The 223972-nt window shown below is 35.6% G+C and carries 258 protein-coding genes, 8 tRNA genes, 3 rRNA genes and 2 pseudogenes (2 of these 271 cut by a window edge); 133 read left to right on the top strand and 138 right to left on the bottom strand.

All coding sequences use genetic code 11. From position 1 onward, the window contains the following. Positions 1 to 389 carry the 3' portion of an RdgB/HAM1 family non-canonical purine NTP pyrophosphatase gene (rdgB, locus tag SIB75_RS09435; protein ID WP_413683032.1) on the top strand. The gene continues 202 nt to the left of window position 1, outside the view, so the window shows 389 of its 591 coding nt (coding positions 203–591); its start codon lies beyond the left edge, outside the window; it ends in the stop codon at positions 387 to 389. Positions 390 to 418: 29 nt separating this feature from the next. Here the strand turns inward: rdgB and SIB75_RS09430 are convergent, their stop codons facing one another. The 3 genes from SIB75_RS09430 to fabI form a co-directional block, all read right to left on the bottom strand. Beyond that, on the bottom strand, positions 419 to 1912 hold the full coding sequence (locus tag SIB75_RS09430; protein WP_413683031.1) for a carotenoid oxygenase family protein: 1494 nt from the start codon (positions 1910 to 1912) through the stop codon (positions 419 to 421). An 89-nt stretch (positions 1913 to 2001) separates the two neighbouring features. After that, positions 2002 to 2613: an imidazoleglycerol-phosphate dehydratase HisB gene (hisB, locus tag SIB75_RS09425; protein WP_413683030.1), complete on the bottom strand. Its 612-nt coding sequence runs from the start codon at positions 2611 to 2613 to the stop codon at positions 2002 to 2004. A gap of 30 nt (positions 2614 to 2643) precedes the next feature. Further along, entirely contained in the window at positions 2644 to 3426 is a 783-nt protein-coding gene (gene fabI, locus SIB75_RS09420) for an enoyl-ACP reductase FabI (protein ID WP_413683028.1), read from the bottom strand. Between the two features lie 119 nt (positions 3427 to 3545). On the opposite strand from fabI, the gene SIB75_RS09415 reads away from it, so the two are divergent. Together SIB75_RS09415 and SIB75_RS09410 are read left to right on the top strand one after the other, a co-directional pair. After that, complete coding sequence (locus SIB75_RS09415) at positions 3546 to 4166, top strand: thioredoxin family protein (protein WP_413683027.1); 621 nt, start codon at positions 3546 to 3548, stop codon at positions 4164 to 4166. 52 nt (positions 4167 to 4218) lie between these two features. Next, the gene (locus tag SIB75_RS09410; RefSeq protein WP_413683026.1) at positions 4219 to 5388 is read left to right on the top strand and encodes a DegT/DnrJ/EryC1/StrS family aminotransferase; all 1170 of its coding nucleotides are present in this window, start codon (positions 4219 to 4221) and stop codon (positions 5386 to 5388) included. A 1-nt stretch (position 5389) separates the two neighbouring features. Here SIB75_RS09410 and SIB75_RS09405 read toward each other — a convergent pair whose 3' ends face one another. The 3 genes from SIB75_RS09405 to folK form a co-directional block, all read right to left on the bottom strand. Further along, complete coding sequence (locus tag SIB75_RS09405) at positions 5390 to 6892, bottom strand: cryptochrome/photolyase family protein (protein WP_413683025.1); 1503 nt, start codon at positions 6890 to 6892, stop codon at positions 5390 to 5392. Next, positions 6868 to 7428, bottom strand: a complete 561-nt coding sequence (locus tag SIB75_RS09400) for an NUDIX hydrolase (RefSeq protein WP_413683024.1) — start codon at positions 7426 to 7428, stop codon at positions 6868 to 6870. The genes SIB75_RS09405 and SIB75_RS09400 overlap by 25 nt, the downstream gene beginning before the upstream one ends. 70 nt (positions 7429 to 7498) lie before the next feature. Then, positions 7499 to 8080 carry a 2-amino-4-hydroxy-6-hydroxymethyldihydropteridine diphosphokinase gene (gene folK, locus SIB75_RS09395; protein ID WP_413683022.1) on the bottom strand — a complete coding sequence of 194 codons (582 nt, stop codon included), beginning with the start codon at positions 8078 to 8080 and terminating at the stop codon, positions 7499 to 7501. Between the two features lie 47 nt (positions 8081 to 8127). Between folK and bchD the strand changes: the two genes are divergently transcribed. Next, complete coding sequence (gene bchD / locus SIB75_RS09390; protein WP_413683021.1) at positions 8128 to 10281, top strand: magnesium chelatase ATPase subunit D; 2154 nt, start codon at positions 8128 to 8130, stop codon at positions 10279 to 10281. 13 nt (positions 10282 to 10294) lie between these two features. Here bchD and SIB75_RS09385 read toward each other — a convergent pair whose 3' ends face one another. Beyond that, a complete protein-coding gene (locus SIB75_RS09385) occupies positions 10295 to 11140 on the bottom strand; it encodes an MlaD family protein (protein ID WP_413683020.1) in 846 nt (281 codons plus the stop codon). Between the two features lie 4 nt (positions 11141 to 11144). Then, positions 11145 to 11930 (bottom strand): ABC transporter ATP-binding protein, encoded by a 786-nt coding sequence (locus SIB75_RS09380; protein WP_413683019.1) that lies wholly within the window; start codon positions 11928 to 11930, stop codon positions 11145 to 11147. A 127-nt stretch (positions 11931 to 12057) separates the two neighbouring features. Between SIB75_RS09380 and SIB75_RS09375 the strand changes: the two genes are divergently transcribed. Next, on the top strand, positions 12058 to 13455 hold the full coding sequence (locus SIB75_RS09375; RefSeq protein WP_413684847.1) for a gluconeogenesis factor YvcK family protein: 1398 nt from the start codon (positions 12058 to 12060) through the stop codon (positions 13453 to 13455). Position 13456: 1 nt separating this feature from the next. Here the strand turns inward: SIB75_RS09375 and SIB75_RS09370 are convergent, their stop codons facing one another. Genes SIB75_RS09370 through SIB75_RS09360 form a run of 3 tightly spaced genes read right to left on the bottom strand, consistent with a single transcriptional unit; the run spans position 13457 to position 15098 of the window. Next, positions 13457 to 13978 (bottom strand): NAD(P)H-quinone oxidoreductase subunit J, encoded by a 522-nt coding sequence (locus tag SIB75_RS09370; protein WP_413683018.1) that lies wholly within the window; start codon positions 13976 to 13978, stop codon positions 13457 to 13459. Positions 13979 to 13995: 17 nt separating this feature from the next. Next, positions 13996 to 14745, bottom strand: coding sequence for an NADH-quinone oxidoreductase subunit NuoB (gene nuoB, locus SIB75_RS09365; RefSeq protein ID WP_413683017.1), 750 nt, complete (start codon positions 14743 to 14745; stop codon positions 13996 to 13998). Further along, entirely contained in the window at positions 14736 to 15098 is a 363-nt protein-coding gene (locus SIB75_RS09360) for an NAD(P)H-quinone oxidoreductase subunit 3 (protein WP_413683016.1), read from the bottom strand. The genes nuoB and SIB75_RS09360 overlap by 10 nt, the downstream gene beginning before the upstream one ends. Positions 15099 to 15278: 180 nt before the next feature. On the opposite strand from SIB75_RS09360, the gene SIB75_RS09355 reads away from it, so the two are divergent. From SIB75_RS09355 to SIB75_RS09335, 5 genes are all read left to right on the top strand, one after another. Continuing rightward, positions 15279 to 15608 (top strand): rubredoxin, encoded by a 330-nt coding sequence (locus tag SIB75_RS09355; protein WP_413684845.1) that lies wholly within the window; start codon positions 15279 to 15281, stop codon positions 15606 to 15608. Further along, positions 15605 to 16621 (top strand): photosynthesis system II assembly factor Ycf48, encoded by a 1017-nt coding sequence (locus tag SIB75_RS09350; protein WP_413683015.1) that lies wholly within the window; start codon positions 15605 to 15607, stop codon positions 16619 to 16621. The genes SIB75_RS09355 and SIB75_RS09350 overlap by 4 nt, the downstream gene beginning before the upstream one ends. Before the next feature lie 107 nt (positions 16622 to 16728). Further along, entirely contained in the window at positions 16729 to 16977 is a 249-nt protein-coding gene (gene psbE / locus SIB75_RS09345; protein ID WP_011294296.1) for a cytochrome b559 subunit alpha, read from the top strand. A 29-nt stretch (positions 16978 to 17006) separates the two neighbouring features. Continuing rightward, on the top strand, positions 17007 to 17126 hold the full coding sequence (locus tag SIB75_RS09340; RefSeq protein ID WP_011294297.1) for a photosystem II reaction center protein L: 120 nt from the start codon (positions 17007 to 17009) through the stop codon (positions 17124 to 17126). A gap of 11 nt (positions 17127 to 17137) precedes the next feature. Continuing rightward, positions 17138 to 17335: a photosystem II reaction center protein J gene (locus SIB75_RS09335; protein WP_269609601.1), complete on the top strand. Its 198-nt coding sequence runs from the start codon at positions 17138 to 17140 to the stop codon at positions 17333 to 17335. A 76-nt stretch (positions 17336 to 17411) separates the two neighbouring features. Here the strand turns inward: SIB75_RS09335 and mtnP are convergent, their stop codons facing one another. Continuing rightward, a complete protein-coding gene (gene mtnP, locus SIB75_RS09330) occupies positions 17412 to 18344 on the bottom strand; it encodes an S-methyl-5'-thioadenosine phosphorylase (RefSeq protein ID WP_413683014.1) in 933 nt (310 codons plus the stop codon). Between mtnP and selD the strand changes: the two genes are divergently transcribed. Beyond that, positions 18330 to 20507, top strand: a complete 2178-nt coding sequence (selD, locus tag SIB75_RS09325) for a selenide, water dikinase SelD (RefSeq protein ID WP_413683013.1) — start codon at positions 18330 to 18332, stop codon at positions 20505 to 20507. The genes mtnP and selD overlap by 15 nt on opposite strands. A gap of 18 nt (positions 20508 to 20525) precedes the next feature. On the opposite strand, the gene SIB75_RS09320 is transcribed toward selD, so the two are convergent. The 3 genes from SIB75_RS09320 to SIB75_RS09310 all read right to left on the bottom strand — a co-directional run bounded on the left by SIB75_RS09320 (position 20526) and on the right by SIB75_RS09310 (position 24556). Beyond that, a complete protein-coding gene (locus tag SIB75_RS09320) occupies positions 20526 to 21782 on the bottom strand; it encodes a CCA tRNA nucleotidyltransferase (RefSeq protein ID WP_413683012.1) in 1257 nt (418 codons plus the stop codon). A gap of 46 nt (positions 21783 to 21828) precedes the next feature. After that, positions 21829 to 24243 (bottom strand): UvrD-helicase domain-containing protein, encoded by a 2415-nt coding sequence (locus SIB75_RS09315; RefSeq protein ID WP_413683011.1) that lies wholly within the window; start codon positions 24241 to 24243, stop codon positions 21829 to 21831. Between the two features lie 88 nt (positions 24244 to 24331). Next, entirely contained in the window at positions 24332 to 24556 is a 225-nt protein-coding gene (locus tag SIB75_RS09310; RefSeq protein ID WP_413683010.1) for a hypothetical protein, read from the bottom strand. Positions 24557 to 24784: 228 nt separating this feature from the next. On the opposite strand from SIB75_RS09310, the gene SIB75_RS09305 reads away from it, so the two are divergent. The 3 genes from SIB75_RS09305 to SIB75_RS09295 all read left to right on the top strand — a co-directional run bounded on the left by SIB75_RS09305 (position 24785) and on the right by SIB75_RS09295 (position 26528). Then, positions 24785 to 25333 (top strand): bleomycin hydrolase, encoded by a 549-nt coding sequence (locus SIB75_RS09305; RefSeq protein WP_413389796.1) that lies wholly within the window; start codon positions 24785 to 24787, stop codon positions 25331 to 25333. Between the two features lie 63 nt (positions 25334 to 25396). Then, entirely contained in the window at positions 25397 to 25864 is a 468-nt protein-coding gene (locus tag SIB75_RS09300; protein WP_413683009.1) for a bleomycin hydrolase, read from the top strand. Positions 25865 to 25922: 58 nt separating this feature from the next. Then, a complete protein-coding gene (locus SIB75_RS09295; RefSeq protein ID WP_413683008.1) occupies positions 25923 to 26528 on the top strand; it encodes a glycosyltransferase in 606 nt (201 codons plus the stop codon). Between the two features lie 16 nt (positions 26529 to 26544). Here SIB75_RS09295 and SIB75_RS09290 read toward each other — a convergent pair whose 3' ends face one another. Next, positions 26545 to 27408: a HEAT repeat domain-containing protein gene (locus SIB75_RS09290; protein WP_413683007.1), complete on the bottom strand. Its 864-nt coding sequence runs from the start codon at positions 27406 to 27408 to the stop codon at positions 26545 to 26547. Between the two features lie 166 nt (positions 27409 to 27574). On the opposite strand from SIB75_RS09290, the gene SIB75_RS09285 reads away from it, so the two are divergent. Further along, entirely contained in the window at positions 27575 to 28879 is a 1305-nt protein-coding gene (locus SIB75_RS09285) for a bilin biosynthesis protein CpeY (protein ID WP_413683006.1), read from the top strand. 32 nt (positions 28880 to 28911) lie between these two features. On the opposite strand, the gene SIB75_RS09280 is transcribed toward SIB75_RS09285, so the two are convergent. The 4 genes from SIB75_RS09280 to SIB75_RS09265 form a co-directional block, all read right to left on the bottom strand. Further along, positions 28912 to 29511, bottom strand: coding sequence for a chromophore lyase CpcT/CpeT (locus tag SIB75_RS09280; RefSeq protein ID WP_413683005.1), 600 nt, complete (start codon positions 29509 to 29511; stop codon positions 28912 to 28914). Between the two features lie 14 nt (positions 29512 to 29525). Continuing rightward, on the bottom strand, positions 29526 to 30059 hold the full coding sequence (locus tag SIB75_RS09275) for a phycobiliprotein lyase (protein ID WP_413683003.1): 534 nt from the start codon (positions 30057 to 30059) through the stop codon (positions 29526 to 29528). Between the two features lie 19 nt (positions 30060 to 30078). Next, positions 30079 to 30864 carry a phycobilisome rod-core linker polypeptide gene (locus tag SIB75_RS09270; protein WP_413683002.1) on the bottom strand — a complete coding sequence of 262 codons (786 nt, stop codon included), beginning with the start codon at positions 30862 to 30864 and terminating at the stop codon, positions 30079 to 30081. A gap of 107 nt (positions 30865 to 30971) precedes the next feature. Continuing rightward, complete coding sequence (locus SIB75_RS09265) at positions 30972 to 31622, bottom strand: TVP38/TMEM64 family protein (protein WP_413683000.1); 651 nt, start codon at positions 31620 to 31622, stop codon at positions 30972 to 30974. A 167-nt stretch (positions 31623 to 31789) separates the two neighbouring features. Here SIB75_RS09265 and SIB75_RS09260 point away from each other — a divergent pair, with 167 nt between their 5' ends. Further along, entirely contained in the window at positions 31790 to 32749 is a 960-nt protein-coding gene (locus tag SIB75_RS09260; protein ID WP_413682998.1) for a UDP-glucuronic acid decarboxylase family protein, read from the top strand. Positions 32750 to 32801: 52 nt separating this feature from the next. On the opposite strand, the gene SIB75_RS09255 is transcribed toward SIB75_RS09260, so the two are convergent. The 5 genes from SIB75_RS09255 to SIB75_RS09235 form a co-directional block, all read right to left on the bottom strand. Next, positions 32802 to 33032, bottom strand: coding sequence for a hypothetical protein (locus SIB75_RS09255; protein WP_413682997.1), 231 nt, complete (start codon positions 33030 to 33032; stop codon positions 32802 to 32804). Positions 33033 to 33430: 398 nt separating this feature from the next. Beyond that, positions 33431 to 33598, bottom strand: coding sequence for a photosystem I reaction center subunit XII (gene psaM / locus SIB75_RS09250; protein ID WP_413389807.1), 168 nt, complete (start codon positions 33596 to 33598; stop codon positions 33431 to 33433). Positions 33599 to 34328: 730 nt separating this feature from the next. Next, complete coding sequence (locus SIB75_RS09245; protein ID WP_413682996.1) at positions 34329 to 34556, bottom strand: hypothetical protein; 228 nt, start codon at positions 34554 to 34556, stop codon at positions 34329 to 34331. Positions 34557 to 34740: 184 nt separating this feature from the next. Continuing rightward, entirely contained in the window at positions 34741 to 34968 is a 228-nt protein-coding gene (locus SIB75_RS09240; protein WP_413682995.1) for a hypothetical protein, read from the bottom strand. Positions 34969 to 35092: 124 nt separating this feature from the next. Beyond that, positions 35093 to 35857: a 5'-methylthioadenosine/adenosylhomocysteine nucleosidase gene (locus SIB75_RS09235; protein WP_413682993.1), complete on the bottom strand. Its 765-nt coding sequence runs from the start codon at positions 35855 to 35857 to the stop codon at positions 35093 to 35095. A gap of 53 nt (positions 35858 to 35910) precedes the next feature. On the opposite strand from SIB75_RS09235, the gene SIB75_RS09230 reads away from it, so the two are divergent. After that, on the top strand, positions 35911 to 36429 hold the full coding sequence (locus SIB75_RS09230) for an adenine phosphoribosyltransferase (RefSeq protein ID WP_413682992.1): 519 nt from the start codon (positions 35911 to 35913) through the stop codon (positions 36427 to 36429). A gap of 194 nt (positions 36430 to 36623) precedes the next feature. On the opposite strand, the gene SIB75_RS09225 is transcribed toward SIB75_RS09230, so the two are convergent. From SIB75_RS09225 to psbB, 13 genes are all read right to left on the bottom strand, one after another. Beyond that, complete coding sequence (locus SIB75_RS09225) at positions 36624 to 36803, bottom strand: hypothetical protein (RefSeq protein ID WP_413682991.1); 180 nt, start codon at positions 36801 to 36803, stop codon at positions 36624 to 36626. Beyond that, positions 36796 to 37080: a hypothetical protein gene (locus SIB75_RS09220; RefSeq protein WP_413682989.1), complete on the bottom strand. Its 285-nt coding sequence runs from the start codon at positions 37078 to 37080 to the stop codon at positions 36796 to 36798. Before SIB75_RS09220 ends, SIB75_RS09225 begins: the two co-directional genes overlap by 8 nt. Then, positions 37077 to 37664, bottom strand: coding sequence for a recombinase family protein (locus SIB75_RS09215; RefSeq protein WP_413682987.1), 588 nt, complete (start codon positions 37662 to 37664; stop codon positions 37077 to 37079). Before SIB75_RS09215 ends, SIB75_RS09220 begins: the two co-directional genes overlap by 4 nt. 183 nt (positions 37665 to 37847) lie before the next feature. Then, entirely contained in the window at positions 37848 to 38015 is a 168-nt protein-coding gene (locus tag SIB75_RS09210; protein WP_413682985.1) for a hypothetical protein, read from the bottom strand. A gap of 29 nt (positions 38016 to 38044) precedes the next feature. After that, positions 38045 to 38120 (bottom strand) — tRNA-Phe (locus SIB75_RS09205). A gap of 133 nt (positions 38121 to 38253) precedes the next feature. Then, positions 38254 to 38523: a DUF2470 domain-containing protein gene (locus SIB75_RS09200; RefSeq protein ID WP_413682984.1), complete on the bottom strand. Its 270-nt coding sequence runs from the start codon at positions 38521 to 38523 to the stop codon at positions 38254 to 38256. Between the two features lie 94 nt (positions 38524 to 38617). Beyond that, entirely contained in the window at positions 38618 to 39853 is a 1236-nt protein-coding gene (locus SIB75_RS09195) for an FGGY-family carbohydrate kinase (RefSeq protein WP_413682982.1), read from the bottom strand. Positions 39854 to 39875: 22 nt separating this feature from the next. Next, positions 39876 to 41105: a methionine adenosyltransferase gene (gene metK / locus SIB75_RS09190; RefSeq protein ID WP_413682981.1), complete on the bottom strand. Its 1230-nt coding sequence runs from the start codon at positions 41103 to 41105 to the stop codon at positions 39876 to 39878. A 23-nt stretch (positions 41106 to 41128) separates the two neighbouring features. Next, positions 41129 to 41917 carry an HAD family hydrolase gene (locus SIB75_RS09185; protein ID WP_413682980.1) on the bottom strand — a complete coding sequence of 263 codons (789 nt, stop codon included), beginning with the start codon at positions 41915 to 41917 and terminating at the stop codon, positions 41129 to 41131. Between the two features lie 18 nt (positions 41918 to 41935). Further along, positions 41936 to 43045, bottom strand: a complete 1110-nt coding sequence (locus SIB75_RS09180) for a 30S ribosomal protein S1 (protein WP_413682979.1) — start codon at positions 43043 to 43045, stop codon at positions 41936 to 41938. A gap of 103 nt (positions 43046 to 43148) precedes the next feature. Next, the gene (gene nrdR, locus SIB75_RS09175) at positions 43149 to 43628 is read right to left on the bottom strand and encodes a transcriptional regulator NrdR (RefSeq protein ID WP_413682978.1); all 480 of its coding nucleotides are present in this window, start codon (positions 43626 to 43628) and stop codon (positions 43149 to 43151) included. Positions 43629 to 43816: 188 nt separating this feature from the next. Then, the gene (locus SIB75_RS09170; protein ID WP_110859955.1) at positions 43817 to 43912 is read right to left on the bottom strand and encodes a photosystem II reaction center protein T; all 96 of its coding nucleotides are present in this window, start codon (positions 43910 to 43912) and stop codon (positions 43817 to 43819) included. Between the two features lie 39 nt (positions 43913 to 43951). Further along, positions 43952 to 45475, bottom strand: coding sequence for a photosystem II chlorophyll-binding protein CP47 (gene psbB, locus SIB75_RS09165; protein ID WP_413682977.1), 1524 nt, complete (start codon positions 45473 to 45475; stop codon positions 43952 to 43954). 481 nt (positions 45476 to 45956) lie between these two features. Here psbB and psbM point away from each other — a divergent pair, with 481 nt between their 5' ends. The 4 genes from psbM to SIB75_RS09145 all read left to right on the top strand — a co-directional run bounded on the left by psbM (position 45957) and on the right by SIB75_RS09145 (position 48156). Next, positions 45957 to 46115, top strand: a complete 159-nt coding sequence (psbM, locus tag SIB75_RS09160) for a photosystem II reaction center protein PsbM (protein ID WP_269609630.1) — start codon at positions 45957 to 45959, stop codon at positions 46113 to 46115. A gap of 135 nt (positions 46116 to 46250) precedes the next feature. Continuing rightward, positions 46251 to 46691 carry an acyl-CoA thioesterase gene (locus SIB75_RS09155; protein WP_413682976.1) on the top strand — a complete coding sequence of 147 codons (441 nt, stop codon included), beginning with the start codon at positions 46251 to 46253 and terminating at the stop codon, positions 46689 to 46691. Positions 46692 to 46757: 66 nt separating this feature from the next. Further along, positions 46758 to 47579 (top strand): peptide chain release factor N(5)-glutamine methyltransferase, encoded by an 822-nt coding sequence (gene prmC, locus SIB75_RS09150; protein ID WP_413684843.1) that lies wholly within the window; start codon positions 46758 to 46760, stop codon positions 47577 to 47579. Position 47580: 1 nt separating this feature from the next. Next, positions 47581 to 48156 carry a Sua5/YciO/YrdC/YwlC family protein gene (locus SIB75_RS09145; protein WP_413682975.1) on the top strand — a complete coding sequence of 192 codons (576 nt, stop codon included), beginning with the start codon at positions 47581 to 47583 and terminating at the stop codon, positions 48154 to 48156. 192 nt (positions 48157 to 48348) lie between these two features. On the opposite strand, the gene SIB75_RS09140 is transcribed toward SIB75_RS09145, so the two are convergent. The 6 genes from SIB75_RS09140 to ctpZ all read right to left on the bottom strand — a co-directional run bounded on the left by SIB75_RS09140 (position 48349) and on the right by ctpZ (position 53083). Continuing rightward, positions 48349 to 48420: transfer RNA gene (locus SIB75_RS09140), tRNA-Thr, on the bottom strand. A 109-nt stretch (positions 48421 to 48529) separates the two neighbouring features. After that, the gene (gene minE, locus SIB75_RS09135) at positions 48530 to 48877 is read right to left on the bottom strand and encodes a cell division topological specificity factor MinE (RefSeq protein ID WP_413682974.1); all 348 of its coding nucleotides are present in this window, start codon (positions 48875 to 48877) and stop codon (positions 48530 to 48532) included. A 4-nt stretch (positions 48878 to 48881) separates the two neighbouring features. Continuing rightward, the gene (gene minD, locus SIB75_RS09130) at positions 48882 to 49697 is read right to left on the bottom strand and encodes a septum site-determining protein MinD (protein WP_413682973.1); all 816 of its coding nucleotides are present in this window, start codon (positions 49695 to 49697) and stop codon (positions 48882 to 48884) included. Between the two features lie 162 nt (positions 49698 to 49859). Further along, the gene (gene minC, locus SIB75_RS09125; RefSeq protein WP_413682972.1) at positions 49860 to 50507 is read right to left on the bottom strand and encodes a septum site-determining protein MinC; all 648 of its coding nucleotides are present in this window, start codon (positions 50505 to 50507) and stop codon (positions 49860 to 49862) included. 2 nt (positions 50508 to 50509) lie between these two features. Then, complete coding sequence (locus tag SIB75_RS09120) at positions 50510 to 51769, bottom strand: HD domain-containing protein (protein ID WP_413682971.1); 1260 nt, start codon at positions 51767 to 51769, stop codon at positions 50510 to 50512. A gap of 15 nt (positions 51770 to 51784) precedes the next feature. Then, positions 51785 to 53083: a carboxyl-terminal processing protease CtpZ gene (gene ctpZ, locus SIB75_RS09115; RefSeq protein ID WP_413682970.1), complete on the bottom strand. Its 1299-nt coding sequence runs from the start codon at positions 53081 to 53083 to the stop codon at positions 51785 to 51787. 69 nt (positions 53084 to 53152) lie between these two features. On the opposite strand from ctpZ, the gene petB reads away from it, so the two are divergent. Both petB and petD read left to right on the top strand, forming a co-directional pair. Then, positions 53153 to 53809 (top strand): cytochrome b6, encoded by a 657-nt coding sequence (gene petB / locus SIB75_RS09110; RefSeq protein WP_413389834.1) that lies wholly within the window; start codon positions 53153 to 53155, stop codon positions 53807 to 53809. A 47-nt stretch (positions 53810 to 53856) separates the two neighbouring features. After that, complete coding sequence (gene petD / locus SIB75_RS09105; RefSeq protein ID WP_413682969.1) at positions 53857 to 54339, top strand: cytochrome b6-f complex subunit IV; 483 nt, start codon at positions 53857 to 53859, stop codon at positions 54337 to 54339. Here the strand turns inward: petD and SIB75_RS09100 are convergent. Continuing rightward, positions 54336 to 55787: a glycoside hydrolase 100 family protein gene (locus SIB75_RS09100; RefSeq protein WP_413682968.1), complete on the bottom strand. Its 1452-nt coding sequence runs from the start codon at positions 55785 to 55787 to the stop codon at positions 54336 to 54338. The genes petD and SIB75_RS09100 overlap by 4 nt on opposite strands. A 643-nt stretch (positions 55788 to 56430) precedes the next feature. Between SIB75_RS09100 and SIB75_RS09095 the strand changes: the two genes are divergently transcribed. The 5 genes from SIB75_RS09095 (at position 56431) to rrf (ending at position 61626) form a co-directional block, all read left to right on the top strand. Continuing rightward, positions 56431 to 57915: ribosomal RNA gene (locus tag SIB75_RS09095) — 16S ribosomal RNA — on the top strand. A 166-nt stretch (positions 57916 to 58081) separates the two neighbouring features. Then, positions 58082 to 58155: transfer RNA gene (locus SIB75_RS09090), tRNA-Ile, on the top strand. Positions 58156 to 58164: 9 nt separating this feature from the next. Further along, positions 58165 to 58237 (top strand) — tRNA-Ala (locus SIB75_RS09085). Between the two features lie 306 nt (positions 58238 to 58543). Beyond that, positions 58544 to 61419 (top strand): 23S ribosomal RNA (locus tag SIB75_RS09080). Positions 61420 to 61509: 90 nt separating this feature from the next. Then, a 5S ribosomal RNA gene (gene rrf / locus SIB75_RS09075) occupies positions 61510 to 61626 on the top strand. The 16S, 23S and 5S rRNA genes sit together here with 2 tRNA genes alongside, the layout of an rRNA operon. Positions 61627 to 61672: 46 nt before the next feature. Here the strand turns inward: rrf and SIB75_RS09070 are convergent. Then, positions 61673 to 62521, bottom strand: a complete 849-nt coding sequence (locus SIB75_RS09070; protein ID WP_413682966.1) for a DNA-formamidopyrimidine glycosylase — start codon at positions 62519 to 62521, stop codon at positions 61673 to 61675. Between the two features lie 14 nt (positions 62522 to 62535). Further along, positions 62536 to 62754: a photosystem I reaction center subunit IV gene (locus SIB75_RS09065; protein WP_413389839.1), complete on the bottom strand. Its 219-nt coding sequence runs from the start codon at positions 62752 to 62754 to the stop codon at positions 62536 to 62538. A gap of 203 nt (positions 62755 to 62957) precedes the next feature. On the opposite strand from SIB75_RS09065, the gene SIB75_RS09060 reads away from it, so the two are divergent. Then, positions 62958 to 64007: a hypothetical protein gene (locus SIB75_RS09060; RefSeq protein ID WP_413682964.1), complete on the top strand. Its 1050-nt coding sequence runs from the start codon at positions 62958 to 62960 to the stop codon at positions 64005 to 64007. A 1-nt stretch (position 64008) separates the two neighbouring features. Here the strand turns inward: SIB75_RS09060 and SIB75_RS09055 are convergent, their stop codons facing one another. After that, positions 64009 to 64869 carry a LysM peptidoglycan-binding domain-containing protein gene (locus tag SIB75_RS09055; protein WP_413682963.1) on the bottom strand — a complete coding sequence of 287 codons (861 nt, stop codon included), beginning with the start codon at positions 64867 to 64869 and terminating at the stop codon, positions 64009 to 64011. Positions 64870 to 64914: 45 nt separating this feature from the next. Further along, positions 64915 to 66294 (bottom strand): aldehyde dehydrogenase family protein, encoded by a 1380-nt coding sequence (locus SIB75_RS09050; protein WP_413682962.1) that lies wholly within the window; start codon positions 66292 to 66294, stop codon positions 64915 to 64917. 213 nt (positions 66295 to 66507) lie between these two features. Here SIB75_RS09050 and SIB75_RS09045 point away from each other — a divergent pair, with 213 nt between their 5' ends. Next, entirely contained in the window at positions 66508 to 66831 is a 324-nt protein-coding gene (locus tag SIB75_RS09045; RefSeq protein ID WP_413682961.1) for a hypothetical protein, read from the top strand. Positions 66832 to 66909: 78 nt separating this feature from the next. After that, complete coding sequence (locus tag SIB75_RS09040) at positions 66910 to 67659, top strand: TVP38/TMEM64 family protein (RefSeq protein ID WP_413682960.1); 750 nt, start codon at positions 66910 to 66912, stop codon at positions 67657 to 67659. A 64-nt stretch (positions 67660 to 67723) separates the two neighbouring features. Here SIB75_RS09040 and SIB75_RS09035 read toward each other — a convergent pair whose 3' ends face one another. Then, complete coding sequence (locus SIB75_RS09035) at positions 67724 to 67885, bottom strand: DUF4278 domain-containing protein (protein ID WP_413682959.1); 162 nt, start codon at positions 67883 to 67885, stop codon at positions 67724 to 67726. Between the two features lie 263 nt (positions 67886 to 68148). Between SIB75_RS09035 and SIB75_RS09030 the strand changes: the two genes are divergently transcribed. Together SIB75_RS09030 and SIB75_RS09025 are read left to right on the top strand one after the other, a co-directional pair. Next, positions 68149 to 68319, top strand: coding sequence for a hypothetical protein (locus tag SIB75_RS09030; RefSeq protein WP_413682958.1), 171 nt, complete (start codon positions 68149 to 68151; stop codon positions 68317 to 68319). A 200-nt stretch (positions 68320 to 68519) separates the two neighbouring features. Beyond that, positions 68520 to 68720, top strand: a complete 201-nt coding sequence (locus SIB75_RS09025; RefSeq protein ID WP_413682957.1) for a hypothetical protein — start codon at positions 68520 to 68522, stop codon at positions 68718 to 68720. A gap of 688 nt (positions 68721 to 69408) precedes the next feature. Here the strand turns inward: SIB75_RS09025 and SIB75_RS09020 are convergent. Continuing rightward, a complete protein-coding gene (locus SIB75_RS09020; RefSeq protein ID WP_413682956.1) occupies positions 69409 to 69690 on the bottom strand; it encodes a hypothetical protein in 282 nt (93 codons plus the stop codon). A 259-nt stretch (positions 69691 to 69949) separates the two neighbouring features. On the opposite strand from SIB75_RS09020, the gene SIB75_RS09015 reads away from it, so the two are divergent. The 5 genes from SIB75_RS09015 to SIB75_RS08995 are packed head-to-tail and all read left to right on the top strand — an operon-like array spanning position 69950 to position 70727. After that, on the top strand, positions 69950 to 70165 hold the full coding sequence (locus SIB75_RS09015) for a high light inducible protein (RefSeq protein ID WP_413682954.1): 216 nt from the start codon (positions 69950 to 69952) through the stop codon (positions 70163 to 70165). Positions 70166 to 70199: 34 nt separating this feature from the next. Beyond that, entirely contained in the window at positions 70200 to 70319 is a 120-nt protein-coding gene (locus SIB75_RS09010; protein ID WP_011294968.1) for a high light inducible protein, read from the top strand. Beyond that, positions 70319 to 70465 (top strand): high light inducible protein, encoded by a 147-nt coding sequence (locus tag SIB75_RS09005; protein ID WP_011294648.1) that lies wholly within the window; start codon positions 70319 to 70321, stop codon positions 70463 to 70465. The genes SIB75_RS09010 and SIB75_RS09005 overlap by 1 nt, the downstream gene beginning before the upstream one ends. Further along, positions 70465 to 70608 carry a high light inducible protein gene (locus SIB75_RS09000; protein WP_413682952.1) on the top strand — a complete coding sequence of 48 codons (144 nt, stop codon included), beginning with the start codon at positions 70465 to 70467 and terminating at the stop codon, positions 70606 to 70608. Before SIB75_RS09005 ends, SIB75_RS09000 begins: the two co-directional genes overlap by 1 nt. Further along, the gene (locus SIB75_RS08995; protein WP_413682951.1) at positions 70608 to 70727 is read left to right on the top strand and encodes a chlorophyll a/b-binding protein; all 120 of its coding nucleotides are present in this window, start codon (positions 70608 to 70610) and stop codon (positions 70725 to 70727) included. The genes SIB75_RS09000 and SIB75_RS08995 overlap by 1 nt, the downstream gene beginning before the upstream one ends. A gap of 655 nt (positions 70728 to 71382) precedes the next feature. On the opposite strand, the gene SIB75_RS08990 is transcribed toward SIB75_RS08995, so the two are convergent. Further along, a complete protein-coding gene (locus tag SIB75_RS08990; RefSeq protein ID WP_011125327.1) occupies positions 71383 to 71490 on the bottom strand; it encodes a high light inducible protein in 108 nt (35 codons plus the stop codon). A 275-nt stretch (positions 71491 to 71765) separates the two neighbouring features. On the opposite strand from SIB75_RS08990, the gene SIB75_RS08985 reads away from it, so the two are divergent. From SIB75_RS08985 to SIB75_RS08945, 9 genes are all read left to right on the top strand, one after another. Beyond that, positions 71766 to 71903 carry a hypothetical protein gene (locus SIB75_RS08985; protein WP_413682949.1) on the top strand — a complete coding sequence of 46 codons (138 nt, stop codon included), beginning with the start codon at positions 71766 to 71768 and terminating at the stop codon, positions 71901 to 71903. A gap of 64 nt (positions 71904 to 71967) precedes the next feature. Next, on the top strand, positions 71968 to 72195 hold the full coding sequence (locus SIB75_RS08980) for a hypothetical protein (RefSeq protein WP_413682948.1): 228 nt from the start codon (positions 71968 to 71970) through the stop codon (positions 72193 to 72195). Next, complete coding sequence (locus SIB75_RS08975; protein WP_413682947.1) at positions 72196 to 72366, top strand: hypothetical protein; 171 nt, start codon at positions 72196 to 72198, stop codon at positions 72364 to 72366. Between the two features lie 243 nt (positions 72367 to 72609). Then, a complete protein-coding gene (locus tag SIB75_RS08970; RefSeq protein ID WP_413682945.1) occupies positions 72610 to 72768 on the top strand; it encodes a hypothetical protein in 159 nt (52 codons plus the stop codon). A gap of 49 nt (positions 72769 to 72817) precedes the next feature. Further along, entirely contained in the window at positions 72818 to 73909 is a 1092-nt protein-coding gene (locus SIB75_RS08965) for a Gfo/Idh/MocA family protein (RefSeq protein WP_413682944.1), read from the top strand. Positions 73910 to 73940: 31 nt separating this feature from the next. Continuing rightward, complete coding sequence (locus SIB75_RS08960; protein ID WP_413682942.1) at positions 73941 to 75488, top strand: N-acetylneuraminate synthase family protein; 1548 nt, start codon at positions 73941 to 73943, stop codon at positions 75486 to 75488. Positions 75489 to 75500: 12 nt separating this feature from the next. Next, complete coding sequence (locus SIB75_RS08955) at positions 75501 to 76163, top strand: HAD family hydrolase (RefSeq protein ID WP_413682941.1); 663 nt, start codon at positions 75501 to 75503, stop codon at positions 76161 to 76163. Next, positions 76153 to 76857, top strand: a complete 705-nt coding sequence (locus SIB75_RS08950; RefSeq protein WP_413682940.1) for a cytidylyltransferase domain-containing protein — start codon at positions 76153 to 76155, stop codon at positions 76855 to 76857. Before SIB75_RS08955 ends, SIB75_RS08950 begins: the two co-directional genes overlap by 11 nt. Positions 76858 to 77072: 215 nt before the next feature. Then, complete coding sequence (locus tag SIB75_RS08945; protein ID WP_413682938.1) at positions 77073 to 78035, top strand: NAD(P)-dependent oxidoreductase; 963 nt, start codon at positions 77073 to 77075, stop codon at positions 78033 to 78035. Between the two features lie 292 nt (positions 78036 to 78327). On the opposite strand, the gene SIB75_RS08940 is transcribed toward SIB75_RS08945, so the two are convergent. The 5 genes from SIB75_RS08940 to SIB75_RS08920 all read right to left on the bottom strand — a co-directional run bounded on the left by SIB75_RS08940 (position 78328) and on the right by SIB75_RS08920 (position 81715). Next, positions 78328 to 79995: an HAD-IIIC family phosphatase gene (locus SIB75_RS08940; protein ID WP_413682937.1), complete on the bottom strand. Its 1668-nt coding sequence runs from the start codon at positions 79993 to 79995 to the stop codon at positions 78328 to 78330. Next, positions 79985 to 80287, bottom strand: coding sequence for a hypothetical protein (locus tag SIB75_RS08935; protein ID WP_413682936.1), 303 nt, complete (start codon positions 80285 to 80287; stop codon positions 79985 to 79987). Before SIB75_RS08935 ends, SIB75_RS08940 begins: the two co-directional genes overlap by 11 nt. A gap of 141 nt (positions 80288 to 80428) precedes the next feature. Continuing rightward, entirely contained in the window at positions 80429 to 80671 is a 243-nt protein-coding gene (locus SIB75_RS08930) for a hypothetical protein (protein ID WP_413682935.1), read from the bottom strand. Positions 80672 to 81270: 599 nt separating this feature from the next. Next, the gene (locus SIB75_RS08925; RefSeq protein ID WP_413682934.1) at positions 81271 to 81525 is read right to left on the bottom strand and encodes a hypothetical protein; all 255 of its coding nucleotides are present in this window, start codon (positions 81523 to 81525) and stop codon (positions 81271 to 81273) included. Positions 81526 to 81532: 7 nt separating this feature from the next. Continuing rightward, a complete protein-coding gene (locus SIB75_RS08920) occupies positions 81533 to 81715 on the bottom strand; it encodes a hypothetical protein (protein WP_413682933.1) in 183 nt (60 codons plus the stop codon). Between the two features lie 580 nt (positions 81716 to 82295). Here SIB75_RS08920 and SIB75_RS08915 point away from each other — a divergent pair. Further along, positions 82296 to 84002, top strand: coding sequence for a polysaccharide deacetylase family protein (locus tag SIB75_RS08915; RefSeq protein ID WP_413682931.1), 1707 nt, complete (start codon positions 82296 to 82298; stop codon positions 84000 to 84002). Between the two features lie 250 nt (positions 84003 to 84252). On the opposite strand, the gene SIB75_RS08910 is transcribed toward SIB75_RS08915, so the two are convergent. The 3 genes from SIB75_RS08910 to SIB75_RS08900 form a co-directional block, all read right to left on the bottom strand. Beyond that, entirely contained in the window at positions 84253 to 84453 is a 201-nt protein-coding gene (locus SIB75_RS08910; protein ID WP_413682930.1) for a hypothetical protein, read from the bottom strand. 342 nt (positions 84454 to 84795) lie between these two features. Next, positions 84796 to 84867: transfer RNA gene (locus SIB75_RS08905), tRNA-Thr, on the bottom strand. Positions 84868 to 84878: 11 nt separating this feature from the next. Further along, positions 84879 to 84960, bottom strand: a tRNA-Tyr gene (locus SIB75_RS08900). 108 nt (positions 84961 to 85068) lie between these two features. Between SIB75_RS08900 and aroQ the strand changes: the two genes are divergently transcribed. Genes aroQ through cobI form a run of 3 tightly spaced genes read left to right on the top strand, consistent with a single transcriptional unit; the run spans position 85069 to position 86893 of the window. Further along, positions 85069 to 85506: a type II 3-dehydroquinate dehydratase gene (aroQ, locus tag SIB75_RS08895; protein WP_413682929.1), complete on the top strand. Its 438-nt coding sequence runs from the start codon at positions 85069 to 85071 to the stop codon at positions 85504 to 85506. A 7-nt stretch (positions 85507 to 85513) separates the two neighbouring features. Beyond that, positions 85514 to 86128, top strand: a complete 615-nt coding sequence (locus tag SIB75_RS08890) for a tRNA-(ms[2]io[6]A)-hydroxylase (protein ID WP_413682928.1) — start codon at positions 85514 to 85516, stop codon at positions 86126 to 86128. 36 nt (positions 86129 to 86164) lie between these two features. Next, entirely contained in the window at positions 86165 to 86893 is a 729-nt protein-coding gene (gene cobI, locus SIB75_RS08885; protein ID WP_413682927.1) for a precorrin-2 C(20)-methyltransferase, read from the top strand. A 5-nt stretch (positions 86894 to 86898) separates the two neighbouring features. On the opposite strand, the gene dusB is transcribed toward cobI, so the two are convergent. Continuing rightward, positions 86899 to 87891, bottom strand: coding sequence for a tRNA dihydrouridine synthase DusB (gene dusB / locus SIB75_RS08880; protein ID WP_413682925.1), 993 nt, complete (start codon positions 87889 to 87891; stop codon positions 86899 to 86901). A 245-nt stretch (positions 87892 to 88136) separates the two neighbouring features. Between dusB and der the strand changes: the two genes are divergently transcribed. From der to proC, 6 genes are all read left to right on the top strand, one after another. After that, the gene (der, locus tag SIB75_RS08875) at positions 88137 to 89501 is read left to right on the top strand and encodes a ribosome biogenesis GTPase Der (protein WP_413682923.1); all 1365 of its coding nucleotides are present in this window, start codon (positions 88137 to 88139) and stop codon (positions 89499 to 89501) included. A gap of 24 nt (positions 89502 to 89525) precedes the next feature. Continuing rightward, positions 89526 to 90440, top strand: a complete 915-nt coding sequence (locus tag SIB75_RS08870) for a CbiQ family ECF transporter T component (RefSeq protein ID WP_413682921.1) — start codon at positions 89526 to 89528, stop codon at positions 90438 to 90440. Positions 90441 to 90457: 17 nt separating this feature from the next. Beyond that, positions 90458 to 90724 carry a PipX family protein gene (locus SIB75_RS08865; RefSeq protein ID WP_413682919.1) on the top strand — a complete coding sequence of 89 codons (267 nt, stop codon included), beginning with the start codon at positions 90458 to 90460 and terminating at the stop codon, positions 90722 to 90724. Positions 90725 to 90738: 14 nt separating this feature from the next. Beyond that, positions 90739 to 91377: a YggS family pyridoxal phosphate-dependent enzyme gene (locus tag SIB75_RS08860; RefSeq protein WP_413684841.1), complete on the top strand. Its 639-nt coding sequence runs from the start codon at positions 90739 to 90741 to the stop codon at positions 91375 to 91377. Between the two features lie 160 nt (positions 91378 to 91537). Then, positions 91538 to 92113 carry a cell division protein SepF gene (locus SIB75_RS08855; protein ID WP_413682918.1) on the top strand — a complete coding sequence of 192 codons (576 nt, stop codon included), beginning with the start codon at positions 91538 to 91540 and terminating at the stop codon, positions 92111 to 92113. 49 nt (positions 92114 to 92162) lie between these two features. Further along, complete coding sequence (gene proC / locus SIB75_RS08850; protein ID WP_413682916.1) at positions 92163 to 92969, top strand: pyrroline-5-carboxylate reductase; 807 nt, start codon at positions 92163 to 92165, stop codon at positions 92967 to 92969. Here proC and SIB75_RS08845 read toward each other — a convergent pair. The 4 genes from SIB75_RS08845 to hpf all read right to left on the bottom strand — a co-directional run bounded on the left by SIB75_RS08845 (position 92860) and on the right by hpf (position 96337). Beyond that, positions 92860 to 94134 carry a glycosyltransferase family 4 protein gene (locus SIB75_RS08845; RefSeq protein WP_413682914.1) on the bottom strand — a complete coding sequence of 425 codons (1275 nt, stop codon included), beginning with the start codon at positions 94132 to 94134 and terminating at the stop codon, positions 92860 to 92862. The two genes, proC and SIB75_RS08845, sit on opposite strands and share 110 nt — an antisense overlap. A 126-nt stretch (positions 94135 to 94260) precedes the next feature. After that, positions 94261 to 95058 carry a DNA repair protein RecO gene (gene recO / locus SIB75_RS08840; protein ID WP_413682912.1) on the bottom strand — a complete coding sequence of 266 codons (798 nt, stop codon included), beginning with the start codon at positions 95056 to 95058 and terminating at the stop codon, positions 94261 to 94263. Then, positions 95058 to 95741 (bottom strand): deoxyribose-phosphate aldolase, encoded by a 684-nt coding sequence (deoC, locus tag SIB75_RS08835; RefSeq protein ID WP_413682910.1) that lies wholly within the window; start codon positions 95739 to 95741, stop codon positions 95058 to 95060. The genes recO and deoC overlap by 1 nt, the downstream gene beginning before the upstream one ends. An 11-nt stretch (positions 95742 to 95752) precedes the next feature. Beyond that, positions 95753 to 96337 carry a ribosome hibernation-promoting factor, HPF/YfiA family gene (gene hpf, locus SIB75_RS08830; RefSeq protein WP_413682908.1) on the bottom strand — a complete coding sequence of 195 codons (585 nt, stop codon included), beginning with the start codon at positions 96335 to 96337 and terminating at the stop codon, positions 95753 to 95755. On the opposite strand from hpf, the gene lipB reads away from it, so the two are divergent. The 5 genes from lipB (at position 96320) to queA (ending at position 102290) form a co-directional block, all read left to right on the top strand. Continuing rightward, the gene (lipB, locus tag SIB75_RS08825) at positions 96320 to 97054 is read left to right on the top strand and encodes a lipoyl(octanoyl) transferase LipB (RefSeq protein WP_413682907.1); all 735 of its coding nucleotides are present in this window, start codon (positions 96320 to 96322) and stop codon (positions 97052 to 97054) included. The two genes, hpf and lipB, sit on opposite strands and share 18 nt — an antisense overlap. A 35-nt stretch (positions 97055 to 97089) precedes the next feature. Then, positions 97090 to 99063 (top strand): AMP-binding protein, encoded by a 1974-nt coding sequence (locus SIB75_RS08820; RefSeq protein ID WP_413682905.1) that lies wholly within the window; start codon positions 97090 to 97092, stop codon positions 99061 to 99063. A gap of 80 nt (positions 99064 to 99143) precedes the next feature. Next, positions 99144 to 99578, top strand: coding sequence for a YlqD family protein (locus SIB75_RS08815; RefSeq protein WP_011823206.1), 435 nt, complete (start codon positions 99144 to 99146; stop codon positions 99576 to 99578). Positions 99579 to 99768: 190 nt separating this feature from the next. Beyond that, complete coding sequence (locus tag SIB75_RS08810) at positions 99769 to 101139, top strand: dihydrolipoamide acetyltransferase family protein (RefSeq protein WP_413682904.1); 1371 nt, start codon at positions 99769 to 99771, stop codon at positions 101137 to 101139. A gap of 53 nt (positions 101140 to 101192) precedes the next feature. Beyond that, positions 101193 to 102290, top strand: a complete 1098-nt coding sequence (queA, locus tag SIB75_RS08805) for a tRNA preQ1(34) S-adenosylmethionine ribosyltransferase-isomerase QueA (RefSeq protein ID WP_413682902.1) — start codon at positions 101193 to 101195, stop codon at positions 102288 to 102290. A 9-nt stretch (positions 102291 to 102299) separates the two neighbouring features. Here queA and cysK read toward each other — a convergent pair whose 3' ends face one another. From cysK to rpsD, 4 genes are all read right to left on the bottom strand, one after another. Further along, complete coding sequence (gene cysK, locus SIB75_RS08800) at positions 102300 to 103286, bottom strand: cysteine synthase A (RefSeq protein WP_413682900.1); 987 nt, start codon at positions 103284 to 103286, stop codon at positions 102300 to 102302. 88 nt (positions 103287 to 103374) lie between these two features. Then, positions 103375 to 104841 carry a PLP-dependent transferase gene (locus SIB75_RS08795; protein WP_413682898.1) on the bottom strand — a complete coding sequence of 489 codons (1467 nt, stop codon included), beginning with the start codon at positions 104839 to 104841 and terminating at the stop codon, positions 103375 to 103377. Beyond that, complete coding sequence (locus SIB75_RS08790) at positions 104838 to 106007, bottom strand: trans-sulfuration enzyme family protein (RefSeq protein ID WP_413682897.1); 1170 nt, start codon at positions 106005 to 106007, stop codon at positions 104838 to 104840. The genes SIB75_RS08795 and SIB75_RS08790 overlap by 4 nt, the downstream gene beginning before the upstream one ends. Before the next feature lie 103 nt (positions 106008 to 106110). Beyond that, positions 106111 to 106719: a 30S ribosomal protein S4 gene (gene rpsD / locus SIB75_RS08785; protein ID WP_413677393.1), complete on the bottom strand. Its 609-nt coding sequence runs from the start codon at positions 106717 to 106719 to the stop codon at positions 106111 to 106113. Between the two features lie 92 nt (positions 106720 to 106811). Between rpsD and yidD the strand changes: the two genes are divergently transcribed. From yidD to SIB75_RS08770, 3 genes are all read left to right on the top strand, one after another. After that, on the top strand, positions 106812 to 107051 hold the full coding sequence (gene yidD / locus SIB75_RS08780; RefSeq protein WP_413682895.1) for a membrane protein insertion efficiency factor YidD: 240 nt from the start codon (positions 106812 to 106814) through the stop codon (positions 107049 to 107051). Beyond that, positions 107048 to 107359: a glutaredoxin family protein gene (locus SIB75_RS08775; RefSeq protein WP_413682894.1), complete on the top strand. Its 312-nt coding sequence runs from the start codon at positions 107048 to 107050 to the stop codon at positions 107357 to 107359. Before yidD ends, SIB75_RS08775 begins: the two co-directional genes overlap by 4 nt. Before the next feature lie 193 nt (positions 107360 to 107552). After that, positions 107553 to 109082, top strand: coding sequence for a UDP-N-acetylmuramoyl-L-alanyl-D-glutamate--2,6-diaminopimelate ligase (locus SIB75_RS08770; protein WP_413682893.1), 1530 nt, complete (start codon positions 107553 to 107555; stop codon positions 109080 to 109082). On the opposite strand, the gene SIB75_RS08765 is transcribed toward SIB75_RS08770, so the two are convergent. Next, on the bottom strand, positions 109075 to 110286 hold the full coding sequence (locus SIB75_RS08765) for an aminotransferase class V-fold PLP-dependent enzyme (RefSeq protein WP_413682891.1): 1212 nt from the start codon (positions 110284 to 110286) through the stop codon (positions 109075 to 109077). The two genes, SIB75_RS08770 and SIB75_RS08765, sit on opposite strands and share 8 nt — an antisense overlap. Before the next feature lie 181 nt (positions 110287 to 110467). Between SIB75_RS08765 and SIB75_RS08760 the strand changes: the two genes are divergently transcribed. The 4 genes from SIB75_RS08760 to SIB75_RS08745 all read left to right on the top strand — a co-directional run bounded on the left by SIB75_RS08760 (position 110468) and on the right by SIB75_RS08745 (position 112269). Further along, positions 110468 to 110605, top strand: a complete 138-nt coding sequence (locus tag SIB75_RS08760; protein ID WP_413682890.1) for a hypothetical protein — start codon at positions 110468 to 110470, stop codon at positions 110603 to 110605. A 478-nt stretch (positions 110606 to 111083) separates the two neighbouring features. Beyond that, on the top strand, positions 111084 to 111320 hold the full coding sequence (gene psbN, locus SIB75_RS08755) for a photosystem II reaction center protein PsbN (RefSeq protein ID WP_413389938.1): 237 nt from the start codon (positions 111084 to 111086) through the stop codon (positions 111318 to 111320). Positions 111321 to 111452: 132 nt separating this feature from the next. Continuing rightward, entirely contained in the window at positions 111453 to 112121 is a 669-nt protein-coding gene (locus SIB75_RS08750; protein ID WP_413682888.1) for a hydantoin utilization protein A, read from the top strand. A gap of 13 nt (positions 112122 to 112134) precedes the next feature. Then, positions 112135 to 112269 (top strand): hypothetical protein, encoded by a 135-nt coding sequence (locus SIB75_RS08745; RefSeq protein ID WP_011294987.1) that lies wholly within the window; start codon positions 112135 to 112137, stop codon positions 112267 to 112269. Between the two features lie 377 nt (positions 112270 to 112646). Here SIB75_RS08745 and SIB75_RS08740 read toward each other — a convergent pair whose 3' ends face one another. Then, positions 112647 to 112892 (bottom strand): NifU family protein, encoded by a 246-nt coding sequence (locus SIB75_RS08740; RefSeq protein ID WP_011294385.1) that lies wholly within the window; start codon positions 112890 to 112892, stop codon positions 112647 to 112649. A 74-nt stretch (positions 112893 to 112966) separates the two neighbouring features. Here SIB75_RS08740 and SIB75_RS08735 point away from each other — a divergent pair, with 74 nt between their 5' ends. Both SIB75_RS08735 and lepA read left to right on the top strand, forming a co-directional pair. Beyond that, a complete protein-coding gene (locus tag SIB75_RS08735) occupies positions 112967 to 114460 on the top strand; it encodes a malate:quinone oxidoreductase (protein ID WP_413682887.1) in 1494 nt (497 codons plus the stop codon). An 84-nt stretch (positions 114461 to 114544) separates the two neighbouring features. Continuing rightward, a complete protein-coding gene (gene lepA / locus SIB75_RS08730) occupies positions 114545 to 116356 on the top strand; it encodes a translation elongation factor 4 (RefSeq protein ID WP_413682886.1) in 1812 nt (603 codons plus the stop codon). 16 nt (positions 116357 to 116372) lie between these two features. On the opposite strand, the gene SIB75_RS08725 is transcribed toward lepA, so the two are convergent. Further along, complete coding sequence (locus SIB75_RS08725; RefSeq protein WP_413682884.1) at positions 116373 to 116540, bottom strand: hypothetical protein; 168 nt, start codon at positions 116538 to 116540, stop codon at positions 116373 to 116375. Between the two features lie 190 nt (positions 116541 to 116730). On the opposite strand from SIB75_RS08725, the gene SIB75_RS08720 reads away from it, so the two are divergent. Further along, a complete protein-coding gene (locus tag SIB75_RS08720) occupies positions 116731 to 117489 on the top strand; it encodes an ABC transporter permease (protein ID WP_413682881.1) in 759 nt (252 codons plus the stop codon). A gap of 21 nt (positions 117490 to 117510) precedes the next feature. Here the strand turns inward: SIB75_RS08720 and trmH are convergent, their stop codons facing one another. Together trmH and SIB75_RS08710 are read right to left on the bottom strand one after the other, a co-directional pair. Beyond that, a complete protein-coding gene (trmH, locus tag SIB75_RS08715) occupies positions 117511 to 118200 on the bottom strand; it encodes a tRNA (guanosine(18)-2'-O)-methyltransferase TrmH (RefSeq protein WP_413682879.1) in 690 nt (229 codons plus the stop codon). Between the two features lie 140 nt (positions 118201 to 118340). Then, a complete protein-coding gene (locus SIB75_RS08710; RefSeq protein ID WP_413682878.1) occupies positions 118341 to 119348 on the bottom strand; it encodes a porin in 1008 nt (335 codons plus the stop codon). 221 nt (positions 119349 to 119569) lie between these two features. On the opposite strand from SIB75_RS08710, the gene SIB75_RS08705 reads away from it, so the two are divergent. Next, positions 119570 to 120907 (top strand): 16S rRNA (cytosine(967)-C(5))-methyltransferase, encoded by a 1338-nt coding sequence (locus SIB75_RS08705; RefSeq protein WP_413682877.1) that lies wholly within the window; start codon positions 119570 to 119572, stop codon positions 120905 to 120907. A 45-nt stretch (positions 120908 to 120952) separates the two neighbouring features. Here the strand turns inward: SIB75_RS08705 and chlG are convergent, their stop codons facing one another. After that, positions 120953 to 121903: a chlorophyll synthase ChlG gene (gene chlG, locus SIB75_RS08700; RefSeq protein ID WP_413682875.1), complete on the bottom strand. Its 951-nt coding sequence runs from the start codon at positions 121901 to 121903 to the stop codon at positions 120953 to 120955. 15 nt (positions 121904 to 121918) lie between these two features. Then, entirely contained in the window at positions 121919 to 122140 is a 222-nt protein-coding gene (locus tag SIB75_RS08695; RefSeq protein WP_413682873.1) for a DUF2862 domain-containing protein, read from the bottom strand. 53 nt (positions 122141 to 122193) lie between these two features. On the opposite strand from SIB75_RS08695, the gene hisF reads away from it, so the two are divergent. Next, the gene (hisF, locus tag SIB75_RS08690) at positions 122194 to 122964 is read left to right on the top strand and encodes an imidazole glycerol phosphate synthase subunit HisF (protein WP_413682872.1); all 771 of its coding nucleotides are present in this window, start codon (positions 122194 to 122196) and stop codon (positions 122962 to 122964) included. A gap of 51 nt (positions 122965 to 123015) precedes the next feature. After that, entirely contained in the window at positions 123016 to 123732 is a 717-nt protein-coding gene (gene ubiE / locus SIB75_RS08685) for a bifunctional demethylmenaquinone methyltransferase/2-methoxy-6-polyprenyl-1,4-benzoquinol methylase UbiE (RefSeq protein ID WP_413682870.1), read from the top strand. A gap of 10 nt (positions 123733 to 123742) precedes the next feature. On the opposite strand, the gene SIB75_RS08680 is transcribed toward ubiE, so the two are convergent. Further along, on the bottom strand, positions 123743 to 124225 hold the full coding sequence (locus SIB75_RS08680) for a DUF721 domain-containing protein (RefSeq protein ID WP_413682869.1): 483 nt from the start codon (positions 124223 to 124225) through the stop codon (positions 123743 to 123745). A gap of 73 nt (positions 124226 to 124298) precedes the next feature. On the opposite strand from SIB75_RS08680, the gene SIB75_RS08675 reads away from it, so the two are divergent. Continuing rightward, on the top strand, positions 124299 to 125075 hold the full coding sequence (locus SIB75_RS08675; protein WP_413682867.1) for a PspA/IM30 family protein: 777 nt from the start codon (positions 124299 to 124301) through the stop codon (positions 125073 to 125075). Positions 125076 to 125103: 28 nt separating this feature from the next. Further along, positions 125104 to 125862 carry a biotin--[acetyl-CoA-carboxylase] ligase gene (locus SIB75_RS08670; RefSeq protein WP_413682866.1) on the top strand — a complete coding sequence of 253 codons (759 nt, stop codon included), beginning with the start codon at positions 125104 to 125106 and terminating at the stop codon, positions 125860 to 125862. A 15-nt stretch (positions 125863 to 125877) separates the two neighbouring features. Here the strand turns inward: SIB75_RS08670 and SIB75_RS08665 are convergent, their stop codons facing one another. Continuing rightward, positions 125878 to 126585, bottom strand: a complete 708-nt coding sequence (locus SIB75_RS08665; protein ID WP_413682865.1) for an ABC transporter ATP-binding protein — start codon at positions 126583 to 126585, stop codon at positions 125878 to 125880. Beyond that, positions 126578 to 128140, bottom strand: coding sequence for an NAD(P)H-quinone oxidoreductase subunit N (locus SIB75_RS08660; protein WP_413682864.1), 1563 nt, complete (start codon positions 128138 to 128140; stop codon positions 126578 to 126580). Before SIB75_RS08660 ends, SIB75_RS08665 begins: the two co-directional genes overlap by 8 nt. Positions 128141 to 128270: 130 nt before the next feature. Here SIB75_RS08660 and topA point away from each other — a divergent pair, with 130 nt between their 5' ends. The 6 genes from topA (at position 128271) to SIB75_RS08630 (ending at position 135306) form a co-directional block, all read left to right on the top strand. Further along, positions 128271 to 131171, top strand: coding sequence for a type I DNA topoisomerase (gene topA, locus SIB75_RS08655; RefSeq protein ID WP_413682863.1), 2901 nt, complete (start codon positions 128271 to 128273; stop codon positions 131169 to 131171). 4 nt (positions 131172 to 131175) lie between these two features. Beyond that, complete coding sequence (locus SIB75_RS08650) at positions 131176 to 131664, top strand: hypothetical protein (RefSeq protein ID WP_413682862.1); 489 nt, start codon at positions 131176 to 131178, stop codon at positions 131662 to 131664. Positions 131665 to 131669: 5 nt separating this feature from the next. Then, a complete protein-coding gene (locus tag SIB75_RS08645) occupies positions 131670 to 132356 on the top strand; it encodes a DUF2232 domain-containing protein (RefSeq protein ID WP_413682861.1) in 687 nt (228 codons plus the stop codon). A 6-nt stretch (positions 132357 to 132362) separates the two neighbouring features. Then, positions 132363 to 133559 (top strand): nicotinate-nucleotide--dimethylbenzimidazole phosphoribosyltransferase, encoded by a 1197-nt coding sequence (locus SIB75_RS08640; protein WP_413682860.1) that lies wholly within the window; start codon positions 132363 to 132365, stop codon positions 133557 to 133559. A gap of 5 nt (positions 133560 to 133564) precedes the next feature. Continuing rightward, positions 133565 to 134566 (top strand): hypothetical protein, encoded by a 1002-nt coding sequence (locus SIB75_RS08635; RefSeq protein WP_413682859.1) that lies wholly within the window; start codon positions 133565 to 133567, stop codon positions 134564 to 134566. A gap of 83 nt (positions 134567 to 134649) precedes the next feature. Then, positions 134650 to 135306 (top strand): riboflavin synthase, encoded by a 657-nt coding sequence (locus SIB75_RS08630; protein WP_413682858.1) that lies wholly within the window; start codon positions 134650 to 134652, stop codon positions 135304 to 135306. Positions 135307 to 135352: 46 nt separating this feature from the next. Here the strand turns inward: SIB75_RS08630 and SIB75_RS08625 are convergent, their stop codons facing one another. The 4 genes and pseudogenes from SIB75_RS08625 to SIB75_RS08610 form a co-directional block, all read right to left on the bottom strand. Next, positions 135353 to 135712 (bottom strand): AbrB family transcriptional regulator, encoded by a 360-nt coding sequence (locus SIB75_RS08625; RefSeq protein ID WP_413682857.1) that lies wholly within the window; start codon positions 135710 to 135712, stop codon positions 135353 to 135355. Positions 135713 to 135807: 95 nt separating this feature from the next. Then, positions 135808 to 136413 (bottom strand): heme-copper oxidase subunit III, encoded by a 606-nt coding sequence (locus tag SIB75_RS08620; protein ID WP_413682856.1) that lies wholly within the window; start codon positions 136411 to 136413, stop codon positions 135808 to 135810. Then, a complete protein-coding gene (ctaD, locus tag SIB75_RS08615; protein ID WP_413682855.1) occupies positions 136410 to 138050 on the bottom strand; it encodes a cytochrome c oxidase subunit I in 1641 nt (546 codons plus the stop codon). Before ctaD ends, SIB75_RS08620 begins: the two co-directional genes overlap by 4 nt. A 4-nt stretch (positions 138051 to 138054) precedes the next feature. Next, positions 138055 to 138866 (bottom strand): annotated as a pseudogene (locus SIB75_RS08610) (cytochrome c oxidase subunit II). Between the two features lie 184 nt (positions 138867 to 139050). Between SIB75_RS08610 and SIB75_RS08605 the strand changes: the two are divergent. The 5 genes from SIB75_RS08605 to SIB75_RS08585 all read left to right on the top strand — a co-directional run bounded on the left by SIB75_RS08605 (position 139051) and on the right by SIB75_RS08585 (position 143466). Then, positions 139051 to 139977: a COX15/CtaA family protein gene (locus tag SIB75_RS08605; protein WP_413682854.1), complete on the top strand. Its 927-nt coding sequence runs from the start codon at positions 139051 to 139053 to the stop codon at positions 139975 to 139977. Continuing rightward, complete coding sequence (locus tag SIB75_RS08600; RefSeq protein WP_413682853.1) at positions 139970 to 140965, top strand: heme o synthase; 996 nt, start codon at positions 139970 to 139972, stop codon at positions 140963 to 140965. The genes SIB75_RS08605 and SIB75_RS08600 overlap by 8 nt, the downstream gene beginning before the upstream one ends. Before the next feature lie 101 nt (positions 140966 to 141066). Beyond that, entirely contained in the window at positions 141067 to 142080 is a 1014-nt protein-coding gene (locus SIB75_RS08595; protein WP_413682852.1) for an ATP-binding cassette domain-containing protein, read from the top strand. A 91-nt stretch (positions 142081 to 142171) separates the two neighbouring features. Beyond that, entirely contained in the window at positions 142172 to 142966 is a 795-nt protein-coding gene (locus tag SIB75_RS08590) for an ABC transporter permease (RefSeq protein ID WP_413684840.1), read from the top strand. 146 nt (positions 142967 to 143112) lie between these two features. Further along, positions 143113 to 143466 carry a hypothetical protein gene (locus SIB75_RS08585; protein WP_413682851.1) on the top strand — a complete coding sequence of 118 codons (354 nt, stop codon included), beginning with the start codon at positions 143113 to 143115 and terminating at the stop codon, positions 143464 to 143466. Between the two features lie 64 nt (positions 143467 to 143530). Here SIB75_RS08585 and groL read toward each other — a convergent pair whose 3' ends face one another. Continuing rightward, on the bottom strand, positions 143531 to 145213 hold the full coding sequence (gene groL / locus SIB75_RS08580; RefSeq protein WP_413682850.1) for a chaperonin GroEL: 1683 nt from the start codon (positions 145211 to 145213) through the stop codon (positions 143531 to 143533). A 128-nt stretch (positions 145214 to 145341) separates the two neighbouring features. Here groL and SIB75_RS08575 point away from each other — a divergent pair, with 128 nt between their 5' ends. The 3 genes from SIB75_RS08575 (at position 145342) to SIB75_RS08565 (ending at position 147485) form a co-directional block, all read left to right on the top strand. After that, positions 145342 to 145512 carry a hypothetical protein gene (locus SIB75_RS08575; RefSeq protein WP_413682849.1) on the top strand — a complete coding sequence of 57 codons (171 nt, stop codon included), beginning with the start codon at positions 145342 to 145344 and terminating at the stop codon, positions 145510 to 145512. A gap of 137 nt (positions 145513 to 145649) precedes the next feature. Next, positions 145650 to 146126, top strand: a complete 477-nt coding sequence (locus tag SIB75_RS08570) for a recombinase family protein (protein ID WP_413684839.1) — start codon at positions 145650 to 145652, stop codon at positions 146124 to 146126. 153 nt (positions 146127 to 146279) lie between these two features. After that, positions 146280 to 147485: a recombinase family protein gene (locus SIB75_RS08565; protein WP_413682848.1), complete on the top strand. Its 1206-nt coding sequence runs from the start codon at positions 146280 to 146282 to the stop codon at positions 147483 to 147485. Positions 147486 to 147654: 169 nt separating this feature from the next. On the opposite strand, the gene SIB75_RS08560 is transcribed toward SIB75_RS08565, so the two are convergent. Both SIB75_RS08560 and SIB75_RS08555 read right to left on the bottom strand, forming a co-directional pair. Continuing rightward, positions 147655 to 147807, bottom strand: coding sequence for a hypothetical protein (locus tag SIB75_RS08560; protein WP_413682847.1), 153 nt, complete (start codon positions 147805 to 147807; stop codon positions 147655 to 147657). 150 nt (positions 147808 to 147957) lie between these two features. Then, positions 147958 to 148083 carry a hypothetical protein gene (locus SIB75_RS08555; protein WP_269610773.1) on the bottom strand — a complete coding sequence of 42 codons (126 nt, stop codon included), beginning with the start codon at positions 148081 to 148083 and terminating at the stop codon, positions 147958 to 147960. A gap of 263 nt (positions 148084 to 148346) precedes the next feature. Between SIB75_RS08555 and SIB75_RS08550 the strand changes: the two genes are divergently transcribed. Continuing rightward, entirely contained in the window at positions 148347 to 148673 is a 327-nt protein-coding gene (locus SIB75_RS08550; protein WP_413682845.1) for a hypothetical protein, read from the top strand. A gap of 17 nt (positions 148674 to 148690) precedes the next feature. On the opposite strand, the gene SIB75_RS08545 is transcribed toward SIB75_RS08550, so the two are convergent. After that, positions 148691 to 148876, bottom strand: a complete 186-nt coding sequence (locus tag SIB75_RS08545; RefSeq protein WP_413682844.1) for a hypothetical protein — start codon at positions 148874 to 148876, stop codon at positions 148691 to 148693. An 18-nt stretch (positions 148877 to 148894) separates the two neighbouring features. Then, positions 148895 to 149415, bottom strand: a pseudogene (locus SIB75_RS08540) (hemagglutinin). A 380-nt stretch (positions 149416 to 149795) separates the two neighbouring features. Here SIB75_RS08540 and SIB75_RS08535 point away from each other — a divergent pair. Beyond that, entirely contained in the window at positions 149796 to 149960 is a 165-nt protein-coding gene (locus SIB75_RS08535) for a hypothetical protein (RefSeq protein ID WP_413682843.1), read from the top strand. A gap of 54 nt (positions 149961 to 150014) precedes the next feature. On the opposite strand, the gene SIB75_RS08530 is transcribed toward SIB75_RS08535, so the two are convergent. Then, positions 150015 to 150206 carry a hypothetical protein gene (locus SIB75_RS08530; protein ID WP_413682842.1) on the bottom strand — a complete coding sequence of 64 codons (192 nt, stop codon included), beginning with the start codon at positions 150204 to 150206 and terminating at the stop codon, positions 150015 to 150017. Positions 150207 to 150341: 135 nt separating this feature from the next. On the opposite strand from SIB75_RS08530, the gene SIB75_RS08525 reads away from it, so the two are divergent. Next, complete coding sequence (locus SIB75_RS08525; protein WP_413682841.1) at positions 150342 to 150551, top strand: hypothetical protein; 210 nt, start codon at positions 150342 to 150344, stop codon at positions 150549 to 150551. A gap of 266 nt (positions 150552 to 150817) precedes the next feature. Here the strand turns inward: SIB75_RS08525 and SIB75_RS08520 are convergent, their stop codons facing one another. The 4 genes from SIB75_RS08520 to SIB75_RS08505 form a co-directional block, all read right to left on the bottom strand. Continuing rightward, positions 150818 to 151537 carry a dienelactone hydrolase family protein gene (locus SIB75_RS08520; protein ID WP_413682840.1) on the bottom strand — a complete coding sequence of 240 codons (720 nt, stop codon included), beginning with the start codon at positions 151535 to 151537 and terminating at the stop codon, positions 150818 to 150820. 235 nt (positions 151538 to 151772) lie between these two features. Beyond that, the gene (locus tag SIB75_RS08515) at positions 151773 to 151928 is read right to left on the bottom strand and encodes a hypothetical protein (protein ID WP_413682839.1); all 156 of its coding nucleotides are present in this window, start codon (positions 151926 to 151928) and stop codon (positions 151773 to 151775) included. A gap of 1 nt (position 151929) precedes the next feature. Next, on the bottom strand, positions 151930 to 152106 hold the full coding sequence (locus tag SIB75_RS08510) for a hypothetical protein (protein ID WP_413682838.1): 177 nt from the start codon (positions 152104 to 152106) through the stop codon (positions 151930 to 151932). A gap of 342 nt (positions 152107 to 152448) precedes the next feature. Further along, positions 152449 to 152610, bottom strand: a complete 162-nt coding sequence (locus SIB75_RS08505) for a hypothetical protein (protein WP_413682837.1) — start codon at positions 152608 to 152610, stop codon at positions 152449 to 152451. Positions 152611 to 152894: 284 nt separating this feature from the next. Between SIB75_RS08505 and SIB75_RS08500 the strand changes: the two genes are divergently transcribed. The 4 genes from SIB75_RS08500 (at position 152895) to SIB75_RS08485 (ending at position 154119) form a co-directional block, all read left to right on the top strand. Next, positions 152895 to 153071: a hypothetical protein gene (locus tag SIB75_RS08500; protein ID WP_413682836.1), complete on the top strand. Its 177-nt coding sequence runs from the start codon at positions 152895 to 152897 to the stop codon at positions 153069 to 153071. Positions 153072 to 153271: 200 nt separating this feature from the next. Continuing rightward, on the top strand, positions 153272 to 153415 hold the full coding sequence (locus tag SIB75_RS08495; protein ID WP_413391045.1) for a hypothetical protein: 144 nt from the start codon (positions 153272 to 153274) through the stop codon (positions 153413 to 153415). Between the two features lie 19 nt (positions 153416 to 153434). Then, entirely contained in the window at positions 153435 to 153737 is a 303-nt protein-coding gene (locus tag SIB75_RS08490; RefSeq protein WP_413682835.1) for a hypothetical protein, read from the top strand. Between the two features lie 184 nt (positions 153738 to 153921). Then, on the top strand, positions 153922 to 154119 hold the full coding sequence (locus tag SIB75_RS08485) for a hypothetical protein (protein WP_413682834.1): 198 nt from the start codon (positions 153922 to 153924) through the stop codon (positions 154117 to 154119). A gap of 406 nt (positions 154120 to 154525) precedes the next feature. On the opposite strand, the gene SIB75_RS08480 is transcribed toward SIB75_RS08485, so the two are convergent. The 4 genes from SIB75_RS08480 to fabG all read right to left on the bottom strand — a co-directional run bounded on the left by SIB75_RS08480 (position 154526) and on the right by fabG (position 156604). Next, positions 154526 to 154693, bottom strand: coding sequence for a hypothetical protein (locus SIB75_RS08480; RefSeq protein ID WP_413682833.1), 168 nt, complete (start codon positions 154691 to 154693; stop codon positions 154526 to 154528). Between the two features lie 587 nt (positions 154694 to 155280). Beyond that, a complete protein-coding gene (locus SIB75_RS08475; RefSeq protein WP_413682832.1) occupies positions 155281 to 155409 on the bottom strand; it encodes a hypothetical protein in 129 nt (42 codons plus the stop codon). A 3-nt stretch (positions 155410 to 155412) separates the two neighbouring features. Next, entirely contained in the window at positions 155413 to 155652 is a 240-nt protein-coding gene (locus SIB75_RS08470; RefSeq protein WP_413682831.1) for a hypothetical protein, read from the bottom strand. Positions 155653 to 155851: 199 nt separating this feature from the next. Continuing rightward, positions 155852 to 156604, bottom strand: coding sequence for a 3-oxoacyl-[acyl-carrier-protein] reductase (gene fabG, locus SIB75_RS08465; protein ID WP_413682830.1), 753 nt, complete (start codon positions 156602 to 156604; stop codon positions 155852 to 155854). A 159-nt stretch (positions 156605 to 156763) separates the two neighbouring features. Between fabG and ispD the strand changes: the two genes are divergently transcribed. Then, entirely contained in the window at positions 156764 to 157441 is a 678-nt protein-coding gene (ispD, locus tag SIB75_RS08460; protein ID WP_413682829.1) for a 2-C-methyl-D-erythritol 4-phosphate cytidylyltransferase, read from the top strand. On the opposite strand, the gene SIB75_RS08455 is transcribed toward ispD, so the two are convergent. Together SIB75_RS08455 and SIB75_RS08450 are read right to left on the bottom strand one after the other, a co-directional pair. Continuing rightward, complete coding sequence (locus SIB75_RS08455) at positions 157425 to 158300, bottom strand: S66 peptidase family protein (protein WP_413682828.1); 876 nt, start codon at positions 158298 to 158300, stop codon at positions 157425 to 157427. The genes ispD and SIB75_RS08455 overlap by 17 nt on opposite strands. 25 nt (positions 158301 to 158325) lie before the next feature. Next, on the bottom strand, positions 158326 to 159192 hold the full coding sequence (locus SIB75_RS08450) for a 4-hydroxybenzoate polyprenyltransferase (RefSeq protein WP_413682827.1): 867 nt from the start codon (positions 159190 to 159192) through the stop codon (positions 158326 to 158328). 109 nt (positions 159193 to 159301) lie between these two features. Between SIB75_RS08450 and SIB75_RS08445 the strand changes: the two genes are divergently transcribed. Beyond that, positions 159302 to 160936, top strand: coding sequence for a Ppx/GppA phosphatase family protein (locus tag SIB75_RS08445; RefSeq protein ID WP_413682826.1), 1635 nt, complete (start codon positions 159302 to 159304; stop codon positions 160934 to 160936). Here the strand turns inward: SIB75_RS08445 and SIB75_RS08440 are convergent. The 5 genes from SIB75_RS08440 to petC all read right to left on the bottom strand — a co-directional run bounded on the left by SIB75_RS08440 (position 160933) and on the right by petC (position 164733). Beyond that, positions 160933 to 161430, bottom strand: coding sequence for a helix-turn-helix domain-containing protein (locus SIB75_RS08440; RefSeq protein ID WP_413682825.1), 498 nt, complete (start codon positions 161428 to 161430; stop codon positions 160933 to 160935). The genes SIB75_RS08445 and SIB75_RS08440 overlap by 4 nt on opposite strands. 119 nt (positions 161431 to 161549) lie before the next feature. Next, complete coding sequence (gene cobM, locus SIB75_RS08435) at positions 161550 to 162302, bottom strand: precorrin-4 C(11)-methyltransferase (protein ID WP_413682824.1); 753 nt, start codon at positions 162300 to 162302, stop codon at positions 161550 to 161552. After that, a complete protein-coding gene (lgt, locus tag SIB75_RS08430) occupies positions 162299 to 163210 on the bottom strand; it encodes a prolipoprotein diacylglyceryl transferase (protein WP_413682823.1) in 912 nt (303 codons plus the stop codon). Before lgt ends, cobM begins: the two co-directional genes overlap by 4 nt. Before the next feature lie 13 nt (positions 163211 to 163223). Continuing rightward, the gene (gene petA / locus SIB75_RS08425) at positions 163224 to 164189 is read right to left on the bottom strand and encodes a cytochrome f (protein WP_413682822.1); all 966 of its coding nucleotides are present in this window, start codon (positions 164187 to 164189) and stop codon (positions 163224 to 163226) included. 7 nt (positions 164190 to 164196) lie between these two features. Beyond that, on the bottom strand, positions 164197 to 164733 hold the full coding sequence (gene petC, locus SIB75_RS08420) for a cytochrome b6-f complex iron-sulfur subunit (RefSeq protein ID WP_413682821.1): 537 nt from the start codon (positions 164731 to 164733) through the stop codon (positions 164197 to 164199). A gap of 83 nt (positions 164734 to 164816) precedes the next feature. Here petC and SIB75_RS08415 point away from each other — a divergent pair, with 83 nt between their 5' ends. Continuing rightward, positions 164817 to 165179 carry a DUF3067 family protein gene (locus SIB75_RS08415; RefSeq protein WP_413682820.1) on the top strand — a complete coding sequence of 121 codons (363 nt, stop codon included), beginning with the start codon at positions 164817 to 164819 and terminating at the stop codon, positions 165177 to 165179. On the opposite strand, the gene tatC is transcribed toward SIB75_RS08415, so the two are convergent. The 3 genes from tatC to SIB75_RS08400 form a co-directional block, all read right to left on the bottom strand. Then, positions 165145 to 165864: a twin-arginine translocase subunit TatC gene (tatC, locus tag SIB75_RS08410; RefSeq protein WP_413682819.1), complete on the bottom strand. Its 720-nt coding sequence runs from the start codon at positions 165862 to 165864 to the stop codon at positions 165145 to 165147. The genes SIB75_RS08415 and tatC overlap by 35 nt on opposite strands. Before the next feature lie 227 nt (positions 165865 to 166091). Further along, positions 166092 to 166343: a hypothetical protein gene (locus SIB75_RS08405; RefSeq protein WP_332299685.1), complete on the bottom strand. Its 252-nt coding sequence runs from the start codon at positions 166341 to 166343 to the stop codon at positions 166092 to 166094. Positions 166344 to 166384: 41 nt separating this feature from the next. After that, on the bottom strand, positions 166385 to 168088 hold the full coding sequence (locus SIB75_RS08400; protein ID WP_413682818.1) for an NFACT family protein: 1704 nt from the start codon (positions 168086 to 168088) through the stop codon (positions 166385 to 166387). Positions 168089 to 168156: 68 nt separating this feature from the next. On the opposite strand from SIB75_RS08400, the gene gmk reads away from it, so the two are divergent. Then, positions 168157 to 168723, top strand: coding sequence for a guanylate kinase (gmk, locus tag SIB75_RS08395; protein WP_413682817.1), 567 nt, complete (start codon positions 168157 to 168159; stop codon positions 168721 to 168723). Between the two features lie 16 nt (positions 168724 to 168739). Here gmk and psaJ read toward each other — a convergent pair whose 3' ends face one another. Beyond that, positions 168740 to 168877, bottom strand: a complete 138-nt coding sequence (gene psaJ, locus SIB75_RS08390) for a photosystem I reaction center subunit IX (RefSeq protein WP_269604761.1) — start codon at positions 168875 to 168877, stop codon at positions 168740 to 168742. A 44-nt stretch (positions 168878 to 168921) separates the two neighbouring features. Beyond that, complete coding sequence (locus tag SIB75_RS08385) at positions 168922 to 169479, bottom strand: photosystem I reaction center subunit III (protein WP_038651557.1); 558 nt, start codon at positions 169477 to 169479, stop codon at positions 168922 to 168924. A gap of 73 nt (positions 169480 to 169552) precedes the next feature. On the opposite strand from SIB75_RS08385, the gene tsaD reads away from it, so the two are divergent. From tsaD to SIB75_RS08365, 4 genes are all read left to right on the top strand, one after another. Continuing rightward, a complete protein-coding gene (gene tsaD / locus SIB75_RS08380; RefSeq protein ID WP_413682816.1) occupies positions 169553 to 170623 on the top strand; it encodes a tRNA (adenosine(37)-N6)-threonylcarbamoyltransferase complex transferase subunit TsaD in 1071 nt (356 codons plus the stop codon). Positions 170624 to 170648: 25 nt separating this feature from the next. Continuing rightward, on the top strand, positions 170649 to 170831 hold the full coding sequence (locus tag SIB75_RS08375) for a high light inducible protein (RefSeq protein ID WP_413682815.1): 183 nt from the start codon (positions 170649 to 170651) through the stop codon (positions 170829 to 170831). Positions 170832 to 170921: 90 nt separating this feature from the next. Further along, a complete protein-coding gene (locus SIB75_RS08370; protein WP_413682814.1) occupies positions 170922 to 171395 on the top strand; it encodes a DUF1643 domain-containing protein in 474 nt (157 codons plus the stop codon). A gap of 170 nt (positions 171396 to 171565) precedes the next feature. After that, positions 171566 to 172810: a cation:proton antiporter gene (locus SIB75_RS08365; RefSeq protein ID WP_413682813.1), complete on the top strand. Its 1245-nt coding sequence runs from the start codon at positions 171566 to 171568 to the stop codon at positions 172808 to 172810. Here SIB75_RS08365 and gltX read toward each other — a convergent pair. From gltX to rplS, 5 genes are all read right to left on the bottom strand, one after another. Continuing rightward, positions 172766 to 174196 carry a glutamate--tRNA ligase gene (gene gltX / locus SIB75_RS08360; protein WP_413682812.1) on the bottom strand — a complete coding sequence of 477 codons (1431 nt, stop codon included), beginning with the start codon at positions 174194 to 174196 and terminating at the stop codon, positions 172766 to 172768. The two genes, SIB75_RS08365 and gltX, sit on opposite strands and share 45 nt — an antisense overlap. Positions 174197 to 174217: 21 nt before the next feature. Beyond that, a tRNA-Asp gene (locus SIB75_RS08355) sits at positions 174218 to 174291 on the bottom strand. 202 nt (positions 174292 to 174493) lie between these two features. Next, entirely contained in the window at positions 174494 to 174682 is a 189-nt protein-coding gene (locus SIB75_RS08350; protein ID WP_006043540.1) for a hyperconserved protein Hcp, read from the bottom strand. Between the two features lie 35 nt (positions 174683 to 174717). Further along, a tRNA-Trp gene (locus SIB75_RS08345) sits at positions 174718 to 174790 on the bottom strand. Positions 174791 to 174850: 60 nt separating this feature from the next. Then, a complete protein-coding gene (gene rplS, locus SIB75_RS08340; RefSeq protein WP_413682811.1) occupies positions 174851 to 175339 on the bottom strand; it encodes a 50S ribosomal protein L19 in 489 nt (162 codons plus the stop codon). 302 nt (positions 175340 to 175641) lie between these two features. Between rplS and map the strand changes: the two genes are divergently transcribed. Next, positions 175642 to 176481 (top strand): type I methionyl aminopeptidase, encoded by an 840-nt coding sequence (gene map, locus SIB75_RS08335; protein ID WP_413682810.1) that lies wholly within the window; start codon positions 175642 to 175644, stop codon positions 176479 to 176481. A 5-nt stretch (positions 176482 to 176486) separates the two neighbouring features. On the opposite strand, the gene SIB75_RS08330 is transcribed toward map, so the two are convergent. Then, positions 176487 to 177251 carry an SDR family oxidoreductase gene (locus SIB75_RS08330; protein WP_413682809.1) on the bottom strand — a complete coding sequence of 255 codons (765 nt, stop codon included), beginning with the start codon at positions 177249 to 177251 and terminating at the stop codon, positions 176487 to 176489. 149 nt (positions 177252 to 177400) lie between these two features. Between SIB75_RS08330 and SIB75_RS08325 the strand changes: the two genes are divergently transcribed. The 5 genes from SIB75_RS08325 (at position 177401) to SIB75_RS08305 (ending at position 180852) form a co-directional block, all read left to right on the top strand. After that, complete coding sequence (locus SIB75_RS08325; protein ID WP_413682808.1) at positions 177401 to 178492, top strand: phosphotransacetylase family protein; 1092 nt, start codon at positions 177401 to 177403, stop codon at positions 178490 to 178492. Between the two features lie 39 nt (positions 178493 to 178531). Then, positions 178532 to 179050, top strand: coding sequence for a DNA recombination-mediator protein A (locus tag SIB75_RS08320; RefSeq protein WP_413682807.1), 519 nt, complete (start codon positions 178532 to 178534; stop codon positions 179048 to 179050). A 123-nt stretch (positions 179051 to 179173) separates the two neighbouring features. Further along, a complete protein-coding gene (locus SIB75_RS08315; RefSeq protein WP_413682806.1) occupies positions 179174 to 179671 on the top strand; it encodes a YajQ family cyclic di-GMP-binding protein in 498 nt (165 codons plus the stop codon). A 41-nt stretch (positions 179672 to 179712) separates the two neighbouring features. Further along, a complete protein-coding gene (locus SIB75_RS08310; RefSeq protein ID WP_413682805.1) occupies positions 179713 to 179907 on the top strand; it encodes a hypothetical protein in 195 nt (64 codons plus the stop codon). A 138-nt stretch (positions 179908 to 180045) separates the two neighbouring features. Then, a complete protein-coding gene (locus tag SIB75_RS08305) occupies positions 180046 to 180852 on the top strand; it encodes a prohibitin family protein (protein ID WP_413682804.1) in 807 nt (268 codons plus the stop codon). Positions 180853 to 180907: 55 nt separating this feature from the next. Here the strand turns inward: SIB75_RS08305 and hemL are convergent, their stop codons facing one another. Together hemL and xth are read right to left on the bottom strand one after the other, a co-directional pair. After that, complete coding sequence (hemL, locus tag SIB75_RS08300; RefSeq protein WP_413684838.1) at positions 180908 to 182194, bottom strand: glutamate-1-semialdehyde 2,1-aminomutase; 1287 nt, start codon at positions 182192 to 182194, stop codon at positions 180908 to 180910. A gap of 280 nt (positions 182195 to 182474) precedes the next feature. Continuing rightward, positions 182475 to 183302 (bottom strand): exodeoxyribonuclease III, encoded by an 828-nt coding sequence (gene xth, locus SIB75_RS08295; RefSeq protein ID WP_413682803.1) that lies wholly within the window; start codon positions 183300 to 183302, stop codon positions 182475 to 182477. Between the two features lie 57 nt (positions 183303 to 183359). On the opposite strand from xth, the gene SIB75_RS08290 reads away from it, so the two are divergent. The 4 genes from SIB75_RS08290 (at position 183360) to SIB75_RS08275 (ending at position 186662) form a co-directional block, all read left to right on the top strand. Beyond that, positions 183360 to 183695, top strand: coding sequence for a hypothetical protein (locus SIB75_RS08290; RefSeq protein WP_413682802.1), 336 nt, complete (start codon positions 183360 to 183362; stop codon positions 183693 to 183695). 70 nt (positions 183696 to 183765) lie between these two features. Beyond that, positions 183766 to 184407 carry a hypothetical protein gene (locus tag SIB75_RS08285; RefSeq protein WP_413682801.1) on the top strand — a complete coding sequence of 214 codons (642 nt, stop codon included), beginning with the start codon at positions 183766 to 183768 and terminating at the stop codon, positions 184405 to 184407. Positions 184408 to 184473: 66 nt separating this feature from the next. After that, complete coding sequence (larC, locus tag SIB75_RS08280) at positions 184474 to 185700, top strand: nickel pincer cofactor biosynthesis protein LarC (protein ID WP_413682800.1); 1227 nt, start codon at positions 184474 to 184476, stop codon at positions 185698 to 185700. 11 nt (positions 185701 to 185711) lie between these two features. Beyond that, positions 185712 to 186662 carry a lysylphosphatidylglycerol synthase transmembrane domain-containing protein gene (locus tag SIB75_RS08275; protein ID WP_413682799.1) on the top strand — a complete coding sequence of 317 codons (951 nt, stop codon included), beginning with the start codon at positions 185712 to 185714 and terminating at the stop codon, positions 186660 to 186662. A 9-nt stretch (positions 186663 to 186671) separates the two neighbouring features. On the opposite strand, the gene SIB75_RS08270 is transcribed toward SIB75_RS08275, so the two are convergent. The 4 genes from SIB75_RS08270 to SIB75_RS08255 all read right to left on the bottom strand — a co-directional run bounded on the left by SIB75_RS08270 (position 186672) and on the right by SIB75_RS08255 (position 190090). Next, positions 186672 to 188189: an ABC transporter permease gene (locus tag SIB75_RS08270; RefSeq protein ID WP_413682798.1), complete on the bottom strand. Its 1518-nt coding sequence runs from the start codon at positions 188187 to 188189 to the stop codon at positions 186672 to 186674. Positions 188190 to 188285: 96 nt separating this feature from the next. Next, positions 188286 to 189296, bottom strand: coding sequence for a CobW family GTP-binding protein (locus tag SIB75_RS08265; RefSeq protein ID WP_413682797.1), 1011 nt, complete (start codon positions 189294 to 189296; stop codon positions 188286 to 188288). 25 nt (positions 189297 to 189321) lie between these two features. Then, positions 189322 to 189609: a 4a-hydroxytetrahydrobiopterin dehydratase gene (locus SIB75_RS08260; RefSeq protein ID WP_413682796.1), complete on the bottom strand. Its 288-nt coding sequence runs from the start codon at positions 189607 to 189609 to the stop codon at positions 189322 to 189324. Between the two features lie 19 nt (positions 189610 to 189628). Next, positions 189629 to 190090 (bottom strand): secondary thiamine-phosphate synthase enzyme YjbQ, encoded by a 462-nt coding sequence (locus SIB75_RS08255; RefSeq protein WP_413682795.1) that lies wholly within the window; start codon positions 190088 to 190090, stop codon positions 189629 to 189631. A 228-nt stretch (positions 190091 to 190318) separates the two neighbouring features. Here SIB75_RS08255 and SIB75_RS08250 point away from each other — a divergent pair, with 228 nt between their 5' ends. Continuing rightward, positions 190319 to 191848: a carboxypeptidase M32 gene (locus SIB75_RS08250; protein WP_413682794.1), complete on the top strand. Its 1530-nt coding sequence runs from the start codon at positions 190319 to 190321 to the stop codon at positions 191846 to 191848. A gap of 128 nt (positions 191849 to 191976) precedes the next feature. Next, on the top strand, positions 191977 to 192564 hold the full coding sequence (locus SIB75_RS08245) for an inorganic diphosphatase (protein ID WP_413682793.1): 588 nt from the start codon (positions 191977 to 191979) through the stop codon (positions 192562 to 192564). A gap of 14 nt (positions 192565 to 192578) precedes the next feature. Here the strand turns inward: SIB75_RS08245 and hemC are convergent, their stop codons facing one another. Both hemC and rpoD read right to left on the bottom strand, forming a co-directional pair. Continuing rightward, positions 192579 to 193526, bottom strand: a complete 948-nt coding sequence (gene hemC / locus SIB75_RS08240) for a hydroxymethylbilane synthase (protein ID WP_413682792.1) — start codon at positions 193524 to 193526, stop codon at positions 192579 to 192581. Between the two features lie 157 nt (positions 193527 to 193683). Further along, positions 193684 to 194943, bottom strand: coding sequence for an RNA polymerase sigma factor RpoD (rpoD, locus tag SIB75_RS08235; protein WP_413682791.1), 1260 nt, complete (start codon positions 194941 to 194943; stop codon positions 193684 to 193686). Between the two features lie 410 nt (positions 194944 to 195353). On the opposite strand from rpoD, the gene priA reads away from it, so the two are divergent. Continuing rightward, complete coding sequence (gene priA / locus SIB75_RS08230; protein WP_413682790.1) at positions 195354 to 197591, top strand: primosomal protein N'; 2238 nt, start codon at positions 195354 to 195356, stop codon at positions 197589 to 197591. Between the two features lie 15 nt (positions 197592 to 197606). Here the strand turns inward: priA and SIB75_RS08225 are convergent, their stop codons facing one another. Genes SIB75_RS08225 through SIB75_RS08215 form a run of 3 tightly spaced genes read right to left on the bottom strand, consistent with a single transcriptional unit; the run spans position 197607 to position 200169 of the window. Further along, positions 197607 to 198698, bottom strand: coding sequence for a DUF3153 domain-containing protein (locus SIB75_RS08225; protein WP_413682789.1), 1092 nt, complete (start codon positions 198696 to 198698; stop codon positions 197607 to 197609). Further along, positions 198699 to 199613 carry an acetylglutamate kinase gene (gene argB / locus SIB75_RS08220; RefSeq protein ID WP_413682788.1) on the bottom strand — a complete coding sequence of 305 codons (915 nt, stop codon included), beginning with the start codon at positions 199611 to 199613 and terminating at the stop codon, positions 198699 to 198701. Then, complete coding sequence (locus SIB75_RS08215) at positions 199606 to 200169, bottom strand: DUF2854 domain-containing protein (protein ID WP_413682787.1); 564 nt, start codon at positions 200167 to 200169, stop codon at positions 199606 to 199608. The genes argB and SIB75_RS08215 overlap by 8 nt, the downstream gene beginning before the upstream one ends. 53 nt (positions 200170 to 200222) lie before the next feature. Between SIB75_RS08215 and SIB75_RS08210 the strand changes: the two genes are divergently transcribed. After that, a complete protein-coding gene (locus SIB75_RS08210) occupies positions 200223 to 200414 on the top strand; it encodes a hypothetical protein (RefSeq protein WP_413682786.1) in 192 nt (63 codons plus the stop codon). A gap of 6 nt (positions 200415 to 200420) precedes the next feature. Here SIB75_RS08210 and SIB75_RS08205 read toward each other — a convergent pair whose 3' ends face one another. Continuing rightward, a complete protein-coding gene (locus SIB75_RS08205; protein ID WP_413682785.1) occupies positions 200421 to 200858 on the bottom strand; it encodes a single-stranded DNA-binding protein in 438 nt (145 codons plus the stop codon). Positions 200859 to 200888: 30 nt separating this feature from the next. On the opposite strand from SIB75_RS08205, the gene SIB75_RS08200 reads away from it, so the two are divergent. Continuing rightward, positions 200889 to 201698, top strand: a complete 810-nt coding sequence (locus tag SIB75_RS08200) for a precorrin-6A/cobalt-precorrin-6A reductase (protein ID WP_413682784.1) — start codon at positions 200889 to 200891, stop codon at positions 201696 to 201698. Positions 201699 to 201713: 15 nt separating this feature from the next. Next, a complete protein-coding gene (cutA, locus tag SIB75_RS08195) occupies positions 201714 to 202037 on the top strand; it encodes a divalent-cation tolerance protein CutA (protein ID WP_413682783.1) in 324 nt (107 codons plus the stop codon). 11 nt (positions 202038 to 202048) lie between these two features. Here the strand turns inward: cutA and SIB75_RS08190 are convergent, their stop codons facing one another. The 4 genes from SIB75_RS08190 to SIB75_RS08175 form a co-directional block, all read right to left on the bottom strand. Then, entirely contained in the window at positions 202049 to 203056 is a 1008-nt protein-coding gene (locus SIB75_RS08190; RefSeq protein WP_413682782.1) for an adenosine kinase, read from the bottom strand. Between the two features lie 41 nt (positions 203057 to 203097). Continuing rightward, positions 203098 to 204411 (bottom strand): adenylosuccinate synthase, encoded by a 1314-nt coding sequence (locus SIB75_RS08185; protein ID WP_413682781.1) that lies wholly within the window; start codon positions 204409 to 204411, stop codon positions 203098 to 203100. 95 nt (positions 204412 to 204506) lie between these two features. Continuing rightward, positions 204507 to 204941, bottom strand: a complete 435-nt coding sequence (gene psb27, locus SIB75_RS08180; protein WP_413682780.1) for a photosystem II protein Psb27 — start codon at positions 204939 to 204941, stop codon at positions 204507 to 204509. 46 nt (positions 204942 to 204987) lie between these two features. Beyond that, positions 204988 to 206778 (bottom strand): proline--tRNA ligase, encoded by a 1791-nt coding sequence (locus SIB75_RS08175; RefSeq protein ID WP_413682779.1) that lies wholly within the window; start codon positions 206776 to 206778, stop codon positions 204988 to 204990. Between the two features lie 174 nt (positions 206779 to 206952). On the opposite strand from SIB75_RS08175, the gene SIB75_RS08170 reads away from it, so the two are divergent. The 5 genes from SIB75_RS08170 to lepB all read left to right on the top strand — a co-directional run bounded on the left by SIB75_RS08170 (position 206953) and on the right by lepB (position 209453). Continuing rightward, the gene (locus tag SIB75_RS08170) at positions 206953 to 207414 is read left to right on the top strand and encodes a resolvase (RefSeq protein ID WP_413682778.1); all 462 of its coding nucleotides are present in this window, start codon (positions 206953 to 206955) and stop codon (positions 207412 to 207414) included. Positions 207415 to 207514: 100 nt separating this feature from the next. Beyond that, positions 207515 to 207763 (top strand): hypothetical protein, encoded by a 249-nt coding sequence (locus tag SIB75_RS08165; protein WP_413682777.1) that lies wholly within the window; start codon positions 207515 to 207517, stop codon positions 207761 to 207763. Continuing rightward, on the top strand, positions 207750 to 208277 hold the full coding sequence (locus tag SIB75_RS08160) for an inorganic diphosphatase (protein ID WP_413682776.1): 528 nt from the start codon (positions 207750 to 207752) through the stop codon (positions 208275 to 208277). Before SIB75_RS08165 ends, SIB75_RS08160 begins: the two co-directional genes overlap by 14 nt. A gap of 53 nt (positions 208278 to 208330) precedes the next feature. Continuing rightward, entirely contained in the window at positions 208331 to 208696 is a 366-nt protein-coding gene (locus tag SIB75_RS08155; RefSeq protein ID WP_413682775.1) for a Spx/MgsR family RNA polymerase-binding regulatory protein, read from the top strand. 64 nt (positions 208697 to 208760) lie between these two features. Beyond that, positions 208761 to 209453 (top strand): signal peptidase I, encoded by a 693-nt coding sequence (gene lepB, locus SIB75_RS08150; RefSeq protein ID WP_413682774.1) that lies wholly within the window; start codon positions 208761 to 208763, stop codon positions 209451 to 209453. Here the strand turns inward: lepB and SIB75_RS08145 are convergent. Next, positions 209428 to 210702 (bottom strand): dihydroorotase, encoded by a 1275-nt coding sequence (locus SIB75_RS08145; RefSeq protein WP_413682773.1) that lies wholly within the window; start codon positions 210700 to 210702, stop codon positions 209428 to 209430. The genes lepB and SIB75_RS08145 overlap by 26 nt on opposite strands. 4 nt (positions 210703 to 210706) lie before the next feature. Beyond that, complete coding sequence (locus SIB75_RS08140; RefSeq protein WP_413682772.1) at positions 210707 to 212035, bottom strand: histidine phosphatase family protein; 1329 nt, start codon at positions 212033 to 212035, stop codon at positions 210707 to 210709. A 109-nt stretch (positions 212036 to 212144) separates the two neighbouring features. On the opposite strand from SIB75_RS08140, the gene SIB75_RS08135 reads away from it, so the two are divergent. From SIB75_RS08135 to SIB75_RS08120, 4 genes are all read left to right on the top strand, one after another. Then, positions 212145 to 213491 (top strand): CPBP family intramembrane glutamic endopeptidase, encoded by a 1347-nt coding sequence (locus SIB75_RS08135; RefSeq protein WP_413682771.1) that lies wholly within the window; start codon positions 212145 to 212147, stop codon positions 213489 to 213491. A gap of 67 nt (positions 213492 to 213558) precedes the next feature. Further along, positions 213559 to 214041, top strand: coding sequence for a hypothetical protein (locus SIB75_RS08130; protein WP_413682770.1), 483 nt, complete (start codon positions 213559 to 213561; stop codon positions 214039 to 214041). Positions 214042 to 214049: 8 nt separating this feature from the next. Next, the gene (locus SIB75_RS08125; RefSeq protein WP_413682769.1) at positions 214050 to 215846 is read left to right on the top strand and encodes a peptidoglycan D,D-transpeptidase FtsI family protein; all 1797 of its coding nucleotides are present in this window, start codon (positions 214050 to 214052) and stop codon (positions 215844 to 215846) included. A 91-nt stretch (positions 215847 to 215937) separates the two neighbouring features. Then, entirely contained in the window at positions 215938 to 216936 is a 999-nt protein-coding gene (locus tag SIB75_RS08120; protein ID WP_413682768.1) for a transaldolase, read from the top strand. Here SIB75_RS08120 and SIB75_RS08115 read toward each other — a convergent pair. The 5 genes from SIB75_RS08115 to SIB75_RS08095 all read right to left on the bottom strand — a co-directional run bounded on the left by SIB75_RS08115 (position 216931) and on the right by SIB75_RS08095 (position 221412). Next, positions 216931 to 218070 carry a geranylgeranyl reductase family protein gene (locus tag SIB75_RS08115; protein ID WP_413682767.1) on the bottom strand — a complete coding sequence of 380 codons (1140 nt, stop codon included), beginning with the start codon at positions 218068 to 218070 and terminating at the stop codon, positions 216931 to 216933. The genes SIB75_RS08120 and SIB75_RS08115 overlap by 6 nt on opposite strands. Further along, the gene (gene frr, locus SIB75_RS08110) at positions 218067 to 218615 is read right to left on the bottom strand and encodes a ribosome recycling factor (protein ID WP_413682766.1); all 549 of its coding nucleotides are present in this window, start codon (positions 218613 to 218615) and stop codon (positions 218067 to 218069) included. The genes SIB75_RS08115 and frr overlap by 4 nt, the downstream gene beginning before the upstream one ends. 50 nt (positions 218616 to 218665) lie before the next feature. Continuing rightward, positions 218666 to 219379: a UMP kinase gene (gene pyrH / locus SIB75_RS08105; protein WP_269616732.1), complete on the bottom strand. Its 714-nt coding sequence runs from the start codon at positions 219377 to 219379 to the stop codon at positions 218666 to 218668. Positions 219380 to 219476: 97 nt separating this feature from the next. Then, complete coding sequence (cobO, locus tag SIB75_RS08100; protein ID WP_413682765.1) at positions 219477 to 220169, bottom strand: cob(I)yrinic acid a,c-diamide adenosyltransferase; 693 nt, start codon at positions 220167 to 220169, stop codon at positions 219477 to 219479. Between the two features lie 70 nt (positions 220170 to 220239). Beyond that, positions 220240 to 221412, bottom strand: coding sequence for a site-specific integrase (locus SIB75_RS08095; protein WP_413682764.1), 1173 nt, complete (start codon positions 221410 to 221412; stop codon positions 220240 to 220242). A 71-nt stretch (positions 221413 to 221483) separates the two neighbouring features. On the opposite strand from SIB75_RS08095, the gene hemH reads away from it, so the two are divergent. Together hemH and ilvB are read left to right on the top strand one after the other, a co-directional pair. Continuing rightward, the gene (gene hemH / locus SIB75_RS08090; RefSeq protein ID WP_413682763.1) at positions 221484 to 222659 is read left to right on the top strand and encodes a ferrochelatase; all 1176 of its coding nucleotides are present in this window, start codon (positions 221484 to 221486) and stop codon (positions 222657 to 222659) included. Positions 222660 to 222804: 145 nt separating this feature from the next. After that, positions 222805 to 223972 carry the 5' portion of a biosynthetic-type acetolactate synthase large subunit gene (gene ilvB / locus SIB75_RS08085; protein ID WP_413682762.1) on the top strand. 596 nt of this gene lie beyond the right edge of the window, so 1168 of the gene's 1764 nt are visible here — the first part of the coding sequence; the start codon lies at positions 222805 to 222807; its stop codon lies beyond the right edge, outside the window.

Here is a 223972-nt window from a genome sequence, read left to right as displayed (position 1 = left end):
ACGACTCTGGGTTAAGTGTTGAGTCTCTTGGAGGGGTACCAGGTATTTATTCTTCTAGGTATGCAAATTCAGATAAGGAAAGAATTGAAAAACTATTATCAGAGCTAAAACCCTTTCCAAATAGAAAAGCTAAATTTGAATGTGCATTATGTATAGCTAATGGGGAAAAAGTGTTAATAGAAGTTTCAGGCTTTTGCGAAGGCATAATAACTCTCTCCCCTAAAGGGAAAAATGGGTTTGGTTATGATCCGATTTTTGAAGTTTCTGGATTAGGTGAAACTTATGCGGAAATGGACCACGAAAAAAAGAAGCATATTGGCCACAGAGGGAATGCATTCAAATTGCTCATGCCAGAATTGAAAAAACTATTGGTTTCAATAAAAAAGTAGTTTTTGTTTTCTTGCAAAAATTTTAGTTTTTAATTTTCAACCCAACTACCGTGTAATCCATGTGGGATTGAAATTGGAACTTCAAGAATAGCCTTTTCAGTCAGATCTTTAGAGTCAAGGATTATTAAATCAGTTCCAGATCTAATACTATTCCAAACCAATGCAATAACCCATCCATTGTCTTCTTCGGATTTTGATTCTTGGGATGGAATAAATATAGGCTCACTTACAAAACCTCTTGGAGCAGCACTCCAACTTATCTCTTTGTTATTGGATAAATCGATTTTTTTTATAGCTTGAAGTGGCCCGTTCCCTTCTTTTTCTTCTGAAGTTGCCATCCAACTGAAGCGGGCCTTTAATCCTTCGAAATTAGGATTGACCATTGCAAATTCACAACATTGATTGCTTATTGTTGAACAGGTAAATGTATTTTCTATTGGATTGATTTCACTTCTTTTCAAAATTCCTTCTGGTAAAAGATCAAAATCAATTTCTCTAAAATTATCCTCGGGTCCAATACTAGGGAAATCATCATAAAAAATACTTTCAATATTGATTTTTTCATTATCTTCCCATGCATTTAGATGATGAAAAACAAAACCTTTGGGAGCATCAATTGATTTTGGAGGTTGACCAGTAAATCTGCCAGAGTCCCTTGGTATTAATAAAAATTTTGGAGTCCCATCGGGTTTAGAAGCTAAACATTGAGCGGCTCCTTTTTGTCCAAGTAGGAACGGGAGAGGATTAAAACTAATAGCGTTTTGGAGAAATATTGCCCAGTTTGGAGTTATGGCGAAATCATGCAAGAACGCAAATCCATTAAAAGAATCTTTTCTATCACTTAAAAGACAACCAATATTGTCTCCCTCTGTGGAGAATTCCATCAATCTAATTGTGCTTTTAGGACCTGTAGACACCCCAAAAGTGACCATTCTCTTGTCTTTGTAGTGGCCAGGGTCAAAACGTGGATGAGCACTAAATGCTTCACCTTTTTTTAGAACTCCTTTTAAATCAGATAAACCATTCGTCTCAAGGGTATTTGGATTAAGTGAATATGGACTGGATGCTTCCCATAAAGCTAGTAGATCATCTCCAAGTTTTATTACGTGAGTATTGGCAATATTTTTTAGCCTTACATCAAAAGCATTAGCGAATACCCCGCCTTCTTTTTGAGTTCCAAATACACCTCTATATAGAAATTTCTGGGATTTTTCTTCTTCTGCCCATTCCTTTGTTCGAACAAAACGATTTGTCAGGTTTATTTTCCCATTCTCAAACTTGAAGGCAGCAATCATGCCATCTCCATCAAATGGATGATGTACCCATCTTCCTCCTCTTTCTAATCTGCCTGGTCCGTTTCGATAAAAGGTGCCAGAAATTTGTTCAGGAATAGATCCTTTTACCAGTTTGAGTTCAGCGTGATCTAATTCTTTTTCAACATTGCAATATGCACTTGACCAATCTTTTTTGTTGAAGATTGTTTGCTGTGGTGATGTTTCTCTTTTTAAATAACTAACTGCCACTATTTTTTATGGATTGAAACTTGATTTTCGCTTAAACTTCTTACTTTTGCGAGCTCAAGGTCGAAATGATTTATTAAAATAAGGAGTTTTTATTGACCAGCCTGTTCAAGAACTCCTTTACTACTTGGAATTTGACTTGATCTTCTAGAGTCAATTTCAGTAGCCATTCGAAGAGCTCTTGCAAAAGATTTGAAAGTAGCCTCAATTATGTGGTGGGTATTATTCCCCGCCAGTTGTCTGATGTGGAGAGTCAACCCACCATTACTCACAACAGCACCAAAAAATTCTTTAACCAACTCAGTATCATAAGTGCCCACTTTTTGAGAAGGAATATCCAAATTAAAACTTAAATATGGCCGACCGGAACAATCAACCACAACCTGAATAAGAGCTTCATCAAGCGGCGCTAAAAAATGACCAAAGCGCTTTATTCCAACTCGATCACCTAATGCTTTTGATAAAGCTTGTCCAATAGCAATCCCAACATCTTCATTGCTGTGATGATCGTCTATGTGAGTATCTCCATTTGCCCTTACTTCAATATCAAATAACCCATGACTAGATAATTGTTGGATCATATGGTCGAGAAAACCAATCCCTGAATTTGCAGTGCATTTCCCAGAGCCATCAAGATCAATTTTCACATAAACGTCAGTTTCCTTGGTTTTTCGGCTAACTTCTACTGCTCTAGTTTTTTTCATATTTGATTGGCAATTTGAGTTGGCTTGAAATTACATTCCATTTATGCAATAACCTGCATCAACATAAACAGTTTGTCCTGATATACCACTCGAAAGATCGCTAAGCAAGAAAGCAGCGGTATTACCCACCTCGATTTGAGTAACGGTTCTCCTAAGGGGAGCTTTTTCTTCGACGTTATGAATCATGTCCAGAATTCCTCCAATAGCTGAACTCGCGAGAGTTCTTATTGGTCCAGCACTAATAGCATTCACTCGAACCTGATTTTCAGGACCAAGTTCTTCCGAAAGATATCTAACCGATGCCTCTAAAGCTGCTTTAGCAACTCCCATTACGTTGTAATTGGGAATCGCTCGTTCTGCTCCTAAATAAGTCAAGGTGACTACGCCTGCCCCTTTACTGAATAGAGGTTTTGCATATTTACATAGTGGGGCGAGTGAGTAAGCACTAATTTCTAAGGCTCTTGAGAATCCCTCTGGAGAAGTTGCACTGTAATTTCCTACTAATTCTTCTTTCCCTGCAAAGGCTAGACAGTGAACTAATCCATCAAGCTGGCCCCATTGATTTTTAATGGCTTTAAAAACCTCTTCAATTTGAGAAGAGTTTTGAACATTAAGTGGTAAGAACAGGCTTGGATTTAAAGGAGAAGTAAGTTCTTTTACTTTTGCTTCAAATCTACCTTTTTCATCGGGCAAGTATGTAATTCCTAGTTCAGCGCCAGCTGCTTTTAACTGTTGTGCAATCCCCCAGGCAATTGATCTGTTGTTTGCTATTCCTGTAACAAGGATTTTTTTGCCACTAAGATCGAGAAGCATCTTTCGGACTCATTTGGTTAGTATTACTAATTGTCCCTTATTTAGGGCTAAGACTCATAGTTAAATGCATATATAGTTAAAAGTTCTGTAATCCATTAACCCACCAAAGTATAAGAATCATGGTTCGAACAGCCTCAACAATGCTTCCATTAGGAACTCAATTACCTGCTTTTGAGTTAGGCGTGGTTTCAGGTGTGAACCTCGCTCCAGATGATTCTTTAAAAGGTCTTAGTCATATCAGTAATTTTGAATTAACAAAAAGACCATTGTTTTTGATGGTCATATGCGCTCATTGTCCATTTGTTAAACATGTAGAAAGTGGAATCACAAATTTATTCAATTCTTTTGGTAATGACGTTCAATTTTTGGCTATTTCTAGTAATAGCCTGAAAACACACCCGCAAGATGCGCCAGAATTCTTAGCCTCTCAAGCTAATCAACTGGGATGGAAGTTTCCATATTTATTTGATTCTGATCAAAAATTGGCAAAGGCGCTTAAAGCCGCATGTACGCCCGACTTTTATATTTTTTGGCCTTCTCCAGATGCAGGCTCAACATTGAGATACAGGGGACAAATGGATGGAAGTCGTCCTGGCAATGAAATACCTGTTTCTGGGGATGATATTCGTATAGCACTCAGATCATTACTAAAGGGAGAAGATATTTCAGCTAATCAAAAACCCTCTATTGGTTGCAACATCAAATGGCATCCTGGTATGGAGCCTGAGTGGTTTGGATGAATTAATGAGTTTCTTTTTGATTTTTCATTATTGCAACTTAATTTAAATAGTTATGCAAATACCTCCTTTTAGCCTTGAAGCTCAAATTTCTGAAATTGGAGAAGAGATTGAAGAAGCTTTAATAAAGGTTTTTAGAAGCGGAAAATATATTGGAGGAGAAGAGGTAACTTCCTTCGAAAAAGCTTTTGCCTTAGCTACAGAAACTTCTTACTCTGTTAGTTGTAATAGTGGAACTGATGCATTAATTCTTGCTTTAAGATCACTAAATATTGGACTAAATGATGAGGTGATCACCTCATCATTTAGTTTTTTTGCTACTGCAGAAGCAATTACAAGTGTTGGAGCTAGGCCTATTTTTGTAGATATTGATCCTGGAAATTATCTTATGGATCTGGATTTAGTAGAAAAAGCAATAACTCCTAGAACTAAAGCTATTTTGCCTGTTCATTTATTTGGTCATCCACTAGATATGGATCAAATAATGGCAATTGCCGAAGGAAATAATCTAAAGGTTATAGAAGATTGTGCACAAGCAGCTGGTGCGCATTGGCGAGGTAAACCCGTAGGAAGTTTTGGGGATGTAGGTTGTTTTAGTTTCTTCCCTACTAAAAACTTAGGTGCAGCAGGAGATGGAGGGGCCATAACTACTAATGATTTTGATCTGGCAAAAACAATTAGGGAATTAGCTATTCATGGGATGCCAAAGAGATATTTTCATACAGATATTGGATATAATAGTAGACTTGACTCATTACAAGCTGCAATCTTAAATGTTAAGTTATCTAGATTAAATAAATGGATTGAGCAAAGAAAATTAATAGCAATTAATTATATAAATAAGTTATCAACTATAGAGTCAATTAAGTTACCATCTAATACTTTGATAAATAATTCTGATCATTCGTGGAATCAATTTTCAATAAGGATAATGGACAATTCTTTTGTTAAAAATTTAAAATTTACTTCAGAGGATGTTCTTGATAGTCTAAGTAGAGATCTATTCAAATCCGAACTTCAAGGGCATGGAGTAAATACAATAATTTATTATCCAATACCCATACATCTTCAACCTGCATATAAAACATTAGGTTATAAAGAAGGGTCTCTTCCTATTACTGAAAAAGTATGCAGTCAGGTTATCAGCTTACCTATTTTCCCCGAGTTAAAATCTATTGAGCAATCATATGTAATTGATAAAATAAATGAAATATTCAAAAGATAGTCTATTTAATATTTGAATATAATTCTTTGAATATTGATGTTTGATTTTTATGATTTATTATAGGTTTTGGATAGCCATTACTCTCCGCTAAAATTATTTCACCTGAAAGTAAATTAGGTGTCGAAATGTGTGACAATTCCGGAATCCATTTCCGGATATAATTACCATCTTGGTCGAATTTAGAAGCTTGTCTAAAAGGATTAAATATTCTCATAGGTTTTGGATCCATTCCACTGCTAGCACTCCATTGCCAACCTCCATTGTTTGATGCTAAGTCACCATCAACTAAGCTTTTCATGAAGAAAAGTTCTCCCAATCGCCAATCAATTAAAAGGTCTTTTACTAGAAAAGAAGCAACAATCATTCTGCATCGATTATGCATCCATCCAGAATACTTAAGTTGTCTCATTGCAGCATCGACTATTGGGATACCGGTCAATCCATTCTCCCAAGCATCCAGCCAAGCAGGTCTATTTTGCCATTGAAAATCTAACCATTTTTTCCTATACGGACCGTTCTCTAGCTCTGGGAAATTAATAAGGGCATTTTGATAAAATTCTCTCCAAGCAAGTTCCTTTATCCATGTATCTATAGAATTTATTTGATATTCGTTAGTCGCCATATTTCTTGATTTTTGAGCCCCATTCCATACTGTCCTGCAACTTATTGTCCCTAAGCTTAAAGCAGCACTTAGATTAGAAGTTGATTCTAAAGATGGAATATCTCTTGCTTGATTATATGAATTTATTACTCCTGAATTTATGAAAAAGTTTAATTGCTTTATTGATTCAGACTCTCCTGGTTTGCAAGGACAAAGATTGGTATCCTTAAATCTATTTGAAGAAAGTAAATCACAAATATATTTATTTTCTTTTGTAATGCAATAGTTTGAATCCGAGTTTTTAATCAATGATAATTCTCTCTTATTAATACCTCGAAAATTTTCAGGTGTTCTTGAGATTTGTGTTGAATTATTATTTGCTATATTGGTATTATTGATTAAATTAATCCATTTACGATAAAAAGGTCCGTATACTTTGTAAGGTTCATCATTGTTTGTTTTGATATTAACTGGATTGACAAGTAATTGGTCTAAAAATGTATATACTTTTCTTTTCTCTTTTAAAAGTAGTTCTGTAATTAGTTTATCTCTATTGATTTCATAGGGCTCAATATTTTCGTTCCAGTAAATACATTCAGCTTTAATTAAGTCCGCTAATTTAGAAATTAATTTAATAGGATCTCCATTCAATATTAATAAACGACTTCCCCTTCTCTCCCAATTCTTTTGAAGTTCTAAAAGACTTTCGCCCAAAAACCAATTTTTTGCCTCAGATGTATTTCTATTGATATCTAAAAGATTGGGATCTAAAATATAAATTCCTATAAGCTCTTTTGCATTTTGAGATGCTTGAAATAGACCTATATTGTCTTCGATTCTTAAATCTCTTCTATGCCAAAATATTGATCGAAACTTTGTCATTTTTGATTCAAGATTTGGCATGCTCTGAACCATGCAGTAATGGTTTTTCCATCAAGGGATTCTTCTCCACTTGCAATAATTTCATTTAACTTTCCGGGAGTAATTGTTAATACTTCAATATCTTCATCTGGATCGCCCTCAGGCTTCTGATTAAGTTTAGTTAAATCTCTTGCAAGAAAAAGATGAATTGTTTCATCTGAATATCCTGGGCAAGGAAGCATTTGTCCAAGATTGTCCCATTTTTTGGCTGAGTAACCACTTTCTTCTTTAACTTCTCTTTTTATTGATTCCAGTGGGCTTTCACCTGCTTCTAAAGTTCCTGCTGGAAACTCAAGAATTCTTCTCGAGCAAGCAAATCTGTATTGACGAAGAATAACGACTTCTCCGGAATCTGTTATTGGTACTGCTAAGGCAGCTCCTGGATGTCGAATGACCCCAAATTCACCCTCCATTGAATTGGGTAAAAGAAATTTATTAATTTCAAAACGAATTTTTTTTGCATCAAGACAAGCCTTTGTCTCAATAATTTCTGAGGGTTCAGGTCCTGGAATAGACATACATTTTTTTTATATTCATATAGGATGGCTGATTTTTTTAGAAAAGACAGGCGATTTTTGGTTATGAGTTTTATTCAGGCCAAATGTTTTGAGAATTGATACGTTTAGGTTTCCCTTGAGACTTTGACAAAACCTCTGCAAGGGGAATTAAAACAAAGTTTCTTTCACTTAATCTTGGATGAGGCAAAATAAGAGTTTCTGTATTTATGTGCAGTTCTCCCCAAGAAATGAAGTCAATATCTAAAGATCTTGGGCCCCAAAAAATTTCTGCTTTTTCTCTTTTCCTACCTGCAATTCTCTCTAATTCTAAAAATTTTTGCATCAAACAGATAGCTGCTTTTTTATTTGGGGTTAATGAGGTAAAATCTTCTCCCTCAACAACAAGTACGGTATTAATAAAGCTTGGTTGATCAACTGGACCCCCTAAAGGAGCAGTTTTAAATAGAGGCGCCCATTGAAAAGATAAAGACTTATCAATATTTTGAGAGTCGATTTTTGGGCAATTTAAAGCAACATTCCACTCAATTATGCTTTTTTCTATTTCCGGCCTCATGGCAGCGATTGTTCTTATGGGATCTCCAAGAATGCCAGGGATATTTGCGCCTATTGAGATGACGAGTTTCAATTCTGGTTTTTGTTTTGCATAAGTCATGCGAATATTAAAAGACTTTTAAAAATTTGCTTGATTTATCCAACCCTATGGTTTCCAGCAGATTGAATAACAACAAGATGGCTTCGGCTTCAAAAGAAACTGCTGTCATGGATAGAGCTAATCGTTCTTTTCCGTTGGCTGCAATTACAGGCCATGGAACTTTAAAGCTTGCTTTAATGCTCGCCGCAGTTGATCCAGGCTTGGGAGGAGTAATAATTGCTGGCGGTCGTGGTACTGGTAAATCTGTTTTAGCTAGAGGGTTACATGCGCTTCTCCCTCCAATTGAAATAATTGATTTAGAAAAATTAGCTAATAATGATCGTGATGATGATTCATTTATTTATCCAGCAGGTAGAAATTTAGATCCTTCTTTCTCAGGGGAGTGGGATGATTTGACTAAAAAGCTATTTACAAAAAATATAGGAAGTCTTGAAAATAGAGGTGACTTGGAAAATATCCCTAAGAAAGTTGTTCCTGCGCCTTTTATTCAGGTTCCCTTAGGGGTAACAGAGGATAGGCTTGTTGGTGCTGTGGATGTTGCTGCTTCATTATCAAGTGGAACACCAGTATTTCAGCCAGGGTTACTAGCTGAATCTCACAGAGGAGTTTTATACATAGACGAATTGAATTTGTTGGATGATGGCATTGTTAATCTTCTTTTAGCTTCAGTTGGGGCAGGCGAAAATAGAGTCGAACGAGAAGGATTGAGTCTAAGTCACCCATGTCGACCTCTCTTGATTGCAACTTATAACCCTGAAGAGGGGGGGGTAAGGGACCATCTTTTGGACAGGTTTGCGATTGTGCTTTCTGCAGACCAATTAATTACAAATGAACAAAGGGTTGAAATAACTAAGTCTGCCATTTCTCATGGACAATCTAGTGAAGCTTTTTCCAAGAAATGGGCTGAAGATACAGAATCTCTATCAACGCAATTACTTTTAGCAAGGCAATGGCTTCCAGATGTTCATATCAGTAAGGATCAAATCAAATACTTAGTTACAGAAGCAATTCGTGGAGGCGTGGAGGGACATAGGTCAGAGCTCTATGCAGTAAGAGTTGCAAAGGCTCATGCTGCTTTATGCGGAAGAGATTCAGTGGACGCAGAAGATTTAAAGGCTGCAGTAAGACTTGTAATTGCGCCAAGGGCTATGCAAATGCCTTCAGAAGAAGAAATGGAACCCCCGGCCCCAGAAGATCAGCAGCCACCTCCACCGCCTCCTGAAGACTCTGAAGACAATAATGATCAAGAAGAAGATCAAGAAGAAGATCAAGAAGAGCAGCAAGATGAAGAGTCATCACCTCCAATCCCGGAGGAGTTTATGCTTGATCCAGAAGCATGTGCTGTTGATCCGGATTTGTTGCTGTTTTCATCCACTAAATCAAAGAGTGGAAATAGCGGAAGTCGATCAGCTGTTTTAAGTGATAACCGAGGGAGATACGTAAAACCAATTCTTCCTAGAGGTCCTGTTAGAAGGATTGCAGTAGATGCAACTTTAAGAGCTGCGGCTCCTTATCAAAAAGCTAGAAGAGAGAGAGAACCCAATAGGAAGGTTATCGTTGAAGAAGGTGATTTGCGCGCGAAATTACTTCAGCGTAAAGCAGGTGCATTAGTTATTTTCTTGGTTGATGCAAGTGGTTCAATGGCTCTAAATAGAATGGAAAGTGCAAAGGGAGCTGTTATTCGTTTGCTAACTGAAGCTTATGAAAACAGAGATGAAGTTTCTCTTATACCTTTTAGAGGAGATCAAGCAGAAGTTTTGCTTCCTCCAACCAGATCAATCACTGCTGCAAAAAGAAGACTTGAGTCAATGCCATGTGGTGGTGGCTCTCCACTAGCTCATGGCTTAACTCAAGCTGCACGAGTAGGAGCAAATGCTTTAGCGACAGGAGATCTAGGCCAGGTGGTCGTAGTAGCAATTACAGATGGTAGAGGAAACGTTCCATTAAGTACTTCATTAGGTCAACCAGTGCTCGAGGGAGAGGAACCTCCTGACTTGAAGCAAGAAGTTCTTGATGTTGCTTCGCGCTATCAAGCTCTTGGTATTAAATTGCTTGTCATTGATACAGAAAGAAAGTTTATTGCGAGTGGTATGGGTAAGGACTTGGCCGATGCGTCTGGAGGTAAATATGTTCAATTACCAAAAGCAAGTGATAAAGCTATTGCATCAATCGCAATGGATGCAATTAATAGCGTCACCTGAAATTCGTTGTTTTTTAAGGATATATATCATCAAACAATTTACTCAATCCTATAGTTACCCTTTTTAGAGCCTCTATAAGTTCTTTGTCTTCCATAATGTTTCCCATATCTGTACTCATTTGATCAATTTTCTTTGTTAGTGAACTAGATGTTGAGGCAAGTTCCTGAATATCTTTTAAGGTCTTGGGATTATCGAGGCTTTCAAGAATATTATTTAAATGAATCGAAGCTTTGGTTAGTTCAGAAATTATAGGTTTTACTCTGATAAGTTCTAATTTGGATAACAAGACAAGTTCATCAAGATTGGCTTGGGTCCTATCAAATTGTTCAATAGATTCTGAAACTTTATTAACTATTTCTTGCCTATCGGCTTCATCTATAATTCCATTTATACCCTCAGTCAAGTTTGATATACTAGCCATCTCTATACCTTTGATATTATCTCCACTACATAAAATTCTTTTATTTGGACAATCTTTTTTGACTGTAATTAGTTCATTTTTATTTAATGATTTACCCAATGAGACTAAAGATAATTGAGCATCTCCTCCAAGCATAGAACTTGTAACTATTTTAGCAATTACAGGTTTTGGTAAAATAAGATTATCATTATTTAATTTGATTTTAGTGTCAACAGTGTTTGGGGTAAAATTTATTTTTTGAACAGAGCCAACAACGATTCCCCGATAAGTAACTGGAGACATCTGGGCAAGGCCACTTGCATCTTTAAAGCTTGCAGATATCTCCCAGGTTTTAGAACTTAAACGAAAATCTTTTAACCAAAGCATTGCTCCGGAAAAGATAACTAATCCACCTAATAGTGAAAAACCAACAAACGCATCTCGTAAACTTCTACGCATTAATTTATAAGTCCTCAGGTTGCATTGGTCCTTGAAGATTACCTGTGCGAAATTGTTTTACATAGGAATTTTCACTTTGTTTAAATTGATCTATAGATCCATCCCATTGGAACTTTCCATCGTAAAGCAAAATAACTCTATTAGCTGTTCTTTCAATTGTACTTGAAACGTGACTTACTACGATTGAACAGCCATCTGCAGCATCAGTTGTTTTAATAATTAGATCTTCAATTCTGGTACAAGCTATGGGATCTAAACCAGCAGTTGGTTCGTCATATAGAAGAAGTGGGATTGAGTCTTTTCCTTTCTTTGAGTCACTAATTAATGCACGAGCAAAACTTACTCTTTTTTGCATTCCCCCACTAAGTTGATTTGGAAATTTTTCTGCGACGTCATATAAGCCCACTTTCTCTAAACAATGTATGACTTTTTGTTTGATAATTTCTTCGGAAAAAATTTTTTGCTTTTCAAGTAAAAAACCTACATTCTCCTTAACAGTTAATGATGCCAATAATGCTGGGTTTTGAAAAACTAATCTCACATCCGGTGGGTTATCTTGATCAAGCCTTAAATAATTTTGCTCAATGCCTGATATTTGAAGGCTTCCGCTAGAAGGTAAGAGTAATCCAGCGAGTAGGCGAAGTATTGTTGATTTGCCTGAGCCAGATGGACCAACAATTGCAAGCCGCTCACCATTACGCATGGCAAGATTGACTTCATTGAGAATTTTGTTTGATCCCAGCACTACACTGAGATCTTTCATCAACATTACTTGAGTGTTATTTGGCACACTCTCTCCTAATGTTTGTTTACCTATCTCATTTTGTATGAGATATGTGAATTGGAAAGCTTAATTAGAGTTTTTATGAATTAATTATTTAGGTCTCTTTGTTGAAATCTTCTCTAACTTGAATCCATTGAAAAAAAGAAGGAAAAGAAAATTAAGAAGCTCTACTTTGCGTAAAACCTTTTTCGCTAGTTTGTCTTTTCAACTTTACATGCGCTTTAAAAGAGCTGTTGGTTGGCTTTTGCCAGGTTTAGTGGTCAAAAGGTGGATGATTACATCTGGATTGGGCTTGTTAATTGCTTTGATTGGAGCATCAATTTGGGCTGATTTACGTCCCATTTATTGGGTTGTAGAAATACTTTTTTGGTTTTTAGGATTCATAACTACTTTTATCCCTAGAACTATTTCCGGACCAATAGTCTTTTTTATTGGCATCTCTCTTTTGATTTGGGGACAAGGAAGAAGTTTTGACGCTATTAAGCAGGCTTTAGGTTCCAAAAAAGATACTTTTTTAGTTGATGCACTTAGAGCTAAACAAAAATTAAATAGAGGTCCAAATATTGTTGCTATTGGAGGGGGGACAGGTTTATCTTCTTTATTAAAAGGCCTAAAAAGATATAGCAGCCGAATCACTGCAATCGTGACTGTCGCCGATGATGGAGGAAGTAGCGGAGTCCTCAGAAGAGAACTTGGAGTTCAGCCTCCAGGAGATATAAGAAATTGTTTAGCAGCTTTAGCAACGGAAGAGCCGCTAATAACAGGCCTTTTCCAGTATCGATTCCCCTCCGGAAGTGGACTGAAGGGTCATAGTTTTGGGAATCTTTTCCTTTCAGCTTTAACTGCAATAACTGGAAGTTTAGAGACTGCGATTACTGCATCAAGTAGGGTTTTAGCTGTTCAGGGTCAAGTTGTACCTGCAACTAATGTAGATGTCCAATTGTGGGCTGAACTTGAAAATGGTGATCGGATAGAAGGTGAATCAGCCATAGGAAATGTCCGATTACCAATAATGAGAATCGGTTGTTATCCATCACGACCCCCAGCTTTACCTAGAGCTCTTGAGGCTATTAGAAATGCTGAAATTATTTTGATAGGTCCAGGAAGCTTATATACATCAATTCTCCCTAATTTGCTTGTTCCTGAAATAGTAGAAGAGATAGAGAATAGTAAAGCTCCAAAATTATATATATGTAATTTAATGACTCAGCCTGGTGAAACTGATGGACTTGATGTTAGTGGTCATGTGAGGGCTGTTGAAGCTCAATTGGCATCAATAGGAATTACTAGGAAAATATTTAGTTCAATCCTTGCTCAAGCTGAATTAGAACCATCTCCATTGGTTGATTATTACAAATCAAAAGGGGCTGAACCAGTCAAATGCAATAAAATCGATCTTATGTCTAGAGGCTATAAGGTTTACCTGGCTTCTCTTCAGGGTTCAAAGATTACTCCAACTTTGAGGCATGATCCAAGTAGTCTTGCTCTAGCAATTATGAGATTTTATAGAAGATACAAAAAAAAGAAATAGATCAGTATGCATCTTGCATTTCATAAAAATCTGGCTGTACATAATCTTTTCTTAGCGGCCAACCTTTCCAGTCCTCAGGCATTAAAAGCCTTTTGGGATGAGGGTGCCCTTTGAAATTAACACCATACATATCAAAGGTTTCTCTTTCTTGCCAATCGGCCCCCCTGAAAAGACTGTATAAACTTGGAACAGTCATTGCGCCATCACGCTTAAGGAATATTTTTAACCTTACTTCGCGAGGAGAAATATCTTTTTTAAATTCACTCATTTCTATTAAATTATAAAAACAAACTATATTTAAACCAGGACCTTCATCGTATCCACCTTGGCATTGAAGGTAATTAAATCCTTCACTTTTTAATGCTTCAACTATTGCTAAAAGATTGGTTGGAATGATTTTTATAACCTCAACTCCCAAGTGGTCATTGTCGAGAGGAATGTTTTCAAATCCATTTTCTGAAAGCCATCCACTTATCGGACCCGAACTTTTTTCTTCAACTACTATTTCTGATTCGTTTTTCATTTTTTTATAGGAATTACTTAATTGTTTGAAAGTTCTTCAGATATTTTTTGAACCTCTTTTAAAGATTGATCAAATTCTTCAGATAGTGAAGGATTTAAAGCAATTAATTGTGTTTTTGCTTTTAGGTATTGTCCAGTTACTTTCGACTCGGTTCTCTTCATTTTATGAGGAATGGTTAAATACCTATGAGTTTGTGTGATCTTTGATCTCTCAGAGATTGATTCATTGGCAACTTTTTTCCTTAATTTAATTACAGCATCGAATATTGCTTCCGGTCTTGGAGGACATCCAGGAAGATAAAGGTCAACTGGTATTAATTTATCAACACCTCTAACTGCCGTGGTTGAGTCTGCGCTGAACATGCCACCAGTAATAGTGCAGGCTCCCATGGCAATTACATATTTTGGATCTGGCATCTGCTCATAAAGCCTTACAAGGGCAGGCGCCATTTTCATTGTGACTGTACCTGCGACTATCAGTAGATCAGCTTGCCTTGGAGAACTTCTTGGCACTAATCCAAATCTGTCAAAATCAAATCGAGATCCAATTAGAGCTGCAAATTCAATAAAACAACAAGCAGTTCCATAAAGAAGAGGCCATAAACTACTTAATCTTGCCCAGTTGTGAAGATCTTCAAGGCTTGTGAGGATTATATTTTCGCTTAAATCGTTTGTTACAGTGGGTGTCCCTACAGGGCCACAGGAAGCTTCTCTAAGGTTTCTTACTGCTTCAGAAGAGGGAGATTTATTCAAGGGATTCAACTCCATTCAAGGGCACCTTTTCTCCACGCATATGCTAATGCCACAACAAGAATTGTGATAAAAACAAGGGCTTCTATAAATGCTAATAACCCAAGTTTGTGGAATGCAACTGCCCATGGGTAAAGGAACACTGTCTCGACGTCAAATATAACGAAAACAAGCGCAAACATGTAGTAACGAATATTAAATTGGATCCAAGCTCCTCCAATGGGCTCCATGCCAGATTCATATGTAAGTTGCCTTTCTCCTGCTTTGCTTTTAGGAGCTATTAGCTTATTTGTTGTAAGAGCGAGAATGGGAACTGCTCCTGAAAGAAGAAGAAATCCTAAAAAATACTCATAACCCTGAAGGGAAAACATGAATGAATTACTGATTTCAATATCAGTCTGACAGTCATTTTCTAGATTAGTGCCATAGAGTTGTTATATGTGTAAGTGAAAACTGTGAGTAAAGACACCAAAACGAAATCAAATCCTTTGGAAGATTTCAATTCTGATCAAAAACAAAATAAAGTTACTTCATTTGAATCAAAAAACTCAATCGAGGAATTTGATCCAAAATTAAATCGCTTCGAGTGCATTAGCTGTGGTTATATTTATGATCCTGATGAGGGAATAAACAAGCTAAATATTGAAGCAGGAACGGCGTTTCTAGACATTGATAGAGAGAAATTTAGATGTCCAGTCTGTCGAGTAGGATTTGGTGGATATAAGGATATTGGACCTAAATCAAAGCCTAGTGGATTTGAAGAAAACCTTACTTATGGCTTTGGATTTAATAAACTTCCTTCAGGCCAAAAAAACGTTCTTATCTTTGGAAGCCTGGCTTTAGCCGCTGCCTGTTTTCTCTCTCTTTATTCTTTGAAATGAAACGTCTGTTTTCAAATGTCATTAATTGGACTCTTGTCTTAATAGTTGGAGTAGCTCTTAGTGGTTGTACTGTTAGCAATGCTTCGATGGGCTCATCAAGTCCTTGGTCACTAGTTGACCTCGATACTGAGGCGAATCCATTAGATGCATCCTTTGTAGATGACAAGAATGGTTTTTTAGTTGGTACAAACAGGTTGATTCTAGAGACAAATGATGGTGGAATTACCTGGGAAGAAAGAAATTTGGATATTCCTAGCGAAGGTAACTTTCGCTTGATAAGCGTTGATTTTAAAGGCCAAGAAGGTTGGATCGCAGGTCAACCAGGGTTGATTCTTCATACAACTGATGGAGGTAAAAATTGGACTCGTCTCGATTTGGGAAATAAGTTGCCAGGAGATCCTTATTTGATAACAACAATTGATGCTGATTCTGCTGAGTTAGCAACTACGGCAGGAGCAATTTATAAAACAACTGATGCTGGTACAAATTGGGAAGCAATAGTTCTTGATACTTCTGGCTCTGGAGGTATAAGAGAATTGAGACGCACAAACAACGGAGGTTATATAAGCGTTAGTAGCCTTGGTAACTTTTTCTCAGTTCTAAGCCCAGGGGATGAGACATGGAGCCCACATCAAAGAGCAAGTAGTAAGAGGGTTCAAAGTGTTGGTGAGCAGCCAAATGGCGATTTATGGATGCTATCTAGAGGAGCTGAAATCAGATTTAATGCAGACCCTGATGATATTGAAGCCTGGTCAAAGCCCATAATTCCAATAGTTAATGGCTACAACTATCAAGATCTTGTTTGGGGTCCATCTAAGTCGATTTGGGCCGCTGGAGGGAATGGAACTTTATTAGTGAGTAATGATGATGGAAAAACTTGGGAAAAAGATCCAGTTGGTGAATCTGTTCCAACAAATTTCATCAGAATTTTATTTGTGGACGATTCTAATAGTGACAGACCTAAGGGATTTGTTTTTGGAGAAAGGGGCAATTTATTGCGCTGGCAGGGTTGAAATCATAAATTTTTGATGATTTCCATGACTCTGTGTAACCACCTTGCAACAGAGATCGTTTCTTTTGATTTCGCTTGATAAGATCACTGAGCTGATTAAGTGAGGCTATGGCTGCCGGCTCTACCGGGGAACGCCCGTTTTTTGAGATCATTACTAGTGTCCGCTATTGGATCATCCATGCTGTGGCACTTCCTGCGATCTTCGTGGCAGGATTCCTATTTGTGTCTTCTGGGCTTGCCTACGACGCTTTTGGAACTCCTAGACCAGATACGTATTTTCAGGCTGGAGAAAGCAAAGCTCCTGTTGTTGTTCAGCGCTTTGATTCCAAGGCTGAACTTGACACGCGTCTGAAATAACCAAATTTCATCTGATTGCTTTTTTATCCATGCAAGTCAATCCAAATCCAAATAAAGTTCCGGTTGAATTAAACCGGACAAGTCTTTATCTTGGACTCTTACTTGTTTTTGTAATGGGAATTCTTTTTTCCAGTTACTTCTTTAACTAAATCTCTTTATCATGAGTAAATTAAAAGGACCTGATGGACGAGCAGGAGATCGTCTGCCAAATGGTATGCCTGCAGTCTCCTGGCAAAGACGGTGGACTGAGGGAGCACTTCCTTTATGGTTAGTGGCTACTGCAGGTGGAACAGCTGTTATTTTTGTTCTTGGTATTTTCTTTTACGGCTCATACACTGGTATTGGTAACGCTGGTTAGTTTTAACTAGAAAAATACTATTTATTTGAAATAACTAAAAACCAAATGACATTTATTATTGTCATTTGGTTTTTTTTTAAACCCAATATTTATCTGTAAATAATTTAATCTTGTCTTTAGTTTTATTTGGTACATTCTCTTTTGGAGTAACTAGAGCATTTTTTAATGCATTGTGAAAAGAGCTTGAAGGCCTTAATAAGGAGATTCTTTTCGCAGCAGCAGAGATTATTGATTTTGCAAAGATTGCATTTTCCTGAAGATTCTCAATGACCATCTCAACAGATACATTTTCACAATTTTGATTCCAACAATCATAATCAGTAACCATGGAAAGGCTTGAGTAAGCGATTTCGGCTTCTTTTGCTAATCGAGCTTCCGTATGGTTCGTCATACCTATGATTGAACATCCCCAATCTCTGTATAAGTTTGATTCTGCTTTTGTTGAGAATGCTGGCCCTTCCATAGCAAGATATGTTCCTCCAATATGCATTTTTTTCTCTTTGGTTAAAAGTTTTTCTATTTCTTGCGACAGTATTCGAGAAAGAATTTCGCAAAAAGGATTTGCCATGCTTATGTGAGCTACAACTCCATTGTTGAAAAAAGTCAATGGCCTTTGATGAGTTCGATCAATAAATTGGTCTGGTATAACAATATCCCGAGGTTTAATATTTTCTTGTAATGATCCCACCGCTGATGCGGATATTAACCATCTAACATTTAGATAGCGCATGGCCCAGATATTCGCCTTATATGGGATTTCGCTTGGATTTAAATTATGTTGCTCTCCATGGCGAGCTAGAAAAACAATTTCTATTCCAAATAGGTTTCCTATTAGTAACTTATTAGAAGGTTTTCCAAATGGAGTATCTAAGCTTAACTCGGCTATGTTTTTAATATTTTCTATCCTATATAGTCCACTTCCGCCAATAATTCCTAATCTGGCTTTTTTGAAATCATAGGCATCTGATAGTGTCCCAGAAATATTCAAAAAATCATGTTCAGTGATCATCTCGTTCTTGCTGGTGGTGGTCATACTCATGCCCTTGTGCTGCTTCGCTGGGTAATGAATCCAAAATTGAAGCCTGCCGGAATGATTACTTTAGTCAATAAATCAAGTAGTACTATTTATTCTGGTATGTTCCCAGGTGTAGTAGCAGGTAAATACAAGATTGATGAAATACTAATTGATTTGAGGAGCCTAGCTTCAAAGGCAGGCGTTTCATTTGTGATGGCAGAAATTGAGGGGATTGATACTAAGAAAAAAAAATTAATTTTAGCAGGACGCCCAGAAATTGAATATTCTTTATTATCTTTGAATGTAGGAACAAAAACTAACTTAAACTCTAAATCTTTAATTAGAGGAGATAAAGATTTAGCCGTTCCAATTAAACCTTTTTTTGAGTCTTATAAATTTATTGTCGGTCAGGATATCCATAAGGATAATCCTTCTGCTAAGCCATTTTTGATTATTGGTGGCGGGTTCGCTGGGATCGAAATAGCTTTTGCTTTAAGGAAAAGATGGCCAGAAAGATCTATTTTAATAAAAGTCAAATCTCAAAGAAAACTTAGCAAAAATCTATTAAAAAAATTAACAGATTTAAAGATTGAGATTATAGAAAAGGATCCATCTGTTTTATATCCGAAATTAATATGTACTGGCAACACATCATTTGAGTGGATAAAAGATAGTGTTTTCACTTTAGATGAAGATGGGAGGATATTAACAGAAAAAACTTTTCAAGTTCTTAATTTTCCAGAATTATTTGCTGTAGGAGATTGTGGAGTTATTAAGGATCACCCCCGCCCTTCTTCTGGTGTATGGGCTGTTCGTTCTGCTAAACCACTAGCAAAGAATTTAGAGAGAATAAATAAAGGATTAAAACTTAAGGAATGGAAACCTCAAAGAAAAGCAATACAACTTTTAGATATCAACTATGTAAATAAGAAATCCAAAGCTTTTATATCTTGGAGTCAATTGATGATTGGTCCTTTTGATTTTCTATCAAGATTGAAAGAATCAATTGACAAAAAATTTGTCTCTAAATTTAATCAAATTCAAGATATAGATAAAGAAATGTTTGCAAAGAAAGATATGATTAAATGTAGAGGGTGTGCAGCAAAATTAGCTTCTGCTCCATTAAGTAAAGCATTGAAAAAATTGGATTTAATAGAATCTTCAATCGATGATTCTATTAATATTGGAATCTTAAATTCTAGTAAGACTTTGATACAAAGTGTTGATGGATTCCCTTCCTTAATTAGTGATCCATGGCTAAATGGGAGGTTTTTAGCTTTTCATTCTTGCTCTGATATTTGGGCATGTGGAGGATCTGTGATCTCTGCACAGTCTGTTGTGAACTTGCCATCTTTGCCTAATAATTTACAGCAAGAGTTGTTATTTCAAGTATTAGAAGGTATTAATTCTGCTTTAACTATTCAGGGAGCAAAACTTATCGGTGGGCATACATTAGAGTCAAGAAATATATCTGAAGAGCCTTTCTCTCTAGGAATTGAAAGCTCATTAACTGTAAACGGAATTATTGATGATAATCATAACTTTTGGTCTAAGGGAGGAATGAAAAAAGGAGATCAAATTCTAATTAGTCGTTCTTTAGGCACTGGAATAATATTTTCTGCATTTATGAATGGCCAAGTAAAACCTTATATACTTGATTCTGTTTTAAAAGAAATGAATAAAAGTCAGCATGAGACTATCAATTACATTAATCAATTAACAAATTTATATCCAAGCTCAAAAATTATTAATGCATGTACTGATATAACTGGTTTCGGTTTGCTAGGTCATTTATCTGAAATGTTGGAGTCTACAAATAGTGATCAATTAAAGATGAATTTAGAACCCTTAAAAATTATTCTTGAGCTGGATCATATACCAGTTTATAATGGAGTGAAAGAACTTATAGATAAAGGATTTGAAAGTACTTTAGCTCCTTCAAATGAAATTTTTTTAAGAAATATTGAAGGAGATGAAAACTTAAGATTCGAGCTATTATATAATGATTTTACCGCCAATATATCGTTTTATAAGACTATGCTAAAAATTCTAGTAGACCCCCAAACTTGTGGCCCTTTAGTTGTTAGTTGCTCATCTATTTATTCAGAAAAACTTATACAGCAAGGACCTTGGATTAAAATAGGATTTATTTCTTGAAAATACTTATTAAATTATTTAGAAAATAATTATTTCATCAATTAATTTCATTCTTTGCCGTTTTATTTCTATTCCTATTTTTGGCCCAGGTTCCCAACCTTTGGCTATTAAATCATCTCCTTTTATTGGAGAATCTATATTTTTCCAGTTAAATAGCCAAGATTTTAAATATTCCTTTAGAGGGTTATCTCTACATATTTCAAGCATAAAAGAAGATTCATTAGCATTTATTTCCTCTAGATTAGTTGTCCACTTCGATGGCGACCAATTTTTATATAAATTATTAACTGTTATATTTTTTAGATATTTATTTAATCGAACAGCACCTTCTATGATTTCTTTTTGTTGTTGATTTAAGTGTAATCTGTTTGCTAGAGAGATAGGATTCTTAGATTCATAAACCAATGCTGTTAGGGGTTCAATATTTGATCTCTTTGCGATGAAGATTTTTTCAATTAGTCGCTGATCATCATTTAATTTTGAATCTATTATTTTTAGCCCTTCACAGGCTTGTAGATTTTTTAATGCTTTCTTCCAGTATTTACTTTTAAAAAGCAATTCTAGTTCCATTTTTAATCTTATTGATAATGCTGATGGGGCTAAATCGTTATTATCTCCAATATGCCAATTCCAAGGCCAACTATTTATTGTATCTTTTATTTGTTTTAAGGCTTGATTTGATATGTGAAAATCTAACTTTGCAGAATAGCGAGAAGCTCTAATAATTCTAGTTGGGTCTTCTAAAACACTTGATTGATGCAAGAAGTCTATTTCATTATTCTCAATAGCTTCTAATCCTGAAAATAAATCTATTAGTCTATTATCTTTGAGTTCAATTGCCATTGCATTTATATTGAAATCTCTTCTTAGTAGATCTTTTTTTATAGTAGATAATTCAACTATTGGATTTTCTCCAGGTATAGGATAGGTTTCTTCGCGAGCAGTTGCGATATCAACTTTTATGCCATTAATTATTACTTCTGAGGTTTTATAAGTTTTGTTATCTCGTATGACTTTTACTTTTTCTGCTCCAAGAACTTTCTGTAATTCCTTGATATAGCTTGATGTCTCTCCTTCAATAATTAAATCTAGATCATTGAAGATGATTTCATAATCTTGATTTTTAGATTTTGTTATTAAGTCTCTTACAATTCCTCCAACAATTGCAATAGAAGTTATATTGATTGAGATTGCTGTATCGAATAGAATGGTTAGAATTCCACTTGGTAATTCTTTTATCTCTTTTTCAATTGTAGATTTATCAAATAATTCCATGAGTAATATGATATTAGTTAATTAATATTTTTTAAATTAAAGTTTACTAATCTATTAATTTCAATGGAGCTAGTCTTGGATCTAATATTTTTGGTCCCATCCCTGAGAATTTTATAGCGAGTGAGATTTTTTCTCCTGAACCAAAAACATGTGTTATTTTGCCTTCTCCAAATGATGAATGTATAACTCTATCGCTAACTGACCATTTCTTCCCTGGAGAAGGACCAGAATATGTTTTTCTTACTCCATTTTCAGCTTCACTAGAAAAGGTCTTTTTATTGCTTTGACGATCAATTCTAGTCAGCCTATCTAGATTTTTTTCTCTTCTCAAGGTAGCTCCACCAGATAATGGGATGTCTCCTTTAACAAGCTCTTCTGGTATCTCGGAAAGAAATGTAGATGCGATAGCAGGTTCTCTCATCCCTCCCCACATCCTCCTCTCAGATGCATGAAAGAGAAATAGTTTTTCTTTCGCTCTAGTAAGTCCTACGTAACAAAGTCTCCTTTCTTCCTCAAGTGAGGATGGATCATCAAGTGATCTATAGCTTGGGAATAAGCCTTGCTCCATTCCCACAAGACAAACGACTGGAAATTCCAAACCTTTACTGCTGTGAAGAGTCATTAATGTGACTCGATTTGACGCAGTGTCTTTATTATCTGCATCGCTTGACAAAGCAGCAGTTGATAAAAAACCTTCTAAATTTGCATCTTCACTTTCTTCCTGATATTGCAGAGCAGCGTTAACTAATTCTTGAAGATTGCGCCTTCTTTCCTCTGCCTCATCTGTTCCTGTTGCAATTAATTCACTTAAGTAGCCACTTTTTTCTAAAACTAATTGAACTAACTCAGCAGGGCTTGAAGAAAGAAGATGACTTTGTAATTCATTGATAAGCTCACTAAAAATCAAAAGACCTTTAGCAGATCTTCCAGCGAGAGATCTAACAGCCTCGGGGTCATTAACAACTTCCCAAAGAGGAATTTTTAATTGACTAGCAGCATCACTCAATCTTTGAACTGTTGTTTTGCCAATCCCTCTTTTAGGAACGTTTAAAACTCGTAGAAGACTGACACTGTCAGATGGGTTAATTAAAAGTCTTAAATAAGCTAGTAGATCTTTAATTTCTCTTCTGTCATAAAAACGTAATCCTCCAACCACTATGTATGGAATACTCCAGCGAACCAATGAGTCCTCAATTGCTCTTGATTGAGCATTAGTTCTATAAAGAATAGCCATATCTCCCCAATTTAATTCTGGATTCGAGGCATCTAAAATTCTTAGCCTATGAATAACTGCCTCTGCCTCTGCTATTTCATCGTCACATCTTGTTAGTTTAATAGGCTCACCTTCTCCCCTAGTAGCTCTAAGAACTTTATCTATTCTTTCTTTATTGTTGGAAATTAGTGAATTTGCTGCTTCGAGGATGGTAGAGGTAGACCGATAATTTTCTTCAAGTTTTACGAGAGTTGAATCATTTGTATTGTCCTGGCTTTTCTTCCCAAAGTCCTCTTGGAATCCCATTAGTATCCTAAAGTCCGCAGCTCTAAAGCTATAAATGCTTTGATCTGCATCGCCAACAACAAACACTGATCGATTATTCCAATCTTTAAAAGAAGATGGATTTTTGCCATTGGTAACTAATTGTTTAATTAATTCGTATTGGGTCCAATTAGTATCTTGATATTCATCGACTAAAACATGTTTAAAACGATTGTGCCAATAAGTTCTAATTTGTTCATTTTGCTTTAGTAATTGAACAGGTATTAATAGAAGATCATCAAAATCTAATGCATTATTAGCAGCTAAAGCTTTCCTATAAAGTCTATAAGTTTCAGCGACTAATTTGCCTCTCTGACCTTCTTGACTCTTTGACAAATCATCAGGAAGTAAACATTGATTTTTGGCATTACTGATAGCCCAGCGGACTTTTTTGGGCTCAAATCTTTTAGGGTCTAGTTGTAGGTCTTGTGTAACTATTTCTTTGATAAGACTTTGTGCATCTGTTTCATCGTATATTGAAAACTGTCTAGTCCAAGTTAATCCTTCAGGATCTTTGAACTTGTCAATATCAAAACGTAATAATCTTGCAAATAAGGCATGAAAAGTTCCTATCCATAATTCACGGCTTATTTCACGATATATACGATTACGTATTTGTCTTTGTTCTGCAACTTCTAAGGCTGACCAGGGCTTCCCATGACTGACATTTGCTAATCTTTTTGCTAAAAGTAATTCAAGTCTATCTTTCATTTCTCTAGCAGCTTTATTGGTAAACGTGACTGCAAGAATAGAGCTTGGATCAACTTTATATTCAATAATTAAATGCGCAATCCGATGAGTAAGTGCTCTGGTTTTACCACTACCTGCCCCTGCTATAACTAATAATGGACCATGAAAATGATCAACTGCTTGAGACTGAGCTTGGTTTAATCCATTCAAAAATATATTGTTTGATTTTTTCATTTTATAGACTGAAAATAAATTGATTTGAATTTAGTTTTAGCTATATTAATAAAGATCATTTTATATTATTTAAGCAGATAAAATAAAGTTATGCTATTAAACTAGAAGTCACATTTTTCTTTTGTTTATTTAGTTTGGAAAGTATTATCTTAATTTGATTAAGCTCTGAATGCGATTTGATAATTGCGTTGATTTTTTCCTTAGGCATTTTCAGCTTATTTGAAATAGTTACTACTTCTTTTTCTAGACGATTTTTGTACTCGGTTAGTTCCTTAATTGATTCTTCCAACTCTTCTTTTGTAGGACTTTGCATTTTTTTATCTCAACAATAGCTCAAATTAATTATATCCCCTTTGCTTATAAGCTTTTTGAGATAACTCTATGAATGATTTTAGTAAAAATTCTTTTACAGTTAAGAAGCATTGCGTTATGAGTTCTCGTTCAGTGAAATTTGACTATAAGTCTTAAGTTAAATAGGTAATGACTAGTAAATCATTACTTATTAAACTTTGTTTACTTGTAAACCCTAGGTGGTTAAAAGATGCTTGATGCGTTCTCTAGAACAGTTGTAAGTGCTGACGCCAAAGGTGCAGCAATTGGCAGTGAGGATCTTTCAGATTTAAGAAAGTACGTAGCAGATGCAAATAAAAGAATCGATGCAACCCTTGCAATTACTCAAAATGTTTCTTGCATAGCTGCAGATGCAGTAGCAGGGATAGTTTGTGAAAATACTGGACTTACACAGCCAGGGGGACATTGTTATCCAACGCGTCGAATGGCAGCTTGTTTAAGGGATGGAGAAATTATTTTGAGATATGTAAGCTACGCCCTTCTTGCAGGGGATCCATCTGTTCTTGAAGATAGATGTCTCAATGGTTTAAAAGAAACTTATTTAGCTCTTGGAGTCCCAACTTCTAACGCTATTCGGGCAGTTGAAATAATGAAGATTGCCACAGTAGCAATTATGACTGAGACAAATACAGGAAGAAAAATGTTTAAGGGAATTAATTCTGGCTCAGGAGCACAATGTCAAGATATCGCGGCGGAGGCAGCATCCTATTTTGATCTTGTAATAGAGGCTTTGAGTTGAATATTCAACTTTAATTTTAATTCCTCTTCTAGAGCACTTCCAACCAACTCTTATTAGTTCATTATGAAATCTGCAGTTACAACCGTTGTAAGCGCAGCTGATGCAGCAGGAAGATTTCCTAGCATGAGCGATTTTGAGTCTGTGAAAGGTTCTTTTGATAGGGCAAAAGCTCGTCTAGAGGCTGCAGAAAAACTTGCTTCTTGTCTTGATAAATTTACTAATCTTGCTGTTGATGCTGTGTATGAAAATGGCTCATATGAGCAGGCTAATAAAGATAAGTGCGTGAGAGATATTCATCATTACTTGCGTCTTATTAATTATTGCTTAGTAACTGGTGGCACTGGTCCTTTAGATGAATGGGGAATCTCAGGTATGAGAGAAATTATTCGTATACAGCTACTACCAACAGCTGCATATATAGAAGCATTTATTTTTATTCGAGATGAAATTAAAATAAATGATCTTATGAGTCAGCAAGCCGAAACGGAATTTAAAGGATTATTGGATTATTTAATAAACGCACTAGCATAAAAATAAATCAATTTAATTAAATATTCTTACTAGTTTTAAATAAGTATTTGAAATTATAATGATTAATTCTTTAGATTTAAATAAATATATAGAGCTGTATCGAGATTTCTTGCATCCAAATCCAAATATTAATTCTCAAGCATTTTTGATCTTAAGAAAAGAATTTGAGGTTAAATTTATGAATAATCTTTTAGCTAATCTCAAGGAAGAAGATTTATTTTTAAGAAGAAAATCAATATTAGCTTTGGGAAGATTTGGAAAAAAGACTTTAAAGTCAATCGTTCCATTGTATATGGATACTAATAATACAACTGTTAAAGTTAGCTGCCTTAAAACGATGATCAAAATTGTCGTTAATTTTAATTTAGAAGAATTAACTCAGGCCGAGATGTTAGTAGTAGAATCAGCAATTAAAGACGACGCGCCTGAGATAATATTGACTGTTATTTCTCTTTTGAGGCAATTAGGGGATACTGGTAAAAATATTTTGATCAAAATTAGTAGAGATAAAGACTTATTAAGAGCTAAAGCTTCTATCAGCGCTCTTTTGGAAATGAAAGACAAGACTGTTGATGATTTATTTGATGAATTATTAAATGATAAATCTATTGATCCAATGATAAAAGAAGATATTTTAAGAGATAAAAATATTGAATATTCTTGATTATGCTTTAATTCTTTTAGTTATCAATTTTTTTTATAGCTAATTTAATTATTGTTCTAACATTTTTATCCTGCTCAACCTTAAGGAGGCCTTTGAGAGGGCTTATGGCTTCGTTAATATTAAGTTGCATCAAAGACAATACAGAAGTTTTCCGAATATCTACACTGCTGTTTTTTAATTTTGATATTAAGGTTGGAATAAATGATTCTATTCTATATAATTTACCAACTAATTTAATAGCTTCAATCTGAACATTTTCATCAGTATCATTAATAGCACTTTCTACTAGCTGTATTGCTTCTTGGTCTTGCGACTTTCTAATGTGTTCTTCAAGTGCGGAAATTGCGGCTGATTTAACATTTATATTTTTTGATTTAGCTGCTCTTTTTATTGCATTTGGTGCTTTGGATCCAATAAATTCTAAACACCATGCTGCAAGACCATATTGCATTTCTGTATATTCTTGACTCTCCAAAATAATGATTAAATGATTCACAGCAGCCTCGCCAAAAATCGCAATTGCACCAGCGGCAGAGAATTGCACTACAGAATCTGAATCATTGGTAAGTGCTTTTATTAAATGAGGCAAGGCTGCTGGATCCCCAACTAACTTTAGAGTCTTGGCTGCTGCTCTTCTTTGTATTACGTTTTTACTATTGAGAAGAGCATTAATTAACTCATGCAAAGCGGCTGTACCTACTTGAGCTAAAGCTTCTGCATGACTTCTTCTAACTAAACCATTTTCATCATTAAGACCTTTTATTAACAACTTGATGTCGTCTTGAATTGATTTTTTCTTACTCTCTATATTTTGTTCGCCACCCTGGGTGTTTGATTTCTGTTCTTCTGTTGTTAGTTTACTTTTCGAGTAATTAGCCACTTTTTATTATCGACTTAAAAGCTTCTTATATAATCTAGACTAAAGTATTAGCTGCAATGTTATTACATGTATTTTCATAAATAATATCTTTTTATATTCAGCATCAATTTTATGCTGAATATAATGCTCATAGCTTATCTAGTAAATAAAGATCCATAAATTTAAAGTGCAATCCAATCCATTTCATAATCTACCTAAAATCAAGAAAAGAGATGCTATCAATATTCTTAGAAAACCAGTTTCTGAAGTTAAGATTTTATCCGACTATTATAAAGCTGTATTTCACTTAGCAAATTTCCCTTGTGAAGAATCAGAAATTATACTTCTTGACTTTATTAAATATGACTATGAACAACTTGAATATAAGATAGCAAAAAGAAAAGCGATAGAAGTACTTGCTATTTTTGATTGTAAAAAGGCTATACCAATTATTGCAGATTTTCTAAAAAATGATGATTATTATCTCGTTGAGACAGCCATATGGTCATTAGGCAAACTTAAATGTGATGATATTAATATTATTAATAGTATTTGTTCAATATTATATAAGCAATTTGAGAACAAAAGAATAGTAATACAAACCTTAACTAAATTAGGAGTTAAAAAAGAAATAGATAAGATAAGATCATTATCAACAGATACGCAATCCTCAAATGGAGTTAAAGGAGCATCTTTTGCAGCATTAATCAAACTTTGTGGTGAAGAGGATAAGCTTAGTTATCTAAAGGATTTCTTGAGACTATCTAATCAAAATGATAGACATTGTGCGGTTCAAGATATTATTAATGCTGGTCATATATCTGTTCTACCAGATTTAATAAAAGCCCCAGTTTCTCCATCATTTAAATTAAAGGCAATAGATTCGCTTTGGATTGGTGAAATATTATGTTGCAAAAATATAAATATCTTTAATTGTATAGATTCAATAATTCTTGATGATCCAAAAACGATAAATACATTATATATTAATAATTTTAAAAAAGATATAGCTTTTTTGATAGACCAACTTTTTCATACTGATTTTAATAGGTGTTATCAATCAATGAAGGAGTTAGAAAAATCTCCCTCAGACGAAGTTTTGTATCATCTAAATAATAATTGGGATAGAGCTAAATCAGATTATGGAGCAATATATTTCTTTATAAATGCATATAAAATATTATTAGCTAAGCAATTATATGATAAAACAATTTTAGATAAAGTAGATTTTTTATTATCAGACCATTGGCCTAATTATATGAAATTTAAATCTTCAGCCATACAAATTTTAGCCTGTTTAAGTGATACAAAATTCTATAATAAGATAAATCAAATTTCCAATGATAGGCTTACACCTTATTGGAAAAATAGATATACGGCCTTGCTTGTATTACAAAATAGGCAAATACATATTAGAAAAGAGTTTGCTAAATTATTTTTGAATGATAGTCATAGATTTGTGAGATTAAAGGCACAAGAAATTTGTTCTTAGTCAATTTCTCTTTTTAAAGATAAATAGAAGATCTATAACCAATTTTCGTCAATAAAATTATCAAAATTATCTAATTTTTTAAATATTAATGGACCAAAGTCTGACCCCCAAATTTTTTTATCAGTTTCTATTTCATATCCAGAATCTTCAGTAATAAAACTATTTTTATTAACTCTAACTTTACTATTTACATAAGTCTTATTTTGACCATATTGTATATAGCATTTACACCCTGGTTCTAGAGTACCCGAAAAATTACCTGGGTTTGTTTCTCTAAAATGCATAGAGCATCCAGACTTTTTACATAAGTTATATTTTGATATTCTATCTAGAAGAGATATATCTAAAGCACCACCGGTGAATCTTTCTTTATCTTCAATCTTATGATTACTTAAAATAAAAATTTCTTTTTCGTGGGATAATTTATTTATTGACTGTCTATATGGATTCCATATATCATGTTGATATCTCTGTTCTGAGTAAAATGCAAAACATTTATAAGTTTTAAAAAATAATGGTCGAATATGTATTTGAATATGTGCAAAGTTTTTTGGATTATCTAAAGCTTGCTCCTTATTGCTAAATACACCTGAAATTATCTTTGCAAATGCTAGTATAGCTTTTTTGTTCATCTTATAGATATAATTTATTTTTTTATAGATCGAATTTCCGATGCATAAGATGTTTGCAGGATAGCTGATGAATCTATTGCTCTTGTAACAGAAGATCTACTCCTTACATTGTTTGAGACAAACCAAATCCTTTCTTCAGTACAAATATGACTATAGTCTGAATAAATAATTAGAGTACCATCATCAAGAATTTTATATAATGATACTACTTGGACCGCTTCAGTATAACCAACGCTCCTAATTATCTTTCCTTCTGTTTTAGAAATTTCTATGGGAACGAGTATACTTTCGCCAGAAGAGTTTTCTTTTTGATTCTCTTCACCCCATTCACTTTTCGCTTCCCAATTAATTAAGAATGCTTTATTTTCTGCATTAGTAGTTATTAAATTATCTTTTAAAAATTTAATAACTCTAGAATCGTTTCTTTTTGAGCGAACAATTTTTATTTTACTTCTTATTTCTTCGAACTCTTGAAATGCTAGTGAATGCCCACTTCTCATTGAGTTCCATTCCCCAACGCTTTTTAAAAAAAATTCTTCAATATTCATCTAACTTATTTTTAGATGATTATATAATTTCACAAATGTCACTCGTAGCAAAAGCTTTTGTTATTTCTGAAGTTTCAAGAAAACTTTTTGTTTTAAAACCAATTGGAGAATTCCATGATCTCATGTATGGAACTATATCTTCGCCAAAAACATTATTATACTCATCAGAATCTATTAGAAAATCAATATGAGCTTCAAAACCTTGGTCATTTATAATATTAGAACTTTGAGCTAGTTCGATTTGACTTTTGATGGGCCTACCAAGAATATGCTTATATCTTAACTTGATAGATTTATATTGGCTAATACTATCAAAGTAGAAATTTCTATAAATAGTCGATTTACAAATTTTTCTTGTAAATTCTCTTACTGTGATATCACCATTTCTTAGTTTCCTTTCAATATCTATTGGTCGCTCTGATTGCATTAAAGATAAGTTTCCAAAGATATTTTTATACAATGCATTGATTGTTTCAAGTAATGTATCATCATCATTAGGAACAAATTCATTGATTTTAAGTAAATTTATTTCATTGTTATTTTGTATTTTGTAATTGTAAGTATTTATCTTATTTCGCTTGTAAGAGCTCATGACATTGTTGTTTAGAAGGCTAGAGCTTGATTTGGGTTTTGTTGTAGATGTTGTAGTGAATTTATTTCTTTGACCTGGCATTAATGCACCTCTAATATGTAAATTGTATGATATTTTATTGCTTCCGGATATCCTGCTTTTATTATATTTAACCGGTTCTTTATTAATAGTTTCTGCTCCTATTCTTAATGCTTTAAATGGAATAGATAACATATGATTAATTGCTACTTATCAATTTTAACAATACAAACATGCTAAATATAAATTTTGTGCATTTAATTCTTTTTATTATTTATTTCTTAATATTAGTTACAACTGTCTTAGCTTTTCTCTTGAGTTAAAGAAACCCTTTTCTTTATCAAGCCACTAATAATAGCAAGTGCAAACATACCAACCATTGCAAATACGATATATATCTTATCCGCGAGTCCAGCACCTATCGCAACGGCTACAGGTACAAAAATCAGAAGACAAAGAAGCAAAGCAGATGTAAATAGCCTCCACCTTGTTCTTCCTAGTCCTAATCCGTAGCTTAGGAAATCAAAAAGACCTGTCATTAGAACTCCAGTCATTAGGAAAAAATTTCCTTCTAGTTGGTTTTGATTGAAACTTTCAATTTTTTTCATTGCTTTTATTCCAACCAAGCGTCGCACAGGTTCACGTCCTAAATTTCTTGCTATCCAAAATGCCACTTGGCACGATATGAAGTCAGCCAAGAAAATTGTTAAACAAGCAGTTTTGAAATCCAATAACCTTCCAGCAAGAATTGCATATGGGAGATTTGATATAACAGGGAAGATAGTACTTATGCCTCGAAGAATAAAGATTCCTAAAGGCGCCAATATACCCATATCCTCAACAATCTGATTAATCTGTTCTTCCCATTCGATTACAATAAAGTAGTAAAAGAGTGCAGCTGCTAATACGAAAAGCGCAATAAATAGGAATTTTCGTAATTTTTCCTTTCCCAAAGTGAACTCCTGGCTGTCTGTGATCAGCTCTTAAAAGATTTCTAATTTAATTATCCTATTTAAAATGTATTTATTTTTATTAATCCATAAAGATTTACGAGAAAACAATTAATCAATTCCATGTTTTTCGCAAGATACTAAAATAAAAATTTAAAGCTTGATATTGGATGCCCGCATCTCCTGAAAAAAACTTGGTTACTGGAGGCGCTGGCTTTGTGGGTTCCCATTTGGTTGATCGCTTAATCAAATCTGGAGAAAAAGTTATATGTTTGGATAATTTTTTTACTGGGAGTAAAGAAAATATTGAACATTGGATTGGGCATCCATCTTTTCAGCTCATAAATCATGATGTTACCGAGCCAATAAAGCTTGATGTTGATAGGATTTGGCATTTAGCTTGTCCAGCCTCTCCAATTCATTATCAATTTAACCCTATTAAAACAGCTAAAACGAGTTTTCTTGGGACTTACAATATGCTTGGATTAGCAAGGAGAGTTGGAGCTCGAATATTATTCGCAAGTACTAGTGAAGTTTATGGAAATCCCGAAATACATCCTCAACCTGAAAATTATAACGGGAATGTAAATCCTATAGGAATTCGGAGTTGCTATGATGAGGGTAAACGTGTTGCCGAATCATTATGTTATGACTATATGAGAATGCATGGTTTAGAGATAAGAATTGCCAGAATATTTAATACCTATGGTCCTAGAATGTTATTAAATGATGGAAGACTTATTAGCAACTTATTGGTTCAATCAATACATGGAAAGGAATTAACTATTTATGGTAATGGTAATCAAACCAGAAGTTTTTGTTTTATTGATGATTTGATAGATGGTTTAACTTTATTAATGAATTCTTCAAATATAGGACCAATGAACTTAGGAAATCCTGAGGAATTATCAATTCTTCAAGTAGCTAATTTAATAAGAAATTCGTCTATTAAAAAATTAAATTTGAAGTTTTCAAAAGAATTAGAGGATGATCCTTTGAGAAGAAAACCTTCAATTGACCTTGCTCAAAAAGAATTGAATTGGAAACCAAAAATGATGTTTAATAAAGGATTAGAAATTACAAGAGAATATTTTCAAAATAAATTAGATTTAGAGAAAATAAATAATTAAGTAACTATTTCCTCTTTTAAATATTACTATACCTATTGCGATGATTTAAAACTTAGGAGAGCCCCAATAATTTGATTCTGAAAATCGCTAAATTTTTTGATTGTATCGGGTTTTCAATGAGAAAAGGATGAGTTTTAATTTTTTCAAAAGTTATTTTTATTTTCTCTTCTATATTTATATCATTATTGTTTTCCAAGTCCGAATCTTTCCAAGCGGCATCAAATGCCATTGCAAAGCTGTCAGCATTGTTATATAAATTTCCATTAGAGGATTCTAAATTCATAAGAGGAGGATATGCGTTCGTATCATTTGAACTACATGATAAGAATATTGAAAATAGGTATGATTTTTTTGTTTATGTAATCTTTGTTTAATTTTTTTGATAAATTATATTTTGAATTAGTTCTTAGATAAATAAGCATATAAAAGAATTTGCGGATAAATGATTTAAAATCCAACATAATTTATGATTATTGTTTAGGATGTATTTGATCGTCAAATGTTGATTTTGCCAGATATAAACGATATCTTAGTTTTATTTATTGTGATCTTCATCGTGCTCATTAACTGCCTAAGAAGAAATGAACGTAAATAATAAATATTTTTTACATAACATAATATGCTCTAAAACTATCTACTTTTGTAAGAGGGGTATATTTTGATTTTTATTAGTATTTAAGACTAATTATCTCTGAGAGTTGTTCCAAGCCTCAAAGCTAGAACTCCAGCAAACATGACCATTAAAAAGGATATCCCTGCAAGATCAGGCGAATTTATGCCTAGACCTGAAGAGAAGTCAACTTTTGATAAATCAAAAGTGCTTTGAACTCCAAGTAAAAGGTTAATCATCTCGTTGCTACTAATTTACTCAATGTTAACTCAATATAGAAATGATCTTTTATTTTTTGAGCTTCAAGCCTCCACTCTTATGCAGTTTTGTAATATTTAGAGTTGTTTTTGAATTGTCTTCAAGGGATTTAATAACTTTAGTTGGGTTTGATCAATGCTTAAATCAAAGATACATGTTTACTCTATTAAAAAGAGATAAAAGGTGATTATCTCAGAGCACCTTGAGGAGGATTTTTTCTACAAGACGAGATAAAAAGGCTTCTCAACCTCCGGCTTTTGGCTGCTAGCAGTCAGCTTAATCTCATATGAATATACTAATTATGTCTATTTGGTTGACTCGAAAGTTTTTAGGCATAAAAAAGCCCTGCTCTAAAGCAGGGCTTTTGAAGATCAGTCGCAAGTGTTTCCTTGTTTCCACTGCGGAGGATCTCAACTCCTCACAAAATTAAATTATCGGAATAGGATTAGGAATAAACCCTTAGCAGGTTGGTTTGAAGATTGGCACACGAGTCCTAGCAACAAAAAAGCACCTATTGGAGTTCTTTCGGTTTCCAAAAGTTCCTATTTTAGATGATGCCAGGACCCAGATTTGGAGAAGAGATCCGCAACAAAAAGTCCCTAAAAACAACCTGCTTGGTATAAACAGATACTAAAAAGGACTATATTTGGGGCATTTATAAAAACTGCCATACCACTGTCATACTATTACCTAATCTAAAACTATAGAAAATCAACTTTTAAGTGTCTCTACTTTAGTTCCTTTTTCTGTAAGTCTTTTAGCATTTGTATTCATTTTTAGTTCTATAATATTTTTCTTCTGCCCTATATTATCTAATATTTTTTCTAAATCATTGCATAATAGTGGTTCTCCCCTACTTGCTATTGTAATTCCTCTTATCTTCATCTCGTCTATTTCATCAATTGCTTTAATTGCCAAATCTGTATCTATTATTCCCATGAACTCTTTAGTAGTGAAAGATGTGTCGCTTTGAAAACAAAAGGACATTTGAGGTTGCAAGCACTTGCAACCTCAAGTAATGCAAATATCGGCTTTTCTTTATACCCCTTACGATTTATTCCTTCTTTATAAGATTTTCTGTAGCCTAAATAAGCTGGTATTTTATAACTTTCAATTCTTTGTATTATTTTTTTTCTTGTAGAGTTAATTTAGACCAGCCAAGATCTTTATATGAAATTATTTCATCTTTCTTTTTCAGGAAATAATACCATTCATCTTTATCACAAAAATCCATAGATTCCGATGATGGCGCGGTTATTACTTCTCTATATTTATCTGGACAAATATTTAATTGGTTGGATGACTTGAGTATATCCAGACTATTGCCGCCTGTTCTAAATTCTATAACCATTTGACTATTATATATTTATATATTGATATGTTCTTAAACGCAAAATAAACACTTAAAATTATCAAATGTATTGTCTGAAAAGATGTTTAATATTATGTTCTTTTGAAAAATAAAATAAAATAATTTAATTTAAAAATATACCATCAAATATATTACTTATCAAGTACCAAGAATTTTTTTGATATAGTTCAAGAAATTCACTGAAATTCTGCGCAGCATCTGAATTGGCCTCGTCAGAAATAACACGAATAATAACCCATGGAATCTCTTCCTGAGAGGCAACTTGGGCAACAGCGGCTCCCTCCATTTCTACAGCCTTTAATCCATCCAAATCTTTGGATAATTCAACCAAAATATTTCGATCTGAAATAAATCTATCCCCAGTTCCGATTAATCCTTTTGTTATTGAACCGAACTCATCAAGTAGTCCATCATTTTTTGCATTTAATATTGCCGAATAAGTCTTTTTTTTCCATTCTTCAGATGAAATTAATCTATCTAATTTAAGTGCTGGAATATAAAATCTTTTAAAAAGCGGTCTTGCATCCATGTCATACTGAACAACTTTATCTGCTATCACTACATCCCATTGTTTAAGGTTTGAATCAACTGCACCTGCTACTCCTGTAAAAAAGATACAATCTATGGGATGATCTTTTGATGAATTTGATATTAACCTTGTTGCTGCTCTAGCAGCACTTACCTTGCCCCATCCACTCCAAGCTAATGAAACACAAAGAGTCTGGGTACTATTAGTCTTATTATTCCATTTACCTGAATAAATCTCCAAATCACCAAATTTTTTAGAGGTAACATCATTTAAATGTTTAAGAGTATTTCCTATCTCTTCGGGCATCGCACTTATTAAAGCAATATGGAAATTACTCATTGTTTTTGTATGCAATATATTAGAATTACAATACATGTTATAGAAAATAATTAATGAACAATGCTTCTCTTGAGTATTTAATAGAAACTTATGAAGATTTTCCCAAAGAAGATATATTATTTAGAGATGTTTTGCCAATTTTAAGAAATCCGGAGAAATTTTCTTCACTTATACAAGAAATGTCTGAATTAGAAATATGTAAAGCAGCAGATGCAATATTAGCCATAGATGCAAGGGGATTTCTATTTGGATCATCACTAGCATTAAAATCTTTTAAGCCTCTTGTTGTCGCAAGGAAGCCAGGTAAACTTCCTGGAAAAATAATAACTAACAAATATTCATTGGAATATGGAACTAATTCACTTTCAATTCAAGAGGATTCGATAAAAGATTATAAATCATTTTTAATTGTTGACGACCTTTTAGCTACAGGGGGGACTGTAGAATCTGTATCTAAACTTTTATACTCGCAAGATAAAAAAATCACAGGATTAAGTATTGTTATTGAATTATCGGAATTAAATGGAAGAGAAAAATTTGACTTTCCTGTGATTTCTAAAATAATGTACTAATAAGAAATTATAATAAAAAAATTTGTAAAAGATTTGAGTCTTGAAGAGGGTATGAAAATCTTAGATGTTCCGCTTCAGCAGCCTCAATTTCTTGGTTGTCGAAAGTCTGTGCATCAGCCTTAAAGATGAAACTTTTAGTAAGACATAACAAAATAAAAAATCAAAAAGGTAAGAAGGTAATCATTTTGTAGTCATTACTTTTTTAGTTTTGGAACTACACAAACTTCTGCTTCCTCAAAGGGGAAGCCGAGGTATTCCATATGCTCTATCAGAAGATAGAATCTATCTCTTTCATCTAAATTGTGTAATTGATTGATTACATCTGTGTTGGTTTTTTGAACTATTTTTCTGAGAGTGGTTAGATCTTCATTCATTGTTTTGCTCCAGTTGTTTTGCGTTGTTATTCCATTCACTAAAACTTGATTGGCAGTTAGGTGGTTCAGGTTCAGGGGTGTATAAACCACGCATCTTTAACCATTGTCTTTTTATTACACCCAGATAAAGTGATCCACTAAATGAAGAGGGACCTTCTTTAAGAAGTTTTATTTGAAATTGAGAAAGTCGTTGTTTTGTATTGAGGTAATCCTCTTCCCAATTACTTTCACTCCACTTTCTTCCATCAAGGTTTTCAGCTGAATTAGGGTTAGTCATCTTTCCTCCGCACTCTGTTGAATAATTCTTCGCACTTTTGAAGTTGTCATCCCCATTGCTTTACCAATACTTCCGTATCCCTCTCCTCTTTCACGCATTTCCATAACTGCTTCTGCTTGTTGAGGTGTGTATTGCTTCTTCCTTCCAAACTTCACACCTCTGTTTTGTGCGATTGCTCTACCTTCAGCAGTTCTTTTTTTTATATTTTTCAGTTCCATCTCTGCTAAGTATCCCATAACTCCAACAACTAACTTCACAAGTTCTTCAGGCATATTTTTCGTGTCTAATCTCCCGTCCAAGCATTTGATATGAACCCCTCTCTCAATCAAATTATTCACCTGAACCAACATTTCCACCATTGATCTTCCAAGTCGGTCTAATTCGTGGATTACAAGAGTGTCTCCATTTCTTAAGGCATCCAAGCACCTTGATAATTCTGGTCGATCTCCGTAATTACTTGTTCCTGTGATTTGGTCTCCAAAAATATGGTTTTCCAAACATCCAGCATCTCTCAAAGAAATAATCTGCCTTTCACCCGATTGATTTTCTGCTGTGGAAGTCCTCCAATATCCAAGAAGTGCCATTCTCTATGCCGTTTATCTGTTGGCATTGTAGAGCATTACGACATATAGTTTCGACATGCCCAGGCACCTGTTGCGGGGTCCATTAGACGATATGTCTTATGTTATGAATTAAGACATAGGCAATGCCTCAAAAATATTGCTGATTTATTCAGTTGGTCACAGAGTCTTGGTATGGAAACTCAGTCACCATCTGATGCCTACTTTTTGAAGGTGGACTTCCATACCACTTCCATACCACAAAAATTGACCAATTATTGTCTCTAACACCCCTGAAATTATGTAAACAATAGAATCATCAGATCTACTGTTAAAACTTGATAGTCTTTCATTGCTATACCTGTGAAAAGACATTAAAAAAGCACCTACAAGGTGCTTGATAATGGTGCCAGGACCCAGATTTGAACTGGGGACACGGCGATTTTCAGTCGCCTGCTCTACCAACTGAGCTATCCCGGCTTAACACCATAATAATCTACCAATTCGTTAGTACCTTATTGAAAATCAAATCGAAATTTTCTTGATTTCTTTGTTCCCTTTGAAAAGTAATTGTAAAACAAGGGTGAATTTAAATTTTATTTGAAAGTAGATTTCATGTCGCAGGAATGTCTTGAATCATCCTAACTAATGTTTTATGAGCATCTGAGCAGTCTTGAAGTACATGATCAAATGGTATCTCTATGTTTTGATCATCAATGTCAAGCTCAATTGATTCAGGAGATAGGCTTGTCATTTTTGCTGATTTAAAAGTTTCTATTTTTCCATAATATTTTGCATATGCATTGACGGCATCTTGGTGATCTTTATTCATATGATTGCATATTCTTGTGCTTGAGGATTTATTGATAGGTTCAGAATTCATCGGCTTTTTGGATAATTAACTCAAGAATTAATAAATAAGATAGGTAGGTTTTAATAAAAATATATTGGAAATTTTATAGAGTTTAATTATTTGTTCATAATAAGGCTTGCAAAGCAATACTCGCTACTCCTGCTGCAGGTGGCCTATTGCAAATTTTTATTGGGATACCTATTTCTTTTTCTCTTATTTTCTTCCAAGTAATATTTTTTGCACCTCCTCCAATGGTAATTATTTTTTTAGGTAGATCAGCACCTAATTCATGAAGTTTTTGCCAACCTCTAGCTTCGATTTTTGCTAATCCCTCTAATAATGCATGCAGATAAAGAGAATCGCTCACTGGTCTTGGTTCAAGTTTAGGTTGTAAATTTGGATCATCGATGGGGAACCTCTCTCCTTTTTTTGATAATGGAAGGAGATCTATTCCCGTTGATTTATGTGGATTAATCTGCTTGCTTAATTCTTTAATATATTCCTGATTAAAAAAATCAAGTAGTATTGCACCTCCTGCATTAGATGCCCCTCCAGATAGCCAGTTTCCAAATATTTTATGATTTGATATGCCTCTTCCTGTTAGGGGTGTGTCCACAAACTTCTTAACAACTATTGTACTTCCAAGTATAGTAATTCCATCATTTTTATTTGGGAAAGTGGCTAAAACACCTGCATTTGAATCTGTAGTCCCTGCTATTACTTTTAGCTTTTTGGGTAAATTTAATTCATTTGCCTTTTGATTGCATATATTCCCCATTATTTGACCTGAAGAAATTATTTTAGGAAGACATTTTAACCATTTTAAATTTTTAAATTTTTCTGGCCATGAATTATTTGATAAGTCCCAACCCATCCTAATGTTATTACCTTCTTCTCCATACTCCCAATTGTTTAGTAGCCATCCACTAAGCCAATCTGCCTGATGTCTTAGGATTATTTCATTGCCATATTCGGCTAAAAGCCTTAGTGCTCTCCCCACACTTCCACTTATGCTAGAGCCAGCACATTCTTTTAAAAAGAGACTATCAATTTCGTTTTTATATTGCGAATAGGATAAGAAATAAGGTAGGGCCTTCCCCAAAGGCACACCATTTTTTTTACATGCTAAGAGTGTTCCAGATGTTCCTGCTATGGAGCAAGAAACTAATTTTTCTTTAAGATCTTTTGGAACTTCTTGAATTAGTTCTTTTAAGCAATATATCCAGTCTTCCCATATCTCTAGACCTGTAGAGTATCGCATTGAAGATGTGAACAATATTTGTTTCTTAGTATTAATTATTGCTATTCTTAAGCCTGTTGTACCAAGATCTATACCAAGTACAAGATAACTAGTCAGCATTGGGCTTTAATTTAAAATCGTTTCATGAATGCTGACTCAATTCTATCGCTTTTTGAGATACGTCTTCCCATGGGAGAAGAATATCTGTTCTTCCAAAATGCCCATAGGCAGCAGTATCCCTATAAAAACATCCACCTCTAATACTTGGTAGGTTTTGAAGATTGAATGTTTTAATAATTGCACCTGGTCTTAAATCAAATTGATCTTGTACAAGTTTTGTTAGTTCATCATCTGAGATTTTACCTGTCCCAAATGAATCCACAAGTATAGATATTGGTTTAGCAACTCCTATTGCATAACTTAATTGAACTTCAACTTTTTTTGCAAGATTTGCTGCAACTAATGCCTTTGCAACAAATCTTGCTGCATATGCTGCAGATCTATCAACCTTAGTAGGGTCTTTACCTGAGAAAGCACCTCCTCCATGTCGAGCATATCCACCATAGGTGTCAACAATTATCTTTCTTCCGGTTAGACCTGCGTCGCCTTGTGGACCTCCAATAACGAACTTCCCAGTGGGATTAACAAGGAAGCGAGTTAATTCTTTAGATGGTTTTAGAGGTAGGTCTTCAGTAGCAGGCTCAACAACAAATTTCCATAGATCTTTTGAAATTCTTTTCTGAATTTCCTCTTCAGAAGTTATTCCATCGATTTCAGATTTGTGCTGAGTAGATATCAGTATTGTGTCTATAGATGATGGTGCTCCATGTTCATAAGACACACTTACTTGGGTTTTTCCATCGGGTAAAAGATAATCAATTAGTTTTTGATGCCTTACTAATGCGAGCTGCCTAGCTAGCCGATGAGCAAGACTGATCGGCAAGGGCATTAGCTCAGGGGTCTCGTCGCAAGCAAATCCAAACATAATTCCTTGATCTCCAGCCCCCACTTGATCTAGTGGATCTGTTGAATGATCTTCTGCTTCATCTACTCCTTGAGCAATATCTGATGATTGCTGATCAAGTGCTACGAGTACTGCACAACTATTTGCATCAAATCCACCAGCACTAGCGCCTTCGTATCCTATTTCCTTGATTACTTCTCTTACAAGCTTGTTGAAATCGACCTCGGCTTTGGAAGTTATTTCTCCAGTTATTAGACATAAGCCAGTATTAACTACTGCTTCACATGCGACTCTGCTGGTTGGATCTGCACTTAAGCATGCATCTAGAACTGCATCACTAACTTGATCACAGATTTTATCTGGATGTCCTTCAGTGACAGATTCAGAGGTGAAAACGTATCTACTCATTTAAAATATTAATCTTTAATATTTTAGTTGCTTGAATGAATTTTTAATTCATTCAATTTTTCTATAAGAAATTTTTTTTCAGTCAGAGTTGGCGGGTTTTTCCAGCCACCAGTAAAGCCTACTACTATTGGTATATCAGCTTGTTTGGCCATCCTTAAATCAGTATCTGCATCAGAAATAAGGGCACATTCCGAAGGACTTAAGTTCATTTTTTTGCAAAGTTCTATAACTGCTTCTGGTTTGGGTTTAGAAGGTTTATTCTCTGCGCTCCAAAGATAATCAAAGATAAGTTCCAATTTATTCTTGAAAATAAATTCTTCAATTCCTTCTTGGGTATCATTTGTCATCAATGCAATAAATACTCCTTTGGCTTTTAGAGAAACTAATAGATCAAATGCACCTGGAATTAAAGTCTTACTCTTTTGCATATTCGCTCTATTATTAGAAAGGAAAATATCTACTTCATCGAAGAGTTCTTCACTTATTGAATGTGAATGAAACCAATTAAAACCAAATAAATTAAATATTGTTGCTGTAGATATAATATTTTGTTCTCTAGAAGCAATAGCTAGACTCCCATTGGCAGAAAGAGATTCTTTCCTTAATCCATAAATAGAATTTAGTAATTTTTTTAATAAAATAATTTTTAGATTGTTTATTTTATATTTTCTAAATTTATTAACTGCGAATTCTATTCTCGTTTTGGCTAGTTCTAATAAGTACTCTTCACTATTTGATAGAGTTCCATCTTTATCAAATATTATTGCCTTAATAAAACCAACAGAGCTATTTCTTATTAACAGTTCTGCCATCTAGGTAAATGTAAATAATCAAATGGTCATTACTGCAATAGGATCTTCTCCTTCTTCCGCTTGCTCAAGAAGCATTTGTTTGTATCTTGCTGCCATCTCTTCTGCCTTATCAAAAACTTTTTGAGGGTCTGTGAGCATGTCTCCAGGTTCTGGCTCAAGTGCCTTTGTGGAGAGGGAAATTCGGCCTCTTTCAGCGTCTAAATCTATGATCATGACCTTCATTTGATCATTAACATTTAATACTGAGTGAGGAGTTTCAATATGCTCATGACTTATTTCAGAGATATGAAGAAGTCCACTTACGCCTCCAATATCGATAAATGCACCATAGGGCTTAATTCCTCTTACTGCTCCTACAACAACTTCTCCAACTTCAAGACGATTCATTTTTCTTTCAACTAAAGCCCTGCGATGGCTTAAGACAAGTCTATTTCTCTCTTCATCAACTTCTAAGAATTTCAATGGTAGGAAATCAGCAACCAGCTCTTCTTTTGCCTTTCTAGTGCTTATATGTGATCCAGGTATAAACCCTCTAAGACCTTCAACACGAACAAGTGCACCTCCTCTATTCGTAGCAAAAACCTCTGAGTAAATTGTGGCATCTTCTTTTTGTAATTGTCTAACTCTTTCCCAAGCTCGTTGATATTCAATTCTTCTGATTGATAAAGATAATTGACCATCTTCATTTTCCTCGGTCATTATAAAGAACTCTCTAATTTCTGAAGGCTGCAAAACATCGCTTAGGCCCTCGACCCTATTTATAGATACTTCTTGCATAGGCATAAAAGCAGCTGTCTTGGCACCAATATCAATCATTGCTCCTTTAGATTCAAGAGCAAAAACAGTTCCGTTAACTATGTCGCCAGGTTTAAAGTTGTAGTCATATTTGCTAAGTAAAGATGCAAATTCATCAAGAGTGAAACCAGCACTTTCAAGATCACTCTTATTGATTCTGCTTGAAGAGTTATCAGCAGTAGGAATGTTTTTAGGAATATCGTCTTCTTTTAACTCATTAATAGAATTTTCTTCAAATTCTGCACTTACGGAATCTGAGATGGTTTCTTCTGGTATTGATGTTTCTTTTTCAGGATTTTTTTCTTGAACTTTACCTGCTGGATTTTCAGACATGCTTGAATGGCGGTCTGCCTTTAAAGGACAGTGCGATAAAATTACAATATGGCCCGCCGACCAGATTGAAATTAAATTCTACTTTACTGATAGGTCTTTCTAGTTAAAGAATTGATGCCAATTGTTCTTTTTTTATTGGTTTTAGTGATTCAAGGGTTTTCATGAAATCATTTATTCCATCAAATTGTCTATAAACCGAGGCAAATCTGATGAAGGCGACTTCATTAATATCTTTTAAATGTGTAAGAACCATTTCTCCAATCTCAATTGTTTTAATTTCTTTGCAAACTCCTTGATGGAGTTCTAGTTCTATTTCATCAACAATAAATTCAATTTGAGAGCCATGTATTAGTGTTTTTTCACATGCTCTATTTAAGCCGTTAATTATTTTACTACGATTAAACAATTCTTTTGCTCCACTTTTTTTTATAACAGATATTGGTATTGTTTCTACTCTTTCGTAAGTAGTAAATCGGAAGTCGCAATTTAAGCACTCCCTTCTCCTTCTTACACTTCTTCCAGAATCAGCCGAACGAGATTCAAGAACTCGACTGTCTGTATTTTGACAAGATGGGCACTGCATGCAGCCCTTTTCAATAATTTAACTAACTTTAAACATTTATTTGGCTTCTGAGAAGGGGTAGATTAAATAAAAATACTTTTTATTTGAAAAAATATTTAGTTTAAAGATTAAATGAATAAAATTTTTGATTTATAATTTAGACAATAAAAAAAGCCCTGGCATTAATCCAGGGCTTTTTTTATTGTGTTTTACTTGTCGTACTTTGGTGGATCGCGGAATGCGACAGCAAAGAAGAGAGTTACAAGTGCCAATGTAAGGATTAGCGTGTAAGAGAATGCTTCCATCTAGGTTCTCGGTATAAGTAGTGGGTAAAGAATCCTGACTTAGGCCCGACCAGGGACTCGACGGGTTGATTCGTCTCCAAGTTTTTTGAAGAGACCAAACTCGACTTGATCCCCAAGCTCTGGATCGATACCTGAGAATCTGTCGCCAAAGAGAGTCCTTGCAGCGTGCCACCAGTGCCCGAAGAGGAATAACAAGCCAAAACACAAGTGTGCATAGGTGAACCAGGCTCTTGGAGAGCTTCTGAATACACCATCTGACTTGTAGCGATCTCTATCAAACTTGAAGGCTTCTCCAAGTTGAGACTTTCTAGCTAAACGTTTGACTATTACTGGGTCAGTAAATGTTTGACCATTTAATTCACCACCATAGACAGTAGCTGTAACACCAGTTTGTTCAATGGAGTACTTGGCTTCTGCACGACGGAAAGGAATGTCAGCTTTAACGTTCCCATCCTTGTCTTCAAGAATGACAGGGAAGTTTTCAAAGAAATTTGGAATTCTTCTTACTTCTAAGTCATTGCCAGCACTATCAGTAAATGAGATGTGACCTTGCCATCCACTTGGAACTCCATCTCCATTAACCATTGCTCCAACTCTGAAGAGACCTCCTTTAGCAGGACTGTTCCCAACATAGTCATAGAAAGCAAGTTGCTCAGGGATGGCTTCATAAGCTTCAGCTTTTGATGCACCATCATTAATAGACTCTTGAACTCTACGGTTGATTTCAGTTTTGAAATACCCAGAATCCCATTGATATCTAGTTGGACCAAATAATTCAACTGGAGTTGTTGCAGATCCGTACCACATAGTTCCAGCGACTACGAAAGATACAAAAAGAACAGCAGCTAGAGCACTTGCAAGAACGCCTTCAAGGCTACCTAGCTTTAAAGCTCTATAAAGTCTTTCTCCAGGTCTATTGGTGATATGGAATATTCCACCAATTATTCCTAAAAGACCTGCTCCAATGTGATTAGCAACAATCCCTCCAGCATTGAATGGATTAAAACCTTCAGCACCCCAAACTGGAGCAACTTTTTCTACATGCCCGGTTAATCCATACGGGTCAGAAACCCATATGCCAACAGTTGAGCAATGAAATGCGCCGAACCCAAAGCATGTCAATCCAGCTAAGAATAGATGTATTCCAAATATTCTTGGAAGATCTAATGCTGGTTCTCCAGTGCGGGAATCTTCCCACAATTCAAGGTCCCAGTAAGTCCAGTGCCATACGGCAGCAAGCATTAAAAGACCACTGAAAACTATATGAGCTGCAGCAACACCTTCGAAGCTCCAGAAGCCGGGGTCAACTCCGGTTGCTCCGGTTATATCCCATCCGTTCCAGCTGCCTGTAATTCCTAAGCGGGCCATAAAGGGCATGACATACATGCCTTGGCGCCACATTGGATTAAGGACTGGATCAGAAGGATCAAAAATGGCCAATTCATATAAGGCCATTGAGCCGGCCCAGCCGGCTAACAAAGCAGTATGCATGAGGTGCACGGCCAAGAGACGGCCAGGGTCGTTGATAACGACTGTGTGCACCCGATACCAGGGCAATCCCATGGGTCAGGTTCGTATAACGAAGCTGCTTAATGCAGCAAGACTCGCATGATCGTAAATGGTATTGCTTGAGTTAATGCAAAGGATGAAGAGACCTGAAATGACTTTTGACACTATTGGATGAAATTTAGCTTGTTTTCTGTGGCTTGAATTGGCGAATAAGCAGTGAGGGACAAGAAAAAATCAAAAAAAAAAGAAAAAAAAGAATTTTTCAAATTTCAATTGATTTTGTAATTTTAAGTTGTTTTTTTATCCAATTCAGTTTGAAAAAACGAAAATTCAGGGTTTGAATTCACTGGAAATCGACTATTAAAAAAAATAAATGCAAAGCTATTCAAATTCAAATAAATAAAACAGAAGAATGGAATCATTATTTTTCGGCAAATTACAAATTCTCAGACTCTTTGATTCAAATCCCGATTTTTCTGCTGAAGGGATATATAGTTTATTCCAGTAAAAATTGTTCTGAGTAAAAACCTCGGTTATGGAAACCACTAGTTTTGGCTTTGCCGCAAGTCTTTTATTTGTTGGAGTACCAACGATCTTTCTTATCGGTTTATTTGTTTCTACAAGTGAGGGTGAGAAATCAAGCTTTTATTCAGATTCCAGCAAGGGTAGATTGAGTCCTGAGCCTAAAAAGTAATTTAGGAATTTTTCTAAATAAAGATCTCAAGAATTTCTTGAGATCCAAATTGAGAATGAGGTTTTATCTTAGGAGGTATTACTTCAACCCTTTTTTGTTTAATTTAAGAATTAAGATATTTGGTCTTTCTTTCAGATGAGCTCAATAAATAATCATTGGAAATTAATAAAAACTGTTCTTCCTCAGCACACTGATCATGCTGGTGTGATGTGGCATGGGTCCTATTTAAACTTTTTAGAAGAGGGGAGAATTGATGCTTTGGATAAAGTTGGACTTTCATATTCAAAATTATCAAGAAATGGTTTTGAAATTCCAGTGATTTCAATTCAGATGAAATATAGAAAATCTTTTATTCATGGCGAAAAGGTTCTCTTAAATAGTCAATTTAAGCTGGAAAATAAAATAAGACTTATTTGTAAAACTGTATTTTTTAAATCAAATGGTGACATTGGTGCAGAAGCAGCAATTGAACTTGTTGTTGTAAGAAAAACAAATGATTCAATTAAGTTAGTAAGAGAATTACCAGTACAAATTAAAAATATATTATTAATGCTAGAAGAAGGCCCAAAAGTTTAAAGAATTGAATGATTTATGATTTTTCAGTCTATGCCTGGTGATTCTTTTCTTCAATGGAGAAGAAAAATGATATCAATAGGGGGAAGGAAAGTTGATTTTGATTGGCTTTTAGATATAGCGGCTGGAGTCTCTTGGAGTACATTGCAAAGCATTATTTTAAATCCTGATAAGTATATTTCTCTAGAAATCTCAACTGAAGAATTAGAAGTTATATGGAAATCTCATTTAAAAGATCATACCCCACTTCAATATTTGATTTCTAAGTGTCCCTGGAGAGATTTTGAGTTAGAGGTTTCAGCAGACGCTTTAATCCCTAGACAAGAAACAGAATTTTTAATTGATATTGCTTTAAACAAAGTGACTAATATTGTTTCTGGAAGATGGGCAGATCTAGGTACTGGATCTGGTCCTATTGCCGTATCTTTAGCTAAATCTCTTCCTAATTGGAATGGGCATGCATGTGATATCAGTAATGAGGCATTAGATCTAGCAAAAAGAAATTTAAAATCTATTTTGCCTAATGCGAACGTGAGATTCTCTTCGGGAGATTGGTGGGAACCTTTGAAAAGATGGTGGGGAAGTTTTGATTTGGTTTTAAGCAATCCTCCATATATACCCTCTGATTTAATTGAAGAATTAGAACCAGTTGTTAAAAACCATGAGCCTCGCTTGGCTTTGGATGGCGGCGAGGATGGCATGAATGCTTTTCGAAAAATTATCCTTGGGGCATCAAATGGACTTTCAAAAGGGGGTTGGTTAATTCTTGAGCATCATTATGATCAAAGTGAAAAGATAATTGATGTGATGAAGAATATTGGAATGGAAGAAGTTTCTTTTGAAAAAGATTTAAGTGGAACCAAGCGTTATGCAATTTGTCGTAAACAATAAAATGATTAGTGAACAATTTGGAATTTCTGATCTGGCTTTAAAGTTGCATAAGGGATCTTTAGCTTTATTCCCTACAGATACTTTGCCAGCACTTTGTTCATGCCCTAAATACTCAAAAGAAATATGGGTTATCAAGAAAAGGCCTTCAAATAAGCCACTTATATTAATGGGAGGATGCTTGGATGATTTATTTGAGTTTGTACATCCTTGTGCTATCGAAGACGGCTTGAAATTGGCAAATAATTATTGGCCTGGTGCATTAACAATTGTTCTTCCAACAATAGGAAATGTCTCTAAGAATTTGAATTCCAATTCTAATTCTCTAGGTTTCAGAGTTCCAGCCTTAGGACTTGCAAGGGATTTGCTAATTAAAACAGGTCCTCTTGCAACTACAAGCGCAAATATCTCTGGCGAATCACCTGTTAAAGATGCCTTAGAAGCTTCGATTAAATTCCCTGGAATTCCAATACTTGCTCCTGTTCCATGGCCAAAGTCCTCTGGTCTCGCAAGCACAGTTGTAGAATGGAAAGAAGGGGAATGGAATTTGTTAAGGGCTGGTTCAGTTGTTTTGCAATAAAAGGAACGAATGATTTATCTGCTGTTAATTGTTTTGTTATTGCAATCTCTTTTTTGGTGGATTTTTCGATTTCCCATAATGGGTTTTGATTGGATTTATCAATTAAAATTTTTCAACTGCTTTGTTGTTGCTGTTTTAATTTGGATTATCTCTGGCAAGTCCAAATAGATCTCTTTATCTAGGTTTTTAAAATGCCGGCTAACAGATTTGAACTGATGACCTTCGCTTTACAAAAGCGCTGCTCTACCGCTGAGCTAAGCCGGCAATTTTTTTATCTTACCTAAGAAAGTCATCTAAAAGTTAATAACTAAAGGAAATTTGTTGAAAATATTTTGTAATCTCCTTCAATAAATTAATGCCATCTTTTAATTGCTTAAGAATTTTGATCTGTACCTTCTGTTTCTTGAGAATTTTCTTCTAAGGGATCCTTAGGCTCTTTAAGTTTGATTTGTCCTGACATAGTTCTTTTGATTGGTAGGTTTGCCACTAATGCGGTCATGCGATCCTCTGTCTCAAGACTTACTGCGCCTTCGTCAACATCTATTTCGACATACTTTGCTACCACCTCTAGTATTTCTCTTCTCATTTGATCTAAAATTTCTGTACTGAGATCTGATCGATCATGAGCTAAAACAAGTTGCAACCTTTCTCTTGCAGTGCTAGCACTGGCCGGCTGTCTACGTAATAACTTGTTGATAATGTCTCGAAGTGTCATTGCCATTGATTTAGAAAATTTTTGTTTGCATTAGTTTTCTAAATTTCGCAGCAAATCCCGCACTTTCCTCTGCGGGATCAATAAGTGGAATATTTTCTCCTTGCAATCTTTTGGCAATATTTAGATAACATTTGGCTGCTGGTGAATTAACGCTATTTAAAGTTAGAGGTTCCCCTCGATTTGTACTTATAATTACCTGTTCATCCTCTAGTACAAGGCCAAGTAAGGGTAAGGCTAAGATATCAGTCACATCATTGATAGAAAGCATTTCTTGGTTGGCCATCATCTTTGGCCTAACTCTGTTAAGAACTAATTGCACTGGTTTAATAGCATTTGTATTAAGCAAACCAATTACTCTGTCTGCATCTCTTACTGCTGACACCTCAGGATTAGTAACCACGATTGCTTCTTGAGAAGCTGCCATAGCATTTTTAAATCCATCTTCAACTCCTGCAGGACAGTCAATTAAAACGTAATTGAACTGTTCTTTTAACATATCCACTATGCGCTTCATATCATCGGGTTTTAACCAATCAAGCATTCTTGGATTTCCAGCTGGAAGCAAAGATAGATTTGATTCTTGCTTATGCTTCACCAAGGCTTGATCAAGTCGGCATTCCTCTTCTAGAACTTCTTGTGCCGTATATACAATTCGATTTTCAAGACCTAATAGTAAATCCAAATTTCTCAGGCCAAAGTCTGCATCTAAGACAGCGGTTGCTAGACCCTGCCTTGCAAGTGAAATGCCAAGATTTGCTGTAAGGGTTGTCTTGCCGACTCCACCCTTCCCTGAGCAAATAAGAATGACGCGCGTATCTTTCGCCACGGACCTCCTTGGGTTCGACAAACTTTAGTTCGATTTTGATGAAGAAAAAAGCTTTATTGTCAGATCGGTTGCGTTGGGTTTGCTTTTGAAGACATCTCTAAGGCCTTAAGTAGTAATTTCTTCTTATCTATTTGAAAACGCTATTTAGTTTGAGTCCTAAAACTATGTTGTCTCCAGTGGTGAAATTATAATTTCTTCGGAATCTATTCTTGCTTGCTCTGCAAGGCCAAGTTGAGGCTTTTCCTTGGGCCCTCTAGCTACTTTTTTGGCGATTCTTAGTTGAACAGGTCTAAGTTGAAGTGCGGATATAGTTGCTTTAGAGTTGCCTTTGCTTCCTGCATGTGCAATGCCAAGAAGTCTTCCCCAAATCATAATATTTCCCTCTGCACTAACTTGTGCCCCTGGATTAACATCTCCAAGGATTAACAAATCCCCAGGGCTTTCAAGATATTCGCCTGACCTCACAGTTCCTTGATGAAAGTTGTTTTTTGAAAAAGTTAAATTTCTTTCATTTGTTGTTAAGGTTTTATTTGAATGATTTTCAATAATAAATTGAGATTTATAACCTAATGATTGAGAGCTCACTATTGTTTTTGAAGATGTTGAGGAAAAAGCTATAACTTCACAATTATATTGATTAGCAATTGCAATTACTTCCAATATATCTGTACATGAAAGATCGAGATTTTTGCAATCAATTTCTATATTGCTTGGTTTTAAAATTTTCAATTTATTTTTTAAGCATATTTCCCAACTGAGATATTTACTATCTTCGATATTGACGATAATTTTTTGAGGCGTTGAATTCATTTTTACTTATGTTTCTCTTTTAGATTTTCTATCTCTATTCTTAATTCATGTTCTATTTCTTTTGGATAAATTAACCATGAAGATTGATTAGGCTCTATTAACCTTTCAACTAACGGTGAGACTTCCTCTAGAGCTTGTAAGTTTTCCCCATCCCATAAACGTAGTCCATATTTATAAGGATGATAGCTTTTAACTATTTGCTCTCTTAATCCACATGATATGTCTGGTTCAATTAGATATTTTTCTGATAGTACTCTAGCTTTTCCTAGGGCTTCAAGCCTCATCTCTAGGGAGAAGACTGATATGTTTAATGCTTTTAATAAATTTCTATTTATGAAACGTTTACAGAGCTTAGATAGATTATCAGAATTTGAATATTGCCATTTATTAATATGATATCCAGTTACTACATCATCATTAGATAAAAAATCTTCTAGGCTCATTTTTTCATGATTCCATAGCCATGCAGACATGGTTTGATCAGCCCAAACTTCTTTTGGACCAAGCTTTCTTGCCGTTTTGATGATTTGTTCTAATAACCAATTACAAACTTCATTTAATCTATGATTGTATACGCTTCTATACATTAAATTTCTTATTACTAAATAATGTTCAACAGCCATCAAACCTTTAGGGTGTATCGCTAAATTTCCATCTGGTGCGAGTATCATGGCTGATATTATTCGATCAATATCTAACTGACCATATTTTGCCCCCGTCGTATAACTATCTCTCATTAGATAATCAAGTCTATCGCAATCAAGCTGACTACTAATTAAAGAAACTATTGACTTTTGTGGAGCTTCCCTTGATTGAATTAAATCTGAAATTGCTTTTGCATTATACTTACCGTATCTATTAAGTATTATGGCGATTTCTTGATATGAACTTATTAATTTTGCAGTCCATTTTTCATGATTGATTTTGAATATCTCCTCACTTGTATGACTTAATGGTCCGTGACCTATGTCATGTAAAAGAGCTGCACCATAGAGAATGAATTTGTGATCTTTTAATCTAGAATCTAATACAGATAAATGATTTATTGCTCTTCTTGCGATATGAAATACACCAAGTGAATGAGTAAATCTGCTTGATTCTGCACCATGAAATGTTAAATATGCAGGACCTAATTGTTTAATTCTTCTTAATCTTTGAAAGGGGGAGGAATCTATTAATTCCATCACCATTTTTTCCTCTGGTAGTGAGCTATTTAATGAAATAGCTTGATGCAAAGGGTCGTAATAAGTTCTTGTTGACATGACTTAATCAATTTCTTAGCTAATTAATTCTTCTTCTTTTTCTTGACTTTCTTTTAATAGCTTTTCTGATACTTTTTCTTTGTCCAAAGTGGCTTGCATGATTAGCTCTGCATCTAAAAGCCATCTGTCTTCATCAGAACCTGGATTCAGTGGCTCTGGCATCTCTAAGAGACGATCAGGATCTATTCCAAGATTCTGTATGTCTCTTCCGCTTGGAGTTAAATAGCTAGCTACCGTTACCGCTAACCCACTGCCATCACTTAGGTTGGTCAAAGATTGTATTAGGCCTTTCCCAAAAGTTTTAGTACCTATAAGCTCAGATCTTTGATTGTCTTGTAGAGCACCAGCAAGAATTTCACTGGCGCTTGCTGTACCTTCATTGACCAGCGTAACCATAGGTCCATCATAAAGAGTTTCTACCCCAGAGCTGATCGGATCATTTATGGAATCTCGTTTCTTTGTTTCAACAATCGGCATGTCGCTGAGGAAATCGTCGGCAACGGCGAGTCCTGAACTCACAAGACCTCCAGAGTTGTTCCTTAGGTCCAAAATCAGTCCATCTATTTCTTTCTCAGATAGCTCTTCCAATGCTTCCTTGACTTGCTCAGGGACGCCCTCACTAAATTGTGTAATTCTTAAGTAGCCAAACGTCTGAGATTCATTTCTTATCCTTTTAGTTCTGACTGGTCTTAAATCAACACTTCTTCTTTCTAAAGAAATTTCTTTGATTTCATTGTTAGGTAGCTCTAATTCAACAATTACTTGCGTTCCGGTTTCCCCTCTCAACTTTGCAGCAGTTGCTTCAAGTCCTAATTGTTTCGGAGATTGTCCATTGACTTTTTTTAAAATTGTTCCACTTGTAATACCTGCATCCGAGGAAGGAGAGCCTTCAAGAGGAGAAATTACAACTATTTCTCCATCCTCTTTCCTAGCTCCCAACTGAAGGCCAACTCCATTGATTTCACTACCTATGTTGCTTTTTTTCATCGCTTCATAATCATCTGGTCTCAATAGGCGAGTATAAGGATCACCAATTGGAAGAAGCATTGCTTCAATAGCTGAATAGGCTTGTTGAGAATTGTTTATTGGTTTTTCAAGCGCTTTTTGACGAAGTTTTTTCCATTGAATTTCATCAAATTTCTTCGGGGCTAGATAAGCTTCGTTTACTAGATTCCAGGCCTCAATTACCAGTAATTGGCCATCGTTGAGAGCAAAAGCAGGTTGAGTTAAAACTTGAAATAAAATCCCTAAGCTAGTTAAAACTGCAAAAAATCTTTGCAGTAGCTTGGTTAAAGATTTAACAGATGAAAGCATTGGATTGATCTTTTGCGGCGACCAAGGGGCACATCGAGTAAGATATTGGAAAGTACAGTGCATAAGTGGATGGCGAACTCTTCACCGGTTTATGACTGGTTCCAGGAACGTCTTGAGATACAGGACATAGCTGATGACGTCACTTCAAAATACGTTCCTCCACATGTCAACATTTTTTATTGTCTTGGTGGAATAACACTCGTTTGTTTTTTGATTCAATTCGCGACTGGATTCGCGATGACTTTTTATTACAAACCTACAGTAACTGAAGCTTATAGCTCAGTCAGTTATCTGATGACAGACGTGAGCTTTGGTTGGTTGATTAGATCAGTCCATAGATGGAGTGCCTCGATGATGGTACTCATGCTTATTTTGCATGTTTTTCGGGTTTACTTAACTGGAGGATTTAAAAGGCCTAGGGAATTGACATGGATAACTGGTGTGGTTATGGCAGTTATAACAGTTGCTTTTGGAGTAACAGGTTATTCATTGCCTTGGGATCAAGTAGGTTATTGGGCAGTTAAAATTGTTTCCGGTGTTCCAGCTGCTATTCCAGTTATTGGTGACTTTATGGTCGAACTGCTTAGAGGTGGTGAGAGTGTTGGACAGACAACTTTAACAAGGTTTTATAGTCTTCATACTTTTGTAATGCCATGGCTACTAGCAGTGTTCATGCTCATGCACTTCCTAATGATTAGAAAACAAGGAATCTCTGGTCCCCTATAATTTGTAATTATTTGTTCAATAAAATCTTTCAAAAATTTTCTTAAAACATGTCTACTCTTAAGAAACCAGATTTATCTGATACCAAGCTAAGAGCAAAACTAGCTAAAGGTATGGGTCATAATTATTACGGAGAACCAGCATGGCCAAATGACCTTTTATATATTTTCCCCGTAGTAATTCTTGGGACAATTGCTTGTGTTGTTGGCTTGGCAGTTTTAGATCCTGCATTTCTTGGAGACAAAGCAAATCCTTTTGCAACACCATTAGAAATTCTTCCTGAATGGTATTTGTATCCTGTTTTTCAGATTTTACGCGTAGTACCTAATAAGTTGCTTGGTATTGCTCTTCAGACTTTAATTCCTCTAGGCTTGATGATTCTTCCATTCATTGAAAATATAAATAAATTTGCTAATCCTTTCAGAAGACCCGTTGCAATGTCTTTATTTTTATTTGGAACAGTTTTGACTATGTATCTAGGGATAGGAGCATGTCTACCTATTGATAAATCTTTAACTCTAGGTTTGTTCTAGAATTTTTCTTCTAAATCGAGCATCAAAACATCATCGGGCTCAGCTCTCAACAAATGATGCAATAACAAGAAACCAACAATAGTCCAGGTTTGATAAGTTCTAGATTGTTGGCCTACCCATGTACCAGTTGGTCCGTCAAAATATTCTGCCCATTTTTGTCTTGGAAGTTGATTCAATTGACTCCAATAACATTCTTCAATAAGAGCCCTCATTTGTCCCATTAGTAAAACATCAGCTTTTGGGTAGCGTTTTTCGTGAATCAATATAGAAGCACCAAAAAACCATAAAAGGCTTGGCCAGTGCCCCCCATTGTGATAACTCCATGGCCAATTTTTGGGGTCTGAGCCTGTTTTGTTTTGCCATTCTTCAATATCCATTGGTGGATGACAAATTCTCATTGGCATTTGTGCCATTAGGTGTTCACGGTTATGTAGAACCAGACGAAATAATGCTCTCTGCTGGGGTGCTGTTAAAACCCCAAACATGCATGCTAAGGAATTTCCTAAACTGTAAAAACGAAAATCTGGCCTACCAGTTCTTATATTTCCAATTAGATATCCACCCCTATTCTCAAGCCAATCTTGAAGCCAGGAAGGTACTACTTGGGGCTGGACATTGAACTCATTTTGATGTTGATCCTCACCGTATTGCTCCGTAGGTCTTCTCCTAAGAACTTGCATTGTTTTGCTTGTGACCCAATAGTGCTTAAGAAGAAATTGCCGAAGATCATGCACCCACTGACGAGTTAAAACAAGTCTCTGATCAAGTAATCGACTTTTTTGATGTTTTCTGCTTAGTTCCATTAATTGTATGCAGCTTTTTAGACATGCATGCAACAAAACCTCTACTTCAAGAGGAGCCCCCCAAACATCCATAGGTCGATCGATCATAAATGAACAATCTGGTACGAATAAAACTGGATTCCCCTCAAAAGTTGGATGCAAAACCAAATCAAGAAGTAGTTGGACACCTCGTTGAACTTGCTGACTTGTACCAAAACTTTGATCACCACTTTTTCTTACATAAAGCCAACAAAGTACTGGCCACCAAAGGCTCGCATCAGCAGAGGTTATTCTTCCTATAGATCTCTGACCATAATCTGCTATTAGTTTTCCTTTCTCTTCTACAAAACTTGTTGGGAAAACACCTCGAGTTTGATAAGTAGTGCTTTGCAAATTCAGACTTACTGTCAAGAATTTCTTAACTATGTCAAATCGCTTTTGAGTTAGTAGATAAATCATTACTGGGACGTTGTCCCTTAAAAAGATCTCTCCATAATTAAGAGCATCATTTTTTGTTGGATGCTCTAAGGCCGCGACACTTCCTGCGATATCTCCAGAAATTTCAATCAGAGTTTTTTCAAAATGTTCTTTAGCTCTTGCAACAACTTTGTCTTCATTCGAGTTGGGACGAACCCTTTGGTGCTGTTGGCTAAAACGTGCGGGCATTAAGATAATCTGTTGCCATCGCTAAAAGCTAGTTATGGCTTACTCCTTTTATATTAATAGTAAGAGGTAAAACATTTCATTTGCAACTTTGTTGCAAGTAAGTACTCCGAGGGTCTACAATATTTTTCTGCGCAAAAGTGAATCTGGAGCGTACTCAGTTAGCGAAAATCACGAAAGTTTTTTAGTTAAGTGGGAGTTTTACAACATTCGAAGACTAAACCCTTTGGTGCTGTAAGCTGAAAAACGGTCGAAAGATCGAAAATGTTCTTGGCTTTTTAGTCAAAAACATCGCACCTAGACAACTTAAAAGTTTAGGAACTGATGCTTTTATCGCGTCTGGTTCATTTTTGAATCGGATGTAATGCGATAAAGGTGTGAGGTCCCGTCAAAAAGAAATTAGTTGCATGATTTTGTCACTATTTCGAATTGGAGTTTCACGGCTCTAATTCGATTTTCGGTGTTTCAGAGTTAGAGCAACGACGGATCTGAGATCCGGGAAAGTCACGAAGATAAAACTAAGTGCACTCTTTAGAACCCTTGTGAAAATAAGGTGGCAACAATCACAATCAGTACGCCAGTGCTGTTATTAGTGGGAGAAGCAAATCAGACTGAGTAGAATTAATTTTTACAATAGGGCCTGACTACAACGGAGAGTTTGATCCTGGCTCAGGATGAACGCTGGCGGCGTGCTTAACACATGCAAGTCGAACGAACCTTCGGGTTAGTGGCGGACGGGTGAGTAACGCGTGGGAATCTGCCCTCAGGAGGGGGATAACGGTTGGAAACGACCGCTAATACCCCATATGCCGAGAGGTGAAATGAATTTCGCCTGAGGATGAGCCCGCGTCTGATTAGCTTGTTGGTGAGGTAATGGCTCACCAAGGCATCGATCAGTAGCTGGTCTGAGAGGATGATCAGCCACACTGGGACTGAGACACGGCCCAGACTCCTACGGGAGGCAGCAGTGGGGAATTTTCCGCAATGGGCGAAAGCCTGACGGAGCAACGCCGCGTGAGGGACGAAGGCCTCTGGGCTGTAAACCTCTTTTCTCAAGGAAGAAGATATGACGGTACTTGAGGAATAAGCCACGGCTAATTCCGTGCCAGCAGCCGCGGTAATACGGGAGTGGCAAGCGTTATCCGGAATTATTGGGCGTAAAGCGTCCGCAGGCGGCCTTTCAAGTCTGCTGTTAAAGCGTGGAGCTTAACTCCATCATGGCAGTGGAAACTGATCGGCTTGAGTATGGTAGGGGCAGAGGGAATTCCCGGTGTAGCGGTGAAATGCGTAGATATCGGGAAGAACACCAGTGGCGAAGGCGCTCTGCTGGGCCATTACTGACGCTCATGGACGAAAGCCAGGGGAGCGAAAGGGATTAGATACCCCTGTAGTCCTGGCCGTAAACGATGAACACTAGGTGTCGGGGGAATCGACCCCTTCGGTGTCGTAGCTAACGCGTTAAGTGTTCCGCCTGGGGAGTACGCACGCAAGTGTGAAACTCAAAGGAATTGACGGGGGCCCGCACAAGCGGTGGAGTATGTGGTTTAATTCGATGCAACGCGAAGAACCTTACCAGGGCTTGACATCCTGCGAACCTTTAAGAAATTAGAGGGTGCCTTCGGGAACGCAGTGACAGGTGGTGCATGGCTGTCGTCAGCTCGTGTCGTGAGATGTTGGGTTAAGTCCCGCAACGAGCGCAACCCACGTTTTTAGTTGCCAGCATTTAGTTGGGCACTCTAGAAAGACCGCCGGTGATAAACCGGAGGAAGGTGTGGATGACGTCAAGTCATCATGCCCCTTACGTCCTGGGCTACACACGTACTACAATGCTACGGACAAAGGGCAGCAAACTCGCGAGAGCTAGCAAATCCCATAAACCGTGGCTCAGTTCAGATCGTAGGCTGCAACTCGCCTACGTGAAGTAGGAATCGCTAGTAATCGCAGGTCAGCATACTGCGGTGAATACGTTCCCGGGCCTTGTACACACCGCCCGTCACACCATGGAAGTTGGCCACGCCCGAAGTCGTTACTTTAACCCTTGTGGAGAAGGACGCCGAAGGTGGGGCTGATGACTGGGGTGAAGTCGTAACAAGGTAGCCGTACCGGAAGGTGCGGCTGGATCACCTCCTAACAGGGAGACAATTAATTGATTGTGATGTCTAAGTCATTTATTCTTAGGCCGCAATCCTGTCACCTTAAGGTCGATCGGTACCTCAGATTTTAGAATTAATTTTATAATTAATCCTTTAATTTCAGTTCCTAAACTTGTCTAGGTCACACCCAACAAGGTTTCTCCTGGGCCATTAGCTCAGGTGGTTAGAGCGCACCCCTGATAAGGGTGAGGTCCCTGGTTCAAGTCCAGGATGGCCCATTCGTTGTTGGGGGTATAGCTCAGTTGGTAGAGCGCCTGCTTTGCAAGCAGGATGTCAGCGGTTCGAGTCCGCTTACCTCCACTGAAATCCACCCTGGTAACTAAATTCCGGAGAAAATTTTGTAGATGTGACTTAGAATAGTCTATTGAAAAGACCCTAGCTTCTTATCATCTTTTTGGAGTTGATAATATGCTGGGCTCACATGGATTTATCCATGAGAATTCAGTAGAACCTTGAAAACTGCATAGATTAGAAAGAATAAAGCATCTCATGGATGCATAATTCTTGTTTGATTTTTTAGCTTAATAACTAACTAGTCAAATATAAGAATTCATGTTTAATTCTTGAGTAAAAGCCGAGCACAATTGATTTTGTGATTGTATTTAAGGTCAAGCTACAAAGGGCTCATGGTGGATACCTTGGCACACAGAGGCGATGAAGGACGTGGTTACCTGCGATATGTCTCGGGGAGCTGGATACACGCTTTGATCCGGGAATTTCCGAATGGGGCAACCCTTAGAACGGCCAGCTGAATATATAGGCTGGCACGAGCCAACCCAGCGAACTGAAACATCTTAGTAGCTGGAGGAAAGGAAAGTAAATAACGACTCCCTAAGTAGCGGCGAGCGAACGGGGAATAGCCCAAACCGATAGTTTCGACTATCGGGGTTGTGGGACAGAAACGTGGACTAACAAACCTAGAAGAAGCGCTTGAATGGCGCGCCACAGAGGGTGAAAGCCCCGTAATCGAAAGGAGAGTTAGCCTATCTGTATCCCGAGTAGCACGGAGCACGTGGAATTCCGTGTGAATCTACGAGGACCACCTCGTAAGGCTAAGTACTCCTGTGTGACCGATAGTGAAACAGTACCGTGAGGGAAAGGTGAAAAGAACCCCGGGAGGGGAGTGAAATAGAACATGAAACCATGAGCCTACAAGCAATGGGAGCCCGACTTATCGGGTGACCGTGTGCCTGTTGAAGAATGAGCCGGCGACTTATAGGCACTGGCGGGTTAAACCGAGAATGGTGGAGCCATAGCGAAAGCGAGTCTGAATAGGGCGTTTTGTCAGTGTTTATAGACCCGAACCCTGGTGATCTAACCATGGCCAGGATGAAGCTTGGGTGATACCAAGTGGAGGTCCCAACCGACTGACGTTGAAAAGTCACCGGATGAGCTGTGGTTAGGGGTGAAATGCCAATCGAACCAGGAGCTAGCTGGTTCTCCCCGAAATACGTTGAGGCGTAGCGTCTAGTGCTCCAGCAGGGGGGTAAAGCGACCATTTCGGTGCGGGCTGCGAGAGCGGTACCAAATCGTGATGAACTCTGAATACCCTGTGTGTAACTAGGCAGTCAGACTGTGGGGGATAAGCTCCATAGTCGAAAGGGAAACAGCCCAGACCGCCAGCTAAGGTCCCAAAATCAACACTAAGTGATAAAGGAGGTGGGATTGCCCAGACAACCAGGAGGTTTGCTTAGAAGCAGCCATCCTCAAAGGAGTGCGTAATAGCCCACTGGTCGAGCGATCCTGCGCCGAAAATGAACGGGGCTAAGTGTTGTACCGAAGCTGCGGATTTATTTATAAATGGTAGGGGAGCGTTCTATGTGGGGTGAAGCGTTAGCGTAAGCGGGCGTGGACTGCATAGAAGTGAGAATGTCGGCTTGAGTAGCGAAAACATGGGTGAGAATCCCATGCCCCGAAACCCTAAGGGTTCCTCCGGCAGGCTCGTCCGCGGAGGGTTAGTCTGGTCCTAAGGTCAGGCCGAAAGGCGTAGTCGATGGATAACAGGTCAACATTCCTGTACCAGTTATGTTTTGGGAAGGGGGACGGAGAAGGCTAGCCAATCCAGATGTTGGTTACTGGTTCAAGCGTTCGAGGCTTTGAGGAACGGAGAAAACGTTCTGAGCTAAGGCGTGAGTACGAGCTGCTACGGCAGCGAAGTTGGTGATGTCATGCTTCCAAGAAAATCCCTATACCCGTTAAGGCATAACTGCCAGTACCCGAAACCGACACAGGTGGGGTGGTAGAGAATACCGAGGGGCGCGAGATAACTCTCTCTAAGGAACTCGGCAAAATGGTCCCGTAACTTCGGGAGAAGGGATGCCAGCGCAAGCTGGTCGCAGTGAAGAGGCCCAGGCGACTGTTTACCAAAAACACAGGTCTCCGCTAAGTCGCAAGACGATGTATGGGGGCTGACACCTGCCCAGTGCCGGAAGGTTAAGGAAGCTGGTTAGCGTAAGCGAAGCTGGTGACTGAAGCCCCGGTGAACGGCGGCCGTAACTATAACGGTCCTAAGGTAGCGAAATTCCTTGTCGGGTAAGTTCCGACCCGCACGAAAGGTGTAACGATCTGGGCGCTGTCTCGGAGAGAGGCTCGGCGAAATAGAATTGTCTGTGAAGATGCGGACTACATACACCCGGACAGAAAGACCCTATGAAGCTTTACTGCAGGTTGGTATTGTTCTCGGGCTCTGAATGCGCAGGATAGGTGGGAGACATTGATGTAGTGCTTTTGGGTACTACTGAGTCAACGGTGAGATACCACTCTTTCAGAGCTAGAGATCTAACGTTTACCCGTTATCCGGGAAGCGGACAGTATCTGCTGGGCAGTTTGACTGGGGCGGTCGCCTCCTAAAAGGTAACGGAGGCGCACAAAGGTTTCCTCAGGCTGGTTGGAAATCAGTCGTCGAGTGCAAAAGCAGAAGGAAGCTTGACTGTGAGACCTACAAGTCGAACAGGGACGAAAGTCGGTTTTAGTGATCCGACGGTTCTGAGTGGAAGGGCCGTCGCTCAACGGATAAAAGTTACTCTAGGGATAACAGGCTGATCTCCCCCAAGAGTTCACATCGACGGGGAGGTTTGGCACCTCGATGTCGGCTCATCGCAACCTGGGGCTGAAGTCGGTCCCAAGGGTTGGGCTGTTCGCCCATTAAAGCGGTACGCGAGCTGGGTTCAGAACGTCGTGAGACAGTTCGGTCCATATCCGGTGTATGCGCAGGAATATTGAGAGGATTTCTCCCTAGTACGAGAGGACCGGGAGGAACGCACCTCTGGTGTACCAGTTATCGTGCCAACGGTAAACGCTGGGTAGCCATGTGCGGAGTGGATAACCGCTGAAAGCATCTAAGTGGGAAGCCCACCTCAAGATGAGTATTCCCATGGTTTAAACCAGTAAGATCACGGGAAGAACACCCGTTGATAGGCTCTACGTGGAAGTCTGGTAACAGATGCAGCGGAGGAGTACTAATAGATCGAGGGCTTGACCTTCTTTTGCTTTTATTCAAATTATTGCTTTATTCTTTCAGATTATTTTTAATAATATCTATGCAGTTTTCAGGGTTCTATATACAACACTATCCTGGTGTTCATGGCGATGTGGAACCACTCCGATCCATCTCGAACTCGGTTGTGAAACGCATCAGCGGCGACGATATTTGGGGGGTAGCCCCCTGAGAAAATAGCTCAATGCCAGGTAAAATTTTAAAAAGGGGTCCTTATGGATCCCTTTTTTGATGGTTGATTATTTTTGGCAATTTGGACACCAGTGCGTGCTCCTGCCACATAGCTTTTCTCGCAATATCTTCTCTCCGCATCTTTTACAACTTTTACCACCTCTTCTATACACCCAGGCTTGTCCACCATAATTTCCATTAACCCCCTCTAAATCTCTGAAATCACTAAAAGTAGTTCCTCCTTCTCCGATACTTATATTTAAAATTTTGACAAGACTATTACAAAGTCTTTTTAATTCAGGGCTTTTTAAATTTCTACTTTCAGTTTTTGGATTAATACCTGCATCAAATAATGATTCATCTGCATATATATTTCCAACACCAGCAACAGTTTCTTGATCTAATAATGCAGATTTAATTGAACGAGTTTTTTTCTTAAAATATTCTTCTAAATAACAACTATTAAAATCAGCACTAAATGGCTCTGGGCCTAATCTTTTAATTCCAGATACAATCTCTTCTACCGATTGCGTCGATGGTACATGCCACATTTGTCCGAAATTTCTAATATCTACAAAACGAAGTTCTCTTCCGCTTTTTTCTAAAAACCTCACTCTTGTATGTGAGCATGGTTCTATTTGTTTTTCAACTAATTTGAATTGCCCTGTCATTCTCAGATGAACAACTAAATAACCATTTCTAAGCTTGTTTTTTGAAATTAGAGATCCTATTAAATATTTCCCTCTTCTTTCCCAACCACCAAAATAATTATTTTTAATATTACAAATAAAACTTTTCGATCCACCAATACTTGCAATTGACCGATCTTTCAACACTTCTATCTTTTCGATATAAAAATTATTTAGAAGCTTTTCAAGTCCCTTTCTAACTGTCTCAACTTCGGGTAATTCTGGCAAAAGTAATAATACTGCTAACTTGCAGCAGCTTCCAATTCCTTCGCTGAAAATTGGCTGGTATTGGCACCACCATCAACTCCGCTAAAAGCTTTGAAATCACATTTTTCGAATTTGACTGTTACTGGGTACCTCATAGCTGGAGATTTATCTATAGAGACAATTTCTCCAATTTGATTAAACCAGTATGATTCTTGACGCAAGATGCGAACCTTGTCTTTTCGTGCAAAGCTCATCTGACTTCCCTAAATAATTTTAATATTACTATTATCTACCAGAATAGGAGAAATTTGTATATGTGTCACAGACTGTCGCTGGTATTTTGAAGGAGTAGACCCTTTTGAAAATTTTTTACTGCAGATAAAAATAATTCAGATTGATTTTTGGACGAATTTTCAATTAACTTTGAAATATTGAACTTTTAACGATTTTATTTTTTGTGATATCTCAGCCATCTTTAGACCCCACTTCTCTTACTTTTGATTTACCTGATCCTGAGCAAGATGATTTAAGTAATATTGATTTCATTCAGAGATTAGAGAATGCATGGTCAATATGCGAGCAGTTTGATTTGCAAACCGAAATTTGGCGAGGAAGGATTTTACGTGTTGTAAGAGATAGAGAAAAGCGAGGTGGGGATGGAAGAGGTACTGGTTTTTTGCAGTGGTTAAGGGAGATGGAAATTAGTAAAAGCAAAGCATATTCCCTTATTCAATTAGCTGATTCCTCGGATAATCTTGTGGCTGATGGGATTCTTGAAGAAACAAGTGTAAACAATTTTTCAAAGAGAGCTTTTATTGAAACGGCGCAAGCTGAACCTGAGATTCAACATATGATTTCTGAAGCTGCGAATGAAGGGAAGGACATAACGAGAAGACAAGTAAAGAGCTTAACTGATGAATTTGTGGCCGCAACCAGCTCTCTTTTGCCTGTTGAAATCAGAGAAAAAACGCAATCAAATTTATTACCAGCCAAGTTTGTTGCTCCATTGGTAAGAGAATTATCTAAGTTATCGCCTACTCAGCAAGAAGAGATATGCGAAACATTACGAGAAAATCCTGAAATTGATTCAGTAAAAGATATGACGAATACTGCTAAATGGATCGGCAAGTCTTTAGATGCTTCTCTATCATTAAGAGCTTTTCAAAATAAGGATTTAAATTTAGATAAAGCCACTCAAGAAGCTCTCAGGTTGGATTCTTTAGGGATACTTTCAGATGCTTTTGGACAGGCCAAGACCATAGAGAGTTCCATTTTAAGATTTCATTCTGCTTGGAAAAGATTAGAAGGTTTGCAAGAGAGACTATGGGTAGAGTCTGGAAGTAGCACACCTTATTTAAGAGAGCTTTTAGACACGCTTCAAACTCTTACTGGCTCAACTATTAGAGTTTCTCTTGGAGAACTTTCTGGGGGTAAAAGGTTGAGGCTGCAACTTGTTGAGGAAGATTCTGAAAGATTGGAACCTCCATCTCTTGAAATGAATAGATAATTTAAATTTTAAAATCTTGATCACAAAAATCATTAATCAATTTAAATTCAAAATCGTTGTCAGGGAAATACCAGTTTGTCCAGTAAGAGTTGTTTAATGTATTGTTTAATGCTCTCTTTTTACAGTTAAGAGCTAAATAGAAAGATTTATTTTTTTTTGTTTTTGCTTGAGCAATATAGTTTCCATCAAGATATGTCCAATCTGACCAATTGATCATTAATGAACCATATTTTAGCCATTTAGAAGGTTTACTTTCTCTTATTTTTAATTTTATATTAGGATTGATTTTTACAGTATTATTTAAGTTGTTCAAAATATTAATTTCTTCTTTGGTGATTTTGTGAATCTCTGAAATAATTGAAAGATCTTCTGATTTAGATGTTTGATGATAAAAAACTTTTTTACTTGCTAACTTAATATTATTTTTAATAATTACTTCCTTATTGATTGCACTCTTTGGAAGTAAAATAATCTGACCAAGCTCTAGGAAAGAATTAGTTCCTAGATTATTTAAATCAATAATATCTTGTAAATTTACGTTGTAAATTCTAGCAATTTTATAAAGAGTATCTCCTTCAACAACTTTATAAATAGTATTATCATTCTTAAAATCTTTGTCTTTGTTTCTAAGAGGTATTACTATTGCCTTACCTTCTATTATTCTGGTTGCATCATTTAAATTGTTTTTATACATTAGTTCTTTTAAAGGAACTCTATATTGCTTGGATATCTTTAAAAGCGTATCACCACTCTTTGCGATGATCGTTGTTTCTGCATTAACTTTTAAAGTGAAAATTGATAAGAAAAAAATAATACTATTAAGATACAAAAGGCTAATATTTTTCTCTATCTTTTTGATCATCTCTAGTATAAACTAATAATTTATCTCATAGATAATAATTCTATATTAACCTATTAATTTATTAAGTAAAGATAAGTCTAACTTATAAGGTGGATATCTGAAATTTAGATCTAGCCAAAAAGGTCGTTTTAGGACGGATTTGAAATGAGTAAAGTTATCAAAACCTGCTTTGCCATGGTATTTCCCCATACCACTTGATCCGACGCCTCCAAATGGTAGTTCTGGTATCCCTGCTTGTAAAACGACATCATTAAAACAAACACCTCCAGAAGAGGTCATTGAAAGTATTTTCCTTTGCTCGTTGTCATTCCCTCCAAAAAGATATAGAGCAAGGGGTTTAGGTAAAAATTTAAACTCTGAAATTGCCTGGTCCAGATTTTTAATAAGCAATATAGGTAGCAATGGACCAAAAAGTTCTTCCTTCATTAGTGGATCATTTCTATTCTCGATTTTTATAAGAGTAGGGCTAATCCTTCTTTCTATTTCATTGCTTTCTCCTCCATAGATTATCTGGCCATTCTTTTTAGCTTCTTTTAGTAAGTTGTTAAGCCTATTAAATTGGTTTTGATTAATAATTTTCCCTAGATGTTTTGAATCTAGGGGATTATTTCCATAAAAATCATTAATTGAATTTTTTAAATTAGAAATTAATGAATCAAACAGTTTATGCTCAACTAGTAAATGATCTGGTGCAATACATGTTTGACCAGCGTTTAGACTTTTTCCCCATATAATTCTCTTTGCAGTTACTTCTAGGTTCGCACCATCAATAACAAGAGCAGGGCTTTTGCCTCCAAGTTCTAAAGTTACTGGAGTAAGACTTTTTGAGGCGGCTTCCATTACTTTTTTCCCTATGTTTTCTCCACCTGTAAAAAAGACGTGATCAAATTGTTGGCACATTAAATTAGCAGCAGTATTTCCATCTCCTTCAACAACTTGCGTAATCTCTGGTGGAAAATACTTTTCTATAAGAGTTTTTATTAGATTTGATACATGAGGTGCATGCTCTGAGGGCTTTAAAACAGCAGTGTTTCCAGCAGCCAAAGCTCCTACTAGAGGTTGAAGAGTAAGAGAAAAAGGATAATTCCATGGACCAATTATCAGAATGCAGCCCAATGGATCAGGCTGAATAAATGCTTGAGCAGGTCGAAGGGAGACGGGAACATTTATTTTTTTCGCCTTCATCCAGTTGGATAAATTTTTCTTAACCACTTTTATTTCTTGTTTGACAGCAATAATCTCAAAAAACGCTTCTGTTGGAGGTTTTCCTAAATCCTGATGTAAAGCATTTAATATTTCTTGCTGATGATTGTCTAATAAATTTGATAAGACCTGAAGCTGCGCCACTCTCCATTTCTTATGTCTTGTTTTGCCAGATAAAACTTGATCTTTTAATGGATTAAGGAAAAAATTTTTTAATGTCATTGATTGCTCTTACAATTTTGATCCCTTCTAACAAAATAAATCATTAATTGAGGTTAAGTTCATATGAAGATAGTCCGCGAAGTTTTTTGACTAGGTTTTCCACTTCTACATTTCAACAGCAGCAGTCCTGTTTTTCTTATGATTAATTAGACTAGCAATGAAAAATATCAAATGTAAAAAGCATCTTTTTAGCAAAAAAGAAAGAAAAGAATTTTGAGTATTATCTACGAGTTACTTTTTTTAGATGTTAGGCATAAAATATTAATCCTTAGTAGTGAAAGATTGATTAATCATTTGTTTATTATCTTTGCATTCTCTTTGGCTTTTATAGGTGTTGCCGAAGTTATGTACTGGTCATATAAGAAAGATTATCTTCGGGCGAAAGCTAAATATCTCCGAGAATTAATAGATCAAAAAAATGATTTAACTAGCATAAATGAACCTTTTTATACATGTGTATATGAGAAATGGAACTCTGGAGAAATGCCTTTGACAGAGGCTAATACACTGTGTAGCATTAAGTTCGAGCAAAATTAGTGATTTTCATAGCAATTTTAAAATAATTTCGTACTATAATTTGACGATAAATTTTGATTTTCATTGAGAAAATATTTTATGGATAATAAGTTAAGAAGTAGTAAATATTTTAGATATGTATTACTAATTTTCTTTGTTATTCTTTTATGCATTACCATTATTCTTTTTGATGTTAATATTATTAGCGATATTTTTTATAATGTTGTTAGTAGTTTAAAAGCGAATAGTTTTTTTAGTTTAATATTAATATTTTTATTATTTATATTAAGATCTATTAGTATTATAATACCAGTTTTACCTGGGACAATATTTTCTGTTGCTGCAGGCTTTCAGTTCGGTTTTGCCCGGGGTTTGGTTGTTATATTTTTAGCAGATTTTATATCTTGTTCGACATCATTTTTGTTGGCTAGAAAATTAGGTAGAAATTATATTAGTAGATTACTTGGTTCAAAACAAATGGGAAGAGTTGAAAGTATAAGTCAGGATTATCTAGAGAATAATTATTTTCTTATGACGGCTCTTTTAATGTCTGGATTCTTTGACTTTGTTTGCTACGCAATAGGACTTACAAAAATAAAATGGAAAAGGTTTATGCCTGCTCTTATTTTCAGTATAATAATTTCAGACTCCCCTTTTGTTGCTAGTGGTTTTGCAGCAAGAAAGATCAAGGATATTGGGCTAAATAATTTCTTGCAAAAAATATTAGATGGTGAATTAGGTATGATCTCAGGTAATTATCTTTTGCTATTTATAGTGTCTTTTTTAATAATTTTTACCTTAGCAATGATAAATATATATTTAAATAAAAGATCCAATATTATTAAGTAATTTTATTTTTCTGCAAAAAAAAACCCTCAAATATGAGGGTTTTTAATAGTTAAAGGATTTGTTTCTAGCTTTTGTAAGACTTACCTCGATATGTAAGTTGAACATGATGCTTTTCTGCAACTGCTTTTTGCTGGTTGTACTTTAGGCCTCTGTAGGTTAAAGACATTTTACTCTCCGAAATATGCTCAAGTCCCCGTTCCTTGGCTTGAGGCAAACTGCGGCTCATCTTTTGATGAGTTGAACGTTTTTAGTAGTTTTCTACGAAATTATTTTAAACAAAATATTTTCTTCATGGTGTTCAGCTTGTTACATAAAGCTTACTGTCTTCGATAAGTAAGGGATTTTTTGTTTTTATGTTCTTTTTTTAATAGGCCTTGGATTAATAAGATGATTAATAGCGCAAGATTTTGTAAATGAATAAGTTAAGTATTAAAGCGATACGAATAAGATCTCACTTAGAATTTGAGTATTTTTCGGGAGGAATAATGTATGACTAGAAAAAGGGACATAATCTGGACTGCAATTATTGCAACAAAGCAATGGTTCTCAAAGTTATTCAGCAGTGAAGCAGATGCGTTGGTTGATGACTTTAAAAATAATCTACCTCCTGAGATTGGAACTCAATCTTATTCAGGCGATATTCACGATAAGAGAGACTGATTATCTAAGCAAAATATTTGCATGCAAAATGTTGATAGATTTTCTTACTCTCTCTGATTTCATTGCCTGTGAATTCCATTGAACTTTTATACGTCGTAACCAATGTCGACCTATTTGAACGTAAGTAATAGAAATTTTTATTTGTTTTTTATTTCTTCTAAAATATAAATTCAATCCGTAAGAGTAACTAAGTTGTTTTTATGACAAGAACTGAACATGATCTTGAAATTTATTATGCAGTCGGGAATACCAATACTTCTAGGCAAGAGAGTGGAATTGGAGACATAATCAAAAAAATAAATTCACTTGTATTTCAATTAGTTTCAACCAGTACTGCTGTTATTGATACGACTAATCATTTTTCAAATCTTTATCTGTTTTGGGAGAAAAAATATGAGTAAAAACAAAGAAGATGTTACTGTTTTACAGGGAATGACTCTTTTGCTGCTTAAACAACTTTCATTGCCGCCTAACCTGTGTTTTCAAATAATTCTCTATCTCTCTGATCCAGTAAATTTTGTTGGGTATGAGGACTAAAAATAATAGTCTGAAATTTTTATTACCATCTATATGAAGGATCTAAAAATTGGACGGTATAAATTCCAGATGCTTCAAATAAAAAAGGTCTGAAAAAATAACAAAATAGACGAAAAAATGGACATTCGGCTTTAAAGATTTTGATCCTAGTGACTTAGACGTCTTGCCTTTTTTAAACGTTGAAGATTCCCTGGTTTTGTGCTCAAGCGTTGCTTAAAGAGCAGTTTCTGTTTCCTTTTGAGTTGTATTAATTTTAAATTATGATTTGTTTTAGGACATTTGTTACCAGTGATGGCGTTTGCTATTTAATTGGATTGTCAATCCTTTTCCAATGTTTAAGAGAATATTTCTGTTCCCTGTATATTCTTGCCATATGTATTAGAGAGAATAAATAGAACAACTCCTCATACATGGTTCTGTGCCAAAGGAGCATCCACTCAGTGAGCAGGATGCTTTTTTAGTGACTTGAATTGGTGTGTAAATTAAAAGTTGAAGTAATCATGATGTTAAGTTTAAGTGTTTTCCCCAGCTTCACTAACCACTGCTACATCTTTAATTCTTGAATTCTAAAAACTGCTTGAGAACTGTTTTGGCACTAGAAATCCATCTACCTATTCTTGATGAAGAAGTAAGAGATTTAGTTAGTAGATCAATTTGTTCTTGTCTCTCTTTGTATTTTACTTCCAGTTCTTTTTTTGCAATATCAAGGCTTTGGTTTTGAGTTGGGCAACCATTCTCTTTATCACATCTGTCGATACTTGCTTCTAATTCTTCAATATTCATAGTCCTGTACTTGCTGATAAGTATTTGTAAATCATCGGGTTCGGGACGCATGAAAAGGGATTTGTTGACGAACGAAATCTAACTCGAAAAAAACATAGCTAGGATGGGTAAACACACTCGAGTTCGGGCTATTTATACTTATGAGGGTTATCAATAGATCTAACCATTGGATCAATATCTCTCTAATGAGTTGATGTATTTAGTGTTTGAGATTAAGAGCTCTTAAGTATTAGAAGAAGCCGTACCCGACCGTATCTTCCATTTAAAAAATCCATACTTTACATTTATTCACATCAACGCAATTCCAGTAATGACAACTTCTTCCAGTACTGCTTCTTCTCAGGTAATTACTGAGTACGGCAAGCAAAACATCTTTGGCCGTGAGACACAGCCTCAGCTTGTAGAGGACTACACCAGCTATCCAGAGGAAGCAGAAAAGACCAATGGCCGTTGGGCAATGATCGGCATGATCAGCCTTTTGGTTTCATACTTCACAACAGGTCAAATCATTCCTGGAATTTTCTAAGCCAATAACTACTAATAAGTAACTACTAAAAACAATGCAACCATCTAACAAAACAATTCTAGAGAGAAGCATCGGCAGACCAGCCATGATGGCATTCGTTCTACTAACAGGTATCTACCTAACGACCGGTCAACTTATCCCAGGTGTCGTTTAATGAAAAACCAAACTACAGAAACTCCAAGAGTAGAAGAAGGTAAAGTTATTGCTGAAAGACTCAATGGCTACGCAGCATTTGTTGGATGCTGGGCACTAATCGGTGCATACCTAACAACCGGTCAAATCATTCCAGGTGTCGTGTAATGACTACTCAAAACAACAACAGAAATATTGATCCTGAAAAGGTAACTGCTGAAAGACTAAACGGCTACGCAGCATTGTTTGGATGCATCGCTCTTATTGGCGCTTATGCAACAACCGGTCAAATCATTCCAGGATTTGTCTAATGGAAAACAACTACTGGAAAACAGCTGAAATAATGAATGGCCGTTTAGCGATGATGGGCCTTCTTGCAGCTGTAGTCAATTACGGAATAACAGGCTGGATTATCCCAGGAATTGTATAGACCTAACTTTTGAATCTAATAAAAAAGCCTCTTCTCTGTCATTATGGAAGAAACTTTTTTATTCCTTTATTAAGTTAAAACTGGATATTTTTAGTCCACAATTAAGGGGGTGTGATCCATTGAAAAAATAAGTTATAATTGATACAAATACATTGAAGTACTTCATTTTGGCCATATCGCAAAAGGCTTCAAAAAAGGATTATTCGAAAGTTACGATCAACCTGCCCAACAACTTGATTGACTTTGTCGATGAACTCAAAATTGAATGGGGGTTGAAAAGTAGAGAAAGTGTTTTTACACGACTCCTTGAAACGATTTCCGAAAACGATTAAGATAAAATATAGTTTAAAAATTGCTTTTAGATCACTTTGCCTCAATAAAAAATTACACCCCCTTATACCACGGTTTGTAACGGCTATATAGCAACACATCCTTAAGACCATATGAATTCATGCTACTGAGTTCCCCAATGCGTTAATTCCATATACCTATGTTTTGCTTATAGCAATTTAGAAGTAGGCGTTTTAAATAAAATTCTTGTTAATTGAAAAACGTCAAAAAAAAGTTCTTAACCAGACCGCTAAGAACTTTTGTTAGATCTTTTCAAAAGGTTTTGAAAAAATTGTTGATATGGTTTAAATGGATTGAGCTCCACTTAGAAAATGCCAGGAATGATTTGACCTGTTGTTGCATATGCACCAAAGGCTGCAACAAAGCCAAGCATCGCTGCCCAACCATTAAACTTCTCTGCTTCAGGGGTCATGGCAAAAATAAAATATGAACTAAATATAAAGAAGAATTAGTAATACCGTGAGTTTCTACTCACGGTATTTGATTATGGGAATTGATGCTTCTTATAAGTAAAGTTTATTTAATTATCGAGATGATCCGTGCTGAGTGCAATCTTTTCTCTTGCTTTTTTTCTGGCTAAGTGGCTATTCATGCTGGACTAACTAGTACTGCATTAAGAGGCAAGATGCTCATGGTTTAAGGCACGTTGCTTCTATTCCTCTGATTGAAAAAGGACATGACAGCGATATGGTCTCAAGGTGTTTAGGACATCTGAAGAATGATGGTGCAATAGGTCATTATGATTTTTCTTTGCAACTGGATAAGAGAAAAGATATTCACGAATCTTGGAATCAATTATTAATTTCTGAAAGGTTAAGGATCTAATTCGTGTAATGGTTCATCAGACTAAAGTGAGTTAAAACAATAATGAGTAAGTAGTTAATTGAAAATGGATAATAAAGAATATGATTGGATTTTTGTTTATAAGATTCGTGATTCAGGTGACGTGATTTATAAAGTCACTATTCCATCAGAACGAAAAGAAGATGCAGTTGAAATATTTAAGAGAGAACATCCCGATGGATTGATCTGTAGTGGCATCAGGAGAGGTGATTTTAAATTGATACCATTCAAGGAACTACCTTCACATGATCCTTGGGAAGAGATTGCTTCGTAAGTGATATTCAAATCAGACAAAGGGAAACCCTTCACCAAAGAGGAGGCAATTGATCTAATGGTGTCTTTGAGTGCGACTGACGCAAATTCCGAAAAGAAGTGGAGAGGTTTCTACAACTCTTTATCGCAGACAGAACTTCAGGATGAATGGGATGAGTATTGGAAACCTTAATTTCTTCCATTAAAGAAGGGGACGAGATTTTGTCGTCCCCTTTAAGTTAAGCACTTGTTTATCCGTGTGAACAATCCGATTCCCTTTAACTAACCACTTCCCTGACCTATGGGAAGACAAGTGCTAGAACTCCAACCCATTTCTAAGCAAATAAAATTATTGGAACATGAGAGAAAACACCTGTTTTCGTTCCTGTTAAAACAAACTGCCTTGAGAGTTATCACCACGATCAATTCCATCAGGATGAACTGCTCTTGCGTAATTGATGCTGAGACAATGCTCAATTTTGTTGAAGATGCGGCTCCTTATATTCTTGAGGGAAATCAGTCTCTAGATACTTCTTACCCTGCTCTCAAGCATGCATTGGTTAACAAGTTAAAAGAACTCGACAGCAGCAGCTAATTCATATTTCGGTTCGTAAAATGATATAGAGTAAAAGAAATTTTTTTATATGAGTCTAAAAATTAAAATTTATGGTGCTGGTTCGATAGGTAATCATCTAGCAAATGCTTCAAGAAGATTGAACTGGGAAGTTGATATTTGTGATATTGACACCAATGCATTGTCAAGAACAAAGGAACATATTTATCCTTCTAGATACAATGTTTGGGACAAAGAAATTGGACTCTATTTAAATGATAGTGCCCCAAAAAAAGATTATGATCTAATAATTATAGGAACTCCTCCAGATGTTAGGAATAAACTAGCTTTACAATCTTTAAAAGAAAAACCAAAGGCAATTTTAATTGAAAAACCAGCTGGCACTCCAGATTTAAAAGGCTTAAAAGAGATCTTTAAAATATCTAAAAAAGAAAAAATAAAAGTTTTCATTGGATATGATCATGTTGTTGGTAAATCAGTTGAATTTATCAACAATTTAATTGATTCTAATTTGCTAGGAAATATAGAGACTTTAGATGTTGAGTTTAGAGAGAATTGGTCGGGAATTTTCAAAGCTCATCCTTGGCTTGAAGGACCATCTGACAGCTATCTTGGCTTTTGGGAAAGAGGTGGAGGAGCTTGTAGTGAGCATTCACATGCATTGAATCTATGGCAACATTTTGCCCATAAACTTGGGGGTGGAAAAGTTAAGGAAGTAAATGCAAATCTTGAATACGTAACTAATAATAATTTAAATTATGACAAGATAGCCTTAGTAAATCTAAAAACGGAAAATGGATTACTTGGGAGGGTGGTACAAGATGTCGTTACTATCCCTACTATTAAAAAAGCAAGAATTCAAGGAGATTTAGGATATATAAATTGGATATGTAATTCCTCAAAAGGAGCTGATGAAGTTTCATATGGAGAGAATCATGGGTCAGTTAATGAAGAAATTTTTAATAAATCTCGTCCAGATGATTTTATTGCAGAATTAACTCATATAAATAATCAACTGAGCAATACTGAAGATTCATCAATTTCAATTGAAAAAGGCTTTGATACTATGTTGTTAATAGCTGCATGTCATAAATCAGCCCTCGAGAAACGGTCTGTAAATATAAATTATAATTCGGGATATATCTATGAAGCATTATATTAGTTATAATGATGCTTATCTTTAGTTAATAGTTATGTCTTTAGATATACCTGAATTAAACTTTAGGGATCTATTTATTTTTGATCTCGCTAATAATCATCAAGGCTCTGTTGAGCATGGAAAAAAGATAATTAAGGAAGTTGGAGCAGTAGCAAAAAAACATGGAGTTAAAGCCGCATTTAAATTTCAGTTTAGACAATTAGATTCTTTTATACACCCTGAACATATTAATAATCTGGATAATAAACACATTTCAAGATTCAGCTCCACAAGATTGTCAAATGAAGATTTCAAAAAGCTTTTAGATGAAGTAAATAATTTAGGTTTTTATTCAATGTGTACCCCCTTTGATGAAGATTCTATTGAAAAAATAATTGAAATGAATTTTGACTTTATTAAGGTTGCTAGTTGCTCAGCAAAGGATTGGCCTTTGCTAGAAAAAATATCAGATTCTTGCATGCCTGTGGTTGTCTCTACAGGTGGTTTAGAATTGAAGCAAGTTGACAATATTGTAAGTTTCTTTGAGCATAAAGGAAGGAAAATAGCTTTGATGCACTGCGTATCTATTTATCCAATACCAAGAAAAGAGTTTTATTTGAGTCAAATTGATACTTTTAAAAATCGTTATCCAAGTTTAACTATTGGTTGGTCAACTCACGAAAGTCCTGAACAATCATCTCCCGTAATTGCAGCTGTTGCTAAAGGGGCAGAAATATTTGAAAGGCATGTAGGTGTTGAGACTAAGGAGATAAAGTTAAATAAGTATTCGAGTACACCAGCTCAAGTTGATAAATGGATAGAAAGCTACTTGATAGCTAAAGATATTTGCGGAAAAGAAAATTTTAGACCTATTCCTAAAGAAGAAAAAGCATCTTTAGACTCTTTGAGAAGAGGAATTTATCTTAAAAAAAATATAAAAAAAGGAGATGTTTTAAAAAGTAAAGATATTTTCTTTGCAATTCCTTATCATGAAAATCAATTATCTAGTGGTGATTGGACTTCAGGTATTATTGCTAAAAAAGATTACAAATCAATGGAGCCTTGTCTAACAAAAGACTTTAAGTTCCCAGAAAGTCCCGACTGGCTAATATTAAAAACTGCAATACATGAAGTTAAAGCCTTATTAAATAAAGCAAAAATTGTTCTTAATAGTGACTTTGACATCGAATTTTCTCATCATTATGGAATGAAAAATTTTCATAAAGTAGGAGCCTTGATTATAGGATGTATAAATCGTGAATACTGTAAAAAAATAATTGTCCAACTTCCTGGTCAAAAGCATCCTAGTCATTTTCATCGCAGAAAAGAAGAAACTTTTCAAGTCTTGTATGGGGTTTTGGAAACCATAGTAGATGGCCATAGAAAAACCCTTCACCCTGGAGAAATGCAACTAGTTCAACCTGGAGTCTGGCATAGCTTTTGGACAGATACTGGATGCGTGTTTGAAGAGGTTTCTTCTACTCATTACAATGACGATTCGGTTTACAATGATAGAAGAATTAACTCTTTACAAAGAGATCAAAGAAAAACAGTTGTTGATCATTGGGGAAGATTTCAAGTTATAGATAAAAATAAAATTTAAGATAGGATCTAAATGAGAATAAAAGCAGTTTTTTTTGACTTTGATGGGACTATATTGGATACAAACGATATAAAACTTGATACATTTTATGAAGTAGTAAAAGATATTGATAATGGTAAAAAATATTTAAATGATTTGCTTAATATGCCAGATACTGGTGATAGATTTGATATCTTTAAGAAATTAGCAAAAATTATTGATTTTAATAATTCTTCAATAATTGAAAGAGATTTGATTTCAAAATACACATTGATAACTAATCAAAAAATATCAATAGCTAGAGAGGTTGAAGGAGTGTCCTGTTTCATTAAATCTTTGTTTCATGCAGGAATTTTGGTCTTTATAAGTTCTGCAACTCCTGAATTATATTTAAAAAATCTTGTTAATATTAGAAATTTTTCTAAATATATTTGTGATGTATATGGCTCTCCAAAAGAAAAAGAGGACCATATCAGATTTATCATGAAACGAAAAAGAATATTACCTAAAGAAATTCTATATATTGGAGATTCTCAGGTTGATTTTGATGCTGCAATGACTGTTGGATGTGAATTTATAGGGGTTATATTGAAAAATAGTCGTTTTAAAAATAAACCGAAATTCACTATTAACAATTTTTATCAAATTGATACTATATTTGAAGATATAAATTTAACTAAGGAAGATGATAAATAATAAAAAAGTTTTAGCGGTTATTCCTGCAAGGGGAGGTAGTAAAGGTATTAAATTAAAAAATCTTAGAAAAATTCATAATACCCCTATTGTAGTATTAGCAGGCGAAATTGGATTAAAGACTCCTGAAATTGATGAAGTAGTTGTCTCTACAGATAATGATTTAATAGCTTCTGTTTCTAAGGGAAATGGCATACCTGTTCCTTTTAAAAGACCTGAAAACTTGTCTGGAGACAGAATAGGAGATGCTCCAGTCCTTTTACATGCACTTTATGAAATGGAGAATATTAAAAGAACAACTTTCGATATAGTTGTTATGCTTCAACCTACCTCTCCTTTAAGAAAAGTAGAACATGTATCATCAGTAATTCAAGCATTAGAAAAAAATAACTATGACTCTGTTCTTACAATTTCCGAGACAGATACAAAAAGTCATCCTCTTAAACAATTAATATATCAAGATGGCAAAATTAAATTTTATGATGAAAGAGGATCTAAAATTGTTGCTAGGCAAGAACTTTCCCCTGTTTACCATAGAAATGGAATTGCTTATGCAATTAAAAAATCTGCATTAATTAAAAAAGAAACACTAATTAGTAGCAATACAGGGGCAGTTTTAGTTAATGAAAATTGCATAAGTATTGATACTGAATTTGATTTAGAATTTACTGAATATTTGTTTAATGCATCATTTTAAAAAATATGTATTTTACTTGCCAGCCTATTGTGTATAATTTTTAAATATCTTTTTTAAATGGACCTTTATGGCTGCTTTAGGAGACTACTCAAGAAAAAAAATAGGTTTTAAAAATAATTTTATTTCATTAATAAATTTTTTTATGCAAAAGTTAAGCTTAAAATTGCATATATACTTAATCGTAAAATAACAACATTTAATAAATTTGGATATTAATGTCAATCTTAGTATTAACAGCTAAAAGGGTTAACCCATTACTGCTTGAAATTATTTATGAAAAATTTAAGTATCGAAGAATTAAAACAGAAACTGTATTCTATGAGGATGGTCAAGATAAAATAGATACTTTTTTATCAAGAAATAAAGCCGTGATGTGTGCACCTGGTAGATGGATAGAAAAAGATATTATTAAGAAAAATAGTCACATAAAGCTTTACCAGCTTTGGAGTAGTGGCTTTGATAAGTTCAACTCGAAAGCATGTAAAGATTCAAATATAAAAATCTGTACTAATTTTGGAAATAATGCAGTATCTGTTTCAGAGCATACATTACTTTTAATGCTTTCTTTAAGTAAAAAATTACCTGAAATGAATCAAAGAACAGTAACTGGAAATTGGTCTGGAAATTGCAATGGTGCAGAAATGCATACTTTAAATTCTAGAAGTCTTTTCCTTATTGGATTAGGTAATATAGGTAAAAAAGTAGCTAAACTTGCTTTGGCCTTTGGTATGCAGGTATTTTACTTTGATATTAAACGCTCTATAGATTATGAAAAATTAGGTTTGAATTATGTAGATATAAATAGAGGTTTAGCTTTGGCAGATTATATTTCTTTGCATCTGCACGATAATGAATCTACTAAAAATATAATTAATGAAAATAATTGTAAATTTATTAAAAAAGGTTCTTTTTTAATAAATGTAAGCAGGGCCTCTTTGATTTCTGATAAAGCTTTATCATATTTAATTAATAATAATCTTATCTCAGGAATTGGAAATGATGTTTTTAAAAATGAGCCTACAGATGGTACCGAGCAAATATTGAAGTATAAAAATTCTGTTTTCACCCCCCATATTGCTGGTTCTACAATAGAGGCCATCAGTGAGTGTATTGAATTTTGTTGTTCAAATTTAGATAATGCAATAAGTGATAGAAAATTTGAATTTATCGACTTATGAAAAATATATATAAGAGTTTATCTGTATTGAATACCAGATTATATTCTTTTTAGCTTCTATTTCTTTATTATATATCTGTGTAGGAATAAAGCCTAGAATACCATTAATACTTAAATCAAATGTGGAGGAACTTAAAACAAAATTATAAATGTTTGAACCATAACCTTTGTACATATAATTAAATAATTTATATGATTATGAAAGAATGTGATCCTTTTTCCAATAAAGATTAATAAAATCTCGAATTAACTTACTATCATTTAGATTCGCTAATCGTATATGCATATTAATATTATAAATCAGTTAAATACGTTGAAATATATTTAGGATTACTTATGATAGATTTACTTAAGTTAATCGAGAATAAGTTTGAACCAATTTTAATTAAATGGTTTTGGTTATTTAAAAAATCTAACATTGGTTTATTTCTCTCTGTTTGTTTTGCTTGTAAAAATATATTTTTACATTTTTTCTTCATTGCATGCTCACAAATAAATGAGAGCATACATTCCTCTACACCTCTATTTGCTGATCTGCAACTCAATACATAATCCTCTATATTTAAGAAATCATCTTTAATTACAGAACTTAGAAGTCCTATTATACCCATCTTTCCATATTTATCTTCAAGCCTAAAACTCCAAGCGTTGTGACCTTCTTGATTTAGCCAAGTCTCAAAATCATTTTTATTCATTCTTCGAGTTTTAGCATTAAACTGATTAGTTTTATTTAAAAGTTGAACATATCTATTTATATTATTATTAGATATATTTTCAATATATATTTTAGTTTCAAGTGCCATAAGCCAACTTTCTTTATCGCTGTGTTGTGATTTGTTTTTCTTCCTAAGAATATTTTCTTGATATGAAATTGATCTATTTTGATCTTCTACTGTAGTATCAATAAGATCGAAACACTTAATACTATTCAATGTCTTGCAATAAAGACAAGGATCAGGAGGCAGATCTAATACTTGAACCTCAGGTAGATTTGCTTTTATAGAGGCCCGTTCAACTTGATTATCATCTATAAAAATTGCTGAATTCAATCCTAGGTTTAGGTCATTCATAATTTTGATAATATTTAAATGCTTTTCATCCCAATTAATTCGCATAGCAGAAATGTTCTTTCTTGCCAAAATCATCTCTGGATGGTTATCAAAAACTGCCATAGCAATTTCTTCTGAATTCTTGCTTACTAAAGCAATTAATATTCCCTGTTGATTTAATTTTAGAAGTGTTCTTTGAAATTCAGCAAAAGCCTCTCCTACATAGTCATGTCCACCAATTCTAATCTCAGAAATATTACTTTCACCTGCTTCTCCTCCCCAAATTGTATTATCAAGATCTAAAAGTATGACTTTGATTGATCTACCTTTATTAATTAAATCTAAATGATGACTCAACTCACTAGCAGCTAAATTTAAAAATTTTCTTGAGAAAGGATTCTTTGTTAGATACCAATTTTTTTCATCTAGAGAATTACTTACTTGATCTTTCCATGACTGCACATCTAACAAATAAATAGATTGATTTTTATTTGCTAAATTAGCCAGATTATAATTTAAATAAGTAATTATATATGCATTTCCATTAGATAAATAATTACCAGATCCAGAACCTCTACCTTCTCTAATAGAATTAAATGAACAAATTATTGTTTGTTTATACTTACCTGCTATCGCACGAACATCAGCTAAAAATTTAAAAACTGAATCTTTAAGTAAATCTTCTTGTTCCAGACTTGACATCCCCAATTTATTTAAGAAGTAAGTATTTTTAAAACTTTCAACTGAAACCCAAATAACGCATATCCCCCCATCACTTATCTCAACATTAAAAAAAGGCAGTCTATTTAGGTTAGTGTCACAGCTTAAAGAATTTTTTTTATATTTAACTAATAAAATCTGCCTTAGCAAGTCAGTATTAAAATCCGTATAAAAGTTAATTTCAAAGTGCATTGTTTATAATTTCCTTGAGATCAGAAATTTTAAAGTTTTGAAAAAGGCCATCTTCTCCTAGAATTATGGATGTTAAATCCAAATCCGAACCTTTCTTCTCTTTACATAGATTTTCAAGTTCCAAAATAAATGTTGCTGTTGAAAGTGAGTCAAGTATTCCTTCTGGACCAATTATCACATCTTTACAATCTAAATTTATATGATCTTCTTCATTCCTTAATTCATTTATTTCCTCTAAAGCTTGATTTAAGATGTTTTCGATTTCAAGCATCTTATAAATTTCTTTAATCATTATAATAAAAGGAATTGCAAAGAATAATCTTTAATTATCGCTTTTTCGAAGAGTTTAGTTACGATTGGTAACAATATATCCGCATTGAAAATGGTTTAATTTATTAAATCTTTATTAGTTCATTAAACATATAAAATTTAGTCATTTTGAAATTGGTAGAGTAGGTTTTCTCCATTCTTCACTCCAACAATCATTCGTATCCCATCTCTTTAGCTCATATATGCTATTATTCTCAATAAAGGAAGCAGAACCATTATTTGTAGTTAATGAGTAGTCAATCTTAAGTTGGTTGTGAATTTCTAATGTATCTGAATTATACTTACCAAATTGATAGCACATTACTAATGGATTATTTTTTGATATCAAATTTAATTTGATTAACATGTTAAAACTATCATTTATCTCTTTAAATTGTTGATCATATTTAAGACTACTTAACTATGAATGAGAAATACCATGACTCCCAAAATACATACCCATGTTTTTCATCTCATTCATTTCTTCCTTAGTTAAATATAGATTTATCGATATTAAATCGATCTCTTTACCAACAAATTTATTCAAAAGCTTGCTAATAATAATTTTCTTATTGAACTACCAATAATATCTCGTTGAAGCATTCTTTTTATAATTAATTTTGTTCTATCATCGTATCGTGATTCGTCGTTAAAATTTTCGGAATAGAGTTTTATATCAACTTTTTTCCATTAAATTCAAGTGGAATTGATTCATCCAAGCAAATCTTATAAATTAAATTAAAAATCTCTATTTTCTAAATCTCTTTGTCCTAATAAAATATGTATTGCATTTACATTTAATAATTCTCCTTCAATACTATTTATTGGAGGAAAAAAAATAGCACTGAAAGAAAGAGAACTAAGAAAATTAGAACAGTAAAAATGATCTTTATACCCGTTATCAAAAGATATTTAGAAACCATTTTCCGAGTCGCTTTCTAAAAAATTACCTTCTGCTCTTATCAGTTAATTCTTGATTTCTACGAATCTGGTTAAAAAGGCTTTTGCAGCAGATCTCCATCTCCCGATTCTTGATGAGGCCATGAGAGATCGATTAAGAAGTTTTATTTGAGAATTCCTAGCAGTGTTTCTTTTGTTTAATTCGGCGACAGCGATGGATTGGATTTGCTCATGAATAGAGTTTTCGTCTTCGTCTTCCCCGTAATCGATCACTGCTTTTAATTCTTCTCTAGATAAAGCCTCCGTATCTTTAGCGATCATCTCGTACTCATTTTGTTCCAAGCACACTTTTTATTTTTGATTGAATTCGCCTTTTATTTTCTTGATTATTTTGAATTTGTCTAGGTGGATTTGATACTAACTTGAGAATCCTAATTACGTATAAGGAGAGGATATGATTTTTTCCCCAGGCCTCATCTGGTAGTGGCTGTATCGTATCAGCATCCTTCATCAGCAGTTGCCCACAACTGAGACTGCGCTTTTGAGCGAAATGTTTTGGCCTTTTGGACCTACAAATTCCTTCTTTTTTATCAGTGCTCGCCAGCCATTCCCGCTTCTTTTAATAGTTGTCATTTTTTGAGTTAGATCAGGGCAAAGACGTATCAAGCAAATGGTCTAAAAACAACAAAAGTGGACCCAAAATCGGATGTCCACTTTTAAAGATTTACGATCCTAGTGCCTTAGATCGCTTCCTCTTCTCTGGCTCAACATGAATTAAGATTTACACAATAATAAGATAATAAAGATGGTATTCAATTAAAAGATGTTTTAATTAAAATATTAGAAAATTTTAAATACTGAAGATGAAGAATAATGTGAGTTTAAAAAATTTTTTTAAAAATCTATATATGATTTTTTTTAGAAATTATAAAGCTTCTATAATTTTAAATTATCATAGAATAGGTAATATTGACCCTGAGAATCCATTTCATAGACTTCATACTGTATGTTTTCCAATTTTTAAAATACAAATAAAAATTTGTTATATTCTTGGCAAATTTGTCAGTCTGCGAGATTTAAACAATTCAAATTTGCAATCAAAGTTAAATTTTTGTATTACTTTTGACGATGTTTCGAATAGTATTGAAGAAGCTCTTAATTGGCTTAATGAAAATAATATTCCTTTTGCGATTGCTCCCTGTCAGTTGATAACTGAAGATAACTGTGGATGGAGAGATAAGGTGTATTTTATTGAAAAATTTATAAATAAAAAGGATATTAGTGATTTACTTTTTAAGGTTTATAAAAAAAAATTTAAAAAGGATTTTTATGGATTGTCAAAAAGTTCTAATTTGGATCAGGAGAAAATGATAAATGAGATTGTTAATCCTCTTTATAAAACAATTAGCAATGAAAATAAGAAAAAATTCTCAGAAAAATACTATTTTTCAAGAACAGATTTAATATCACTAAAAAATAAATTTCCTAATATGGAAATTTTGAATCACAGTTTTAGTCATGTTGATTTAACTGAGCTAAGTATCAATAAAATTAATAATGAGATAGAAAAATGTAGCAACTATATTTCTAAAGAATTGGGAGTTTTACCTGAATTTTTTGCAGTACCTTTCGGGAAATTTAATACATCTTGTAGTATTGGATTATGTGAATCTTCTCGTAAGCAAAATATAAAAGCTATATTTTGGGTTTCTAATCAAATTAATTTAGATATTGGCTATAAGCCAAATAAAATAAAACAATTCTGTCGTTTTCATACTCCAACTACTATTCTAGGATTTTGTAAATCATTAATTCTATCACTTTTTAAAACCGACTTTTTGCAAAATCTAAACAAAGAAACTTCAGTAGAATCTAAAAGTATTTCCATTTTAAAAAATCCGAATAATGATAAAATAATTGCTTTTGAGGATTTATCAAGACCTATAAAAGACTACAGTGGGTCAGAAAAATTTTTGAAAAACTTTTATCAGGACAACCCTTTTTTGGGATCAAAAAATCATACATTGGCAGAAATACAAAATGATAGAATTATTTCTATAGGTCACAATCTCTTTCTTCCTTTTGAGATAGGAAATGAACTAAAAACTATTAATCTTTGGGGAAACTGGAGAAGTTTATCTGGTAGCTCTAGTTCTGCTTCAGCTCTTTTACTTGTTAGTGCAATGAAAGAGGCAGAAATAACTGCTGCATATAAACCCTCAAGATTTATAGCTCAAACTTTTAAAAAATTGAATTGGTACGAGATAGTCTCTAAAGCATATATTTTAGATATTAAGAATCTCATTAATACATCATATAGTTCCAGTTTTTATGTTTTTAATAAATTGTTTGATTTTTCTGATTTTGCAAAATTAAATAAATCTCAAAATGATTTAAGAATTAATCTTTCAAATGAATTATTAAATTGGAGAGTAGAAAATTATGAGTTAGCAAAGCCAATTTATTTTATTTTAGATAAATCTAAAACAGAAAAGGCATTTTTGATTGCCCAGTATGGTTTTCAAAAATTACTTGTTTTGGATCAAAGGTTTTCTTCAACTGATGCTCTTCAAGAAATACTTGAACAAATCAAATTATGGTGTTTCCAAAATAAAATTAATAAAATTATACTAGAAAGCTCCTGTCTTCAAACAATACAAATTTTAGATTTAACTTATCCAAGTACTAAATCAAATGTTTCATCTTCTTTTTTTTATTTCAAAGATAAACATTCAAAATTAAAGAATAAAAGTATTGTAATAAGTCCTCTTTCAACTGATATCTTTTTGCGTAATTAAATTAATTGATTAAAATTAATTTTTCAAAGGCTTACCTATTTTAAGTCTGTCTGCTTCTCTTAAAACGATGCGAAATTTTTAAAGGTCCGATACTAATAGAAACTGCTCCTATAAAGAGAGCAACTAATATCGCTTAAATCTCGCTCCTATCACTAGCCAATAACTTTCGGCCATGGCTGGTGTTGGAGAGAGAAGGATAGCGGGAAGAGCTATTAGTAAAAAGCGATTCATTGAATCAATTTGAAGTTGTTTATAAGTTGCAGGCTTTATCTAGTTTATAACGACCCCATGTATATTCCGATGTAATACTCCAAGGACTCCCTTCCCATGAATATCTATTAATAGCATCCATTGGTAAAACAAAATATCTTTCACCTTCAATATTTTTTACTCTTTTCTGCATAGGATGATTTGATCTTGAACTCAGTTTCTTTCTGTCTAATGTCAGCATTTTCAATCTTGGGATCTAGCTCAAATGACTTCGACACAAAGCAAAGATGATATATCTATTGCCTCTAATATAAAGAATATATGCATTATAACTGCTGCTATAACTAATTAAAGCATAGTAATATTAGTCTGTTAAACACTCTTCATGTCTTATTTGTGAAGACTTGAGTGTAAGAAAAAAACCGAGTAAAATCATTTATATGATTAGAGATATGGCCATAAAGCAAAAAAGAGCCATTTGGCTCTAGTTTCTGCTCTAATTGTTTTATATTTTGTGATTTGATGAAATTTTTAGCAATCCTTAGTGCCTTAGATTGCTTTCCCTGACTGCGGTTGAGGGTCATGCCCTCGTCGGGACTTGAACCCGAGACCTCTCCCTTACCAAGGGAGTGCTCTACCGCTGAGCTACAAGGGCTTGTGGAAAGATGGGCCGGGTTGGATTTGAACCAACGTAGGCGTAGCCAGCGGATTTACAGTCCGCCCCCATTAACCACTCGGGCACCGACCCGATCCACTAAATGAGATTAACAGGAAACGGTGCCACTTTTCTCGAATTTGTTGGTCCTTTTAGGTTGGAATGGATACGATCATGAAAGATGTTTAATTAGTCAGGAATATGGATGTTTTACTAATTAATGGACCGAATTTGAATCTTGTTGGGAAAAGGGAGCCAACTATATATGGCTCACAAACGTTAGAAGATATTCAAGAACAGTTATTGACTTTAGCGAGTGAGCTTGGAACTAAGCTTAGATTTTTTCAGAGTAATTCAGAAGGTGAGATGATTGATTGCATACAAAATAGCGCTGGTTCTATTGACGGAATATTAATTAATGCAGGTGCTTATACACATACTTCAATAGCTCTTAGAGATGCTTTATTAGGAGTTGCTATTCCTTATGTGGAAGTACATTTAAGTAACATTTATTCTAGGGAAGAATTTCGCCATAAATCATTTCTTTCAGATAAAGCATTGGGCTTGGTTTGCGGCTTTGGAGCAAATAGTTATCAACTTGCCTTGCAAGGTATAGTTTCTTATTTAAAAAAAGCCTAGGTAGCTTATGGATAATTCAAAATCTCATTTTGTTGGGCAATCAAAGATACGCTGGCTATTAAATAAAACTAATGAAGATTGGATAAATCTTGCAATTTCTAATCCAATGGAAATACTTTTGGATCATGCACATTGTGAGCGCAAGGCTGCTGGCGTAGCATTGCAACTTATGTTTCGCTATGTAAGTGAACCGGGTCTTTCAGAGGTGTTAAGTCCATTAGCTCGAGAAGAGCTTGAACATTTTGAGAGAGTTTTATCTATTTTGAATGCACGTGGTGAAAAACTTCAAAAATTAGCATCACCTCCATATGCTGCAATTTTAGGAAAAAACATTCGCAAAGATGAACCGTTGCGAATGCTAGATAGCTTTCTAGTTGCAGGTCTTATTGAGGCAAGGAGTCATGAAAGAATGAAATTGTTATCTGTACATTCTCCTGATATTGAACTTAGAAATTTATATGCCGACTTACTAAAAAGCGAAGCTAGGCATTTTGGAATTTATTGGAAGCTGGCAGATGAACGTTTTGAACGGAATTCACTTACTTCTAGGTTAGAAGATTTAGCTAAGGTTGAATCTGATGCTTTAGTGAAAATGCATCATGAGCCAAGAATGCATAGTTAACTATTTCTTTTAAGTAGAAAGAATTTCCTCAATTAAATGAAAAATTTGACTATTGCGGGTGTAGGCCCAGGAGATCCATCTTTATTAACGATCGCAGCAGTTGATGCGATTCGAGATTCAACGGTTGTTTCTTATCCTGTCTCTTCTAGAGGAGGAGAAAGTCTTGCTGAAAAAATTGCTTCAAAATGGATAACCAAAGATAAAAAAAAAGTTCCTTTACATTTTCCCATGGTTGACGACCAGAACACTTTGAAGAGTGCATGGAGAGTTGCTGGAAATAAATTAATGAGGATGGTTGAGAAAGGCGAAAGAGTCGTTTTCCTTGCTCAAGGAGATATCTCGCTTTTTTCTACAGGTTCTTATCTTTTAAAGGAGTTAGAAAAATATCATCCAGATTGCCTCGTTAAATTAATTCCAGGCGTTACATCTTTTTCTGCAGCTGCCTCGAAAAGTAAATTACCACTTGCTTTTCAAGAGGAACAGTTACTCGTAGTACCTGTTCCGGATTCGTATAACGAGCTAAAGGTTATTTTATCTAATGCAGCTTTGATGAAAAGGGTAGTTGTTTTGCTCAAGCTTGGAAAAAAATGGGAATGGGTCAAACCTTTGCTTGAAGAATTGGGCCTAATAGAAAGCTCTATATTCGCAGAAAGAGTAGGATTTTCAGATCAACAAATTCTTAAGGCCTCTGATCTTTCCTCAGGTAATAGGGCATATTTTTCTTTGCTGTTGATTCGACAAAGTTGGCCTTTGAAAATGCCCTGAAACGTTTAGTTGAATTTTATAAGCTCGTCTTCGAGTAGTTTTATTGCTTCATTTGGAGTGCTGGCTCTAACTAACTTTTGGCGAAGAGTAGAGGCTCCTTGAAAACCTCTACAAGTCCAATTCATATGTTTCCTGGCAATCAAAAGTCCATGATTACCTTTCTTCGAAACAAGTAATTTGAGATGTTCTAAAGATAAGCTGACTTTCATCTTTGCGTCAGGTTCCCTAAAAGCTTTTTGATTTTTAATTTCTGCATCAATTTGTCCAACCAGCCATGGAGCGCCCATACTTGCCCTCCCTATCATTACCCCATCGGCATTAGTGATCTTTAAGCATTTAATAGCATCTCGAGAGTTTCTAATATCACCATTAGCAATGACAGGTATATCTAATGATTTTTTGATTTTAGAAATAGCTTCCCAATTTGCATTCCCAGAAAATCCTTGTTTTCTCGTTCGCCCATGAACAGTTATTAGTTGCGCCCCAGCGTCCTGAAGCCCTAACGCAAAAGATACTGGATCACTGGTGGTTTCATCCCAACCCAACCTGATTTTTACTGTTAATGGAATTGATATGGCTTTTGAAACCTCTTTGACGATTAATTGAGCAAGTTCTGGTTCTTTTAACAAAGCACTTCCTCCTCCTTTTCTAGCAATTTTCTTTACTGGGCAACCCATATTGATATCTATAAGAAATGCACCAGATGATTCGGCTTTGATGGCAGCATCTATCATTGAATCTGGCCGATGGTCAAAAAGTTGAACACCAATAGGTCCACTCTCCTCTGAAAGCTCAATAACCTTCTCTTCCCCATGTCCTAGTTCAAGGCTTTTAGCATTGACCATTTCTGTAAAAAGTAAAGCTTTTGGAGACCATCTGCGAACAAATTTTCTAAAAATCTGATCGCTTACACCTGCAAGTGGGGATTGAATAACAGGACAATTTAATGATCTAGAGGTCCCATTTCCTGATAAGCAAATTGGAGATAACATTTTCATCTTCATAGTAGGCTTGGATTTTTCTCAGTCATCACAAAAAAATCAAGATTTGATTCGTTGCGCTCGTTTCAGGGAAAGAGATCGTTAGGTAGTTAATGAATCCGTTTTTTTGTTAATCTCTCTAGGTAAGTTTGATTTCTAAATCTCATTTTGGAATGGAACTCTTTGCTTATACTTGTAGTATGAAGAATTAATCTTAATTTTGACCTATAAAGGTTAAATAATCTTATGAAAGGTAGAGAATTTTGCCGCTACCAATAGTCGCAATAATTGGACGCCCAAATGTTGGGAAATCTACATTGGTGAATCGCTTATGTCAGAGCCGGGAAGCCATTGTTCATGATGAACCAGGAGTAACTAGAGATAGAACTTATCAAGATGGATTTTGGAGGGATAGAGATTTTAAAGTTGTAGATACTGGGGGCTTGGTTTTTGACGACGATACTGAGTTCCTTCCCGAAATAAGAGAGCAAGCTAATCTCGCTCTTGAAGAAGCCGTCGTTGCATTAGTGATTGTCGATGGTCAAGAGGGGGTTACTACAGCTGATGAGTCGATTGCTGAATTTTTGAGGTCTCATTCTTGTAAAACACTCGTTGTGGTGAACAAATGTGAATCTCCCGAGCAAGGGTTGGCAATGGCTGCTGAATTTTGGAAGCTTGGGCTTGGTGAGCCCTATCCAATTTCTGCAATACATGGTGTCGGAACCGGCGACCTGCTAGATCATGTCGTTACTTTGTTTCCCTCTAAAGATTTAGATGAAGTAAGTGATTCCCCTGTTCAGTTGGCAATTATTGGCCGACCAAATGTAGGCAAGTCAAGTCTTCTTAATTCTATCTGTGGAGAGACAAGAGCAATAGTTAGTCCGATTAGAGGTACGACTAGAGATACGATTGATACTCGAATAACTCATCAGGGTAAACAATGGAAATTAGTTGACACGGCGGGAATACGTAGACGTAGGAGTGTTAATTATGGTCCAGAGTTCTTTGGTATTAATCGGAGTTTTAAGGCGATAGAAAGAAGTGATGTTTGTGTGTTGGTTATAGATGCTTTGGACGGCGTCACAGAACAAGATCAAAGGCTTGCAGGTAGAATTGAGCAGGAAGGTAGAGCATGCGTGATTGTTGTGAATAAATGGGATGCAATAGAAAAAGATAGTCACACAATGTCAGCAATGGAAAAAGAGATTCGTTCAAAGCTTTATTTTCTCGATTGGGCCGAAATGATTTTTACATCTGCGCTAACGGGGCAAAGAGTTAATGGCATTTTTGCATTAGCTACTTTGGCAGTTGATCAGAATAGAAGAAGGGTTAGTACATCAGTTGTTAATGAGGTTCTTACTGAGGCTTTGAAATGGAGAAGTCCTCCTACTACGAGAGGAGGTAAACAGGGGCGTCTTTATTACGGTACTCAAGTAGCCATTAATCCTCCAAGTTTTACTCTTTTTGTGAATGAATCTAAATTGTTTGGGGAAACTTATCGAAGATATATTGAGAGACAAGTTAGAGAGGGTCTAGGTTTTGAAGGGACTCCTATAAAATTGTTTTGGAGAGGGAAGCAGCAACGCGATGTCGAAAAAGATTTGGCACGCCAAGAGAAAGGGGGCTGAAATTAGTAATTTCAGTTTTTATCTATGGATTGGCTAAAAAAGATTCCAATTGGTCAATATGTCTCTGGCAGCTCTAGCTGGCTTCGTGGTATTGATCCTCGGATCAAGCTCTCCTGGATCCTTTTGTTTTTGTTATCACCAATTTTAGCTAACTCCATTTGGAGAATTTCAATCGTTTGTGTTCTTTTATTAATTACAGTTCTTAGTTTGCTACCTCCACGTATTTGGTGGAGGTCTCTAATATTTTTATTGGTTCTCTCTTTAATTTTTGGATTCTTATCGATTGTTTTACCTGCGAGTGAAGCATCAAGTGAATTGACAATAAGATCACCCGATGAAATCCCAGGAGCAATTGTTTTGATCCGACCATGGGAGATTTTTAGTCTGGGGCCATTTAACTTTGGGGGTATTTCATTAGGACCATTAATCGTCGATCGTCGCTCCGCAGAATTAGGTATTAAAACTTCGACTCTAATTTTTACGGTTATTCACAGTGTGAATTTGATGCTAATCACGACCCCTCCTGAAGATCTTGTATGGGCAATAAAGTGGTTTTTAGCACCTTTAACTTTATTAGGATTTCCAATAGATAAGTTGTCATTTCAACTTCTTTTGGCTTTACGATTTTTACCTTTGGTTCAAGAGGAGCTTCAAAATCTCTTTCGTTCAATTGGGGTGAGAGCAATTGAATTTAGAAAATTGGGACTTAAAAGTACATTGGGGTTGTTTGTCACTTTAGGCGAAAGACTTTTGTCTAATATTTTGCTCAGAGCAGAACAGGGAGCTGATTCTCTAATGTCAAGAGAGGGGCTTTGGTTATCATCACAACAACTACGTCCTAACATTGTTGTTGATCCTAGATATTTGTGGATGAATTTAGGTTCGATTTTTTTGCTTTTGATAGCCATTATCTTACGTTGTCTCTATGGTACATCTTAATTAAAAAGAATTAAAATTTGAACGCTGAACGCTATCTAAACCATCCAACTTTTGGAATGCTATATCTAGTTTCACCAGCGAGTAATGGTAGGGATGTATATGCAACTTTATATGCACAGAAAATATTTTTTTTAGTTACTTTGCAACCACGGGGAGCAGCCTTTGAAGTTATTCCATATATGGATGCTCGGCATTATTCAGAAATGCACTTGTCTAAATGTAGGAGAGAAAAATCCTCAGAGATGGATACTTGGCAGGAATTATTTAACCAAACTTTTCTTTGACTTTTGTTGATTTTATGTTGATTGGCTCTGATGAATTTAAGATAATAAAAGATTCTTTACCAGCAGAGGTTCGCTTGCTTGCTGTGAGCAAGGGACATTCTCAAGGATCCATACGTAAGCTTTCTGGCTATGGTCAATTGGATTTTGGAGAAAGTCGTTTACAAGAGGCTGTTCCAAAAAAAAATGAACTTAATGATTTAAAGCAACTTCGATGGCATTTTGTCGGTACATTGCAGAAAAATAAAGTTAGAGGAGTTATTAGAGAATTTGACTTTATACATTCTGTTGATTCTTTGCCTTTGGTTGAACGAATTTCTCGAATTTCAAAAGAAGAGCAAAAAACTCCGAATATATTTTTACAAGTAAAATTTAGGGATGATCCTAAAAAGGGTGGGTTCTCAAAAAAAGATCTTTTGAAATATTGGCCCAACATTATTTCTTTGAATAATATTAATTTGATTGGTTTAATGACAATTCCACCAATTGCGTTTAATTCCTATCAAAGAAAAGATTTATTTTGTGAATGTAGAAATCTTGCAAATCATTTGGGGCTAAAGGATTGCTCAATGGGAATGAGCAACGATTGGCAAGAAGCTATTGAGGTTGGCGCTACTTGGATTCGTTTAGGATCTCTTTTGTTTGGTAAACGTTAGATTTAGTAAATTGTTGAAGATATGAAAAAACTAATAAAAAAGCTTGCCCCTTAAGAAAAGGAACGTTATTTAAGTATATGATTCATCGTTCATTTTTTGAAGATGTATCGATTGTTGGCTTATCCAACTTTTTAACAAATCATCCCGAGAGGATTAACTGGTGTCGCTTATTTCCCGTCTTCGTGCTGTCGTCGCTGGTGATGACTTTTTAGATAGTGATTTTGATGAGCTCGATTACGAAACAAGTGAAGACTTTGAGAATTTCAATAGAGGTAACAAAGGAGCAAGTGGAGAAATGGCAACCATCTCTCAGACCAATCCTTTTGATGGGAGGAATGGCTTTACTTCTTCAAACGTCATTGGCATGCCTGGAATTTCAACAAATGATTCTGAAGTTAGTTTAATGGAGCCTCGTAGCTTTGATGAAATGCCGAGAGTAATCCAAGCTTTGCGTGAGCGTAAAACAGTTATTCTAAATCTCACGATGATGGAGCCTGATCAAGCCCAAAGAGCAGTTGATTTTGTCGCAGGTGGAACGTTTGCTATCGATGGGCATCAAGAAAGAGTTGGAGAAAGTATTTTCCTTTTTGCACCTTCTTGCGTAACAGTAACTAATTCATTTCAAGAGGAAGCCTCTCCTTCAAATATGAGTAATAAGGGTAATGATTTGATTTCCAAGGGAACCTCTTCTGCTCCAGAGCCTGCTTGGGGGGAAACAGTAGCTACAGCTCTTTGAATGATTAAATAGATTGGAAATTTCTATTGGTATAATTGGTCTAGGTAGCATGGCCAAGGCTATTGTTTCACCTCTTTTGGAAAGAGGTGAATACCATCCTCAAAATGTTTTAGGAGTTGTAGGTAGTAGCTCAAGTATTGCACCTGCATTGAATGATCTTCCAAAGGAAGTAAAAGTTGTATCTAGTGAAGATTCCTTGTCTAAAGAGGTATGGAAGGCTCCATTGAAAATATTGGCAGTAAAACCTCAACAATTCAGAAAAATCACAGAATCTTTCTCATCCTTGCAATTGAAAGATCACTTCCCTAAGCCATTATTAATTTCAGTTTTGGCTGGAATTACATTGAAAAGTCTTAAGAAAGCTTTCCCTGGGCACACATGTGTAAGAGCTGTTCCAAACACCCCTTCTCTCGTTGGCCAGGGGATTACTGGTTTAGCTTGGGAGGATGATATAACTTTGGATCAAAAGAAAGTTGTGAGAAAGATTTTTGAGCCTATTAGTGAAATTTATGAGTTAGAAGAGCAAAAGCTTGATTCTTTTTTGGCTTTAACTTCTTCAGGACCTGCGTATATAGCTTTAGTGGTTGAAGCAATGGCTGATGGGGCTGTCGCCGCAGGATTGCCACGACACTTATCCAATCAATTGGCTCATAAAACCCTTTCAGGCACAGCATCCTTGCTAAGAGAAAAAAATTTACATCCTGCTGAACTTAAAGATATGGTTGCCTCTCCAGCAGGTACTACAATTAGTGCTCTTCGACACCTTGAACTTGCGGGCTTGAGATCCGCCTTGATTGAAGCAGTTGTTTTGGCAGCTCAGAAGAGTCGTCAATTGGCTGAAGAGGTTTCGAGTTAGATGACCTAAGAATATTTGCATATAGAGTTTCAAGTGAGTCAATATTTTGTTGAAGTGTATATCTTTCTTCTACTCTCAAACGAGCACGTCTACCCAATTCGTGGGTTAGTACTGGTTGATCGCGTAGAACAGGCAAAAGGGTCCTTAATTGAGAAGTAACTCCCTCAGTGTTAAGTATGATTCCTGCTCCATTTTCTAGCACTTCTCCATCTGCTCCAGCATCTGTCGCGACGCATGCTGTTCCAGTTGCCATGGCTTCGAGTAAAGCGATAGATAGTCCCTCTACAAGACTTGGAAGTAAAAACACCTCAGCTATTTGGAGAAGAGCTACTCTTTTATCTTGATCAGCTTCGTATCCCCACCAAATCACATTATCTTCTTTATTGAAGGTTGAATGATTTTCTAGTGTTGGCCTTAGTGGCCCATCGCCTACTATTACTAGTCGACATCCTTTTGGTTGGACAAATCTCCATGCACGTAGTAAGGCTTCAACATTTTTTTCAGAAGCTATTCTACCCATATAGATAAATATTCTCTCAGAGCCGAGCTTTTCTCTTAATTCAAGTTGAAGCTCGTTTTGTGAATTGGTTGGCTCAAGGGGGTTCCATTTCTTTATGTCAATTCCATTAGGGATTACTTCGAGTCTGCTCTCTTTTACTCCTAGTTTTGCGAGAACCTCTGCTTGCAAGTCTGAAAAAACAATGACTTTGTCATACTTAGCTAATGATGGTGCATAAAGTTGGTAGGTAAGTTGCTGTGTATTTGCAGTAAGATTTCTGAGTTTTGAATCGAAAGCGGGGTGAAAAGTTGCGATCAAGGGTAGATTAAGTTGATGACAAAGCTCAGGTAGTCGAAAATCTAATGGAGAGAGAGTCAGACTTGCATGTACTAAATCAGGTTTAAGTCTTGAGAGAGATTCTCTAAGCTCTCTTTGAGCATTTAAAGAAGGGATTGTATAAACCTGAGATTTTATTAAATAAGGAAGACTTACATCAGGATCATTTGCTAGTAGGGAAGTTTTATTATTCCCATATCTCATTGGGTTATCAAAGTGAATAAAACTGGTTTGATGTCCTCTTTCTCTAAGCTCTTCAGTCGTACTCAGTCCGTAACAGACGTTCCCGCAAAAAGGTGTTTTTTTGCCTAGCCAGGCGATATGGGTCAAACTCTAAAAAAACCGGTATTTCAAACTAGCAGTTAGCCTAAATTTCTTCTCAAACTATTGTAATAGTTAATTAATTTATAAATAAAAATTCTTAACTATTAATTTTTTCCCAATATATTGTTTTACTTATTTATTTAGATCATTAGTAATTATTATCTCTCTCATCATTTGAAGAGAAGTAATTCTTCTTTGTAAATGAGTTTCAACCCAGGTTTCAACAATTTCCAGCAGCTTTAACCAGACATTTTTAGGACCTAATAATTTTCCATTTCTGTGGGAAGGTACTTTTTCAAGTAAAAGTCTTTGAAGTAAAGCAAGTTCAGATGGATTCAGCTCAGTGCGTGCATTAGGCATTGTCCCAATTGCAAAACCTTCTTCAGGAATAAAGCTACACCTCCAGCTCCATTCTCCAATAGGGGGTATAAGTTTGAAGCCAGAATGACAACAGTTTTGAAGTGGTAAGCAATATCCGCCTAAAGCCAATAAATGAATACACGATTGAACGCTTATAGCTAAAGCTTCTAATGAATCAAATTCTTTTTTATGTAATTCATCTAATCTATTTAAATGTATTAAAACCAGTTTAAGTAAATCTTGTTGCGGGTCTTCATTCCCAACCATAATCATAATTAGCTCTGAAATTGCTTGTGCTGCTGAGAGTGTTTCGATGCTTTTTCCAAGGTTTCCATAACTCTTAATAATCTTTATTTGCGTAACTCGCCTAAGATTTTTTTTCCCGACTATGTGTAAATCTAAAAAATTAAAAGGTGATGTTGCTCCTAGTCTACTTTTTGGTTTTCTTGCCCCTGGTATTGCAAGACGAGATATTCCATTTTCTTCACTAAGTATGGTTAAAAGCCTGTCATTTTCGCCTAGGGGTCCAACTTTTAAAGACAATCCTTTCATCCTCTGATTTGAATTCATTACTCCTTTTCCTTTTGTCCTTGGGTGATTTCAAAACCAAAACTTGTTCCAATATATGTTGACCCTGCTTCAATGTGTTCAATTGCTTGATCAAAAGTTTTAATTCCTCCGACAGTTTTAATTGAGCAGCGATTTTTAACAATTTTAGAGACATGATTGGTTTGCTCCTTTGAGACAGATGGACCAAAACCATTACCTATTTGAATTCCAATTGCGCCTGCATCAATTACAGCATCTATTGCCATAGAAAGTTTTGATGAGTTGAAGAGTATATTTGCATCAATTATTACTCTTACTGGAATACCTAGTTCACTTATTTGATTTATTTCTTCAGCAAAAAGTTCTATATTTCCTTCTTTTAATGCAAAATAATTTGGAACAAGATCTAACTCTTCTGCTCCTTTCTCTATTGCATACTCGGCTTCTTTTTGTTTATTAGAAGTTGGGATGAAGCCAAAAGGAAAGGCAATTACTGAGATCAATTTTGTATTACTTTTGCTCCCTAACCTTTCACGTGCAATTGGTAGAGTTGTAAGACTAGTGCATAAGCCTGCGAAGCCACTTTGCTTGGATGCATCACAAACCTGGAGAATCATTTCTTTATTGAAATGAGGATTTAGGACTGCTTGATAAATTACATTAGAAATTTTGGCATGTGCTTCTTCCAAGCTGTGTTTACTCATTTGACTAGTATCTATATTTTTTCTTGGATTACGCCATATCCTCCGTGATTTCTCTTGTAGATGACTCGTAAAGCTGACCCATTTCCCTCTCTAAATAAATAGAAGTCATGATCAATCAGGTCTAATTGGACTCTTGCTTGCTCAATTGTCATAGGGTCCATTTCAAAATATTTGCGCCTTACTCCTGGGCTAGGTAGATGTGGTTCTTTACCTTCAATGAGTGAATGATCTGAGGAAGAATAATTTTGAGTTTCTTCGTTTTGGACTGATTTCGTTGACTGAGTATTATGTACATTATGACTGTTATGTCGCTCTTTGTACTTACGTAATTGTCGTGCAAGTTTATTTGCTACTAAATCAATGCTTGCATAAAGATTTTCACTTCTTTCTTGGGCTCTTATCACTGTTCCATTTGCAAAAACAGTCACCTCAGCTGTCTGTTGTGGCACGCGAGGATTTCGAGCGACTGAGAGGTGGACATCAGCCTCTTGTACCATTTCTTGGAAATTGTGAGTTGCTTTATCAATTTTTGTTTTGGTGTAATCACGAAGTGATGGAGTTAATTCAAGATTGCGTCCATGAATAAGAAGCTTCATTCTGTTTCGCCTGAATCAGTGCCTAATAGCAACTTAGATCTAACCCCTCAACTTGCACAATCTTCTTCCGCTTTTCTTTTTGAACCTAAAAAAATTGTGCCATTTGAGACTGCGTTAGGTTGGCAGAAGGATTTTCAGAAAAGCCTTATTGAGGAACCGTTCTCACCACAAGCAGTATGGTTTCTTGAACATTTTTCTTGTTTCACAATAGGTAGAGGTAGCGACAAAAAAAATTTATTATTTGAAGAAAATAATTCTCCTTTGCCAGTTTTTAGTATTGAGAGAGGAGGTGAAGTTACGCATCACATGCCTGGGCAGATCGTTGGATATCTGGTTCTAAATTTAAATCTTCACAAAAAAGACTTATCTTGGTATTTGAGAGAATTGGAGCAAGTGCTGATTGATGTTCTTGACTTGTTGGGAATAGAGGGGAAGAGGGTAGATGGCTTAACAGGAGTTTGGTGTGAAGATAAAAAGGTTGGTTCAATAGGAATTGGTTGTAAGAGATGGGTAACTCAGCATGGATTTTCACTAAATGTAGATTGTGATCTAATTGGTTTTGAAAAGATAATTCCGTGTGGACTAGATAAAGTGAAAGTAGGGAAATTGAGTGATTGGATACCTGGCATCAAAGTCTGTGACGTTACGCCTCTTTTAAGGGAATCTGTTAAAAGACGTTTTAAATTGAACTGGGAAAAAATAAATCAACCTCTTTAAATATCACTAAAAAAATAACAAATTATTTTTTGGCTATGACAAAAACTAACTCACAAAAAAATATATTTTCTTCTGAGGATGCTTTGGCTTTTTGGATCCCTAATAGGAAAGAGGAACAAGCAATTAATAGAAGATCTCATCTTAATAAGATCACTCAAGTCGACGAGATTTGGGAACTATTAAAAGTTCAGTTAGGGGAGGTATTGGCGGTTGATTCACCACATACTTTCCACCCAGAAAGCTTTACATATGAAGAACTTGCAGAAAATATTTCAATGGCAGCATCTGCTTTTTCTCAGGTCGGAGTAGAACCTGATGAGGTGGTCGCTCTTTTTGCCGAAAATAGTCCTAGATGGCTCATCGCAGATCAAGGTCTTATGCGAATAGGTGCAACAGATTCTGTTAGAGGTGCGACTGCTCCACCAAGTGAACTTAAATATATTCTTGAAGACTCAAATGCGGTTGGATTGATTGTTCAAAACTCCGATGTATGGGAAAGACTTTCGCTTAATGATGATCAAATAAATAATTTGAAATTTGTTCTTCAACTGGAGGGTAAAGCTTGTGAAGGCGTTTTTGAATGGGAGACTTTTTTGAAGAAAGGATTGAATATAGAAAATGTAAGTAAACAGGAGAAAATAATTGATAAGCAACCAAAAAGAATAGCAACCATTTTATATACTTCTGGAACGACTGGTAAACCTAAAGGAGTTCCACTAACACATTCTAATTTATTACATCAAATCAGGTCTCTAGCTTGCGTAGCGAACCCTTCTCCAGGTGCGCCTGTATTAAGTGTATTACCAATTTGGCATTCATATGAACGTAGTGCAGAATATTATTTTTTTTCTTGTGGTTGTACTCAAACCTATACATCAATTAGGCATCTTAAGGAAGATTTGCCAAGGGTTAAGCCAATAGTAATGGCAACAGTTCCAAGGCTTTGGGAGTCAATAAAGTTAGGGTTTGAGGATGCTGTTGATAAAATGCCGAGGCTGAGAAAGACCTTGATAAAAAGTGCGATTTCTAATAGTAAGGCATATAAATTGGCACGAAGAAAACTTTATTTTTTAACTATTCAGAGTGTTTCTAGTTTTGAACAAATAATCTCTTGTATAGAGATTATTTTACGGTACCCCATTCATAGAATTTCCTCTATTTATTTATGGCCAAAAATCCTTACCAAGATTTGTGGAGGAAAATTGAGATTCCCAATTAGTGGTGGAGGTGCAATTGCTCCGCATATTGATTCTTTCTTTGAAGCTTTAGGTGTTGAATTATTAGTTGGTTATGGCTTAACAGAAACTAGTCCAGTCCTCACATGTAGAAGGCCTTGGAGAAATATACGTGGGGGTGCGGGTCAACCATTGCCACAGACTGAGATAAAAATAGTAGATCCTGAAACATTCCAAATAAAAAAACTGCGTCAAAAAGGTTTGGTTCTTGCGCGTGGTCCTCAAATAATGTCTGGTTATTTAGGGAAACGATCTGAATCGAAGAAGGTTTTAGATGCTACCGGTTGGTTTAATACTGGAGATTTAGGGATGTTGCTTTCTGATGGATCCTTAATCCTCACTGGAAGAGCAAAAGATACGATTGTGCTAAGTAGTGGAGAAAATATTGAGCCTGGACCTTTGGAGGAATGTTTGATTGCTAGTCCATTGATTGAGCAGGCTTTGCTATTGGGTCAAGATCAAAAATATCTTGCTGCTTTGATTGTTCCAAGAATTGATCACGTAAAAGAATGGCTGGCAGAGAGGGGTGTGAATTCAAAAGTTGTTCTTGGATTATCTCCTGAAAATTATGAATTAAGACAATCTCTAAAATTGGAAATGAATCAAGCACTAGCAAATCGTCTCGGATCTAGAAGAGAAGAGAGATTATTTTCAATTGCCTTGGTAGAGCCATTTACAATAGAAAATGGCTTGTTAACGCAAACTCTTAAGCAAAAACGTGAAAAAATTATCCAACGTGATTTGAAACTTATAAATGAAATATATGGATTGTAATTTGTTTGTTTGGCCAATTAAATTGACCAATACTATCTTTTACTGAGACTCTATGGGTCGAATCATGATTTATTGATCAGGTGGACTCAATTTCTATAAAACGTTCAATAACTGTCAGAGCAGTTGTAACACCTTCATGGAAAGAGGAGGCTGAGCGTGAATTAAGTAATGCAATATCAGCAATAGATCAGCAACTTGGTGAATTAGAAAAAGAAGGACAACAAATTGTTGATGGTATTAGACGTCAAAGCTCTAATCCCCTTGACCCAAGAGTTCAAGAGCAAGTCGCTCAAGTTCAGAACCAAGTTGCTTCGAAGAGATCAGAATTTGAAGAACAAAAAAGAAATCTTCTGTCACAGCAATCTCAAGTTCGTGAGTTGGAGATGGAACAAATCGTCGAGCAAGGACAAATTGACAGCTTTTGTGATTTAAAAGTTGGTGATAACTTAGTCAGTAAAATGGGTGTGAGTATTTTGGTCAGAGATGGCGTAGTAGAGGCAATTGATCAAGATTGAAATTTGGTCGAACTAATATTAATCCAAAAATAATTTTTGATATTAAGAAGAAATCCACATAAAAAAACCTATCGTTGTAAGGAAACTCATGTAGAACTAACATTGGTATGTATTGATACTTGCAAAGCTTCTAGATAGAAAATTTTGAAGCCTTGCCACAAACTCTCCATAAAGGAAATAGGAACAAATTATGGCCACTTATGACATCTTTATGCCTGCTTTAAGTTCAACTATGACTGAGGGCAAAATAGTTGAGTGGCTAAAAAAACCTGGAGATAAAGTTGAAAGAGGTGAGTCAGTTTTAGTTGTTGAGTCAGATAAAGCTGATATGGATGTTGAGTCTTTCCAAGATGGCTTTCTTGCTTCGATTGTGATGCCTGCAGGCAGCTCTGCACCTGTTGGAGAGACAATTGGATTGATCGTTGAGACAGCAGATGAGATCGCTGCGGCTCAAGCAAATGCACCTTCTCCTTCCCCTCAATCAGGTCCTCAAGAAAAAGAGAGTTCATCGCCTCAAGTTCAAGAAAAACAAGCCTCTGTTGACTCTCCTAAAGCAACAGTAGTTACAAAGGCATCTCCTGCACCTCTTGTTTCGGAATCCTCTGTAAATCAGGATCAGTTTTTAAATGATGGTCGAATAGTCGCTTCCCCAAGAGCTAAAAAACTTGCTTCTCAAATGGGAGTGGATTTGGCAACTGTTAGGGGCTCAGGACCTCATGGACGAATACAAGCTGAGGATGTTCAAAGTGCAAAAGGGCAACCTATAAGCGTTCCTTGGATTGCAGAAAGTAATGCTCCAGCGAAAATCGTTTCTGACGTGCCTCGCATAGAAAAAAAATCTGTTGACTCTGGTAAGCCACCTGCTCCAGGGAAAAGTTTTGGATCTAGAGGAGAAACAATTGCATTCAATACTCTTCAACAAGCTGTAAATCGGAACATGGAGGAAAGTTTAAATACTCCTTGTTTCAGAGTCGGATATTCAATTCTTACTGATGAATTGGATGATCTTTATAAACAAGTTAAACCTAATGGAGTAACTATGACTGCTTTACTTGCTAAAGCAGTTGGCTTAACCCTGGCTAGACACCCCCAGGTGAATGCAGCTTTTAGTTCTGAGGGGATTGCCTATCCTTCACAAATAAATGTAGCCGTTGCAGTTGCGATGGAGGACGGAGGGTTGATAACTCCAGTGCTGCAAAATGCTGATAAGACGAGCCTTGCTGATTTATCCCTACAATGGGCTGATCTTGTTAAGCGTGCGAGGAATAAGCAATTAGAACCGCAAGAATATAGCAGTGGAACGTTTACACTCTCGAATCTAGGTATGTTTGGTGTGGATCGTTTTGATGCAATTCTGCCCCCAGGGACTGGAGCAATTTTAGCGGTAGGAGCTTCATTGTCTAAAGTTGTTGCGTCTAAAGATGGTTCGATTTCAATCAAAAAACAGATGCAAGTAAATCTTACCGCTGATCACAGAGTGATATATGGAGCTGATGGAGCACTATTCCTGAAGGATTTGGCATATTTAATCGAAAAGAACCCTTATAGCCTCTCGTCTTGAGATTTAATTAGTTGAGCTACAATTGATTTTTTCTTACTTTAATCTCATTTGATGTGTTAGATCAAAAAGATAATCTTTTAAGCTCATATAACTATGATTTGCCAAATGACTTAATTGCTCAATCACCTACCAAGAGTAGGCATGATGCTAAATTGATGATTGTTAAAGATGGCCTCGATGATTCTTTAAACCTTGTGCATGCAAAGGTATGGGACATAAAGGATATCTTGAAAACTGGTGATCTTTTAGTTGTTAATAATACGCGAGTTGTTAAAGCAAGATTGAAAATTCGATTGTCAGGAGGAGGGACAGGTGAATTATTGCTAATGGAACCGAGGGGTGATGGCCGATGGCTTTGTCTTGGTCGTCCTGCTAGGCGTATGAGAGGAGGTGATCAATTGTGGTTGCATACGTCACCAGATAATTCTTTAATCTTGAAAGTTATTGATAAAGATGAGAGAACAGGCGGAAGAATTATTCAATTTTCAAATGAGTTTACTAGTTGGACGGAAATGGAAAAATTACTTGATTTATGTGGAGAAGTCCCATTGCCTCCATATATAGATAAGGACAAATCTAGTGGTCATGAGGAAAGCTATCAGACTAGATTTGCTTCGAAACCAGGAGCCATAGCTGCTCCCACAGCGGGCTTACATCTAAGTGATGAACTTATAGAAAATTTAAAAACGAGAGGTATTAAAATTACTCAAATTACTTTGCATGTCGGCTTAGGAACTTTTAGACCATTAGAGAAAGAAGATCTATCTCAGTTGCATTTACATAGTGAGTGGATAGAGGTTACTGAAGAGACCATCAAAGCGATAATTAATTGTAAGGAGGATGGGGGGAAAGTTTTTGCTGTTGGCACTACAAGTGTGAGAGCCCTTGAGGCTGCTTACCTTTCAGGAAGAGGAACTTTGAAGCCGTATGAAGGTAAAGTGGATTTGGTAATTAAACCAGGATTTAAATTTTCCGTCATTGATGGATTGCTCACTAATTTCCACTTACCTAAAAGTTCTCTATTACTTTTAGTTAGCGCTCTAATTGGCCGAAAACGTATGTTGAAACTTTATAAGCATGCTATTTATAACAAATATCGATTTTTTTCTTATGGAGACGCGATGTTGATAACACCGGAGTCAGTTATATAAACTCAAAAGTCAAGCTAATGATGGTTCTTTAATAACGCCTGTAGGAACATTCTCAAACATTACGGATGAGATATATCTTTCGGCAAGGTCAGGTAGAACTACAACGATTGTCTTTCCCGAGAACTCTTCTTTTTCGGCCAGTCTTACAGCTACAGCGGCAGCAGCACCACATGATATACCAACTAGTAGACCTTCTTCTTGTGCTAAGCGCAATGCCATTGCAATAGACTCATCATTAGAGACTTGCTCAACCTGATCTACTACGGATAAGTCAAGATTCTTAGGAATAAAACCAGCCCCAATGCCTTGAATTTTGTGAGGTCCTGGTTTTACTTCTTCTCCATTGAGAGTTTGTGTTATTACTGGGCTATGAGTGGGCTCTACGGCAACAGATAATAATGAATGATTTTTTTCTTGCTTTATGAAACGAGAAACACCTGTTATTGTGCCACCGGTCCCGACGCCAGAGACTAAAACATCAATTTGACCATCGCTATCATCCCAAATTTCAGGACCTGTTGTTTTGAAATGTATTTCTGGATTAGCTGGATTATCAAATTGTCCTGGCATGAAGTATTTTTGAGGGTCGCCATCTGCTATTTCCTTCGCTTTCGCTATGGCGCCAGGCATTCCTTTCGCTGCTTCAGTAAGTATTAATTCAGCACCAAGAACGGCCATCATTCTCCGACGTTCAATTGACATGGACTCAGGCATTGTGAGGATTAACTTGTAACCTCGAGCAGCAGCTGTATAAGCAAGGGCTATTCCAGTATTTCCAGATGTTGGTTCAATAATGACTTTATCTTTATTGAGTAAACCTTTCTTCTCAGCATCCCAGATCATATTCGCTCCAATTCTACATTTGACGCTGTAGGCAGGGTTACGGCCTTCTATCTTTGCAAGTACTGTTGCTTTTGCATTTTTTGTAATCGAATTAAGCTTAACTAATGGTGTATGACCAATAGCAAAACTATTGTCTTCATAGATTCTGGACATTTTTTTAATGACTTAATTAACTAATACTCTAAATCTATATAAGAATCTCGGTAATTGGTTATTTAGATAATCTTTATTAGTGATTTTTTTATATTGCTGAATTAAATCTTGACCATAATTCATCTTCATTTTCTAGCCCTACTGATACTCTTAATAAGTGTTCTGAGACGCCACAACTGTCAGCCCATTTCAATTCTTTAAAGTGAGCCAACTGAACATATGGACAAACTAATGTAAAATTTGTACCTAAACTTGGTCCTTTGTTTACTCTTAATGAATCATAAACCCTTTTTGATTCTTCAATCCCCCCTTTAAGTTCAAAAGATAATAGACATCCATAACCACCTCCTTCCTTTAATAGCGAATTAAAATTTTTACAATGTTGAGGATGTAAAATCTTTGAAACTTCTTTTTTTGTTTCTAATTTTTCTTTCAGCTTTAAGCAAGATGTATTTAACCTTTTTAAGCGATCCTTTACGTCTCTACTAGTTAACTCCAGCTCTATAGCATCTGAATCAGATAGTGTAGATAATGCAACTTTAGGAATTATCTCAGTTAATTCTTTTTTCCATTTAGAGTATGGGCTAATGACAGAACTGCCAGCAAGAATATCTCCTCTTCCAGCAAAACTTTTTGTAAGAGAACTAAAAATGACATCTGCGTAAGGAGTTAAGTGAACATTTATAGATGAACCGATTGTATCGTCAACAATGACAGGGATATTTTTATCTTTGGCTAATTTTGAAACAGATATGAGGTCAATACATCGTAATAAAGGGTTGCTTGGTATTTCTATGATTAACGCAGCTGGATTCTTTTTGTCGATCTCTTTTTTTATATGACTTAATTTTGTTTGTACAATGAGATCACTCCCTTGGAAAATAATCTGAGGTAGTTTGAGTACATCAACATATGGGAAGCCTATTTGAAGCGTCGAAGACGTCCCTTTAATACAATATATCCCTGAAAGAATAGTCGTTAAGGCAGCCATGCCTGAGCGGTGTAGTCGTATTAGACTGCTATGACAATCGTATATATTTGCTAAACGATTAAGAAGTTCGTCTCGAGCACGATGACCATCCGAGGTCGAGGGTCTTTTCTCTCTCCCTAGAACAATTGCCGCTTCACGTGACGACAATCCAAGACCAGTGTGTTGCCAGAAGGCTTTTGCTGAAGGGGAACTCCTTTGGTCAACAATTAGACAGGAAATACCAAGAAAATCTTTTATTTTTGAAGAACAATCCGAACATTTTCGATGACAATATTGTTGTGCACTCAATGCAGAAGCTCTATTGGGATAAGGCCAGCTACTTTGATGTGATTCTCCATGAAACGCAAGTGATTTTCGAGCTACCTCAGCAACAAACGGATGAAACCCAAATCTAGGGTAAATTGCTTTTAATGAATTTATACAGGATGGAGCCTTCTCTTCGTAGTCGATTACATCTTTCCATCTAGGCAATGCAACAGATACGGCATGTGGCCGACTTGGGAGAGGCTCTCCTAAGTCTTTAGCACTCCAGCAAGGATCATTTAGTAAATTTCTTTCAGTCAAGAGATCTTTCCCAATGCTTGATTTAAATCAGCACTTAAGTCCCCAATATCTTCACATCCGACAGAAAATCGAATAAGTGAATCAGTAATACCAATCTTTAATTTTGTTTCTTTTGAAACTGAAGCATGTGTCATTGTTGCTGGATGGCAAACAAGGCTTTCAATTCCTCCGAGACTTTCTGCCATTTTGAAGTAATGAAGACTTTTGCAAAATGAATAAGTTTGGGCTTGGGTTGCGTTAACTGTGGCTGTAACAATTGCTCCACCCATAGACATTTGTCGTTGAGCTAATTCCCATTGTGGATGATCACTCCTAAAGGGATAACGAACTGATTTTATTGCTGGATCCTCGGCTAATTGATTGGCTATTTTAGATGCATTATTTATTTGCCTTTCTAAGCGAAGTGGAAGAGTTTTTATTCCCCTAGTAATCAGCCAGCAATCAAAAGGAGAAGGATTTAAGCCAAGAGCTTTTTGGGCGAAATTTAGCTTGTCTTTCCATATAGCACTCTCGGTGCATACCGCACCTCCCAGTGCATCTGAGTGACCATTGATATATTTGGTCGTGCTAGTTAAGGATAAGGTCGCTCCAAGTTTAAGAGGTCTTTGTAATATAGGTGTCGCAAAAGTATTGTCTACAACAACAGGAATTTGCATTTTATTTGAGAAATGGCAAATTCCCTCAATATCAATAATTTTAAGAAGTGGGTTGGTCGGACTTTCGATCCAAATCATCGCGGGTTTGTGATTTGAAATGACTTCTTGGAAATCGGGCTTGGTAAAGTCTATCCATTGAGTTTTTAATCCAAAACGATTAAAAACTTGTTCAAATAATCTTACCGTACACCCATAAAGGTTCTCCTCACAAAGGATTAAGTCTCCAGACTTAAGTGAGGAGACTATTGCTGTAATTGCAGCTACTCCAGAACTAAATACACTTGCAAACTGACATTCTTCCAGATCAGACAAAACTGATTCAAGAATTCGAAAATTTGGATTTCCTGAACGAGTGTAGTCAAAGCCGCCCTCATTGCCATGGACGAAAGTTGAGGTTGGGAAGATAGGAGGCATTATTGATCCGGTCTCTTCAGAAAAATTTTCTTTGTGATGAATGACTCTTGTGTTTAATCCAGTGCTGAACTCCTTGTCTTTTTTTATTGATCCCATATCCTTTGAGTTGTTTTTCTATAGGCTATAGAAAAACATGGAAAAGCCCCTGAAAAAAGGGGCTCCATAATTAAATTTAATGAGAAATAAGCTATTTGTAGCCCTATACCTTCCTTGAGTAATACTCAACAACTAGCAATTCATTGATTTCAATAGCAACCCATTCCCTATCTGTCTTTGCAGATATCTTTGCCGAGAGTTTAGTTTTATCAAGCTCAAGGTGTGGAGGAACATTCGCAAGACCTGGGAATTCTAAGTTGGCTTGTGCCAATTGCTTACTAGCTTTGTTATCTCTAATAGCAATTACATCTCCAGCCTTGCATTGGTAACTTGCAATGTCAGTGATCCTGCCATTAACAGTTACATGTCCATGGTTTACCAGCTGTCTTGCACCTGGGATGGTAGGTCCAAAGCCAAGTCTAAAACACACATTATCAAGCCTGTTTTCCAGAAGCTTTAAGAGATTTGTTCCTGTGGAACCTTCCTGAGCACGAGCTTTTTTTACATAGCGAACAAGCTGGCGTTCAGAAATACCATAGTTGAATCGAAGTTTTTGCTTTTCTTCGAGTCGGATCGCATATTCAGAGCGCTTGCGACGGGCTTGGCCGTGCTGACCTGGGGGATGAGACCTTTTTGCGGCCTTCCGGGTGAGACCAGGTAGGTCTCCCAAGCGTCGCGTGATCCTCAATCGAGGTCCGCGGTATCTAGACATAAGGGTTTAATTTAGAAAATGTTTACTGGTAAGGGTAATCTGGAAGTAAATCCATCAGCCCTTTATTTACCAGTTCATTATTCTATCTAAAGATGCTTACAAAGATCAATAAAGCCATTGCATTTATTTTTGTTGGTTTAATTTCTTTTTATCAGAAGTGGATTTCGCCATTATTTGGACCGAGTTGTCGATTTATCCCTAGTTGCAGTGCTTATGGGATAGAAGCCGTTGCTAAGCATGGCCCTTGGAGAGGTGGTTGGCTGACTTTGAAAAGATTAAGCAAATGTCATCCTTTTACTCCTTGTGGGTGTGATCCAGTTCCAGAAAAATGAACTCAGAGGTATTGATTTTATATACACGTAAAGGGTGCTGTTTATGTCAAGCACTTGAAAAAAAATTGTCTAATATATGTTTGAAAAAATTAAAACCTTCTATTGTACTTTCCATTGTCAACATAGATAGCGAAAAATTGTCTTTAGATATTAAAATGAAGTATACAAACGAAGTTCCAGTAATAGTTCTTGACTCCAATCTCTTGTTAAAGAAGATTGAATTACCTCGGGTTTCTCCACGTTTAAAGGAAGATATGCTTTTTTATTGGATACAAAAGAATTTGAATATTTTGTACAAAACATCTTAATTAAATAATCATTTCCTTTTATTATTTAATTACTTTTTGATCTCAAAGAGAAAAACATAATTTAATTTTTTTAATTTCTGAAATTCTTATTAATTACTGAATCGTACGTAGATTTATTTTGTGGTGAAAATCATGCAAATCTTTTTATACTTGAAATGATCCTTCATTGATTTTTCATCATCAGAGGTTTGTTTTGTCGCGTTATCTACACACTTTATTGAAAGCAATTAACGTTGTAGTTCCTCCAGGGTTAGTAAATCCAGAGATAAAAAATCTTTCATGTGATTCTAGGGAAGTCCAAAAAGGTGATTTGTTCTTAGGTTTAGACGGTGAGAAAGTTGATGGAGGGACTTTTTGGGCAAAAGCAATTGAGAGCGGTGCTTGTGCGGCCATTATTAGTAAAAATGCTTCTCTTTTGAATCCACCAACTAATGAAGACCCCGTGATTATAATCCCGGACCCCGTATCACTATTTTTGGGCAAATTGGCTGCAGATTTTTGGGGGAAGCCATCTAGTGAGATTTGTTTGATAGGTGTCACAGGTACTAATGGTAAAACGACTATATCTTTTTTAATTGAATTTTTGACTGCTTCGCTTGGATATCCATCCGCCTTGTTTGGAACATTAATTAATCGATGGCCTAACCATGAGGAAACTTCAAAATATACAACTACTTTTGCTGTCCCTTTACAGGCACAACTTAGTAAAGCTGTTCAGGCAGGAGTTGAATATGCAGCAATGGAAGTAAGCTCACATGCTTTATCTCAGAATAGAGTTGCTGGTTGTGATTTTAGTGGAGCAATATTTACAAACCTTTCAAGAGACCATTTAGATTATCACGATTCAATGGAATCTTATTTTGAGGCTAAAGCTAGTTTGTTCCGATCACATTTAATAGAAGATGATCGCCCTAGGTCAGTTGTCAATATAGATGATAAATGGGGTGGATTATTAGCAAAAGAGTTAAACCAAAAATGTTGGACATGCTCATTAAAAGAGAACTCTCAAACTAGAGAGAAACCAGATTTATATATTAGTAATCTTCAAATTATGCAAGATGGGTATAAGGCAAAATTTCATACTCCCTTTGGGTCTGAAAACTTTTTTTCACCACTAATAGGTGATTTTAATTTGATGAATATCTTGCAAGCAGTAGGTATCCTGGTCCAAAGAGGATTTCCCTTAAAAGATCTTTTGGCCGCGTTAAAAAAGTTCCCTGGAGTGCCAGGGAGAATGCAAATGATAAATATGGATGGATTTAAAGTTAAAGACGGCTATCCACTAGTAATAGTAGATTATGCGCATACACCGGATGGTTTGCAAAATGCTTTAATCGCATCGAGATCATTGACGAAAAAAAAATTAATTTGTGTCTTTGGGTGTGGTGGTAATAGAGATAAAGGAAAAAGATCTAAGATGGGAGAAGTTGCTGCTAAGTTAGCAGACTATGTAGTTGTGACATCTGATAACCCTCGGCAAGAAGATCCAAGCGAAATTATTAAAGATATTGCAAAAGGTATAACTTCTGATTCTGAAGTTACTGTTGAGCCAGAGAGGTCAACAGCAATTCAACTGGCTATAACAATAGCCATGCAAAATGACGTTGTTTTAATCGCAGGGAAAGGTCATGAGGATTATCAAATTCTAAAATATCAGACAATATATTTTGATGATCGTGAACAAGCGAGAAAAGCACTATCTGTAAAAAAGACTTTTATATAGACTCTTTAGTCGAGATGAAATTTTTTAGACCAATAACAAGATTATCGACTTCGTTTAAATCTGTAGTGATATGAACGCAAGCTCGAAGCCATTTGGGATCTTCGAGAACTCTAATCCATAAATTCTCTTGTCCAAGATGGTTGACGACCTCTTCAGGAGAAGTGAATCCATTAATAGTAAAACTCACAATTCCAGAAGGTGGAGGACTACTTAAAACAAGTTCAATATTTTTTATTTGGTTTAGTTGCTCCCATAGTAAAGAGCTGAGGCTTTTAATCTTACAAAATCGTTCAGTCTCGTCTCCTTCATTGTTTAGCATTATCAGGGAGCTCCTGAGACCAGCTAAAAGAGGGACACATGAAGTCGCTATCTCAAAACGTCTTCCATCAGAGTGAAAAGGAGTTTTGTTGTTGACATATATTCCTTCTTCAACTTTTAAGCTTTTCCAACCAATTAATGTTGGGCTTGATTCTTCTAGAATTCTTGTTGAAAGAGCAACAGCTCCAAGTCCCTCTGGCCCGTAAGCCCATTTATGTCCTGTAAACGCATAGATATCTGCATTGTCACAAGCACCTTTAATTGGGATGTGACAAAAACTTTGAGCAGCATCAACTAATAAATAAGGTTTACTTGAATGCTCTTTAAGTTTTTTGGAAATAAGTTCAATTGGCATGATTTGTCCAGTATTCCAAAGGAGATGCGAGAGAACAACAAGCTTTGTGTTTTTTTGTAGGTAGTCATCTATCAATTTAAGTACTGATTTATACGTCTCATCTTTTTTGTCATTACCATCGCATAATTTTGATACGGGTAGTATTGAAATTGTCAGATTCTTTTTTCGAGCTAATTCTTTACATGCTGCAACTATTCCTGGATGCTCACAATCGCTAAGTAATAAATTTTCACCATCAGCAAATGGAAGTCCTAATAAAGGCAAAATACATCCCGAGGTGACATTTTCAGTAAAGGCTATTCTCTTAGGATGAATATCACAAATCTCGGCTATAAGGTTTTTTGTAGTTATGACTTCTTTAGTAATGTATGGCCAGACATTATTTGTGAATGGACCTAGGCTTTGAATCGTTTTCCAACTCGAAGTTATTGCATTTAATGATTGAGTTGGCAGTGGACCCTGGCCCCCATAATTAAAATAGTCTTTATTTTGTAGAGCGGGCATATCGTCTTTGAGAAATATTGGCGACATATCTTTTATCTTTTAGTTGTGGTAACTAAGAATATCTTTTTTTTGCAAACTTACCAATTTGAATATGTCTTTTGATTATGTGAACCTTAACGTCTACCATTTTTTAATCATAATATTGAGCAATTTTAAATCAAAGAACAGGTCATTAAAGTATGATGTCTGTTAACTTTTTGATTGGTTTATGAATATCAAAAAAGAGCAAAAAATCAAAGCTCAAGAATGGGTGGTTATGTTTGATGGGCAAATAAAGAAAAGTGAGAAAGATATTGATTCTTATGAGCATCATTTGAAAGTTAACAACCAGAAGAGTGAAGAGTGATTTGATTTTGCTTCCATAGGGCAAATTAGTGAAAATGACATTTCTGTTGGATTTTTGAATTGCGTTTTATTTTAACTGTTTCACTTTTTGTGGTTTTTTACATTAATATGCAATATCAAATTACGTCTTAATATGAAAATTGATTTTGGCCCTATAACTTTTAGCAGGATTGCTAGCATCCTTTTGATATTGGGTTTCTTCGGTCTTTTAGCTTACAATTCTACTCTTTAAAATTTACATGTTAATACTTTGACTGCATAATAAATTGATTTCATGCATAGAAATTAAATAATTGTCTATTATTTATTATCAATTATTTTCTAAATTATTTATTATTTGAAAATCATTTATCCATGTATGTTTTTTGACTTTTTTATTAATGAAATCAAAGATTATATTAGGCCAATTTAATTAGTTTCCATTTGTAGCTCTCGATGCTTGGATTCATACAGTACAATCTTGAAAATTATCGATACAAATGGAAACTTCAACTACTGATCCAACTTTATTGATGCTGATAGGGGGAATAGTTGTTTTACTAGCTGGTTCAGTAGCTTATGGTATTTACTCAACATTTGGGTCAGGCTCAAAAGAGCTCAGAGATACTATTGATGAACACGCAAAAATGCATGAACTAGGTATTGCTCATGGACATGGTGGAAGTTCAGAGGCCTATGAAATGTCTGGAAAACTTCAAAAGGATCAAATTTCGTAAAAATTAAAATTTTGTCAACAGGATATTTAAACTACTGGGATGTAATATTAAACAATCAAGGTTAGAGAAATTGTTTGTTTTGGATGAAGAGAATATCTATTTCATGAAAGAAGATTCATCTTATCAATTCTCATGTTGATAAGTACATTAACCGGATTTGCTGCTGGGGCAGTGCATGTAGTCAGTGGAGCTGATCACATGATTGCAATGGCTCCTTCATCTATACAAAAACCTCGAGTAGCTTTAATCGACGGTTTGGCCTGGGGGATTGGACACTCAGCAGGGGTTTTAATCCTCTCAATATTAGGGATTTTGGCAAAGGACTTAATCAATATTGATTTAATGTCTTCTTATGCAGAGTTTCTTGTTGGTATAAGCCTTTTGATCGTGGGTGCCCTGGCTATTAAGACTTCCTTAAAAGTAAATATTCACATGCATCAGCATATGCATGGAGAAGAAATGCCTCATAAACATTTTCATTTCCATTCACCTGGAAATAAACTTCACAGAAGTCATACTCATGCTGCAACGGGATTAGGAGTTTTGCACGGTTTCGCTGGAGCTAGCCATTTGGTTGCAGTTATTCCTGCATTGGCATTGCCTTTGCTTGGAGCGATGGCTTATTTATTTGCATATTTACTTGGATCAGTCTTTGCAATGGGATGCGTTGTTTTAGGTATATCTTTTGCAACGAGTAAAGCAAATAAAATGTTTTATCCTTTCTTGATGAGATCAATTGGAGGATTATCAATAGTGACAGGTATATTTTGGCTTCAAAAGACTTCGATTCTAACTTTTTAAAAGTCTTTCCCTTATGAATTATACCGCTAGCCTTTTTGCTTTGGGTGGCTTCTTTTTATGGGTTGTTATTGCTACACTGATATGGGCAAGAAGAATGAGAAAACTTAAAAAAGAATATTCTCTTAATAAATCAAAATTCAAAAATTAATTGATACATCATTTTTCATCTTTAGATACATATTTATCAATGAAAATGATTAAAGATTATGTATGATCATTCAACTATAATTAAGAGTAATGAAAGGTGTTTTGTTTTTCTTAGGTTCTATCTTTAGATGGCCCGTTCAAAATACTAAGGAGTTTTTGATTCTGCATTTTTATCTTTTAGGGATATATGGAATAACTTTTTTTCTGAGTAACATAGGCTTAGCAGTTTCTAATCTTATTTTTACAGTTGGTTTAATAGCTCCAATCGGTTATCTCATTTATAATGGTCTCCCTTTAGATTGTCTTGATTATAAATCGGCAATCAAAAGGGAATTAAGTTCTCTAAATTGAATAATAAAGGTTAATTAGGAAGTCAATTTATAAAACTTGTATCACTTCGCTAACCTCTGGAATCATTTCCCTTAGTTTTCTTTCAATACCCATTTTTAGTGTCATAGTGCTGCTTGGGCAACTTCCGCATGCCCCTTGAAGTCTAACTTTTACGATTGGTCCATCTATTTCAGCTATCTCTACATTCCCTCCGTCAGCCATGAGAAATGGTCTTAATTCATCAAGAACCTTTTCAACGTTTTCTGTCGTCAGTGCAAGAGTTTCGTCGCTCATTTCGGCTTACTTAATTTAATTTTGCTTAGCTTAGTTAATTGCAGGATAGTCTGTATGTAATCTTGATAAAGATTTTGTTTACTAAAAGTACCTTAGATTCAGAAAATACTTATGACGCAATATTAGTAGGTGCAGGAATCATGAGCTCAACTCTTGCAGTACTTCTGCATGAGCTTGAGCCGGATTTACGGTTGCTGGTTGTTGAAAGATTATCTTCTGCTGGTTTAGAAAGTAGCTGCGCTAAGAATAATGCTGGAACAGGACATGCGGCCAACTGTGAGCTTAATTACACTCCAATCCAAGACGATGGATCCATGTGTGCTACCAAAGCTTTTGAAATAAATAAATCCTTTGAGCAAAGCTTAGAGTTTTGGGCATCATTGGTAGAAAAAGGGAAATTGATACCAGAAACTTTTTTAAATAAGTTGCCACATATCAGCTTAGTTTTTGGAGATAAAGATATTTCTTTGCTTAAAAAAAGGTTTTCTGAGCTTGGCTCTCATGCCGCTTTTGCTCAAATGGAATTCACCAAGGATCATGATGAATTAAAAGATTGGATTCCATTGATTATGGATGGTCGGCAAAAGAGTGAAAAGATTGCAGCGACAAGAATTAAAAGAGGAACTGATATTGATTTTGGTAATTTAACTCGCTCATATATCAATCAAATTGAAGGAGCAAAATCTATTGAGATTAACTACTCTACTAATGTTGAAAATCTTCAACAAGATACAGAAGGAGATTGGTATTTATCTTTAGAAGCAGGAGCAAAAAAAAATAGAATTGTTAGATCAAAGTTTGTTTTCCTTGGGGCAGGAGGAGGAGCTTTAACTCTTTTGCAAAAATCAGGAATTCCAGAAGGATTGTCATATGCAGGTTTTCCAGTCAGCGGTAAATGGTTGATTTGTGAAGAGGAAAAATTAACAAAAACACATAATGCAAAGGTTTATGGAAACGCAGCAGTCGGAGCACCACCTATGTCTGTTCCACACTTAGACACGCGATGGATAGATGGGAAAAGGTCTCTTTTGTTTGGCCCTTTTGCAGGATTTAGTTCAAATTTTTTAAAATATGGATCAAAATTGGATTTATTCAGATCCATCAAAACAACTAATCTTTTCTCTATGTTGCAAGCAGGATTAGGAAATATTGATTTAGGGAAATATTTATTAAATCAATTAATACAAACAAATGAGGATCGAATAGAAACTTTAAAAAGATTCCTTCCTTTGGCTTCACCTGATGATTGGAAACTTTCTATTGCAGGACAGCGTGTTCAAATCATCAAGCAAACTCCTAAAGGTGGTGTTTTGAAGATGGGGACAGAAGTTGTGACTTCATCGGATGGATCCTTAGCTGCTTTGCTTGGAGCTTCTCCGGGTGCAAGCACAGCAGTATCAATCATGATCGAAGTTTTAAACCGCTGCTGTCATGAAAAAATGAAATCAAGTAAATGGAAGAATAAAATGTTAGAGCTTTTTCCTAGTATCGGGATAGATATTAATTCAAATCAAGATGCACTTTTGGCAATTCGCAAAAGAAACGATTTCTTGCTTAAATTAATTTAAAACTTTAGTACTGGTGAGTTATATTTAATATTTATTCAGAGTTGAATTGATAAATAGAGATCTTGTTGTTTTAATTGCTTCCGAATGACTAATGTGCCCATTTCTCACCTGAGAAACTTCTGCATTATTGCGCATATTGACCATGGCAAATCAACCTTGGCAGATAGGCTTCTACAGGACACTGGCACAGTCTCCTCTAGAGACATGCAAGAACAATTCTTGGACAACATGGATCTTGAGAGAGAGAGGGGGATAACTATAAAATTACAGGCTGCTCGGATGAATTATAAAGCTGATGATGGAGAGGAATATGTCTTGAATCTGATTGATACTCCTGGCCATGTTGACTTTTCTTATGAGGTGAGTAGATCATTGCAGGCTTGTGAAGGTGCCTTGCTGGTTGTTGATGCTAGTCAGGGAGTAGAAGCTCAAACTTTGGCCAATGTTTATTTAGCCTTAGAAAATGATTTAGAGATTATTCCTGTTCTCAATAAAGTTGATTTACCTGGTGCTGATCCTGAAAAAATCAAAAATGAGATTGAGTCAATTATTGGTTTGGATACATCTAAGGCAATTTCCTGTTCTGCTAAAACAGGGGTTGGTATTCCAGAAATACTGCAAGCAGTAGTAGATAGAATACCTTCTCCTGCAGATAATGCTGATCAAGCTACAAAAGCACTTATCTTTGATTCTTATTATGACCCTTATAGAGGGGTGATTGTTTATTTCAGAATCATGAGTGGTGGCATAAGCAAGAAAGACAAGATTTTACTTATGGCTAGTAAAAAAAATTATGAGCTAGATGAAATAGGTGTTATGGCTCCTGATCAAGTAAAAGTAAATTCTCTTCATGCAGGTGAAGTTGGATATTTAGCTGCATCAATCAAGGCAGTTGCTGATGCAAGAGTAGGGGATACGATCACATTGCAGGATAGACCTGCTGAAGAAGCTTTGCCAGGATATACCGAAGCCAAACCAATGGTTTTTTGTGGTTTGTTCCCCACTGATGCAGATCAATATCCAGATCTCAGAGAGGCTCTAGATAAATTACAGTTATCCGATGCTGCATTGAAATATGAACCTGAAACAAGTAGTGCAATGGGATTTGGCTTCCGTTGTGGATTCTTAGGCTTACTGCATATGGAAATTGTTCAAGAGCGTTTAGAGCGCGAATATGATTTGGATTTAATTGTTACTGCACCATCAGTTATTTATAAAGTAAAAATGACTGATGGAGAAGTTTTGATGATCGATAATCCAGCTACACTTCCAGACCCTCAAAAACGTGAAACTATAGAAGAACCCTACGTCCGAATGGAAATATATGCTCCTAATGATTACAACGGAACTTTGATGGGACTTTGTCAGGACAGAAGAGGTGACTTTATTGATATGAAGTACATAACGACTGATCGAGTTACTCTTATTTATGAAATACCTCTAGCGGAAGTTGTCACCGACTTCTTTGACCAGATGAAAAGTAGAACTAAGGGATATGCTTCTATGGAATATCACTTGATAGGTTATAGAGAAAATGATTTAGTCAGATTAGACGTTTTAATTAATTCAGAGCGAGCAGACCCTTTAACGACAATTGTTCATAAAGATAATGCTTATGGTGTAGGGAAAGGACTTGTTGAGAAATTAAAAGAACTTATTCCAAAACAACAATTTAAGATTCCTTTACAGGCTTCTATTGGGAGTCGAATTATTGCAAGTGAAGGTATTAGTGCATTACGAAAAGATGTGTTGTCCAAGTGCTATGGGGGAGATATTTCTAGAAAAAAGAAATTGTTGAAGAAACAGGCAAAAGGAAAAAAACGGATGAAGTCTATGGGGAAAGTCGATGTTCCCCAAGAGGCTTTTATGGCCGTCCTGAAATTAAATAATGATTAATATATATTTTTAAAATTTATGATTGTTTTGGATAGCTTATTGTGCCTGAATTATTTATAAAAACTGAGACTTCCTGATTAGCATTGTCTTTGGTGATGTTTGTCCATATAAAACCTATAATTATTAATGCTGCAATGGTTATTGAGAGCTCACCAACGGTGAGACCATCATTCTTTAAGTTCATCTTGAATTGTATGTATTCCTTTATTTAAGCAATTTTTTTTTTATTTTCTACCTTTTAAAGCTAAATTTAATTAGGTTTTATTATTTGATCATTGAATATAAGAGATTTTTTAAGAGGAAAGAATTTGTCGACACGATTATTGTTTGCCGGTCTGATGATTCTATCCGTGTATATAGGTATTTCTATTTTTATGCCATTAATAATATCTTTAAAGATTGTACCTAATGGTGAATTTGGCTTGGGGAATCCGATTCTTTCAGCTCCATCCATAGATCACTGGTGTGGAACAGATCGACTAGGAAGAGATGTGTGTATTAGGACTTTGGCTGCGAGTGGAGTTGCCTTACAGGTGGTTTTTGTAGCCGTATCCCTTGCTGTTGTGGTGGGAATTCCTTTGGGACTTTTAAGTGGCTACATTGGTGGGCTTTTGGATAGGGTTTTGGTTCTTCTCATGGATACGCTTTATACCATCCCTGTCCTACTTCTGTCTGTGGTAATGGCATTTTTATTGGGGAGAGGCATATTGAATGCTTCAATAGCATTGTGTGTAGTTTATATTCCTCAATATTTTCGACTTGTTAGAAACCAGACTTCACAGGTTAAATCAGAACTTTATATTGAGGCAGCCATATCAATGGGAGCTTCTCCATTGTGGGTGATAAGAAAGTATCTTCTGAAAAATGTTCTTACCTCTGTCCCTGTAGTCTTAACACTTAATGCTGCAGATGCTGTATTAGTTCTTGGGGGGTTGGGCTTTCTTGGACTAGGTCTTCCTGAGAATATTCCAGAATGGGGAAGTGATTTGAATATGGCATTAGTTGCCTTACCTACTGGTATCTGGTGGACAGCTATCTATCCTGGCATGGCTATGTTCGTTTTAGTGTTGGGACTATCGTTTATTGGAGAAGGCTTAGAGAAACTTATAAGTGAAACTAGCCTGCAGGATTAGATCCTAATTGAGATTTGGAATTTAATATCTCATCTTTTTTGATCTTGGAAGATCGTCGATAATTTCACCTTTTTCATTAAGTTCTGGATATTCTTTGCCTTCGTTTTTGCACCATTTAGCAACATCAGGGTAAGCCCACTCGAAGATCTTTGCTTTGTATGTTTCTTGACTCATACCTTCTCCTGATTCAGGAATTATATTGGCTACTTGACGTTGCCTTAACGCTTCAAATAATAATGCCGATGCTGCAACTGACACATTCAAAGATTCAACCATTCCTCTCATTGGAATATGTATATGCTCATCTACTAGACTTGAAGCCTCTTCACTAATACCCCATTTTTCAGCACCTAAGATAAATGCAGTTGGTCCAGTAAAATCACATTTTCTGTAGTCAATTGACCTAGGATTCAAGTTCGTACCATACAATTTAAAACCTTTATTTTTAAGAACTTTTATTGCTTCGGCGGTCTCTTTATATTGGTTTATTTTGACCCATTTTTGACTGCCTTGAGCGGTGCTATTAAAGGTTAAAAATTTTTCTTTGTTGAAGATTGCATATGCCTCAAGAACACCAACAGCATCACAGCTTCTTATTATCGCTGAAAGATTGTGAGGCTTTTCGACATTTTCAATTAAGACTGTGAGATCAGAAATTCTTTTATTTAGTACTGATTTTAGACGTTCAAAACGTCTAGGTAGCAGAGGCATTTCTAATGGTTTATGGAAAAACTAAAATGGATAATTTGATTTTATAAAAATACTGTTGATTAAAATATTACACAAAAAAAAGCTCCTGACTATTGGACAGGAGCTTTTCTTGTCTTTAGAAATTTAAGTTTCTATGTGATTTAGAAGCTGAAAGCAGTTTCAACAACTACACCAGAATCATCATCACCAGTACTTGTATCTTCTACTGTGAAGAAACCAGGAGTGATTGATACATTGTCGTTCAATGCATAAGTGTAAGAAACTTCAAATCCTGTTGAATCTAAAGAATCACTACCATCAACATCAGTTGTGTTGTATGCAGCACTTAATGTTCCAGGACCAACTTCGTAGTCAACACCGATGAACAAGTCAGTTGCATCAGCACCAGTTTCTGGATCATTTGTGTCATAAGCGACGCTGAATGTTGCATCAATTGACTCTGGGCTGTAGTAGATACCACCACCAAACGTGTCGTATCCAGCTCCAGCATCGCCGTCGTTAGAAGCGATTACTAGACCGCCACCAAATCCGTCGCCGTTATATCCAAGAGTGAAAGTCGCAACATCATCAGCATCATCAGAATTGATACCTGTTGTTGCAGAAGTACCACCAAGAGATACGAAGCTAGCAGAAGCAACTACGCCGTTGTCGTTTGAATATTCAACAGCAACACCAGGCCCAGTTTCGTTGCCAGCTAATGAGTAAGGCATAGCGCCTAGTCTGAAAGCATCTGAGTAAGCAGAAGTTGTTGCAGCAACAACATCATCCTGATCAACCAAAGGACCAGTAGTTACTGAAAGATCGCCAACTGGGAATGAGTAGAATAATGAGTGAACATTAAGAGCACCAGATCCTTCTACAGCACTATCCATGCTTGCTAATGGACCACTAGCATTACCAGTCTCAATACCTGCGTAGAAAAGGTCTTCGCCAGTGAAGCTAGAAGTTACATCAAGGCCATATGCATACTGCATATAAAGCTCTTCTTCTGTGTCTGTTGTTCCGCCGTCAGAAACAGAACCAACAGTGAAATAAGCACCACCAGAAAGAGAGGTGGTTGATGAGAATGCTGTGTCAGCATTAACTGCAACAGGAGCCATAAGGCCCAAAGCTGCAGGAGCTACTAATAAACGTTGAAAAAGCTTCATTGTGTCCTCACACATAAAGATTATGTATCATATTTTACACGGTAGAAAAAACGAGCGAAAGTATCACTTGTTACACCTTTAGCGCTGTCATAGCGAAATGACAATCATTTTCATTTTGTGGGAAAGAGCTATTTTTTATTTCGTTTTGACCATTAAAGATTAAGCACTTTATGATTGTGATTTAAAAGTTTGGAGACCTGGGCAATGTTTACTGTTTACCTTTGAGTAAAAATCTGGCATCCATAAAAGGGTTAGATGCAAGGAAAGCTGCTTTGGAAGTTATTCAAGCAGTTGGAGGAGGGGCGTTTGCAGATTTTGCATTGGATAGGACTTTTAGCATTTATTCATTCAAGTCGATTGATAAAGCTTTAATAACTGAGCTTTCTTATGGCGCAATTCGACAAAGATATTTTTTAGATCGCTGGATAGATTTCTTAGGCAAAGTACCGGCTAAAAAGCAACCTCCGATATTTAGATGGTTATTGCACCTTGGGCTTTATCAAATCTTGAAAATGGAGCGAATACCTCCAGCTGCTGCTATCAACACAACTGTAGAGCTTACAAAAACTCTTCGTTTGACAAAGCTTGCGCCTGTTGCAAATGGTATTTTGCGATCGGCTCTTCGAAGTAAAGAGAGAGGTCTTTCACTACCTAAATCTAAAAATCCCAGTTTAGAACTAGCTAAAAATGAGTCTCTACCTCTTTGGTTGGCAGATGAATTGATTGATTGGAAGGGGGTCGAAGATGCTCAAAAGATTGCACAAGCATTCAATAGTGTTAGTCCTATTGATATAAGAGTGAATAAATTACGTGCAGATATAAAAGATGTAAAAGAACTTTTTGATTCCTTTGGCATTAAAAATCAATTAATTCCAGGTTGTCCTTATGGGTTGGAAGTCCCTGCGGGTATTGGTGAACCTAAAAAATGGCCAGGTTATGAAGAAGGGAAATGGAGTGTCCAAGATAGATCTTCACAATTAATTGCGCCATTAGTAGGAGCTTTGCCTGGAGAAAAGATCCTTGACGCTTGCGCTGCACCAGGAGGTAAATCAACTCATATTGCTGAATTAATCAATAATAATGGTGAAATTTGGTCTGTTGATCGATCATCCCGAAGATCTAAAAAAATATCAGCCAACTCAGAAAGACTTGGAACTAACTGTTTACAACTATTGGTTGCTGACTCTAATGAGTTATTAGAAAAGCATCCTGAATGGAAATGTTTTTTTGATCGAATACTAATTGATGCTCCATGTTCTGGATTGGGTACTCTTGCGCGTCATCCTGATGCTAGATGGAGAATGAACAAAGATAATATCCAGGAACTTGTTTCGCTTCAAAGTCAGTTAATAAATTCGTTGTCACCTTTATTGAAAAGTGGAGGCAAATTGGTCTATTCCACTTGTACGATTCACCCTGATGAAAATTTTAATCAGATCAAAAATTTTCTTAAATTAAGGTCTGAATTTTCATTAGAATATGAAAAACAAATTTGGCCTGGGGAGAAAGGTAATGGAGATGGTTTTTATATCGCTGTTTTATATAAATTAAAAAGTTAGTAAAAGAAAAATGATATAAATATATTCTTAAATAGTTCCTTAATTTTATAAAATAATTAAGGAACTATGTCCAATGGCAATAGCAGTTACAAGCATCCCTAAGATTAGAAATGGTTGAGCGCTGGCTTGGTATTTAACATCAAATTTTAATGGGTCACGTAATAGCCATATATCTTGAAATGTTATTTGAGGAATTATTAGTAAAACCAAAATGACAGATGCAAAATGTTGTCCAATCGCTATTAAAACTACTACCATTGCGAGTTGAAAAATATCTATCATTCCTGCGCTAATACGACTTGCATTCTTAATACCAAAAACGACAGGAAGTGATTCAAGTCCAAGGCTTTTATCTCCTTCCACGCTTTTGAAATCGTTTATCACAGCTATTCCTAATCCTGACAAGCTGTACGCAAGAGTAAGTAGGGCGGTTGTCCAGGTTAAGTGTCCAAAAAGAGCCTGCCCAGCCCACCAAGGAAGAGCTATATAACTTGCACCGAGCGCATAATTACCAAGCCAACCGTTTTGTTTTAGTTTTAATGGAGGTGCCGAATAAATATAACTTACAAATGAACCTCCCAATGCCAGCAAGAGGACTGAAGGAATTGTGTGATGTGCCCATAGATCCAATAAATAGGCAACACCAAGACCAGCTATTAATAAAACCCAAATTTGCAATTTGACTTGAAAAAGGGAAATCGCACCTGATGGGATGGGTCTATTCGGTTCATTAATAGCGTCTATTTCTCTATCAAAGTAATCATTTATTGTTTGGGTGTATCCAGTTAAGAGTGGGCCACTCATGAGCATACAACTTACTGATGCAAGTACGTTGCTTAATTCCCAATGGAAATTCCCACTGGCAGCTGCTCCGCATATGACTCCCCAAAGCAATGGAATCCATGTAATGGGCTTCATTAATTGCAAACGAAGCTTCCATATGTTGTTTGTTTCAGAACCTCCTTTTATTCCAAGGAGTTGCCTAGCATCACTCACTTTTTTATCTCAGGGTTAAGAAACTTCATCTTCAAAGAACCAATGCTTGCTTCCATCATTCATTTTAATTACCACACCAATTCCACCCCTGCCGTCAGTCATTTTATAGTCGATCACAGTGCCTCTTGGGTTTTCTGATAGTTGGTCTATCAAATAAGAAGGTATGCGATCTCTTACACGTTCAATATCAATCTTAATTTTTGAACCTATCCTTGAAAGGGAGGTTGGCTTAGCCATGGAATTAAATTACTTAATTTCGGGCACCTTAACAGTTCCTCTGTTTAAAAATCATGGTTGCTTTAAGATTGATTCCTTGTCTTGATGTTTCAAACGGACGAGTGGTGAAGGGAGTTAATTTTGTTGGATTGCGTGATGCAGGCGATCCGGTTGAGTTGGGATGTAGATACAGCAAGGCTGGAGCGGATGAATTGGTCTTCCTTGATATAACAGCTACACACGAAAAAAGATCTACTTTGGTTGAAATGGTTAGACGAACATCTGAAGCTGTAACCATTCCTTTCACTGTTGGCGGAGGCATAAGTTCATTGAATGGAATAAATGAATTACTAAGAGCTGGAGCTGACAAAGTAAGCTTAAATTCCAGTGCTGTTAAAGACTCTTCCTTGATTTCTCAAGGGGCAAATCGTTTTGGTTCTCAATGTATTGTGGTTGCAATTGATGCAAAAAAGAACAAAAATATCCCTAATAAATGGGACGTTTATGTGAGTGGTGGACGTAAAAATACTGGTTTAGATGTCATTGAATGGGCAGAAAAAGTATTTCAGCTTGGTGCAGGGGAAATACTTTTAACTTCCATGGACGGTGATGGCACTCAAAATGGTTATGACATTGAGCTCACTAAAACTATTTCTGAGAAAGTTCCAATACCAGTAATAGCTTCGGGAGGCGCTGGTTGTTTGAGAGATATTAAAGAGGCTTTTACTCTAGGGAAATCTTCGGCTGCTCTCTTGGCGTCCCTGTTACATGATGGACAATTAACTATAAAAGAAATAAAAGAATATTTAATTAAGGAAAATTTACCTATAAGACCAATTGAATGATAAAAAAATTAATAAGACATTAATTATGCGTTAAAGTTATATTTGATTTAAATGTTTTTGTATATTCATATGAGGCCTGGTAATACTAGAGCTATTGAGGAAATGTTTAATTCAATTTCTTCAAGATATGATTTTCTAAATGATATATTCAGCTTTGGATTGCATAGGTTTTGGAAAAGAAAATTGTTGGAAATTCTTCACCCCACTTTTGGAGAAAAATGGATTGATCTTTGTTGTGGAACTGGTGATATGTCAATACTTTTGGCTAGATATATGAAAAGTTCGAAAAATATTACTGGGTTAGATTCAGCTTCTCAAGCATTATTAGTTGCGAGAGAAAGATCTAAGCAAAAATATTCTTCAATTGAATGGATAAATGGTGATGCTTTACAAACTAATCTCGCATCAAATGAATTTGATGGCCTTTTGATGTCCTATGGCTTAAGGAATCTTTCTAGTTCTTATGCAGGGCTTAGAGAGGCTGTGAGAATCTTAAGACCAGGTGGAAGAGCAGGAATATTGGACTTTAGATCTTTTGAAGGAGGTTCAATACAAGGGCTTTTTCAAAAAATTTATCTAAGTCTTTATGTTGTTCCCATCGCATCACTTCTCGGTTTAGGACAGGAATATTCATACATAAAAAAAAGCTTAATTAATTTCCCGTCAGGGGAAAAACAAATTCATTTAGCACTTTCTGCCGGCTTTAAGAAAGCAGAATATCAAATACTAGCAATGGGACAAATGGGGATTTTATTACTTGAAGCCTAAGGTAAATACCTCAATCTATTTTCAATTCTTTTCTCCTACAAAAACTACATTTACCCCATAATTTAATTTCTCCCTTAGGAGAAGGCACTTTGCAAAAAGGACAATTGGTGATTCCATTTTTATCAGTTCTGCTTGGGTGATTTTCCCAAATTTCTTTTTCAGTTTCTCTTTTGACTAGCTCAATTGGATAATGTTGCCTAATCCTTATCTCCTTTACTTGATATCCATATGATTTTAAAGATTCAATTAACTCCAAACGGTTGTATTGGAGCGCCTGTCGCCACTGTGGATGGCTTGCTCCAATCGTTAGAACTTTATTTTGAATGTTAAGTGGTGTGCAATTCAATGCAAGTTGCTCACCAGCTATTTCTACCCAATCTTGAATCAGGCCTCCTACATTCCCTTTCCATGAAGACTTGATTTCTTCTAAGCATGAATATATTGACTGCTCTCTTTTTGCTTTTGTTTTATGCTTTAAGTCTTCTAAAATCAATTTAAATTAGACACTAATGATGAATTAGTGCTTAAATCTAGCTAATATTTTCTAGTTTGCATAAAAGATACTAATGGGATTATTAGATAGGTTAAGTCGCTTAGTAAGGGCAAATCTAAATGCCTTTGTTAGTGATGCAGAAGATCCGATAAAAATTCTTGATCAATCTGTTGCTGATATGCAAGAAGACTTGGTGAAACTACGACAAGCGGTAGCTATTGCTATTGCAAGTCAAAAAAGATTAGAGAATCAGGCAAATCAAGCAAAAGAGCAAATTCAAAATTGGTTCTCTAGAGCTGAATTAGCCTTAAAAAAAGGAGAGGATGATCTGGCCAGGGAAGCATTAAGTAGAAAAAAAACTTTTCAGGAAACCTTTGAAGCTTTAACAACTCAATTTCAATCACAAAATGGTCAAGTTGAAAAACTTAAAAAAAGTCTTTTGTTATTAGAAAGAAAGATTGCGGAGGCTCGAACTAAAAAAGATATGCTTAAAGCAAGAGCTCAAGCAGCTAAAGCTCAGCAAAAAATTCAAAGTGCAGTTGGTGATTTGGGTGGTAAGTCTGCTATGGCTGCATTTGAGAGAATGGAAGATAAAGTAGAAGCTTTGGAAGCTTCGGGGCAAGCAGCCTTAGAGTTGGCAGGAGAAGATATAGAAAGTAAGTTCGCTGCTCTAGAGGGAGGTGATGATATAGAAAAAGAATTAGAGACATTGAGGAGTCAATTGAAATCAGGTGTTGAAGCAATAGCTTTGCCTCCTTCTGATTTAGATGTAAATGAAGTAAAGACTGTGGAAATCCAAGAAGTTGAAGTTGAATTAGAGGAGATGAAAAAATCAATGGATAATTCTTGATTTTTTTAGAACATATGATTTTTGAAATATGAATAATCAAAAACTCTATAGAGGCGTAGGGGTGATTTCTAGATATCAGAAATTAAATCATTTCTCTACAAGATCTTGGCGATTAAAGTTGAAACCTATTTGTGCTAGCACTGAAATTGAGCTAACAAAATGGATTGAAGAGAAACCAGTAAAAACCAATCAGCCAAAAGCAATGTTTGCTTCTTGCCAAAGATTTGGTCAAGGTCAAGTTGGTCGCATTTGGCACGCTCCAAAAGGAGGGGTTTGGGTTAGTGCAGCTATTAAGAGAGAAGGTCCATATGAAAACAATTCTCAACTTTATGGTTTAGCGGTTGCATTAGCTTTGGTTGAGAGAATTGAACGGATAGGAGTTAATGTCAAAATAAAATGGCCAAATGATCTATTAGTTGATGGTCAAAAATTAGCTGGAATTTTACCTAGATTATTTTTTAGAGGTGGAAAACTTAGATTATTAAGAGTTGGAGTAGGTTTAAACGTTTTCAATAATGTTCCCAAAGAGGGGATTTCACTAAAACAAATCGTTAGAGATAAAAAGATGAATATAAATTTTTGGTCATCAGAAGTTTTACTTGCAATAGAGAGATCCTTAGATCTTTTAGAAAATAAAAATCTTATATGCAGTAAGGTTGAAGAAAGATTGTGGTCAAAAAAATACATTGATAAAGAAACTGGCAATATATGGGATATCAAAGGTATCGACTCAATTGGAAGATTGATTATTTTTAAAGAAGATAAAGAGAAATTCCTATCTACTTAAATATGATTGCCTGAGTTAATTATTAGTAATCTCTGTTACCTTCCCATCTCTAAATCTTGCGATTTTTTTTGCTCTTTGAGCGACATTGTCTTCATGAGTAACTAAGACAATTGTTATTCCTTGACTATGAAGTTGGTCAAAAAGATTTAAAACATCTTCAGTCGTTTTGGAATCTAGAGCACCAGTTGGTTCATCTGCTAATAAGAGTGATGGTTGATTGATTATTGCTCTTGCTATGGCGACTCTTTGTTGTTGTCCTCCAGACAATTGATTAGGTAGATTGGTCATTCTGTTGCCAAGTCCAACTCGATCAAGAGCTTCCTCAGCACGTTTCTTCCTTTCTAAAGAGGGAACGCATGCATAAATCATTGGAAGCATTACATTCTCAAGTGCTGAAACCTCTTGAAGTAGATGAAATTGCTGAAAAACGAAACCCAGTTCTTTGTTTCTAATATCTGCCAGTAAGTCATCATTGAGCTTTTCTACTGCAGTTCCATTTAATTCATAAGTCCCATTCGTAGGACGATCAAGGCATCCAAGTATATTCATTGCAGTACTTTTGCCAGAGCCACTTGCGCCCATTACGGCAATGTAATCGCCCTGGGAAACCTCAAGGTTTAGTTCGTCAAGAGCTTTCACTTTGACTGAGCCTTCTCCATAAAATTTATTTACATTCTTTAGACGAGCTACAGATTTTTTCAATGATTTTAATTGGTTAGCCAATTGAACTTTTACTTGCAAGAGTAATAGCTTCTTGAAGCAATGGAGTTCCGTTTACCGCACTATCAGCAAAGTTAAAGAGAGGGTTTGAAATGATTCCACCAATAGCAGTTACTAGGACACAAAAAATTAATGCTACTTTGAGAGACGACATCCCTTTCATTGACCATTCTATGGATGGGTAAGCTTTCACAACATCAGAAGCTTCTTTCGGTTCTGTTACGACCATCATTTTTATAACTGAGATGTAATAGTAAATAGAAATAACCGAGGTAACCAAGCCAATACTTACTAGTAAGTATTGCTCATCTGCCCATCCAGCAAAAAATAAATAAATCTTCCCAAAGAAACCCAACATTGGAGGAATACCTCCCAAAGAAAGAAGGCATAAACTTAATCCCAATGTAATTAATGGATCTTTTTGGTATAGACCTGCATAATCTGAGATTTGATCACTCCCAGTTCTTATTGAGAAGAGTATTACGCATGCAAAAGCACCAAGATTCATAAATAAGTAGGCTGCCATGTATAGAACCATTGCAGCAAAACCATCTTCAGTTCCGCAAACTAATCCAATCATTACAAATCCAGCTTGTCCAATCGAGCTATAGGCCAACATCCTTTTCATAGATTTTTGAGCTAGCGCTACAACATTTCCCAGCGACATGCTTAGAACAGCTAAAACAGTAAATAATAATTTCCATTGTGTGTCAAAAGCGCTAAAACATCCGACTAGTATCCTTATTGCAAGTGCAAAACCTGCTGCTTTGGATCCTACAGATAAAAAGGCAACGACTGGAGTAGGAGAACCTTCGTAAACATCTGGAGTCCATTGGTGAAATGGAACTGCCGCAACTTTAAAAGCTACTGTAGACAATACGAAAACAAGGGCTAATGCAGATAAAGGTGTTGGAGCACTTATCAAGGATATTCCTATTTCTTTTAAATTTGTAGATCCACTTATTCCATAAAGTAGGGATGCTCCATACAGAAATACAGCGGCTGCAGCCGAACCAACTAATAAGTATTTTAAAGCAGCTTCTGAACTTCTGGCATCTCTTTTGAGATAACCAGAAAGTAAGTAGCTGGCAACGGAAAGTGTTTCTAGTGAAACAAAAACACTTACCAAATCAGTTGAACCACATAGCAGCATTGCTCCAAGTGTGGCAGCTAATAATATTGCTGCGAATTCACCAATAGGACTTCCATTTTGTTCAGCATATTTCCAACTGATTAGCAGAGAAATAAGAGTTGATAGAGCTATTACCCCTCTAAAAGCAATAGCAAGATTGTCTGCGACGAATGCACCTAAGAAAGATTCTTGAATTTCTCCATTCCATTGCAGTATTAGCAAAATCAAAGATGTACCAAGACCTGCATAACAAATTGGAGGAGACCAACGAGCTGAGATCTTTTCACCAGCCAAATCAACCAAAAGAGTCCCTAACATTGCCATAAGAACGACAGCCTCTGGTAGTACTGCTTTGGCATTTAAAGAGAGATTCAGAAGCTCTACAGGCTCGTTTATGAATATTTGAAAAGACAAAAGTTCTCCCATTTATGTATTGTTTTTATGCTGTGTCTGATTTTATAACTCTAGCGAAGTTATGAAATATGCCTTTTTTATCATTTTGGGCTATGCATTTTACTGTTCAGTACGTTAGATAAGAAGGAGGAAAATTGAGCTGATGCCCACTGACCATACTCTGGTAATTGTTGAAAGTCCCACAAAGGCAAAAACTATTAAAGGTTTTTTGCCTAAGGATTTTCAAGTTCTTGCGTCAATGGGGCACATAAGAGACTTGCCTAATAATGCCTCTGAGATCCCTGCAAAGCACAAAGGAGAGAAGTGGGCCACTATTGGGGTTAATACAACGGCTGATTTTGATCCTTTGTATGTCGTCCCCAAAGACAAAAAGAAAATTGTCAAGGAATTAAAACAATCTTTGAAGGGCGCCGCCGAATTATTGCTTGCGACTGATGAAGACAGAGAAGGGGAAAGTATTAGTTGGCATTTAATGAATGTACTTGATCCCAAAATCCCTGTTAAGAGGATGGTTTTTCATGAGATAACTAAAGAAGCTATTTCCAAAGCTTTATCAAAAACAAGAGAAATTGATATGGAATTAGTTCACGCCCAAGAAACAAGGAGGATCTTAGACAGATTAGTTGGTTATACGTTGTCTCCTCTTTTATGGAAAAAAGTTTCTTGGGGCTTATCTGCTGGCAGAGTCCAATCAGTTGCAGTAAGATTGCTGGTTCTGCGTGAGAGAGCCAGGAGATCTTTTAAAAGTGGGAGTTATTGGGATTTAAAAGCAAAATTAGAAAAAGAAGGTAGTGAATTTGAGGTGCAAATGACCTCAATTGGCGGACAAAGAATTGCAAGTGGTAGTGATTTTGATGAATCAACTGGATTATTGAAACCTGGTCGAAACGTTAAATTACTCAATGAAGAAGAATCTAAGGAACTTGCTCAAAAATTAAGTACTGATAGCTGGAAAGTTATAAATGTCGAAGAAAAACCGTCAATTCGTAAACCAGTTCCTCCTTTTACAACAAGCACATTACAACAAGAAGCTAATAGAAAACTTCGGTTATCAGCTAGAGAGACGATGAGATGTGCCCAGGGCTTGTATGAAAGAGGTTTTATTACATATATGAGAACAGATTCTGTTCATTTGTCCGATCAGGCAATTAATGCTTCAAGAAAGTGTGTTGAATCAAAATATGGTGTTGAATATTTAAATAATAAGCCGCGCCAATTTTCAAACAAGACGAGAAATGCTCAAGAAGCTCATGAAGCAATACGTCCTTCTGGTGAGAGCTTTAAAACACCCAAAGAGTCCAACTTGCAAGGAAGGGACCTTTCTTTGTACGAACTGATTTGGAAACGAACAGTTGCCAGTCAAATGGCCGATGCAAGGTTGACAATGCTTGGAGTTGAATTGCAAGCATCAGATGTCTCTTTCAGGGCAAGTGGTAAAAGAATAGATTTCCCTGGCTTCTTTAGAGCTTATGTTGAAGGTACTGATGATCCTGATAGCGCACTTGAAGAACAAGAAGTACTTTTGCCTAAATTATCTGTAGGAGACTGCCCAACAGCTAATAATGTAGAGGCGTTTGGGCATCAAACTCAACCTCCTGCTAGATATAGCGAGGCTTCATTAGTTAAAACACTTGAAAAAGAAGGTATAGGACGTCCATCAACGTACGCAAGTATAATAGGAACAATCGTTGATCGAGGTTATTCAGTCCTTAACAATAATTCTTTGACTCCCAGTTTTACAGCATTTGCTGTTACAGCTCTTCTTGAAGAACATTTTCCTGACCTTGTAGATACGAGCTTTACAGCTCGTATGGAATCTACACTTGATGAGATCTCAACAGGCAAAGTGAATTGGCTCCCATATCTAAAAGGTTTTTATAAAGGTGATACTGGTCTAGAAAATCAAGTTCAGCAAAGAGAAGGAGATATAGATGGAGGTGAATTCCGAGCTGTTTCTTTGGAGGGACTATCCTCCCTTGTTAGATTAGGGAAGTTCGGGACATACTTGGAATCAAAACAACTTGGTGAAAATGGTAAGCCTATAACAGCTACTCTCCCACAGGAAATTACTCCTGCAGATTTGGACGAGGATATCGCAGAGATGATTTTAAAACAAAAAGCTGAGGGACCTGAATCACTCGGGGTTGATCCTGAAACTGGACAGAATTTATATCTATTAAATGGTAGGTATGGTCATTTTGTTCAACGAGGCTTAGTAGTTGAATTGAAGGATCTCGGAGCTCCGAAAGGTAAGAAGAAATTAGGGAATCTTCGCTTGTTCAAAAGTAGTCAATATGGTCTCTATCTGAAGCAAGATTCATCAAAGGTTCAGGTTTTGTTGCCAGAGAAAATAAAAGAGGAAGATATAGACGTTGAGAAAGCACTTGAATATCTGGAAGATAAATCATTAAAAAAAGCTCCAAATCCAAAAAGGACTTCATTACCAAAGAATTTAAAACCAGAGAATTTGACCTTTGAAGAGGCTCTTGGATTAATTCAATTACCACGTCTACTTGGGGAGCACCCAGATGGAGGTAGGGTTCAATCAAGTTTGGGGAGATTTGGTCCGTATGTTGTTTGGAGTAAAAATGGTGGCGAAAAAGATTATCGCTCAATTAAAGGTGAAGATGATGTCCTTCAAGTAAGCCTTGAGAGAGCCCTTGAGCTTTTAGCTGTCCCTAAAAGAGGAAGAGGGGGAAGAACTGCTTTGAAGGAGCTCGGTGTCCCAGAAGGAGAAAAAGAGGCTATCCAGTTATTCAATGGCCCATATGGCTTATATGTTAAGCAGGGGAAAGTAAATGCCTCTCTTCCAGAAGGGAAAGCAGCTGATGATGTCTCTATTGAGGAAGCCATTGAATTATTGGCAGCAAAAAAATCAAGTAAAAAAGTAACATCTAAGAAAAAAAATTCTACAAAAAAGACAACCAAGAAAGATTTGAATTCGTCATCATCTTCAAAAAAAACCAGCACTCGAAAATCACCTTCTACGACTAAAACAGGACGTATAAGAGCTAGTAAAGTTAGGGTAATTAAAACTAAATAAAATTTTGAATATTTTAAGATTATTAGAGAAAATGTTTATTAGATTATTTCTAATAGTTATTCTTTTTCCACTTCAATCATGTTCAAATACTCTAATTGGTGAAAAGTTGGAAAATAGTTTTGATACCAATGAGAATGCAATAATTTCAGAAAAAATAAATAATAAGCCCCAAAAATCAAATGAAATACCAAAAACCAAATCAATAATTAAAGTTGAGAGGCAAGAAAATGGAAAAGATTTTGGGAATACTATTCAAGAAAAAATAATAGCTAATAAAGATAGACTTAGTAAGAAATCAAGCAAACTAGTGAAGAAGACAATCTTTAATCCACAGCCATACAGAATTATTATAAGATTGTCAGGCGCTAATCCCGCCGCCCCAGCTGAGACTGTTACTGAGGCTTTAAGGAAAGCAGGGGTTCAGTTTGAGGTTGAAAAGATCGAACGTTTCGATGGCGGTGATTTGTTAAAGGATAGATCTTTGAAAAGATAAAAATTTTGACTTTAGATAATAAAAACTTTTTTAACAGCAGGTCTGTTTATAAAGCTCCTCTGAGTAAGAGAAAAGCCTTGAAAATTGTTGAGTCCTCTTATTTAGCTGCTGCAACAGCTTTGATTTGGATAGCCCTCTATTATTTACCTATTGGTGGAGCTGTTTTTCGTCTTGCTTTACCGTTACCCTTGGTTCTTCTTCAAATCAGGAGAGGTGTTAAGACAGGGATTGAGGGAGTGACAATATGTGTAATTCTATTAACTGCTTTGATGGGTCCGTTAAGAGGCCCTTTAGTGCTCTTCCCCTATGGATTGCTTTCATTGTGGTTAGGATATAGTTGGCAAAAAGGATGGAATTGGTGGTTAAGTTGGAGCGTTGGAGTGTCAATCGGAACTATGGGTTTTTTAATTAGAGTTTTGGTTTTATCTATCTTGCTTGGTGAGAATTTGTGGGTGATTCTTACTCGTGCTGGAGCAGGATTACTTGAAAAAGGAATAGATATTTTTAACCTTTCTTTTACTCCGGATATGAGACAAGTTCAAGTAGTTGCACTCTTTCTGATAATAACTCAAGAAATCGTTTACGTTCTTTGTTTACACGCTTTGGCTTATTGGATTTTTCCTAGACTCAAATCTTCCATACCCGAGCCACCTGCTCTATTAGAAAATTTAATTTCTCTAGAGTCTAATTGATTAAAAATGAAAGGAGACCACTATGTTTTGTTGCCATCAGGAGTCTTGGCTTTTGGGGATGGTCTGCGAGAGCAAAATGTTGATGAAAGAGTAAAAAGTTGGCAAGAAAATATTACAAATATGGCTTTCTTTTTAATTCTTGCAGGATCTCGAACTGCAGAGATTGAAGGCATTTCTGCTGCTGGTTCGACTCCTGTTTCTAGACGTTATACAGCTGTTGCAGATGCTGAGCTTTTATTAAGAGGACCTTTGTTTCCAAAAAGATGGCCCTTACCTCCTTTGCCTGCAGGGGTCTCTCCTGCATTGATTAGTTACGTTGCCTCAAGGTTCTTAAAAATTAAACCAACTGTCATATCGGCAGGACTTCTACAAAGCCCCCCATTTAGTCATGTTTCCCTCGAGTCTCCCGAGATAGGCCCTGCTAGATGCTTGAGCTCAGGGAATGCGATGGAAATAACTAGAGTTAAATTATTACTTGATGGTGGGTTTAAAATAGGTAAGAAATTAAAAAAATCTCTTTTGGTCACGGAGTGTGTACCAGGAGGAACATCTACAGCTTTTGCAGTCCTTTCAGGATTAGGAATAAATGTTAATGGTCTTATAAGCGGAAGTTATAGAAATCCACCTACAGAATTAAAAAAAAAATTAGTTAATCAAGGACTTAAAGCCGCAAATTTAAAGAAGAAACCATCTTCTGTTGCGCTTATGGCTGCGGTTGGGGACCCATTTCAGCCAATTGCAGTTGGTCTTTTGATGGGGGCCATAGAATCTGGTCAAGATGTTTTATTAGGAGGAGGTTGTCAAATGTTGGCAGTATTGGCTTTGGCATTAAATGAAATTGAACCTAAATTACGATCTGAATTTGTTGGTAAAATTTTAATAGGAACTACATCATGGTTAGTTGATGAAACACTTTCTTCGGCAAAAAATAGAAATTCTTTTATCCATTTAATGGATCATGTCGCCAGTCATTTCAAAGTCAATCTCCTGGGTCTGGCTAGTGGTTATAGATTTAATGAAAGCAATCAAAAAGTTCTTCGAGATTATGAGATTGGTTACGTTAAAGAGGGCGTTGGGGCTGGAGCTTTATCGTTACTTGCTCAAATCAAAGGATTGACTCAGAAAGAAATGGTTGAAAGATGTGATGTAGAGGTTGGTAATCTATTTAAGTCGAAGAATGAAAAAACTTTTCATGGGATTTAATTAATATGAATACTGATCAATTTGGCAGGAGAGAATTTATCAAATATGGATTCATCTCCTCTTTGCTTTTATTATCTGGGTGCTCAACTTCTCAAAAAAAATTAGCTTTGAGAGGAGTTCCTCATAGTTTCCCTGACGAATTTATAAACAGTTTATCTTCAGGTTGGGAATTCTCCCCTATAAAAGATATCGAATTGAAAAAATTTTCTTATAACTCTACTCTTAAACAACAAACAGATTTATTAGTCTTAAATGATGGTTGGATTTCTGGGTTAGCTATTAACTTATTTCAAGAAATTAAAGCAGATGATATTAGAAATAATTTCAGCAAGCAGACTAGTTTTTTTCTCGATGGGTTAGGCGAGGATTATAAAAAAAAGCTTTTACCTTTAGCGGTTAGTCCTTGGGTGATACTTTTTAGGAACGAAGATTCTCTGGCTCTAGAAAATAAGAATTCTTGGAAGGTTATTTTTTCTGGTTCACTTAAAAATCAAATAGTTTTTCCTCATAGTCCTTATCTTCTGATTTCCATAGCACAAAAAATAGATTTAGTTAATGATTTATCAAAAATCAAGAGCCAAGCAAAGTCTTATGATGATAGAAATGCTTTGAATTGGGTCGTTTCGGGTAGAGCCAATGCAGCAGTTTTGCCTTTGTCTAGCTGTGTTAATGCCCTTGTAGAAGACCCTCGTTTGTCAGTTCTTTTACCCCAAGAGGGAAGTCCACTTAATTGGACAGTTCTTGCTTCCCCTTCACTGTCTCCAGAGCCTTTCCCTACTGATTGGTTTAATTCGTTGTGGGGAACTGCTTCTTTGAGACGTGTTATAAGCAAAGGTTATTTGCCACCAACGAGTTTTCCGGACTTGAAGAGAAAAAATATAAATTTCTCCAAAAGGTATCAATCTATCTTCCTTCCAGAAGAAAGTGTTTGGAATAAATGTTGGTCCTTGCCAATACTCACTGCTGAGAGGAAAAAAGACTTGGCCTTAGATTGGAATAACTCATAATCAAACTAAATTTAAATTCAAAAAACTTTTCAAAGACATTTCTAAATACCATAACTAGCATTCTAAAAGTTGTAGGCTCAATAATGTTTACAGGTTTAATTCAGTCTATTGGCACGATTAAGAAAAATAATTTAGGGGTGGTAGTTGATGGGTGCAAGCCTTTTTCTCCTCTAAAACTTGGAGATAGTGTCTCTGTTGATGGAGTTTGTCTAACAGTTTCTGAATTAATGAAGGATTCTTTTTTTGCAAATATAAGCGAAGAAACTCTTAAGAGAACAAATCTTGCAGAAAAAGCTCAGAGAAATGGTTATGTAAATCTTGAACCAGCCTTACGTCTTTCTGACCGTTTGGGTGGACATATTGTTAGTGGACACATAGACGGGTTGGGTGAAGTTATTTCAATTGATAACTTGAAAAATTCTTGGAATTTGAAAGTCTCATGGGATGATTTGAATTTTTGTAGATATATGTGTGATAAGGCGAGTATTAGCTTAAACGGAATAAGTCTTACTATCTCTGAGATATATGTTGATGGATGTGAATTTTCAGTAGCCGTAATACCTCACACATGGTCTAATACATGCTTGAAGTTTTTGACAATTGGCGAAAAGGTTAATTTGGAAGTTGATTTGATGGCTAAGTACGCAGAAAAACTTCTAAAAGTAAAAAATGATGATTCAATTTCCCAACAAAGCTCAGTAATTAATTCTCAATGGCTAAATGAGCAAGGTTGGAATTAATAATTAATAGCTTTATATTTTATTTTCACAATATGCTTTGAAAGATTTATAATTTTTTGAGTGGTAACAAACTTATCGCTCCTGATTCTTTTTTTACATCGATACGAAATTCCTGCCCAGGTTCAAGACCTAATTTTTTAGTATAGGCATGTCCTATAAGAAGATTACCATTGCCATGAACTTTTGTCCGAAACTCTGCTTGCCTTCCTCGTGAAGATCTGTTGCCTGCTCTTCCAGGACCATTTGAGCGAAGTTTATAACCTTTAGCCTCAACAAGAGCACGGTAAAAACTTTTACGTAAAACTCTACCGCTTGGCCCTACATAACCACATCCTTTAGCTATTTCGTCTTCTGGACGGTTGCTCAAAGATCTTGCTTTGTCTAGGAGTTCTTTTCCAACAAGCATTTCAGACAGTTTTAATTAACATAATTCTGACCAATAAGTGGAATTGTGGCAACAAATTAATTGAAAGTTTCTTGCTTAGTATCAATATTTACTTCTCAAAGCAGGTAAAGGATGATGAATAAGACAACCCAAATCCCGTCTACAAAGTGCCAATAGAGCTCTACTGCTTCAAATGGGAACTTGTTTTCATTATTCACTCGGCCAGATGGGATACGTGTTTGCCACCAAATAATCATTATCATTATTGATCCAAGTGTTACATGAAGCCCATGGAAGCCAGTTAATGCATAAAAAGTACTTGCAAAAAGGTTGTCGGTTAATCCAAAAGGCAAAGTAAAGTACTCAAACATTTGACTGATTAAAAACGCCACTCCCAAGGCACCTGTTATGAGAAGCCATTTTTGGCATTCTTTTGATTCATTCTTTTCTAGGAATTTCCCAGCTCGATGAAAAGTAAAGCTACTAACCAGGAGTAAAACTGTATTTAAAGTTGGTAATGGTAGTTCTAATTCGTAAATAGCATCAGGACCAATGGGGTTTACTGCTTTGAAAGTTAGGTATGCTGCAAAAAAACCTGCAAAGGTCATCCCGTCTGCGATTAAAAAAGCTATTAAGCCAAACAAACGAAAATCTTCATGTTCTTCAGTTGAGAGATCTTTCTTGCTTTCTGATGATTGCTCTGCTGGAACTGTCGATGTCATTTCATTCCCTCCTGAGTTTTATTTGAATTTTTTTCTCCATAACCATATGGTTCAAGGACGAGTGGGGCTTCTCCCTTCCAATTCTCAACAGGAGGAGGTGAAGTCGTTAACCATTCAGGAGTAAGTGCATTCCATGGATTATCACCAGCGTCATTCCCGTGGAGGATGCTTTGAAGAATATTCCATAGAAAAGGTAGCGTACTTAAAGCCATTAATAATGCACCCACGCTACTTATTTGATTGATTAATTGAAATTGTGGATCGTATTCGGCAACTCGTCGAGGCATCCCATTCAACCCTAGCCAGTGTTGAGGAGCAAAACAAAGATTAAAGCCAATAAAAGTAATTATAAAGTGAAATCTTCCAAGATTCTCATTGAGCATTTTCCCAGTAAATTTTGGGAACCAGTGATAAATAGATGAGAAGATAACAAATACAGAACCTCCATAGACTATGTAGTGAAAATGAGCAACAACAAAATAGGTATCGTGTACATGAACATCAAAAGGTACTTGAGCTAGGGCAACTCCTGTTATTCCACCTAAAACAAAGTTAATAATAAATCCGCAGGAAAATAGCATTGCAGCATTAAGTGATATTTTCCCTCCCCATAAGGTTGCAACCCAATTAAAAAATTTAATACCTGTAGGAACAGCTATAAATGCAGTAGCGATTGTAAAAAATAAGCGCATCCATGGAGGAGTCCCGCTTGTAAACATATGATGGGCCCAAACAACTAGGCCTAAAACAACTATTCCCATAATTGAAAAGACCATTGTTGTATAACCAAAGAGTGGTTTCCTACTATGTATTGGAAGTATTTCACTTACTAAGCCAAAGGCAGGCAAGACCATGATATAAACAGCAGGATGAGAGTAAAACCAAAAAAGATGTTGATAAACAATTACATTTCCACCAAGACTCGGGTTAAAGAAACCGGTATGAGCAACTATGTCAAAGCTCAAAAGTATTAAAGTCCCCGCGAGAACAGGAGTTGATAGAACGACAAGAATACTTGTACCAAGCATTGCCCAGCAATACATTGGTAGTTGCATTAATTTAAGTCCTGGTCTTCTTAACTTAAGGATGGTAGCGATGAAATTAATACCACCAAAGATTGAGCTTCCACCCAAAAGTAATACACTTAATATCCAAATAATTTGACCGGCGGCTGGAGTAGTAATGCTTAAAGGTGGATACGCCGTCCACCCGGATTGTGCTGCCCCGTTTATGAAATAGCTTGTTATCAACATCAAACCAGAGGGAGGTATTAGCCAAAAAGCAACTGCATTAAGTCTTGGGAAGGCCATGTCTCTAGCGCCAACATAAAAAGGTATTAAATAGTTGCCAAAGGCACCATTTACTACAGGCACGATCCATAAAAAAATCATGATTGTGCCGTGGAGAGTTAAAACTTGGTTGTAAACCTCTCTAGGCATGAAATCTGAGAGGGGACTGATAAGTTCTACCCTTATTGCTCCAGCTAAAGAACCTCCAATTAAATAAAACAAGAAACCACAAACTAAATATTGAAGTCCAATTACTTTGTGATCGAGACTAAAACTCAAATATTTTAGCCATCCAGTTGGTTGAAGCTTTTCTGGAGGAGAGTTGCTTGGTTGAAGTGAAATAGTCATAAATTTATATTGATTCTTTAGAGTTTTCTTTTAACCAAGTATCAAAGTCTTCTTGTTCATCAACTATTACGTTTGATCTCATTCCACCATGATAAGGGCCACACAATTCTGCGCAAACAATTGGAAAATTACCTGCTTTTGTAGGAGTGAAATTTAAAATCGTTGGCTGACCTGGGATTACATCTTGTTTAAGTCTGAATTGAGGCACCCAAAAAGCATGTATTACATCTTTGGATTCCATTTTTAAACTAACTTCTCTCCCAACTGGAACATGAAGTTCGCCAGAAATAATGTCTCCTTTTGGATAATGAAAGATAAAAGCAAATTGCATTGCAGTTAACTCAATTGGTAATGAAGTTGAATTGTTTGTAGATGAAGACTCAATTGGCCCTGAACCGATACCCCCCAAACTCTCTCGGCCTGATTATCCATTTGCCCACTGTGATCATGCATTAAAGGTTGCATTCCACCCATTCGATCATAAATATCGTAGCTATATAAACCTACAAACAAAACAACGACTGCAGGGACTGCTGTCCAGAAAATTTCCAGAGTAATATTACCTTCTAAATTAATCCCATCACCAGTTTCTCCAGGCCTACGACGAAATTGAATAAGACTATAAATTACTAAAGCAGTCATACCTATGAAAAGGATGCAGCCAATAACGAATAGGACTTTATAGAGTTCATCATAAACAGGAGCATTCATGCTCGCGCTAACGGGAAGCATATCGACGTTGTATGCAATCCACACTCCTGCTACGCCAAGAATTAAACTTGATGTGAGAGTTAAAATGGCCGACAGTTTCGGCAAGAAGATCTCCTTTTCTATTTATAGGTTATGGGCAAAAGTAATTAATGTATCGGCTAATTGTTAATTCAAGATGAATAATTTTTTTTTAAAGAGAATCTTTATGTTGCAGTCCGTTTATTCAGGTGACGTGTACAAAGTAATCGCTACGTTGAATTAACAATTATCTTGATGGATTTTTGCATACGTGCAGGTTATTTATCCACCAAAGCCACGCTTTAGATTGGGCCAGCTTGCTGCTCATGTGGTAGTTGCACTAATCGCTCTTGTGGTGATTGGAGGAGCAACCAGAGTAATGGAGGCTGGTCTCGCTTGCCCAGACTGGCCTCTGTGTTACGGATCTTTTTTGCCTGGTAGGCAAATGAATGTACAAGTCTTCTTAGAATGGTTTCATCGCCTAGATGCCTTCTTCGTAGGGATTGTTTTAATTACTCAATTTGCACTGTCTTTGCTTTGGTCAAAAACTTTACCTAAATGGCTTCCTTGGACCTATGGATTCTTAACTTTGTTAGTTGCTTTTCAGGGTTTTTTAGGGGCTTTGACAGTACTACAACTATTGCCATCTTTAATCGTCATGGCTCATCTTGCAGTTGCATTTATTCTTGTTGCGATCATGAGTGGTGTCACTCAACAATTACTTAGCCCTGGTAAATCAATTTTTCCACTTTGGCTTCGTTCTTTTGGATTCTTATCTCTTTTTTCAGTAGTAGCTCAGTCTTTACTAGGTAGTCGCGTGGCAACCTCTTGGGCAGCTCAAAGATGCTTGGATTTGGGAGATTCTTGCAATCTTTTAGGTCTTCATCGAGCAAGTGCTCTCCCAATGAGCTTTTTGTTGATTTTATTCGTAATTGTTTCATCTTTTCATAGAGATGTTTTTATTAATCAATGGCCCTATCTCTTGACAATTATTTTTTTGAACATCTCACAAATCTTTTTAGGAGTTTTTTCGATTCACCTAAGGATGAGTGAACCTAGTCTTATCATTGGTCATCAACTAATTGCCTGCTTATTAGTGGCCGTAATAGCAGCATTGAATTTTAAAGGTAGAGGAATTGATGAATCTTCCCCATCACTTTTCACAAATCAATCAACCTTGGAGACATGTCATGGTTAGCTCTACATCAGATTTAATTTCACAGCCAGTCAATCGTGAAGAAATCGTTCCCTCCAGAAAGCGTATTAAACTACCAGCTTGGTTAGAGGTGGCCAAACCAAGATTAATTCCTTTATTACTTGCTACCACAGTAGGTGGAATGGCTCTTTCGGAGGAATGGCCATTACCCTCTCCAAGATTGGCGTGCACTTTAGGTGGAGGAGCTCTTGCAGCAGCAGCAGCAGGAGCTCTTAACTGCTTATGGGAACAAGATCTTGATAAAAGAATGAAACGCACCAGTAATAGAGCATTGCCCTCTGGTCGCCTTTCTCAGTCTTCTGTTTTTATTGGAGCAATTGCTTGTACACTTGCTGCCTCAGCACTTTTAGTAAGTGGAGTTAACTGTTTAGCGGCAGGACTTACTCTTCTAGGCCTTTGTAGTTATGTTCTCTTATATACAGCATTCTTAAAACCTAGAACATCTCAAAATATAGTTTTTGGAGGAGTCGCTGGAGCAATCCCCCCTCTTGTAGGAGCAGCAGCGGCTGCAGGACATATTGGATTGGGTGGTTGGTGGCTATTCTCTTTGGTAATGGTTTGGACACCAGCACATTTTTGGGCCCTAGCCATATTACTCAGGGACGATTATAGATCTGTTGGCATACCTATGCTTCCAACAGTAAGTGGTCCTTTCGTTACAGCAAAAGCTATATCCGTGTATGCCTATCTAACTGTATTTCTAAGCTTTTTAGGATGCTTTGTCTTGCCTGAAGGAGGCTTGTTGTATGGCATCCTATTACTTCCTTATAACTCTAGACTTCTTCAATTGGTTTCCAGATTAAGAGATAATCCAGAGGATTTAGATCGAGCTAAGAGTTTGTTTAGGTGGTCTATTCTTTATATGTTTGGAGTTTGTTTTTTGATTGTTATTAGTAGATTACAGGTGTCAATTGTTTTCAATGATCAGTTAATAGACTTAATTAAAGACTTCTCTGTAGCATTTTCGTAAGTCTATAAAATAAAAATTAAAACTTTATGACCTTGGTCTCTAATACTAATTAGAATTTGTTAGAAGATGTCAGCTTGTTTCTTTAGTCGATCTATTTTTAGATGTTTTTCATCCAACTAAGAGATTTGTTTAAGTCTTATGGCCCGGTTAGGGCTTTAGATGGACTGAACCTTAAAGTACCTAAAGGTTCTTTGTATGGTTTGTTGGGCCCAAATGGAGCAGGCAAAAGCACTGCAATAAGAATTATCTGTACTCTCCTGGCTCCTGATTCTGGTCATGTTGAAGTGGGGGGACGTGATGTCTTACTTGAGGAAAAAGAAATTAGGCAAAGATTAGGTTATGTAGCTCAAGATGTTGCAATCGATAAAATACTTACAGGTAGAGAGTTGCTTCAGCTTCAAGGAGATCTTTATCATTTAGATAGCAAATACAAGAGAAAGAGAATTGACGAATTGATTCAGAGATTAGATATGCATGAATGGATTGATAGAAGATGTGGTTCTTTTTCGGGAGGGATGAAAAGAAGACTTGACCTAGCTTCAGGATTGTTGCATGAACCAGAATTATTGATTCTTGATGAACCTACTGTTGGGTTGGATATAGAAAGTCGATCAGTTATCTGGGGATTATTGAAGGAACTAAGAAAAAAGGAAACTACTATTCTTTTAAGTAGTCATTATCTCGAGGAGGTAGATGAATTAGCAGATGAGATGGCTATTATTGATAAAGGAAAAGTAATTGCTAGTGGTAAACCAGATGATATGAAAAAAGAACTTGGTGGAGATAGAGTTACACTTAGGGTGAGAGAGTTTAGTGATGAAGCAGAGGCTGAATCTGTAAGGAAATTAATTAGAAATATTAATGGGGTATCTAATGTAGTAGTGAATCAAAAACAAGGTTATTCTTTAAATTTTTTAGTAAAAAACAATGATGTTATCTCAAATTTATCGAGTCATCTTTCAAAAGAAAATTTTGAAGTTTTTGCACTTTCTCACAGTCGACCAAGTTTAGATGATGTTTATTTGCAAGCTACTGGGAAAACCCTTATGGACGCTGAATTAGAACTTGCTGGTAAAAGAGATTTTAAGCTTGAGAATAAGAAGTCGATGCGTTAACTGATCGTATTAAACCTGAATTATTAAAAACATGATTACTACTAATCCATCAATTCCTAAAGAAAAGCAATCTAGAAATGATCTGAATCAAATGTTGCAGGAGATTTCTGCCTTAACATGGAGGCTTTTTATTCAATTAATTCGAAGACCTTCAACATTATTTGCTGGAATCCTTCAGCCTTTGATATGGCTTTTGCTTTTTGCAGCGTTATTCTCTAATGCCCCAATAGATTTTTTGCCTGGGAGCAGTAGCTATGGAGAATTTCTTGGTGCAGGTTTAATAGTCTTTACTGCTTTTAGTGGAGCTCTTAATGCTGGACTCCCTCTTATGTTTGACAGAGAATTCGGCTTTCTTAATCGATTATTAGTTGCTCCATTAAGTAGTAGGAGTTCAATCGTAATCTCTTCAGTAATCTACATAACTACTATCAGCCTTTTGCAGAGTTTTGCAATAATGGCAACCTCTGCTCTCTTGGGTTATGGCTGGCCAAGCCTGGGAGGTTTCCTTCTGATAGCAATAACCTTATTGTTATTGGTGTTTGCAATAACTGGTCTAAGTCTTGGATTGGCCTTTGTATTGCCAGGACATATAGAGCTAATTGCGATTATCTTTATAGCGAATCTACCTGTCCTTTTTGCTAGCACAGCATTGGCTCCCATCTCTTTTATGCCTGAATGGCTTGGATGGATAGCATCGATTAATCCATTAACATTTGCGATTGAACCGATTCGAATGGCATATCATAATTCTGTAGATCTGAATTTGATTTTAATTAATGCTCCTTATGGAGACGTAAATGGTTATTCTTGCCTGGCAATTTTATTTTTTCTTACAATCGGATTGTTTTTTCTTATTAGACCTCTTTTAAATCGCAAACTTGCTTGATAATCTTAATTTAGTGATTTAAAAGAACCTTGGAGTCTCGAAAGTATCAACTACAAAAACAAATTATAGAAGCTCTAAAGGAAAATGATAATGATTTATATTCTCTACTGAAATCTCAGTGGGCCCACCGTTTTGGAGTAGAAAGTTTGGAAGAATTAAAAAACTTAGATTTAAGCCAGTCGAATCAAAACCCTTCTAATTTAAGTAATCAAAAGATAGATCTATCACAAGAAAACTCTTTTGAGGGTGATAAAGAAATTATTCTAGAAGATGATGATAATAAGGGAAAAGGAATCGAATCTAAAAAGTTTGAATCGCCAAAGGATGATAATGATGAAGCATTTAAAATCAAATCATATGAAATAGTTAATAAAGAAAGAATTGAAAGCAAAGCTAAAAATTCATTTAAAGAAATAAATCAAAATGAAATTAAAGCTTTGATTCCTTTACCTCCTAAACCTAAATATAGTTATCTTAAGAAGTGGTTGTTAAGAAAATAAGTACTAAATTGTTTGATGAATTTTAATTTTTATTGAATTTGAGAGTGTAGATCTTCTCACTTGCTTACATCATTCCTGGCATTCCCATTCCGCCCATTCCGCCCATTCCACCCATTCCACCCATTCCACCCATTCCACCCATTGGGTCTCCGCCTTCTGCCCCTGGAGCTGCCGGTGGCTCAGGTTTGTCTGCAATCACAACTTCAGTTGTGATTAGAAGTGAGGCTATTGAGACAGCGTCTTGAAGGGCAAGTCGTATTACCTTTGCAGCATCTAATATTCCTGCTTCTAGTAAATCAACATATTCTCCAGTTTGTGCATTGAAGCCTTTACCTAATCTCTTGATATCTGAAACAACAACATCTCCGTTAAATCCCGCATTTATAGCTATTTGTTTTGTTGGAGCCGTTAAGGCTCTTTTTATAATTTCAACACCAGTCCTTTGATCACCTTCTAGATTTTTAGATAAATTTTCAAGCCCTTCACTTAGTTCAAGGAGAGTTGTTCCACCACCAGCGACAATACCTTCTTCAATGGCTGCTCGAGTTGCATTTAGAGCATCCTCAATTCTGAGCTTTCTGTTCTTTAGTTCAGTTTCAGTAGGAGCACCAACTTTAATTACGGCTACACCCCCTGCGAGTTTAGCTATTCTTTCGTTTAGTTTCTCTTGGTCATACTCAGAGTCTGTTTCATTCAGTTCTCTCTTGATTGAGGCAATGCGATTAGATAGTTCGGTATTTTGATTGTCATTTGCAACAATTGTTGTGCTGTCTTTTGTAATTGTTACTCTTCTGGCTTGACCTAGATCAGAAATTTGAACTTTCTCAATACTCATTGCTTTATCTTCGCTGATTAATGTACCGCCAGTTAGTACGGCAATATCTCCTAGTGCAGCTTTTCTCCTCTCGCCAAATGAGGGGGCTCTAACTGCTGCGACCTGTAAGACACCGCGGTTTTTGTTTACTACTAGCGTAGCTAATGCTTCACCCTCTACTTCTTCGGCGAGAATTATTAGTGGTGTTCCATTCTTTTGAACAGTTTCCAGAACTGGAATAAGATCGGCAATGGATGAAATTTTTTTATCGGTAATTAATATTGAGGGATTTTCAAATTCACAAATTAAGCGATCTTCATCAGTCACAAAATATGGTGAGCTATAACCTCTATCAAATGCCATCCCCTCAGTGATGTCTAGCTCAGTAGCTAGAGATTTAGATTCTTCAACTGTTATTACTCCATCAAAACTGACCTTATCTATCGCATCTGCAATCATTAAACCTATTTCCTCGTCTCCACCAGCACTTACTGTTGCAACTTGCTTAATGGCATCACCACTAACTGACTTGCTTTTTCTCTTGAGATCATTAACGATTTGAGCCACAGCCTTTTCCATTCCACGTCTTAATTCGATTGGGCTGGCTCCCGCTGCTGTATTTCTCAACCCTTCTTGAACCATTAATTGAGCTAAAACTGTTGCAGTTGTTGTACCATCACCAGCTTTTTCTTTGGTTTTTGAAGCGACCTGTTCAATGAGCTTTGCTCCTATGTTCTCAAATGGATCTTCGAGATCTATTTCTTTCGCAATTGTTACTCCATCATTAACGATATCTGGTGCACCAAATTTTTTTTCAATAACAACATTTCTACCCTTAGGTCCAATTGTAACTTTTAAAGCATTGGCTAAATTGTTTACTCCTTTTTCTAGAGCACCACGTGATTCGTCTGAAAAACTTAGAAGTTTTGGCATATTTGATTTGAATTAAACTTAATCTCCCATAGGAATCACACATTAGGGGAGGCTAAATAAGTGGGGAAAGCCGAATCGTAATTCGCAAATTGCTCCCAATTTTTGCAGAAGGTAGTTAGTGTCATGATATGAACGATCCTGGGGCTTTATTTTTTATTCTCATGGCTGGGTTGGCCGGGACTATGACTTTGATTTATTTTCCTTTGAGGATATTTCTTACAGCTACGGCAAGAAGCAGAAGGTTGAAACTATTGCAAAGAATAAGAAGATTGAGAGATGAACTAGGACAGCCTATTTAAAATTGACATCTGCTTAACTCATGAGTTAACCATCACTATTGCTAACTCTTGAAAAGCTAGTTATAAAACTGCATCTGAGAGAAAAACGGCTTGATTTTGAAGACAAATCCTAAAACTAAGTTCCTACTAGATTTGCGATCTCATATTCAAGAGTTTCGACTGAAATTCAAAGTGGAGAATATAAAACAGGTTTAGCCAGGCAAGACGATGGATTCAGAAGTTTTTTAGATCAATACCCTAACTACAAAGCATGGAATCAAAAATTTGAAGATATTGGTAAATCAGCTTTTCAGGCTTACAAAAATAGAAGCGCTTTAACAGCAATTATTGAATCAGCTGAAAATGGGGATTTCGGAAACGATCCTTGTTTAGTCATCAGCGAGGTCTCACGTCTTACTAGGGAGCCTCAAAAAGAAGCCAATAAACTACTAAATCGAATATTTGATGCTGGCTTATCAATTTACGTTTCTGAGTTGGGAGGGCAAATTTATACAGAAAAAGATCAGACCGTTTATTTACTATTTCAGATTTTATTTTTAGCAGCTCATTCTGAAAGCAGAGAAAAGAGTCACAGAATCAATGGCTATCACAATGAAAAAATACAGCGTTTTTAAAAAGGAGACTTTTCCGTTCACTTTAGAGAGAGGAAACATCCAAGCCAAAAGTGCTTTTATCCCTTTTGGCTTGATTTTTCAGAACAGACAAAGACATTCTCATTCAACAAAAGGGCCGGGTGGGCAAAACAGATTTGTGATCTATCCCTAGAGATGGGCGCAACTGAAATTTCTAAGCGCTTACAGAAGCAAGGAATTAAGTCCTTAACGAATAGGAGAAAACCATTGAGTGTCCATTTCATCGCGGACATTCTTAAAAATCCAGCACTTATTGGTTATTTCCAGCCAATGCAAACTACTAAAACCGAATCAGGGGGAATGTTGGTTAAGAATAGAGAAGAGGCCATAGAGGGAGTTTTTCCATCATTAATAACGCCTGAGCAATTTGAAAAGATTCAGGCTACTAGAACAAAAAGGTCGAGGAACAAATCAGCTCCAAGACCCAGAGAGCGAAAAAGATGGTTATTTGGTAATTCCACTTTTTGCAGAGAGTGCGGAGAAAAAATCTCTTTCCTTTCAGTTCCAAAGCCCAAACTATCTGATCCAAATAATCATTATTACTACTTGCATTGCAGCGCAGGGTATAACCGAGCCGAAGAAATTTGTACTTGTAGAAAAAGGTTTAATGCAAAAAAAGATGGAGTTGATTTTGAGCTAGATATTTTAAAACGACTGCAAACTTTTAGATGGGCTAGTTATTTCAACGATGAGAAATACGAAAAGTCTCTCAAAGCTGCAACTGCAAAATCAATGCGGTTGTTGAACAAACGAAATGAATATAAAAGGGAAGTAAATCGACTTAGAGAAAATCTTGATGAATTACTAACTGCTGAAGATATTCTGCCTGAAGTTATTAGTCGCATTGGTGTTCTACAAAAGCGAGCAATCGAGAAATATGAGACCGCCAATGATGATTTCAACTCTGCAAGAAATGAAGAATCAACTTTAAAGTCAAAGAAGCGAGGAAAAGAAATTGAAAAAGATATTCGACAGCGAGTTGATAACTTTATAAAAACAGGACGGTTTGATCTTCAGCAAAGGCAAGAATTTTCAAGATGGTTCTTTGAGACTGGATTAGTAGTTGATATTGATTTGTATACAGGTCGCTTTGAGATAGGAATCGGCAGAAGAGAAAAAGGTGTTTTAGTCGAAGTCGATATGCGTCTTGAAGATATTGCTGCTTTCAAAAATGATGGAGCAACTTTTGCTGATGAAAATGGTAACCCTCTAGATATGGATCACTTCATACAGCACTACAAGGAGGTTAGAGCTGGAGAAGAAAAAAGAAGATTAGAAATGGAGGCATCTAAGAAAAAACCGTTAAGAGATCAACTTATTAGGGACGTAAAAGCGGCATGATGGATTTATGAGCAAAGACAACACTTTTAAATGGTTCCTCCTGACCTACCTAGCAATTCCAATATTTCTCATAGTTGCTGTCTATGGATATTTGATTCTTAAGTAATGGATGATTATTAATTAGCCATATTATTTTCAGTTGAAGTTTTAGTTTCATTGGCATGGAGGTTTAAGGGATCCGTCCATCAGACTGAAGCTCATCCGTAAATCCAAAAGCTAGTGGACTGGTAAGACGGTCAGGGAAAAGGACACAATCCAAATGATCTTTTCCTAAATAGTCAAAAAATGTAGCTCTTCCAACGACATAAGAACGCTTACACAAACCGTTATCAGGGAAGAAGAAACCTTAAGTTCTTTTGCCATGTTGGTGATGTAACTCTTGATTTATTTGTATCGCACGCTTTTTCAGGATGCAGCATCCTTCGATACTTTTTCAGCAGGTATTGCTGTATTAAAAAAGTAGAGTATAGGCTTATTTAACAGCAGCTACTTTTTGTTTTTGATTAACTAACGATGCGAATCCGATACAAGCAAACGCTAGTAAGCCTAAGACCAAAAATGATTTGGCGAGAACAATTTCTGAAATCTCAAGAGTCATTTTTTTTAACTACAATCTATAGATATATTGTGAGTTAATTCATTTAATGAAAAGTACGAATTAGACATATAAGAGTAAGTAAAGAAGAGATCAAGGATATTATTCTCAACGCCTAATGTATCCGAATTAATTATTTGAGCGACAAAAAAGCACAACTGCATTTGTTTTGAGTATTAGGCTCCAGTGACACTCTTTATTAAAAATGTTTATATGAGTCCGCAATCTTTATAAGGTTATCTGATTTTTATAGGTGTTTTTAATCAATGAAAAACTTTCTGCAAAAACTTTCTGACTATTTAAAAGAGATAAGTCAGAAAATCGTTGAACTTTCAAAGAAAATTAGCGACAAAATTTCTGAACTTTTTAAAGGAAATCAACCAGTTGAAGAATCTAAGTCTGTTAAAGAGACTCAGCCTGCCGAAGAAGCTCAACCTATTGAAGAGACTCAACCTGCTGAAGAGAATCAGCCTGTCGATGAAGCTCAACCTATTGAAGAAGCTCAACCTATTGAAGAAGCTCAACCTATTGAAGAAGCTCAACCTATTGAAGAAGCTCAACCTGTTGAAGAGAAAGAAGATAAGTCTCAATAAATTCTATTAATTCCGATTTATGAGTGATCCTTTAATCTTTTAAACAAGCAGGCATTTGTCATAATCATTCCTTTGTAATCATCAGGGAAAGATTTCATCCATGTAGGAATTGTGATTTCCGAAGGCAATGGGTTTTCCAAGTAGAAAATCACTTCCTTCGATTCTTGAAGCACTATGTGTGGTGGTAGCTTCTTTGGTGTCATGGCTCAATTTTAATCCGATCAAGAAATTTTTTCTCTAGATTGAATTGGCTCAAACTTAATCCTTTTGATTTGATCTTTTTCCCAAACCCAGTAAACAGGATTTTTCTTTTTAGCTATTTGCAGATCTTTTCTATCTCTTAAGCTAAGCAGGTATAAATTCATTTTCAGGATTAAATTTTTCATCTCTTACGGCTTGGTTTAGGACAATACTTCCTTCTTTATTAGAGATTGATCGATGATATGTACCGATAGGAATTTGAAGCGCTCCCATGGCGCGGTTTAAAAAAAATGATGTGATGTGGCTCATCCCATTCAGGATTGATCAAAGTAAAAATACGACTACCTTCAATTACTAAATTGTGATCAATCTGATGTCGATGTAAGTAATATTGTTCAAAATCTCCATCATCTGGTGGTGAGATTGCATTGCCGTGATGAATGACGACATCAGAGCCATTGGATCCTTTTACTCCTGCATCGAAAAACGATACTTGAGGTGTTTCACGAAAAACGTGAGTAGGAACAAAATTTAAACGCATTTCAACTCCTCCTTTACTGTTGTTTTCAAGGTCAGTCAAAAACGAAATCAAATCTCTGCCTATAAAGGTTTCTAAAAAGGTTATCTAATAAATGATTTTCAACTGCTTTTTTCTTATTCTTCTCAATTCTGCAAAGATCACAGTTTTCCTTTTGAGGAATAGTGAATGGAGTGAATAGTCTCATAAGACCTCCTCTTGCTACACCTTTGGTCTAATCCTTCTTTTTATTGGATGGGAGTAGGAAAACACTACTTAAATTGTCGTAATGCCGGCTGTACATTCTTATTCTCATTTGTTATATTTTTCTATACGTTCGCCCCAAGATTATGGGGTGCATGAGATGGAAGTAGGGAACGGGATTTCCAGTAATTGAATAGGTCATGAACAACCTAGCTTTAACTAAAAAGCGTATTGAGAAGGCAGAAAGGCTTCACGCTGCTCAACTTGCAACATTTAAGAAAGGAGTATTTACTTCTTACAAACCTTCAGTTTTTAAAGAAAGACAAAAGCAAGCTCGTGATGAAGTTGCAGCAATGGATTCTTAATTCAGAATTTAATTGTTGACAGTCGATCGCTAGGGGGCAATTAGCCCCCTTTTTTCATGCCATAGAAAACTGCCTGACAGTAGTAGGACTAACGCCGTAAATATCAGCAATCTTTCTCCAGCTCCAGCCGTATTTTCTATACCTGTTAATTCTTGTTTTCTTGGTATCTAACGCCCAGATAAAAAGCATTAGTGGAACCATGAGCACAGCGAAAAGCCATGCACATACGCATGTAACGGATGTCATTTATGGAGTGTTCCGAGGCGTGAAAAAATTGTAAAAAAATTAACCATAGTGTCCCAAAGTTTGAAGCCTTGACGCTAAAGAAATGGTCGGCCCTAGGATGACTGATCCACATCAGTTTTAAAAAGTAAGAACCTAATGGATGAGAAATGGCAACCAACTATCGATCAAATTAATGGGCCTATTAGTAGAACTTGGGATTTTATTAGTGACGAAGCTACAGAATTAATGGAAGAACTGCAATGTCCTCCTGAGTTCCTAGCTGAAATGTTGAAATCAATAGCATCGAAATTTGAGGAAGGTGGAAGTGCCACAAATGAATGGAACGAGAAAGTAAAAAAAGGGTAAGTAGTAAGTATCGTCATTACTACTAATTAATGAACCGCTTCTTACTACTCTCCCTAACCGCAGGGCTTCTCGTATGTAAAGAAGACTAAAGTTGGATTTACATTTGTTAAACAAGTGAATCTTTGAGAATCATTACAAGGGAACAAGTCTGAGAGTTATTGAGAAAGTGTAAATGTAACTACTTTTTTTAGACGCTCCCTAGACAGCCTTTGCGATCCGAAATAACCCATGAATCTCGGTCCAAGAAGGACCCGCAAGATTATAAATTATTCTTTTAGTTCATTCATAATTAATTGCCAACCAAGAGTGGAGGCATTGGGGGTGAAACTTGTTCGTTGTTCACACATAAATCCATGATCAGCATCTTCGATTTCTACATAACTCAATCTGATTTCAGAAGGATCTTCTTCTCTTAAAGCCTGTTGGATAGATGTTCGATCAGTCTCAGGTATTAATGGATCACCAGTTCCACAAATACAAGTTAATTTCCCTGAGGTTTGACTCAATAATTCCAAGCTTGGAGGGCCTCCTCCTGGTCTAGTTGTTGCAACACCAGCTCCATAAAAATCAAAAGTTGTATCGACGTTAGGGAGTGTTGATGTGATTAAAGCTGCATGACCACCAAAGCAAAATCCCACAACAGTTATTCTTGATTGGCTGTACTGCTGTTTTAACCAATTCAATGCAGCAGTCGCATCATCGAGAATTTGGCTGGTCGTCGTTTGTTCTTTATGCCGACGCCCCTCTACCAAGTCATCTTCGCTATATCTAAGATCTAACTCTGGAGCTGTTCTAGCGAAAAGTGGCATTGCCAAAGCAGGAATACCTTGTTCTGCAAGTCGATCGACGACGCTTCTTACCCAACTATTAATACCAAAGACTTCTGGTAGAACAAGAACGACATGCTTACTTTCTTTCTGAGGATTATTCCACCAGCAACGTAATGGCACTGGACCTTGTTCTATCTGTACCCAACGTCCCTCCATATCTCAATTAAATAAAATTCTTACTTGAGCATGAATGAAAGTAGAGAAAAAACAAGTAATCAAAAAGCAATTGCTACAGGTTCAATCCCTATCAGCATCGGGTAATTGAAAGAGACTATCTAGCTGATACCTTTTGCGATTCAAAGCAAATCATACAACTTGCCGGATTAGCTAACGATTCTCAATACAACTCAAGAGGAAAGAGAACTTTTCAATAGAGTGCGTTGATTATTAATTAAGCACTTTTGTTTTTAGCTGAAACTTTTCGGGCTTCAGTTCGTGCAAGTGTCGCCTCAACTTGAGCAAGAACTTTATCTAGTTCATCAGTTTTTATTAATGATTTTTCAGCCATTAATCTGAGTTTTTTAAGTTCTTCAGAAGCTGATTTCATATCATCTCTTTGCAATAATTTTTGATGTTAAAGGGGTGTCAATAAATAAATAAGTAAAAGTTAATGTAAAAAAGGCTAGCAATGCGCTTAAAAATAAAAACAGGATGAATAAACCTGTAATTGATTCAATATGTAAAAAATCAGCAGCCTTTATTAGTTCGTTACCAGTAAAACCCATGACAAAATAATCTAACTGATTCTAAAATAATCATTTTAAAAATATACGATGTAATTAAAAATTTATTAGACAGAATAAAAAAACATATTTCAATGTGCCTTATAATCTAATTCCAATTTTCAAATGCTAATTGAATAAAAAATCAAGTTATTTATGTTCAAAAAAAAAAGTCCTCTCCATGGGATAGAGAGAACTAAAAATGCTTTATTAATTTCATTATAAATATGATTAGATTAATAGCTACTTTTCATATGGAATGAACATATCAAAATATACATAATAAATAAATTTTAAATACTTTATCATGTAAGCATTCAAAATTCAGTTGATTAAATTTTTATATTAATCATCTTTACTTGGCTGGCTTTTCCCAATCGCTGGAGCATTCACACCATCAAAATTAGGACCAACTATTACTCCTACAATCGCAAAAAGTGCTATCGAAATAACACCCGCCAAGACTGCCGTCGGAGCAGGTGTGCCAACTAATGAAGCAATAATCATAAGTCAATAAAATAATTAGAAAGAAGCTAATTTAGCAAAAGCTTTTTAGTGCTAGAAAAAAGAGATATGTAATTAATATGTATTTAAATGATTTTAAAAATGTAACAAATGATAGATTGACGACTCTTTTTTGTATAGATAAATCTTTTAGAAATCGATTTAGATCAATTCTACAAGAGCTATTCTTCAAAAGAGGAACTAATGAATATAAATACTTACGAGTAAGCCGATCTATTATTTTTTATTTAATTAATTTAACTTAATCCGACTTTTTTCATTTATTGATGGGTCAAATCCAAACATTACAAGAAAGCTTATCCGTTTTTCATTTGCTTCTATTATGTTTTAGTCCTTTGCTTCCTTTTTTATATTTTGAATTAGTTTCTAAATTACTAAAGAAAGACGATGACGATGACGATGATAGAGGTAGTGGAATCAATGTATTAGCTTATCAAGCTTGAATAAACTAAGTAAAATAATTCTTATCTTTATTACTAAATTCCAAGAACAATAGGTATATTTACTGTAATTATTCTTGCTATCTGGTTGACAAATTGATACCAAATAATATGTTTTAAAAACAAAAATATTAATTACTTAAAGGTTAAATCAAAAGATCGATGTTTACAAGATATGATTACGATTCATTTAATCTGAATTAATGAAATCAACTCAAGATAGATATTTTTATTGCTTGGAAAGTTGTCACCACCATGAACAAATTGAGACTCCAAAAAGAATTTGTTTAGCAGCTTTAACAGATGACCCTTTTGACAATCCAAAAGTAAGTATTGTTCAGCCTTAAATTTATCAAACCAAAATATATGGCTTTTGATTTTAAAACTGTAATTGAAGATTATTGTGGAACAGGAAAACTCTCAGAGGAAGAAGTTGATTTCTTAGAGATAGAACATATAAAAACAATGAGTACAATTAGTGAAATATTATCGCCATCAATTGCCCATTGGAATATTTGCGAAGCTTGTAATCTTGAACAAGGAAGTTACTGGATTACTTGTAATGCCTCAATCCTTGATAGGATTCGGCCTGTTAGAACTGGAAAGCCAAGAGCTTACAAATTATTTGATGCTCTTTGTCAATATAAGCTTTATAGACCAGATATATAATTCAATTGAGTAAATGTAGTGTTCATGGTTGAAAAAGATTTTTAATTAACATATACCTAGTTAGTACATACTGGATGAAAGAGATAATCTAAAGAAAAAATTATCACTTACATTTTTGATGAAAATATGAACTATTCAAATTTCTAAACGGATGTAGTTTATTAAAAATACAAGTTTGATAATTATGCTTTCCAGAGAAAATGCTCATGAAGCAATAGTAATTATGTTCGAGCAAGCAGTAAAGCGGATGGAAGAACTAAATGAACCTGGCAGAAGTTGCCTTTACGAAGAATATAGAGAATGGATAGAAGGTCTTGGCGATAAAGGGAAAGGACAAGATGCGATGATCTTTAAATATATGGGCAATCCCCAGATCAACTAAACATTTATTTTACCCAAGCAATTTGAATTAAGGAATGAATCCTATAAATTCTTTCAAAAAATGGTTACTAAATATATTAATGCCTTATATAGAAGGAAAAAGGAAGAAAAAAGAAAGGGATAAAGAATGAATGATCCTGGGAAATAGATTAGAAGTCTGAAATATATGTATGACTAAGATCAATTGTTTAGAAGATTTATGCGTTAACTTTAGAAAGTAAATAGGTTTTCGAATGAACTGCCTCAATTCCTAGGCAAAGAACCTAGCTTGGTTTACTGTTTTTATTAGAAGATGACATTCTCTGAAGCTTTTTAATCATTCCTGATATTTTTAAGATTCCTAAGGGAACTAAAACAAAAATCGAAAATACTACTGCCAATTTATAGTCATCCATGGAGAAGAAATTCTAGTTAGCCATCATAAAAAATATAAAAGCACCACCAATTATTATTTTTGCAGCAATACCGAAAGCAATTATTTTCCCAAATCTAATTTTTGATTTAAGTTTGGTGGTATTAGTTTTAGCTGGATTAGTGGAATTTATTATAGAAGTTCTTCCAAAAAGTGTTTGCATGATTATCGATCAAAATTATCTAAACAAACTAACAACTTTGTAACTTGGTTGAGATAAAGGTAACTAGCATCGAACTTCTTTTCTCTAATTTTGTAAAATAAGGTGATTTGTTTTGTATTATTTTTGTTTGAACAGGTCTCCCTTTTTACAGGTAAAGTAATTCATCAACCCTTTCCAATTGTTTTTACTATATTTAAGTATAAAAAATTCTTCTAGACTTTATTCACATGTCATTAATATTCTTTTACTGCTTATCAATTTCACTTATATTTTTAATATTTTTTACTTTTATATCAACTTTTATAGCAAAAAGAAAACCTAAATTTGTTCATCAAATTCAAGTAGAAATAGTTAAAAATCATTTAGAACAAATATACAATCTGAATACTTTTAAAGACTCAGTGCATCAATAATTAAATTTTACTAGAAACAATCAAAATGAATGCTCAAGATAACTTTAATATTTTTATTTGTGCCTTAGATAATAAGAAAAAAGAATTAGCAGTCATTGAATTTCTTTGAGGAGTAAAAAAATATTGATGCTATTTACGATGTAAGTGCTAGTGATTTCATGCTGTTGACATTTTCTAATCCTTCTTCCCATACTTGATCATTGCAACAGGAAGTCCAACAGTAAAAGCAACTCCGATAACAAGAATCAAAATCCCTAATGGAGAAAAAATTTCAACACCAAGTCCATTTTGAGCAAAAAGCATTATTTAGAGACTCCTGCAGTAATTAGAAACATTACCTCCTTCATTGCGAATAAACTTTTTTTGAATCTTTTCGCCAGCAAGGAATCCCTTATTTGAGTCTTTAAGCGAATAATATTCAGCACAGAAAAGTTTTGCTTTATTTACTTTGAATTGAGGAAGTAATCCGACAACAATCGCAACCAAAGCTGCTGTTGATGTTATGACGCAATACCTAATTATTTGAGGACCTTTATGTGGTGACATAAAAAAGTGGCAAACTGATACCAAAATAAATCGACTTCAACCGAGAATTTATAATGTGTTAATAGATAATAATGAAATTTCTATTTAACTCCTTTATAAAATAGGAATCATTTTCCCCCCACCAAAATCATCATCATCATCATTATCATTTAAAAATCTCTATTTCCAATATCCTCTATAAAGTTAGCGAGTACGACGGTTAACTCATAACCATTCCACCATCAACTTGAATCGTCTGACCGGTTATGTAAGCAGCTGAAGGATCCGCTGCTAAAAATTTCACTGCTCCTGCAACATCCTCAGGGTTACCGAAGCGCCCAAGCGGAATCGCAGAAAGGATTGATTCACTGTTCAAATCTTTTGTCATATCAGTTGATATAAAACCTGGAGCAACTGCATTTACAGTAATTCCTCTGCTTGCAAATTCTTTTGCAGCACTTTGTGTAAAACCAACTACTCCTGCCTTGGCTGCAGCATAATTTGCTTGCCCTGGGTTGCCCATCAACCCAACCACAGAAGTTATATTGATAATTCTTCCTTTTTTTTGCTTCAACATTTGCCTAGAGACTGCTCTTGTACAATAAAAAACACCACTCAAATTAAGGTCTAAAACTTTCTGCCAATCGTTAGTTTTCATTCTCATTAAAAGTCCATCTTTAGTTATCCCTGCGTTATTTACCAGGACATCAATTTGATTGTTTTTATCCAATACTGTTTTTATTAATTCATTTACCGAGTTTTCATCAGAAATATCTGCTTGAAGAGCGTATGCCTTACCTCCCAAAGAGTTTATTTCTGATACCACTTTATTTGCATTCTCAAAAGATGAAGAATAATTGATGATTACTTCAGCTCCTTCCTTTGCTAAAAAAATTGCAATTGCCTTCCCAATACCCCTGCTGGCTCCAGTTACAATTGCAGTCTGACCTTCAAGTAATTTTGATAATGTCATAATTTTATGGTTTTAGAATCGTTAGAGTCGAATACTTATTTCATTTAACTTACTATTGTGCTACTTGCTTTTTGGAAACACTTTAAGCTCAGAAGGTAAAAATAGTTATTTTTACTGGTTGAATATGTTTAACGAATAATCAAAGGAGAGGGATTAGTTGTGCATTTGTTAATCGCTGCCGCAGGAAGTGGAAGTCGAATGGGTGCTGATAAAAACAAACTCCTTTTGAAAGTTGCAGGTAAGACGGTTTTAGAGTGGACTTTGAAAGCAGCTTTCGACTCTAAGACAATTACTTGGATTGGAATTATTGGACAACCGAAAGACAAAAATTCTATATGTTCAATTTTTGATGACACAGTGAATTCAGTTCAATGGATTAATGGGGGATCAACAAGACAACAGTCAGTTCAGCTTGGATTAGCTGCCCTTCCAATGGATGCCGAGTCTGTGCTGATTCATGATGGAGCGAGATGCTTGGTGAAATCATTCGTTTTTGATGAAATCTCAAAGATTGTTTCCAAGGGGCAAGCTGTTATTGCAGCATCTCAAGTAACAGACACCATTAAAAAGGTCGATAACTATGGTGAGATTATTGAGAGTCCTCCGCGTTCAGATCTATGGTCTGCCCAGACACCTCAGGGTTTTCCCGTGAACAAACTGAAGCATGCTCATAGTGAAGCAATCGCTAAAGGATGGAATGTAACTGATGATGCATCCTTGTTTGAACGCTTGGGATTGCCAGTAAAGATTTATGATGCTGGGCCTTCAAATATTAAAGTGACAACCCCATTTGATCTAGTAATTGCAGAGTCTTTATTGTCTAATTTAAAAGGCTGAGACTTCCCATGTCGCCATTCAATATGGCTTGACTACCTAGTGGAAGTGATGCATTCCCACAACAGTGTCCAATGGGCAAATTTGAAACAATTGGAATTTTAAGGTCTTGTGTTCGATCTTTGAAAATATCTAGAAGCTTAAACGTCTTTGATGCGTCGACGTCCTTCTCATTATCACAGTGTATGAACGAGCCAAAACCTAAGCCAGATAGCTGTTGTAGAACTCCCGCCAACCTTAAGTGAGTTAGCATTCTGTCAATTCTGTAGGGAGCCTCTCCAATATCTTCGATGATTAGAATTGATTCTTTAAAACTTGGTAGATGTTGAGTCCCAATTAAGTGAGTCAGTACGGTGAGGTTGCCAACTATTAGATGCCCCTTTGATATCCCGCCTCCTAATGGGTCTCCATAAATATCCGGTACAGAATTGCCAAACAAAATTGATTTAAGCCTGTTTTTACTCCATTCTGGCTCGGCCCCCAACGTTGTGATAAGTGGACCATGAACACCTCCTTGAAATCCACCTGCGAGCCGTGCAAGAAGTATGGAAGTTAAATCAGAAAAGCCAATCATCCAGCCTTCTTTCCATGGTTGCTTTTTTTCAAGCAATCTCGCTGATCCCCACCCACCTCTAGCAAAAGCTAAAAGAGGATAATAGTTCTTTGAGTGTAAGTTATTAAATCTAACTTCATCATTACCTGCTAAATACCCCCAAGACCTATCTACTTCATCGAAATCGTTGCATATTAAACCCCAGTCCTGAAGGACTTTTATCCCGGATTGTAGATCTTCTTTTTTATTTATTGGCGAACTTGCGGCAACTATTTGGAAAAGATCGCCTTTTTTAAGCGGGTAAGTCATTTAGGAGCTTTGCTAAAGAGCTTGCTTAAATAAGCCTGCTTAACACCATCCCAAGAAGTAAAAAACTGCCAATTCGAACTTGATTTCTGAAATGCGAACCTGAAGTCTTAATCCCTTTTGGTTTTGAATTTAATAAGATTACTTCTCTTTGCATTGCTAAAGTTGATATCAGCCAAAAAGGCCAAAACGTTAATCCTAAATTTGCTTTGAAAGCAGCAAGAGCTAAGAGAAAACAGGTTAAAAAGTAGCAAAAAGAAACTGTTTTTATTGATTTTTTACCAAGACTGATAGCACTGCTGTTTAGACCAATTACTTTGTCATCAATCTCATCGGCCATTGCATAAACAGTATCAAAGCCAAAAGTCCAAAATATTGTTGCAAGCCAGCAAAACAACAATGTTACTCCTCCTGCCAATGAAGATTCGCTTGCGGCCCAGGGAATTAGAACTGAAAATCCCCAGCAAATAGAAAGAATAAGTTGAGGAAATTTAAACCATCTTTTTGCTGATGGATACAGAAGAATAAAAGGCAATGAAAATGTTGCAAGTTGAAGGCATAAATTTCTACTTTCTGTCGGGATAGAAAGAACTATGATAAGACTAAGAAATAACATTAAAATTAGTAGTATCCATGCAGCCTTAAGAGATACCTTGCTATTAGCCAATGGTCTTTCTTTTGTTCTTGTTACCTTCTTGTCAAACTGTTGGTCCCAAATATCATTAGCAATACATCCTGCACCACTTACAAATATTCCACCTGAAATTATTAATAGCAAAATAAATACAGATGGTGGGGCTGAGGGGGCGAACCAAAGAGACCAGCAAGCGGGTATTAGAAGTATCAATCTTCCGCTGGGTTTATTCCACCTAAGAAGTTGAAAATAATATCTCATTTTTTTTGTAAAAAGATTACTCAAGAAAATTCAAATTGCTAATCATTTATAAGGTCTTCTCAATGGGGTGCTGAGAGTGTCAGAGTATTGAGGTTAAACCTACACGTGTATGTTAGGTGACTCAATAAATAATTCCTCTCAAAGGAATTCTATTGAATTGGATCTTGGGGAAAATCAAGATACTGAATTATGCCGTATAGCAACAATTGATATTGGCACTAACTCAACTCATCTCTTAATTGCAAAGGTTGAGCCAAAATTAAATACTTTTAGTATTGAACTCGCTGAAAAATCAACAACACGACTTGGAGAGAGAGATCCTGATACTGGAGAACTTACATCCCTTGCTATGAATAGGGCTTTTGCAACATTAAAGAGGTTTAAGGATTTATCAGAAAGCTATAAAGTTGATAGCCTTATTATTGCTGCTACAAGTGCTGTTAGAGAAGCACCAAATGGGAAAATCTTTATATCTGAAATAAAAAAGAAGATAGGCTTAGATGTTGAATTAATAAGCGGAGCAGAAGAAGCAAGATTGATATATCTAGGTGTACTTTCAGGCATGCAATTTGGGAATAAACCCCATCTGGTTCTTGATATTGGAGGAGGTTCGACAGAATTAATCCTTGCTGATGGTTCTGAGGCACGAGCATTAACAAGTACAAAGATTGGAGCAGTAAGATTACAAAGAGAATTTATTAAAAAAGATCCTATATCCTGTCAGACTGAATTGTTTTTAAGGTCATTTATTAGAGGCTCTATGGAGTCTGCAATTGATAAAATATCAAAGAGGATTGAAGTAGGTGAAAAGCCAGTCTTAGTAGCAACGAGTGGAACTGCAATGGCTATTGGGGCATTAATCTCTAATAAAGAAAATCATATTCAGTCAAAATTGCAAGGATATAAAATCCCAAAAAATAATTTAGATATTATTGTTAGTCAATTAATAAAAATGACACCTTCTGAAAGGAGTCAGTTATCCTCATTAAGTGAAAGAAGATCAGAGATTATTGTCCCGGGGTCTTTGATTTTGCAAACTATAATGACTATGGTTAATGTTAATGAAATTGTTTTAAGTGAAAGAGCTCTTCGTGAAGGTTTGGTAGTTGATTGGATGTGTCGTAATAATTATTTAAAAGATCAGTTGAGCTTTCAAGGTTCAATAAGAGAAAGAACGGTCATACATCAATCGCGAAGATTTGGTGTTAACTCAAAACGATCAAAAAAAGTTTCAGAATTTGCTCTTGCTTTTTATGATAAGACCCAAGGAGTTTTGCATAATGATAAGGGTGAGGGTAGAGATCTTTTGTGGGCAGCAGCCAATCTTCACTCCTGTGGTAAACATATAAACATAGGTTCCTATCACAAGCATTCGTGGTATTTAATCAGGCATGGTGAGCTCTTAGGCTACTCCCAAGCTGAACATTTAATGGTCGCTGCTATTGCTAGGTATCACAGGAAAAGTTTTCCTAAAAAAAGACATGAATCTTGGCAATCTTTGATAGATGAAAGTCAAAGAAACCTGGTAAGTGAGATGTCTTTACTTCTTCGTCTTTCATGTGCTTTGGATAGAAGACCAGAACCTTTGATATCAAAGATAGTTATTGAAGCTAATAATAAAAAAGTTAATATAGAACTTATTCCTAATGATTTAGGTCGAAATTTAGATCTTGAGAAATGGAGTTTAAATAAGGCACTTTTACTAATTAAGAAAATTAAAGATGTTGATATAAATATACTTTAAAAATATAGTTTTGTTTCTAATAAAAATATATTACTTTGCTGGGGATTGAACGAATCATTTTGAAGATTTTGAATATATTTTAATGCAATAATTGAAGTAAACAAACCCAGGAAGCCAGATAAAATAACCATGAAAAATGGTTTTAAATGTCTTTTTTCTTTTGTATTTTTCTTTTTAATTAATGAGGTAGTTTGCGGTACATTTTTTTTCTTCTCATTAAGTTCATCAAGAATAAAACTTGTATCCAAGTTTAATTTCTCAGCTATTCGTCGAACCATTGCTCTAATAAAAACTTTCTCAGGAAGTGATTGCTCATTTCCTTCTTCCAGTGCGACCAATTGTTCTTTTCCAATTCTAAGTGATGAGGATAAATCCTCTATTGAAAGATTTCTGCCTTGCCTGGCTTCCCTTAGGAATTCACCAACTTTTTGTAAGGGTGATTTTTTATCTGCGATATAGGAATTATCGCTTTTGATGCCTTCACTTTGTTCCAATTAAAAAACTTTTGGTTATTAAGTTTATTCTAAAGGGTTTGTAAAGTCGTTTATCTCGAAAAAAACAATTTATATCTGTCTTTGAGTAATTTTAAAATAGTTTTCTTAATTATTTCACTTTAGATAGGTCTAAACAAATGAGAATGTGTTGGACTATAAAGCTTTGATCTTTTATATCCCACCTTTAATGTTGGACTTATTATATATAAGGTTGTTCTAATTAATTTTTTTTCTTTAGTGGTTTTTGCCATTTCGGTTAAAGGTATTACTTTTATCCATTCGTCTGGCCAAGTTACCCTATAAGCAATAGCTACAGGAGTATTCGCGGGATAATACTTTATAAGTATGGATTGAACTTCTTCTACATATCTTGCACTTAGGTAAAGACATAAAGAAGACTGAATAGATGCGAGTTTTTTAAGACTTTCCTTCTCTGGTTTCCCTGTCCTGCCATCAGCTCTGCTAAGTATTATTGTTTGGGTTAAATCTGGAATTGTTAGTTCGAATCCTAAAGTTGCTGCTGTTGCTTGATAGGCACTTACTCCAGGTATTACCTCTACTTCAATTCCTTCATCATTTAATCTACATATTTGTTCTGATATTGCTCCGTACAAGCAAGGATCACCATCATGGAGACGAACAATTTTTTTACCTTCCTTATGCTTTTTAATCAAGATCAAAAGTATCTCTTCTAGAGTTAATGAACTTGTCTTTATCTTTTCACAATCATCTTTAACAAGTTTTGTTATTTGTATAGGTATTAGAGAGTCTGTCCAAACAAGAACATCAGCTGTTTTTAGTCTTTGTTGAGCTCTTATAGTTAGTAAGTCTAAAGCTCCTGGGCCTGCTCCTACAATTGAAATCGGATTCATTGATTCCTCCCATTCATTAAGGAAGGATCAGGGAGTGCTTTTTTAGAAATATAAATTCTCCATAGTCCTAATAAACCTGCACTAATTAAAAATAAGCTAATGAATTGTGCGATTCTTAGCCCTCCCTCACAGAAAGGTGGAACCCCTCCCAAGCAGAGAGGATCAGTTCTTAAGGCTTCTATCCATAACCTGCCTAAGCTGTAACTGATTAAATATAAGCAACTTAAGCTACCAGAAGGTAGTGTAAGTTCTTTTTTATTTGCCTTTCTAAAAAGAAAAATCAGTATGCCAAAAACAAAAATATTCCATACTGATTCATAAAGAAAAGTAGGGTGAAAATAATCTTGCGTTAAGAAAATTTCTGGCCTAAATCTATAAGGTATAAATAATTTCCAGGGTAAATTTGTAGGTATCCCAAAAGCCTCATTATTAAAAAAGTTTCCCCATCTACCTATTGCTTGGCCTAATGCCACTGATGGGACCAAAACATCTATAACATCCCAAAAAGGTTCTTTTCTCCATCGGCAAAAAAATATAATGGATATTGTACCCATAATCAGTGCTCCATGAATTGCAATTCCTCCTCCCCAAATTTCTATTGCACTGGGAATAGGAATATTTAAGTTCAGGAAATTAATAGAACTCCAGAAGTTTTTGCCAGTGTAATTTCTCCATTCAAATGCAACATAATAAATTCTTGCACCAATTACAGATGCAAAAACTAAAATAGGAAGTAAATCGTTAATAAGGCTTTTTTTTAATCCTTTTTTTGAGGCCAAATCACCTGATAAGTTAAGACCTACTAAAACTGAAATAGCTATTAGCAATCCATACCACCTTAATGAAAAGGGCCCCAGTTGAAACAACTCAGGCCCAGGTGATCTAAGCGCTAAAAAAATATGTTCCATCAACTATTTGAAATTATATTCCTTCAGCTGCTTGAACCTTTTCAACTTGTTTCTTTTTGAGAACCAGCATTATTTGTGACAAACCAACACCTATAAAGAAAATTATCATTCCAATAACTCTTGCTTTGCTTTGTAAAACTATTTCTTTATCAAGCTGACCAAATCCTCCAACATTAGGATCTTCCGTAAATTTCCCACCTTTCTCAATAGTGTCACCTTCTTTTACTAATAATGAAGTCCCTGCTGGAATATTTTCTTCAAAACTTTCTCCTTCTTCATTCCTTAGATTAATAATTTGTGTTCCATCTTCATTAGTTTCGATTGAGGTTATTGTTCCCGAATTGGTTGCTGTAAACAAATTGTTATTACTCTTGTCACCAGTTGGATAAACTTGACCTCTCCCTCTATTTCCTCCTACGTGAATTGAATATTTTCCAAAGTTATAATTTTTATCTTTTCTGGGATCAGGCGAGAGTACAGGGAAGACAATCTCTCTATTTTGATCACCAGGTAAAGGGCCTACTAAAATAATATTTTCTTGTTCCTCGCTGTATTGAGTGAAGTAAACACCTTGTGTCTCCTCTTTTATTTCATCAGTCCATCTTTCTTGAGGAGCAAGTTTAAATCCATCTGGAAGCATTACAACAGCTCCAACTTGAAGAGGAACTTTACTTCCATCTGCTCCAATTTCTTGCAGATCATTTTTATAAGGTATTTCTACGACTGTTTTGAAAACACTATCAGCAGCAACTGCCTGAGGTACTTCAGCTCTTGTTGGCATACTCGCTACGTGACAATTGGCACAAACAATTTTGCCAGTTGCCTCTCTAGGATTTTCGAATTTTTGTTGAGCCCAAAATGGGTATGCCCAACTTGGTTGAGGTATTAAAAATATTAAAAATCCAAGAACAAATGAAAAGAAACAAAGTTTTAATGAACGACTCATGGTTTTAGAAATGGTATTGAAGTTTTTGTTCATTTATTTATCAACCCCACCAAGGATCAGTACCAGTTCGAAAATCAGTTTCTGTCCACTGACTTACTAAAACTTGATCATCCTCGACTGAGACATGAGCTATGGCTAGTGATAAAGGGGCTGGACCTCTTACGACTTTCCCCGTCGAATCGTATTGACTTCCATGACATGGACACATGTATTTATTAGCTCCACTATTCCATGGAACTACACAACCAAGGTGAGTACAAATTGCATTAATTCCATAGCTGGTAATTGCATCCTCACCTTCGACTATTAGGTAAGTAGGATCTCCTTTAAGCCCTTGAACCAAGCTTCTATCTCCAACTGGATGAGTTGATAGCCAACCACTCGCAGTAACAACATTGCCTAGCTCATCCTTTGCATTTGATCCACCACCACCACCACCAGCCCTGTATGGAGTGAAGTATTGGGCTACTGGATAAAGAGCCCCTAAAGCAACTCCTGTAACTGTTCCAAAGGTAAGCAGATTCATGAACTGCCTTCTACCCATTGAAGGCACATCTGCAGTTGTCATTTGTGTCATTACAGACGTTCACCTATATACAGATATTAGACCAGAATGGACACATAAAGGGTTATTAATCTCTGCTAAGACTAGGTTTTGAAATGAGTTTTGAATTTAATTCGTCAAATTCTGGTGATTTCTCTGCTTCAATTCCATTGGAAGTAGAAGAAGTCATGGAGTGCTTAAGAAGGCGCTGGGGAGTAACATATGATTTGCGATTGTTAATAAAAAGAGACCGAATTTATTTGCAAATGATGTGGGGATTTATGGAACAACAGTCTTTCCCTATGGATGAGGAGACCTTTCGAGACCATTTAAATCGAACCTTAGAAATTATTAACCGAGGTGGTCAATCAGATTTTGTTAGAAATTGGTTGGAAAACGTTCAGGGTAAACCAAGACTAGGAAGAGCAATCACATTACCTTTGCCTATGGATCAAAGGATGGACGAATTTGTCCTTTGAGATTTGTTGTTAAGGCGACTAACCCAATTCCAACAAAAAATAAAAAAGTTATCGATGTTGATAGAAGAAGCATAGTTATAGGATCAGTAGATGGGGTTAAAACAGCTCCTGCAACTGCTGATGCCATAACTACTAATCTCCATGCTGACAACATTTTTTCCCAAGAAATAATTTCTAAGAAACCTAAAATCAATTGCAAAATTGGTAACTGGAAGGCTAAACCAGTTGAGAGCATAAGCAGAAGTACGAAATCTAAATATTTTTCTATTGACCAAAGTGGTTCAACAACATCGGCGCCATAACTTATTAGGAATCCCAAGGCGGCTGGTATCAAAGCCTTCCATGCAAAGAAAATTCCTAAGAAAAATAAAATTGCTGAACCTGCTACTGATGGTGCGATCAAAAGCTTCTCTTTTTTAGTTAGGCCTGGAAGTATGAACTTTAAAAATTGGTAAAGTATAAAAGGGAGAGAAATAGTAAGACCTCCATAGCCTGCAACTTTTATTGAAGTAAATAAAAATTCTCCAGGTGCTACTTGTAAAAATTGTATTTTTCCTGCTGGCATCTCTAAAGCTTGTACAAGTTTTCTAACAAATAACAAGCAAAAACCTGATGATAGAAGAATTGCAATAAGACTCTTAAGGATCCGTTGGCGAAGTTCTTCAAGGTGATCAACAAAAGGCATGTCAAAGGATTGAGATGCTTCAGTTGAGCTAGCTTTTCCCTTTATCCTGATAGGAGGAGGCGCTTTTAAAATATTTTCTTTTTTGTTTGAGCTATTCAGGTCGATTTAGATTGATAATCTTATTGTAGTTTAAAATTTATTTTTACAAGTATGTAAGAAATTTTTATAGCAATTTTAGAAAAATTAAATGGAGAAATTATTTTTATTGGCCAATATTGATAGATTTTTTATTTGTTTTTTGTTGGGTCAGGCAAAATAAAAGGAGGGCAATCATTTAGAGAAGATTCACCATAACTAGCATATTCTTTGTAGCCTCCCATTTTCCCATTGGTTTTCATTAAAGCGCTGGTAAATGCCAATAAAAGGAAAACTGTTGGAGCTCCAATAATTAATGCTGCTCCAAATGCGTAACCAATTAAGAATTCGGGGAAAGAATGATTACCTAGAAACTCATGAGTGCCTAGCAAAAAGTCAATCATTTTTATCTTGTCTAATGAAGCTGATAGTAATTCATTGAAGTTCACTTGTGGTGAAAATATTTCTCTGCTCTTTCTGCTTTACCCCAAAGCACCTTCCCACCTCTATGGCTAACCGTTCCAGGTAAGGCTCCTGATATCCTTTGAAGATTTTCAATTGGAACCATTATTATTGGAACTATTTTATTACCTCTAGCTCTGCTAAAAAAAGAAGCAAGGTCAGCAGCTAATTGAATATCTTTTTCATCCACAGGTCCATTGGATGATTTAAGTACAACGTGGCTACCTGGTGTTTCTTGAGCATGAAACCAAAGATCTCCTTTTTTACCTTTCCTTAGACTTATTAATTCGTTTTGCCTGTTGTTACCTCCTATTTGAATTTTTAAACCGCTAGGACTTTGGATCTCTTTTATATTTGATGAATGTTCCTTCCTTCTATTTGATTTAAACTTGGATGAATGTCTTTTAAGGTAAATATATTCTTCTACTTCTTCTTTAAGTTCAATGATTAAATCTAGTTTGTTTTTATTAGCCTCATTATCCTTATTCATTAATGAATCTAGAAACAACTCACAATATTCAATCTCTGATATTTTCTTCTTATGAAATTCGATTCTTTTTAGAATTGATTCTCTAGATCTTTTTTTTCTTTTAGCTTCTTTGAATAGATTCTGAGCCTCAATTATTTGCTTCTTTGAGGGAGCTTGTAAAGAGAGAAGACTTTTAGCCTTATTTTGCATAGTTATATATTCAGAAATATTTTTAATTAGTAATTTCTGCACATCCAGCTTTCTGATTTCATGATCTTTTGAATTTGCTAGATCTTGTTTCAATTTATCTCTAATAGAATTTATTTTCCTTTCTTCAATTTTATTTGAATAATAGATGCTAAGGCTAAGTCCTATTTTTGTATTTATAGCTTTTGAGTTCCCTTCTCCCCAAACAACAAAATCTGTTGGTCCTTCGAAATTAATAGTGTAATTATTATTCTCAATAGCTAATAGCCACTCTTTCCATCTTTTATATATAGCTTCCCATATTTTTAATTCAATAGTTGTTACTGATTGATTTATTATATTAATTGCATCGTTGTAATTATTACTGGCAACTTGTAATGTTAAAGCAGGACTTATTCCTTGGTAAGTATCTTTAAGGCTATTTTTAAATGTTGATGGAACTAAGCATATATTATCTTTCCATGAATTGAATGATTCAGAGAGTTCAGGTAATAAGCCTTTAAGACTTGGAGGAGATGTATAGATATCTCCAGTTCCTATGGGTCTTAATCTTGATTGACTCTCTTTTATTTGTTTCCCAAGAGTAATTACTTTATTATTGCTGTCTAAAAGTAAAATATTACTGTGCTTACCCATCAATTCGACTATCAATTCTTTCTCTATTTCTTTACCAGGTCTACTAGCAAATTTAAACTTTACTATTCTTTCAAAACCAGTTTGTGTTATTTCTACTAAAGCTAAATTGACTAATAAATGTTTTAGTTGTTTTGCTAATGTACTTTTTTCACCATATCTTTTTGGAGGTGCTATTGATACAATTCTTGGGGAATCAGCAAGCCAACTTAATTCTATCCATGTAAGTTTTTCTAGTGTTCTGAAACCTAATTGCAAAGTATGTGCATCAATTTGCTGTGCATTCTCAAATCGACTTGGAACTATTTCTTGGCTAAGTTCAAATACAACCGCTTTTAGGGTTGTTAAGTCCATTATTTGAATTGGAACTTTGTTCATCTATTATCCTTTTAATTTCATAAATAATTTAATTAACCTTTGGTAGGTAAATTAGATAGGATTTTGCTATGTCAATTTTAGGAAATCTTACTGTTCTTACTGGCCCAAGCGGAGTGGGTAAAGGAACTATTGTTAGGAAAATCCTAGAAAGCCATAGAGATGTATGGCTTTCTATTTCTGCTACTACACGTCAGCCAAGATCTGGAGAAATTGAGGGAGAGCATTATTTTTTCTTAGAAAAGAAAAAATTTCAAGAAATAATTGATAAAGAAGGTTTTCTGGAATGGGCTTCATTCTCTAATAATTTTTATGGAACTCCCAAAAAAGTAGTTAAAGAAAAAATAGAAAAAGGAACTAATGTCCTTCTTGAAATAGAATTAGAGGGTGCTCGACAAATTCGAAAGTCTTTCCCTAATGCATTTCAAATATTTTTAGCACCACCTAATTTATCTGAACTTGAAAAAAGAATTAGAGGTAGAGGGACTGAAAATGAAGAATCTATTAGAGATCGTTTGGCCATAGCAAATAAGGAACTTATTGCGAAAAAAGAGTTTGATGCTGTAGTTATTAATGAAGATATAGAAAAAGCCTTCATGGAAATTGAAGGCTTAATGGGATTAAAAAATAAAAACTAATTAATAGTTAATATCTTTAAAAAGACATTGGGTGGAAAAGTAAGTCTGGAACAAATCTATTAAATTCAACAATAATACTTGCTGTTATAGTGATCCAAATCGCTGCTACGACTGGAGCTGATCTAAACCATTTAGTACGAAATAATTGAAACATGATTGAAAAAATTAAGTGATTTTTTTAAGAAGATAAATAATCTTTTAACCTCTTGGACCATTAAGTGAAACATTATTGTCTTTTTCCCTGAGTTCTCCATTCTTGCCCTCTCTATTGGCTTGAAGAGGCCACGCAGCTCCTCTTTTTAAGCATTGCCATGCTAAATCAGTATCAATAATGATTTCATATTCTGCAGCGTTTTTTTTGCCTCTAACAGCTCTTACATACTCCCTTCCTGACCAACCAATAATACCTGCAATATATATAAACATTACTCCAGGAATAAGTAGATCTCCTTCATGACCTCGGTTAATCCATGCACCCCAAGGCTCAATAGGAGGACCAATTATTAAATGAGGGAGCCCATCATCTCCGCATAAGGCTTTGCTATATCTTTCAAATCTTTTTATGGCCTGATCTGTGGAGGCTGTGCTTGCTCTCTCTTGGAAACGGGGATTATCAGCGCAAGATACCAAAGCAGAAGCAGTGAAATCTGTAGGAGCTCTATCAGCATTTAGTGCTGGGCCTGGCCTTGCATTAGCTATTGGAGCTATTCCTAAGAAAAGAAATGCTGAAAGTAGAATTGATAAAAGACGACTCATGAGTTCTGATTTTTATCTGTTTCCCTGTTTAAATGGGATTTCAATACTAAACTTAATTGATTGCTGGCTATAAATGTCAATAATTTTATCCCTCGAAACAAGTTGTGACGAGTCTGCAGCGGCTTTAGTTTCTGATGAAAAAGGAAAAATTGATCTGATAGGTAATGAAATTGCTTCACAAGTTGAAGAACATGCTAATTGGGGAGGCGTTGTTCCTGAAATTGCTTCAAGAAGACATTTAGAAAACCTTCCATTTTTAATAGAAAAAGTTTTTGCGAAATCAAAACTACAGATAAAAGATATAGATGCAGTAGCCGCAACTGTTACTCCAGGATTAGCCGGTTCACTTTTGGTTGGATCAATTACGGCAAGAACTTTAGCTAATTTGCACCAAATTCCATTTTTAGGAATACATCATTTGGAAGGACATCTTTCATCAATTTACTTATCGGCAAATCACCCTAAACCTCCTTTTTTAGTCTTATTGGTAAGTGGAGGTCATACTGAATTAATAAAAGTAGACTCACAGCATAAGTATCAACGTCTTGGTAGAAGTCATGATGATGCGGCTGGAGAAGCTTTTGACAAAGTCGCAAGATTGATGGGGCTCTCATATCCTGGAGGCCCAGCAATTCAAAAAATAGCTGAAAATGGAGATCCAAAAAAATTCTTATTCCCAAAAGGTAGAGTCTCTAAACCTGGAGGTGGTTTTTATCCATATGACTTTTCTTTTAGTGGTTTGAAAACTGCAGTTTTTCGCCAGATAGAAAAGCTCAAGTCAGAAAACAAAAATTTACCAATAGAGGATATTGCTGCAAGTTTCGAAAACGTAGTGGCAGAGGTTTTAGTTGAGAGGAGCCTGCGTTGTGTCCTGGATCAAGGACTAAATTCTCTTGTCTTGGTCGGAGGGGTTGCAGCAAATAATCGATTAAGGAAAATGATGAGTTCCCAAGCATCTCAAAATTCAATTAAAGTAGCTCTTGCTCCTATGGAATTTTGTACTGATAATGCGGCAATGATTGGGGCGGCAGCTTTGTTAAGATTATCTTTAAGCGATACTCAAAGTTCAATGGAATTAGGCGTTTCAGCTCGATGGCCCTTGGAAAAATCTGATTTGCTTTACGATCTTAATCCTCCTTTTTAATCAATATTTTGAAGCTTTTTTTCTTATGTCTTTAAATCAAGGAAATCAATCAAATAAATCAACGAGGCCTGCAAGTTCAAATGAACTTAATTCTTGGAAAAGAGGGTTCACTCCACAAGCTGAGATATGGAATGGACGCATTGCTATTGCAGGTTTGATTATTGTATTAACTATTCTTTTAGGATCTAATTTGATTTTTTCTAGCTAGAAAAATTGATTGATTTTATACTAAATATCTAGTCTTATTTTATGAGTGTCATTTTGCTTATTTAGTAAATGTGGTTCCTATCGATGGATTTTGAAAAGAGAGTTATTGGTTGGTGAAAAGACGGTAGTTTTTATCGGCTTAAACCCCTCAAATGCTAATTCATTCCAGAACGATAGAACTCTCATAAGGATAGTTAATTTTTGTTCTAGATGGAATTACAAGAATATTTATATAATTAATTTATTTGGATTAATTTCAAAGTCTCCTTTCCAGTTGTCAAAAAGTAAAAATCCAATCGGTGGAAATAATGATCTGATTACTTTAACAACATTACAATTTTGGCGGAAAAATATTAATTGTGATTTGTGGTTAGGCTGGGGTGATAAAGGTCAATTAAATGGACGTGATCTTAAGGTTCTAGAAATAATTAAAAATCTTTCAAATTTCAAGTCAAACGAAAATTATTCTAAACGTATTTTAAGTTTGGGCCTCAGCAAGAAAGGAAACCCTCTTCATCCTCTTTATATGCCTAATGAATCATTCTTAAGACCATTTGGCCAGTAATTTTTAAATTGTTTTGTCAGTTATTTTTTAAATTAGAATATATAAATAATATTTGGATTGAAAGGGTTGCTATTGTAGAAGAATGTCTAAGTAGAATTGGCTTATTAACTTATTTATTTTCTTAGGTAGATTTAATGGATACGCTCTTATGTCTTCATTGCTAGTTATTTATGACTCCTGAGCGGCTGGGCTTGCTCTGGGGGATCACAGTTTTTTCTGGAGCTGGAGCAAGATTATTATCAGTAATAACAGGACTTCCTGGAGTTGTTTTATTGTTGCTTTCTGGCTTGTTGATTGGGAGATCAGGTCTTGGATTGGTTGAACCTTTAGATCTTGGTAAGGGGTTGGAGACAATAGTTGGTTTATTGGTAAGCCTTGTTTTGTTTGATGGTGGTTTAAATCTTCGATTTCCAGCTGGGCCAATTAAGTCTATAGTTTTAAGAATTTCTTCAATTAGATTAATAATTTCATTAGCAGCTGGCTTCCTGGCTGCTCATTGGTTTGCAGGACTTGGTTGGTCCGTTGCTGGAGTTTACAGCGCAATTGTTCTTGCTACCGGACCAACTGTTGTAACTCCATTAGTTCGACAAATTCGACTTGCCTCGCCATTAAGTGATGTCCTTGAGGCTGAAGGTTTGATACTCGAACCTATTGGGGCAGTGCTTGCGCTTTTGTTATTAGAGCTTGTTGTTGGAGATTTGCATGGCTGGAGGGAGCTGCTCTTTGGTTTGCTTTCAAGGCTTGGAGGAGGTGTTTTGATTGGATCAATTGCAGGCCTATTGCTTTCAGAGGGTTTAAAACGCTTACAATCTGAGCCTTATGTCGGGATCAGATTGCAACTAACTCTTGGTGTTATCTTCTTGCTTTATGGAGTGTGCGAATGGTTATTACCTGAATCAGGGTTGCCGGCATCTGTTGCAGCTGGGTTTGTTGTGGGTCAAAGGCCCTCTACACAGGCGAATGAACTTGATAAATTAATTAGAGAATTAGCTCAATTAGCAATAACTATGCTTTTCCCTTTGTTGGCGGCAGATGTCTCATGGGGGGAATTGAGCCCTTTGGGTTGGGGAGGTATAACTTGCGTTCTTTTTTTGATGATAATAGTGAGACCAATTGCCGTATCGATAGCGACTTATGGATTGCCTCTTGATAATAAACAAAGATTGTTTCTTGGTTGGTTGGCACCTCGTGGAATAGTGACAGCAGCTGTTGCTTCTTTATTCTCTATTCGATTAGAGCAGGCAGGTGTTTTAGGAGCTGGAAAACTACAGGGATTAGTTTTTTTGACAATATTAATGACAGTAGGCATACAAGGTTTAACAGCTCAACCGTTAGCAAAAATGTTGGGCTTATTAGACGAAGACAAAGATCTAAATGAAGCGACTAATTCGGGTTCTATCTTTACTGAATCTTGAGAGTAAAACCCAACTTTGAACTAAATCAGGCCCATTAAGAGTTCCAAAAAGTGCAGCTCGAAGGCTTTTCATGACAAGACCTTTTTTCACTGAGCAGCTTTTTGTAGCTTTATTGATTAAATCAAGAGCTTCCTCTTTGCTAGATAATGAAGCATCAAGGCTTTCCAGCTTTTCAAGAACAAATTTTAAAATTATCTTCGCTTCGTCTAGTTCCAATTGTTTCTTTCCGTCATTACTTAATTTGGGTTCTTCGAAAAAAGGTTTAGCTTGATCAACCCCATCATTTATGAGAACCATAGATGGTCCAATTAAATCTACGAGATGAATCCCCCATTCTTGACTGGGAATATTCCATCCATTCTCTTGAAATAAAGGATTTAAATTATTTAATAGAGTTTCAGCTGACATTTCATGTATTACTTGAGAGTTGAGCCAGTTCAATTTGTCCCAATCAAATTTTGCTGATGCTTTATTAACCTTTTTAAAACTGAAAATCTCTGAAATTTCTGAAATTTTGAATCTTTCATTAATGCCCTCTGGTACAGACCAGCCAAGAAGAGTCATGTAGTTTGCCATTGCTTCAGATGTATAACCCATTTTCTTAAAGTCAGAAATTGAAGTAACCCCATCCCTCTTTGAAAGCTTTTTACCTTCAGAATTAAGAATTAAAGGAGTATGAGCGAAAACTGGTATTTTGAGATCGAGAGCTTCGTAAAGAAGAATTTGCTTTGCTGTATTTGCTAGATGATCCTCTCCCCTTATTACATGGGAAATTTTCATTGCTGAATCATCAGCTACAACAACTAAATTATATAAGGGGTCGCCAATTGAATCTGCTGGTGCTCTTCTCGCGATTACCATGTCACCGCCTAAATCTTTTCCACTCCAAGTCATTTCCCCTCTAATTAAGTCATTCCATGAAATTAATTTTTGATCACTGATTTTGAATCTGATAACGGCTTCTTTTCCTGCGTGTATGAATTTTGATTCTTGTTCTGGAGTTAAATTTCTATGTCTATTATCATATTTTGGAGCTAAACCATTTCTCTTTTGAGATTCTCTCATTTCATCTAGCTCCTCTTCTGATGCATAACATCTATATGCAACACCTTTAGCTAGAAGAACTTTGATAATTTTTTTATGTTCTTTTATTCTTTCACGTTGAATAATTGGAGACTCATCCCAGTTTATTCCAAGCCATTGGAGACCTTCGTAGATATTTTTTACATATTCTTCTTTTGATCTTTCAATATCAGTATCTTCTATTCTTAAGAGAAAAGACCCACCTTCTTTTTTTGCAAATAGCCAATTAAAAAGTGCTGTTCTAGCTGTTCCTAGATGTAGTGTTCCTGTTGGACTCGGTGCCAATCTTACCCTAACTGTCAAAGCTCTAATTCGATTGTGATACGGGACCGACGGGATTCGAACCCGCAACTTCCGCCGTGACAGGGCGGTGCTCTAACCAGTTGAACTACGGTCCCATTTTTAGGCTCTAAAAAGGATCCTATCTTTCAAATGAAATCCTTTGCATTAACTCAAAGAGTATCATCCTATAAATGCCTTCTAGTCAACCAACGATTAATATTGTTGACTTTAGAACTATTTTTGGATGATCTTTCATCAAGCAGTCTTCCTATTAAGTGAAAGATGCTAGTGAAATAAAATCAAACAAGTAGATGAATTTTAAGGACGGAAACCAGCAGGCTCTATAAGCCTAACTTGATTTCCACGAGCTGTGAACTCGCGGCCTTGGTCGCTTTGCACTACTACTCGGCCACCTGATTTTACACGAATAACTCGAGCCCTGACCCAGCCTAATGCGGCTGACTCAAGAACTTTTACGACATCGCCAGGTTGAAGATCCAACTCCATTCTTTAAAAAAGTAACTGCAAAAAAGGTTTTCGAACGCGCCGTGGAGGACTTGAACCCCCGACATCAGGTTTTGGAGACCTGCGTTCTACCAACTGAACTAACGGCGCATTTTATATACCCTTTAAGTCATTGTTAACCAATGACCTTTGATTGAGGAGGCCGAAACCTCAGCGGTCGAAGCGCTGCTTTACGCGTGTGGCTTTGCCCACTCGCTCACGCAGATAGAAAAGCTTCGCTCTTCTTACTTTACCTCGGCGTTCAACCTTAATGGATGCAACTTGAGGACTGTGAACCAGAAAAATTCTTTCAACTCCTATCCCTTGAAAAATTCGCCTTACTGTGATTGTTTGATGAATTCCTCCATGACGCTTTGCTATTACAACACCTTCATAGGGCTGGACCCTTTCTTTATTACCTTCACTTATTCGGACTCCAACACGAACAGTATCTCCAACATAGATATCTGGAAGTTTTTTAGTTTGTTGTGCATCTTCAAAAGTTTTTATTATTTCTGCAGGAGAGAGCGTTTTGCTTAAAATTTTCTTTCCTTTAGGTTTTGTTTCAGAAGCATTTTCTAATCCAGAATCTTCTGGAGTACTTGATTCATCTTCAACTTTTACCTCTTCTGATGAGGGTTCTTTAGAATCAACGGACATCACCAATTACTCTTAATTTGGCCGAACTTATATTGTAACCGCTTGTTTCTCAAATTAAAAATTTTTGATGCATCTGAATTTTTTTATCCTTACCAACTCATAACTTTCCCACCTGGCTTTTATTAAGAGTCATAGTTTGCACCTTAAGAAAAAATGAGTTTTTGAGCCTTTTCTCTAATATGGAAATTTTATTAAAGAAAAGAATTTTTTCAATAAAAAAGTCCCTATCCATTTGATAATTTGCATATTATTAATTTGTTAATGACAGGCAAATTTTGAGGTTTTTACTTTTTCCTTAAACAATGAAACTTTTCTCTGATCTCCTTTCCTCATCAAATTCAAAAATTACTGTTAATAATGGTCCTGTTATTAAACAAGGTAGAGGAGTTGAAATTAAGTCTTCAAGAGAGATAGAAATTATGCGTAAATCTAGCAAAATAGTTGCAACTGTATTAAGTGAAATTAAAGACTTAGTTCAACCCGGAATGTCTACTTTGGATCTAGATAATTATGCAGAAAAACGAATAAGAGATCTTGATGCTAAGCCAAGTTTTAAAGGATATCATGGCTTTCCAGGTAGTATATGTTCAAGCATAAACAATGAGGTTGTTCATGGTATACCAAGTAAAAAGAAAATTATTAATGATGGAGACTTACTCAAAGTAGATACGGGAGCTTTTTATAATGGTTACCATGGTGATAGTTGTATAACTATTTGTGTAGGAAATACTTCAGATGAAGCAATTGAACTTAGTAGAGTAGCGAAAGAAGCTTTGATGCTTGGAATAAAACAAATTAGACCACAAAATAAACTTCTTGATATTGCAGGAGCGATAGAAGATTATGTGAAAGATAACGGTTGTAGTATTGTCGAAGATTATACGGGACATGGTGTAGGAAGGAATCTTCATGAAGAACCTTCGGTGTTTAATTTTAGAACTAATGATTTGCCAAATGTCACTCTTAGAGAAGGGATGACTATTGCAGTTGAACCTATTATCAATCTAGGGTCTAAGTACTGCAAGACACTTCGTGATGGCTGGACAGTAATTACAAAAGATGGAAATCTATCTGCTCAGTGGGAGCATACTGTTTTGGTTACGAAGAATGGCTTTGAAATACTAACTGATAGAGGGGATTGAGTATCTTAATTAATGTGATCATTTGAATAAATTTTCTTTATAAATCTTGAGTACGATATTCTAATTGATTCAATTACTGGCATTAATAAATACGTTATAGGATTAGGAGATACTATGATTAAATAATCCTCTTTTTCTGCTTTTTTTATTATTTTTTTTGCTACAAATTCAGGGCTCAAAACTCCTTGTGGATTTAATTTTGACTTGAAAGGACCTAATATTAATTTTTTGATTATAAAATGAGATCTTTTTTCTATTAATAATTTACTTTTCTTTAGACTTACAAGCTCACCTATTAGACGTTTCGTTATTTCATATACTGGACTAAAAGCTATTTGGATTTCAGCTTCTGATGTGTTTACCCATACTTCCTTTGAATTGTACTTGTTTAAATTATTATTAGACAGTGCTAATTCCTCAAATATTTCTATTAATCTCCAATGACTAAGTGAGTTTATTTCTATCGCTTTATTTATTTCATTTGAATCAATCATTTCTTTTGGATTGAATCCATGGTTAAGTATTAAAATGTCAATATTAGCAAGGCTGTTTGAAAGGAGTTCTTCTTTACCACAGGACCAAGTGATCCACTCATTTGGTGTGCTTTCAAAAGACTTATTATTGGATTTTTTGTTATGAGTTAAACCAACTATATGAGCCCCTTTCCCTTTCAGTACTTCAATAAGATACTTGCCAAGGCTTCCATTTGCGCCAGTTATGGCAATTCTTAAGCCCTTAAACCTTGAGTCTTCTGACAAGTTTTTCTTCATTGAGTTATGTTGATTGTATCTCTTCCTAAAAATTACAAATCATTAGAGAGTTTTTGTCTAATTAGAATTTTATGGGGATTTAGTGTTGAGAACTTTTTCAAAAAGCCTAAACTTATAAAGTTATTAATCTCACATCAGGTCTTTAATTAATGAGCAAGACCTTTCTAATTGGATCATGTGAACCATTTAGCGGTAAGTCAGCATTAGTTCTTGGCTTAGCAAGAAATTTAATTGCTTCAAATCATTTGGTTAGATTTGGTAAACCACTAGCCACAAGCCTTGAATTAAATGTCTCTGAAAGAGGAGACATTCAAGATATGGTTGATGATGATGTCAGGTTTGTTGGAGAGACATTGAAATTAGCTGTTGAAAATTTAATTCCTTCTATTCAATACTTGGCTGCCTCTACGGCTAGTAAGAGGATTGAATCTAAGTTATTAGACCCCGGGATTAAATTTGATGAGTTCAAGCTATCTCTTGATTCTTCTGGTGAGGTTGTCAATATCCTGGAAGCAGCAGGTAGTTTGCATGAGGGACTCTTGTATGGATTAAGTCTCAGTCAACTTGCTAAAGGTTTAAATGCTAAAGTTCTACTCGCTCATTTTTGGCAAGATAGTAGAAGTATTGAAGCTCTATTGGAGGCTAAGAATCAACTTGGAGATCATTTAAGTGGTGTTGTTTTAAATGCTGTTAACCCTGATCAAATCAAAGATATTAAAGAAAATATAGTCCCTTCTCTTAAGTCACTAGGATTAGATGTCTTTGGGGTGATGCCTAGGTCCCCTTTGTTGAGGAGTGTCACTGTTGAAGAATTGGTGAGACGTTTAAATGCTCGAGTTGTTTGTTGCTCTGACAGGCTTGAGTTGATGGTTGAAACATTGAGTATAGGTGCGATGAGTGTTAATTCTGCAATGGAGTTTTTTCGAAGAAGGCGCAATATGGCAGTAGTTACTGGAGCAGATCGAACGGATATCCAATTAGCGGCTTTAGAAGCTTCTACTCAATGTCTAATATTGACAGGTGCTGGAGAACCACTACCACAATTAATTAATAGATCAGAAGAGTTAGATGTTCCATTGCTAAAAGTTGATCGAGATACGCTTTCAACAGTTGAGGTCATTGAGCAAGCATTTGGTCATGTTCGTCTTCATGAAACAGTCAAAGCTACTTATGCTTTTCGTTTAGTTCAAGAACATTGTGATGTTGATCGAATCTTTAAAACTTTAGGAATTTCTTCTTGAGTTCATGAACAGTGCTACCTTTAAATTATCTGAATTAGGATGTCCTTGAGTCGATCACTCGATCTTCCTGCATTGGGACGAGTTGATACTCTCGCTCAGGAATTAGCCTTGTTAAAAAACGAGGGGAAAAGAAGAATTGCTTTTTTAGGAAGCAGACATGTGCCGGTCGTTTCGATCCATATAGTCGAATTAATAGCCCGGTCTTTAGCTCAAGAAGGTCATTCGATAATTACATCAGGCTCTCAAGGGGTCAATGCGGCAGTAATTCGAGCCGTTCTTGATGTCAACCCCTCTCTCTTAACTGTTTTATTGCCTCAGTCTCTTGATAGACAGACTGCAGAGGTTAAGGATCTTCTTGGGAGTGTATTACATTTAATAGAAAAAGAAGAAAATAATGATTTGCCTTTGCCAATGGCAAGCAGTCTTTGTAATCAAGAAATTATCAATAGATGTGATCAATTGATTTGTTTCGCATTCCATGACAGTGAAACACTATTGAGTAGTTGCCATAGTGCTGAAGATATGGGAAAAATTGTGAGTCTTATGTTTTTTGATTAATTTATAATCAAAAATAATTATCTATTTGTAGATATTTTTTAAGCCTGCAAAATATCTTTTAAGTATTTTTTTAAGCAATTTGCACTTTTGTTCATAAAATGATGGTATTAAACTCAAATTCTTATGCCTTCTTCTTATTCTTTTGATGTAGTTTCAGAATTTGATCAGCAGGAATTAGTAAATGCTATTGATCAGTTGAAAAGAGAAGTTGATCAAAGATATGATCTTAAAGATTCAAAGACTAAAATAGATATTCAAGAAAATGAATTATCTATTGTGTCTCTTAGCGAGATGACAATCCAAGCCGTAAAAGATATCTTGTTACAGAAGGCTACTAAAAGAAATTTATCATTAAAGATTTTTGATTTTCAAAAGATTGAAACAATTGGTGGAAATATGGTAATGCAAAATATTTTGTTAAAAAAAGGATTGTCTCAAGAAATTGCAAAAAAATTAAGTAAGTTGGTTAGAGATAACATAAAGAAGGTGACTGTCTCAATACAAGGGGAAAGCTTAAGGATTACCGGTAAAAACAAAGATGATTTGCAAACTGCAATTAATTTGATTAAGAAACAGGAAGACGATCTGGATATAGCCCTCCAATTTGAAAATTATAGATAGGAAATAAATAATTAAAAACTTTAATTGCTATTATTCTTATTATGGAAAAATCAATACAGAAACTTGCTAAAAAAGCAATTGAATTCTCTAATAATTCAAGAAAAGAATTGGAAAGAACATGTTGGATGATTGTCCATGAACATAAGCACGGCGCTATGCCAACAGAATATGATATTAGAGAGATTGATGAAGAACTTTATTTGGAGGTTTTAAGAACTGCTAAAGAGATGATTTAGGTAAAAAAGATTTATGTCTTTATTTGTAAAAGAAGTCTTTTTGATCAATATTAAAAAATAAGGTAATTATTTTTTCTATCTAACAATCTTCACAATATTCTCTAAATCAACATAAAATTATTTCAAACAAATTTTTCTATGACAACTCCATTTCGTAATGTGACTCCGAATGGACCTGGTGGCACAACAACTCTTCTACTAGTCCTCTCCTTTACTGGCTTTTTACTACTTACTCAAGCATTTTTTGTTGTTCCTGCTGGGCAGGTTTCAGTCGTGACAACATTAGGTAAAGTAAGTGGAGGATCTCGTAAGCCTGGTTTGAATTTCAAAGTTCCTTTTGTTCAAAATACTTACCCTTTCAATGTTCAGACTCAAGTTAGACCTGAAAAGTTTGATTCATTAACTAAAGATTTGCAGGTTATCTCTGCTACTGCAACTGTAAAATATGCGTTAAAACCTAGCGAGGCTGGACGAGTATTTAAAACCATTTCCTACAATGATAGAGAGATTTATAACAGGATTATTCAACCTTCACTTTTGAAAGCTCTTAAGTCAGTCTTTTCAAAGTATGAATTGGTAACTATTGCTAGCTCTTGGAGTGATATTTCAGAATTAGTCGAAGAAACGGTGGCAGATGAACTCAACAAGTTTGACTACGTAGATGTTCAATCTCTTGATTTAACTGGTTTAACAATTGCTGATGAGTATCGAGCAGCAATCGAAGAAAAACAAATTGCTGAACAAAAACTATTAAGAGCTCAAACTGAAGTTAAAATAGCCGAGCAAGAAGCTTTAAGATATGACACTTTGAACAAAAGTCTTGATGATCAAGTTCTTTTTAAATTGTTTTTAGATAAATGGAATGGTGAAACTCAAGTTGTTCCTTCTTTGCCAGGTAATACCTCAGGAAATGTCCCAGTTATTGTAAGCGGAAGAAATAGATAGTAATTAAAAATTACTAAAAAAGTCCAATTTAAGTAAAACTTGAATTGGACTTTTTTTATGAGATTTCAGAGAAGATTTCTTGAAAAGCTTTTATTGTCGCATTTATATCATCTTCAGAATGAGCAAGCGATGTAAAACCAGCTTCAAATGCACTTGGGGCTAGATAAATACCCTTCTGAAGCATCAGTCTATGAATTTTACTGAATAGTTCAGTGTCAGCAGATTTGGCTTCCTCAAAGTTTCTAATAGGGCCCTCACATAAGTAAAAGCCGAACATAGCGCTAATGCTCTGTCCATGAATGGGAATATTTGATTCTTTAGCAGCGGTAAGGATCCCATCCAAAAGCTTTTTCGTAATAGCTTCTAATTTTTCATATGTTCCTTCTTGTTTAAGGAGTTCAAGAGTTTTAATACCTGCTGTCATGGCAAGAGGATTTCCGCTCAAAGTACCTGCTTGATACATTGGACCGGATGGGGAGACCATTGACATGATTTCTTTACGGCCTCCATAAGCTCCTACTGGAAGGCCGCCACCAATTACTTTCCCCATAGTCGTCAAATCAGGAGTAACTCCAAAACGCTCTTGTGCTCCTCCATAGCTGATTCGAAAACCAGTCATCACCTCATCAAAAACCAGAAGAGCACCGTTCTCTTGAGTTACCTCTCTTAATCCTTCTAAGAATCCTGGCTCAGGTGTTATGAAGCCTGCATTCCCCACAACAGGCTCCAGTATGACTCCTGAAATAGCATCAGGGTTTTCAGCAAATAGTTCTTTGACTGCTTCAAGATCGTTATAAGGGGCAGTAAGAGTATTAGCTGTTGTACTCCTTGGAACACCCGGTGAGTCTGGTAGGCCGAGTGTCGCTACGCCTGAGCCTGCCTTCACTAAAAACATATCTGCATGTCCGTGATAGCAGCCCTCAAACTTGATAACTTTATCTCTTCCAGTGAAGGCTCTCATTAAACGGAGCACAGCCATACATGCTTCAGTGCCACTATTGACGAAGCGGACCATTTCAACGCTCGGTACGGCATCTATAACCATTTCAGCGAGCTGGTTTTCCAGAATACAAGGTGCTCCGAAGCTCGTACCTTTTTCAAGTGTTTCTTGAAGGGCTGCTATTACCTCAGGGTGAGCATGGCCACAAATCGCAGGCCCCCAGCTGCCTACATAGTCGATGTATCTGTTTCCATCAAGATCCCAAGCATAAGGACCTTTAACTCGATCAAAAACGATTGGATCCCCTTCAACAGATTTGAAAGCTCTTACAGGTGAACTGACTCCACCAGGCATTAAATTTTTGGCAGAGCCAAAAATCTCTTCAGATCTTTTTGTGTTCAACGCGTCTGTCACAGCACCTCAGCTAATGAGCTCATAAACACAGTTCGCCATAATGGCCTAAAAGTGACTGATTCGTCTAAATTTTTGAATCTGTTCAGCATCTGGTTATTTTTTTTAATGTTTAAAAGATCTATATTCCTCATTGAGCTTAATCGTAAACACAAGTGCTAGACAAGCTTTCTTTGAGGTGATGCCCTTTGAAATCAAAAAATTTTAGCTAATTGTAAATATTTGATTTGTTAATTCTGTGATGATTTGAAAATAGAAAAAACCTGATTTTTTAAAAGAAAAATTCATTTTCAGTCTCTGATGGAGGCCAGCTAATGTCGACAACTACAGGCGCATGGTCACTGGGCTTTTCTCTAGATCTTGGTTCTTTGTCGATCCAACAACTATTGGCACAACTAAGAATATCTTCTGTTAAGTAAATATGATCGATTCGCCAACCCTTGTCCCTTTCCCAGGCTGAATGGCGATAATCCCACCAAGACCAATTTTTCTCTCCAGGCTCGAATATTCTAAAAGCATCTTCTAATTCCCCTCCTAAAGCATCTTTAAGTAAGTTTCTCTCCTTAGAAGAAGCCATTATTGTTTCTCTATATTTTGTTGGTGTATGTATATCTCTATCTTCAGGGGCAATATTAAAGTCTCCTAGTAAACATATAGGTGTATTATTTGAATTTATAGTCCTTAGATAAATCTTTAGACATTCTATCCATTGTTCTTTATAAATAAATTTATCTGAATCTAATGCTGATCCATTTGGAACATAAACATTAATGATTCTAATATCATTAATTTCAGCGCTTATAATTCTTTTTTGCTGACTTATTATAGATGCATCTTTATAGTCAGAGATTACAGGGTCAAAACCAATCTTTATATCACTAATTGGAAATCGACTTATTATTGCTACTCCGTTGTATGACTTTTGCCCAGAGATTGAAACTTCATATCCAAGTTGTAAAAAGATTTCAATTGGAAAGAATTGATCTTCTGTCTTTGTTTCTTGTAGGCAAAGTACGTCAACCTTATTTGTGATGAGCCACTCTTTGACGTGATCTATTCTTGATCGAATAGAATTTACATTCCAAGTTGCAACAAGCAAGACTTTAATTTTTATTGCTTAAGTTATTATCATGTAAATTCAGACGAAAGTTTAGTTTTGAATAAAACTCCACGTTTTTTTCATAGTCAATTTTTTTTGGCTTTCGCTTGTTTCACACCAATTTTAATTACGGCCGAACAAGTTATTTCTTCTTTAAGGGTAACAAAAATTTCAGAAATAAAAAATTATTCAACTGATGAGAAAAGAGATATTTATAGTACTTTTGATTCAGAAGATCAAATCGATCAAGGTTTACCTATTGATCCATTTGATTTAATGAATCGTCTTAAACAAGTAGAAGCTATGGATGATGCCACAACTCCATCAGATGCACTTGATGAAGCACTCAATGCTTTTGATCAGTCAGAGTACGAAAATGTCCCAAATGAATAAAATCCCAAAAAGTATTTGTCGGATTTTAGTAAATTTAAAATTAGACACTAATGGTCCATTTATTAAATAGATGCAGAACCATCCCATCCCCTTGGTCACTGATCCATTGCAATACAGAGCAATCGGAATGGTTAGAGGTATTTACAAGCCTCAAGATAATGACAACTTTACTCGTGGAGCTCTTATTGATTCTAAAGGTAATGAAATAGATTCAGTTTTGCTTGGAAGAGTTATAACTTTGGTCCGTAATCATGTCTCACTAGAAAAACCTCATCTCTGGGTCGTATATCCAAGATGTAGGAATAATCAAAATCTTCATTTGCAAATTACAGGTATTTGGGAACCTAGTACTTTGAAAAAAGATCTTATTGAGAAAGAGAGATTGAATAAAGCTTCAATTCCTAAAGTTGATTCCGATGATTTGTCCGAAGGTGATGATTATTTTTCAATAAGAGGAGAATTGGTTTTTACTAAGCCAGAAGATAAGGAAGTAGTTATAAAAATCCGTCAAAAGCCAAGAAATCAGCAAAAGAAAGCCTTGCCTTTTAAAGTTAATCTCAAAGGTGAAGTACCTATTAATTATTTAAAACACTTTATTAGCCTTAATGTTCGTCGTATAGACTATCAACTTTTGATTGAGGATTTTCAAGTTATAGGGCCTATTACTCAACAACCAATAAAAAATAAAATTAGAAAAAATCTTAAAAACTAAAATTAGACTTAAAAAAATAATTCAAATGTATTTTGTCTTTAAAACTTATTATAAATATATTCATAAATGAAATCTATTTTTATTGATTGTAGTCTTGGAATATCTGGAGATATGTTGGCATCAGCATTATTAGATTTAGGTGTTCCTCATTCTATTTTTGCAGATAATTTATTAAATTTAAAGATAGATAAAAATTATAAATTAAAATTTAAGCAGGCTGATAGTGATGGAATAAGGGGAATTGTCTGCATAAAAAATGAAAGTGAATTTAAAAAACTATCTAGAACTCTTAATGATATTAAAAACTTAATTCAAGATTCAAGCCTGAATGATTATGTGAAAAAAAAATCTATTAGGGTTTTTGAAATTCTTGCTGAAGCAGAAGCGATTGTTCATGGGAATAAAATCTCAGATGTTCATTTTCATGAACTAGGTTCAATGGATTCAATACTTGATGTTGTTAATGTTTGCTCCGCTATAGATTTTTTAAAGCCATACAATATTTATTTTTCAAATCCACCTTCGGGGAAAGGAATCGTTTCCACTTCCCATGGCCCTCTGCCCGTTCCAGTGCCTACAGTGCTAGAGATAGCGAGGCAAAAAAAAATCTCATTAATGGTACTTGATGATAAATATTTTGGTGAGATAACAACCCCTACTGGCATCGCATTGATAGCAACTTTTATAGATAAGTTTGCCAAATCAGATCAAATAAATATTAAAAAGATTGGTATTGGCTTAGGAAGTAAAAATATTTCTCGACCTAATTTCTTAAGAGTTCTGTTGATAGATGAAAATGATGATTATCTAGAAAATAATAAGCCTTCTTATGAAACTATAATTTCTCAGGAAGCTTGGATTGATGATTCTACTCCTGAAGATGTTTCGGTTTTAATCGAAAGATTAAGATCTGCAGGTGCTATAGATGTTATTTGTTATTCGGTCGACATGAAAAAAAGTAGAAAAGGTATATGTATACAAGCTATTCTCTACCCCAATTATAAAAATTTACTGAGGGAAGTTTGGTTTAACTATAGTACAACAATTGGAATAAGAGAAAATAAGATTAGCCGCTGGATACTACCAAGAAGAATAGTAAGTCATGAAACTAAATTTGGGAAAGTTAATGTTAAACAAACGATGAGACCAAATGGTCAGATTTCAATAAAAATAGAACATAAAGATTTGACTCAAATAACTTTAAATACAGGGATTCCAATAGAAGAGATACGTCAGAAATTAATAGTAGAATTATCAGAATTTTATGAATTAGATGATTGGTCCTTTTCGTAATTAATTTTAATATGATTCAATTTATAAAAAATAATTATGTTTTTGCAATGATCTCAAAAATCAATATTAAACTTCTGATAACATTAATTTGTTTTACATTTCTTGGAACTTCAATATATGGAAATTTTGAGTCTTTATCTGATCAGACAATCTCTAGGCAAGAGATCTTATGGCTATTAGGAGGAGTTCTATTTACTTTTTTTAGTATAATTATTAATGCATATGCATGGAAATTTTTAATAAATAATATTGTTATTAATCCTACTAATCTGAAAATAATAAAAATATTTTTAGCTACAAATATATATAAATATCTACCTGGAGGAATATGGCATTTTGTATCTAGATTTAATACTTTGCGAACTGAGCTCTCAACTGAAAAATCAGTAGAATCTATTTTCTTAGAACCATTATTGATGCTGGTCGCAGGTTTAATTTTTATTCCGTTTGGGAGCTTTAATATTGCTATAAATATACTTTGCTGGGCATCTACTTTATCCTTTTTACCAGGATTTAGAAAATTTTTAGTTAAAAAATTGAAGGTAATGAAGGCAAATTTTTTCAGTAAGCTTGATCATGTGAAAGACGGAAAACAGGAAAAAAGTGATAACAATGTATTAATAAGGATGTTTTATCCTTACAAGGCACTATTCGTAGAGATCATATTTGTTTTGTTTCGCTTTCTGGGCTTTTTATGCTGTATGAATGCATTTTCTATAGGGGCATTGATTTCTCAAGGTGAATTGATATCTATCTTTTCTTTGGCATGGGTAATTGGTCTTATAGTACCTGCTGCACCAGGAGGCTTTGGTGTCTTTGAATCTGTGATTCTATTTACTCTAGGTTCAGACTTGCCAGAAGCATCTCTCTTGGCTTCATTGCTTTGTTATCGTCTTGTTTCAACAATCTCTGATATATTCGCAGCTATGATTTATCCAGTTAAAAAATTATTTAAAGTTTAAATATCTACGTTAGTTTTTTCTGTTATTTAAGCTTGGTATTAAGGCCATACAGGCTATTAACCCAAGACTAATTATTATTAATGAAGGTAAGATAGATTCTGCTACTCTTTCATCTCCAGCGTATTGAAATATTCGTACTGAAAGCGTATCAAAATCAAATGGTCTTAATATAAAAGTAAGCGGTAATTCCTTTATTGTGTCAACAAAAACAAGTAGTGCTCCTACAAATATAGGTCCTTTTAGAAGTGGCAAATGTATTTTGAAAAGGACATCTGACCAGTTCTTCCCAAGATTTATGGCTGCATTATCTATATTTGGTGAAATCCTCTCAAAGCCAGCATCAAGCCCACCTTTTGAAACAGCAAGAAATCGAATGCTATAACCCCAGATTAGCAAGCTTAATATGTTTATTTGCCATACACTTCCTTTAAAGGAAAGAAGAGAAAGGGCTAAAACAGAACCAGGAATTGCATAGCCAATACTGGATAAGAAGGTCAATATATTGAGCCATGGATAATTTTGCCATCTCTTGGAAATTGATAAAATCAATGATATAAATATAGTTATTAATGAAACAATTAAAGCTAAACTAAAGCTTCTAATAGTTAATCCAATTAAATCTGTATTAAAGCCTTGATTCATTTGATCAATATTTATTAGTGCCCATGTAATTGGAATGCCCAATGTAAGCATTGGAGGAGTAAAGGTTATGAATTGAGCAAGGAATAGATTTATACCTTTTAATTTCCATTTTGGTGAGTCTCCACTAATTATTTCGTCTATCCATCGTTTACTCCTCTCTCTTGATTTACGCTCAATTGCAATTAATAGAAAAACTAAAGTCAGAGTAAATAAAGCAAGAGCAATGGCACCTGAAGGCTCACCTTCTTCTACCCAACTCTCAAGTATTCCAGCAGAAATACTTGGAATATTTAAAAGTTGAACGGCACCTAATTCATTAATTATTTCCATCGCCATTAAAGCTAACCCAGCAGTAATTGAGGGAATTGCTATTGGCAGAGATATTCTAAAAAAACTTTTCCATGGACCTATCCCAAGAGTTCTGCAGGCCTCAATTTGCTTCCTGCCACCTTTCTCAAAACTTTCTAAACTTAGTAGAAATACATATGGATAAGTTGTGAATGACATTATTACTACACCCCAAAACATACCGGTTATTCTGATGGAATTTATACTACCTAGGTCAATGAATGTAGCTGCTAAAAGATAAGCTGGAGTTGCGAAAGGAATTAGTTGGCAAACTCTAAGAATTTTTCTCCCTTTGAAATGGCAATTGGCTAAAATCCAACCATTAGCTACTCCTAAAAATCCTCCGAGAGTTAGAGAAAGAATCAATAATAATAGTGTTCCTTTTATCTCATTAATATTGTTTATCGTCAAAAAGATAGCCCCTTTTTGAATACCGAGAAAACCCTCTTTTACGAGACTAAATAACGGCCATAAAATAAAAAATGTTAATAGGATTACTAGTAACTTTAATATGTATCGACTATAATTTGATCCCATTAAATTATAGACAAATTTAATATTAGTTTCTTTTTCACAGTCCCTTGCATTGGATTTGATGTTGTTCAATTTATTCTTAAAAGTTGCTATATGTGGTTATTTGTCAATACATGCATTTAATTGAGAGAGCATTTTCTCTTTATCTAATTCTTTTCCAATAAAGACAAGTTGATTATTTCTTTCTTTTCCCCATTCGCTATCTTCAATAGAGATTCTTTTACCAGCAAGGTGAAAGAAATGTCTTCTCTCGCTTTCGCTGAACCAAAGGATCCCCTTTGCTCTGAAAACATTACTTTGTAATTGATTATCTAGAAAATATTGGAATTTCCTAAGAGAGAAAGGTTCTTTAGTTTGAAAAGAAACAGAGAGAAAATCTTCAATTTTATTATCTTCTTCTGAGTTAACATGTCCATGTTTATGTGCATGAGATTGATTATGAACCGATTCTTTTTCATTTATTAGGTCAGTTTCGAATAGTCCTACGCTTAATAAGAGATTAAGAGGAATATTCCCTTTAATACTTTTTAAAATTCTCACATCGTTTTTTAATTCTTTTAACTTTGATATCGCTTCTTCTATATTTTTATTAGATACTAAATCACATTTGTTAAGAAGTAAAATATCACCATAGATTACTTGGGATCTACCTATTGAACTTTGTAAGGCAACATCATTAAAGTTTTCAGCATCAATTAAAGTTATAATAGAGTCTAATCTTGTTTGATCTCTTAACTCACTTCCAAGTAATGTCATTGCGACTGGTAGAGGATCGGCTAATCCTGTAGTTTCAATAATAATATAGTCTAACTTCTTGTTGACATTGATTAACTTTTCTATTGCTTCAACTAATTCACCATTTATAGAACAACAAATACATCCATTACTTAGCTCTATCATTTCTTCTTCGGTCTTAATTATTAACTCATTATCAATTCCTATTTCACCAAATTCGTTTACTAATACAGCTGTCTTTATGCCTTTCTGATTAGTAAGGATATGATTTAATAAAGTTGTTTTTCCTGATCCTAAGAATCCTGATATAATTGTAATAGGAATATTAGTTTTGGAAGCCATATATTCTTGAATATTAGATTCATTAGTGTTCATTTTAATGGAAGTAATTAATGATACATTAGGTGTTGATTAATTTATCAATAGACTCAGCAAGCTTGATGTCGTTATTAGTAATTCCACCTTTATCATGAGTACTTAGATTGATTTTAACTTTATTATATGTATTCTGCCAATCAGGATGGTGATCCATTTTTTCAGATAAAAGAGCAACCTTAGTCATAAAGCCAAATGCATCAATGAAATTATCAAATTTAAATTCTCTCTTTATCGTTTTATTATCTATTATCCAAGAAGGATTATTTTCTATAAAATAATCGAGTTGATTTTGCTCTAATAAGGAAGTCATGAGTTTTTTATATTTAATTTTAATTTAAATCAAAATCACCAATTGCATGCAATTGTAATGACCTTGATTTATTTGATGTTCTATGTTCCCATATATAGATGCCTTGCCATAAGCCGATTTTTAATTCACCATCAACAACACTGAAGCTTAAATTATTCGAAGTAAGCATTGTTCTGATATGAGCAGGCATATCGTCTAACCCTTCTTGTGAATGTAGATATTCGATTTTTTTACTACTTCTGTTGTTTGGATAAAATCCCTGCTCTGGGACAATAGCTTTCATGTATGTTGATAGGTCTTTAAGAACATTAATATCCGCATTTTCATTAATAATTAAGCTACAGCTTGTATGCTTTAGAAAAACAAGAAGTATTCCTTTTTGAAACTTTTTATATTGGATCCAATCATTAATGTCTTTTGTTATATCAGTAAAACCTTGTCCTCTCGTCTCAAAATCTAAAGTTGATAAAATTTGTTCCATTACTAATAAACTGTATGACCTGACTATATTAAACACTCAGGTTTGTTTGTTTTTAATTAAGTTAAAGTATTTTAAATTCGATCGTATAAAAAGATGTAACCTTTTTGATTTTTAAATAATGAATAATTTTATTAAGAACTTATGATTTAAATTATTTTAAATTGATGAAATATGGATCTATTTTCATCTATTGGATATTAGAATTACACAAATATCAAATAGAATACTTTGTCAAAGTCTGCTTGGCAGCTTTTGGGTGATTACCTAAAACAAACGCAGTTATTGGGATCTATACAAAGCACTCTCTACTGGGACCAAAATACATCTATGCCTATAGCAGGTTCAACTTGGAGAGGTGAGCAATTAAGTCTTTTAGCTAAGCAACTTCATGCAAGACAAAGTTCCGAACAGTTCGAAATTTTAATAAAAGAAGCAAAATCTGAACTTCAAAATTTAAAAGAGAAAGACGATTTTGAATCAGAACTTATGAAAAATAGGTTTAAAAATATTGAGTTGCTTGAGCAAGATTTCAATAGGCAAAAAAGATTGGATCCTAACTTGGTTGTTGCGCTTGCAACCGCAAAATCTGAAGGTTATATGTGTTGGCAGGAAGCTAGGGAACATAATGACTTCAAAAGTTTTTCTCCAGCTCTCAAGAAATTAATTTCACTACGAACAGAACAATCCAATCAGCTCTCTGAAGAAAGAAGTTGCTGGGAGACACTTGCCCAACCTTTTGAACCGAACTTAACGATTAATCGTGTAAGCGAACTATTTGAACCTTTACAAAGAAGATTGCCAGAATTGATTCAGAAGGCTGCGACAATAACTAATAAAAAGAGGGGAAAATGGGATTTAGCAAATAGCGACCAAGAAAAGCTCTGTCAAATACTTTTAAATGATTGGTCTAGGGATCCTTCTAATACAGCTATAGCCAAGTCCCCTCATCCATTCTCTATAACTTTAGGTCCTGATGATTACCGAATTACGACTCGAATAGTTAAAGGTCAGCCACTTTCTTGCTTATTAGCTACTGCCCATGAGTGGGGACATTCCCTTTATGAACAAGGCTTGCCTTCTGAAAGTCACCAATGGTTTGCATGGCCATTAGGTCAAGCAACTTCTATGGCTGTTCATGAGAGTCAGTCTCTATTTTGGGAAAATAGAATTGCTAGGAGCTTTTCATTCGCAAAGTCTTTTTGGCATCATTTTGAGAATGCAGGTGCTCCAATTCACTCTGGAAATGATTTATGGATCAATCTAAATCCATTTACTCCCGGGTTGAATCGAGTAGAGGCCGATGAACTTAGTTATGGCTTGCACATAATGATTAGGACTGACTTGGAAATTGATCTTCTAGAGAGAGGACTTTCTGTGGACGATCTGCCTAATGAATGGAATAAAAGGTATTTGAACCTTTTAGGTGTCTCGCCAGGAAATGATATTGAAGGATGTTTGCAAGATGTTCACTGGAGTGAGGGGATGTTTGGTTATTTCCCTTCTTATTTACTTGGTCATCTTATTAGCGCTCAGTTAACAAAAACTCTTGAAGAAGATTTAGGAAAGATTGAAAATATTATTGAATCTAATGAAATAGGTAAAATATTGGGTTGGCTTCGCAAAAATGTTCATCATCATGGGAGAAGTTTGGATTCCGAGGAACTTGTAAAGAAGGTCTCTGGAACAAGATTGTCACCAAATTATTTTCTTGAATACTTAGACAATAAACTTGAAAAGCTTTCTAGAATCTCTAATTAAAATATATATTTATTATGATAAAAATTAAATAAAGCATATTTTTTTTTTGAAATTTTTCTAAATTATTTGCCAGAACTTCATTTGCATTTACTGCGTTGATTTACCATGTAAGAACATAAAAAAATACTATGGCTAACCTTGACCAAGCACCTAGCAGAACAATGCCTAATCTGCTTCATGTCTTGCCTGCGTTTGCTAATGAATCTGAACATAGAGTCAACACAATCGTTGAGTTGAATTCAAATACAATAAATAAATACGAGCTTATTACTGAAACAGGGCATCTAAAGCTTGATCGAGTCGGATATTCCTCTCTCGCCTACCCTTTCGCTTATGGTTGTCTTCCACGTACATGGGACGAAGACGGCGATCCATTAGATATCGAAATTGTGAATGTTACAGAGCCGTTAGTACCCGGTTCAATTGTTGAAGCAAGGATTATAGGAATAATGACCTTTGATGATGGGGGTGAAGTTGATGACAAAGTTATTGGCGTAATAGCCGATGATAAGAGGATGGATCACATAAAAAGCTTTGAACAATTAGGAAAGCATTGGATTAAGGAAACAACTTATTATTGGGAGCATTATAAAGATCTTAAAAAACCAGGAACTTGTACTGTAAATGGCTTCTTTGGTGTTGAAAAAGCAGTTGAGATTATCAAATCTTGCGAGAAGCGTTACTTATCTGAAATAGATCCTAATTTAATTAATTAACCTGTTTGAATGATTTAGGGCCTTGCAGATTTGAAAATCTCTTCTAATATTTCTCCTGCGCCACGGCCTTTTAATTCATTAGCTAAGTCTATTCCTATTCCCTCTGCAGAGCTTACGGATCCTTTTTTTATATCTCTAATTAATCTTTTACCATCTAAACTTGCGACCATTCCTTCAAGAATTAATTCATCGTTGTTAATTTCAGTTCTAACGCCTATAGGAACTTGACATCCTCCTTCAAGCTCTCTGAGGAAAGACCTTTCTGCTAAACATCTTTTGGATGTTGATTCGTGTTCAAGTGTTTTTAAAATATCTAGTACCTCTTGTTGACCACTTACACATTCAATGCCAAGTGCTCCTTGTCCCACAGCATGGAGAGAAATATCTGTTGGAATTAACTGATGTATTCGATTAGCAAAACCAAGTCTTTGCAATCCAGCAGCTGCCAAGATAAGACAGTCATATTCTCCTGAGTCGAGTTTTTCTAATCGTGTAATAACATTTCCTCGTACATCTTTGAAAACAAGATGTGGATAATGGTATCGCAATTGAGCAAGCCTTCTTAAGGAACTGGTCCCCACTACAGAACCTTCTGGCAGAGTCTCTAGTTTGTGAATTTGATTTTTCTCATTAACGACTAACGCGTCTGAAGGATCCTCCCTTTCTGTTATGCATCCAAGTATTAATCCATCTGGAAGGTTCGTAGGTAAATCTTTAAGTGAGTGCACTGCAATTTCGGCATGACCAAGAAGCATTTGAGCTTCAAGTTCTTTGGTGAAAAGACCTTTATCACCTATTTTTGCTAATGCTACATCAAGTATTTTGTCACCCTGTGTAGCCATTGCTTCGATAGTGATAGCAAGATCAGGATGTGCTTTTTGTAGTTCATCTCTTACCCAGTTCGTCTGAACCATGGCCAGCTGGCTTCGGCGAGAGGCGATGCGCAGTTGGTCTAGTTTCATTAGCAAATATTTTCTATTTCTTTACCTTAAGCAGTCAACCTGACCAAATTAAAATTCTTGGAAAATAATTTAATAAGGTTGATGTGAATTGAAATCTATGATCTTACCAATATTTGTATTTGTAGCTAGGGAAAGTATGGGTTGTAGTTTTATTTTTTTAATTTAGCTTGATATATTCTTTAAGTACTCCGTTTCTATTTGGATGACGGAGTTTTCTGAGAGCCTTAGCTTCTATTTGCCTAATCCTCTCTCTGGTTACATCAAAAATCTGTCCAATTTCTTCAAGGGTTTTCATCCGCCCATCGTCTAACCCATAACGAAGTCTTAGAACATCCCTCTCCCTGGGACTTAATGTGGCGAGAACACCCTCTAAATCTTCTCTTAATAGGGTTTTTGCCACATCTTGTTCAGGATTTTCTATATCTGCTTCAATAAAATCACCAAGTCTAGAATCTTCTTCTTTACCTATAGGGGTCTCAAGAGAAATGGGAAGCTGAGCGCTTTTAGCAATAAATCTCAGCTTCTCAATCGTCATTTCCATACTTTCGGCGATTTCTTCTTCGGTTGGTTTCCTCCCAAACTCTTGACTTAAGACTTTTGTGGTTTTCTTGATCCGCGAAATTGTTTCATATAAATGAACAGGCAAACGAATTGTTCTGCTTTGATCTGCAATTGCTCTAGTAATAGCCTGTCTGATCCACCAGGTAGCGTAAGTTGAAAATTTATATCCTTTCTCATGATCAAATTTTTCAGCTGCACGGATGAGACCAAGACTTCCTTCTTGTATAAGATCTTGAAAAGACAACCCTCTATTCATATATTTCTTGGCAATTGAAACTACTAATCGTAGATTCGATTGCACCATTTTTTCTTTTGCTCGTCTACCAAGCATCAATCGCCTGCGGAAGCGAGTTAATGGCATTTCTGCAAGAACTGCCCATTCTTTCACTGATGGGAAATGTCCATTCTCACTTTCAAATTGAGCAGCTTCTTCCTCTAATTGAAGAAGATCAGCTATCTTTCTTGCTAATTCAATTTCTTCGTCTGGCCTGAGAAGCCTTATTCGACCAATTTCTTGTAGATAAACCCTAATTGAGTCTTCTGTGTAAACACCCTTTGGCCCTATTTTTATACTTGCTAAAGCTTTAGCTGCTGCTTCTTGAGCACTCGATAGCATTGAGGCGTTGTCATCATCATCCAGATCAATATCTGCTTCAGGTACTTTATTTGCTTCAGCAATCAATTTATCCGCCTCTAGATCTAAATCAATTTTTAGATCATTTGAAGATTCTTGAGGAAGAGTTTGGGTTTCTTTAGTCACGTTTACCTTTGCGGCTGTTTTTTTAATTTTTTTTGAATTGTTTTTAGTTTCCTGATTAAGAGAAATATTTCTAGATGTCTGTTTTTCCTTTAACATGATTTCTCAATGGTTTTGTGGTCTGTTGGAGCACTCAGGTTATTACCCGAAAAATGGTCAGAATCTCCTAGAGATAATATTTCAGGAAAAACTATTTAATTTGTAAAAATTCAACAAAAACACTCTAATTTGAGATTGTCCTTAATCGTGATAAATCTTGCGAAAAATCACATGACATCAATACGGACTTGAAATTATGAAGGATGTTTTGTTGAGGGATGGAAATGTGTAGGCAAGGATGTCAGGGGATTTCTCAGACCGGCCTATCTAAGGAAGGGATTTTCCCTATCCTTGATAAAGCTTCTAGTCTTCCCTCTGGGCGGAATGTTGCAAGTTCCACAACAGCCATAAAGCTGTTCACAATCCAATGTTAGAAAAAATTTCTGAAGTCGGCAAGTATTAAAAATGATATGAATCCTTTTGTATTTGATATTTGGTTACATGTAGGTCGTGAAGGACGATGTTTCTCTTATCAAGATGGAAAAAATTTAGATATTGATTTAGGCGATGTTGTGACAGTGCGTCTGAAAGGTCAACCCATGCAGGGATTGGTCGTTAAGAAGAAAAAAAATATAATTTTTTCAAAGGAGAATTTAAATACTATTTCATTGAATAATGTAGAAACATTGGTTCAAAAAGCAGCTATCAAAAAAGAATGGAGAGAGTGGCTAGAAGAAATTGCTCATAAATTATACGTAAGTGATTTTCAGATGCTTAAGACCGCGTTACCTCCCGGTTGGTTGGGAAGGTCGAAGTTATCGAATAGATCAAAAAAACTTTGGTGGGTAAAATTATCCAATAATAATGATGGAAAGATATCTAGTCGACAGAGTGAATTAAAGACAAATCTTCTATTAAATGGAGGAGGGAAATGGCAAAAAGATTTGGAGGCTGAAGGATTTTCTTCAGTATTGATTAGAAACTTTGTCTCATCTGGTTGCGGAGAAAGAGAAAAACGCTCCGCTTTTTTTAAATCTCTTGGTGATGAAGAATCCAATGAGAAAAAAAGATTTAAGATGGAGGATCCTCAACCTTTAACATTAGAGCAAAAATTAGCAAAAGAAAAATATGAGTCTCTTTCAAATGGTTCAGCTCTTTTGCTTTGGGGTATAACTGGTTCTGGTAAGACTGAGGTATACCTACAAATTACAGCACTTGAATTATCAGCAGGTAGACATTGTCTTATACTTACACCTGAGATTGGATTAGTACCACAATTAGTTGATCGCTTTCAAAAGAGATTCGGATTAAATGTTTTTGAATATCATAGTAATTGTTCTAATAAAGAGAAAATTGAGACATGGAAGAGATCTTTAGACACTAAAACACCTAGTGTTTTTATTGGTACTCGCTCAGCTGTTTTCCTGCCATTATCTAACTTAGGATTGATAGTTCTTGATGAAGAACATGATAGCTCTTATAAACAAGAATCCCCAATGCCTTGCTATCATGCAAGAGATTTGGCAATTCATAGAGCAGAAAAATTCGGAGCCAAAGTCATACTTGGAACAGCAACTCCATCTTTAAATGTTTGGAAAAATATAAAACCCAACGGCAATGTGGTTGTTGCGAAATTAAACCAACGGGTCTTGAATCGTAAATTACCAACTGTTAGTGTTGTAGACATGCGTGCAGAGTTAGCTAATGGAAATCGAAGCTTAATAAGTAAATATCTAAAAAAACAACTTTTGAATATAAAAGAGAGTGGGAATCAAGCTATTATTCTTGTCCCTAGACGTGGATATAGTAACTTTCTAAGTTGCCGTTCTTGTGGAGAGGTCGTTCAATGTCCACATTGTGATGTTGCACTAACTGTACATCGTTCCAAAGAGGGGAATCAATGGCTACGTTGTCATTGGTGTGACTTTCGTTCGAGAATTACTGATAGATGTGGAGAATGTGGCTCAAATGCTTTTAAACCGTTTGGGACTGGGACACAAAGAGTTATGGACCATTTAGAAAGAGAACTAGAGGGTATGAGTTTATTAAGGTTTGATAGGGATACAACTAGAGGTCGTGATGGCCATAGATTGTTGTTAGAAAGATTCGCTGATGGCGACGCCGATATTTTAGTAGGAACCCAGATGCTTGCTAAGGGTATGGATCTGCCAAAAGTAACTCTTGCCGTCGTTCTAGCAGCAGATGGTTTATTATATCGTCCTGATTTAATGGCTACCGAAGAAACTCTTCAACTTTTCATGCAACTGGCTGGTCGTGCTGGACGTGGTGAGCAGCCTGGGAAGGTTGTAGTGCAAACTTATTGCCCTGACCATCCTGTTATTCTTCATCTGATTGATGGGAGATACGAAGAGTTTCTTAAACAAGAGGAAAGAACAAGAAAAGAAGCTGCGATGGTTCCGTATAGTCGAGCTTGCTTATTAAGGTTTTCTGGAGAATCTTTAGAGTTGACGTCAAAAGGAGCATTTCATGTCTCCTCAAAAATTAGGAATATTTGCAGTGCAAAAGATTGGAAAGTGGTCGGTCCAGCGCCTTCATTGGTTGAGAGGGTCGCAGGGAAAAGCCGTTGGCAACTTCTTGTGTATGGACCAGAATCAAGTCAAATTCCAATTCCTAATGGACCCGAATTATGGAATGACCTACCAAAAGGAGTAAGCCTTTCTATTGACCCTGACCCTCTTCAACTATGAGTAGTCTTATACTCATTATGGTGGTAACTCAGGGAACCCAAATCCCATTTGGAGGCGAAATCTCTGAAGAGAGAGGCTTAGTAAAGTCAACAAAATTATCAAGATAATCCCAACTGAAATTTGGTTCCATTTCCAATTTGAAACCTCCAGTTGATTAAGTTGTCCAATCTCAAGGGGAAAGAACACTGCACCTTTTTTAAAAGTATGATCTACAGGTTTGGTTTTGAAATTATTTTTATTGCCAATATCATGAGTAATTATGTGTATTTTTAATCCAGGAATTTTTGGAAATCCTCTCAAATCAAAATAAATTTTTAAATTTTGTCTAGTGCCAATTAACCAGTTTCTGTTGTTTGTAATTATTTCAGGTTTATTTATATTGAATCCGCTAGTCTTTGAAGCAACTATAACTGTTTGCTGAAGTAATTTATTTGCTTCTTCAAAACGAATAGTTGGTGATTCAAAATGCTTCTTACCATCATGAGTTTGGAGTTTTAAGATGCTATGTTCTTTAGTAAGATTATCTTCAAATTCCGTCAGCCATGGAATTGATTCACTAGAATTACTCTCTATATCAAGTGAAATTTTTAGTCGATCTGGACCCGTAACACTAAAGTTTGTTGATATGTCAACACAACCACTCAAAAGGAATGTTAATAATAAAATTATTAATGAAGTGATTATTGAGAATCCAAGGTCTAGACTTTTTGTTGGACCAGTTGGAGGATGATTAATCCTCTCCTTCTTCTTTTTCGGTTTTCTAAATGACGATTTTAGAGATGGCTCCATCTCTAGCTTTGGTATCTCTATCGACCAGTTTGACGGTCTTGGCAATTGTGGAGCATCAAGTATTGATAAAAGCTGTTTAGCTTGTTGACGGACACTTTCTTTTTTATTATGGATTAATGTTTGACAAATACTGATCGCCTTTTGTTCTTCACCTTTTCCCATGTAGGCAGTAACTATGATTAGTCTAAGCTTTCCTCCAATTGAGGTATCTGCTTGGGAATCTAGTAGCAAAGGGTCAACTATCTTTATACAAAAATTGTAATCACCTTTCTCAAGGGCCGCTTCAGCAGCTTTTATGGCTGAAGCTATATTTGACATTTAACCTCTACCCATAACCATTGTTCCAATACCTGCATCAGTGAAAACTTCTAATAGAAGTGCGTGAGGGGTTCTTCCGTCAATGATATGAGCAGCATTAACACCTTGTGCAAGCGAACGAATACAGCATTCAACTTTTGGTTTCATACCTGCTTTAACTATCCCTTTATCAATTAACTCTCTGGCTTCCGATAGCCGTATCTTTTCTATTAAGGAAGAAGGATCATTTTCATTCATTAAGATACCAGGAGTATCTGTTAAAAGGATTAATTTTTCGGCAGCTAGTGCTGCTGCAAGCTCTCCAGCAACAGTATCAGCATTGATATTGTGTGATCTGCTATCTGAAGAATTGGCTACGCTAGAAATGACTGGGACGTAACCTCCTTCGAGAAGAGGGGTTAATATCTTTGTATTTACTTTTGCAACCTCTCCAACAAGACCATGACTTCCCCCCCCAAGCGTTCTTGCCTCAATAAGTCCGCCATCTATTCCACATAGTCCAACAGCCAAGCTTCCGTGATTGTTGATACCACTTACTATTTGTTTATTTACTCTTCCAGCAAGAACCATTTCTACTACATCCATTGTCTCCGTATCAGTAATACGTAAACCATCAAGGAAAACAGGCTTTATTCCTAATTTCCCCAACCATTGGTTTATTTCTGGGCCCCCACCATGAACGACTACTATTTGTACGCCAACAGACGAAAGAAGAGCTAGATCTCTAAATACTGCATTCTGAAGTGCTTTATCCGCCATAGCTGAGCCACCATATTTGATTACGATCCTTTTGTTTGCAAAACGCTGAATATAAGGGAGCGCTTCACTTAAGACAGAAACTCTTACTGAATCTTTTTCCGTAAAGGGTTTATTGAAATTTTCACTGGAGTTAGCTTGTTGGTCTTCTCTATTCATTTTCTTGTGGATTTTCTTCTTGTTTTTGTGGAAGTAAGGTTAAATCTAATTCACTGGATGTGGGACAAAATAATTCAGCGCACAAACCTTTAGCAAAGAATCTTCCTAAACGTTCTTTTTGAGCGTTCCATCTTTCTAAAGATACAGCAGCCATCTTGAATCTCATTCGTATTCCGTAATTACCATCTTTAACCAATTCTTCTATTTCTAAAAGTTGAGGTGGATTGTCTATGTCCCAAAGCTTTAATACTCTTAGAGAGGCTTCAAGCTGACAAGATTGACCATAGCGCCATCTGGTCACATCTTTAACTAGTTTTCCTAGCTCTTCAGGAGCTTTATCTCTTTCTGAAGCAAATTTACTTGGAGGGACTACTCTTAAGGCAGGTGGAACTTCAGTCGTTTTTAGTGATATTCCTATCAGGAAAATAGGTACTCCGTAGAAAAAGGTTGGGACACTGAGGTTTGTTGCATCAGTGAAATAAGCGGTTAGGCCAATTAGAGAAAGGGATGCTCCTCCGATAGTGATGAGGTTTGCTGGTGAAAGAAGTTTATTCATGAGTATGATTTTGGCTAAAATCTGGGGCAGATGGGTTTTCAGGAGACAGTCTCATGGCCTCACACCAAAAACAATTTTCTGAGTTAAATGAACTTGTTGAAAAATTAAACAAGGATAGATCTTGGATCCTTGAACAATTAGATAGAGGCAGCTGGCCAGAATTTAGACCTGATTTGGCTGCTTTGGAGAGAGAATTGGGTCAACTCTTAACCAGGGCTACAGAATACATTGAAGAAAATTGTTGATTTTTTTTAGAATGGAATGTCATCTGTATCAGGTACTAATGGAGAACTGTCCCATTTGACCCCCTCGTTATTTAAGTAATTTGCGGAATCGCTTTTTAGATCTGAATGGCTTTTAGAGGGTATTGAAGAAACAGCTTTATTAGAAGAAAAGGGATGAATTCTAGAAAGTGTAAATTCAGCTCGCTTTTCTTTAGTCCCATCCTGTCGAGGAACAGTATTCATTCTTAATCGTCCTTCTATTACTAATTTAGAATTAACTTGTACTGTATTTTGAAGTTCTTCTGCTAATTTCCCCCAACCAACCACTTTTAGTGCGCACGGAGGGTCATCCGCACGGAGGCTATCAAATTCAACTTCTATTTCAGCTAGTGGAGTTTTGTTGTCTTGGGTAAAACGAACTGTTGGAGCTTTCTTGACCAGGACCTCAAGCATGCAATGGTTCATTTTTTTCTTTAGTTATTGTGGTTTATCTTGATGGATATAAGGAAAAAATGCCAGCCACATCTTTGGTTGTTAACAGGAACAGTCGAAGGTCATGTGTTTGCTAAGTCTTTATTGAAAGATGGCTGGAAAATTACTGTAAGTGTCGTTTCGGATAGAGCTTCAACCCCATATAAAAATTTAAAATTAGAAGAGATATTAATAGGTGCCTTAATTACTGAGGAAGAGATTCGGAATCTTATTTTAAATGAAAGACTTAATCAAATCGGATTTCACTGCGTAATTGATCTAACTCATCCATTTGCTGTAAACATTACAGGTTTAATTTCAAAGGTTTGTAAGGAACTAGATCAACCATTTATAAGATATGAAAGACCCATAGAAAATATTTCAAATGCATTCTTGATAGAAAAATTTAGTGACTTGGAAAAATATGATCTAAATAATAAATCTATTTTGCTCGCTGTAGGTGTAAGACATCTTCAGGAAGCTATAACTTTCTCTAGGAATTCAGGGGCTAATGTTTATACCAGAATTTTAGCTAATCCCGAAAGTATAAGAAAGACTTTGTCTTCATCAATTCGAAAGACAAATTTTGCTGTGCTAAATCCTTCAGTCTCTAGTAATGGAAAAATTGAAAAAGCACTTGTTAAAAAATGGGATATTGATGGCGTCATTTGTAGGCAATCAGGAGGAGGAAATGAATTATTATGGCACCGAATTTGTATAAGTATGAATATTAAACTTTGGTTGTTAAAAAGACCTTGCGAATTTAAACATATTAATTCCATAGATAATTATGAAACATTAATTAAAAGATTAAAATCTATTAACATGGAATAAAAAGTATTTAAGATCATGACTTTATCAGATTTTAATCAAGGAATTTATTTTGTTATAACAACTGAAGTAGATAAAAAAAATGCATCAAAATTAGCTGATCTACTTTTGAAAGAGAAATTAATACCTTGTGTAACTTTCAAAAACGTTGAATCACATTTTTGGTGGAAAGGCGAAATCAATCAATCGAGAGAAGTACAATTGATGATCAAGTGTAAAGAGGAAAATGTAAATAAGGTTTGCAATAAAATTTCTGAGTGGCATAGTTACGAATTACCAGAAATAATTTATTTTCGTGTTTCAGCTAATAAAAATTATCATCAATGGGTAAATTCTATTTGAGTTTTCGATGTTTAGGGTTCTAAATGTGAACTGATCAAATTTAAAAGATCAGTATTTGATCGAGATCCTAATTGTGTAACGATGTGACCTGCACAAATAGATCCAATTCTTGCAGATGTTTCTGGTTTTAGACCATCTGCAAGTCCTTTTAAGAAGCCTCCAGCATAAAGATCTCCTGCTCCTGTGGTATCAATAGCCTTTCCAAAAATGAAAGGATCTATATTTATTTCTTTGCCACTTGAAATTAGAATAGATCCTTTTTTGCCAATTGTAATTGCTGCTAGATCACATGTTTTTTTCAATTCTTCAATAGCTGTATTTAGAGAAGAGGTCTTGTACAAAGCTTTTATTTCATCTTCATTGGCAAATAATATATCTATATGATTTCCAACTAGTGTCACGAAACTTTCGCGGTGTCTATTTACACAAAATGAATCAGAAAGTGATAAAGCAACTTTTCGACCTGCATTTTTAGCTATTTCTGCAGCTTTAATAAATGCGTCTTTAGCAGCTGGGTTGTCCCAAAGGTAGCCCTCTAAATAAAGTATTTTTGCTTCCCTGACTGCTGAGAAATCTAGATCTCTAGGTTCTAGTAGAACTGATGCGCCCAGATAGGTGCACATGGTTCTCTGAGCATCTGGAGTGATAAAAATTATGCACCTAGCAGTAGATGGGCCAACGGATGAGGTAGGAGTCTTGAAAATGGTCCCAGTCGTTGAGATCTCTTCTGTAAAGATCTTTCCTAGCTCGTCATTTCTTACCCTTCCAATAAATGCTGTCTTCCCCCCTAATTCGGCTATACATGCTAATGAATTGGCAACAGAACCACCTGACCTCTGAATTCTATTAGTGGTTATTTCATAAAGTTCTTTAGCTTTGTTTGCATCAATCAAGGTCATTGAACCTTTGCTTAGAGATAGTCTTTCAAGGACGGAATCATCTGTTGTTGTTAATACGTCTACAATTGCATTCCCAATACCTACTATGTCAAGTGAAGGATTGCTTGTGTTATTAGTCATCAAGTTAATTTAAAAATCATAAGAGCATAACTTCTACCTTCTTAAGAATTCAGTAGAGCTCTTTTCGGTCCATGAATAGGATCTTCAATAACAATTGTTTGATCTCTATTAGCGCCTAGAGAAACTATTGCTATGGGGACTTCCATAAGCTCTGCAAGAAATCTCAAGTAACTCATTGCAGCAGGAGGAAGGTCTTCTAGGCGACGACAATTTTCGGTAGAGCATTTCCAGCCAGAGAGCTTCTTGAAAATGGGGGTACATTTTTCAAAATCTTCAACACTACTTGGGAAATAATCAATTCTTATGCCATTCAACTCATAAGCTACACATACCTGAATTTCATCAAGTTCATCTAAAACGTCTAATTTAGTAATAGCAAGACAATCTAATCCATTTACCTCAACAGCATATTTTCCAATTACTCCATCAAACCAGCCACATCTTCTCCTTCGTCCGGTAGTTGTTCCAAACTCACCACCTCTATCACAAAGCTGATCATTAATACTTCCTTTTAACTCAGTTGGGAAGGGCCCCTCTCCAACTCTGGTCGTATAGGCTTTTGCGACACCAATAACTCTGTCTATAAGAGTAGGGCCCACTCCCGCACCAATGCAGGCCCCCCCTGATACTGGATTTGATGAAGTTACATAAGGGTAGGTGCCGTGATCAAGATCTAAAAGAGTTCCTTGGGCGCCCTCGAATAAGATGTTCTTCTTCTTTCTTGCTGCTTGGTGAATAGTTCTATTGCAGTCAACAATATGTTTTTCGAGCTGGTTTCCATAATCAAGATATTCTTCAATTATTTCATCAATAATTAATGGTTCAATTCCATAAATCTTTTGAAGGAGTCCATTTTTTTCGGCTAATGGAACCTTTAATCTTTCTTGAAGCTTTTCCCTGCTCAGTAAATCAATAATTCTTATCCCATTCCTTTGGGATTTGTCAGCATAAGTTGGTCCGATTCCTCTACCAGTAGTCCCAATTTTTTGGAGGCCCCTTTTTTGCTCCATTGCCATATCTAGAAGCCGATGATAAGGCATCGTTACATGAGCAGTTGAGGCTAGTTTTAGTCCTGAGATATCAATATCGTTATCTTTAAGCATTTTTATTTCTTTAATCATCACTTTTGGATCAACAACTGTTCCTGATCCAATAAGACAAATCGTATCCGGATACAAGATCCCAGAAGGAATTAAATGCAATTTGAGAACTTTGTCCTCTACAACAATTGTATGACCGGCATTAACACCACCTTGATAGCGAACAACTACATCTGCGGAGCGACTCAGTAAATCGGTGATTTTGCCTTTACCTTCATCACCCCACTGAGCGCCTATGACTACAACATTTGCCAAGGAAGAAAATTCGGCTCGAAACCGTTTTACTTTAGAAGAAATTACATTTGCAGATAGCCATACCCTGAGTCAAAGAAATGAATTAAAGATTATCTTTAATTATCTCTAACTGCCAATTCCTCTGCTTTAGAGAGTTCTTTGTTTAACCTGTCCTTGAGATTTTCAGGAACTGGTCTGTTCGCAAAAGTTTTGTAGTGACCTGATAAAGCATTTAAAGCAGTTTGCATAGTTGTGAATGTCGTGGATGTATTTATTTGAGATCGATTTCTATATCTTGAAATGTAATCGCTTATTAGAAAAACAGCTTCTTTTTCTTGCTCTGATAGCCCTTTTTCTTCTTTAGGTAAAGTTATGGTCTCCTTTAGAACTGAAGAGACTGAAATAGTATCTTTAGCAAAATCGCCAGTCATGAATGTTTTAGCGGCGTTTACTTCTGAAGCAAATTGGAAGAATATGAGGCAGAAGCCAAGGCATATAGCCAAAGCTGCCCTCACCAACCTGATGGAGAGGTGATGAAAGGCAGAAATCATTTTTTTTTTGCAGTTATCTAAGACTCTAGAGTCCATTGGGCTATATTTATAGTTTTTCAGTATTAAATTCTTCAGAAAGTTTTTTGAAAACTGAGTTTGCATCTATTGACTCTGTGGTTTTTGTCTTTCTATTATGTAATTCAACCAGTCCGGAGCTAGCTTCTCTCCCAGCAACAATTCTCCATGGGATGCCAATAAGGTCTGCGTCTTTAAACTTTATTCCAGCTCTCTCATCCCTATCATCAAGTAGAACATCAACTCGATTTTCTAATAATTTTTGATAGATATCTTCAGCTAAATATTTTTGTTCAGTATCTTTTATATTGGCAATAATAATTATGACTTCAAATGGGGCTATTGATGCTGGCCAAATAATACCTGAGTCATCGTGATTTTGTTCTACTGCTGCTTGAGCTAATCTGGAAATACCAATTCCATAGCAACCCATCCAAAAGTGGTCTTCTATACCTTTATCATTTGTAAAAGTAGCATTTAATGACTTTGAATACTTTGTACCTAATTGAAATATATGACCTATTTCTATGCCTCTGCATTCTTGAAGTTTTTGTGTTTTATCATGTATGCATCTGTCTCCAGGCTTAGCTTTCCTAATGTCGCATATCAGTTGCTGAGTATTAATTAAACTCCAGTTATAAAATATTTTATGTTCATCCTTGATATTGTTTCCACATATAAAACTTTTAAGATCTTTTACAGAATTATCAGCAATTCTTAAGAATTGCTTTTCCCATTCTTTTGCTTTTGATAATAAATGATCGCTAAGATCAGGACCTATAAAGCCAAATGGAATATTAGTAATACCTTGCTTTAGAATATCTTCATTAGAAATTATTCTAATATCTAGTACATTTTGTTTTAATTTATGAGATATTTCATTTGAAAGTTTAATATCATTTATTTCTTGGTCCCCCCTAATACTTACTAGTACTGGGTATTTTTTATTATCATCACATGTTGCTAGATAAGCTAATACTTTGATGATTTGACTTGGATGGAAATTGTTGTGGTTACATAATTCCTCTATGCTTTTTTGATTAGGGGTCTCAATTATCGAAGGTTTATTAAGTTCTAATGATTCTCCTTCTTCGATAATGGAAACAGCTTTTTCTTGATTGGCCCCATACTTACCATCAGAACTTATTAAAATTAAGTCTTCTCCTGATTCTGCTGTAACCATAAATTCTTGAGATGCTGCACCTCCAATGGCTCCACTGTCAGCGTCGACACAAACAAAATCTAGCCCACATTTTGTAAAAATGTTGTGATATGCATTTCTCATCTCTGAATAAATTTCTTGAAGATCTTTCTCGTTCGAATGAAATGAATAAGCATCCTTCATTATGAATTCTCTACTTCTCATTAATCCAAATCTTGGCCTTATTTCATCTCTAAACTTTGTTTGAATTTGGAATATATTTATTGGTAATTGTTTATAAGAGTGAATTGTTTGAGCAATTATTTGAGTAATCACCTCTTCATGAGTTGGACCCAGTCCTAATTCTTTACCTTGTCTATCTTTAAGGCTGAACATAATACCTTCTCCTTTTGTATATGATTTCCACCGCCCGCTTTTTTCCCATATTTCTGAAGGTTGCAGTTGAGGGAGAAGAGTCTGAAGGCAACCTTTCTTTGATAACTCCTCTTCAACAATTAAAGTTATTTTTTTTAGAACCCTCCAAAGCAATGGCATGTAGGCATAAATACCTCCCGTGAGGCGTTTGATGAAGCCTCCTCTCACCAATAACTTATGTGAAATTATATCTGCTTCAGCAGGCACGTCTCTGAGAGTGATCAGCATTAGGCGGGAGACACGCATGAGCCTAAAATGTAAATCTTTATGAGATTAGTACTCTGAGTGTTGACCGTAAGAATATCCATATTGATTGTGCGGGAATCATGTTGTTTTTTTAAAGTGTTCAATTGTACATGGTGTTAATTTGATTAGTCTGCTAACTTCTTTGACATGTTTTTTTAGAAGCTTTCTTTAGCAATGTTTAACGGGTCAGTAAATTCAGGAAAAAATGGAAGAGCAGAAGAGTCTTTAGACAAAGTGATTAATACTGCTTCTAACACAAGTGATTCATTATTGACTATCGACGAAGTTCAGAAAACATTGAATAGATCTAGAGCCTCTGTATATAGATATACAAACACTGACACTAGGAATCTCAACCCTCCATTCAATCCTAGAAAACTAAACACTGAATTTAGAAGTGATCAAAAAGACCAATTACTTTTTCATCCCAATGAAGTTGCAAGATTTGCAAAAGATATACTCAGAATTAAGGAAGTAACTGTAGAGATACTTAATTCGCCATCTTCCGAAACTCAGAAGATTTTAAGTGCAATACTCGATGAATTGATAATAATAAGAAATAAACTTGATGAACAATCTGATAAGGATCAATCTATTCCTAATCATTTAAAAGATATTGATAGAGAGGCTGCTTAGTTATTCATAAATGTGAGATAATATCTATATAATTATAAAAAAATTCTTTTTAATTGATTTTTACAAATTTTACTAAAGGTTTATCTATTCCAAGCTCTACATGGATTTAGAACCACATTTAATTAAGAAGCAATCTTCTGAGCTCGACTCTGCTTTGCTTGACAAAGAAAAAGATCAAGTCTCTTCTGATGATGAAGATCCTTACAGTTTTAATAGTACCTCAAATTCATTAATTGGTCTGGCAATAGTATTTGTAATGCTTGGTGTACCATTATTAGCTGTCATTACTGAAAGCCCAGAAACAACAAAAAGCTTATCGACTTCAATAAATCAAAATGGACCTGAGTGATCTTCCACCTTCACCATCTCCTGGATTAGTAAATCTAGTTGTTGAGATTCCTGCTGGCAGTAGAAATAAATATGAATATTTCAGCTCTGCAGGAATTATGGCTCTTGATAGGGTTTTGCATTCTTCAGTGAGATATCCATTTGATTATGGATTTATTCCAAATACTCTTGCTGAGGATGGGGCGCCGCTTGATGCAATGGTTGTTATGGAAGAACCTACTTTTGCAGGTTGCTTGATTAAGGCAAGACCTATAGGAGTTCTTGATATGCATGATTCAGGGGCTTACGATGGCAAACTTCTATGTGTACCTACTGCAGATCCAAGACAAAGAGAAATTAATACTATTAAGCAAATAGCACAGAACCAATTAGAGGATGTGGCTGAGTTTTTTAGAACCTACAAAAGCTTGGAAGGGAGGGTAATCGTGATAGACGGATGGAGAGACTATGATGCTGTTGATGAATTATTAAAAAGCTGCATAGAGGCATATCATTATGATATGAAACGAAAATAACTAATTTAAGCTTACTTTTTTGGATAAAATGAATGTTTCTATGCTTTTAAAACTTGAAATTATTTAGTTACTCTTCATGTTCAACATGTCGCAGAGCGATTAAGTGGCTTAAAAATAATGATATTGCCTTTAAATTAATTGATCTTTTAAAATTCCCCCCGTCTAAGGAAATTCTTATCTCAGCTAGTGAGTTGTATGGGGATAGAAAATATCTTTTAAACACAAGTGGGGTTATGTATCGTTCTATTGGTTCGGATGTTATCAAGAAAATGACTGATAAAGAATTTTTTGAGCAACTTTGTATGGAACCTAGATTGATAAAGAGACCTTTTTTGTATAAGTCTAATAAATGCTTTTTAGTTGGATTTAAAGAAGAAAAGTGGGCTGAGAAATTACTTTTAAATTCACATGAGGGCTGACATTGACTTAAAATGAGTAGTCTTTACAAATAAAGTAAACTATACATTTATTGTTGAGAAACAAGTGCAGAAAAACCATTCAGACTCGAGTAAAGAAACTAAAAATAGTAGGTGGTACTCTTTCTTTGATACGTGGGGACCGCTTTCTTTAACTGTTCTTTTATATGTAGGTATTCGTCATTTTATAGCAGAAGCTAGATATATACCCTCGGGCTCGATGCTGCCAGGATTGAAAGTAAATGATCGACTCATTGTTGAAAAACTTTCTTTCCGTAAACGGTCTCCTTCCCGCGGAGAAATTATAGTTTTTAACTCACCATATTCCTTTGATGAAAAATTGATAGCTGATAGAAAAAAACAACTTCCTTCTAAATTTAAATGCTCATTAATAACTTTTCCATTGATTTCTTGGATACCTACTTTATCAGACCGTGCTTGTGATGCTTATATCAAAAGAGTAGTAGCCGTAGGAGGAGACCATCTTTTGATTAATGGTAAGGGAGAGATTGTTTTGAATGGTAGATCAATTAACGAACCATATGTCGATTACTTTTGTCCAGATAAACCTAAAATTAGTCTATGTCATCCTTTGACTACAACTGTTCCAAAAGGACAGGTGTTCGTTTTGGGCGATAATCGAGCTAATAGTTGGGATAGTCGTTTTTGGCCAGCAGGTGGGTTCTTGCCCCAAAAAGAAATTATTGGCAAAGCAACCTGGCGTTTTTGGCCTTTTAGTCGTTTTGGTAAACTTGATTAATGAGCCCACAATCTATAACTTTCCCAAATATTTTTTTATCTTTGAGCGGTTGATTAGTTGCTGTCGTTAAATGTTTTTCTTGATTAAATTGGTACCATTCTTTGTCGGGATCAAATAATAACCAACGGTTACTATTTAAACTTAATTTTTCCTCTGCTTGATTCAAGAATTTAGATGGACCAAAACTAATTTTTTCCCATAATTTCTCCACTTTCCACCCTGACTTCCTCACTAGTTGATCCCAGAGCAAAGGTAGAACAATATTATAACAACTGATCCCCTTTTTCCTTTTATTTGCAGGTAGCTTGGTCTCGAAGTCATCTGTGGGAGTGGAGTGAACAGATATTGCTGCTAAAACATTATCCTCTAACCCTTCTATGAGTGAGACTCTATCTATGGGAGATCCTAATGAAGGCGTTACGCTCCATCCAATATCAAAAGGAGAAAGACTTGAGTTGTCATTAACTAAATGCCACCAAAAAATAGTTGCCATTGGCTTAGAGGACGCATTTTTAAGTATTGAAACGCCCTCAGCTGTTGAAATATTCATTAACCTTAGTGCAATTTCAGGGTATTGCTTATGAAGCTCAAGTAATTGGACCAGAGGGATGATTTCGCTTTCAACAGGATCAAGAGGCCAGCCTGCTCTAAGAGTCTCTACACTTTGCCTAGACATCCCTCCTGCTTGTAGTGATTTATCTCTTGGTGCAATTAGTACAGGGGATTTTTTCATTTCTCCAAGGGTAAAACCTTGCTTAAGAAGCTCTATAGGAGGCATGAAATCATCATCACTTAAACCAACGGCTCCACTTTTTAGTAGCTCAGCATGTTTCGAAAGATTAATTCCCTTCCCGCTCAGGCTGAAACCTCCCCATAAGTGTATTAAAACCTCACTTTTTATAGCCTTTAAAGAAATAATTGACTCTATTTGATCTTTCCATAAATCACCTCTAGGCAGGATGCCTAATTGTCCATATCCAGAAAATGTTGCTTTTTCTATAAGTGTATAGATAGTCTCTTCTTTACCATTAAAGGGAGATTCCAAAAATGAATGAGGATCAACAAGACAAGGGGCTAAAAGCATGTTTTTAGCTTTTTGAGGCTTGATTCCTAAAAGTTCTGCATTTTGAAGAGCCTTTCTACCAAATGCTTTTATTACACCATCTTTGATTAGAACATGTTCTCTCTTTAAAGATGATCCAGCCTTTTCAAGGACCTGAATATTTTCAAAGAAATAACTACTAGACATTAAATCAAAGTGCTCCGGCAGCGGTTGAGTCGATAATCCCTCCCAAGTGTGAAGTGATATTTAGACAGGTGATTTGATCTGGTTGGCCTTTTTCCTCTGAGAGATCAATGACTGTAATGCCACCATTACCTTGCTTTATCATCCAAATTTTTGATGGCGTTAATCCTAAAAGATGACAAAGAATAGTTTTGTTAACTGCATCATGAGCGACAACCAATGCGGTTTCCTCATTTTTTAGATCTTTGCATATCTCATTCCAGCCGGCAATGGATCTCGTAGACACTTCTGTTATGTTCTCTCCCTTTGGCATTTGAACTTTTTCAGGAGAGATCTTCCATGTTTTAAGAAGATCTGGCCAGTCTGACTTGATCTCAGATTCCAATTTTCCTTCCCATTCACCGTGACCGATTTCTATGAGGTTATCTTTTAGAGAAATTTCGATACCCGGATGTTCGTTTAGAATTATTTGAGCTGTTTCTTTTGGCCTTGATAGAGAACTACTAAAAGCTTTTTGTATAATATTATTTTTTAAAAATTCACTTGCGGCCTTGGCTTGGGATTCACCATTCTTATTTAAGGGGATATCAATTTGTCCTTGGAATCTTCCCTGTTTATTCCAATCTGTTTCACCATGCCTGACTAAAATAATTCTTTTTTTATAACTTTTTTTTGGGATACTAGGGTCTAAATGAGCGATATTATTGAGACATTGAATTTGTACTTGTCTATCTTCCCAATTATTAAAAGCAATATTACAAATTGAGATTGAGGTATTGTCTAACTTCAACCTTCTAAATCCTTTTGATGGCTCATTAATTAATTTCAGTATCAAGCATCTAAGAATTGCATTATGGGCAACTATCAAAATAGTTTTATTAGAGCCTGAATGTGAATTAAATAAGTTTTTTAAGAAATTTTCAGCTTGATATAAGAGTTCTTTAATTGGTTGAAATTTTGTACCATCATCTCTATTGATGGTTAGTTCTTTTGGCTTTTTTTGCCAAATAGCAAGCTCATCTGGGAAGTGATTTTTTATTTCATTTTTTGTTAAACCACTCCAAGGCCCAAGGTCAACCTCTAGCAGCTCATCTGTATAAGTTGCTTGAATGTTACTTTGATGTTGATCGATAATAATTTTTGTGGTTTCTGCGGCTCTTTGCAAAGGGGAACTATAAATTGCATCTATAGGAATAGTAGAGATTGTCTTTCCAGCAGCTTCAGCTTGTAATTGTCCTTCTTTAGTTAATATTGAAAGGTCGTTTCTTCCTTGAATACGTCCTTCCTGGTTAAAACTACTTAATCCATGACGGACAAAAATTAGACGCAATGTCATTAAATAAAGTGTCTTCTAGATAATTATGGTATTAGCCATGAGGGCAATCTAATGTTCTTTTAGTAAAGATAGAAGTCTTTCTCCATGTGAGTCTTAACAAGTTGATTTTATGAGACAAGCCAAAACTGGATGGAAATGGGCTACTGCGCTATTTTCATTGCTTTTAACTGTTCTGATATGGCGACAAGGTTTGCAAGAAAGCTTTGAGCGACCTTCAGTCGCTCCAAAGATTTCATTGATGCAAACTGAGATGGCAGTATCAGCTTCTTCATCTTTGCCTGAAACAATAAAAGATGTATTTTTAGGTTCAGACCCTCAAGAAAAGCTATATCAAGCTCTTAAAAAGATTCCTTTGGAAGAACTTGAGGATAGGCAGAGACTGTTATTAGGAGTTCTGGAAGAGTCTGAGGATGAGCAAAAATTAATATTGAAAAAAGATTTTAAGGATAAAAATTTTGAAAAGGTTAGAAGCTATACGTTATATACAAAAAAAGGTAATGAAATAAATAAATTTCCTGAATTTAATGAGATTAAATTAGATCCTTTACTCTATCAAATTTCATGCTCCTCTCTTGGGTACCCGAATGAAAAGTGTATTAATCAAAACTATAATTCACGAATTTCTATAAGACTTTTAACTTCACAATTGCTACCATTTTTTGCTTCCTTTATAGGGATTATATTGCTAATTAGGTATGCTTTTATTTTCTTAAGAAAGAAAAATACTCAATGGCCAGAGATAATAGCTCCTCCTTTATCACTAATAGATATGACTATACTTGTCTGTGGAGGCTTCGTTGTTATTGGTGAAGTTGTTTTCCCCGCGCTAATAATACCAATAACTGATTTATTATTTAATAATTTATCCTCTCCATTAAAACAGTCGATAAGAGTATTAATTGGTTACTGTTCAATGACAATAGCTCCTTTATTTATTATTAGATATCAATTAAAGGGTCTAATAATTCCGGAAATCGATGGAGGATGGTTGCAATGGAAAATTAAACCTATTCAAGAAGGAGTTTTTAAATCTATAAGTGGGTGGTTAATGATTATGCCTTTAGTGCTGCTTATTGGGTGGTTAATGAATGAGATTATCGGTGACCAGGGTGGAAGTAATCCTTTGTTGGAACTTGTTTTAGGTAGTGATGAATTTTTCCCGTTGTTTTTGCTTTTGATTACAACTGTTTTTTTGGCGCCTGTTTTTGAAGAGTTAGTTTTTAGAGGTATTCTTCTGCCTGTATTAGTATCCAAAGTTGGCAAAATCTCCGGAGTTTTATTAAGTGCCTTGATCTTTGCTTTAGCTCATTTAAGTGTAGGAGAATCACCTCCTTTATTTGTTTTAGGAATTGGTCTTGGCTTAATGAGATTGAGCTCAGGAAGGTTATTCCCTTGTGCTCTTATGCATTCTCTTTGGAATGGCGTCACTTTTATTAGCTTATTATTAGTAGCTTGATATTAAATAAAAAAAAACTTCAGTATTCCATCTCTTGCAGTTACTTGATCAAGGTGTTTGACTTGAATTGCTTTTGATTTTTGATTTGGTTAGTCGCACTCTATATAAACAAAAAGTAGGACAATTTCAAAAAAAGAAGTTGCCAAAGGGGTTGTTAAACGGTGTTTTTTCATCAAAACAGGTTCAACGAAAATTTCCAATTCAAGCTGCTTTTCATATCGCTTTAGATGGCGCATTGATAGGCATACTCATAACAGTGGCGATAGTGTCATCCATAGCTCTGCACTCTCAATATTTATGGACTAAGTCTTTTTCTAAACTTGAATCCACTAGAGACTTGAACCGAAGGTTATTGGAATCAACTTCAATTATTGAAGGTTACCTATTGAGAAATCAAAATTTGTCTAGATATTTAGTTCCTACTAAAGCGGAAGATCTTCTATATGTGGATAGACCAAAACCAGAAGAAACTAAAAAATTATCTGATAAAACATTTAAAAGTAGGTTATTTGAGAGAATATCTTCTTCTCAAGTTAAGTCAGGTTATTAATAATTTCCATGAGACGTATTAATTCTAGAAAAAGGAGAAAGACTTTTAAGGTCAAAACTCTTTCTCCACTATCTCAGTCTAGGCTTAGAATTGTCTTTGTTTTATTATGCCTAGGACTTGGGACCCTTTTTTTAAGAGTAGGTTGGCTTCAACTATTTCAGTCTGATCAATTAAGATCACTAGCACGCGAGGTTCAAACAGACAAAAAGGTCCCTTTAGGCACACGTCGATCTATTTTTGATAGAAATGGAAAGCTTGTCGCAATAGATGAGAAACGTTTTAAGGTTTGGGCTCATCCTAGATATTTTCATTTTCCTGGAGATTCATATGGGATAGTGCGTAAACCAGTTGAAGTGGCAAAACTTCTTTCTATTCCACTATCTAAAAGTGTTGATGAGATTTTAAACAAATTAGGTAATTATTCTTCAGGGGTAAAACTTGCAGAAGGGATAACACAAGAGAAGGCTAATGCAATTAAGAAACTTGGAATAAGCGGTATCGATTTGGAGGTCTATCCTCAAAGGCTTTATCCTCATGGGTCACTTTTTGCAAATGTAGTTGGTTTTCTGGATTTAGATAGAAGGCCTCAGGCCGGACTGGAATTAAGTTTAGATAGCGATCTTAAACGTCTTGAGAAAGCAAGTGCAATTAGAAGAGGGGCGGATGGAACACCTTTACCCATAGGTGTTCAGCGTGGGGTATTCGATGAGGATCAATTAAATCTACAACTAACATTAGATGTAAGGCTCCAAGAAGTAGCCATTAAAGAAATAAGTAAGCAAGTGAAGGAATGGAATGCAAAAAAAGGTGTGGTAATCGTAATGGACATTGATACGGGAGAACTTCTGGCATTGGCCTCAACCCCAACTTATGATCCTAATAAGTATTGGGATTATTCACCATCTCTTTTTAAAGAGTGGTCTGTGCAAGAATTATTTGAACCTGGTTCTACCTTTAAGCCAATTAATTTGGCATTAGCACTCGAAGAGGGAGTTATAACCCCCAATGGAGAAGTAAATGATGATGGCCTGATTACAGTTGGAGGATGGCCTCTATCGAATTGGGATCGAAAGCCTAATGGAATACTAACTTTCCCTGAGGTATTACAAGTCTCTAGCAATGTAGGGATGGTAAAGATCATGAAGAAATTGAATGCAAATAATTACTGGCAATGGTTAAGGCGATTAGGTATAGATGAAATCCCAGAAACTGATCTTCCAGGAGCAGTCGGCGGCCAAATAAAATCAAAGCAGATTTTTGTAAATCAACCGATAGAACCTGCAGTAGCTTCCTTTGGCCAAGGTTTTTCTATTACACCTCTTAAACTAGCCCAATTGCATGCTTTGATTGCTAATGGAGGTAAACTGGTAACGCCTCATATCACTAAAGGACTCAAAGGTGATTATGAGGCGTATTTCAATACTCCGCCTGAACCTAGGCAGATTTTATCTCCAGAAGTGACAAATACTGTTCTTGGATGGATGGAAACAGTTGTGTCTTTTTATGATGAAAGTGGTATTGAGGTAAATGTTCCTGGTTATCGAATTGGAGGGAAAACAGGAACCGCACAAAAATCACAGGATGGTTTTAATTATAGTTCTAAAATTTGTAGTTTTGTCGCAAGTCTTCCTATCGATAATCCTCGTTATGTTGTTTTGGCAGTTATTGATGAACCCCAAAAGCCAAATGCTTATGGATCTACTGTGGCTCTCCCAGTTGCAAAAAGAATTATTGAGACTTTGCTTGTGATAGAAAAAATCCCTCCAAGTATTGATAAAAAAGAACATTTAGCTATCAAAAGCTAAGAGATGGCTAAATTTTCCCAAAAGTACAAATTAAGGGGTGAAATCTATAAAAAATATAGCTAGTCTATGACATATGAAAGACGTTTTTATTATGGATTCCCTTCTTAAACAGTTATCATCAATGACTGTGGTGGTGGCTGATACTGGTGATCTTGAAGCGATCAAAAAATTTCATCCCAGAGACGCTACAACAAATCCTTCTTTAATTCTTGCGGCTGCGCAAATACCTGCTTACCAAAGTTTGATTGATAAAGCACTTACTTCTTCAAGAGTGATTTTAGGTACCAATGCGTCTAGCAGTGATGTGGTTAAAGAATCTCTGGATGAACTGTGTGTTGTCTTTGGCAAAGAGATTTTGAAAATAATTCCTGGCCGTGTTTCAACAGAAGTTGATGCAAGGCTAAGTTTTGATACTGATGCCACTATTGAAAAAGCAAGAAAAATAATTGCTAAATATAATGAAGACGGCATCTCTAACGATCGGGTTTTAATCAAAATTGCTTCTACTTGGGAAGGGATAAAAGCTGCTGAGGTATTAGAAAAAGAGAATATTCATTGCAACCTAACGTTATTATTTAATTTTTATCAAGCAGTTGCTTGTGCTGATGCAGGTGTAACTCTTATCTCTCCTTTCGTTGGTAGAATTTTAGATTGGTATAAATCCGCTACTGGAAGAGATTCTTATCCAGCAATTGAAGATCCAGGAGTAGTTTCTGTCACTAAAATATTTAATTATTTCAAGTCAAATAATTATAAGACAGAAGTCATGGGTGCTAGTTTCAGGAATATAGAGGAAATAACTGAGCTTGCAGGATGTGATTTATTGACGATTTCCCCTAAATTACTTCAACAACTTAATGAAACATATGCGGATTTGCCAATTAAGTTAAATGCAGAAAAACCTGTCATCGTTGATGAGACAATTCATTTAGATCAGACATCTTTTGAATTGATGATGGCTGGAGATAAAATGGCTACGGAAAAACTTAATGAAGGAATTAGTGGTTTTAGCAAAGCAATTGATAAATTAGAAAATCAATTGAATGAAAGACTTGAGTTGATTGAAGGAGGAATCGCTCTAACTTTATGAGCTTGAATTTTGAAAGAGTAATCTCTTGATTACTCTTTTTGCAATGTCTTCATAATTCATTTCACCGGAAAGAATTTGTGCAATTCTTTTTGGAGCAGTTTGTCTTTTTACTCCTAATTGATATCCAGCTTTGGGAAATCGATAAAATACTTGAGAAATTCTTTTACCCCAAGCCATCGAATTCCCCCAATTTTTTTGAATTGTTTTTGTATATGAATCTAAATCATTGATATCTCCATCTAACCAATAAAGAAGGCATTTTGCAGCCTCGAATCCACTCATTAAAGCGGGCCTTAACCCCTCTGCTAAAAAAGGATCACATAATGAAGCAGCATCTCCAACTAAAAGAATTCCCTCTCCATTTAATTTACTGTGGCCATTCCATACTCTTAACTTTTTTTCTTCACCAATTACTTCAGAAGTGTCTAAACCTAAGTCAGGAAGAAATGATTTAAGTATTTCTTCAACAGAAATTGAATTTTTATTATCCAGAAAAGTTCCCATCCCAATATTTACTGCATCTTTTAATGGGAATGCCCATGCAAAACCATTTTTTACTAGGCCAAATTCGAATCTAGCAGTTTCATCCCTTAAATTTCCCTTCCTTTTAACTCTTCCTGAGTAAGTGGAGGCAAATTTTTGTTGATTTGGACCTAAATTAAAAGTTTTAGGCCATGGCGATTGAGACCCATCAGCAATAACAACTGCTTTTGCCTCTACTTGTCTCCCGTCAAGAGCGGTAATTTGCCAAATATCAGAGATCTTTTTTATATTGACTACATTAAAAGTAGTCAATAAATTGCAACCGGCATTTAGTGCTTGATCTAATAAGAATGAATCTAGTTTTTCACGTTTGACAATCCAAAAAGGAGAAGATCCAGATAGTTCAGCGACTACTTTGTCGGCATTGCACCAACTAAACTCTACATTTGTTATTACTTCGTCAACTATTGGTTGAAGGTTAAAAGGAAACCAATTTTGTACGGCGGCAGACATCCCACCACCGCAGATCCTCTCTGGAGAGGAAATACTTTTTTCAAGAATATATACGTTTTTACTTTTAGTAGCAAGATGAAATGCTGTAGTAGTGCCTGATGCTCCCCCTCCAATAATGGCAACATCAATAAGGGTCAAACTTTTAAAATCTCAGCTTCTTTTTCTGAAAGTTTTTTCTCAATATCTTTAATAAAATTGTCTGTTTCTTTCTGAATTGTTTCTTGCTCGTCTCTGCTTTGATCTTCGGAAAGATCACCATCCTTTTCAGATTTTTTGATTCTCTCTATGGCATCACGGCGTATATTTCTTAGAGCAACTTTTCCTTCCTCTGCATATTTGGATGCGAGTTTGCAAAATTCTTTTCTACGCTCTTCAGTTAAGGGAGGGACATTGATACGAATTATTTTCCCATCATTGTTTGGAGTAAAACCTAGGTCACTTGTAGCAATCGCTTTCTCAATGGAAGCTAATGAGCCTAAGTCGAAGGGTTGAATTGCTATTGTTTGAGAATCAGGAGTAGTGATAGTTGCAAGTGACTTTAGTGGAGTGTCAGCTCCGTAGTATTCGACTGATATTCTGTCTAATAATGAAGTATTTGCTCTCCCCGTCCTTATCGTATTGAAATTTCTTTGAGCTGCTTCAACAGATTTGCTCATTGTGGTTTTTAGCTCTTGGTTTGACATTTAGATAAAGTTATTGCGAATTGATTATTAAAAAGTTCAAAAGTTTAGTATTAACTTGAATTAGATATTCTTGATCCAATTGGTTCTCCTGAAATTGCCTTAGCAATATTCCCAGGTTGGAAAATATTAAAAACAACTATAGGGATTTTATTATCTTTGCAAAGAGCTATAGCAGTGCTATCCATTACTCCTATTTCATTTGCTAATACATCTTGAAAGGTGAGATTGTCATATTTGACAGCATCAGAGAATTTCTTTGGATCTCGATCATAAACCCCATCAACTTTCGTAGCTTTGAAAACAACTTCTGCGTTAATTTCAGCTGCCCTAAGAGCAGCAGTGGTATCAGTTGTAAAAAATGGATTGCCGCATCCACCGCCAAAAACTACTACCCTTCCCTTTTCAAGATGTCTTATTGCTCTTCTTCTTATGTATGGTTCTGCAATTTGTTGCATATCAATAGCAGATTGAACTCTTGTAGGTACTCCAGCTCTTTCCAATCCGTCTTGAAGTGTGATTGCATTCATTACGGTCGCAAGCATCCCTACATAGTCAGCAGTGGCTCTATCCATGCCTGCTGCTGATCCTTTTAGGCCTCTAAAAATATTTCCACCGCCAACCACAATTGCTATTTGCGTGCCATTTTCAACCACTTTCGAAACATCTTTGGCAATAGATTGAACAATTTCAGGATCGATTCCATAAGGTTTCTCTCCCATAAGGGCTTCACCACTGAGTTTTATAAGTGCTCTAGAGTATGTCATTAAAAATTCATAACAAATTGACAGTAGCAAGTCCTGGGAGAACGTCTTTATATCTGTATTGGATCCCTTGCGATGGAAATATTTTTAATATTATAAGTTAATATTCAATGCCTTCTTGTGCTTTTACTCCCTGCTCCCTAAAAGGATGGTGGATTAATTTCATTTCTGTAACAAGATCAGCTGAATCAATTAATTTTTCTGATGCTCCTCTTCCCGTCAAGACCACATGTGTAAGCTCGGGGCGCAAATTTATTCCATTTATAATCTCATCTTCATCTATATATCCAAGTTTTATTGCAACAATGATCTCGTCTAAAATTATAAGTTTATAATTTGGGTCTTCAATATAAGAGACGGCCTTTCTCCAGCTCGACTTAACTAAATTTATATCTTTATTTCTATCTTGTGTTTCCCATGTGAAACCTTCCCCGCATGCATGAAACTTTAATTTTTCCCCAAATATTTTTAAAGCTAATGACTCACCTGGCTCCCATCCACCTTTTATAAATTGAATTATTGCAACTTTTTGGTTATGGCCAAGAGTTCTTAATGCTATCCCAAGAGCTGCTGTGGTTTTCCCTTTGCCTTGTCCAGTATTAATTATTATTAGACCTTTTTCTTTATTTCTTTCTTTTAATCTTTGTGTTTGAACTTCTTTCCTTTTTTTCATCCTTTCTCGATATTTTTCTTCGGTAATATTTGGTATTAAGTTTCCACCCATTCCTATACTTTCTGCACTCTTATCTAGGTTATTAAGTCTTGAATCTTCTTTGGAAACTTTATTTTTCATTTCGTTAGCTTAAATTATATAATTTAAGCTAACGAATAATTTATAGAAAAGTTATAGCTATAAATATTAATTATTCTTCTTGTTGATATTTGACTCTAGATAGAGCACTATCAACAGCAATTTGCTGATCTCTTTTTGTTATCCAATGATGATAGGTTTTTGTATGTATTGACACTGAGTGACCCATCATTTTTGCAGCTACAGTATTTGGTAGGCCTATTAAGATTGTCCTAACTGCCCATGCATGTCTTAAATCATAGGGGGTAAAAGATATTTTATATCTTCTAAATTGTTCAGATACTCTTCTTCCTATATGTTGAAGAGTTGTCTCTTTTAGATCTGTTTTAATATCTGGGAGCAAAGATGAAGTATCAGTTATCTTGTCTAGCTCAAATAAACCAACCCATTCAGGATGAAATGGCCAAATTTGATGCTCTCCTGTTTTTGTATTTGGAAAAACTCGAAGTATTTTATCCCCATCTTTCTTTAAACAAGATAAGTCACTAAAAAAGACTTCGTGATTTCTAAGCCCATAGGTTGCCATTAACCCAAAAACAAATCTCCATTTTGGATTTGGTATTAATTGAAAGCTATTAATGATTTCTTCATCACTAGGTAATTCTCTAAAATTAGATTCATGTATTCCATAACCACTTTGAAGTTGTTTCCAGTTCTCAGGTAGCTTTAATTTAAGGTGTCTAGATAGAGCACTTAAAGCAATTCCACATTGTTGCCTGCTCCTTGAATTTTCTTTATAACTTAAAAGGATTTTCACTAGAAGATCCTCGTTTAATTCAAGAGTAGATTTATGACTTAATATCATTAATCTGTTCATGTATGGTTTGTAAGCAGACTGCCAAGTACTTATCATTCCTGCAGATGATTTGCTCCTGGATGTATCAGAAAAAAATTGTCTTTTAAAGCTTTCTATTTCATTGCTTACTAATGTTTTATTAGTCTTTGTTGATGAGAGGGCTTTTTCTTTAATCCAATTAGACCAGCAAAATTGATTTTTTTTAAGTTGAAAATCAATTAATTCTATAGCTTTTCTAGCCTCTTCTAGACCGGTAATGTTGTGTGGAAGTTTAAGACTTATTCTTTGAACTTTAGAAAGATTATGAGATTTCTTATCTGGCAAAGAACCACGAATGTTTAAAACTTTACCCCTTTTCTCAATCCTTAGATTGATTCCCTTTGATTCAAGGTCTTGGTTGATATCTAGTAACTTTTGATTCTCGTCCATGATCCTGTAAATTTAGTTAGCTTTACTTTGATATGGGTTTGTATAACCTTTTATAAGGAGTTTTTTCTAAAATGGCTCGGGTTGGTGTCCTCTTATTAAATCTCGGAGGTCCTGAGAGGATTAAGGACGTTGGACCATTTTTGTATAATTTATTTTCTGATCCAGAGATAATTCGTTTACCAGTACGTGCTTTTCAAAAACCTCTGGCTTGGCTCATAAGCTTGTTAAGAAGTAGTAAATCACAAGAGGCTTATAGATCGATTGGGGGAGGATCACCTTTACGTCGTATTACCGAGCAGCAGGCAAGAGAACTTCAAAGCTATCTTAGAAATATAGGAATAGACGCTACTACTTATGTTGCGATGAGGTATTGGCATCCATTCACTGAGTCGGCTGTAGCTGATATGAAGGCTGACGGTGTTAGCGAAGTTGTTGTTTTACCTCTTTATCCTCATTTTTCTATAAGTACAAGTGGATCCAGTTTTAGAGAATTGAAAAGATTAAAAGATGGTGACTCTGAGTTTGCAAAATCATCAATTCGCTGTATTCGTAGTTGGTTTGATCACCCAGCCTATGTTTCTTCAATGGCTGAATTAATAAAGAAACAAATCTTGGCTTGTGATTTACCCCAAGAGGCCCACATTTTTTTTACCGCACATGGTGTTCCTAAAAGCTATGTAGAAGAAGCCGGTGATCCTTATCAGGATCAAATACAGAACTGTTCACTTTTGATTATTGACCAGATTGAAAATTCGCTAGGATTTAGTAATTCATTCTCACTTGCTTATCAAAGCAGAGTAGGTCCAGAAGAGTGGCTAAAACCATATACCGAAGAAGTATTAGAAAAACTTGGGGAATCGGGCGTTAAGGAACTTGTCGTGGTCCCAATAAGTTTTGTCAGTGAGCATATTGAAACTCTTCAAGAGATTGATATTGAGTACAAAGAAATTGCTCAGAAAAATGGAATTGTTAATTTTAAAAGAGTTCCAGCCCTTGATACCTATCCGTTGTTTATTGAAGGATTGGCAGATCTAGTTTCTTCTTGCTTAAACGGCGAGGGGATTAGTTTAGAGGAGGCTTCAAAGTTGCCTGAAAGAGTAAAACTTTATCCTCAAGAGAAATGGCAATGGGGTTGGAATAACAGCTCTGAAGTTTGGAATGGAAGAGTTGCAATGATTGTTTTTCTTTGTTTTATGATGGAATTAATAATTGGGGGTGGACCTTTACACCAAATAGGTTTGCTTTAAAGACTTAAAATTACTAATTGTTTTGACTAATTTGATAATCAGCTTGCTATTAAAACTTAGAGAATTAAATTAAATCTTTGCTTAATTTAGTTTAATTGAAATTATGCATACTAAGATTTATTGTTAGTTTAGATTTTCTTTTGCCGTGACCCTGACTTCTACACCTAATCAAATAGGAGATTCAGGAACGCAAACTCAAAATGAGATGTCAGGAGCTGATGCCTTGATGGATTCTCTTCGTAGGCATGGTGTAGATACTATTTTTGGTTATCCAGGCGGAGCGATCCTCCCAATATATGACGCGGTTTTCAAAGCAGAACAAGAGGGGTGGTTGAAACATATTCTTGTTCGGCATGAGCAAGGTGGAACTCACGCCGCTGATGGTTTTGCTAGAGCGACTGGGAAAGTAGGTGTTTGTTTTGGTACATCAGGTCCTGGGGCTACGAATCTAGTCACAGGAATAGCTACTGCTCAGATGGATTCAGTACCTCTAGTCGTCATTACAGGACAAGTCCCTAGACCTGCTATTGGTACTGATGCTTTTCAAGAAACAGATATTTTTGGGATAACACTTCCAATTGTTAAACATTCATGGGTCGTAAGAGATCCATCTGAAATTGCAAAAGTTGTAGCTCAAGCTTTTCTTATTGCCTCATCGGGCAGACCAGGACCTGTTTTGATTGATATACCAAAAGATGTTGGACAAGAGATGTTTAAATATCTTCCTGTTGAGCCAGGTTCAATAAAACCACCAGGCTTTGAACTGCCATTCGCGCCAGAACACAAAGCCATAAGTGCGGCCCTAGATTTAATTGAAAATGCTGAGCAACCACTCCTTTACGTTGGTGGGGGAGTTATTTCTTCGGGGGCACATGAAAGTCTTGCAGCCATTGCTAATAGATTTCAAATACCCGTAACAACAACTTTGATGGGAAAAGGTGCGTTTGATGAACGCGAGCCTTTATCTGTTGGGATGCTTGGGATGCATGGAACAGCTTATGCCAACTTTGCTGTGACTGAATGTGATTTGTTGATTGCCATTGGAGCAAGATTTGACGACAGAGTTACAGGTAAATTGGATACTTTCGCTCCTAATGCAAAAGTAATTCATTTTGAGATTGATCCGGCTGAAATAAATAAAAATAGAGTAGTTGAAGTCTCAGTATTGGGTGATGTTGGAATAAGCCTTGTAAAATTATTAGATCTCAGTAATCAAAGGAAAATAAATCCAAGAACTTCTAATTGGATTGAAAAAATTAAAAACTGGAAAAATAATTTTCCTTTGACAACTCCCCCTAAAGAAGGAGAAATTT

This window comes from Prochlorococcus sp. MIT 1011 (assembly GCF_047305235.1).
Lineage (GTDB): Bacteria > Cyanobacteriota > Cyanobacteriia > PCC-6307 > Cyanobiaceae > Prochlorococcus_B.
Note: the sequence above shows the minus strand (reverse complement) of the source record. Positions and strands in the feature narration are given on the sequence as shown.

Bases quoted from the DNA above. Each gene is read 5' to 3' on its own strand.
- hisB (WP_413683030.1), bottom strand. From the start codon at position 2,613: ATGAAAAAAACTAGAGCAGTAGAAGTTAGCCGAAAAACCAAGGAAACT.
- fabI (WP_413683028.1), bottom strand. From the start codon at position 3,426: ATGCTTCTCGATCTTAGTGGCAAAAAAATCCTTGTTACAGGAATAGCA.
- SIB75_RS09415 (WP_413683027.1), top strand. From the start codon at position 3,546: ATGGTTCGAACAGCCTCAACAATGCTTCCATTAGGAACTCAATTACCT.
- SIB75_RS09410 (WP_413683026.1), top strand. From the start codon at position 4,219: ATGCAAATACCTCCTTTTAGCCTTGAAGCTCAAATTTCTGAAATTGGA.
- SIB75_RS09405 (WP_413683025.1), bottom strand. From the start codon at position 6,892: ATGCCAAATCTTGAATCAAAAATGACAAAGTTTCGATCAATATTTTGG.
- SIB75_RS09400 (WP_413683024.1), bottom strand. From the start codon at position 7,428: ATGTCTATTCCAGGACCTGAACCCTCAGAAATTATTGAGACAAAGGCT.
- folK (WP_413683022.1), bottom strand. From the start codon at position 8,080: ATGACTTATGCAAAACAAAAACCAGAATTGAAACTCGTCATCTCAATA.
- bchD (WP_413683021.1), top strand. From the start codon at position 8,128: ATGGTTTCCAGCAGATTGAATAACAACAAGATGGCTTCGGCTTCAAAA.
- SIB75_RS09385 (WP_413683020.1), bottom strand. From the start codon at position 11,140: ATGCGTAGAAGTTTACGAGATGCGTTTGTTGGTTTTTCACTATTAGGT.
- SIB75_RS09370 (WP_413683018.1), bottom strand. From the start codon at position 13,978: ATGAAAAACGAATCAGAAATAGTAGTTGAAGAAAAAAGTTCGGGTCCG.
- nuoB (WP_413683017.1), bottom strand. From the start codon at position 14,745: ATGGAGTTGAATCCCTTGAATAAATCTCCCTCTTCTGAAGCAGTAAGA.
- SIB75_RS09360 (WP_413683016.1), bottom strand. From the start codon at position 15,098: ATGTTTTCCCTTCAGGGTTATGAGTATTTTTTAGGATTTCTTCTTCTT.
- SIB75_RS09350 (WP_413683015.1), top strand. From the start codon at position 15,605: ATGAAACGTCTGTTTTCAAATGTCATTAATTGGACTCTTGTCTTAATA.
- psbE (WP_011294296.1), top strand. From the start codon at position 16,729: ATGGCTGCCGGCTCTACCGGGGAACGCCCGTTTTTTGAGATCATTACT.
- SIB75_RS09340 (WP_011294297.1), top strand. From the start codon at position 17,007: ATGCAAGTCAATCCAAATCCAAATAAAGTTCCGGTTGAATTAAACCGG.
- SIB75_RS09335 (WP_269609601.1), top strand. From the start codon at position 17,138: ATGAGTAAATTAAAAGGACCTGATGGACGAGCAGGAGATCGTCTGCCA.
- selD (WP_413683013.1), top strand. From the start codon at position 18,330: ATGTTCAGTGATCATCTCGTTCTTGCTGGTGGTGGTCATACTCATGCC.
- mtnP (WP_413683014.1), bottom strand. From the start codon at position 18,344: ATGATCACTGAACATGATTTTTTGAATATTTCTGGGACACTATCAGAT.
- SIB75_RS09320 (WP_413683012.1), bottom strand. From the start codon at position 21,782: ATGGAATTATTTGATAAATCTACAATTGAAAAAGAGATAAAAGAATTA.
- SIB75_RS09315 (WP_413683011.1), bottom strand. From the start codon at position 24,243: ATGAAAAAATCAAACAATATATTTTTGAATGGATTAAACCAAGCTCAG.
- SIB75_RS09310 (WP_413683010.1), bottom strand. From the start codon at position 24,556: ATGCAAAGTCCTACAAAAGAAGAGTTGGAAGAATCAATTAAGGAACTA.
- SIB75_RS09305 (WP_413389796.1), top strand. From the start codon at position 24,785: ATGCTTGATGCGTTCTCTAGAACAGTTGTAAGTGCTGACGCCAAAGGT.
- SIB75_RS09300 (WP_413683009.1), top strand. From the start codon at position 25,397: ATGAAATCTGCAGTTACAACCGTTGTAAGCGCAGCTGATGCAGCAGGA.
- SIB75_RS09295 (WP_413683008.1), top strand. From the start codon at position 25,923: ATGATTAATTCTTTAGATTTAAATAAATATATAGAGCTGTATCGAGAT.
- SIB75_RS09280 (WP_413683005.1), bottom strand. From the start codon at position 29,511: ATGAACAAAAAAGCTATACTAGCATTTGCAAAGATAATTTCAGGTGTA.
- SIB75_RS09275 (WP_413683003.1), bottom strand. From the start codon at position 30,059: ATGAATATTGAAGAATTTTTTTTAAAAAGCGTTGGGGAATGGAACTCA.
- SIB75_RS09270 (WP_413683002.1), bottom strand. From the start codon at position 30,864: ATGTTATCTATTCCATTTAAAGCATTAAGAATAGGAGCAGAAACTATT.
- SIB75_RS09260 (WP_413682998.1), top strand. From the start codon at position 31,790: ATGCCCGCATCTCCTGAAAAAAACTTGGTTACTGGAGGCGCTGGCTTT.
- SIB75_RS09255 (WP_413682997.1), bottom strand. From the start codon at position 33,032: ATGAATTTAGAATCCTCTAATGGAAATTTATATAACAATGCTGACAGC.
- psaM (WP_413389807.1), bottom strand. From the start codon at position 33,598: ATGATTAACCTTTTACTTGGAGTTCAAAGCACTTTTGATTTATCAAAA.
- SIB75_RS09245 (WP_413682996.1), bottom strand. From the start codon at position 34,556: ATGGGAATAATAGATACAGATTTGGCAATTAAAGCAATTGATGAAATA.
- SIB75_RS09240 (WP_413682995.1), bottom strand. From the start codon at position 34,968: ATGGTTATAGAATTTAGAACAGGCGGCAATAGTCTGGATATACTCAAG.
- SIB75_RS09235 (WP_413682993.1), bottom strand. From the start codon at position 35,857: ATGAGTAATTTCCATATTGCTTTAATAAGTGCGATGCCCGAAGAGATA.
- SIB75_RS09230 (WP_413682992.1), top strand. From the start codon at position 35,911: ATGAACAATGCTTCTCTTGAGTATTTAATAGAAACTTATGAAGATTTT.
- SIB75_RS09225 (WP_413682991.1), bottom strand. From the start codon at position 36,803: ATGAATGAAGATCTAACCACTCTCAGAAAAATAGTTCAAAAAACCAAC.
- SIB75_RS09220 (WP_413682989.1), bottom strand. From the start codon at position 37,080: ATGACTAACCCTAATTCAGCTGAAAACCTTGATGGAAGAAAGTGGAGT.
- SIB75_RS09215 (WP_413682987.1), bottom strand. From the start codon at position 37,664: ATGGCACTTCTTGGATATTGGAGGACTTCCACAGCAGAAAATCAATCG.
- SIB75_RS09210 (WP_413682985.1), bottom strand. From the start codon at position 38,015: ATGTCTTTTCACAGGTATAGCAATGAAAGACTATCAAGTTTTAACAGT.
- SIB75_RS09200 (WP_413682984.1), bottom strand. From the start codon at position 38,523: ATGAATTCTGAACCTATCAATAAATCCTCAAGCACAAGAATATGCAAT.
- SIB75_RS09195 (WP_413682982.1), bottom strand. From the start codon at position 39,853: ATGCTGACTAGTTATCTTGTACTTGGTATAGATCTTGGTACAACAGGC.
- metK (WP_413682981.1), bottom strand. From the start codon at position 41,105: ATGAGTAGATACGTTTTCACCTCTGAATCTGTCACTGAAGGACATCCA.
- SIB75_RS09185 (WP_413682980.1), bottom strand. From the start codon at position 41,917: ATGGCAGAACTGTTAATAAGAAATAGCTCTGTTGGTTTTATTAAGGCA.
- SIB75_RS09180 (WP_413682979.1), bottom strand. From the start codon at position 43,045: ATGTCTGAAAATCCAGCAGGTAAAGTTCAAGAAAAAAATCCTGAAAAA.
- nrdR (WP_413682978.1), bottom strand. From the start codon at position 43,628: ATGCAGTGCCCATCTTGTCAAAATACAGACAGTCGAGTTCTTGAATCT.
- SIB75_RS09170 (WP_110859955.1), bottom strand. From the start codon at position 43,912: ATGGAAGCATTCTCTTACACGCTAATCCTTACATTGGCACTTGTAACT.
- psbB (WP_413682977.1), bottom strand. From the start codon at position 45,475: ATGGGATTGCCCTGGTATCGGGTGCACACAGTCGTTATCAACGACCCT.
- psbM (WP_269609630.1), top strand. From the start codon at position 45,957: ATGGAAACCACTAGTTTTGGCTTTGCCGCAAGTCTTTTATTTGTTGGA.
- SIB75_RS09155 (WP_413682976.1), top strand. From the start codon at position 46,251: ATGAGCTCAATAAATAATCATTGGAAATTAATAAAAACTGTTCTTCCT.
- prmC (WP_413684843.1), top strand. From the start codon at position 46,758: ATGATATCAATAGGGGGAAGGAAAGTTGATTTTGATTGGCTTTTAGAT.
- SIB75_RS09145 (WP_413682975.1), top strand. From the start codon at position 47,581: ATGATTAGTGAACAATTTGGAATTTCTGATCTGGCTTTAAAGTTGCAT.
- minE (WP_413682974.1), bottom strand. From the start codon at position 48,877: ATGGCAATGACACTTCGAGACATTATCAACAAGTTATTACGTAGACAG.
- minC (WP_413682972.1), bottom strand. From the start codon at position 50,507: ATGAATTCAACGCCTCAAAAAATTATCGTCAATATCGAAGATAGTAAA.
- SIB75_RS09120 (WP_413682971.1), bottom strand. From the start codon at position 51,769: ATGTCAACAAGAACTTATTACGACCCTTTGCATCAAGCTATTTCATTA.
- ctpZ (WP_413682970.1), bottom strand. From the start codon at position 53,083: ATGCTTTCATCTGTTAAATCTTTAACCAAGCTACTGCAAAGATTTTTT.
- petB (WP_413389834.1), top strand. From the start codon at position 53,153: ATGGCGAACTCTTCACCGGTTTATGACTGGTTCCAGGAACGTCTTGAG.
- petD (WP_413682969.1), top strand. From the start codon at position 53,857: ATGTCTACTCTTAAGAAACCAGATTTATCTGATACCAAGCTAAGAGCA.
- SIB75_RS09100 (WP_413682968.1), bottom strand. From the start codon at position 55,787: ATGCCCGCACGTTTTAGCCAACAGCACCAAAGGGTTCGTCCCAACTCG.
- SIB75_RS09065 (WP_413389839.1), bottom strand. From the start codon at position 62,754: ATGAGCTTTGCACGAAAAGACAAGGTTCGCATCTTGCGTCAAGAATCA.
- SIB75_RS09055 (WP_413682963.1), bottom strand. From the start codon at position 64,869: ATGATCAAAAAGATAGAGAAAAATATTAGCCTTTTGTATCTTAATAGT.
- SIB75_RS09050 (WP_413682962.1), bottom strand. From the start codon at position 66,294: ATGACATTAAAAAATTTTTTCCTTAATCCATTAAAAGATCAAGTTTTA.
- SIB75_RS09040 (WP_413682960.1), top strand. From the start codon at position 66,910: ATGGATAATAAGTTAAGAAGTAGTAAATATTTTAGATATGTATTACTA.
- SIB75_RS09035 (WP_413682959.1), bottom strand. From the start codon at position 67,885: ATGAGCCGCAGTTTGCCTCAAGCCAAGGAACGGGGACTTGAGCATATT.
- SIB75_RS09030 (WP_413682958.1), top strand. From the start codon at position 68,149: ATGACTAGAAAAAGGGACATAATCTGGACTGCAATTATTGCAACAAAG.
- SIB75_RS09025 (WP_413682957.1), top strand. From the start codon at position 68,520: ATGACAAGAACTGAACATGATCTTGAAATTTATTATGCAGTCGGGAAT.
- SIB75_RS09020 (WP_413682956.1), bottom strand. From the start codon at position 69,690: ATGCGTCCCGAACCCGATGATTTACAAATACTTATCAGCAAGTACAGG.
- SIB75_RS09015 (WP_413682954.1), top strand. From the start codon at position 69,950: ATGACAACTTCTTCCAGTACTGCTTCTTCTCAGGTAATTACTGAGTAC.
- SIB75_RS09010 (WP_011294968.1), top strand. From the start codon at position 70,200: ATGCAACCATCTAACAAAACAATTCTAGAGAGAAGCATCGGCAGACCA.
- SIB75_RS09005 (WP_011294648.1), top strand. From the start codon at position 70,319: ATGAAAAACCAAACTACAGAAACTCCAAGAGTAGAAGAAGGTAAAGTT.
- SIB75_RS09000 (WP_413682952.1), top strand. From the start codon at position 70,465: ATGACTACTCAAAACAACAACAGAAATATTGATCCTGAAAAGGTAACT.
- SIB75_RS08995 (WP_413682951.1), top strand. From the start codon at position 70,608: ATGGAAAACAACTACTGGAAAACAGCTGAAATAATGAATGGCCGTTTA.
- SIB75_RS08990 (WP_011125327.1), bottom strand. From the start codon at position 71,490: ATGACCCCTGAAGCAGAGAAGTTTAATGGTTGGGCAGCGATGCTTGGC.
- SIB75_RS08985 (WP_413682949.1), top strand. From the start codon at position 71,766: ATGGTCTCAAGGTGTTTAGGACATCTGAAGAATGATGGTGCAATAGGT.
- SIB75_RS08980 (WP_413682948.1), top strand. From the start codon at position 71,968: ATGGATAATAAAGAATATGATTGGATTTTTGTTTATAAGATTCGTGAT.
- SIB75_RS08970 (WP_413682945.1), top strand. From the start codon at position 72,610: ATGAACTGCTCTTGCGTAATTGATGCTGAGACAATGCTCAATTTTGTT.
- SIB75_RS08965 (WP_413682944.1), top strand. From the start codon at position 72,818: ATGAGTCTAAAAATTAAAATTTATGGTGCTGGTTCGATAGGTAATCAT.
- SIB75_RS08960 (WP_413682942.1), top strand. From the start codon at position 73,941: ATGTCTTTAGATATACCTGAATTAAACTTTAGGGATCTATTTATTTTT.
- SIB75_RS08955 (WP_413682941.1), top strand. From the start codon at position 75,501: ATGAGAATAAAAGCAGTTTTTTTTGACTTTGATGGGACTATATTGGAT.
- SIB75_RS08950 (WP_413682940.1), top strand. From the start codon at position 76,153: ATGATAAATAATAAAAAAGTTTTAGCGGTTATTCCTGCAAGGGGAGGT.
- SIB75_RS08945 (WP_413682938.1), top strand. From the start codon at position 77,073: ATGTCAATCTTAGTATTAACAGCTAAAAGGGTTAACCCATTACTGCTT.
- SIB75_RS08940 (WP_413682937.1), bottom strand. From the start codon at position 79,995: ATGCACTTTGAAATTAACTTTTATACGGATTTTAATACTGACTTGCTA.
- SIB75_RS08935 (WP_413682936.1), bottom strand. From the start codon at position 80,287: ATGATTAAAGAAATTTATAAGATGCTTGAAATCGAAAACATCTTAAAT.
- SIB75_RS08930 (WP_413682935.1), bottom strand. From the start codon at position 80,671: ATGTTAATCAAATTAAATTTGATATCAAAAAATAATCCATTAGTAATG.
- SIB75_RS08925 (WP_413682934.1), bottom strand. From the start codon at position 81,525: ATGATCGCTAAAGATACGGAGGCTTTATCTAGAGAAGAATTAAAAGCA.
- SIB75_RS08920 (WP_413682933.1), bottom strand. From the start codon at position 81,715: ATGAAGGATGCTGATACGATACAGCCACTACCAGATGAGGCCTGGGGA.
- SIB75_RS08910 (WP_413682930.1), bottom strand. From the start codon at position 84,453: ATGCTGACATTAGACAGAAAGAAACTGAGTTCAAGATCAAATCATCCT.
- aroQ (WP_413682929.1), top strand. From the start codon at position 85,069: ATGGATGTTTTACTAATTAATGGACCGAATTTGAATCTTGTTGGGAAA.
- SIB75_RS08890 (WP_413682928.1), top strand. From the start codon at position 85,514: ATGGATAATTCAAAATCTCATTTTGTTGGGCAATCAAAGATACGCTGG.
- cobI (WP_413682927.1), top strand. From the start codon at position 86,165: ATGAAAAATTTGACTATTGCGGGTGTAGGCCCAGGAGATCCATCTTTA.
- dusB (WP_413682925.1), bottom strand. From the start codon at position 87,891: ATGAAAATGTTATCTCCAATTTGCTTATCAGGAAATGGGACCTCTAGA.
- SIB75_RS08870 (WP_413682921.1), top strand. From the start codon at position 89,526: ATGGATTGGCTAAAAAAGATTCCAATTGGTCAATATGTCTCTGGCAGC.
- SIB75_RS08860 (WP_413684841.1), top strand. From the start codon at position 90,739: ATGTTGATTGGCTCTGATGAATTTAAGATAATAAAAGATTCTTTACCA.
- proC (WP_413682916.1), top strand. From the start codon at position 92,163: ATGGCCAAGGCTATTGTTTCACCTCTTTTGGAAAGAGGTGAATACCAT.
- recO (WP_413682912.1), bottom strand. From the start codon at position 95,058: ATGAATTCAAATCAGAGGATGAAAGGATTGTCTTTAAAAGTTGGACCC.
- deoC (WP_413682910.1), bottom strand. From the start codon at position 95,741: ATGAGTAAACACAGCTTGGAAGAAGCACATGCCAAAATTTCTAATGTA.
- lipB (WP_413682907.1), top strand. From the start codon at position 96,320: ATGAATAAGAAGCTTCATTCTGTTTCGCCTGAATCAGTGCCTAATAGC.
- hpf (WP_413682908.1), bottom strand. From the start codon at position 96,337: ATGAAGCTTCTTATTCATGGACGCAATCTTGAATTAACTCCATCACTT.
- SIB75_RS08820 (WP_413682905.1), top strand. From the start codon at position 97,090: ATGACAAAAACTAACTCACAAAAAAATATATTTTCTTCTGAGGATGCT.
- SIB75_RS08810 (WP_413682904.1), top strand. From the start codon at position 99,769: ATGGCCACTTATGACATCTTTATGCCTGCTTTAAGTTCAACTATGACT.
- cysK (WP_413682900.1), bottom strand. From the start codon at position 103,286: ATGTCCAGAATCTATGAAGACAATAGTTTTGCTATTGGTCATACACCA.
- SIB75_RS08790 (WP_413682897.1), bottom strand. From the start codon at position 106,007: ATGGGATCAATAAAAAAAGACAAGGAGTTCAGCACTGGATTAAACACA.
- rpsD (WP_413677393.1), bottom strand. From the start codon at position 106,719: ATGTCTAGATACCGCGGACCTCGATTGAGGATCACGCGACGCTTGGGA.
- yidD (WP_413682895.1), top strand. From the start codon at position 106,812: ATGCTTACAAAGATCAATAAAGCCATTGCATTTATTTTTGTTGGTTTA.
- SIB75_RS08775 (WP_413682894.1), top strand. From the start codon at position 107,048: ATGAACTCAGAGGTATTGATTTTATATACACGTAAAGGGTGCTGTTTA.
- SIB75_RS08765 (WP_413682891.1), bottom strand. From the start codon at position 110,286: ATGTCGCCAATATTTCTCAAAGACGATATGCCCGCTCTACAAAATAAA.
- SIB75_RS08760 (WP_413682890.1), top strand. From the start codon at position 110,468: ATGAATATCAAAAAAGAGCAAAAAATCAAAGCTCAAGAATGGGTGGTT.
- psbN (WP_413389938.1), top strand. From the start codon at position 111,084: ATGGAAACTTCAACTACTGATCCAACTTTATTGATGCTGATAGGGGGA.
- SIB75_RS08750 (WP_413682888.1), top strand. From the start codon at position 111,453: ATGTTGATAAGTACATTAACCGGATTTGCTGCTGGGGCAGTGCATGTA.
- SIB75_RS08745 (WP_011294987.1), top strand. From the start codon at position 112,135: ATGAATTATACCGCTAGCCTTTTTGCTTTGGGTGGCTTCTTTTTATGG.
- SIB75_RS08740 (WP_011294385.1), bottom strand. From the start codon at position 112,892: ATGAGCGACGAAACTCTTGCACTGACGACAGAAAACGTTGAAAAGGTT.
- lepA (WP_413682886.1), top strand. From the start codon at position 114,545: ATGACTAATGTGCCCATTTCTCACCTGAGAAACTTCTGCATTATTGCG.
- SIB75_RS08725 (WP_413682884.1), bottom strand. From the start codon at position 116,540: ATGAACTTAAAGAATGATGGTCTCACCGTTGGTGAGCTCTCAATAACC.
- SIB75_RS08720 (WP_413682881.1), top strand. From the start codon at position 116,731: ATGCCATTAATAATATCTTTAAAGATTGTACCTAATGGTGAATTTGGC.
- trmH (WP_413682879.1), bottom strand. From the start codon at position 118,200: ATGCCTCTGCTACCTAGACGTTTTGAACGTCTAAAATCAGTACTAAAT.
- SIB75_RS08710 (WP_413682878.1), bottom strand. From the start codon at position 119,348: ATGAAGCTTTTTCAACGTTTATTAGTAGCTCCTGCAGCTTTGGGCCTT.
- SIB75_RS08695 (WP_413682873.1), bottom strand. From the start codon at position 122,140: ATGGCTAAGCCAACCTCCCTTTCAAGGATAGGTTCAAAAATTAAGATT.
- hisF (WP_413682872.1), top strand. From the start codon at position 122,194: ATGGTTGCTTTAAGATTGATTCCTTGTCTTGATGTTTCAAACGGACGA.
- ubiE (WP_413682870.1), top strand. From the start codon at position 123,016: ATGTTTTTGTATATTCATATGAGGCCTGGTAATACTAGAGCTATTGAG.
- SIB75_RS08675 (WP_413682867.1), top strand. From the start codon at position 124,299: ATGGGATTATTAGATAGGTTAAGTCGCTTAGTAAGGGCAAATCTAAAT.
- SIB75_RS08670 (WP_413682866.1), top strand. From the start codon at position 125,104: ATGAATAATCAAAAACTCTATAGAGGCGTAGGGGTGATTTCTAGATAT.
- SIB75_RS08660 (WP_413682864.1), bottom strand. From the start codon at position 128,140: ATGGGAGAACTTTTGTCTTTTCAAATATTCATAAACGAGCCTGTAGAG.
- topA (WP_413682863.1), top strand. From the start codon at position 128,271: ATGCCCACTGACCATACTCTGGTAATTGTTGAAAGTCCCACAAAGGCA.
- SIB75_RS08640 (WP_413682860.1), top strand. From the start codon at position 132,363: ATGAAAGGAGACCACTATGTTTTGTTGCCATCAGGAGTCTTGGCTTTT.
- SIB75_RS08635 (WP_413682859.1), top strand. From the start codon at position 133,565: ATGAATACTGATCAATTTGGCAGGAGAGAATTTATCAAATATGGATTC.
- SIB75_RS08630 (WP_413682858.1), top strand. From the start codon at position 134,650: ATGTTTACAGGTTTAATTCAGTCTATTGGCACGATTAAGAAAAATAAT.
- SIB75_RS08625 (WP_413682857.1), bottom strand. From the start codon at position 135,712: ATGCTTGTTGGAAAAGAACTCCTAGACAAAGCAAGATCTTTGAGCAAC.
- SIB75_RS08620 (WP_413682856.1), bottom strand. From the start codon at position 136,413: ATGACATCGACAGTTCCAGCAGAGCAATCATCAGAAAGCAAGAAAGAT.
- ctaD (WP_413682855.1), bottom strand. From the start codon at position 138,050: ATGACTATTTCACTTCAACCAAGCAACTCTCCTCCAGAAAAGCTTCAA.
- SIB75_RS08600 (WP_413682853.1), top strand. From the start codon at position 139,970: ATGGTTAGCTCTACATCAGATTTAATTTCACAGCCAGTCAATCGTGAA.
- SIB75_RS08595 (WP_413682852.1), top strand. From the start codon at position 141,067: ATGTTTTTCATCCAACTAAGAGATTTGTTTAAGTCTTATGGCCCGGTT.
- SIB75_RS08590 (WP_413684840.1), top strand. From the start codon at position 142,172: ATGTTGCAGGAGATTTCTGCCTTAACATGGAGGCTTTTTATTCAATTA.
- groL (WP_413682850.1), bottom strand. From the start codon at position 145,213: ATGCCAAAACTTCTAAGTTTTTCAGACGAATCACGTGGTGCTCTAGAA.
- SIB75_RS08575 (WP_413682849.1), top strand. From the start codon at position 145,342: ATGAACGATCCTGGGGCTTTATTTTTTATTCTCATGGCTGGGTTGGCC.
- SIB75_RS08565 (WP_413682848.1), top strand. From the start codon at position 146,280: ATGGGCGCAACTGAAATTTCTAAGCGCTTACAGAAGCAAGGAATTAAG.
- SIB75_RS08555 (WP_269610773.1), bottom strand. From the start codon at position 148,083: ATGACTCTTGAGATTTCAGAAATTGTTCTCGCCAAATCATTTTTGGTC.
- SIB75_RS08550 (WP_413682845.1), top strand. From the start codon at position 148,347: ATGAAAAACTTTCTGCAAAAACTTTCTGACTATTTAAAAGAGATAAGT.
- SIB75_RS08545 (WP_413682844.1), bottom strand. From the start codon at position 148,876: ATGACACCAAAGAAGCTACCACCACACATAGTGCTTCAAGAATCGAAG.
- SIB75_RS08535 (WP_413682843.1), top strand. From the start codon at position 149,796: ATGAACAACCTAGCTTTAACTAAAAAGCGTATTGAGAAGGCAGAAAGG.
- SIB75_RS08530 (WP_413682842.1), bottom strand. From the start codon at position 150,206: ATGACATCCGTTACATGCGTATGTGCATGGCTTTTCGCTGTGCTCATG.
- SIB75_RS08525 (WP_413682841.1), top strand. From the start codon at position 150,342: ATGGATGAGAAATGGCAACCAACTATCGATCAAATTAATGGGCCTATT.
- SIB75_RS08520 (WP_413682840.1), bottom strand. From the start codon at position 151,537: ATGGAGGGACGTTGGGTACAGATAGAACAAGGTCCAGTGCCATTACGT.
- SIB75_RS08515 (WP_413682839.1), bottom strand. From the start codon at position 151,928: ATGAAATCAGCTTCTGAAGAACTTAAAAAACTCAGATTAATGGCTGAA.
- SIB75_RS08510 (WP_413682838.1), bottom strand. From the start codon at position 152,106: ATGGGTTTTACTGGTAACGAACTAATAAAGGCTGCTGATTTTTTACAT.
- SIB75_RS08505 (WP_413682837.1), bottom strand. From the start codon at position 152,610: ATGATTATTGCTTCATTAGTTGGCACACCTGCTCCGACGGCAGTCTTG.
- SIB75_RS08500 (WP_413682836.1), top strand. From the start codon at position 152,895: ATGGGTCAAATCCAAACATTACAAGAAAGCTTATCCGTTTTTCATTTG.
- SIB75_RS08495 (WP_413391045.1), top strand. From the start codon at position 153,272: ATGAAATCAACTCAAGATAGATATTTTTATTGCTTGGAAAGTTGTCAC.
- SIB75_RS08490 (WP_413682835.1), top strand. From the start codon at position 153,435: ATGGCTTTTGATTTTAAAACTGTAATTGAAGATTATTGTGGAACAGGA.
- SIB75_RS08485 (WP_413682834.1), top strand. From the start codon at position 153,922: ATGCTTTCCAGAGAAAATGCTCATGAAGCAATAGTAATTATGTTCGAG.
- SIB75_RS08480 (WP_413682833.1), bottom strand. From the start codon at position 154,693: ATGCAAACACTTTTTGGAAGAACTTCTATAATAAATTCCACTAATCCA.
- SIB75_RS08475 (WP_413682832.1), bottom strand. From the start codon at position 155,409: ATGCTTTTTGCTCAAAATGGACTTGGTGTTGAAATTTTTTCTCCATTA.
- SIB75_RS08470 (WP_413682831.1), bottom strand. From the start codon at position 155,652: ATGTCACCACATAAAGGTCCTCAAATAATTAGGTATTGCGTCATAACA.
- fabG (WP_413682830.1), bottom strand. From the start codon at position 156,604: ATGACATTATCAAAATTACTTGAAGGTCAGACTGCAATTGTAACTGGA.
- SIB75_RS08455 (WP_413682828.1), bottom strand. From the start codon at position 158,300: ATGACTTACCCGCTTAAAAAAGGCGATCTTTTCCAAATAGTTGCCGCA.
- SIB75_RS08450 (WP_413682827.1), bottom strand. From the start codon at position 159,192: ATGAGATATTATTTTCAACTTCTTAGGTGGAATAAACCCAGCGGAAGA.
- SIB75_RS08445 (WP_413682826.1), top strand. From the start codon at position 159,302: ATGTTAGGTGACTCAATAAATAATTCCTCTCAAAGGAATTCTATTGAA.
- cobM (WP_413682824.1), bottom strand. From the start codon at position 162,302: ATGAATCCGATTTCAATTGTAGGAGCAGGCCCAGGAGCTTTAGACTTA.
- lgt (WP_413682823.1), bottom strand. From the start codon at position 163,210: ATGGAACATATTTTTTTAGCGCTTAGATCACCTGGGCCTGAGTTGTTT.
- petA (WP_413682822.1), bottom strand. From the start codon at position 164,189: ATGAACAAAAACTTCAATACCATTTCTAAAACCATGAGTCGTTCATTA.
- petC (WP_413682821.1), bottom strand. From the start codon at position 164,733: ATGACACAAATGACAACTGCAGATGTGCCTTCAATGGGTAGAAGGCAG.
- SIB75_RS08415 (WP_413682820.1), top strand. From the start codon at position 164,817: ATGAGTTTTGAATTTAATTCGTCAAATTCTGGTGATTTCTCTGCTTCA.
- tatC (WP_413682819.1), bottom strand. From the start codon at position 165,864: ATGCCTTTTGTTGATCACCTTGAAGAACTTCGCCAACGGATCCTTAAG.
- SIB75_RS08405 (WP_332299685.1), bottom strand. From the start codon at position 166,343: ATGATTGACTTTTTGCTAGGCACTCATGAGTTTCTAGGTAATCATTCT.
- SIB75_RS08400 (WP_413682818.1), bottom strand. From the start codon at position 168,088: ATGAACAAAGTTCCAATTCAAATAATGGACTTAACAACCCTAAAAGCG.
- gmk (WP_413682817.1), top strand. From the start codon at position 168,157: ATGTCAATTTTAGGAAATCTTACTGTTCTTACTGGCCCAAGCGGAGTG.
- psaJ (WP_269604761.1), bottom strand. From the start codon at position 168,877: ATGTTTCAATTATTTCGTACTAAATGGTTTAGATCAGCTCCAGTCGTA.
- SIB75_RS08385 (WP_038651557.1), bottom strand. From the start codon at position 169,479: ATGAGTCGTCTTTTATCAATTCTACTTTCAGCATTTCTTTTCTTAGGA.
- tsaD (WP_413682816.1), top strand. From the start codon at position 169,553: ATGTCAATAATTTTATCCCTCGAAACAAGTTGTGACGAGTCTGCAGCG.
- SIB75_RS08375 (WP_413682815.1), top strand. From the start codon at position 170,649: ATGTCTTTAAATCAAGGAAATCAATCAAATAAATCAACGAGGCCTGCA.
- SIB75_RS08365 (WP_413682813.1), top strand. From the start codon at position 171,566: ATGACTCCTGAGCGGCTGGGCTTGCTCTGGGGGATCACAGTTTTTTCT.
- SIB75_RS08350 (WP_006043540.1), bottom strand. From the start codon at position 174,682: ATGGAGTTGGATCTTCAACCTGGCGATGTCGTAAAAGTTCTTGAGTCA.
- rplS (WP_413682811.1), bottom strand. From the start codon at position 175,339: ATGTCCGTTGATTCTAAAGAACCCTCATCAGAAGAGGTAAAAGTTGAA.
- map (WP_413682810.1), top strand. From the start codon at position 175,642: ATGAAACTTTTCTCTGATCTCCTTTCCTCATCAAATTCAAAAATTACT.
- SIB75_RS08330 (WP_413682809.1), bottom strand. From the start codon at position 177,251: ATGAAGAAAAACTTGTCAGAAGACTCAAGGTTTAAGGGCTTAAGAATT.
- SIB75_RS08325 (WP_413682808.1), top strand. From the start codon at position 177,401: ATGAGCAAGACCTTTCTAATTGGATCATGTGAACCATTTAGCGGTAAG.
- SIB75_RS08320 (WP_413682807.1), top strand. From the start codon at position 178,532: ATGTCCTTGAGTCGATCACTCGATCTTCCTGCATTGGGACGAGTTGAT.
- SIB75_RS08315 (WP_413682806.1), top strand. From the start codon at position 179,174: ATGCCTTCTTCTTATTCTTTTGATGTAGTTTCAGAATTTGATCAGCAG.
- SIB75_RS08310 (WP_413682805.1), top strand. From the start codon at position 179,713: ATGGAAAAATCAATACAGAAACTTGCTAAAAAAGCAATTGAATTCTCT.
- SIB75_RS08305 (WP_413682804.1), top strand. From the start codon at position 180,046: ATGACAACTCCATTTCGTAATGTGACTCCGAATGGACCTGGTGGCACA.
- SIB75_RS08285 (WP_413682801.1), top strand. From the start codon at position 183,766: ATGCAGAACCATCCCATCCCCTTGGTCACTGATCCATTGCAATACAGA.
- larC (WP_413682800.1), top strand. From the start codon at position 184,474: ATGAAATCTATTTTTATTGATTGTAGTCTTGGAATATCTGGAGATATG.
- SIB75_RS08275 (WP_413682799.1), top strand. From the start codon at position 185,712: ATGATTCAATTTATAAAAAATAATTATGTTTTTGCAATGATCTCAAAA.
- SIB75_RS08270 (WP_413682798.1), bottom strand. From the start codon at position 188,189: ATGGGATCAAATTATAGTCGATACATATTAAAGTTACTAGTAATCCTA.
- SIB75_RS08265 (WP_413682797.1), bottom strand. From the start codon at position 189,296: ATGAACACTAATGAATCTAATATTCAAGAATATATGGCTTCCAAAACT.
- SIB75_RS08260 (WP_413682796.1), bottom strand. From the start codon at position 189,609: ATGACTTCCTTATTAGAGCAAAATCAACTCGATTATTTTATAGAAAAT.
- SIB75_RS08255 (WP_413682795.1), bottom strand. From the start codon at position 190,090: ATGGAACAAATTTTATCAACTTTAGATTTTGAGACGAGAGGACAAGGT.
- SIB75_RS08245 (WP_413682793.1), top strand. From the start codon at position 191,977: ATGGCTAACCTTGACCAAGCACCTAGCAGAACAATGCCTAATCTGCTT.
- hemC (WP_413682792.1), bottom strand. From the start codon at position 193,526: ATGAAACTAGACCAACTGCGCATCGCCTCTCGCCGAAGCCAGCTGGCC.
- rpoD (WP_413682791.1), bottom strand. From the start codon at position 194,943: ATGTTAAAGGAAAAACAGACATCTAGAAATATTTCTCTTAATCAGGAA.
- priA (WP_413682790.1), top strand. From the start codon at position 195,354: ATGAATCCTTTTGTATTTGATATTTGGTTACATGTAGGTCGTGAAGGA.
- SIB75_RS08225 (WP_413682789.1), bottom strand. From the start codon at position 198,698: ATGTCAAATATAGCTTCAGCCATAAAAGCTGCTGAAGCGGCCCTTGAG.
- argB (WP_413682788.1), bottom strand. From the start codon at position 199,613: ATGAATAGAGAAGACCAACAAGCTAACTCCAGTGAAAATTTCAATAAA.
- SIB75_RS08215 (WP_413682787.1), bottom strand. From the start codon at position 200,169: ATGAATAAACTTCTTTCACCAGCAAACCTCATCACTATCGGAGGAGCA.
- SIB75_RS08210 (WP_413682786.1), top strand. From the start codon at position 200,223: ATGGCCTCACACCAAAAACAATTTTCTGAGTTAAATGAACTTGTTGAA.
- SIB75_RS08205 (WP_413682785.1), bottom strand. From the start codon at position 200,858: ATGAACCATTGCATGCTTGAGGTCCTGGTCAAGAAAGCTCCAACAGTT.
- SIB75_RS08200 (WP_413682784.1), top strand. From the start codon at position 200,889: ATGGATATAAGGAAAAAATGCCAGCCACATCTTTGGTTGTTAACAGGA.
- cutA (WP_413682783.1), top strand. From the start codon at position 201,714: ATGACTTTATCAGATTTTAATCAAGGAATTTATTTTGTTATAACAACT.
- SIB75_RS08190 (WP_413682782.1), bottom strand. From the start codon at position 203,056: ATGACTAATAACACAAGCAATCCTTCACTTGACATAGTAGGTATTGGG.
- psb27 (WP_413682780.1), bottom strand. From the start codon at position 204,941: ATGATTTCTGCCTTTCATCACCTCTCCATCAGGTTGGTGAGGGCAGCT.
- SIB75_RS08175 (WP_413682779.1), bottom strand. From the start codon at position 206,778: ATGCGTGTCTCCCGCCTAATGCTGATCACTCTCAGAGACGTGCCTGCT.
- SIB75_RS08170 (WP_413682778.1), top strand. From the start codon at position 206,953: ATGTTTAACGGGTCAGTAAATTCAGGAAAAAATGGAAGAGCAGAAGAG.
- SIB75_RS08165 (WP_413682777.1), top strand. From the start codon at position 207,515: ATGGATTTAGAACCACATTTAATTAAGAAGCAATCTTCTGAGCTCGAC.
- SIB75_RS08160 (WP_413682776.1), top strand. From the start codon at position 207,750: ATGGACCTGAGTGATCTTCCACCTTCACCATCTCCTGGATTAGTAAAT.
- SIB75_RS08145 (WP_413682773.1), bottom strand. From the start codon at position 210,702: ATGTCTAGTAGTTATTTCTTTGAAAATATTCAGGTCCTTGAAAAGGCT.
- SIB75_RS08140 (WP_413682772.1), bottom strand. From the start codon at position 212,035: ATGACATTGCGTCTAATTTTTGTCCGTCATGGATTAAGTAGTTTTAAC.
- SIB75_RS08135 (WP_413682771.1), top strand. From the start codon at position 212,145: ATGAGACAAGCCAAAACTGGATGGAAATGGGCTACTGCGCTATTTTCA.
- SIB75_RS08125 (WP_413682769.1), top strand. From the start codon at position 214,050: ATGAGACGTATTAATTCTAGAAAAAGGAGAAAGACTTTTAAGGTCAAA.
- SIB75_RS08120 (WP_413682768.1), top strand. From the start codon at position 215,938: ATGGATTCCCTTCTTAAACAGTTATCATCAATGACTGTGGTGGTGGCT.
- frr (WP_413682766.1), bottom strand. From the start codon at position 218,615: ATGTCAAACCAAGAGCTAAAAACCACAATGAGCAAATCTGTTGAAGCA.
- pyrH (WP_269616732.1), bottom strand. From the start codon at position 219,379: ATGACATACTCTAGAGCACTTATAAAACTCAGTGGTGAAGCCCTTATG.
- cobO (WP_413682765.1), bottom strand. From the start codon at position 220,169: ATGAAAAATAAAGTTTCCAAAGAAGATTCAAGACTTAATAACCTAGAT.
- SIB75_RS08095 (WP_413682764.1), bottom strand. From the start codon at position 221,412: ATGGACGAGAATCAAAAGTTACTAGATATCAACCAAGACCTTGAATCA.
- hemH (WP_413682763.1), top strand. From the start codon at position 221,484: ATGGCTCGGGTTGGTGTCCTCTTATTAAATCTCGGAGGTCCTGAGAGG.